This window comes from Sporosarcina koreensis (genome assembly GCF_042655825.1).
Taxonomy (GTDB): Bacteria; Bacillota; Bacilli; order Bacillales_A; family Planococcaceae; genus Sporosarcina; species Sporosarcina koreensis.
On record NZ_JBHSNP010000002.1, the window covers coordinates 1 to 230,686 of the forward strand.

The 230,686-nt window shown below is 45.9% G+C and carries 222 protein-coding genes, 1 tRNA gene, 1 pseudogene, 1 riboswitch and 1 other annotated feature (1 of these 226 cut by a window edge); of the genes and pseudogenes, 155 read left to right on the forward strand and 69 right to left on the reverse strand.

Going from position 1 to position 230,686, the window contains the following annotated elements; genetic code table 11:
- Positions 1-216: 216 nt before the first annotated feature.
- From ACFPTP_RS00015 to dnaA, 7 genes are all read right to left on the reverse strand, one after another.
- Entirely contained in the window at positions 217-1,314 is a 1,098-nt protein-coding gene (locus ACFPTP_RS00015) for an HD-GYP domain-containing protein (RefSeq protein ID WP_381441270.1), read from the reverse strand.
- 120 nt (positions 1,315-1,434) lie between these two features.
- The gene (gyrA, locus tag ACFPTP_RS00020) at positions 1,435-3,972 is read right to left on the reverse strand and encodes a DNA gyrase subunit A (protein ID WP_381441272.1); all 2,538 of its coding nucleotides are present in this window, start codon (positions 3,970-3,972) and stop codon (positions 1,435-1,437) included.
- A gap of 106 nt (positions 3,973-4,078) precedes the next feature.
- Complete coding sequence (gene gyrB, locus ACFPTP_RS00025) at positions 4,079-6,001, reverse strand: DNA topoisomerase (ATP-hydrolyzing) subunit B (RefSeq protein ID WP_381441274.1); 1,923 nt, start codon at positions 5,999-6,001, stop codon at positions 4,079-4,081.
- A 69-nt stretch (positions 6,002-6,070) separates the two neighbouring features.
- The gene (recF, locus tag ACFPTP_RS00030; protein ID WP_381441275.1) at positions 6,071-7,192 is read right to left on the reverse strand and encodes a DNA replication/repair protein RecF; all 1,122 of its coding nucleotides are present in this window, start codon (positions 7,190-7,192) and stop codon (positions 6,071-6,073) included.
- Entirely contained in the window at positions 7,182-7,421 is a 240-nt protein-coding gene (gene yaaA / locus ACFPTP_RS00035) for a S4 domain-containing protein YaaA (protein WP_381441277.1), read from the reverse strand. The genes recF and yaaA overlap by 11 nt, the downstream gene beginning before the upstream one ends.
- Positions 7,422-7,571: 150 nt before the next feature.
- Positions 7,572-8,705: a DNA polymerase III subunit beta gene (gene dnaN / locus ACFPTP_RS00040; protein ID WP_381441278.1), complete on the reverse strand. Its 1,134-nt coding sequence runs from the start codon at positions 8,703-8,705 to the stop codon at positions 7,572-7,574.
- Between the two features lie 171 nt (positions 8,706-8,876).
- On the reverse strand, positions 8,877-10,226 hold the full coding sequence (gene dnaA, locus ACFPTP_RS00045) for a chromosomal replication initiator protein DnaA (protein WP_381441279.1): 1,350 nt from the start codon (positions 10,224-10,226) through the stop codon (positions 8,877-8,879).
- A 516-nt stretch (positions 10,227-10,742) separates the two neighbouring features.
- Here dnaA and rpmH point away from each other — a divergent pair.
- The 11 genes from rpmH (at position 10,743) to ACFPTP_RS00100 (ending at position 20,962) form a co-directional block, all read left to right on the forward strand.
- On the forward strand, positions 10,743-10,877 hold the full coding sequence (gene rpmH, locus ACFPTP_RS00050; RefSeq protein WP_239432900.1) for a 50S ribosomal protein L34: 135 nt from the start codon (positions 10,743-10,745) through the stop codon (positions 10,875-10,877).
- Between the two features lie 81 nt (positions 10,878-10,958).
- The gene (gene rnpA, locus ACFPTP_RS00055) at positions 10,959-11,297 is read left to right on the forward strand and encodes a ribonuclease P protein component (RefSeq protein WP_381441281.1); all 339 of its coding nucleotides are present in this window, start codon (positions 10,959-10,961) and stop codon (positions 11,295-11,297) included.
- A gap of 184 nt (positions 11,298-11,481) precedes the next feature.
- Positions 11,482-12,252, forward strand: a complete 771-nt coding sequence (yidC, locus tag ACFPTP_RS00060; RefSeq protein ID WP_381441282.1) for a membrane protein insertase YidC — start codon at positions 11,482-11,484, stop codon at positions 12,250-12,252.
- Complete coding sequence (gene jag, locus ACFPTP_RS00065) at positions 12,249-13,028, forward strand: RNA-binding cell elongation regulator Jag/EloR (protein WP_381441283.1); 780 nt, start codon at positions 12,249-12,251, stop codon at positions 13,026-13,028. The genes yidC and jag overlap by 4 nt, the downstream gene beginning before the upstream one ends.
- A gap of 175 nt (positions 13,029-13,203) precedes the next feature.
- Positions 13,204-14,589: a tRNA uridine-5-carboxymethylaminomethyl(34) synthesis GTPase MnmE gene (gene mnmE / locus ACFPTP_RS00070; RefSeq protein WP_381441285.1), complete on the forward strand. Its 1,386-nt coding sequence runs from the start codon at positions 13,204-13,206 to the stop codon at positions 14,587-14,589.
- 50 nt (positions 14,590-14,639) lie between these two features.
- The gene (gene mnmG / locus ACFPTP_RS00075) at positions 14,640-16,529 is read left to right on the forward strand and encodes a tRNA uridine-5-carboxymethylaminomethyl(34) synthesis enzyme MnmG (RefSeq protein ID WP_381441286.1); all 1,890 of its coding nucleotides are present in this window, start codon (positions 14,640-14,642) and stop codon (positions 16,527-16,529) included.
- Between the two features lie 61 nt (positions 16,530-16,590).
- Entirely contained in the window at positions 16,591-17,307 is a 717-nt protein-coding gene (gene rsmG, locus ACFPTP_RS00080) for a 16S rRNA (guanine(527)-N(7))-methyltransferase RsmG (protein ID WP_381441288.1), read from the forward strand.
- A gap of 245 nt (positions 17,308-17,552) precedes the next feature.
- Positions 17,553-18,413 (forward strand): nucleoid occlusion protein, encoded by an 861-nt coding sequence (gene noc, locus ACFPTP_RS00085; protein ID WP_381441290.1) that lies wholly within the window; start codon positions 17,553-17,555, stop codon positions 18,411-18,413.
- 188 nt (positions 18,414-18,601) lie between these two features.
- Complete coding sequence (locus ACFPTP_RS00090; protein WP_381441291.1) at positions 18,602-19,363, forward strand: ParA family protein; 762 nt, start codon at positions 18,602-18,604, stop codon at positions 19,361-19,363.
- Positions 19,356-20,192 carry a ParB/RepB/Spo0J family partition protein gene (locus ACFPTP_RS00095; protein WP_381441293.1) on the forward strand — a complete coding sequence of 279 codons (837 nt, stop codon included), beginning with the start codon at positions 19,356-19,358 and terminating at the stop codon, positions 20,190-20,192. Before ACFPTP_RS00090 ends, ACFPTP_RS00095 begins: the two co-directional genes overlap by 8 nt.
- A gap of 62 nt (positions 20,193-20,254) precedes the next feature.
- On the forward strand, positions 20,255-20,962 hold the full coding sequence (locus ACFPTP_RS00100) for a DUF554 domain-containing protein (RefSeq protein ID WP_381441294.1): 708 nt from the start codon (positions 20,255-20,257) through the stop codon (positions 20,960-20,962).
- Here ACFPTP_RS00100 and yyaC read toward each other — a convergent pair.
- Positions 20,931-21,509, reverse strand: coding sequence for a spore protease YyaC (gene yyaC, locus ACFPTP_RS00105; protein WP_381441296.1), 579 nt, complete (start codon positions 21,507-21,509; stop codon positions 20,931-20,933). The two genes, ACFPTP_RS00100 and yyaC, sit on opposite strands and share 32 nt — an antisense overlap.
- A gap of 93 nt (positions 21,510-21,602) precedes the next feature.
- Between yyaC and ACFPTP_RS00110 the strand changes: the two genes are divergently transcribed.
- From ACFPTP_RS00110 to ychF, 3 genes are all read left to right on the forward strand, one after another.
- Entirely contained in the window at positions 21,603-22,496 is an 894-nt protein-coding gene (locus ACFPTP_RS00110; RefSeq protein ID WP_381441297.1) for a mechanosensitive ion channel family protein, read from the forward strand.
- 23 nt (positions 22,497-22,519) lie between these two features.
- A complete protein-coding gene (locus ACFPTP_RS00115) occupies positions 22,520-22,726 on the forward strand; it encodes a DUF951 domain-containing protein (protein WP_381441299.1) in 207 nt (68 codons plus the stop codon).
- Positions 22,727-22,807: 81 nt separating this feature from the next.
- A complete protein-coding gene (gene ychF / locus ACFPTP_RS00120) occupies positions 22,808-23,908 on the forward strand; it encodes a redox-regulated ATPase YchF (protein ID WP_381441300.1) in 1,101 nt (366 codons plus the stop codon).
- Between the two features lie 53 nt (positions 23,909-23,961).
- Here the strand turns inward: ychF and ACFPTP_RS00125 are convergent, their stop codons facing one another.
- A complete protein-coding gene (locus ACFPTP_RS00125; RefSeq protein WP_381441302.1) occupies positions 23,962-24,522 on the reverse strand; it encodes a DUF3267 domain-containing protein in 561 nt (186 codons plus the stop codon).
- 344 nt (positions 24,523-24,866) lie between these two features.
- Between ACFPTP_RS00125 and rpsF the strand changes: the two genes are divergently transcribed.
- From rpsF to rlmH, 16 genes are all read left to right on the forward strand, one after another.
- Positions 24,867-25,154, forward strand: coding sequence for a 30S ribosomal protein S6 (rpsF, locus tag ACFPTP_RS00130; RefSeq protein WP_339252677.1), 288 nt, complete (start codon positions 24,867-24,869; stop codon positions 25,152-25,154).
- 70 nt (positions 25,155-25,224) lie between these two features.
- Positions 25,225-25,737 (forward strand): single-stranded DNA-binding protein, encoded by a 513-nt coding sequence (gene ssb, locus ACFPTP_RS00135; RefSeq protein WP_381441303.1) that lies wholly within the window; start codon positions 25,225-25,227, stop codon positions 25,735-25,737.
- A 44-nt stretch (positions 25,738-25,781) separates the two neighbouring features.
- The gene (gene rpsR / locus ACFPTP_RS00140; RefSeq protein WP_060204561.1) at positions 25,782-26,018 is read left to right on the forward strand and encodes a 30S ribosomal protein S18; all 237 of its coding nucleotides are present in this window, start codon (positions 25,782-25,784) and stop codon (positions 26,016-26,018) included.
- 226 nt (positions 26,019-26,244) lie between these two features.
- Complete coding sequence (locus ACFPTP_RS00145) at positions 26,245-27,183, forward strand: YybS family protein (protein ID WP_381441305.1); 939 nt, start codon at positions 26,245-26,247, stop codon at positions 27,181-27,183.
- Positions 27,184-27,195: 12 nt separating this feature from the next.
- Positions 27,196-29,163 carry a DHH family phosphoesterase gene (locus ACFPTP_RS00150; protein WP_381441306.1) on the forward strand — a complete coding sequence of 656 codons (1,968 nt, stop codon included), beginning with the start codon at positions 27,196-27,198 and terminating at the stop codon, positions 29,161-29,163.
- Between the two features lie 2 nt (positions 29,164-29,165).
- Positions 29,166-29,612, forward strand: coding sequence for a 50S ribosomal protein L9 (gene rplI / locus ACFPTP_RS00155; protein ID WP_381441308.1), 447 nt, complete (start codon positions 29,166-29,168; stop codon positions 29,610-29,612).
- A gap of 12 nt (positions 29,613-29,624) precedes the next feature.
- Entirely contained in the window at positions 29,625-30,983 is a 1,359-nt protein-coding gene (gene dnaB, locus ACFPTP_RS00160) for a replicative DNA helicase (RefSeq protein ID WP_381441309.1), read from the forward strand.
- A gap of 433 nt (positions 30,984-31,416) precedes the next feature.
- Positions 31,417-32,880: a peptidoglycan DD-metalloendopeptidase family protein gene (locus ACFPTP_RS00165; RefSeq protein WP_381441311.1), complete on the forward strand. Its 1,464-nt coding sequence runs from the start codon at positions 31,417-31,419 to the stop codon at positions 32,878-32,880.
- A 142-nt stretch (positions 32,881-33,022) separates the two neighbouring features.
- A complete protein-coding gene (gene yycF, locus ACFPTP_RS00170; protein ID WP_381441313.1) occupies positions 33,023-33,733 on the forward strand; it encodes a response regulator YycF in 711 nt (236 codons plus the stop codon).
- A gap of 5 nt (positions 33,734-33,738) precedes the next feature.
- On the forward strand, positions 33,739-35,565 hold the full coding sequence (walK, locus tag ACFPTP_RS00175; protein WP_381441314.1) for a cell wall metabolism sensor histidine kinase WalK: 1,827 nt from the start codon (positions 33,739-33,741) through the stop codon (positions 35,563-35,565).
- Positions 35,556-36,899 (forward strand): YycH family regulatory protein, encoded by a 1,344-nt coding sequence (locus tag ACFPTP_RS00180; protein ID WP_381441315.1) that lies wholly within the window; start codon positions 35,556-35,558, stop codon positions 36,897-36,899. Before walK ends, ACFPTP_RS00180 begins: the two co-directional genes overlap by 10 nt.
- Positions 36,886-37,722: a two-component system regulatory protein YycI gene (locus ACFPTP_RS00185; protein ID WP_381441316.1), complete on the forward strand. Its 837-nt coding sequence runs from the start codon at positions 36,886-36,888 to the stop codon at positions 37,720-37,722. The genes ACFPTP_RS00180 and ACFPTP_RS00185 overlap by 14 nt, the downstream gene beginning before the upstream one ends.
- Before the next feature lie 12 nt (positions 37,723-37,734).
- On the forward strand, positions 37,735-38,523 hold the full coding sequence (locus tag ACFPTP_RS00190) for an MBL fold metallo-hydrolase (RefSeq protein WP_381441317.1): 789 nt from the start codon (positions 37,735-37,737) through the stop codon (positions 38,521-38,523).
- 100 nt (positions 38,524-38,623) lie between these two features.
- Complete coding sequence (locus ACFPTP_RS00195) at positions 38,624-39,886, forward strand: S1C family serine protease (protein WP_381441318.1); 1,263 nt, start codon at positions 38,624-38,626, stop codon at positions 39,884-39,886.
- A 205-nt stretch (positions 39,887-40,091) separates the two neighbouring features.
- Positions 40,092-40,256 (forward strand): CxxH/CxxC protein, encoded by a 165-nt coding sequence (locus ACFPTP_RS00200; protein ID WP_381441319.1) that lies wholly within the window; start codon positions 40,092-40,094, stop codon positions 40,254-40,256.
- 79 nt (positions 40,257-40,335) lie between these two features.
- Complete coding sequence (gene rlmH, locus ACFPTP_RS00205; protein ID WP_381441320.1) at positions 40,336-40,815, forward strand: 23S rRNA (pseudouridine(1915)-N(3))-methyltransferase RlmH; 480 nt, start codon at positions 40,336-40,338, stop codon at positions 40,813-40,815.
- Between the two features lie 188 nt (positions 40,816-41,003).
- On the opposite strand, the gene ACFPTP_RS00210 is transcribed toward rlmH, so the two are convergent.
- On the reverse strand, positions 41,004-41,753 hold the full coding sequence (locus tag ACFPTP_RS00210) for a 3D domain-containing protein (protein ID WP_381441321.1): 750 nt from the start codon (positions 41,751-41,753) through the stop codon (positions 41,004-41,006).
- Between the two features lie 300 nt (positions 41,754-42,053).
- Entirely contained in the window at positions 42,054-42,509 is a 456-nt protein-coding gene (locus tag ACFPTP_RS00215; RefSeq protein WP_381441322.1) for a staygreen family protein, read from the reverse strand.
- Between the two features lie 558 nt (positions 42,510-43,067).
- On the opposite strand from ACFPTP_RS00215, the gene ACFPTP_RS00220 reads away from it, so the two are divergent.
- The 4 genes from ACFPTP_RS00220 to allW all read left to right on the forward strand — a co-directional run bounded on the left by ACFPTP_RS00220 (position 43,068) and on the right by allW (position 48,044).
- Positions 43,068-43,820 carry an SDR family NAD(P)-dependent oxidoreductase gene (locus tag ACFPTP_RS00220; protein WP_381441323.1) on the forward strand — a complete coding sequence of 251 codons (753 nt, stop codon included), beginning with the start codon at positions 43,068-43,070 and terminating at the stop codon, positions 43,818-43,820.
- Positions 43,821-43,958: 138 nt separating this feature from the next.
- Positions 43,959-45,224, forward strand: a complete 1,266-nt coding sequence (locus ACFPTP_RS00225) for an amidohydrolase family protein (protein WP_381441324.1) — start codon at positions 43,959-43,961, stop codon at positions 45,222-45,224.
- A gap of 48 nt (positions 45,225-45,272) precedes the next feature.
- The gene (locus ACFPTP_RS00230; protein ID WP_381441325.1) at positions 45,273-46,511 is read left to right on the forward strand and encodes an amidase; all 1,239 of its coding nucleotides are present in this window, start codon (positions 45,273-45,275) and stop codon (positions 46,509-46,511) included.
- A gap of 30 nt (positions 46,512-46,541) precedes the next feature.
- Positions 46,542-48,044 carry an allantoin permease gene (gene allW, locus ACFPTP_RS00235; RefSeq protein WP_381441326.1) on the forward strand — a complete coding sequence of 501 codons (1,503 nt, stop codon included), beginning with the start codon at positions 46,542-46,544 and terminating at the stop codon, positions 48,042-48,044.
- Positions 48,045-48,079: 35 nt separating this feature from the next.
- Here the strand turns inward: allW and ACFPTP_RS00240 are convergent, their stop codons facing one another.
- From ACFPTP_RS00240 to ACFPTP_RS00255, 4 genes and pseudogenes are all read right to left on the reverse strand, one after another.
- Complete coding sequence (locus ACFPTP_RS00240) at positions 48,080-48,331, reverse strand: hypothetical protein (RefSeq protein WP_381441327.1); 252 nt, start codon at positions 48,329-48,331, stop codon at positions 48,080-48,082.
- A gap of 2 nt (positions 48,332-48,333) precedes the next feature.
- A pseudogene (locus ACFPTP_RS00245) lies at positions 48,334-48,465 on the reverse strand (YbjQ family protein); the annotation flags it as partial.
- Positions 48,466-48,497: 32 nt separating this feature from the next.
- Positions 48,498-48,818, reverse strand: a complete 321-nt coding sequence (locus ACFPTP_RS00250) for a YbjQ family protein (protein ID WP_381441328.1) — start codon at positions 48,816-48,818, stop codon at positions 48,498-48,500.
- A 120-nt stretch (positions 48,819-48,938) separates the two neighbouring features.
- Positions 48,939-49,907, reverse strand: a complete 969-nt coding sequence (locus ACFPTP_RS00255; protein WP_381441330.1) for an aromatic acid exporter family protein — start codon at positions 49,905-49,907, stop codon at positions 48,939-48,941.
- A gap of 186 nt (positions 49,908-50,093) precedes the next feature.
- Between ACFPTP_RS00255 and ACFPTP_RS00260 the strand changes: the two genes are divergently transcribed.
- The 6 genes from ACFPTP_RS00260 (at position 50,094) to ACFPTP_RS00285 (ending at position 57,208) form a co-directional block, all read left to right on the forward strand.
- The gene (locus ACFPTP_RS00260; protein WP_381441331.1) at positions 50,094-51,020 is read left to right on the forward strand and encodes a ketopantoate reductase family protein; all 927 of its coding nucleotides are present in this window, start codon (positions 50,094-50,096) and stop codon (positions 51,018-51,020) included.
- A 50-nt stretch (positions 51,021-51,070) separates the two neighbouring features.
- Positions 51,071-51,562, forward strand: a complete 492-nt coding sequence (locus tag ACFPTP_RS00265; protein WP_381441332.1) for a nucleoside deaminase — start codon at positions 51,071-51,073, stop codon at positions 51,560-51,562.
- Positions 51,563-51,698: 136 nt separating this feature from the next.
- Positions 51,699-52,343, forward strand: coding sequence for a DedA family protein (locus tag ACFPTP_RS00270; protein ID WP_381441334.1), 645 nt, complete (start codon positions 51,699-51,701; stop codon positions 52,341-52,343).
- 537 nt (positions 52,344-52,880) lie between these two features.
- On the forward strand, positions 52,881-55,247 hold the full coding sequence (locus tag ACFPTP_RS00275) for a beta-glucosidase (protein WP_381441901.1): 2,367 nt from the start codon (positions 52,881-52,883) through the stop codon (positions 55,245-55,247).
- A gap of 169 nt (positions 55,248-55,416) precedes the next feature.
- Positions 55,417-56,976 (forward strand): right-handed parallel beta-helix repeat-containing protein, encoded by a 1,560-nt coding sequence (locus tag ACFPTP_RS00280; RefSeq protein WP_381441335.1) that lies wholly within the window; start codon positions 55,417-55,419, stop codon positions 56,974-56,976.
- A 13-nt stretch (positions 56,977-56,989) separates the two neighbouring features.
- Positions 56,990-57,208: a hypothetical protein gene (locus tag ACFPTP_RS00285; RefSeq protein WP_381441337.1), complete on the forward strand. Its 219-nt coding sequence runs from the start codon at positions 56,990-56,992 to the stop codon at positions 57,206-57,208.
- Between the two features lie 102 nt (positions 57,209-57,310).
- Here the strand turns inward: ACFPTP_RS00285 and ACFPTP_RS00290 are convergent, their stop codons facing one another.
- From ACFPTP_RS00290 to ACFPTP_RS00305, 4 genes are all read right to left on the reverse strand, one after another.
- Complete coding sequence (locus ACFPTP_RS00290; RefSeq protein ID WP_381441338.1) at positions 57,311-58,003, reverse strand: LrgB family protein; 693 nt, start codon at positions 58,001-58,003, stop codon at positions 57,311-57,313.
- The gene (locus ACFPTP_RS00295; RefSeq protein WP_381441902.1) at positions 57,973-58,377 is read right to left on the reverse strand and encodes a CidA/LrgA family holin-like protein; all 405 of its coding nucleotides are present in this window, start codon (positions 58,375-58,377) and stop codon (positions 57,973-57,975) included. Before ACFPTP_RS00295 ends, ACFPTP_RS00290 begins: the two co-directional genes overlap by 31 nt.
- A gap of 119 nt (positions 58,378-58,496) precedes the next feature.
- Positions 58,497-58,658 (reverse strand): hypothetical protein, encoded by a 162-nt coding sequence (locus ACFPTP_RS00300; RefSeq protein WP_381441339.1) that lies wholly within the window; start codon positions 58,656-58,658, stop codon positions 58,497-58,499.
- A gap of 33 nt (positions 58,659-58,691) precedes the next feature.
- Positions 58,692-59,654 (reverse strand): SDR family NAD(P)-dependent oxidoreductase, encoded by a 963-nt coding sequence (locus ACFPTP_RS00305; RefSeq protein ID WP_381441340.1) that lies wholly within the window; start codon positions 59,652-59,654, stop codon positions 58,692-58,694.
- A gap of 225 nt (positions 59,655-59,879) precedes the next feature.
- On the opposite strand from ACFPTP_RS00305, the gene ACFPTP_RS00310 reads away from it, so the two are divergent.
- Positions 59,880-60,776, forward strand: coding sequence for an EamA family transporter (locus ACFPTP_RS00310; RefSeq protein WP_381441342.1), 897 nt, complete (start codon positions 59,880-59,882; stop codon positions 60,774-60,776).
- Positions 60,777-60,804: 28 nt separating this feature from the next.
- Here ACFPTP_RS00310 and ACFPTP_RS00315 read toward each other — a convergent pair whose 3' ends face one another.
- Positions 60,805-60,927 carry a hypothetical protein gene (locus ACFPTP_RS00315; RefSeq protein ID WP_381441344.1) on the reverse strand — a complete coding sequence of 41 codons (123 nt, stop codon included), beginning with the start codon at positions 60,925-60,927 and terminating at the stop codon, positions 60,805-60,807.
- A 137-nt stretch (positions 60,928-61,064) separates the two neighbouring features.
- On the opposite strand from ACFPTP_RS00315, the gene ACFPTP_RS00320 reads away from it, so the two are divergent.
- From ACFPTP_RS00320 to splB, 4 genes are all read left to right on the forward strand, one after another.
- On the forward strand, positions 61,065-61,346 hold the full coding sequence (locus ACFPTP_RS00320) for a hypothetical protein (RefSeq protein ID WP_381441345.1): 282 nt from the start codon (positions 61,065-61,067) through the stop codon (positions 61,344-61,346).
- A gap of 79 nt (positions 61,347-61,425) precedes the next feature.
- A complete protein-coding gene (locus tag ACFPTP_RS00325; RefSeq protein WP_381441347.1) occupies positions 61,426-61,752 on the forward strand; it encodes a YnfA family protein in 327 nt (108 codons plus the stop codon).
- A gap of 425 nt (positions 61,753-62,177) precedes the next feature.
- Positions 62,178-63,368: a DUF4317 domain-containing protein gene (locus ACFPTP_RS00330; protein ID WP_381441348.1), complete on the forward strand. Its 1,191-nt coding sequence runs from the start codon at positions 62,178-62,180 to the stop codon at positions 63,366-63,368.
- A gap of 83 nt (positions 63,369-63,451) precedes the next feature.
- Complete coding sequence (splB, locus tag ACFPTP_RS00335; RefSeq protein WP_381441903.1) at positions 63,452-64,480, forward strand: spore photoproduct lyase; 1,029 nt, start codon at positions 63,452-63,454, stop codon at positions 64,478-64,480.
- A gap of 120 nt (positions 64,481-64,600) precedes the next feature.
- On the opposite strand, the gene ACFPTP_RS00340 is transcribed toward splB, so the two are convergent.
- The 3 genes from ACFPTP_RS00340 to ACFPTP_RS00350 form a co-directional block, all read right to left on the reverse strand.
- Positions 64,601-65,938, reverse strand: a complete 1,338-nt coding sequence (locus tag ACFPTP_RS00340; protein WP_381441350.1) for a CitMHS family transporter — start codon at positions 65,936-65,938, stop codon at positions 64,601-64,603.
- A 211-nt stretch (positions 65,939-66,149) separates the two neighbouring features.
- Positions 66,150-66,857, reverse strand: coding sequence for a response regulator (locus tag ACFPTP_RS00345; RefSeq protein ID WP_381441351.1), 708 nt, complete (start codon positions 66,855-66,857; stop codon positions 66,150-66,152).
- On the reverse strand, positions 66,850-68,505 hold the full coding sequence (locus tag ACFPTP_RS00350) for an ATP-binding protein (RefSeq protein ID WP_381441353.1): 1,656 nt from the start codon (positions 68,503-68,505) through the stop codon (positions 66,850-66,852). The genes ACFPTP_RS00345 and ACFPTP_RS00350 overlap by 8 nt, the downstream gene beginning before the upstream one ends.
- A 161-nt stretch (positions 68,506-68,666) precedes the next feature.
- Here ACFPTP_RS00350 and ACFPTP_RS00355 point away from each other — a divergent pair, with 161 nt between their 5' ends.
- Positions 68,667-71,051, forward strand: coding sequence for a polyprenyl synthetase family protein (locus ACFPTP_RS00355; protein ID WP_381441354.1), 2,385 nt, complete (start codon positions 68,667-68,669; stop codon positions 71,049-71,051).
- Between the two features lie 245 nt (positions 71,052-71,296).
- Here the strand turns inward: ACFPTP_RS00355 and ACFPTP_RS00360 are convergent, their stop codons facing one another.
- The gene (locus tag ACFPTP_RS00360; RefSeq protein WP_381441355.1) at positions 71,297-72,316 is read right to left on the reverse strand and encodes an alpha/beta fold hydrolase; all 1,020 of its coding nucleotides are present in this window, start codon (positions 72,314-72,316) and stop codon (positions 71,297-71,299) included.
- A gap of 128 nt (positions 72,317-72,444) precedes the next feature.
- Between ACFPTP_RS00360 and ACFPTP_RS00365 the strand changes: the two genes are divergently transcribed.
- The gene (locus tag ACFPTP_RS00365; protein ID WP_381441357.1) at positions 72,445-73,134 is read left to right on the forward strand and encodes an HAD family hydrolase; all 690 of its coding nucleotides are present in this window, start codon (positions 72,445-72,447) and stop codon (positions 73,132-73,134) included.
- 55 nt (positions 73,135-73,189) lie between these two features.
- On the opposite strand, the gene ACFPTP_RS00370 is transcribed toward ACFPTP_RS00365, so the two are convergent.
- On the reverse strand, positions 73,190-73,552 hold the full coding sequence (locus ACFPTP_RS00370) for a VOC family protein (RefSeq protein ID WP_381441358.1): 363 nt from the start codon (positions 73,550-73,552) through the stop codon (positions 73,190-73,192).
- Between the two features lie 19 nt (positions 73,553-73,571).
- Positions 73,572-74,078 (reverse strand): DUF1648 domain-containing protein, encoded by a 507-nt coding sequence (locus ACFPTP_RS00375; protein ID WP_381441359.1) that lies wholly within the window; start codon positions 74,076-74,078, stop codon positions 73,572-73,574.
- 429 nt (positions 74,079-74,507) lie between these two features.
- Between ACFPTP_RS00375 and ACFPTP_RS00380 the strand changes: the two genes are divergently transcribed.
- Entirely contained in the window at positions 74,508-76,154 is a 1,647-nt protein-coding gene (locus ACFPTP_RS00380; protein WP_381441360.1) for a malate:quinone oxidoreductase, read from the forward strand.
- A gap of 47 nt (positions 76,155-76,201) precedes the next feature.
- Here ACFPTP_RS00380 and ACFPTP_RS00385 read toward each other — a convergent pair whose 3' ends face one another.
- Positions 76,202-76,651 (reverse strand): GNAT family N-acetyltransferase, encoded by a 450-nt coding sequence (locus tag ACFPTP_RS00385; protein ID WP_381441361.1) that lies wholly within the window; start codon positions 76,649-76,651, stop codon positions 76,202-76,204.
- A 176-nt stretch (positions 76,652-76,827) separates the two neighbouring features.
- Here ACFPTP_RS00385 and ACFPTP_RS00390 point away from each other — a divergent pair, with 176 nt between their 5' ends.
- From ACFPTP_RS00390 to ACFPTP_RS00400, 3 genes are read left to right on the forward strand one after another with little or no spacing between them, the layout of a single operon-like run.
- On the forward strand, positions 76,828-77,577 hold the full coding sequence (locus tag ACFPTP_RS00390) for a methionine ABC transporter ATP-binding protein (protein WP_381441362.1): 750 nt from the start codon (positions 76,828-76,830) through the stop codon (positions 77,575-77,577).
- Positions 77,570-78,232, forward strand: coding sequence for a methionine ABC transporter permease (locus tag ACFPTP_RS00395; protein WP_381441364.1), 663 nt, complete (start codon positions 77,570-77,572; stop codon positions 78,230-78,232). The genes ACFPTP_RS00390 and ACFPTP_RS00395 overlap by 8 nt, the downstream gene beginning before the upstream one ends.
- Before the next feature lie 14 nt (positions 78,233-78,246).
- Complete coding sequence (locus ACFPTP_RS00400; RefSeq protein WP_381441366.1) at positions 78,247-79,074, forward strand: MetQ/NlpA family ABC transporter substrate-binding protein; 828 nt, start codon at positions 78,247-78,249, stop codon at positions 79,072-79,074.
- A gap of 253 nt (positions 79,075-79,327) precedes the next feature.
- Here ACFPTP_RS00400 and ACFPTP_RS00405 read toward each other — a convergent pair whose 3' ends face one another.
- Positions 79,328-80,734 (reverse strand): purine-cytosine permease family protein, encoded by a 1,407-nt coding sequence (locus tag ACFPTP_RS00405; protein WP_381441367.1) that lies wholly within the window; start codon positions 80,732-80,734, stop codon positions 79,328-79,330.
- A gap of 344 nt (positions 80,735-81,078) precedes the next feature.
- On the opposite strand from ACFPTP_RS00405, the gene ACFPTP_RS00410 reads away from it, so the two are divergent.
- Entirely contained in the window at positions 81,079-81,390 is a 312-nt protein-coding gene (locus ACFPTP_RS00410) for a DUF378 domain-containing protein (RefSeq protein WP_381441368.1), read from the forward strand.
- Positions 81,391-81,426: 36 nt separating this feature from the next.
- Here the strand turns inward: ACFPTP_RS00410 and ACFPTP_RS00415 are convergent, their stop codons facing one another.
- Positions 81,427-82,005 carry a hypothetical protein gene (locus ACFPTP_RS00415; protein WP_381441369.1) on the reverse strand — a complete coding sequence of 193 codons (579 nt, stop codon included), beginning with the start codon at positions 82,003-82,005 and terminating at the stop codon, positions 81,427-81,429.
- Positions 82,006-82,163: 158 nt separating this feature from the next.
- Between ACFPTP_RS00415 and ACFPTP_RS00420 the strand changes: the two genes are divergently transcribed.
- The 4 genes from ACFPTP_RS00420 (at position 82,164) to ACFPTP_RS00435 (ending at position 85,916) form a co-directional block, all read left to right on the forward strand.
- Positions 82,164-82,685, forward strand: a complete 522-nt coding sequence (locus ACFPTP_RS00420; RefSeq protein ID WP_381441371.1) for a sigma-70 family RNA polymerase sigma factor — start codon at positions 82,164-82,166, stop codon at positions 82,683-82,685.
- Positions 82,678-83,835 (forward strand): hypothetical protein, encoded by a 1,158-nt coding sequence (locus ACFPTP_RS00425; protein WP_381441372.1) that lies wholly within the window; start codon positions 82,678-82,680, stop codon positions 83,833-83,835. Before ACFPTP_RS00420 ends, ACFPTP_RS00425 begins: the two co-directional genes overlap by 8 nt.
- Positions 83,836-83,962: 127 nt before the next feature.
- On the forward strand, positions 83,963-84,673 hold the full coding sequence (locus tag ACFPTP_RS00430) for a GNAT family N-acetyltransferase (protein ID WP_381441374.1): 711 nt from the start codon (positions 83,963-83,965) through the stop codon (positions 84,671-84,673).
- Positions 84,674-84,968: 295 nt separating this feature from the next.
- Positions 84,969-85,916 carry a Gfo/Idh/MocA family protein gene (locus tag ACFPTP_RS00435; protein ID WP_381441375.1) on the forward strand — a complete coding sequence of 316 codons (948 nt, stop codon included), beginning with the start codon at positions 84,969-84,971 and terminating at the stop codon, positions 85,914-85,916.
- Between the two features lie 15 nt (positions 85,917-85,931).
- Here the strand turns inward: ACFPTP_RS00435 and ACFPTP_RS00440 are convergent, their stop codons facing one another.
- The 5 genes from ACFPTP_RS00440 to ACFPTP_RS00460 form a co-directional block, all read right to left on the reverse strand.
- Positions 85,932-87,056 (reverse strand): DUF4179 domain-containing protein, encoded by a 1,125-nt coding sequence (locus tag ACFPTP_RS00440; protein ID WP_381441376.1) that lies wholly within the window; start codon positions 87,054-87,056, stop codon positions 85,932-85,934.
- Positions 87,037-87,588 (reverse strand): sigma-70 family RNA polymerase sigma factor, encoded by a 552-nt coding sequence (locus ACFPTP_RS00445; protein ID WP_381441377.1) that lies wholly within the window; start codon positions 87,586-87,588, stop codon positions 87,037-87,039. Before ACFPTP_RS00445 ends, ACFPTP_RS00440 begins: the two co-directional genes overlap by 20 nt.
- 185 nt (positions 87,589-87,773) lie before the next feature.
- Complete coding sequence (locus ACFPTP_RS00450; protein ID WP_381441378.1) at positions 87,774-88,796, reverse strand: DUF4179 domain-containing protein; 1,023 nt, start codon at positions 88,794-88,796, stop codon at positions 87,774-87,776.
- Entirely contained in the window at positions 88,771-89,319 is a 549-nt protein-coding gene (locus tag ACFPTP_RS00455; protein ID WP_381441379.1) for a sigma-70 family RNA polymerase sigma factor, read from the reverse strand. The genes ACFPTP_RS00450 and ACFPTP_RS00455 overlap by 26 nt, the downstream gene beginning before the upstream one ends.
- 279 nt (positions 89,320-89,598) lie before the next feature.
- Entirely contained in the window at positions 89,599-90,792 is a 1,194-nt protein-coding gene (locus ACFPTP_RS00460; RefSeq protein WP_381441380.1) for a coenzyme F420-0:L-glutamate ligase, read from the reverse strand.
- Positions 90,793-90,904: 112 nt separating this feature from the next.
- Here ACFPTP_RS00460 and ACFPTP_RS00465 point away from each other — a divergent pair, with 112 nt between their 5' ends.
- Positions 90,905-91,789, forward strand: coding sequence for a LysR family transcriptional regulator (locus ACFPTP_RS00465; protein ID WP_381441382.1), 885 nt, complete (start codon positions 90,905-90,907; stop codon positions 91,787-91,789).
- Between the two features lie 31 nt (positions 91,790-91,820).
- Here ACFPTP_RS00465 and ACFPTP_RS00470 read toward each other — a convergent pair whose 3' ends face one another.
- The gene (locus ACFPTP_RS00470; RefSeq protein ID WP_381441383.1) at positions 91,821-93,089 is read right to left on the reverse strand and encodes an OFA family MFS transporter; all 1,269 of its coding nucleotides are present in this window, start codon (positions 93,087-93,089) and stop codon (positions 91,821-91,823) included.
- Between the two features lie 257 nt (positions 93,090-93,346).
- On the opposite strand from ACFPTP_RS00470, the gene ACFPTP_RS00475 reads away from it, so the two are divergent.
- The gene (locus ACFPTP_RS00475) at positions 93,347-93,880 is read left to right on the forward strand and encodes a GNAT family N-acetyltransferase (protein WP_381441385.1); all 534 of its coding nucleotides are present in this window, start codon (positions 93,347-93,349) and stop codon (positions 93,878-93,880) included.
- A 36-nt stretch (positions 93,881-93,916) separates the two neighbouring features.
- On the opposite strand, the gene ACFPTP_RS00480 is transcribed toward ACFPTP_RS00475, so the two are convergent.
- The 4 genes from ACFPTP_RS00480 to ACFPTP_RS00495 all read right to left on the reverse strand — a co-directional run bounded on the left by ACFPTP_RS00480 (position 93,917) and on the right by ACFPTP_RS00495 (position 97,951).
- On the reverse strand, positions 93,917-95,581 hold the full coding sequence (locus ACFPTP_RS00480; RefSeq protein ID WP_381441386.1) for a ribonuclease J: 1,665 nt from the start codon (positions 95,579-95,581) through the stop codon (positions 93,917-93,919).
- 67 nt (positions 95,582-95,648) lie between these two features.
- A tRNA-Asn gene (locus tag ACFPTP_RS00485) sits at positions 95,649-95,720 on the reverse strand.
- Positions 95,721-95,824: 104 nt separating this feature from the next.
- Positions 95,825-96,196, reverse strand: a complete 372-nt coding sequence (locus tag ACFPTP_RS00490) for a cytochrome-c oxidase (protein WP_381441388.1) — start codon at positions 96,194-96,196, stop codon at positions 95,825-95,827.
- A 90-nt stretch (positions 96,197-96,286) separates the two neighbouring features.
- The gene (locus ACFPTP_RS00495; protein WP_381441389.1) at positions 96,287-97,951 is read right to left on the reverse strand and encodes an ABC1 kinase family protein; all 1,665 of its coding nucleotides are present in this window, start codon (positions 97,949-97,951) and stop codon (positions 96,287-96,289) included.
- Between the two features lie 327 nt (positions 97,952-98,278).
- On the opposite strand from ACFPTP_RS00495, the gene ACFPTP_RS00500 reads away from it, so the two are divergent.
- Positions 98,279-98,989: a sulfite exporter TauE/SafE family protein gene (locus tag ACFPTP_RS00500; protein WP_381441391.1), complete on the forward strand. Its 711-nt coding sequence runs from the start codon at positions 98,279-98,281 to the stop codon at positions 98,987-98,989.
- A gap of 70 nt (positions 98,990-99,059) precedes the next feature.
- On the opposite strand, the gene guaC is transcribed toward ACFPTP_RS00500, so the two are convergent.
- Positions 99,060-100,043, reverse strand: coding sequence for a GMP reductase (gene guaC, locus ACFPTP_RS00505; protein ID WP_381441392.1), 984 nt, complete (start codon positions 100,041-100,043; stop codon positions 99,060-99,062).
- Positions 100,044-100,246: 203 nt separating this feature from the next.
- Here guaC and ACFPTP_RS00510 point away from each other — a divergent pair, with 203 nt between their 5' ends.
- The 5 genes from ACFPTP_RS00510 (at position 100,247) to ACFPTP_RS00530 (ending at position 106,163) form a co-directional block, all read left to right on the forward strand.
- Complete coding sequence (locus ACFPTP_RS00510; protein ID WP_381441393.1) at positions 100,247-101,800, forward strand: sensor domain-containing diguanylate cyclase; 1,554 nt, start codon at positions 100,247-100,249, stop codon at positions 101,798-101,800.
- A 13-nt stretch (positions 101,801-101,813) separates the two neighbouring features.
- On the forward strand, positions 101,814-101,990 hold the full coding sequence (locus ACFPTP_RS00515; protein ID WP_381441394.1) for a hypothetical protein: 177 nt from the start codon (positions 101,814-101,816) through the stop codon (positions 101,988-101,990).
- Positions 101,991-102,198: 208 nt separating this feature from the next.
- Positions 102,199-102,384 (forward strand): hypothetical protein, encoded by a 186-nt coding sequence (locus tag ACFPTP_RS00520; protein ID WP_381441395.1) that lies wholly within the window; start codon positions 102,199-102,201, stop codon positions 102,382-102,384.
- Between the two features lie 176 nt (positions 102,385-102,560).
- A complete protein-coding gene (locus ACFPTP_RS00525; protein WP_381441396.1) occupies positions 102,561-105,701 on the forward strand; it encodes a DEAD/DEAH box helicase in 3,141 nt (1,046 codons plus the stop codon).
- A gap of 27 nt (positions 105,702-105,728) precedes the next feature.
- The gene (locus ACFPTP_RS00530) at positions 105,729-106,163 is read left to right on the forward strand and encodes a hypothetical protein (protein WP_381441398.1); all 435 of its coding nucleotides are present in this window, start codon (positions 105,729-105,731) and stop codon (positions 106,161-106,163) included.
- A 152-nt stretch (positions 106,164-106,315) separates the two neighbouring features.
- On the opposite strand, the gene ACFPTP_RS00535 is transcribed toward ACFPTP_RS00530, so the two are convergent.
- From ACFPTP_RS00535 to ACFPTP_RS00550, 4 genes are all read right to left on the reverse strand, one after another.
- Positions 106,316-107,305: a nuclease-related domain-containing protein gene (locus ACFPTP_RS00535; protein WP_381441904.1), complete on the reverse strand. Its 990-nt coding sequence runs from the start codon at positions 107,303-107,305 to the stop codon at positions 106,316-106,318.
- Positions 107,306-107,576: 271 nt separating this feature from the next.
- Positions 107,577-109,214, reverse strand: coding sequence for an outer membrane lipoprotein-sorting protein (locus ACFPTP_RS00540; RefSeq protein ID WP_381441399.1), 1,638 nt, complete (start codon positions 109,212-109,214; stop codon positions 107,577-107,579).
- Positions 109,204-109,749, reverse strand: coding sequence for an RNA polymerase sigma factor (locus tag ACFPTP_RS00545; RefSeq protein ID WP_381441400.1), 546 nt, complete (start codon positions 109,747-109,749; stop codon positions 109,204-109,206). Before ACFPTP_RS00545 ends, ACFPTP_RS00540 begins: the two co-directional genes overlap by 11 nt.
- A 139-nt stretch (positions 109,750-109,888) precedes the next feature.
- Complete coding sequence (locus tag ACFPTP_RS00550; RefSeq protein WP_381441402.1) at positions 109,889-110,152, reverse strand: DUF2188 domain-containing protein; 264 nt, start codon at positions 110,150-110,152, stop codon at positions 109,889-109,891.
- Between the two features lie 138 nt (positions 110,153-110,290).
- On the opposite strand from ACFPTP_RS00550, the gene ACFPTP_RS00555 reads away from it, so the two are divergent.
- The 3 genes from ACFPTP_RS00555 to ACFPTP_RS00565 all read left to right on the forward strand — a co-directional run bounded on the left by ACFPTP_RS00555 (position 110,291) and on the right by ACFPTP_RS00565 (position 113,671).
- Positions 110,291-111,088: an ABC transporter ATP-binding protein gene (locus ACFPTP_RS00555; protein WP_381441403.1), complete on the forward strand. Its 798-nt coding sequence runs from the start codon at positions 110,291-110,293 to the stop codon at positions 111,086-111,088.
- Positions 111,081-112,721, forward strand: coding sequence for a hypothetical protein (locus tag ACFPTP_RS00560; protein WP_381441404.1), 1,641 nt, complete (start codon positions 111,081-111,083; stop codon positions 112,719-112,721). The genes ACFPTP_RS00555 and ACFPTP_RS00560 overlap by 8 nt, the downstream gene beginning before the upstream one ends.
- Positions 112,722-112,849: 128 nt before the next feature.
- Positions 112,850-113,671, forward strand: a complete 822-nt coding sequence (locus ACFPTP_RS00565; RefSeq protein WP_381441405.1) for a GNAT family N-acetyltransferase — start codon at positions 112,850-112,852, stop codon at positions 113,669-113,671.
- A gap of 92 nt (positions 113,672-113,763) precedes the next feature.
- Here ACFPTP_RS00565 and ACFPTP_RS00570 read toward each other — a convergent pair whose 3' ends face one another.
- Both ACFPTP_RS00570 and ACFPTP_RS00575 read right to left on the reverse strand, forming a co-directional pair.
- Positions 113,764-114,684: a hypothetical protein gene (locus ACFPTP_RS00570; protein ID WP_381441407.1), complete on the reverse strand. Its 921-nt coding sequence runs from the start codon at positions 114,682-114,684 to the stop codon at positions 113,764-113,766.
- Positions 114,681-114,884, reverse strand: coding sequence for a hypothetical protein (locus tag ACFPTP_RS00575; protein ID WP_381441408.1), 204 nt, complete (start codon positions 114,882-114,884; stop codon positions 114,681-114,683). The genes ACFPTP_RS00570 and ACFPTP_RS00575 overlap by 4 nt, the downstream gene beginning before the upstream one ends.
- 191 nt (positions 114,885-115,075) lie before the next feature.
- Between ACFPTP_RS00575 and ACFPTP_RS00580 the strand changes: the two genes are divergently transcribed.
- Together ACFPTP_RS00580 and ACFPTP_RS00585 are read left to right on the forward strand one after the other, a co-directional pair.
- The gene (locus ACFPTP_RS00580; RefSeq protein ID WP_381441409.1) at positions 115,076-115,444 is read left to right on the forward strand and encodes a MarR family winged helix-turn-helix transcriptional regulator; all 369 of its coding nucleotides are present in this window, start codon (positions 115,076-115,078) and stop codon (positions 115,442-115,444) included.
- 12 nt (positions 115,445-115,456) lie between these two features.
- Positions 115,457-116,659 carry an MFS transporter gene (locus tag ACFPTP_RS00585; RefSeq protein WP_381441410.1) on the forward strand — a complete coding sequence of 401 codons (1,203 nt, stop codon included), beginning with the start codon at positions 115,457-115,459 and terminating at the stop codon, positions 116,657-116,659.
- A gap of 940 nt (positions 116,660-117,599) precedes the next feature.
- On the opposite strand, the gene ACFPTP_RS00590 is transcribed toward ACFPTP_RS00585, so the two are convergent.
- Positions 117,600-117,974 (reverse strand): VOC family protein, encoded by a 375-nt coding sequence (locus tag ACFPTP_RS00590; RefSeq protein ID WP_381441411.1) that lies wholly within the window; start codon positions 117,972-117,974, stop codon positions 117,600-117,602.
- A 45-nt stretch (positions 117,975-118,019) separates the two neighbouring features.
- On the reverse strand, positions 118,020-118,880 hold the full coding sequence (locus ACFPTP_RS00595) for a helix-turn-helix domain-containing protein (protein ID WP_381441412.1): 861 nt from the start codon (positions 118,878-118,880) through the stop codon (positions 118,020-118,022).
- A 155-nt stretch (positions 118,881-119,035) separates the two neighbouring features.
- Between ACFPTP_RS00595 and ACFPTP_RS00600 the strand changes: the two genes are divergently transcribed.
- Positions 119,036-122,092 (forward strand): efflux RND transporter permease subunit, encoded by a 3,057-nt coding sequence (locus tag ACFPTP_RS00600; protein WP_381441413.1) that lies wholly within the window; start codon positions 119,036-119,038, stop codon positions 122,090-122,092.
- 110 nt (positions 122,093-122,202) lie between these two features.
- Entirely contained in the window at positions 122,203-122,811 is a 609-nt protein-coding gene (locus tag ACFPTP_RS00605) for a class I SAM-dependent methyltransferase (RefSeq protein WP_381441414.1), read from the forward strand.
- 111 nt (positions 122,812-122,922) lie between these two features.
- Here ACFPTP_RS00605 and ACFPTP_RS00610 read toward each other — a convergent pair whose 3' ends face one another.
- The gene (locus tag ACFPTP_RS00610) at positions 122,923-124,860 is read right to left on the reverse strand and encodes a GTP-binding protein (protein WP_381441415.1); all 1,938 of its coding nucleotides are present in this window, start codon (positions 124,858-124,860) and stop codon (positions 122,923-122,925) included.
- Between the two features lie 483 nt (positions 124,861-125,343).
- Positions 125,344-127,899, reverse strand: coding sequence for a sensor domain-containing protein (locus ACFPTP_RS00615; protein WP_381441416.1), 2,556 nt, complete (start codon positions 127,897-127,899; stop codon positions 125,344-125,346).
- 173 nt (positions 127,900-128,072) lie between these two features.
- On the opposite strand from ACFPTP_RS00615, the gene ACFPTP_RS00620 reads away from it, so the two are divergent.
- Both ACFPTP_RS00620 and ACFPTP_RS00625 read left to right on the forward strand, forming a co-directional pair.
- A complete protein-coding gene (locus tag ACFPTP_RS00620) occupies positions 128,073-129,698 on the forward strand; it encodes a M20/M25/M40 family metallo-hydrolase (protein ID WP_381441417.1) in 1,626 nt (541 codons plus the stop codon).
- A gap of 144 nt (positions 129,699-129,842) precedes the next feature.
- The gene (locus ACFPTP_RS00625) at positions 129,843-131,105 is read left to right on the forward strand and encodes an MFS transporter (protein ID WP_381441418.1); all 1,263 of its coding nucleotides are present in this window, start codon (positions 129,843-129,845) and stop codon (positions 131,103-131,105) included.
- Between the two features lie 54 nt (positions 131,106-131,159).
- Here ACFPTP_RS00625 and ACFPTP_RS00630 read toward each other — a convergent pair whose 3' ends face one another.
- Positions 131,160-131,789 (reverse strand): CBS domain-containing protein, encoded by a 630-nt coding sequence (locus ACFPTP_RS00630; protein WP_381441419.1) that lies wholly within the window; start codon positions 131,787-131,789, stop codon positions 131,160-131,162.
- A 141-nt stretch (positions 131,790-131,930) separates the two neighbouring features.
- Between ACFPTP_RS00630 and ACFPTP_RS00635 the strand changes: the two genes are divergently transcribed.
- Together ACFPTP_RS00635 and ACFPTP_RS00640 are read left to right on the forward strand one after the other, a co-directional pair.
- Positions 131,931-132,569, forward strand: coding sequence for a LytTR family DNA-binding domain-containing protein (locus tag ACFPTP_RS00635; protein ID WP_381441420.1), 639 nt, complete (start codon positions 131,931-131,933; stop codon positions 132,567-132,569).
- Positions 132,570-132,713: 144 nt separating this feature from the next.
- Positions 132,714-134,228: an acetyl-CoA hydrolase/transferase family protein gene (locus ACFPTP_RS00640; RefSeq protein WP_381441421.1), complete on the forward strand. Its 1,515-nt coding sequence runs from the start codon at positions 132,714-132,716 to the stop codon at positions 134,226-134,228.
- A 228-nt stretch (positions 134,229-134,456) separates the two neighbouring features.
- Here the strand turns inward: ACFPTP_RS00640 and mgtE are convergent, their stop codons facing one another.
- Positions 134,457-135,815: a magnesium transporter gene (mgtE, locus tag ACFPTP_RS00645; protein ID WP_381441423.1), complete on the reverse strand. Its 1,359-nt coding sequence runs from the start codon at positions 135,813-135,815 to the stop codon at positions 134,457-134,459.
- Positions 135,816-136,016: 201 nt separating this feature from the next.
- Between mgtE and ACFPTP_RS00650 the strand changes: the two genes are divergently transcribed.
- The 9 genes from ACFPTP_RS00650 to ACFPTP_RS00690 all read left to right on the forward strand — a co-directional run bounded on the left by ACFPTP_RS00650 (position 136,017) and on the right by ACFPTP_RS00690 (position 143,364).
- A complete protein-coding gene (locus tag ACFPTP_RS00650; protein WP_381441424.1) occupies positions 136,017-136,829 on the forward strand; it encodes a transporter substrate-binding domain-containing protein in 813 nt (270 codons plus the stop codon).
- Positions 136,830-136,888: 59 nt separating this feature from the next.
- A complete protein-coding gene (locus tag ACFPTP_RS00655) occupies positions 136,889-137,521 on the forward strand; it encodes an amino acid ABC transporter permease (RefSeq protein WP_381441905.1) in 633 nt (210 codons plus the stop codon).
- A 12-nt stretch (positions 137,522-137,533) separates the two neighbouring features.
- Positions 137,534-138,259: an amino acid ABC transporter ATP-binding protein gene (locus ACFPTP_RS00660; RefSeq protein ID WP_381441425.1), complete on the forward strand. Its 726-nt coding sequence runs from the start codon at positions 137,534-137,536 to the stop codon at positions 138,257-138,259.
- A 107-nt stretch (positions 138,260-138,366) separates the two neighbouring features.
- Positions 138,367-138,825: a GyrI-like domain-containing protein gene (locus ACFPTP_RS00665; protein WP_381441427.1), complete on the forward strand. Its 459-nt coding sequence runs from the start codon at positions 138,367-138,369 to the stop codon at positions 138,823-138,825.
- 34 nt (positions 138,826-138,859) lie between these two features.
- Positions 138,860-139,342 (forward strand): GyrI-like domain-containing protein, encoded by a 483-nt coding sequence (locus tag ACFPTP_RS00670; RefSeq protein WP_381441428.1) that lies wholly within the window; start codon positions 138,860-138,862, stop codon positions 139,340-139,342.
- Between the two features lie 12 nt (positions 139,343-139,354).
- On the forward strand, positions 139,355-139,759 hold the full coding sequence (locus ACFPTP_RS00675) for a VOC family protein (RefSeq protein ID WP_381441429.1): 405 nt from the start codon (positions 139,355-139,357) through the stop codon (positions 139,757-139,759).
- Between the two features lie 136 nt (positions 139,760-139,895).
- Positions 139,896-141,026: a radical SAM/CxCxxxxC motif protein YfkAB gene (gene yfkAB, locus ACFPTP_RS00680; protein ID WP_381441430.1), complete on the forward strand. Its 1,131-nt coding sequence runs from the start codon at positions 139,896-139,898 to the stop codon at positions 141,024-141,026.
- A gap of 352 nt (positions 141,027-141,378) precedes the next feature.
- The gene (locus ACFPTP_RS00685) at positions 141,379-142,305 is read left to right on the forward strand and encodes an AEC family transporter (protein ID WP_381441432.1); all 927 of its coding nucleotides are present in this window, start codon (positions 141,379-141,381) and stop codon (positions 142,303-142,305) included.
- A gap of 72 nt (positions 142,306-142,377) precedes the next feature.
- Complete coding sequence (locus ACFPTP_RS00690; protein ID WP_381441433.1) at positions 142,378-143,364, forward strand: alpha/beta hydrolase; 987 nt, start codon at positions 142,378-142,380, stop codon at positions 143,362-143,364.
- A gap of 169 nt (positions 143,365-143,533) precedes the next feature.
- Here ACFPTP_RS00690 and ACFPTP_RS00695 read toward each other — a convergent pair whose 3' ends face one another.
- Entirely contained in the window at positions 143,534-144,598 is a 1,065-nt protein-coding gene (locus ACFPTP_RS00695; RefSeq protein ID WP_381441434.1) for a M24 family metallopeptidase, read from the reverse strand.
- Between the two features lie 323 nt (positions 144,599-144,921).
- On the opposite strand from ACFPTP_RS00695, the gene ACFPTP_RS00700 reads away from it, so the two are divergent.
- The 3 genes from ACFPTP_RS00700 (at position 144,922) to ACFPTP_RS00710 (ending at position 148,922) form a co-directional block, all read left to right on the forward strand.
- Positions 144,922-145,356: a YugN family protein gene (locus tag ACFPTP_RS00700; RefSeq protein WP_381441435.1), complete on the forward strand. Its 435-nt coding sequence runs from the start codon at positions 144,922-144,924 to the stop codon at positions 145,354-145,356.
- 133 nt (positions 145,357-145,489) lie between these two features.
- Positions 145,490-146,386, forward strand: coding sequence for an ABC transporter ATP-binding protein (locus tag ACFPTP_RS00705; protein ID WP_381441436.1), 897 nt, complete (start codon positions 145,490-145,492; stop codon positions 146,384-146,386).
- On the forward strand, positions 146,367-148,922 hold the full coding sequence (locus ACFPTP_RS00710) for an ABC transporter permease subunit (RefSeq protein WP_381441437.1): 2,556 nt from the start codon (positions 146,367-146,369) through the stop codon (positions 148,920-148,922). The genes ACFPTP_RS00705 and ACFPTP_RS00710 overlap by 20 nt, the downstream gene beginning before the upstream one ends.
- Before the next feature lie 155 nt (positions 148,923-149,077).
- Here ACFPTP_RS00710 and ACFPTP_RS00715 read toward each other — a convergent pair whose 3' ends face one another.
- Both ACFPTP_RS00715 and rluF read right to left on the reverse strand, forming a co-directional pair.
- On the reverse strand, positions 149,078-149,845 hold the full coding sequence (locus tag ACFPTP_RS00715) for a SurA N-terminal domain-containing protein (RefSeq protein ID WP_381441438.1): 768 nt from the start codon (positions 149,843-149,845) through the stop codon (positions 149,078-149,080).
- A gap of 220 nt (positions 149,846-150,065) precedes the next feature.
- Complete coding sequence (rluF, locus tag ACFPTP_RS00720; RefSeq protein WP_381441439.1) at positions 150,066-150,770, reverse strand: 23S rRNA pseudouridine(2604) synthase RluF; 705 nt, start codon at positions 150,768-150,770, stop codon at positions 150,066-150,068.
- 209 nt (positions 150,771-150,979) lie between these two features.
- Positions 150,980-151,209: a binding site (T-box leader), on the forward strand.
- 74 nt (positions 151,210-151,283) lie between these two features.
- Here rluF and ACFPTP_RS00725 point away from each other — a divergent pair.
- From ACFPTP_RS00725 to ACFPTP_RS00895, 35 genes are all read left to right on the forward strand, one after another.
- Complete coding sequence (locus ACFPTP_RS00725) at positions 151,284-152,642, forward strand: anthranilate synthase component I family protein (protein ID WP_381441440.1); 1,359 nt, start codon at positions 151,284-151,286, stop codon at positions 152,640-152,642.
- Positions 152,643-152,672: 30 nt separating this feature from the next.
- On the forward strand, positions 152,673-153,704 hold the full coding sequence (gene trpD / locus ACFPTP_RS00730; protein ID WP_381441441.1) for an anthranilate phosphoribosyltransferase: 1,032 nt from the start codon (positions 152,673-152,675) through the stop codon (positions 153,702-153,704).
- The gene (trpC, locus tag ACFPTP_RS00735) at positions 153,701-154,492 is read left to right on the forward strand and encodes an indole-3-glycerol phosphate synthase TrpC (RefSeq protein WP_381441442.1); all 792 of its coding nucleotides are present in this window, start codon (positions 153,701-153,703) and stop codon (positions 154,490-154,492) included. The genes trpD and trpC overlap by 4 nt, the downstream gene beginning before the upstream one ends.
- The gene (locus ACFPTP_RS00740; RefSeq protein ID WP_381441443.1) at positions 154,489-155,097 is read left to right on the forward strand and encodes a phosphoribosylanthranilate isomerase; all 609 of its coding nucleotides are present in this window, start codon (positions 154,489-154,491) and stop codon (positions 155,095-155,097) included. The genes trpC and ACFPTP_RS00740 overlap by 4 nt, the downstream gene beginning before the upstream one ends.
- 1 nt (position 155,098) lies before the next feature.
- Positions 155,099-156,292: a tryptophan synthase subunit beta gene (trpB, locus tag ACFPTP_RS00745; RefSeq protein WP_381441444.1), complete on the forward strand. Its 1,194-nt coding sequence runs from the start codon at positions 155,099-155,101 to the stop codon at positions 156,290-156,292.
- On the forward strand, positions 156,289-157,077 hold the full coding sequence (gene trpA, locus ACFPTP_RS00750; protein ID WP_381441445.1) for a tryptophan synthase subunit alpha: 789 nt from the start codon (positions 156,289-156,291) through the stop codon (positions 157,075-157,077). Before trpB ends, trpA begins: the two co-directional genes overlap by 4 nt.
- A gap of 53 nt (positions 157,078-157,130) precedes the next feature.
- Positions 157,131-158,105, forward strand: coding sequence for a DUF4003 family protein (locus ACFPTP_RS00755; RefSeq protein ID WP_381441446.1), 975 nt, complete (start codon positions 157,131-157,133; stop codon positions 158,103-158,105).
- A gap of 314 nt (positions 158,106-158,419) precedes the next feature.
- Positions 158,420-159,448: an ABC transporter ATP-binding protein gene (locus tag ACFPTP_RS00760; protein WP_381441907.1), complete on the forward strand. Its 1,029-nt coding sequence runs from the start codon at positions 158,420-158,422 to the stop codon at positions 159,446-159,448.
- Positions 159,429-160,355 (forward strand): ABC transporter ATP-binding protein, encoded by a 927-nt coding sequence (locus ACFPTP_RS00765; RefSeq protein WP_381441447.1) that lies wholly within the window; start codon positions 159,429-159,431, stop codon positions 160,353-160,355. The genes ACFPTP_RS00760 and ACFPTP_RS00765 overlap by 20 nt, the downstream gene beginning before the upstream one ends.
- A 14-nt stretch (positions 160,356-160,369) precedes the next feature.
- Entirely contained in the window at positions 160,370-161,338 is a 969-nt protein-coding gene (gene opp4B / locus ACFPTP_RS00770; protein WP_381441448.1) for an oligopeptide ABC transporter permease, read from the forward strand.
- Between the two features lie 32 nt (positions 161,339-161,370).
- Entirely contained in the window at positions 161,371-162,282 is a 912-nt protein-coding gene (locus tag ACFPTP_RS00775; RefSeq protein ID WP_381441449.1) for an ABC transporter permease, read from the forward strand.
- A gap of 23 nt (positions 162,283-162,305) precedes the next feature.
- Positions 162,306-164,135: an oligopeptide ABC transporter substrate-binding protein gene (gene opp4A, locus ACFPTP_RS00780; protein ID WP_381441451.1), complete on the forward strand. Its 1,830-nt coding sequence runs from the start codon at positions 162,306-162,308 to the stop codon at positions 164,133-164,135.
- 196 nt (positions 164,136-164,331) lie between these two features.
- The gene (locus tag ACFPTP_RS00785; RefSeq protein ID WP_381441453.1) at positions 164,332-165,156 is read left to right on the forward strand and encodes a M55 family metallopeptidase; all 825 of its coding nucleotides are present in this window, start codon (positions 164,332-164,334) and stop codon (positions 165,154-165,156) included.
- Between the two features lie 13 nt (positions 165,157-165,169).
- Positions 165,170-166,105: an ABC transporter permease gene (locus ACFPTP_RS00790; protein ID WP_381441454.1), complete on the forward strand. Its 936-nt coding sequence runs from the start codon at positions 165,170-165,172 to the stop codon at positions 166,103-166,105.
- Positions 166,105-167,043 carry an ABC transporter permease gene (locus ACFPTP_RS00795; RefSeq protein WP_381441909.1) on the forward strand — a complete coding sequence of 313 codons (939 nt, stop codon included), beginning with the start codon at positions 166,105-166,107 and terminating at the stop codon, positions 167,041-167,043. Before ACFPTP_RS00790 ends, ACFPTP_RS00795 begins: the two co-directional genes overlap by 1 nt.
- A 110-nt stretch (positions 167,044-167,153) precedes the next feature.
- Positions 167,154-168,140 (forward strand): ABC transporter ATP-binding protein, encoded by a 987-nt coding sequence (locus ACFPTP_RS00800; RefSeq protein ID WP_381441911.1) that lies wholly within the window; start codon positions 167,154-167,156, stop codon positions 168,138-168,140.
- A gap of 56 nt (positions 168,141-168,196) precedes the next feature.
- Positions 168,197-169,864, forward strand: a complete 1,668-nt coding sequence (locus ACFPTP_RS00805; RefSeq protein ID WP_381441455.1) for a peptide ABC transporter substrate-binding protein — start codon at positions 168,197-168,199, stop codon at positions 169,862-169,864.
- Between the two features lie 68 nt (positions 169,865-169,932).
- A complete protein-coding gene (locus tag ACFPTP_RS00810) occupies positions 169,933-170,856 on the forward strand; it encodes a S66 peptidase family protein (RefSeq protein WP_381441457.1) in 924 nt (307 codons plus the stop codon).
- Positions 170,856-171,962, forward strand: coding sequence for a mandelate racemase/muconate lactonizing enzyme family protein (locus ACFPTP_RS00815; RefSeq protein WP_381441458.1), 1,107 nt, complete (start codon positions 170,856-170,858; stop codon positions 171,960-171,962). Before ACFPTP_RS00810 ends, ACFPTP_RS00815 begins: the two co-directional genes overlap by 1 nt.
- Positions 171,959-172,903 carry a C40 family peptidase gene (locus tag ACFPTP_RS00820; RefSeq protein ID WP_381441460.1) on the forward strand — a complete coding sequence of 315 codons (945 nt, stop codon included), beginning with the start codon at positions 171,959-171,961 and terminating at the stop codon, positions 172,901-172,903. The genes ACFPTP_RS00815 and ACFPTP_RS00820 overlap by 4 nt, the downstream gene beginning before the upstream one ends.
- The gene (locus tag ACFPTP_RS00825) at positions 172,904-173,917 is read left to right on the forward strand and encodes an ABC transporter ATP-binding protein (RefSeq protein ID WP_381441461.1); all 1,014 of its coding nucleotides are present in this window, start codon (positions 172,904-172,906) and stop codon (positions 173,915-173,917) included.
- 561 nt (positions 173,918-174,478) lie between these two features.
- Positions 174,479-174,781, forward strand: a complete 303-nt coding sequence (gene ureA / locus ACFPTP_RS00830) for an urease subunit gamma (protein WP_381441463.1) — start codon at positions 174,479-174,481, stop codon at positions 174,779-174,781.
- A 17-nt stretch (positions 174,782-174,798) separates the two neighbouring features.
- Complete coding sequence (ureB, locus tag ACFPTP_RS00835; protein WP_381441464.1) at positions 174,799-175,164, forward strand: urease subunit beta; 366 nt, start codon at positions 174,799-174,801, stop codon at positions 175,162-175,164.
- A complete protein-coding gene (gene ureC / locus ACFPTP_RS00840) occupies positions 175,165-176,880 on the forward strand; it encodes an urease subunit alpha (protein WP_381441466.1) in 1,716 nt (571 codons plus the stop codon). It begins immediately after the preceding gene.
- A 36-nt stretch (positions 176,881-176,916) separates the two neighbouring features.
- The gene (locus tag ACFPTP_RS00845; protein ID WP_381441467.1) at positions 176,917-177,363 is read left to right on the forward strand and encodes an urease accessory protein UreE; all 447 of its coding nucleotides are present in this window, start codon (positions 176,917-176,919) and stop codon (positions 177,361-177,363) included.
- Positions 177,305-178,045, forward strand: a complete 741-nt coding sequence (locus tag ACFPTP_RS00850; RefSeq protein WP_381441469.1) for an urease accessory protein UreF — start codon at positions 177,305-177,307, stop codon at positions 178,043-178,045. Before ACFPTP_RS00845 ends, ACFPTP_RS00850 begins: the two co-directional genes overlap by 59 nt.
- 18 nt (positions 178,046-178,063) lie before the next feature.
- Positions 178,064-178,690 carry an urease accessory protein UreG gene (ureG, locus tag ACFPTP_RS00855; RefSeq protein ID WP_381441471.1) on the forward strand — a complete coding sequence of 209 codons (627 nt, stop codon included), beginning with the start codon at positions 178,064-178,066 and terminating at the stop codon, positions 178,688-178,690.
- Positions 178,683-179,489, forward strand: coding sequence for an urease accessory protein UreD (locus ACFPTP_RS00860; RefSeq protein ID WP_381441472.1), 807 nt, complete (start codon positions 178,683-178,685; stop codon positions 179,487-179,489). The genes ureG and ACFPTP_RS00860 overlap by 8 nt, the downstream gene beginning before the upstream one ends.
- A 15-nt stretch (positions 179,490-179,504) precedes the next feature.
- The gene (locus ACFPTP_RS00865) at positions 179,505-181,079 is read left to right on the forward strand and encodes an ABC transporter substrate-binding protein (protein ID WP_381441473.1); all 1,575 of its coding nucleotides are present in this window, start codon (positions 179,505-179,507) and stop codon (positions 181,077-181,079) included.
- Positions 181,069-182,040, forward strand: coding sequence for an ABC transporter permease (locus tag ACFPTP_RS00870; protein WP_381441475.1), 972 nt, complete (start codon positions 181,069-181,071; stop codon positions 182,038-182,040). Before ACFPTP_RS00865 ends, ACFPTP_RS00870 begins: the two co-directional genes overlap by 11 nt.
- Positions 182,037-182,849, forward strand: a complete 813-nt coding sequence (locus ACFPTP_RS00875; RefSeq protein WP_381441476.1) for an ABC transporter permease — start codon at positions 182,037-182,039, stop codon at positions 182,847-182,849. The genes ACFPTP_RS00870 and ACFPTP_RS00875 overlap by 4 nt, the downstream gene beginning before the upstream one ends.
- Positions 182,842-183,588, forward strand: a complete 747-nt coding sequence (locus tag ACFPTP_RS00880; protein WP_381441478.1) for an ATP-binding cassette domain-containing protein — start codon at positions 182,842-182,844, stop codon at positions 183,586-183,588. Before ACFPTP_RS00875 ends, ACFPTP_RS00880 begins: the two co-directional genes overlap by 8 nt.
- A gap of 17 nt (positions 183,589-183,605) precedes the next feature.
- Positions 183,606-184,304, forward strand: coding sequence for an ABC transporter ATP-binding protein (locus tag ACFPTP_RS00885; RefSeq protein ID WP_381441479.1), 699 nt, complete (start codon positions 183,606-183,608; stop codon positions 184,302-184,304).
- Positions 184,305-184,365: 61 nt separating this feature from the next.
- Positions 184,366-184,839 (forward strand): acyl-CoA thioesterase, encoded by a 474-nt coding sequence (locus tag ACFPTP_RS00890; protein WP_381441481.1) that lies wholly within the window; start codon positions 184,366-184,368, stop codon positions 184,837-184,839.
- A gap of 430 nt (positions 184,840-185,269) precedes the next feature.
- Complete coding sequence (locus tag ACFPTP_RS00895; RefSeq protein ID WP_381441482.1) at positions 185,270-186,220, forward strand: hypothetical protein; 951 nt, start codon at positions 185,270-185,272, stop codon at positions 186,218-186,220.
- Here the strand turns inward: ACFPTP_RS00895 and ACFPTP_RS00900 are convergent.
- The gene (locus ACFPTP_RS00900) at positions 186,217-186,585 is read right to left on the reverse strand and encodes a VOC family protein (RefSeq protein ID WP_381441483.1); all 369 of its coding nucleotides are present in this window, start codon (positions 186,583-186,585) and stop codon (positions 186,217-186,219) included. The genes ACFPTP_RS00895 and ACFPTP_RS00900 overlap by 4 nt on opposite strands.
- Positions 186,586-187,040: 455 nt before the next feature.
- Here ACFPTP_RS00900 and ACFPTP_RS00905 point away from each other — a divergent pair, with 455 nt between their 5' ends.
- The 11 genes from ACFPTP_RS00905 to ACFPTP_RS00955 all read left to right on the forward strand — a co-directional run bounded on the left by ACFPTP_RS00905 (position 187,041) and on the right by ACFPTP_RS00955 (position 198,358).
- Positions 187,041-187,823, forward strand: coding sequence for a hypothetical protein (locus ACFPTP_RS00905; RefSeq protein WP_381441485.1), 783 nt, complete (start codon positions 187,041-187,043; stop codon positions 187,821-187,823).
- The gene (locus ACFPTP_RS00910) at positions 187,820-188,476 is read left to right on the forward strand and encodes a hypothetical protein (RefSeq protein WP_381441486.1); all 657 of its coding nucleotides are present in this window, start codon (positions 187,820-187,822) and stop codon (positions 188,474-188,476) included. The genes ACFPTP_RS00905 and ACFPTP_RS00910 overlap by 4 nt, the downstream gene beginning before the upstream one ends.
- A 2-nt stretch (positions 188,477-188,478) precedes the next feature.
- Positions 188,479-188,847, forward strand: a complete 369-nt coding sequence (locus tag ACFPTP_RS00915) for a GntR family transcriptional regulator (RefSeq protein WP_381441487.1) — start codon at positions 188,479-188,481, stop codon at positions 188,845-188,847.
- A complete protein-coding gene (locus ACFPTP_RS00920; protein WP_381441488.1) occupies positions 188,840-189,559 on the forward strand; it encodes an ABC transporter ATP-binding protein in 720 nt (239 codons plus the stop codon). The genes ACFPTP_RS00915 and ACFPTP_RS00920 overlap by 8 nt, the downstream gene beginning before the upstream one ends.
- Positions 189,556-190,473, forward strand: coding sequence for an ABC transporter ATP-binding protein (locus ACFPTP_RS00925; RefSeq protein WP_381441489.1), 918 nt, complete (start codon positions 189,556-189,558; stop codon positions 190,471-190,473). Before ACFPTP_RS00920 ends, ACFPTP_RS00925 begins: the two co-directional genes overlap by 4 nt.
- Entirely contained in the window at positions 190,451-191,221 is a 771-nt protein-coding gene (locus tag ACFPTP_RS00930) for an ABC transporter permease (protein WP_381441490.1), read from the forward strand. Before ACFPTP_RS00925 ends, ACFPTP_RS00930 begins: the two co-directional genes overlap by 23 nt.
- Before the next feature lie 233 nt (positions 191,222-191,454).
- Entirely contained in the window at positions 191,455-192,744 is a 1,290-nt protein-coding gene (locus tag ACFPTP_RS00935; RefSeq protein ID WP_381441491.1) for a S8 family peptidase, read from the forward strand.
- Positions 192,745-192,876: 132 nt separating this feature from the next.
- Positions 192,877-194,115: a helix-turn-helix domain-containing protein gene (locus ACFPTP_RS00940; protein WP_381441492.1), complete on the forward strand. Its 1,239-nt coding sequence runs from the start codon at positions 192,877-192,879 to the stop codon at positions 194,113-194,115.
- Positions 194,112-194,270, forward strand: coding sequence for a hypothetical protein (locus ACFPTP_RS00945; RefSeq protein ID WP_381441493.1), 159 nt, complete (start codon positions 194,112-194,114; stop codon positions 194,268-194,270). The genes ACFPTP_RS00940 and ACFPTP_RS00945 overlap by 4 nt, the downstream gene beginning before the upstream one ends.
- Positions 194,271-194,837: 567 nt before the next feature.
- Positions 194,838-195,857 (forward strand): nuclease-related domain-containing protein, encoded by a 1,020-nt coding sequence (locus tag ACFPTP_RS00950; RefSeq protein WP_381441495.1) that lies wholly within the window; start codon positions 194,838-194,840, stop codon positions 195,855-195,857.
- Between the two features lie 563 nt (positions 195,858-196,420).
- The gene (locus ACFPTP_RS00955; RefSeq protein ID WP_381441496.1) at positions 196,421-198,358 is read left to right on the forward strand and encodes a DUF2207 domain-containing protein; all 1,938 of its coding nucleotides are present in this window, start codon (positions 196,421-196,423) and stop codon (positions 198,356-198,358) included.
- Between the two features lie 39 nt (positions 198,359-198,397).
- Here ACFPTP_RS00955 and mscL read toward each other — a convergent pair whose 3' ends face one another.
- Positions 198,398-198,775 carry a large-conductance mechanosensitive channel protein MscL gene (gene mscL, locus ACFPTP_RS00960; RefSeq protein WP_381441497.1) on the reverse strand — a complete coding sequence of 126 codons (378 nt, stop codon included), beginning with the start codon at positions 198,773-198,775 and terminating at the stop codon, positions 198,398-198,400.
- A gap of 91 nt (positions 198,776-198,866) precedes the next feature.
- Here mscL and ACFPTP_RS00965 point away from each other — a divergent pair, with 91 nt between their 5' ends.
- Positions 198,867-199,088, forward strand: coding sequence for a transcriptional regulator (locus ACFPTP_RS00965; RefSeq protein ID WP_381441498.1), 222 nt, complete (start codon positions 198,867-198,869; stop codon positions 199,086-199,088).
- Positions 199,089-199,091: 3 nt separating this feature from the next.
- Here the strand turns inward: ACFPTP_RS00965 and ACFPTP_RS00970 are convergent, their stop codons facing one another.
- Positions 199,092-199,424: an MGMT family protein gene (locus tag ACFPTP_RS00970; protein WP_381441499.1), complete on the reverse strand. Its 333-nt coding sequence runs from the start codon at positions 199,422-199,424 to the stop codon at positions 199,092-199,094.
- Between the two features lie 83 nt (positions 199,425-199,507).
- On the opposite strand from ACFPTP_RS00970, the gene ACFPTP_RS00975 reads away from it, so the two are divergent.
- Positions 199,508-200,059: a hypothetical protein gene (locus ACFPTP_RS00975; protein WP_381441501.1), complete on the forward strand. Its 552-nt coding sequence runs from the start codon at positions 199,508-199,510 to the stop codon at positions 200,057-200,059.
- 11 nt (positions 200,060-200,070) lie between these two features.
- Here the strand turns inward: ACFPTP_RS00975 and ACFPTP_RS00980 are convergent, their stop codons facing one another.
- A complete protein-coding gene (locus ACFPTP_RS00980; protein WP_381441502.1) occupies positions 200,071-200,730 on the reverse strand; it encodes a phosphatase PAP2 family protein in 660 nt (219 codons plus the stop codon).
- 86 nt (positions 200,731-200,816) lie between these two features.
- Between ACFPTP_RS00980 and ytxJ the strand changes: the two genes are divergently transcribed.
- The 7 genes from ytxJ to kynA all read left to right on the forward strand — a co-directional run bounded on the left by ytxJ (position 200,817) and on the right by kynA (position 207,864).
- Positions 200,817-201,743, forward strand: a complete 927-nt coding sequence (gene ytxJ / locus ACFPTP_RS00985) for a bacillithiol system redox-active protein YtxJ (protein WP_381441503.1) — start codon at positions 200,817-200,819, stop codon at positions 201,741-201,743.
- Positions 201,744-202,057: 314 nt separating this feature from the next.
- Positions 202,058-203,119, forward strand: a complete 1,062-nt coding sequence (gene desA, locus ACFPTP_RS00990) for a Delta(5) desaturase DesA (RefSeq protein WP_381441505.1) — start codon at positions 202,058-202,060, stop codon at positions 203,117-203,119.
- Positions 203,120-203,192: 73 nt separating this feature from the next.
- Entirely contained in the window at positions 203,193-204,317 is a 1,125-nt protein-coding gene (locus ACFPTP_RS00995; protein WP_381441506.1) for a sensor histidine kinase, read from the forward strand.
- 2 nt (positions 204,318-204,319) lie between these two features.
- Complete coding sequence (locus tag ACFPTP_RS01000) at positions 204,320-204,925, forward strand: response regulator (RefSeq protein ID WP_381441507.1); 606 nt, start codon at positions 204,320-204,322, stop codon at positions 204,923-204,925.
- 226 nt (positions 204,926-205,151) lie between these two features.
- Positions 205,152-206,423 carry a kynureninase gene (gene kynU, locus ACFPTP_RS01005; RefSeq protein WP_381441508.1) on the forward strand — a complete coding sequence of 424 codons (1,272 nt, stop codon included), beginning with the start codon at positions 205,152-205,154 and terminating at the stop codon, positions 206,421-206,423.
- Positions 206,420-207,049 carry an arylformamidase gene (kynB, locus tag ACFPTP_RS01010; protein WP_381441509.1) on the forward strand — a complete coding sequence of 210 codons (630 nt, stop codon included), beginning with the start codon at positions 206,420-206,422 and terminating at the stop codon, positions 207,047-207,049. The genes kynU and kynB overlap by 4 nt, the downstream gene beginning before the upstream one ends.
- Positions 207,046-207,864 (forward strand): tryptophan 2,3-dioxygenase, encoded by an 819-nt coding sequence (gene kynA, locus ACFPTP_RS01015; protein WP_381441510.1) that lies wholly within the window; start codon positions 207,046-207,048, stop codon positions 207,862-207,864. The genes kynB and kynA overlap by 4 nt, the downstream gene beginning before the upstream one ends.
- Positions 207,865-208,103: 239 nt before the next feature.
- Here kynA and ACFPTP_RS01020 read toward each other — a convergent pair whose 3' ends face one another.
- Entirely contained in the window at positions 208,104-210,137 is a 2,034-nt protein-coding gene (locus tag ACFPTP_RS01020; protein WP_381441511.1) for a metallophosphoesterase family protein, read from the reverse strand.
- A gap of 266 nt (positions 210,138-210,403) precedes the next feature.
- Here ACFPTP_RS01020 and ACFPTP_RS01025 point away from each other — a divergent pair, with 266 nt between their 5' ends.
- Positions 210,404-211,267, forward strand: a complete 864-nt coding sequence (locus ACFPTP_RS01025) for a D-alanyl-D-alanine carboxypeptidase family protein (RefSeq protein WP_381441512.1) — start codon at positions 210,404-210,406, stop codon at positions 211,265-211,267.
- A gap of 54 nt (positions 211,268-211,321) precedes the next feature.
- A complete protein-coding gene (locus ACFPTP_RS01030) occupies positions 211,322-212,644 on the forward strand; it encodes a D-serine ammonia-lyase (protein ID WP_381441513.1) in 1,323 nt (440 codons plus the stop codon).
- 164 nt (positions 212,645-212,808) lie between these two features.
- Here the strand turns inward: ACFPTP_RS01030 and ACFPTP_RS01035 are convergent, their stop codons facing one another.
- The gene (locus ACFPTP_RS01035) at positions 212,809-213,549 is read right to left on the reverse strand and encodes a YqcI/YcgG family protein (protein ID WP_381441912.1); all 741 of its coding nucleotides are present in this window, start codon (positions 213,547-213,549) and stop codon (positions 212,809-212,811) included.
- Positions 213,550-213,679: 130 nt separating this feature from the next.
- On the opposite strand from ACFPTP_RS01035, the gene ACFPTP_RS01040 reads away from it, so the two are divergent.
- The gene (locus ACFPTP_RS01040; RefSeq protein WP_381441914.1) at positions 213,680-214,531 is read left to right on the forward strand and encodes a dimethylarginine dimethylaminohydrolase family protein; all 852 of its coding nucleotides are present in this window, start codon (positions 213,680-213,682) and stop codon (positions 214,529-214,531) included.
- Between the two features lie 173 nt (positions 214,532-214,704).
- On the opposite strand, the gene ACFPTP_RS01045 is transcribed toward ACFPTP_RS01040, so the two are convergent.
- Entirely contained in the window at positions 214,705-215,901 is a 1,197-nt protein-coding gene (locus ACFPTP_RS01045) for a M14 family metallopeptidase (protein WP_381441514.1), read from the reverse strand.
- 286 nt (positions 215,902-216,187) lie between these two features.
- On the opposite strand from ACFPTP_RS01045, the gene ACFPTP_RS01050 reads away from it, so the two are divergent.
- A complete protein-coding gene (locus tag ACFPTP_RS01050) occupies positions 216,188-216,610 on the forward strand; it encodes a VOC family protein (protein ID WP_381441515.1) in 423 nt (140 codons plus the stop codon).
- A 232-nt stretch (positions 216,611-216,842) separates the two neighbouring features.
- On the opposite strand, the gene ACFPTP_RS01055 is transcribed toward ACFPTP_RS01050, so the two are convergent.
- From ACFPTP_RS01055 to fmdA, 3 genes are all read right to left on the reverse strand, one after another.
- Positions 216,843-216,989, reverse strand: coding sequence for a hypothetical protein (locus tag ACFPTP_RS01055; protein WP_381441517.1), 147 nt, complete (start codon positions 216,987-216,989; stop codon positions 216,843-216,845).
- 131 nt (positions 216,990-217,120) lie between these two features.
- Positions 217,121-217,390 (reverse strand): FmdB family zinc ribbon protein, encoded by a 270-nt coding sequence (locus ACFPTP_RS01060; RefSeq protein ID WP_381441518.1) that lies wholly within the window; start codon positions 217,388-217,390, stop codon positions 217,121-217,123.
- 12 nt (positions 217,391-217,402) lie between these two features.
- Positions 217,403-218,581, reverse strand: a complete 1,179-nt coding sequence (fmdA, locus tag ACFPTP_RS01065; RefSeq protein ID WP_381441519.1) for a formamidase — start codon at positions 218,579-218,581, stop codon at positions 217,403-217,405.
- Positions 218,582-218,906: 325 nt separating this feature from the next.
- On the opposite strand from fmdA, the gene ACFPTP_RS01070 reads away from it, so the two are divergent.
- The 5 genes from ACFPTP_RS01070 to ACFPTP_RS01090 all read left to right on the forward strand — a co-directional run bounded on the left by ACFPTP_RS01070 (position 218,907) and on the right by ACFPTP_RS01090 (position 223,924).
- Positions 218,907-219,323: a (deoxy)nucleoside triphosphate pyrophosphohydrolase gene (locus ACFPTP_RS01070; protein WP_381441521.1), complete on the forward strand. Its 417-nt coding sequence runs from the start codon at positions 218,907-218,909 to the stop codon at positions 219,321-219,323.
- The gene (locus ACFPTP_RS01075; RefSeq protein WP_381441523.1) at positions 219,296-222,430 is read left to right on the forward strand and encodes a DEAD/DEAH box helicase; all 3,135 of its coding nucleotides are present in this window, start codon (positions 219,296-219,298) and stop codon (positions 222,428-222,430) included. Before ACFPTP_RS01070 ends, ACFPTP_RS01075 begins: the two co-directional genes overlap by 28 nt.
- 105 nt (positions 222,431-222,535) lie before the next feature.
- A complete protein-coding gene (locus ACFPTP_RS01080; protein WP_381441524.1) occupies positions 222,536-222,973 on the forward strand; it encodes an NUDIX hydrolase in 438 nt (145 codons plus the stop codon).
- Between the two features lie 145 nt (positions 222,974-223,118).
- A complete protein-coding gene (locus tag ACFPTP_RS01085; RefSeq protein WP_381441916.1) occupies positions 223,119-223,202 on the forward strand; it encodes a putative holin-like toxin in 84 nt (27 codons plus the stop codon).
- A gap of 281 nt (positions 223,203-223,483) precedes the next feature.
- Complete coding sequence (locus ACFPTP_RS01090) at positions 223,484-223,924, forward strand: hypothetical protein (protein ID WP_381441525.1); 441 nt, start codon at positions 223,484-223,486, stop codon at positions 223,922-223,924.
- 330 nt (positions 223,925-224,254) lie between these two features.
- Here ACFPTP_RS01090 and dapA read toward each other — a convergent pair whose 3' ends face one another.
- The 3 genes from dapA to ACFPTP_RS01105 form a co-directional block, all read right to left on the reverse strand.
- On the reverse strand, positions 224,255-225,148 hold the full coding sequence (gene dapA, locus ACFPTP_RS01095; RefSeq protein WP_381441527.1) for a 4-hydroxy-tetrahydrodipicolinate synthase: 894 nt from the start codon (positions 225,146-225,148) through the stop codon (positions 224,255-224,257).
- 128 nt (positions 225,149-225,276) lie between these two features.
- A riboswitch (Lysine riboswitch) is annotated at positions 225,277-225,455 on the reverse strand.
- A 119-nt stretch (positions 225,456-225,574) separates the two neighbouring features.
- On the reverse strand, positions 225,575-226,297 hold the full coding sequence (locus ACFPTP_RS01100) for a toast rack family protein (RefSeq protein WP_381441529.1): 723 nt from the start codon (positions 226,295-226,297) through the stop codon (positions 225,575-225,577).
- 317 nt (positions 226,298-226,614) lie between these two features.
- A complete protein-coding gene (locus ACFPTP_RS01105; protein WP_381441530.1) occupies positions 226,615-226,923 on the reverse strand; it encodes a hypothetical protein in 309 nt (102 codons plus the stop codon).
- Between the two features lie 279 nt (positions 226,924-227,202).
- On the opposite strand from ACFPTP_RS01105, the gene ACFPTP_RS01110 reads away from it, so the two are divergent.
- On the forward strand, positions 227,203-227,391 hold the full coding sequence (locus ACFPTP_RS01110) for a hypothetical protein (RefSeq protein ID WP_381441532.1): 189 nt from the start codon (positions 227,203-227,205) through the stop codon (positions 227,389-227,391).
- Between the two features lie 96 nt (positions 227,392-227,487).
- Here ACFPTP_RS01110 and ACFPTP_RS01115 read toward each other — a convergent pair whose 3' ends face one another.
- Positions 227,488-227,724 (reverse strand): YkuS family protein, encoded by a 237-nt coding sequence (locus ACFPTP_RS01115; RefSeq protein ID WP_381441533.1) that lies wholly within the window; start codon positions 227,722-227,724, stop codon positions 227,488-227,490.
- 166 nt (positions 227,725-227,890) lie between these two features.
- Here ACFPTP_RS01115 and ACFPTP_RS01120 point away from each other — a divergent pair, with 166 nt between their 5' ends.
- The 3 genes from ACFPTP_RS01120 to ACFPTP_RS01130 form a co-directional block, all read left to right on the forward strand.
- A complete protein-coding gene (locus tag ACFPTP_RS01120; RefSeq protein WP_381441535.1) occupies positions 227,891-228,271 on the forward strand; it encodes a VOC family protein in 381 nt (126 codons plus the stop codon).
- A gap of 47 nt (positions 228,272-228,318) precedes the next feature.
- The gene (locus ACFPTP_RS01125) at positions 228,319-229,767 is read left to right on the forward strand and encodes a protein adenylyltransferase SelO (protein ID WP_381441536.1); all 1,449 of its coding nucleotides are present in this window, start codon (positions 228,319-228,321) and stop codon (positions 229,765-229,767) included.
- Positions 229,768-229,901: 134 nt separating this feature from the next.
- On the forward strand, positions 229,902-230,686 hold the 5' portion of the coding sequence (locus tag ACFPTP_RS01130) for a MutS-related protein (RefSeq protein ID WP_381441537.1). It continues 886 nt past the right edge of the window; 785 of the gene's 1,671 nt are visible here — the first part of the coding sequence; its start codon is at positions 229,902-229,904; its stop codon lies off the right edge, out of view.

Sequence of the window (230,686 nt, forward strand, 5' to 3'; positions counted from 1 at the left end):
CCGTCAGAAGCAACTCTTATATAATATCATGTTTGCAATTCCGATGTCAACAACTTTTTTCAAAAAGTTTTAAGCTGTTTTGAAGCGGTTATTTACTTAGCGGAAGTGCAACGTTATTTACTATACCAGCTTGCGTTTTTATTTGCAATACCTTTTTTCAACTTTTTTCATCGCATCACCCGGAAAATAAAGCCGCAATACAGCGGCTCTATTCATTCATTCTATTATCTTCGAGATCGCAATACTCCGGTGAGTCGCCAAATCAATAATTGTTCCATCCGACTCTTTTTTAATCATCGGTCTTAATGGAGTATCCCGGTGGATGAACATAATTTCGCCAACCTCTCCATCTGTCAGCTTTACTCTCGTACCAATAGAAAGATTGCCGACAAGTCTATGAAGTGCTTCCACGACTTTGATATCGAATTTGCCGAACTCTTCCTCTTTAATCATCTCAATTACTTTATAAGGAGATTGTTTCAATCTATATAATCTTTCGGACGTCATCGCATGAAAGACATCTGCCACGGCGAGGATCTGGGAGAAAACTGAAATAGTATCCATCTTCTCTCCGCGCGGATAGCCGCTTCCATCGAGGCGCTCATGGTGCTGCAGAATTGCAAGCTTCATATCCTGCCTGAGCAAGGGCGTGTCCTGAATCATTTTCACGCTGAACAACGTATGCTTCTTTACTTCGTTGTATTCTTCTTTCGTGAGAAATGCGGTCTTTTCCAATATGGCAGGGGGAATCTTCGCCATGCCACAATCCGCTAATGCACCCGCCAGCCCGAGCTGAAGGGCGTCTCCCTTTTCATATCCCATTTGGCTGCTGATGGCCGCAGCAAGGATTCCGACAGCGACAGAATGATGATAAATATATTCTTCCGCGTTGGAGAAATCGTTCAACATTGTAAGCATCCGCTTCTGCTTAATGAATTTCTCAAGCAGCGGAATGATAAATCCACGGACTTTCGGGACATCAGGGCGTTGGCCTGCTCGCCAATAGCTGAATTCTTTCTTATAACTGCGGACCGCTTCGTTATATTCTTTGCGCAACTGGTACATGCTCACCGGAAGATTATCCAGAATGTCTTCAGCATTCACGGAAGAATTCTTCTCCGATTCAGGAATATCTTTTTGGGTGACCCGCTCTTCCACTTTCACGCGTTTTACTCCAAAAGCCTGCAATACATCAATATGTTCCAATGTAAGTTCGGTGTCTTTTCGCATAATCGGATACTTCGTCTTGCCAAAAACATCTTCTTTAAGGGAAATTCCTGCACGCAGCTCACTGATCGTTTTGTATACTTCCATTCTAGGGTGTCACCACTTTCCGATCGTCTCTTAAGGGTTATTATACTGCAAATATTCAAAATAGACGATAGAAAAAAAGTTATTGAGCGACATTTTGCCGTCTCAATAACTTTTTTAAAGTCATTCTTCTTCTGTTTCCACTGTATCATCTGCTTCGATGGAATCATCCATCTCCACGTCAGTAGTCACTTCTTTAGTATCTTCATGATCATCGGTCTCTTCATGCTCTTCTTCTTTCTCGACTTTTGCGACAGTCGCGACAAGTTCGTCTTCTCCTAGACGGATCAGACGGACGCCTTGTGTGCTGCGGCCGATTGAGGAAATATCTTCAATATCCATGCGGATGAGGATGCCATGGATTGTGATGAGCATGAGGTCTTCCGATCCATCGACTGTTTTCATAGCAACGAGCTGGCCGTTCCGCTCGGTGACATTCAATGTCTTCAAACCATAGCCGCCACGTGACTGGATGCGGTATTCCTCTTCCGGAGTCCGTTTTCCGAAGCCCTTTTCCGTAACGACTAAAATTTCATCGCCTTCCGATACGGTATCCATGCCGACCGCGATATCCCCTTCACGTAAACGGATTCCGCGCACGCCGCTTGCGACACGGCCCATGGAACGGATATCACGTTCGTCGAATTTGATCAGCATGCCATCACGAGTACCGATTGCAATGTTTTGCTCGCCGTTCGTCATTTTCACGCCTATCAATTCATCATCGCCGCGCAATGTTAAAGCGATCAACCCATTGGAACGGATATTGGCAAAGTCTGCAACCGATGTACGCTTGACGACGCCGCCCCGCGTTGCGAAGAAGAGATATTTATCCTCTTCGAATTTATCTACAGGAATCATGGCCGTAACCTTTTCATCTTTGTCGACATCTAATAGGTTGATGATCGGCAGCCCTTTCGCCGTCCTGCTGAATTCCGGAACTTCATAGCCCTTTTTACGGAATACCCTTCCGCGGCTCGTGAAGAACAGGATCGTATCGTGTGTCGACGTGTTCAACAAATGCTCGACAAAGTCGTCGTCATTCGTCCCCATGCCTTGAATGCCCCGCCCTCCGCGACGTTGGCTCCTGTACGTGCTGGCAGGCAGCCGTTTGATGTAGCCGTTATGCGTCAACGTCAATACGGAGTTTTCGACAGGGATGAGGTCTTCATCCTCGAGCATTTCCGCTCCGCCGCTTCCAATTTCCGTCCTGCGGTCATCGGCGAAACGCTGCTTCACTTCAAGCAGCTCCTCACGAATGATATCAAGCACTTTTTCCTCGTCGGCAAGAATGGCGCGCAACTCGGAAATCAAGACTAAGAGCTCTTGGTACTCGTTCTCGATTTTGTCGCGTTCCAATCCTGTCAAACGTTGAAGACGCATGTCGAGGATAGCTTGGGATTGCCTTTCGGATAAATTGAAACGTTCCATCAGCCCTGTTTTCGCTTCATCGGTCGTTTTCGAACCGCGGATCAGAGCGATGATTTCATCGATATGATCAAGTGCAATCCGCAAACCTTCCAAAATGTGCGCACGGTCTTCCGCTTTGTTCAACTCGTATTGAGTACGTCTCCGGATGACCACTTTCTGATGTTCCAAATAATGATAAAGGATTTCTTTCAATGACAAGATTTTCGGCTGTCCATCCACGAGCGCAAGCATATTGATGCCGAAGCTCGATTGGAGGGCCGTATGTTTATAAAGGTTATTCAACAATACGTGGGAATTTGCATCCCTGCGGACTTCGATGACAATGCGCATGCCCGTCCGGTCGGATTCATCCGCCAAATGCGTGATGCCTTCGACACGCTTGTCACGGACAAGCTCGGCGATTTTTTCGATGAGCCGTGCTTTGTTCACCTGATAAGGCAGCTCCGTTACGATGATCGTTTCTTTCCCGTTCGACTGCTGTTCAATTTCCACTTTACCTCTGATGATAATTGACCCGCGCCCAGTTTCATAAGCCCGGCGGATTCCGCTTCTTCCGAGGATGATCCCGCCTGTCGGGAAATCCGGGCCCGGAATGATTTCCATCAATTCCTCAGTCGTAATTGCTGGATTATCCGCCATTGCAAGCACGCCATCAATCGTTTCACCTAAATGGTGAGGAGGGATGTTCGTAGCCATTCCGACCGCGATACCCGATGTCCCGTTCACGAGCAGATTCGGAAAACGGCTCGGCAGGACGATCGGTTCTTTCTCTTGGCCATCATAGTTATCTTGGTAATCAATCGTGTCTTTATTGATGTCACGCAATAATTCCATTGCGATCCGGGACATTCTCGATTCCGTATAACGCATCGCTGCAGCTGCATCGCCATCGACAGAACCGAAGTTCCCGTGGCCATCGACAAGCATATAGCGATAGTTGAAATCCTGCGCCATCCTGACCATCGTGTCATACACGGCGCTATCGCCATGGGGGTGATACTTACCGATGACGTCCCCGACGATACGGGCTGATTTCTTATGTGGTTTATCCGCGGTGTTTCCAAGATCCTGCATCGCATAGAGAATACGGCGGTGGACGGGCTTCAACCCATCCCTCACGTCAGGCAATGCCCTGGAGACGATGACACTCATCGCATAGTCGAGAAAAGACGTCTTCATCTCCGTACTGATGTTAATGCCTTGAACACCACGTTTTGGCATATCTGCCATAATGTCAAACTCCTTTCAACTCAGGCGCTTTAAACGTACAGCCTGTCAACTGAACAAAGCCCCGTCTGCCGGGGTCCTGTTCATTTTCATTTATTGGATAAATCGTTTATGCATCCAAATTCTTTACATACATCGCATTTTCTTCGATGAATCTGCGTCGAGGTTCAACTTCGTCACCCATCAATTGCTCAAAAGTTGCATCCGCATCGAATGCATCCTCGAGATGCACTTGTAGGAGTGTACGCTGGTCTGGATCCATCGTCGTCTCCCATAACTGGGTGGCGTCCATCTCACCAAGACCTTTATAGCGCGTAATGACCGGCTTTGGGACGGATGAAAGACGGTTCATGATTTCCTGCAACTCTTCTTCGTCGAAACAGTATTCCTCATGTTTTCCTTGTTTGACCCGGTAAAGCGGCGGTTGTGCGATATAGACATAGCCCGCTTCGATCAATGGACGCATGAAACGGAAGAAGAATGTCAATAGTAAGGTCCGGATATGCGCTCCATCCACATCAGCATCCGTCATGATGACAATTTTATGGTAACGTGCCTTCGAAAGATCGAACTCATCCCCGATGCCCGTGCCGAGTGCCGTAATCATCATCCGGATTTCCGCATTGCCTAAAATACGGTCCAGTCTGGCTTTTTCAACGTTCAAGATTTTACCGCGCAATGGCAAGATCGCCTGGAAATGACGGTCACGTCCGCTTTTCGCGGAACCTCCCGCCGAGTCTCCTTCAACGATATACAATTCGCTGATTTCAGGATTACGTGAAGAACAGTCCGCCAGTTTTCCAGGAAGGCTTGATACTTCCAATGCCGATTTCCGGCGTGTCAGTTCACGTGCATTCCTGGCAGCAATCCGCGCCCGTGCAGCCATGAGGCTCTTATCGATTACCAATCGCGCAGTTGTCGGGTTTTCAAGAAGGAAACGTTGGAATCCCTCCGAAAATAGCGCATTTGTAATCGTGCTCACTTCGGAATTTCCCAATTTCGTTTTCGTCTGTCCTTCGAACTGTGGATCCGGATGCTTGATTGAAATGATTGCCGTCAATCCTTCACGGACATCATCGCCTGAAAGGTTCGGATCCGCTTCTTTCAGCATTCCGTTCTTTCTGGCGTAGTCATTGACGACACGTGTCAGAGCGGTCTTGAAACCTGATTCGTGCGTACCGCCTTCATACGTATTGATATTATTCGCGAATGAAAACAGATTTTCCGCATAACCGCTATTGTATTGCATTGCGATTTCGATGGAGATGCCATCTTTCTCGCCTTCTATGAAAATCGGTTCCTCGTGAATCGGCTCTTTGTTTTTATTCAAATGCTCAACGTAGGATTTGATACCGCCCTCGTAATAGAAAGTATCCGTGCGGATTTCCTCTTCACGTTCATCTGTGATGCTGATGCGCAAGCCTCTGTTCAGGTATGCCAGCTCACGCAGACGATGTGCCAATATTTCATATTCATAGACTGTCGTTTCCGTGAAGATTTCCGGGTCGGCTTTGAATCGTGTACGTGTGCCGGTTTCGTCGGTATCACCGATGACTTCCAACTCATGTGATAGGATGCCTCGTTCAAACCTGATGAAATGAACTTTGCCATCCCGTCGTACATACACTTCCGTCGTCTCGGAAAGTGCGTTCACGACAGAGGCACCAACCCCGTGCAAACCGCCTGATACCTTATAGCCTCCGCCTCCGAACTTACCTCCGGCGTGGAGAACCGTCATAATGACTTCAACGGCAGGTCTGCCTGTCGATTCCTGGATGCCTACAGGGATGCCGCGTCCATTATCATCTACGCGGATCCAGTTATCCTTTTCAATCGTCACTTCAATATGATCGCAATAGCCCGCAAGCGCCTCGTCGATACTATTGTCGACAATTTCCCATACGAGGTGGTGAAGCCCCCGCGAACTTGTTGTACCGATGTACATGCCCGGGCGTTTACGGACAGCTTCCAAGCCTTCTAGGACCTGTATCTGATTTGCATCATAAGCTGTCTGCAATTCTTTTTCTTCCATAGCCAAAATGCCCACCTTTCCTTTCCGAACATCAATCTAACCTTCTATCACTTTCAAACGGGAATGACTTCAATTCCCTTTATCGCTAACCTTGCCCGCTGATACTTCATACAGTTCCGCTTCACGTATTGTCTCGTGGTCGAGACCCGCAATATTCGTCGTCGTGACGAATGTCTGCACCTGTCCTTGCATAATGTTCAGCAAGTGGGACTGGCGGTAATCATCGAGTTCGGAAAGCACGTCATCCAACAGAAGGACTGGCGTTTCTCCAACCTCCTGTTTGACGAGATCTATTTCCGCAAGTTTAAGGGACAGCGCCGTTGTCCGCTGCTGCCCTTGCGAACCGTAAGTTTGGATGTCATAGCCATTCACAAAAAAATGGAGATCGTCACGGTGCGGACCAATCAGCGTCATTCCGCGTTCCAACTCACGACGTCTCACTTCGTGCAATTTTTGGCTGAGTATTTCTTCCATCTGTTCGGCAGTCTGCCCAGAATCCAACTCTTTTAATGTCCCATACGTCACTTTTAGCTGCTCAAGACCCCTGGAAATCCCTTTATGGATCGGATCAGCCCATTTTTGGAGCAATTCGATGAAATAAAAGCGTTTCCGGATGATCTGCACAGCTAATTGTATATATTGTTCTGTATAAATATCGAACATGACGTCCGTAAAATCCAATTTACCGCGATTATCTTTGAGGATTGCGTTCCGTTGCTTTAAGACCTTTTGAAAAGTCAGCAGGTCATGGAGATAGACGGGGGAGATTTGTCCGATTTCCATGTCTAAGAATCTTCTTCGGACCTGTGGACTTCCCTTTACAAGATTCAAGTCTTCCGGGGCAAACATGACAACGTTGAGCTGGCCGATATACAGGCTGAGGCGGTTTTGTTCCAAATGGTTGACCCGCGCTTTCTTGCCTTTTTTCGATATCGTCAGTTCGAGCGGAAGACGTCCGTATTTCCGCTGTATGTCCCCTTCTATTTTACCATACTCTTGTTCCCAACGTATAAGTTCACGATCATTTGATGTGCGATGGGATTTCGCCATGGATAATACGTAGATCGCCTCCATGATATTCGTCTTTCCTTGCGCATTTTCACCGATCAGAACGTTGATATGCGGGGAAAAGGATAGTTCCAGGGAAGCGTAATTCCGGTAATCCGTTAAAGCGAGCCGTTCAATGAACATCCGATTGACCGTTTACGGATGTGGAAATTTTGAATTTGCCTGCTCCTGGAATGGTGACGATATCTCCGTCATACAGTTTTTTGCCCCGCCTGCGATCGACTTCGCCATTTACGTATACGGTATTTTCTTCCAAATACCATTTGGCCATGCCGCCGGAGCTTATGCAATTCGACATTTTGAGCAGTTGACCTAATGTAATGAATTCCGTATCGATTTTCATGAGTTCCATCCGCTTCAATCCTTCATAAAGTAGTCTGTTCTTCTATTTTACCGAACTTTCAGCTGTAAGTAAAAATGTAAGTGAAAAGGACGTGCAATAAATAAAAAGAAACAGGCGAAGGAAATTGTTTTGCATTCCTTGCCTGCTGTGAAAACCCAGTTAAAATGTCCTGACGGGTAAGATTAATTGTAAAATTGCATCGCTTTCCATTGATTTCAAAATGAAAGGCCGCATCGCACCTGTGAAATGTATGGCGATATCTTGCCCTTCGATTGCTTTCAATGCATCCATCATGTATTTTGCGCTGAAGGAAATCTTCAGATCTTCACCATTCACATCAATTGCCTCGATCAATTCCTCAACCTTTCCAATTTCCGGTGAGTTCGAAGAAACTTCGATGACATTTCCGCCTTCCGCAGAGAATCGGACGATATTATTCCGGTCTTCACGGGCGAGCAGCGATGCACGGTCGATCGCCTGTAATAATTTCCGGCCGTTCACTTGGACGGTCGTTTTATATTCAGAAGGGATCAATCTGGATGTATCCGGGTAATTCCCTTCTAAAAGTCTTGAATAAAACAGAACGTTCCTCGATTTGAACAAGACTTGCTGATCTGCAATGACGATTTCAACAACGTCCGAGTTATCCTCAAGGATTTTATTCAGCTCCTGAAGGCTTTTACCTGGAATGACGACGCTGAATGGGCTTTCAGGCATCATTTCAGGAACGATTTCTCTTCTGGCGAGACGGTGGCTGTCTGTTGCTACACAAACAAGTTTCTCTTCGTCGGTTTCCCAATGGACGCCTGTCAAGATCGGGCGTGTTTCTTGCTGGGAGACGGCAAAGACCGTTTCTTTGATGATCGATTTCATCAAATCAGACGGCAAAGAGAAGCGGTATTCGTCTTTTACATTTGGCAGAACAGGGTATTCATCTGAATTCGAACCGATTAGATGGAATTCGGATTTTCCGGATTGAATATGGGTTTGCATGTTTTCAACTTCAATCGTGACGTCATTCGTCGGTAATTTCCGTACAATTTCACTGAAGACTTTCGCCTGAAGAATGATTGATCCTGATTCAATGACACGGATGATCTGCTCGCCATCTTGTTCGACTGGGATGAATGTGCAGATTGTAATATCAGAATCACTTCCTGTCATCGTCAATCCTTTTTCATTCACATCCATTTTCACGCCGGTCAAAATGGGGTTGGCCACTTTCTGACTGATTGCTTTCATGACATCATTCAATCCTTCGAGTAACCAATCTCTCATTATTTCAAATTTCATTTTGCACCCTCGCTTATATAATTATTAGTTAAGTACTAAAGATAGTAATAGTAATAGGGGCTGTGGAAATGTGGATAAGCCCCGAAAACCTATATGTTAGAAAACAATTCACATGTGCATAATATGTGAATAGCTTGTTTCAATCTTAGAATGTTATTCACATGTGGATTTTCATCCTCTGCCAAGGATGCTCTTAATATCCTGAATATCCTGCTGGAGATTTTGATCGTCTTTCAGCTGCTTGGAGATCTTTTCATGTGCATGGATGACTGTCGAATGATCCCGGCCGCCAAATTCGGATCCTATTTTCGGCAAAGAGGAATCCGTAAGTTCACGTGACAGATACATAGCGATTTGACGAGGGAATGCAATTGCCCTCGTTCTTTTTTTGGCTGTGAAATCTTCCAGCCTGATATTGTAATGCTCCCCGACTGTTTTTTGGATATCCAATATGCTGACAGTGCGTGGGCGCGAGTTTGGAATGATATCCCTCAACGCTTCCGCTGCCAAGTCAGTCGTTATGTCCATATTGACGAGCGAAGAATAGGCAACAACGCGAATTAAAGCCCCTTCCAATTCACGGATGTTCGTGTCGATCTGATTGGCGATATACAGCATCACTTCATCGGAAATGTCAAGCAGCCCATCCGCCTTCGCCTTCTTGCGCAAGATGGCAATCCGCGTTTCCAGATCAGGAGGCGCAATATCCGTTATCAAACCCCATTCAAAACGGGATCTAAGACGATCTTCCAACGTCGGGATTTCCTTCGGAGGACGGTCACTTGAGATGATGATCTGCTTCGATTCTTCATGCAATGTATTAAACGTATGAAAAAATTCCTCTTGCGTCTGTTCTTTTCCTGCAATGAATTGAATATCGTCAATTAGCAGGACATCTACGTTCCGATACTGATTTCTAAAATCGCCCGCTTTGTTATTCATGATCGAATTGATGAATTCATTCGTAAACTTCTCCGATGATAAATAAACGACCTTTTTTGACGGGTCTTGTTCCAAAATATAATGCCCGATAGCGTGCATGAGGTGGGTTTTTCCGAGTCCTACGCCTCCATAGATGAACAACGGGTTATATGATTTAGCCGGCGCTTCGGCTACAGCAAGCGATGCTGCGTGGGCAAATCTGTTGCCCGAGCCGATGACGAATGTATCGAATGTATATTTTGGGTTCAACATGATAGATGCTGATTGGATGGCTGATCTGTCAGTCTGTTTCACTGCTGGTTTCGGGACTTGGAAATCTGTTTCTTCCATTTCTTTCGGAACGACGAAATGAATGAGTCGATCTTCTCCAGTCAATTCCGAGAGGATGCCTGTAATCAAATGCACGTAATGATTCTCAAGCCAATCCTTCGCAAACGAATTTGGAACAGCAATTGTAACGTTTTCGTCGCCATAGGACATCAGTTTTGTCGATTTGAGCCAAGTTTCAAAACTGGGTCTTGAAATTTTGTCTTCAATTTTCGACAAAACATCGTTCCATAATTTTTCAAGCTGATCCACTCGTGGGCCTCCTTTACATAGAAAATAAAAAAACACAGGAATATGTATTATACACAGAATCCGGTCCTGTGGATAAGAAATATCCAAAAGTGTTGAAAAAATTATCCACAACCTATCAACAATTGTGGATAAAAAAATTAGATTTTTAATTTGTTAACAGCAAAATCCTCTATATTGTATCAAGAAACTATAAGATTGACAAGGAATTCTATTAGTTATTAACAATAGCGGCAACTGTGGAGAATTACTTTATCCACAGCCTTTTGTATGTGCAAAAGGTGTAGATAAGACCTGTGCATAAAAAAACGGCGAAAAATTTCTATGAACATATTACTCGACTGTCGGTTTTTGTAATTGTGGATAACCTATTTTGTCGAATGACGCGGTTGAAATTTGTAAAACAGGATCAGTTCGTTGAAATTGCTTGCAGAAAAAACGGTTGACATCTTTGGCTATGCCCTTTATACTGTTCAAGACTGTCAGATTGCAAAGGGACAATGCAGGAGGTGTCTTTAAATGAAACGTACATTCCAACCAAATAAACGTAAACGTAGTAAAGTTCACGGCTTCCGTGCAAGAATGAGCTCAAAAAGCGGTCGTAAAATTCTCGCTGCTCGTCGTCGCAAAGGAAGAAAAGTGCTTTCAGCATAAGACCACTAAATCAGTGGTCTTTTTTTTTTACTTATATGATACTTACTAATACCTAGATGACGATCAATGGAGGTGAACTGTTTGAAGAAACGTCAGCGGGTCAAAAAGAACGAAGACTTTCAAAAAGTATTCAAGAAAGGCAAGTCCGTCGCAAATCGACAATTTGTCGTCTATTCCTATAGGAAGGAAGGGCAGCAAGAATTCAGAATCGGCCTATCCGTCGGCAAGAAACTAGGAAATGCGGTGACGCGCAACCGTATTAAACGTTATATCCGCCAAGCCTTCCTGGAAATGAAAGAAGAACTAAAAAACGACCGGGACTATGTTATTATCGCCAGACACCAGGCGGCCACACTTGATTTCCACGAAACAAAAAAAAGCTTGCAGCATGTTTTAAGAATTGCAAAGGCGTTCAACTGATTCTCAGTTGATCCTCCGGAGGATGTCACAGATTTTTAGGGGAGCTTTTCGAGCAAGCCCGAAAAAATCTGGACGCAATAACGCCGAGGCGTTATTGATTTAGAACCAGAAGTAGAACGTAATAAACGTTCATGATAAACTGAAATCATCGAAAGTTTACAGAAGCAGATATGGGGGAACCGATTTGAAAAAAAGAGCAGCTTTATTACTTATGCTGACCGTAGTGTCAGTTTTCCTTGCCGGATGTTCGGAATTCAATCAACCGATATATGAAACGAGCGAAGGTTTTTGGAATAAATACATCGTCTGGCCGATTGTGTCCTTGATCGTCACGTTCAAAGACCTATTAGGCACATATGGACTCGGAATTATCGCCGTCACGATCATCATCCGACTCGTATTGCTTCCATTAATGATTAAGCAAGCGCAAAACTCGAAACGGATGCAGCAAATGCAGCCGATTCTTGCCGGATTAAAAGAGAAGTACAAATCGAAGGATGCTGTAACGCAGCAAAAATACCGTGAAGAAATGCAACGAGTGATGACGGAGCAGAAAATCAATCCAGCTGCAGGATGTCTGCCAGTATTGATTCAAATGCCGATTATCATCGGACTATATCATGCGATCAGCAGGATGAATGCCACTCCGGAAATCGAAATCGGGAATTTCCTCTGGTTCGAGCTTGCAACGCCAAGCATTACGCTTGCCATCGTTGCCGGACTCATGCAGTTTGTCGTCTTGCGGACAGGCCCGGCAATGGATAATCCGCAAATGAAAGTAATGATGTATATCATGCCTTTCATGATCATGATTTTCGGAACATTCCTGCCGGCAGCACTTGCACTTTATTGGGTTATCGGTAATATCATTTCAATTATCCAGAATATCTTCATTTACAAACCATTTAAGAAAAAAGAAGTGGCACCTGTAAAAGTGGGAGGGAAACGGAAATGAAAAAGATAACGCGAAAAGGGGCGACAGTGGATGCTGCGGTCGAAGCGGCACTGCGAGAGCTCAATGTCACGCGTAATGAAGTCGATGTCGAAATAATCGATGCAGGAAAGAAAGGGTTTCTCGGATTTGGAGCAAGAGAAGCCGAAGTGACCATTACTGTAAAGGAAACGGTCAAACAAGCAGTGAATGAACCTGAAGAAAATAAAGAAGCGATTCAGGAAGAAACAATGGAACCTGCAATTGAAGAAGCACCCGTTGTTGTGCCGATTGAACCGATGACGCAAACGATTGAGGTGGAGGCAAAAGAGCCGATTGCTTCAGATGAGCAGGCAATCAATGAAACGAAAGCCTATGTTACGGATATTGCCAATGCGATGGGCATTGACGATCTTGTCGTCAAACACGAAATGGACGGAAAATATCTCTCCTTTCAATTAGAAAGTGAAAAAGCCGCATTCCTGATCGGCAAACGCGGTCAAACATTGAACGCATTGCAGCAGCTAGCCCAGCTCGTTGCCAATAAAACGTCAGAGCAATTCAAAGTCGTGCGTCTTGACGTGGGCGACTATCGTGAACGCCGCGAACAATCATTGGAGCAATTCGCGGAACGGATGGCCGACCAAGCTGTCCGGAATGGAAGGAAAGTTCAACTGGAACCAATGCCTTCCTATGAAAGAAAAGTCATTCATAACGCCTTATCGAACCGATTGGACATCGAAACGTACTCGGAAGGAACAGATCCAAACCGATACCTCGTCATCGAGCCGATCAGTTAATCGGAACCCCGTGAAGCCGTCACGGGGTTTTTGTGTGCGGTGAATTAAAACTTATCCACATTTTTTAGCTCCATAACTATGAGAACGAATGGATTTGTGGTATTATATGTTGTCAGATAGTCAAGTCAAAACAGGTTATCCACATGTGGGTAACCAAAGTAGGAAGGTGAAGAATGTGCATTTTGATACAATAGCCGCAATATCGACTCCGATGGGGGAAGGGGCTATCGCCATCGTCCGGCTTAGTGGAGATGAGGCTATCGGCATTGCAGATAAAATATTCCGTTCTCCGTCAGGGAAAAAACTAGCGGATGAACAGTCACATACAATCCATTATGGGCATTTGGCAGATCCGTCCACGGAGGAAGTCGTAGAGGAAGTCATGGTATCCATCATGAAGGCTCCAAAAACGTTCACCCGTGAAGACGTTGTCGAAGTGAATTGCCACGGCGGCGTGGTGGCGGTGAACCGTGTCCTCAACCTCGTGTTGAAAGAAGGGGCTCGCCTTGCGGAACCAGGCGAGTTTTCCAAGCGTGCATTTCTGAATGGACGCATCGATTTATCGCAGGCGGAGGCAGTCATGGATCTGATCCGCGCAAAAACGGATCGGGCGATGAATGTCGCGTTGAATCAAATGGAAGGGAAGCTTTCCCGGCTGATCGGCGAGCTACGGCAAGCGCTTCTTGAAACATTGGCGCAAGTCGAAGTGAATATCGACTATCCGGAATACGACGATGTCGAAGAAGTGACCATTCCGCTAATGATCGAAAAAGGGACATGGGTGAAAGAAGAAATTGAGAAGCTTCTGCGCACTTCATCCCAAGGGAAAATCCTTCGTGAAGGTTTATCGACAGTCATCGTCGGAAGGCCGAACGTCGGAAAATCTTCCTTGCTGAACAGTCTCGTTCAGGAAAATAAAGCGATCGTAACCGATATTGCAGGAACGACCCGCGATATTATCGAGGAATACGTAAATGTCAGAGGAGTTCCGTTGCGCCTCGTTGATACGGCAGGCATCCGGGAGACGGAGGATATCGTCGAACGGATCGGGGTGGAAAGATCCCGTCAAGTCCTAAAGGAAGCGGATCTCATCTTGCTTGTCCTGAACAGTTCCGAGGAGCTGACGGATGAGGATACTCGTCTTTTCGAAGCGACCGAAGGAATGGACATGATCGTCGTCATCAACAAAACCGACTTGCCGCAGAAGATCGATATGCAGCAAGTGACCGAATTGGCAGGCAGAGGCGCAATCGTCACGACATCCATCCTGAAGGAAGAAGGCATTGACGAATTGGAAGAAGCCATCGCCAAGCTGTTCTTCGAAGGGACGCTCGAGGCGGGCGATCTGACGTATGTATCCAATGCAAGACATATCGCATTGCTCCACAAAGCGCATAAAACCATCCAGGATGCGTTAGCAGCAGCGGAGGGCGGAGTGCCTGTCGACATGATCCAAATCGATGTCACGCGCACGTGGGAGCTCCTAGGCGAAATTATCGGCGACACCGTCCAAGACAGCCTCATCAACCAATTGTTCTCTCAATTTTGTTTAGGGAAATAAATAATTCACATAGACACGGAAAATTTATAGATTAGGAAGGATGAACGAACATGCCACAATTTGAAGCAGGCACGTTCGATTGTATAGTCATCGGAGCAGGCCATGCCGGCGTCGAAGCCGCATTGGCATCTGCAAAGATGGGTGCATCGACATTGGTGCTAACAATGAATCTTGATATGATTGCCTTCATGCCATGCAATCCGTCACTCGGAGGTCCTGCAAAAGGGATTGTCGTCCGTGAAATTGACGCGCTTGGCGGAGCAATGGGGAAAGTGATCGATAAAACGCACATCCAAATGAGGATGTTGAACACAGGGAAAGGGCCTGCCGTCCGTGCGCTTCGTGCACAAGCGGATAAAGTCCTTTACCAACAGGAAATGAAACGTGTCCTTGAAGAACAGGAAAATTTGACGCTCCATCAAGGAGTTGTTGAAGAATTGATCGTTGAGGATAATGAAGTGAAAGGGCTTGTTACGCAAATCGGGGCCATCTACCGTGCGAAAACAGTCATCATCACGACTGGAACTTTCCTTCGCGGGGAAGTCATCATCGGCGACTTGAAATATTCAAGCGGTCCGAACAATCAAATGCCGGCCATCAAACTTGCCGAGAACCTACAGGAACTCGGGTTGGAAACGGTCCGTTTCAAGACCGGTACACCTCCGCGAATCAACGGCAAGACAATCGATTATAGCAAAACGGAAATTCAACCGGGTGATGACGTCCCTCGTGCATTCAGCTACGAAACGACTCAATTCATCATGGACCAATTGCCTTGCTGGTTGACATATACAACACCGAGAACACATGAAATCATTAATGAGAACCTTCACCTGTCTCCGATGTATTCAGGGATGATCAAAGGGAAGGGGCCAAGCTATTGCCCTTCAATCGAGGACAAGATCGTCCGTTTTGCGGATAAATCGCGCCATCAGATTTTCTTGGAGCCGGAAGGCCGCAATACGAAAGAGTATTACGTCCAAGGACTTTCAACGAGCCTGCCGGAACACGTTCAACGAAAATTGATCGAAAGCGTGCCTGGATTGGAAAAAGCGGAAATGATGCGTGCCGGATATGCAATTGAATATGATTCCATCATCCCTACGCAGCTTTGGCCGACACTCGAAACGAAAAAGATCAAAAATCTGTACACTGCCGGGCAAATCAACGGAACATCCGGCTATGAAGAGGCGGCAGCCCAAGGAATCATGGCAGGCATCAATGCAGCAAGCAAAGTTCTTGGCAAAGAAGAAGTTATTCTTGGCAGATCGGATGCCTATATAGGCGTTTTAATCGATGACCTCGTAACAAAAGGAACGAGCGAGCCATATCGTCTTCTTACGTCAAGGGCGGAATACCGTCTCTTGCTGCGCCACGACAATGCGGATCTGCGCCTAACGGAAATCGGATACAAGCTCGGGTTGATCAGTGAAGAGCGCCACGAGAAATTCCTCCTTAAAAAGCAGCAAATTGAAGAGGAAATTGAACGACTTCGAAAAGTGACGATCAAACCGTCTGAAGCCGTTCAGGAAATCATCCGTGAATCAGGGGGTACAGAGCTCCGCGAGCCGATGAAAGCGGCGGATCTATTAAAACGTCCTGAAATGAAGTACGAGCAAATCATTACTGTTGTGCCAGCTGAAGAGGAAAAATCCGATGAAGTGGCGGAGCAAGTCGAAATCTTCATCAAGTATGAAGGTTATATCGAAAAATCGATGCAGCAAGTAGAACGCATGAAGAAGATGGAGAACAAAAGAATTCCCGAGAACATAGATTACAATGCAATATCAGGGATTGCCAAAGAAGCGAAAGCGAATCTGTCCGCTGTTAGACCGTTATCCATTGCACAAGCATCAAGGATTTCCGGTGTAAACCCTGCAGATATCTCCATCCTGCTCGTCTATATCGAACAAGGGAAAATCGCGAAAATTACAGGTTGACATCATGAGACTGATGTGGGGATAAGTCCGCATCAGTCTTTTTTTAAGAAGGAGGATATAGGTGAACGAGAAACAATTCATTGAGGCATTGATAGAGCAGGGGATTGACCTTTCAGATTATCAGCTTCAACAATTTAACAAATATTTCCATATGTTGGTCGAGTGGAATGAAAAAATGAATTTAACAGCTATTACAGATGCACCATCTGTCTACCTCAAACATTTTTATGATTCCATCACTGCTGCGTTCTATACAGATTTGAACGGAAAGAAATCCATTTGTGATGTAGGTGCAGGAGCAGGATTTCCAAGCATTCCTTTGAAAATCTGCTTCCCAGATCTGGCTGTAACAATTGTCGATTCTTTAAATAAAAGAATCACGTTTTTAACTGAACTTGCTAAAGAACTCGAACTGGATAACGTAAGATTTGTCCACGCAAGAGCCGAAGATTTCGGTCAAAACCCGAAATACCGTGAGCAATTCGATATCGTCACTGCCCGTGCAGTTGCCCGTTTATCTGTCCTTTCAGAACTATGTCTGCCACTCGTAAAAGAAGGGGGCATTTTCATTTCCATGAAAGGTGCAGCTGCCGAAGAAGAGTTACAAGATGCAAAAAAAGCAATCAACGTACTGGGAGCAGAACTCGTCGAGAAATTTTCTTTCAGCTTGCCGATGGAGGAAAGCGAAAGAAATATTTTCATCTTGAATAAAGTGAAGAAAACACCTAAGAAATACCCTCGAAAGCCAGGCATCCCAAACAAAACGCCAATCAACTAAATGTTTCACGTGAAACATTATCTACATCTCATGAATTCTTGATCCAATTGAAGTTGAAGGGCAGGCGCTCTTTAAAACGTGTGCCTGTCTTTATACTACCTTTTTATTACAGAGACTAGTAACATGAGTTATAGTATTGTAATCTTATAGAATTCTACTCTTTAATAAGTAATAAAGAGGATATATAATAGATATGACGAAATAGCTATTAACGAAGAGCAGTTTTGTAAAGGTGGGTGCCGGCGATGAAAAACACGTTTTCACGGTTTTTTGGTAGTGGAGAAAAAGAACCTGATTTACAGAACATAGAGAACACTCCACAAGAGAAAGTCGATCAAGTAAAAATCGATTTAATTAAACCGAATAAATATCAACCTCGAACCATTTTTTCCGAAGAGAAAATTGAAGAGCTTGCAAGAACCATCCATACACATGGGGTGATTCAACCAATCGTCATTCGAAAAAGCGGCGATGGATTTGAAATCATTGCAGGTGAACGAAGATTTCGTGCAATGAAGAAATTAGGCTGGGAAGAAGTACCGGCCATTATCCGTGATCTTGACGATAAAGAAACAGCGTCCATTGCATTGATTGAAAACTTGCAACGTGAAGAATTGACGGCTATCGAAGAAGCGTATGCTTATGATAAATTGCTGGAATTACATGGATTGACGCAAGAAGCCTTAGCACAAAGACTCGGGAAGGGGCAATCAACCGTTGCGAATAAGCTGCGTTTATTGAAACTTCCGGATGAAATCAAGAATGGTATTCTAACAAAGGAAATATCCGAGCGACATGCGAGGGCATTGATTTCCGTGAAGGATGCCGAATTGCAACAAAAGCTTTTCCAGGAGGCAATCGAGGAACAGCTCAACGTAAAGCAATTGGAAGAGCGAATCCAGCAAGCATTGAACCCGGTCGAGGAAGAAAAGGAAAAGAAGAAAGTCGTAAAAAGGAAATCAGTCAGCAAAGACGTTCGGATTGCACTAAATACGATTCGGCAGTCATTGGCGCTTGTCACGAAAAGTGGCATCGATGTAAAAACGGAAGAAGAAGACACTGAGGATTTCTATACGATCACTGTTAAAATACCGAAAAAGAAATAGAAAACAATATGATATTCTCGTAATGCGTGCGAGATGACTCTTGCTTGACTGAAGCAGGAGTTTTTTTGCGCTATACATTACCACGACCAACATTTTTTTGTTAAACTAGTAAAGAGTAACGGAAAAAAGTATGATTCTATTCATTGAAGATAGCTTTTTGATAGATGAGTGAGAAAGCAGGTGCAAGTGTGGGTAAAATTATAGCCATTGCCAATCAAAAAGGAGGAGTCGGTAAGACAACCACTTCGGTTAATCTAAGTGCTTGCCTTGCACATGTCGGCAAAAAAGTATTATTGATAGATGCCGATCCACAAGGGAATGCGACGAGCGGGGTAGGGGTCAACAAAGGAGACGTACATCAATGCATTTACGATATGTTAATCGATGATGTCAACATAAAGGAAGTCATCCACCAGACGAAAGTGGAAAACTTGGATATCGTTCCTGCGACCATTTCATTGGCAGGAGCGGAAATTGAACTTGTTTCAACCATTTCACGGGAAGTGCGAATGAAACATGCCATCCAAGAAGCGAAGGATTTATATGATTATATAATCATCGATTGCCCGCCTTCGTTAGGTTTATTGACAATCAACTCTTTGACTGCTGCAGACTCAGTCATCATCCCAGTTCAATGTGAGTATTACGCATTGGAAGGATTGAGCCAATTACTAAGCACAATCAGGCTCGTCCAAAAGCACTTGAATGAGGGCCTTACGATTGATGGCGTGTTACTGACAATGTTTGATGCAAGGACGAACTTAGGGATTCAAGTCATTGAAGAAGTGAAGAAGTATTTTCAAGATAAAGTGTACGGAACGATCATTCCACGAAATGTACGATTGAGTGAAGCGCCGAGCCACGGAGAGCCGATCATCATTTATGATTCAAGATCGAGAGGCGCGGAAGTATATTTAGAGCTGGCAAAGGAAGTGGTGCACAATGGCTAAAGGTCTTGGAAAGGGATTGAACGCTTTATTTCCAGATGAGTCTTTAACGAAAGCAGAGTCAATTGAGAACATCCGATTGAAAAGCATTAAAGTGAATCCGTATCAGCCGAGGAAGATATTTGACGAGAATGCAATTCAAGAGCTAAGTGAATCGATCAAGGAGCACGGAATCCTACAGCCGATCATTGTCCGGAAAGTAGGGACGATGTATGAAATAGTTGTAGGGGAAAGACGTTTCAGGGCTGCCAAAATGGCAGGACTGGCGGAAATTCCTGCAGTCGTCCGTCAACTGACAGATGAAGAATCGATGGAAATGGCAATTCTTGAAAACTTGCAGCGTGAAGATTTGACCCCGATCGAGGAAGCAGAGGCTTATCAAAAGCTGATGGATAACCTTACGCTTACCCAAGAACAGCTTGCATTCAGATTAGGGAAAAGCCGCCCGCATATCGCAAACCATATTCGGTTGCTCAGCTTGCCCGAGAAGGTCCGCAATATGATTACGGATGGGAAGCTTTCAATGGGACATGGACGCACATTGCTAGGGCTCCGGAAGAAGGAACAAATTCTATTAATTGCTGAAAAGACGATTAATGAAGGATTGAATGTCCGTCAATTGGAAAAGCTAGTCCATAAAATCAATGAAAATGTTCCACGTGAAACAAAACCAGAAAAGAAAAACATTTTTCTGGAAGAGCAAGAGTCGCATTTGAGGGAATATTTCGGCACGAACGTAACGATAAAGAAATCGAAGAATAAGGGTAGGATCGAAATCGAGTTTTTCACTGAAGAAGACCTTGAAAGAATCCTGGATCTTTTGAATGAATAAGCCTGTACCTATTTTGCTTCATGCAAAATAGGTATTATTTTTACAGATGGAAGTGAAAAACGATGATATTATTCGGTTCGATTGTAAATGCTTGTCTCATTATTATCGGCGCATTACTAGGCCGTTTTTTATCTAACATTCCCGAACAGATGAAAGAAACCGTCATGTATGGAATCGGGTTGGCGGTAGCGGCAATCGGCATACAGATGACATTTGAGAGTACGCAAATATTGATTGTCATCATTAGCATCGTTATTGGTGCAATCATTGGGGAATGGATGAACCTAGATGACAAAATTAACGGATTGGGAAAATGGATTGAGAAGAAACTCCCTTCGAAAAAAGAAGGACCTGGCATTGCACAAGGATTTGTGACGGCAACACTCATCTTCGTAGTCGGCTCAATGGCCATAATCGGAGCAATAGACAGCGGCTTGCGGAACGACCATGATGTGTTGATCATGAAGGGGATCATCGATGGATTTACTTCTGTCATCCTTAGTTCCACGCTGGGCATCGGTGTTATGATAGCTGCAGTTCCGGTGTTCCTTTACCAAGGTCTGATTACAATCTTCTCGACACAAATAAGCCGCTTCGTACCTGATGAATTATTGCAATTTTTCATTTCTGAAATGACTGCGACAGGCGGCTTAATGATCGTCGGAATCGGATTGAACTTGATTGGTATTACGAAAATCCGGGTTGCAAATCTTATTCCGGGAATCGCTGTCGTCGCTGTTATTGTGTCAGTTGTTCACTTCCTGTTTTGAATCTTCCATAGGCTAGTTGAAGGGAACGGGAAATGATCCGGCTCATTTCAAAAGGTAGGTGCAGCCGGGTGCTTTGCAGGACAGCCTGCTCCATGAAACCGGATATATTGACGACTCCTTTGATGGACAAATTACCGACAGGCGGCAATTCTTTTCCGACCGCTTTGCCTGGATAGAGAGGTCCTTGAGAAAAAAGCAAATGGCCGATAGAATCGCTTCTTCCTAAACACGCATCAATTGCAACGATAAAAGGAGAGGGGTCCATTGCTAGCCGTTCATCCAATTGCTCTTGTAAATTGAGTGCATGTAAAGGCTTTTCCAACGTTCCGACGACGTGAAACGGAAACAATAAAGACTCGGCTAAATGAGAACCGGTCAACGGTCCCAATGCATCACCGGTCGAACGGTCTGTTCCGATGCAAAAGAATGTCAGGGAGTCTTCATGGAAAGGGATTTGTTCAAGGAAATATGTGCTGAGCTTCCAAACTGCACCGGTTTCATTATAATGAAGACGGAAATCGTAATCAGTGGAAAGTGCTGTGTGCATGACAAAACTCCATTCTCATATATTAGTTCGTTAATTGATTGTGTAGCAGTATACGCGGCTTCATGAGGATTTATACGGAAAGGCATGATGCGGATGACAAACGCGCTAACGGAAAGTTTAAAAAAACTGTTTCTTGGGGAAGAAACCGAGAAAATCGGGAAATTCATTTTCTCAGAAGAAACATGGATTCATGTTGGAATACTCGCCATAAGGATTGCCATTATCATCGCAATCTCGATTATTGCCGTACAAGTTGGCAAGTATATTATTCGAAAGATCTTTAGGATCAAATTAAAGGGCCCTATTCGGAAAGAGGAGCGGCGAGAACAGACATTGCTTAAGCTGCTCGAGAATACGCTCAGTTATGTCGTTTATTTTTCTGCAATACTGGCCATCCTGCAGGAGTTTAATATTGATGTAAAGGGGCTTCTTGCAGGAGCAGGGGTACTGGGCCTTGCTGTCGGTTTCGGTGCGCAAAGCCTTGTGAAGGATGTCATTTCGGGTTTTTTCATCCTATTCGAAGACCAATTTTCAGTCGGGGATTATGTTCAAATCGGCACAGCTGAAGGTATGGTGGAAGAGATCGGTTTGAGGACGACGAAGATTAAAAACTTCACCGGTGAAATCTTCATTTTGCCAAACGGGACGATTGCTCAGGTCGTCAATTATTCAATGAAAAATTCATTGGCCATTGTCGATGTGGCCATTCCATTTGAACTTGGTGTGGAGAAAGTGGAGAAGTCGATTGATGCATTTCTTAAATCGATGAGCAAGAACAATCCTGATCTGCTAGGAAAGCCGAAACTGATTGGTGCCCACGATTTTACGGAGGACTCCGTCATTGAAAGGATTATCGCGGAAACAAGGCCGATGCGCCATTTCGATATTGCAAGGAATATAAGTATGGGCGTGAAAAAACATTTGGAACAGGAAGGAATCGAAATTCCATATCCTACACTTGTGTCAAAATCATTTAATAATCAGTAGAAAATAAGGGAGGAACGGGAAAGATGGCGGAGAAGGAGTTTCATTTGAATGACGTCGTGGAAATGAAAAAGCCGCATCCATGCGGAACAAACGCTTGGAAAATCATTAGGATGGGTGCTGATATCCGGATAAAATGCGAAGGTTGCGGGCATAGCGTGATGATTCCACGAAATGAATTTGCAAAGAAGATGAAAAAGGTGCTCGTCAAGGCGGAAGCAGAGCAAAATTAGACAGGAACGCCAACTATTCTTATAATAGAAGAGTTGCAAATATGATTATGAATTTGACCTAAATGAAAGGTTGGGAAATAAATGGCGTTAACAGCTGGAATCGTCGGATTGCCGAACGTCGGTAAGTCGACTCTATTCAACGCAATAACGAAGGCGGGAGCGGAGGCTGCCAACTATCCGTTCTGTACAATCGATCCGAACGTCGGAATCGTAGAAGTGCCGGATGAAAGACTTCAAAAATTGACTGAGCTCGTCGTACCGAAAAAGACAGTGCCGACAGCTTTTGAATTTACAGATATCGCAGGGATTGTCGAAGGGGCAAGCAAAGGAGAAGGGTTAGGAAACAAATTCCTCTCCCATATCCGTGAAGTCGATGCAATTTGCCAAGTCGTCCGTTGCTTTGACGATGAAAACATTACACATGTATCAGGAAAAGTGAATCCGATCGATGACATCGAAGTCATCAACTTGGAACTGATCCTTGCAGATATGGAGAGCGTGGACAAGCGTTTGACCCGTGTATCCAAAATGGCAAAGCAGAAAGATAAGGATGCAATGGCTGAGGAGCCGGTGCTGCTAAAGCTGAAAGAAGCTTTTGAGAATGAAAAGCCTGCTCGATCCGTTGAATTAACACCGGAAGAATTCCAGATCGTTAAAGGAATGCATTTGCTGACAATCAAGCCGATGCTTTACGTCGCGAACGTTGCGGAAGATGAAATCGCAGATGCCGAAGAAAACAAGTACGTCAAAATGGTACGTGACTTTGCTAAGCAGGACAATGCGGAAGTGATTGTTGTCAGTGCAAAAGTTGAGGAAGAAATGGCTGAACTTGATGACGAAGAAAAGGCGATGTTCCTAGAAGAGCTAGGCATCAAGGAATCCGGCCTCGATCTACTGATCAAAGCTTCTTATCATCTATTAGGCCTTGCCACGTACTTCACGGCGGGCGTCCAAGAAGTCCGTGCTTGGACATTCCGAAAAGGGATGAAAGCGCCGCAATGTGCAGGCATTATCCATACAGACTTCGAACGAGGCTTCATCCGCGCAGAAACTGTATCATATGACGCACTCGTAGAAGCCGGTTCCATGGCGGCTGCAAAAGAAGCGGGCAAAGTCCGTCTAGAAGGAAAAGAATACATCGTCCAAGACGGAGACGTCATGTTGTTTAGATTTAACGTTTAATTAATGAAATAGAAATGAAACAACCGGAGAAGGGATATCCTTTTCCGGTTGTTTTACTCTATAATCCGTCCCGGTTCGAACAAGTACAGCTTCGGTAACTCGGGATCATCCTTTACAAGCCAATCATCCGGCAGTTTCTTCAATTCCTTATACATCGCAAAATCACCCGCAGCCCCACCAATCAGAAAAGCAGCCAAACCAAGCCAGATACCATTACTCGTAACGAGTCCGATAATCGCCGGCACTACACCAGTCGTCCAAAAAGGAAGCAACAAGGCTTTCTGGATTGCCCGATTCGTCATTAGCCGATCAGTCGTAGCATAAGCAATCCCCAGCTTCAGATTCATCCCCACAACCATACTCCTCCAAGGCACCTTGCCAAACACCCGGAAACCTAGCAGATGAAAAAGCTCATGAAGGACAATCAAAACCACATAACCAACAATGAAATAAAGAACAGTCCAAATGGAAAACGTAAAAGAAAGCTCCCCATCAATAAGAACTTTTGCTATGATCAATCCAATAAGCGTTAAAATAGTTAGCCACAAACCGCTCTTAGCCACCCTCGGCAAATCAATCTCGATTATTATATCCGGTTGAGTAGAATCCTCCATAAAATCACCTCTTATTAAAAATAAGTATACACGACTTGATGGGCCGATTAATAATTTTAATAAACTTGCTTAGGATTGAAGTGTAAGGCGGCGACTCCAGTGGGAATAGCATGAGCTGAAGGCCCCGCAACGTAGCGTAGCGAAGTGAGGAGACTGAAGCCATGCCCACGGAAAGCGTCCGCCTGAAACGGAAATCCGTTTATTAGGAAACTAACTATGCATTTTATTTAATAGTTGATTGTCCAGAGACATCATGTTAAAATATGATGATGTGAGTAATAAAAATTACTTACTCCTTGCCCGCCGTAAAAAGCAGGCCAAAGTCCATAAGGAGGTGACTAAAGATGAGAAAGTACGAAATCATGTACATCATCCGTCCAACAGTAGAAGATGAGGCGAAAAAAGCATTGATCACTCGTTTCGATGACATCCTTACTTCTAACGGAGCGGAAATCATCGAGTCGAAAGAGTGGGGCAAGCGTCGTCTTGCATACGAAATCGACGACCTACGTGAAGGCTACTACCAATTGGTAACAGCTAACGCAGGTACTGAAGCAATCGATGAATTCAATCGTCTTGCGAACATCAACGAAGATATCATTCGTCATATGGCTGTTCGTCTAGACAACTAATCCATATAAGAACGAAATGCAATACCGTTAATAGGTGGAACTTGAAAATGATGAGGGAGGTTGCATTCTGATGATTAACCGTGTCGTTTTAGTTGGCCGATTGACAAAAGATCCTGAACTCAAGTACACACAGAGCGGAATCGCGGTAACGCGCTTTACGCTAGCAGTGAATCGGACATTCTCAAGCCAGTCAGGCGAACGTGAAGCTGATTTCATCAACTGTGTCACTTGGAGGAAGCAGGCGGAAAACACTGCGAACTTTTTACGCAAAGGAAGTCTTGCCGGAATCGAAGGCCGCATCCAAACGAGCAGCTTCGATGGACAAGATGGCAAGCGTGTCTTCATGACAGAAGTCGTAGCAGACAGCGTGCAATTCCTTGAGCCGCGCAGTGCAAATGCTGAGAGATCCGGAGGCGCTTCTTATGGTGGAGCACCACAGAACGAACAACCGTATTATCAGAATCAGCAGCCGAACCAGCAATATCAACAACCAGCACAACAAAACTATACACGTACTGACAATGACCCGTTTGGATCGAGCAGCGGTCCGATAGAAGTATCGGATGACGATCTGCCGTTCTAATGATTGATTGCCGGTAACGTAGTCAAGTAAGGAGGGAAAGCAATATGGCACCACGCCGTGGAGGTCGCAGACGTCGTAAAGTCTGCTATTTTACATCGAATAACATTACACATATCGATTATAAAGATACTGATCTACTTAAGAAATTCGTTTCTGAACGTGGAAAGATCTTACCTCGCCGTGTAACTGGTACAAGCGCAAAATATCAACGTAAATTGACGTCTGCTATTAAACGTGCTCGTATTATGGCACTTCTTCCGTTCGTTTCGGAAGAAAGATAATTATACTTTTTAAACCGCCTTGTGATACCGGAATTCCCGGTCCCAAGGCGGTTTTTTTTAATGGATATTTATGCGTTTCCTGGGAAATAAGAAATTTTATTCAAAGTCGTGGTTCCATACTGTCCTTTGGTTAATCGGCGGCAATCATGATACAATTGAAAGAACTCACTTTCTAATGAGGAGATAGACAATACAGAGTCCATTGACTGGACGGAGGAACTGAATCATGCAGGACCACTCTCAAAAAATAACATACGGTGCGATGATGCTCGCATTGTTCACGATACTTCTGGCGGGGGCATTCTATATCCCTTTTCTCGGAAATATCATTATGATATTCATCCCGTTGCCGATCATTCTTTATCGGCTGCGTTATGATAGAAGCTCGACGATTATTGTAGCTGCTGCTGGCACCATTTTGTCCCTCATTGTTGGGGGCATTTTATTAGCGCCTTTTGCAGTGATGTTCGGCTTGCTAGGTTTCCTCATTGCCGAATCGGTGATGTTGGGTAAATCGAAGCTTTATACATTCATGGCATCGGGACTCTTCTTCATTGTGGCGGGCGCATTGGTTTATCTTATTGCAGCGCTTGTTTTCGAATTCAACGCGATCGATAGCCTGATGGCGATGCTGAAAGAGACAGAGACGCAATTCAAATCATCGCTCGAAAGCTTTGGCGCATTGCCGGAAAGCTATGAAAAGATAGTGGAAGAAGCATTCACGATGTACCGGTCTGCCATTCCGGCCGTTTTCATCCTATCGGTGTATGTGTTCACGTTCATGATGGTCATTCCTAATTTCGAAGTACTTCGCAGGCTTGGCCATCAAGTGCCGAAGTTTCCACCATTTAGGGAGATGAGACTGCCCGTCATCACGATCTTTATCTATGGGCTGATCATTATCCTTCCATGGATGATGGACATGAAGCCGGAGTCTTCGGCTTATTTGCTATATGTCAATGCAACGATCATTTTGCGGTTCCTTTTGCTATTGCAAGGATTGGCATTGATCCACTACTTTATGTATAAAATGAAATTGCCTACTGTTGTCACGGTGTTATCCACCATTTTCGCATTGCTTTTCAGTCCAATAACCACACTTCTCGGCATACTTGATATAGGCGTGAATATCCGTGCTTGGATCGGAAAAGACAACTTGAAGTAAGGGGATGAGACAATGAGGTCATTTTTTAGAAGAAGAGCTATCCGATATCCACTGACTGTCATATCTCTCCTTGGATTGATAGCGGCCGTCCTATTATTCCTTTCGAATTTCTGGGAGGGCCTTTTATTCACGATTCCTTTCACGATAGCGATAGGCATCGCCTGGAAGTTTGAGGAACAGACATACATTGAAACAGAGAAGCATATTGAATCCCTCTCTTACCGGATGAAAAAGGTCGGGGAAGAGGCGCTGCTTGAGCTGCCGATCGCCATTATCCTCTTTAATGAAAAACAGATCGTCGAATGGGCGAACCCTTACGCTGTCAATATCTTTGATAAAGAGACGTTGATCGGGGAAGAATTGTTCCAGCTGTCTGAAACGTTCCAGTCCATACTTAAAAATGACGAGCAGAAGGCGACGTTGAAAGTCGGAGATTCCACTTTCCAGGTCATCTATCGGGCAGAGGAAAAACTGATCTATTTATTCGATATCACTGAAAAAGTGGAAATCGAATCCCTTTATCACCAAGACCGCACCGTGCTCGGGGTCATGCTCATCGACAATTATGATGAACTTGCACAAACGATGGACGATACGACGAGAAGCAATCTGAACTCGCTTGTCACATCGCTCGTGAACCAGTGGGCATTGGATAACGGCATCTTTGTGAAAAGGATTGCATCCGACCGTTTTTTAGCAGTTTTTAATGAGGCAATTCTGTCCCAGTTGGAAACGGCGAAATTCACGATATTGGATGATATTCGTGAGAAGACCGCCAAGCAGAATGCGGGTCTGACCCTGAGTATTGGAGTCGGAACAGGCTCCGCCGCGCTGACAGAGCTGGGCGAGCTGGCGCAATCCAGTCTGGATCTTGTTCTAGGCCGAGGGGGCGATCAGGTCGCCATCAAGCATAAAGATGGCAAACTCAAATTTTTCGGCGGCAAGACGAATCCGGTGGAAAAAAGGACCCGAGTACGCGCCAGGGTCATTTCACACGCATTGCGGGATTTGATCCAAGGCAGCGATAAAGTGCTGATCATGGGTCATAAGATGCCTGATATGGATGCAATCGGGGCTTCTATCGGTGTCCGGAAGATGGCAAGGATGAACAATGTAGAAGGCCATGTCGTCCTCAACTTTGACGAACTGGATGGAAGCGTAACCCGCCTGATGGATGAAATCAAAAAGGACGAAGGATTATTTTCGCAATTCATCGATCCGGAAACCGCATTGTCGATGCTGACTGAAAAGTCCCTTCTTGTCATTGTCGATACACATAAGCCAAGCATGGTCATCGACGAGCGGCTGATCGATAAAGCTGAAAAGGTCGTCGTCATCGACCATCATCGACGAGGCGAGGAATTCATCAATAATACGATGCTCGTCTATATGGAACCATACGCGTCTTCGACTGCCGAACTCGTGACGGAGCTAGTGGAGTATCAGCCGAAAAATGAAAAACTGACGATGCTCGAATCGACTGCATTGCTCGCGGGAATTGTCGTCGACACGAAAAGCTTTACATTGCGGACAGGGTCGAGAACATTTGAGGCGGCGTCCTATTTACGGACGAACGGAGCCGATACCGTACTTGTGCAGCGGTTGTTGAAGGAAGACATCGAGACGTACATTCAAAGGTCCAAATTGATTGAAACGGTCGAGCTCACCCCTGCGGGTGTTGCGATAGCAAGGGGCGAGGAAGGCGTCGTCTATAGCCCGGTGCTCATTGCGCAGACTGCGGATATCCTTCTGACGATGCAAGGGGTCATCGCCTCGTTCGTCCTCGCTTCCCGATCGGACGGGAAAATCGGCATTAGTGCAAGATCCCTTGGGGAGCTGAATGTACAGCTCATCATGGAAGAGCTTGGCGGCGGCGGGCATTTGACGAATGCTGCATGCCAGCTTGAAGTAGAAACAATAGAAGAAGCGGTTCAATTATTGAAATCCGCTATAGAAGATAAATCAGAAAGGGGAAAATGAAGATGAAAGTAATTTTTCTGAAAGACGTTAAAGGCAAAGGAAAAAAAGGCGAAGTAAAAGAAGTATCGGTCGGCTACGCGCAAAACTTCCTGCTGAAAAACAAATTGGCGATTGAAGCAACACCTGCAAACCTAAGCCAGCTTGAAGGCCAGAAGAAGCGCGCAGAAAAAGACGCAGCCGCAGAATTGGCTGAAGCGAAAAAACTGAAAGAGATCATCGACGAGAAAACTGTGGAAATGAAAGCGAAATCCGGAGAAGGCGGACGTCTCTTCGGATCGATTACAACGAAGCAGATTGCCGATGCCCTCGAGAAAAATCATGAAATCAAAGTGGATCGCCGTAAGATGGAACTGCCTGATGCGATACGGGCTCTCGGCTATACGAATGTGCCGATCAAACTGCACCCGGAAGTTACAGCTACGCTTAAAGTCCATGTAACCGAAGAATGATAGGGAGCGATAATGATGGATCAGATGTATGATCGCGTCCCTCCGCATAATAACGAAGCCGAACAATCAGTGATTGGAGCGATTTTCTTACAACCTGAAGCATTAATCACTGCTTCAGAAATTCTTCGTCCCGACGACTTTTACAGAACAGCCCATGAAAAAATATTCGACACGATGCAGATCCTGAGTGATAGGGGACAACCGATTGACGTCGTGACGGTAACAGAAGAGCTTTCCGCCAAGAAGGAATTGGAAGACGTCGGTGGCATTTCATATTTGACCGAAGTTGCAAATGCCGTACCGACTGCAGCGAATATCGAGTATTATGCCAAGATAGTCGAAGAGAAGTCGCTCCTGAGACGACTCATCCGCGTAGCAACCAATATTGTCGAGGAAGGTTTTACGAAAGAGGATGAAGTCGAAGCGGTCCTTTCCGAAGCAGAAAAAAGGATCATGGAAGTATCCAGTAGGAAAAATGCTGGTGATTTCAAGCACATTAAAGATGTACTTGTTGAAACATATGACAATATCGAAATTCTCCATACGAGAAAAGGAGAAGTGACAGGTATTCCAACTGGATTCCGTGACCTCGACAAAATTACGGCCGGATTTCAGCGAAATGACCTTATTATTGTAGCTGCCCGTCCTTCCGTTGGTAAAACGGCGTTCGCCCTGAACGTGGCGCAAAACGTTGCAACGAAGGCGGGAGAAAACGTCGCGATTTTCAGTTTGGAGATGGGTGCGGAACAACTCGTCATGCGTATGCTTTGCGCAGAAGGGAATATTGATGCTCAAGTCATGCGGACGGGGAATTTGGAAGCTGAAGATTGGCGGAAACTGACGATGGCGATGGGTAGCCTATCAAATGCCGGTATCTTCATTGACGACTCTCCCGGCATCCGGATTAACGAAATCCGTTCCAAATGCCGCCGTCTCCAACAGGAGCATGGTCTGGGCATGATCATGATCGATTATTTGCAGCTGATCATGGGAAGTGGCCGTTCTGGTGAGAACCGCCAACAGGAAGTATCCGAAATTTCCCGTTCTCTAAAGGCGTTGGCGCGTGAATTAAAAATTCCAGTCATCGCGCTTTCTCAGCTTTCCCGTGGCGTAGAACAACGTCAGGACAAGCGGCCGATGATGTCCGACTTGCGGGAATCGGGAAGTATCGAGCAAGACGCGGATATCGTTTCTTTCCTTTATCGTGAAGATTACTATGATAAAGAAACAGAGAATCAGAATATGATTGAAATCATTATAGCGAAGCAGCGGAACGGCCCAACCGGCACTGTTACACTAGCTTTCGCGAAGGAATACAATAAGTTCCTGAATATCGACTGGAGCCAACACCAAGCCCCAGCCTATCAATAAATTAATAAAGAAGCGTGTGGGATTTGCATTTTCCCATACGCTTCTTTTTTGATTTAACTTCTTTGTTTCATAAAATGAATTACTAGGATTGCAGCGAAAGGCGGCGACTCCTGGGGGATTAGCGGGACAGGTGAGACCCCGCAGGGAGCAACGCGACTGAGGAGGCTCAACGCCCGCCCCCCGGAAAGCGTCCGCCTGAAGCGTAGATCTGGTTAATCTCTATATATAAGACTATTTTCACGGCTGGAAGTCTACTCATTTACAACTAATACATGGAAGAAAATAAGGAATATTTGGTTGCAATACTACAAGTTCATTACAAATGAACGTAAAGCAACAAGTGACTTATAGGATATGATAAATTGAAGAAGCGTGAAAATCTCAGTATGATAGGCATCTTGTAGCAGTTGCCAGTCGGAAGGAGTACTAAACGATGTTTTTCAAGAAACAAAATACGAACGAACAACAGAATAGAAGTCCACTATATAAAAAAGTCCAAAAGGCAGGTTTACTGACGGTCCTCCTTGCAGGCATCGGAATCAGCTCCGGTTTCACACTCGAAAAAGCGGAGGAATCCTCCATCCACACTGTCTACCATGTCTACTCGGACAGCAAATATGTCGGGATGCTATCCGACGAAAAAAAGATTGAACAGCTTAAACAAGAGAAACTGGAGAAGGCGGCCTCCGAATACGAAGGTCTCCCCCTAACAATCGGGACTGAGTTGTCTGTCGTTCCGGAAAAAGTCTTCTCGGTCGGAACAGACGATGAACAGGTCCTTGGAAAACTTCAGGACATGCTTACCGTGGAGGCAGAAGCGATCGGTGTCCAAATTGGCGAAGAAACCGCATTCTTCGTCAAAGATATGGCCGATTATGAAGAAGTGATCCAAGAACTGACATTGCAGACAGTCACTGAGCAAGAGCTTGCGGAATTCAAAGCCCGCCAACAATCTACTGAACCTATACCACCTTTAAAAGAAAATGAAACGAGACTCGCAGCGATTAAATTCAGTGCAGAAATTCAGGCGACTGAAGGCCAGACAGCACCTGACGAAGTCCGCAGCGTGCAAGAAGCAATGACCCTATTGAATAAAGGAACGTTGGAAGAGAAGAAATATGCCATCCAGGCAGGCGACGTATTAGGGAAAATCGCTAGCGCACACAATATGTCGACGGCAAAATTGATGGAAATCAATCCGGGCATTACGGAAGATTCGTTACTTCAAATTGGTCGGGAATTGATTGTGACAGCACTTGAACCATACATAGAAGTGGAAGCACACTATGAATCAAAAGAGATTGCACCGATCCAGTTCAAGAAGCTGACTGAAAAGGATGCTTCGCAATTCAAGGGTGAAAAGAAAGTGAAGCAAAAAGGATCGGACGGCAAGAAGTCAGTCACGCATCAGATCCGGAAAAAGAATGGGAAAGTGATCGGTAAATCCGTAATGGAGGAACATGTACTCGAAGAGCCGGTTCATGAAGTGACGGTCGTCGGAACAAAAGTGATCCCTTCTCGCGGTACAGGCAACTTCAAGTGGCCGGCAGACGGCGGATACGTTTCGAGCCAAATGGGGAAACGATGGGGCAGGGTGCACCAAGGCATTGATATCGCCCGTCCATCTTCAAGATCTATTTTTGCTTCAGACAATGGCGTCGTGACGGATGTCGGGTATCATGGGACCTACGGAAACCGCATCATCATCACGCATAATAATGGGTATAAGACGTTATACGCCCATCTGTCGTCCATCGACGTCAAAGTGGGACAGACAGTGCCACAAGGTTCTAAAATCGGTGTCATGGGCTCTACAGGTCGCTCAACAGGCATGCACTTGCATTTTGAAGTGTTCAAGAACGGTTCCAATATCAATCCGTTAAGTGTGTTAAGATAAAGAGAAGGAATGGAGACGCTACAGTATTCTGTTGCCGTCTCTTTTTCTAATTTGGTATACGTTGAGAATGGAAGGTTTATTGCGGAAGAAATAGAATATATACTAAAGTAGTCGCCAAAACCGGCGGGAAAGGGAATGAATCATGCAAAACAAAACGATTTTAGTCGTAGATGATGAAAAACCGATAGCAGATATATTAGAGTTCAATTTAAAGAAGGAAGGTTTTATTGTCCATTGCGCCTATGATGGCGAAGAGGCGCTCGAAAAAGTGGAAGAGGTGCAGCCGGATATTATGCTGCTCGATATTATGCTTCCGAAGCGCGATGGAATGGAAGTGTGCAGGGAGGTCAGGAAGAAGTATGATTTCCCGATCATCATGCTGACAGCGAAGGATTCGGAAATTGATAAAGTGCTAGGATTGGAATTGGGCGCGGATGACTACGTGACAAAGCCGTTCGGCACACGCGAATTGATTGCCAGGGTGAAGGCGAACTTGCGCAGGCATTCGAAGACATTATCGGAAGAGCAGGATGAGGCGACGAATGAAATTACGGTCGGAAGCCTTGTCATCCAGCCGGATGCTTATTTGGTGCAAAAACGCGGCGAGTCGATTGAACTGACGCATCGCGAGTTCGAATTGCTGCATTATTTGGCGAAGCATATCGGCCAGGTCATGACAAGGGAGCATTTATTGCAGACGGTATGGGGATATGATTATTTCGGAGATGTGCGGACAGTCGACGTAACGATACGCCGACTTCGCGAAAAGATCGAAGACACTCCAAGCCATCCAACGTGGATCGTAACGAGACGTGGAGTCGGTTACTATTTGCGTGATCCGGAACAGGAGTAAGGACAATGCAGAAAGTCGGATTTTTTCGATCCATCCATGTGAAATTCGTCCTCATCTATATCATGCTTATCCTTGTTGCGATGCAGATTATCGGGCTTTATTTTGCAAGTAAGCTTGAAGATACATTGAAGACGAACTTCACGAATTCGGTCAGGGACAGGGTGAACCTTGTTGAATTCAGTGTGCGTGAAGAAATGATAAAAGACCGTTCTCCGGACGATCCGTCGCTCGTGCAGAGCTTGCGGAGCGTCCTTTCGGGCTTTAATTCGGAAGATATTAATGAAATACGGGTCATCGATGCAAAGTACAAAATATTAGCCACATCCGAGCTGGGCAATCAATCATTGGTCGGCCAACGATCGATGGAAGACAGTGTAAGAAGGTCCATCTCCACCGAAACATTCTACGAGAATATCAACTATGACCCGGCAAAGCGCGAACGTGTCATGGTGCGTGTGACACCGATTATAAACAATAATCGGGAAGTCGTCGGCACGCTATATGTGACGGCCAATATTGAAAAAGTGTACAAGCAGATTAATGAAATCAATCAAATACTCGCGGGTGGAGTAGCGGTTTCCTTAACATTTACGATTATTATCGGCATCTTCATCGCCCGGACTTTTACGAGACCGATCTCAGATATGAGGCGTCAGGCACTAGCGATGGCGCAGGGGAACTTCTCAAGGAAGGTTCATGTATACGGAAACGATGAGATGGGCCAACTGGCGATCGCTTTCAACCATTTGACGAATCAGCTGCAGGAATCTCAGTCGACGACGGAAAGTGAGCAAAGGAAGCTTGCCTCGGTTCTTGAAAATATGACCGACGGCGTCATATCAACGGATCGTAAAGGCAGGGTGAGCCTGATCAATGACTCCGCGCTCATGATGTTGAGGTTGACACGCGATCTTGTGCTGAACCGTCCAATTGCAAGCATATTGGGCTTGGAACAGGAGTATACGTTCGAAGACCTCATTCAAGTGAAGGATTCGATTGCACTCGACTTCAGTACGGTAAAGGAGCCTTACATCCTGCGGGCCACTTTTTCGGTGACGCAGCGGGAGACAGGCTTTGTGAACGGCCTCATCGTCGTTCTACATGATAATACTGAGCAGGAGAAAATCGACATGGAGAGACGGGAATTCGTTTCTAATGTTTCCCACGAGCTTCGCACGCCGCTGACGACGATGCGCAGCTATTTGGATGCGTTGGCTGAAGGTGCCTGGAAGAACGAGGAGATTGCCCCTTCCTTCCTCCGTGTGACACAGACGGAGACGGAGCGGATGATCCGGCTCGTCAATGACCTGTTGAAACTTTCCAGGATGGATAGTAAAGAATATGAATTGAACACCGAATGGGTGGAGTTTAATCAATTCTTCAACTCGATCATTGAACGGTTTGAATTTTCGAAGTCGCAGAACGTGCATTTCAAACGGTTGTTGCCTTCCGCGGATCTTTTCGTGGAAATCGATACGGATAAAATGACACAGGTCATCGATAATATCATTTCAAACGCGCTTAAATATTCTCCGGATGGCGGGGATGTACGATTTGGCGTGACGACGTCCGGGACTTATATCAAAGTAATGATTTCCGACGACGGAATGGGAATTCCGCAGTCGAATGTGAACCGTATTTTCGATAGGTTCTATAGAGCCGATAGAGCGAGATCTAGAGCAATGGGCGGGACAGGCCTGGGATTAGCCATCGCAAAGGAAATGATCATTGCACATGGCGGGGAAATATGGGCGGAAAGTGAAGAAGGCAAGGGGACAACAATATTCTTTACATTGCCTTTTGAACAACAAGAGGAAGGTGAATGGGATTGAAGTATATCGAGCCGATTAAATCGATCATCTTACTATTGCTCGTCTTGATGAGCGTCACATTCACCTTTTCCATATGGACGTATGCTCCGCAGTTGGATACGATCGAACAATCGCCGACAGTGGACATTTCCATCGGTGCATCGAAGAAAGTAGAGGATATTATCAAGCCCTATAAGTTTCTAATTAAATATGATGATTCGCTTAACGGGACAACCGAGCAGGAGTGGATCGATCATATTTTAAAGGAAATGGACACTTGGAAAGTCACTCAATTGGTGCGGGAACCAAACGAGATGAACAAGGGACAGATGAAGTCCTTTTTCGAACAGACGAATCAGTTCACTTTGTTTTTCCAAGGGGAAGTGCCGCTGCCGGTATACGATGAGATTTTGGCGATTGTGGATGACCAACTTACCCGAATTCCGGAATTCAGCTTTGACCGGCTTGTGGTGAGATGGAATCCGAAGGAAATCGCTTTTGAAGCTCATTTCATCAACCGTGCTACAGGAATTCATTATCATGGAAAAATAGCAGCCTCGGATACGATGACATCGTATCGTCAAATCATCCGGGAAGGGGAAAAATTACCTGCCTACGCGGAAGTGAATGCTCAGGATTCTGCTTATTTGGCGGTGCCGGCCGAACCGATCATAATGCTTCAAAGCACGTATATCCAGGAAGAAATCAGTCCGACCCGCTTCCGGGATGCTCTATTCAATGATCCGAATGCAGTGCGTCGCAGCCAAGTGGATGCGACGCATGAAGAATTCGGTGACGATCATGCGTTGCTTGGCGTGAATACGGAAACAAAAATGTTGAATTTTGCCCATCCTGCTGCGTTTAGCGGGGAACCGGCGGCATACCCTTCTGACTTGTTGAAGGATGTCATTGACTCCATTAATGAGCATGGCGGCTGGACAGATTCGTACAGGTTCTCGTATATAAAACCTTATTACAGGAATGTGAAATTCCAACTGTACATTCATGGATATCCGGTTTTCAGCGAGCCCCCTCATACGGGCACGACAGAGATTGCACAGTATTATGGAGTAAATCGGGTTTTTCGATATATCCGGCCGTACTACACGTTAGATGTGTCGCTGAATGATGAGGAGGAAGAGCTTCCTTCAGGGATAAAAATTGTGAACGAACTAATGGGAATTGAGAACTTCGATTTCGGAACAGTCGAGGAAATCACCACCGGTTATATAATGAAACATGACCTAGAACGAAGGATTTATATAATGGAACCTACCTGGTTTTATTATGCCAAAGGAAATTGGGTTCCTTATATACTTCAACAAGGCGGGGGTGAGCAGATTGGATTGGAATAAAACGAAAACAATCTTCATCGTCGTTTTTTCGATATTGAATATCTTCCTTTATTCCTTGTATATTAATCAGCGAACCGAGGCGCAAAATGTGCAGGTCGCAGGTAAAACGTCGATTGAGGATTTGATGAAGCAGGAGAATATTACGTACAATGTGCCGCAAGTCGTGAAAAATGACTTTTCCTATATCTCCGCAAATATAAAGACCTTCACGGAGGAGGAATTGGTGCCGCTTGAGAATCAGTCCATCGAAATCATCGACAATAAAAGGATTGAATCCGAAATGAGCACGCCTGTATCTATCCTGAATACAAAAGAAGAGTATTATTTCAAGGATTTTCTGACGAAGTATGTTTGGAACGGAGCCGAATATGAGTTCTGGAAAGTGGATGAGGAAGCACGGAAAGCCATTTTCTTTCAAAAAGTGAATGGGGAACCGATATTTTACAGCTCGAATGCAACGTTGACAATCTATTGGGACGAGGACTATGAAGTGACCCATTACGAGCAGCGGATGCTGGAGGAATTTTCAAGCGAAGAACATAAAAAAGAAGTGTTGTCGCAAGATGAAGCGGTCGGATCACTCGTAACGCGAGGGTTGTTGAAGTTGGATTCCAAAGTGTTGAAAGTGACGCCAGGATACTCGTCACTTGTCCAATTGACCGGAAAGCAAGTATTTGGCCCGACGTGGAACATTCGTGTAGAATTAAAGGATGGCACCATCGAAGATCACTTCATCAGCGCCATTGAAGGTAAAGTGATAGACTTCAAATTGGACAAGTTGGAAGAGGAAGAACTTGATGAGGCCGAGGATGAAAAAGAATAAGGAGTTTTTCATATGCGTTTCAGTGTACTCGCAAGCGGAAGTACGGGCAATTCCATATATATAGAAACCGAAGAGCATGCTTTTCTGGTCGATGCTGGACTCAGTGCAAAAAGAATGGAGCAGCAGCTTGAAAACATCGGACGCTCCATGACGAACGTAGATGGCATTTTTGTAACCCATGAGCATAGCGACCATATCAAAGGGATCGGTGTGCTTGCACGCAGATACAAAGTGCCCATTTATGCGAATGAAAAGACATGGCTTGCGATGAATGGGCTTGTCGGTGAGATCCCTACGGGGCAGCGTTTCCATTTCAACATGGAGACGAGTATGTCATTCGGCTCGCTCGACATCCAATCGTTCGCCGTTTCCCATGATGCGGCGGATCCGATGTTCTACGTTTTCCATGAAAATGACCGCAAGCTAGCGATCATCACGGATACTGGATATGTAAGCGACCGGATGAAAGGGCATATCCAAGGGTCCGATGCATTCGTGTTCGAAAGCAATCATGACGTCAGCATGCTACAAATGGGACGTTATCCATGGTCCGTTAAACGCAGGATCCTGAGTGATGTCGGGCATGTGTCGAATGAAGATGCAGCCGTAGCGATGAGCGAGGTCGTCGCCCAAAAAGAGACGAGAATTTATTTGTCGCATCTAAGCAAGGACAATAACATGAAAGATCTCGCAAGGATGAGCGTCTCACAAACATTGGAATCATGCGGGATCCGCACGGGAGAATTCGTGCATTTGCATGATACCGACGCGGACAAACCGACAGAGCTCGTCACTGTCTAATAAATTTCGAAAAGCCTTGCCTTCGGGTGAGGCTTTTTTGATATTAATCAACCGAATTGGGGTAAAGTGAGTGTAACTGCCTACAGAAAGGGAGAGGAGAATGGACGAATTCAATCAAGGTCCACGAAATGAAGAAGAAAAACCGGTCATCGAGGAACCGGAACGACGTGAAGAGCCGGCTCGATTCAGCGAAAGACCGATCAAACCGAAACGCGGCGGCGGATTTCTGCCAGCTCTTATCGGCGCAATTCTCGGCGGGCTCATCGTCTGGTTTTTGATGTATTCCACAATGGGCAAGGAAAAAGTGACGCCACATGTCGGTAGCGAGACGACGGGTAAAGGCAATTTGCAGAGCGAGCGAGTCTCCGTTGATATCAATACGGATGTAACTGACATAGTCTCTGAAGTCGCGGATACGGTCGTGGGCATCACCAATTTACAAACCGTACGCGATTTTTGGTCATCGACGGAAACGAGGAGGGAAACGGGCAGCGGCTCCGGCGTCATTTATAAGAAGGAAGGCGACAAGGCATATATCGTCACAAACCATCACGTCGTTGAAGGTGCGGAAGGGTTGGAAATCACTTTCGATGATGGAACGAAGGTGGACGGAAAGCTTGTCGGAAGTGATCTGTGGACAGATCTTGCCGTCGTGGAGATTGATGGTTCGGCCGTCAACACAGTCATTCAGTTCGGAGACTCCGACGCTTTGAAGCGCGGGGAAACGGTCATCGCCATCGGAAACCCTCTTGGTCTAGGCTTTGCAGGGTCCGTAACGATGGGAATCGTTTCGGGGAAAGACCGTTCCATTCCGATGGATTTCGATGAGAATGGGATAATTGATTGGCAGGCGGATGTCCTGCAGACAGACGCAGCCATCAATCCCGGAAACTCGGGCGGCGCACTTATCAATATGGCGGGCCAACTCGTCGGCATCAACTCGATGAAAATAACGGAAGCAACGGTGGAAGGAATCGGTCTTGCCATTCCGATCAATATTGCGGTACCGATCATTAAAGACCTGGAAACGACGGGAACGGTTCAACGGCCGACAATGGGCGTCAGTCTCTTTAATTTGGAAGATGTGCCTTCCTCGGAGCGAAAAGGGCTGAAGCTGCCGGAGGATATAGCGGGAGGAGTCATCGTCACCCAAGTATTCCGCAATACGCCGGCTGAAGCCGCGGGCGTGCAGCGATATGACGTCATTGTAGAAATGGATGGTGTAAAGATCGACGATATGGTCGGCTTGCGCAAGCATCTATACAATGACAAACGAGTTGGAGATATGATGAAGATGAAAGTGTACCGTGATGGAAAACAGATTGAAATCGAAATGGAATTAAGGGACGGCAATACATTCTGATGGGTTTTGCATAAAAGCAGGCAAGAAACCGAATAGAATGTTACACTTTTTACATGGATGTAATATTTATTTATCCACAACAGGCAGCATAGCAGAACCTCGGCTATACTGCCTGTTTTTCTGTCAAAGTTATGGACATGTGGATAAGAAATCGAAATTGTGAATAACATTGTGTAAAAAATAAATGATGAAAGTAGTGTGGACGATGAAAATATTTAGCTGTGAAACCCATATAAATCATGCACTTGATGTGTTTGTCGCTAAAGAGGAAACATTTCCGATCATGGAGAAAATCGATGAAGAGAAAAAGTTATCCACAAAGTGCGCATACTGCGACACACCCGCATCGTATATTGTGGCGAACGAATAGTCGGGCACAATATATAGTTTTTCTTGTGGATATGTGTATAAGTTCTGTGTATAACATTTAAGCAAAGGTGGACAACCCTGTGAATATTACAATTGTGTCAGTTGGCAAACTAAAAGAAAAATATTTGAAAATGGGCATCGACGAATACGCCAAACGACTCGGTGCGTATGCCAAAATCGATTTAGTGGAAGTGCCGGATGAAAAAGCACCCGAATCATTGAGCGAAGCCGACATGGAAATCGTCAAGAAGAAAGAGGGGGACCGGATCCTAGCAAAAATCAGCCCGGATGCATATGTGATTGCACTTGCCATCGAGGGGAAAATGAAAACAAGCGAGGAATTGGCGGCAGGAATGGAGTCATTGATGACATACGGCCGGAGCAAAGTCGTCTTTGTCATCGGCGGATCTCTCGGATTACATAATGATGTGCTGAAGCGTGCGGATGAGCTACTTTCTTTTTCAAAGATGACATTTCCACATCAGTTGATGAAACTGGTGTTATTGGAGCAGGTGTATCGCGGGTTTCGGATTATTAAAGGGGAACCGTATCATAAGTAAGTGCGGTTTTTAAATGAGCCACCTGGAATGTTGAGAAGAAGTAAGTGAGACGTTAACGCACCATTGGAAAGGCTGAAAAAAATAAGCAAAAAAGAACCCAATCTGGTTCTTTTTTGCTTATTATAAGGTTTTAAGTCACCTTTTTGTACATATATAGAAATCCTAAGGATAGGCTGGTAATAGATGTGTTAGTTTAATATTGTGACCTTTAATTGTTTTACTCCAAAATTGATTGCATCCTGTTGAGAAGGAATAAAGACATCGATTCGATTCCCTTTAATGGCACCGCCAGTATCCCCTGCGATCGCTTCACCATAGCCTTCTACATAAACTTTACTACCAAGTGGAATGATAGTTGGGTCAACTGAGATGACCTTTGCATTTGGGTTTGTTTTAAGGTTAATTCCAGTAGCGGTAATACCGGAACATCCCTCACATGAAGCCGTATAGGCTGTAGCTTCTACTGTAATTTCTTTTGAAGCTGTATTATTTGTTGATGGAGCGGTTGTTGAAGTTGTAGTTTCCTTTGATTCATGTGCTGCAGGCATTATTGGTTTGTCAGTTATAGCCGTACTAGTTTTCAAATCATTAATGATGGATAGATTTAAACCTGGATGAATGAGGTCAGTATGTAATTGGTTCCATTCTTTAATTTGCGAAACTGTTACTTGATGATCTAGGGCTATGTTCCATAATGTATCACCTTGCTTAACGGTATATTGTTTTTGTTGTGCAATGGTTAGGACATCCCCGGGATGAATAAGGTTGGTAGTAATATTATTCATCTCTTGTATATTTTCTACAGATGTATTATTTGCACGTGATAGATCCCAAAGTGTATCTCCTTTTTGTACAGTAATCGTTGCAGCTTGAACATTGGCACTTAAAGTTACCGAGAGCATTGCAACTGGTACAATTGATATAAATTTTTTTAGCATTCATTTATCCTCCATGTTCTTGGTTGTTAATCTCAAATAATCGTAACATAGATTTTTCTGAGAAAAAGAACGAGGAGATGTTAATTTGTTTACGTCCATGGCATTTATATTGCAATAGTATTGCTAATATTAAACTCAACACGATTGTATTAAAGTAGTATACGAAATTGGGCATAAGTAAGTGCGGTTTAGAAGGATTTAAAAAAGCTAGTCAAGACTTTTCAATAAATCTTGCCTAGCTTACCTATTTTGTATGGAAGGTATAAATAAACAAATTTCCTTCAATGATTGCTAATTGTATTACGTAGACAAACTACCGAATGTCCCCCAATTCGCTTGCCTAGCAAATTGAGGATAAGTGGATATAAAGTTAACGATAATATTAGCATTATCGAGGTTAGGGTATTTGTTGAATAGTAATCTATCGCCATATCGAATAGCTGTCAGTGCAAGTGGTAACTCACGTCTGAATATTTCATTGCGTTTTGCAGCTGTATTTTGATTGTATTCTCCTTGGTCTATATATAAATATACATAGAAATATAAGCATTCCCCATTAATAATCCATTCGCCTAAGACCTCATCTCTCATCTTAGTATTAACTTTATCCCAAGCATACTCATTTCCAATTGTTAAAAATAAATCTCCAGTCTCATCTGAGTGAGTAAGTGTGTACCGTCTTGGAATGACAGGTTGCATTATAGGAATACCATTCCTATATTGAACGAATAGTTTTTCTGGGTTGAAGTTGCCCAAGCTATCAACTCCATTCGTTTTTTTATCAATATGCAGATATAAACCTATTAAATAGTTAAAAGACATATGTATTAAGTTTTTTATAGAGCGTCCTATAGCTGTCTTTTTATGAATAAAAAATATATGGGCACCTTAAATAAGTGCTAAAAACTATGTTGGATAGTTAAACCGCACTTAGACTAATTACGGTGAACCTTACCATAAATAGAAACAAAAAAAGTATAAATAAGGGGGGGAACCTTCATTTTCTTAAAAGATGATCGTTCTTCTTTGTTCAAAGTGAACAAAGGATTGTTAGAAAGTAATGTAAAATAAAAATTGTTATGCATGTTAAATAGTTTGTACCTGTTTCTTTTGTCCATTGAGTATATAGAACTTGTTCAAAGGGCTATATATAATAAAGAGAGAGAAGTTTGAAAGCGGTTTCGCTTTAACTAACTAATACTGTTTTGATGTTTTGTTAGGATAATTTTGTGGTTTTAATTTACAAAGTTATGACAACCTATTTTCATTTTAAAAATAGGAAATAAGGGTTTAAATTTTAGGAGGGTTATTATGTTGTTACAAGAAAAAGTTGCATTAATTACAGGCGCTGCGTCAGGACTAGGTAGAGCACAGGCAATTGAGTATGCAAAAGAAGGTGCAAAGGTAATCCTTAATGATGTAAATGCGGAAGGTTTAACTGAAACAGAGAAATTAATTAAAGATAATAATGGCACTGTACTTAGCATGGTTGCTGACATTTCTAAAAAAGAAGATGTTCAGAATATGATTAATAAAGCGCTTGAAGAGTTTGGAACAGTTGATATTTGTGTGAACAATGCTGCTATTTTGGCGGATTTTAAAGCATCTCTTGATATTACTGAAGATGAATGGGATAGAATCATGGCTGTGAACGTTAAAGCAGTCTATTTACTAACAAATGCGCTTTTGCCACATATGATTGAAAAAGGGAAGGGAACATTCATTAATGTCGCTTCAATTGGAGGAACAATTGCTGGTGTTGGAGACGCAGCATATATAACTTCTAAGCACGCACTTGTTGGATACACGAAACAGCTTGCTTTCAATTATGCGAAAGATGGGATTCGTGCTGTTTCACTTTGCCCAGGATTAACCGATACTCCAATGGTTCGCTATGCAATTGATCAAGAACATCCGGCAGTTGTTCGACAAATAGCTAGTATTCCATCCGAACGTATTGGTCGCTCTGAAGACGTTGCTTATTTCTCAGCCTATTTAGCAAGTGACAGAGCTCAGCATATTAATGGTGTTGAAATGAAAATTGATGGTGGACAATCTATTGGATAATTAGTTTTTCCGAATTACGGGGCAATTCCCCAGTCCGGTAAAGTTTTACCGAGCTGGGGGACAGTCCCTTTTTTTAGAAAACTTTTTTAGTAAGTTTATATCACAATATATAAATTTAATTATAGGGGGTATTTTTCCATGGGTAATTTAATTATACGAAATGCACATATCAAAGATGGTGAAGCTCAAAAAGATATCAAAATCATTGATGGAAAAATTGTGGAAATAGCCGCACGCATTCAAAATGACAATAACTTAGAAGAAATCGATGCAAAAGGTAATGCTGTGTTACCAACTCTAATTGAAAGTCATATCCATCCTGATAAAGCATTTCTTGAAGATCGCAAACCTAATCTATCAGGTACATTAGAGGAAGCATTGAAGAATACGGCTGAATTAAAGAAATTATATACATATGATGATGTGAAAAAACGAGCTGAAAAAGTATTAAGATGGTCAGTGTTAAATGGGACCACAATAATGAGAGCGCATCCTGATGTGGATCCTTTTGAGAAAACACTTGGAGTAGAAGTACTTCTAGATTTAAAAGAAAAGTATAAAGAAGTACTAGATATGCAAATCGTTGCATTTCCTCAAGAAGGCATTATTCAATCTCCAGGAGTATTGGAGATGATGGAAGAATCCATCAAAATGGGTGCTGATGTAGTTGGTGGCTGCCCTTATAGTGAAAGAACAATGGAAGATACTATAAAACAATTAAATATCGTTTTTGATTTGGCGGAAAAATACAATCTGCCAATTGATATGCATGCTGATTTTGGTACGAACGCTGATGATCCACAAAATACATGCATTGAATTAATTTGCGATATGACAATTGAACGTGGATACCAAGGTAGAGTTGCAATCGGACATGTTACAACATTAGGGTCACTTGATCCAGAAGTGGCAGCACCTATTTTTGACAAAATTGCTAAAGCAGATGTTTCAATCGTTCCATTACCAGTAACGGATATGTTTATGACTGGGCGCACTGAGAGAAAAAATATTCCTCGTGGTATGGCACCTGTATTGTCAATGATGGAGCGTGGAGTGAATCTTGCATATTCCTCCAATAACATTCGTAATGCATTCACACCATTCGGTAATGCGGACTTAATCGCTGTTGGCTACTTATTGCAGGTTTCACAGCAAATGGGTTCTGCGGATCAACGTCGTGCAGTGTTGGATATGGTCACTTATAACGCAGCTAAGGCAATAGGGGTCAGGGATACTTACGGCATAGAAGTTGGTAAGAATGCTGATATTGTTATCTATGATTGCGACGATTTGAGCAATTTAATCAACGACCAACCTTTAGTTCGCTATGTTATTAAAAATGGTAAGATCATTGTCCAAAATGAATTATCACGTAAGATGGCATCTGTGTTAATGGGAGATTAAAAAGACTGTTTGTTTCTATCTACTACTAATTCAGGAAAGGTGAAAAATATGGTTGCTACTAATATGTTAAATAATGCTCGCTTAACTGTCTCTGATCAGCCACCTTATGATGCGCTACAGTCGTTTGTTCGTGAAAATCACATCGCTCTGAAAGGGTCTGGTAAAGGGAATCTCGAAGGGCTTGTTTTTGGAGTAAAAGATGTCTTTAAAATTTTAGGAAGCACTTATAGTAATGGCCATCCAGAATGGCTGCGGACTAATGAACCAGATGATTTTACTTCAAGTATTGTCACTAAAACGTTATCTGCAGGTGCTGATTTAGTTGGGAAAACGATTTGTGATGAGCTATGTTACAGTATAAGCGGTGAAAATTGGAATTACGGTTCTCCAATCAACCCTCACGACCCAAGACGCTTTACAGGGGGGTCTTCGAGCGGGACGGGAGCAGCTACAGCTGGAGGTTTAGTAGATTTTGCTTACGGAAGCGACTGCCTAGGGTCTGTTCGGGTTCCTGCAAGTTACAATGGAGTATTAGGTATTCGTCCTACTTATGGACGTGTTGCCAATGATGGAGAAGCTCCGTATTGTGAGAGCATGGACGTTCTTGGATATGTTGCTAGAAATGCAGATATTTTTAGACGGGTTTCCAAAGAAGTATTAGGAAATGACAGTAAAAAAGTGACGTTTAATAGACTACTCATCGCTGAGGATTGTTTTGATTCGGTCAACAAAGACGTTGTAGAGGCATTACAACCTGCTGTCAACCATCTTAAACAACATGTTGAGATAGTTGAAAATATAAAAGTGAGTCCTAATGGTCTAGAAGAATGGACAGAAATTTTTAGAGTTATCCAGGGATATGAAGTTTGGGAAAGTTACGGTGGGTGGGTAAGGAAATATCGCCCGAATCTCTCATCAGGTCCAAAAGAACGTTTAGAGTGGGCATCTACCATTACTATGAGCGAATATAAAGAAGCATTGAATAAAAGACAAGCTATTATTGAAAGAGTTAAAGATATTTTACCAGAAGGAACACTACTATGCTTACCTACGGCTGCCTCTGTAGCACCTTTAAGAAGTAGCTCTTTAGAAGAAATAAATGCAACACGTGCACAATCGACTAAATTATTATGTATTTCCCCATTATCCGGTACACCGCAAATAACACTGCCATTAGTTAAACAGCACGAAGTGCCACTTGGTATTTCTTTAATTGGAGCTCATGATTGTGATTTACAGTTAGCCGAATTTGCTGCGGATTTAGTCGATAGTTATAGTAAAAACTAAAAAAATAGCCTCTAGGAGGTTCATTTCAATATGGTTCAGGAACGTATTAGGGTAACTAGAGAATTCGATATGAGTCAAGAAGATATTAAGGTAACCCAAGAAGAAGTTGAGTTGTTCAAATCAAGAGGTTATGATAACGAGGATTTATTACCAAAAACTAAAGATAAAAGAAACATGAAAATTGGTAACTACTTCACACTATGGATGGGTAACTTGCACAATATTCCGAACTATGCTGCAGCTGGCGGTTTCTTAGTTTTAGGGTTAGCTCCCATCAATATCATGCTCGCTTTAGTTTTAGGTGCCCTATTTACGGCGGCATTTATGGCCTTTAATGGAAAAGCTGGTTCTAAATACGGAATTCCATTTTCGATGCATTTACGAGCAACTTACGGAGAGGCTGGAGCAAAGATACCCGGCTTCTTGAGAGGTATCGTAGTCGCTATAGGTTGGTTCGGTTTACAAACTTTCGTAGGATCCCAGGCCCTGCTAATTATTTTCGGTAAGCTTTGGCCTGGATTTCTAGAAATTGGTGGAAGCTATACTTTCTTTGGTATTGGCATGCCAGGCCTAATATCATTTATCATCTTTTGGTCAGCAAACCTTGCATTAAGTATTAGTGGAAGCAGTTTCTTAAATAAATTTAATACGTTGTTAACGGTCTTAATTTATGTTCTGTTTATCTCCATGGGAATTTGGGGAGTCATTGTTGGTGGTGGCTTTGGTAATATTTTGAGCTATTCCGTTGAAGGAACAAATCAAGATATAAGCCCTCTATTTGCTTACATGATGATCATTAATGCCGTGTTGGCATTTTGGGCGGCACCAGGGGTTAGCGCTGCTGATTTTACACAAAACGCAACTTCAACTAAAGACCAAATGGTAGGACAAGGATTAAGTTTGATTATTGGTTACGTTATTTTTGTTTTTACTAGTATGTCTATTCTTATTGGTAGTTCCATTCATTATGGAATGGAACAATGGGATGTGCTAAATGTAATTAATAATTGGGGCAATTTACCGGCCATTCTTTTTGCAATGCTAATCTTATTGTTGATAACTGTTAACTCGAATGCTACGGCTAACATTACTCCAGCCGCATATCAGCTAACGGCACTCTTCCCTAAATGGATAAATTATCGAAGAGGTGTAATAATCGCTTGCTTGTTGGGATTCGCGATTATGCCGTGGAAGTTGATGGAAAATCCAGATAGTATTTATACGTTCTTAAACGGAATAGGTGCTATTTTGGGTCCTGTATCTGGTGTGATGATTTATCAATACTTCTTTGTTTTTAAACAAGAGATCAATCTTAACGAGCTATATTATGATATGAAAGATACGAAAGCTATCAATAAATTTCGCGGAATTAACAAAAATGCATATATCGCAACCATTCTTGGGGTGCTAGTATCTCTAAGTGGTAATCTTATCCCGACCTTTTCGATTTTTACTGATCTTTCTTGGATAAGTGGTTTTATCACAGCATTAGTATCGTATGGGATTCTTGTTAAGTTTTTTGCGAAAAAATAAGTAGCTAGTGGTAGGAGGGGAGAAATGCTGGGCATTTACTCCCTCTTTCTGCTCTTTTTGGCATCTTCCTCTTTATAAAAGCGTTCGCCAGATTCTGGGTTGAAATAAACTACTAATTTTTTATTTGTGATTGGATCAATTGAAATCTCATTTGTCCGTACGAATCCTTTTGGTACTTGCCTGCCGTGTTTCGTTTTGAAACGGCGATCCCAAATGAACCATGATCCGATAATTAAAGCAATCAGAATAAGGAATTGAATACTATAAAATCCTATAATCCATTTCATAGTTATCTCTTTTCTACAATAACCGCTGTTCCATAGGCTACGATTTCACTCATATTTTGACCGATTTCACCTGAGTCAAAACGCATCATAATAATAGCGTTTGCACCCATAGCTGTAGCATTTTTCACCAATTGAATACTATAAAATCCTATAATCCATTTCATAGTTATCTCTTTTCTACAATAACCGCTGTTCCATAGGCTACGATTTCACTCATATTTTGACCGATTTCACCTGAGTCAAAACGCATCATAATAATAGCGTTTGCACCCATTGCTGTAGCATTTTTCACCATACGATCCATTGCTTGTTTTCTGGCATCTTCAAGCATTTCTGTATACTGATTTATTTCCCCGCCTAGTAGCCCCTTAAAAGCAGCAGCAATATCTTTTCCAATTCCTCTTGCTCTTACGGTTAAACCAAATACTGGACCTAACACTTCTGTAATTTGGTGATTAGCAATGTTTTCAGTTGTCACGATCATCATCTGAATCCGCTCCTTAAAATAATAATTCACATATTTGTAGTATACTATATCTTTAGGTAGATAGAAGTATTTACCAGTATATTTTAGGTAAAAAATAAAGGGACAGGTTCAATGGCTTACTTAGCCGGGGAACTGTCCCTTTTGAAAAATATTCTTCTTAATAATTAAGTAGTTCTTGATCTCGAAATTTAAATAAAATAGGTTTGCTCTGATTTCAAATTCTTCCCTCGTTTTCGGTAATTCTGTTTCCCGTATGGACTCTTCATATTCCTCTAGTAGTTTTAATGCAACGGTTGTATCTCCAGAATCTACATGTTGACTGATGTTCAAAAAAATGCCAGCAAGCATGCCTCTTTGTTTGATGTCTAACTCCGATGAAGAAACAATATCTACTATGTCGACCATTTGTTTGAGGATTTCGAGTTGATCCTCCCGCATTTCGAGATAATAATAATCTTTGTTTTCTTTTCGTAACAGATGATTTTCTACATCTTGTATGGCAATGTTTTTAGCCCGATTAAGGATATCCTCTACTTCGGCTAACTCTTTTCCATCCCACTTCTGCTCGCTATCCTGTAAAAGTGTAGAGAACTTGTATAAAATAACGCTGAATTTATTCTCGATTTCCTTTTTATATCTTTCAATTTCCTTCTTAAAGCTTGGCATAACGCTGTTTACGAGTAAGGCGATCCCTATGCCGATAAAAATAATATAGAGTTCGTTCAATAAGTTCCCCAAGTTAGCTTCCTTAACGGTATATATATGCAAAATGACAACGATGCTTGTAATGAAACCTTCCTGAATACGTAACCTTACAAGGATTGGTATAAACAATAAGATAAAAAGGGTTAAGATAATGGCGTGATAGCCCAATACTTCAAAAAATATGGAACCAAGAAGTAACGACAAAAGAGATGCGAAGAACTTCTTCTGAATGGAATGCAACGTCCTTTTCTTTGTCTTCTCAATACACATGATGACAATGATGGCTGCAAATGATGCGAATTCCAAGTTGAATAAACTTGCAATCCATATTGCCAACCCTGCCCCTATCGCAGTTTTAATTGTTCGATATCCCATTCCGACCATACGCATCACCCTATTGTTTTCTATACGTTCATTATACCCAAGTTCTATCAAAAATCACGGAAACGGGAAAGCCACAGGCAGGTTTTCCCTGTTAAAACTTAAAGATTGTTTGTTTTGTTTATTGTTGGGAACTATATTACGATAGATGAGGGATTACTACGTAATGAAAAGAAAGGTTGGGTTTGTATGAAAATTGGTATCATCGGCGCGGGAGCCATAGGCGGGCTTTATGGTGCAGTCCTCTCCGAAACAGGACATGACGTGTACTTAATCGATATATTTAAAGAACATATAGACGCAATCAATTATAAAGGACTTACAATCTTGCATGGTGACGAGAAAAAGGTGTATACGAATCTTAAGGCGTTCACTGATGGGAGAGAAATCCGCGAAGAACTTGATTTAGTCATCGTTTTAGTCAAAACATATATTACCGAAATTGCTATGGAGCAAAATAAAAATCTCTTTGGTGACAACACGATCGTGTTAACCCTACAAAACGGGATTGGTAATATTGAGAAGATCGCTAACTATATTGATGAAAGTAAAATTATCGTGGGGACTACGAGTACAGCCGGGTATATCGAGAAGCCTGGTGTCATTCTCCATACGGGCAGTGGAGGAACTGTAATCGGTGAGGTTGATGGTAAAGTCACTGACCGTATCAAAGAAGTACAACATATCTTTAACCATGAAAAACTCGGGGAATCAAAGGTTTCCGAAAATGTCATGTCATTAATATGGGAGAAGTTAATTGGCAATTGCGGCATTAATCCATTAGGTGCACTGACCGGCCTGAGAAACGGCGAGTTGGTGGAAAACGAGGAGACTTCCAAACTACAGGATGAAATTGCTGAAGAATGTCTAATGGTTGCAAAAAAGGCAGGCATTTCTTTACGTTTTAATGATTCCTCCATTATTAAAGACCTGGCTAGAAAAACAGCGCCAAACCAGACTTCGATGTTAGTCGATGTACTAAATAAAAGAAAAACAGAAATTATGGCTATCAATGGCGGAGTTGTCCAGAAAGCTAAAGAACTTGGCCTGGAAGTTCCAATTAATGAAATGCTCGTCAATTTAGTGTTGGCAAAAGAGAAAAGTTATTTAAGCTAAATAACTTAATTTGATCTTGGAATAGTAATGCAAACGAGGAGGATTCAATGATGATAAGTGATTCAGATTTGAAGCATCTAAGACGTTGTATTGAATTAGCAGAAACTGCGCTGGAGAAAGGTGACGAGCCATTTGGTTCAGTCCTTGTCTCAGCAAACGGGGACGTGCTTGCAGAAGACCATAACCATGTTGCATGCGGCGATCATACACAACATCCTGAATTTGCATTGGCGCGATGGGCGGCTGCAAATATGACGCCTGAAGAGAGAAGCAAGGCGACAGTGTATACCTCTGGTGAGCATTGCCCTATGTGCGCTGCGGCTCATGGGTGGGTTGGGTTAGGCCGGATCGTTTATGCAAGTTCATCCGAACAGCTCGTACAATGGTTGAGTGAAATGGGGGTTGCCCCGTCACGCGTTCGGAATCTTTCCATTCAAGACGTTATTCGCGATACGACAGTAGATGGCCCTGTTCCTGAACTGGCGGAGCAAGTCCATGAACTCCATCGCCAGTTCTATGAGAAGGAAGAAGAAAATCAATAACTATTTGAACCCCGGTGGATGAACCCCGGGGTTCTTTATGTTTTATTATTGTAAACTTTACTGCCGAATCGATGGTTTTAATGTATTTTGTGATAATATATGAGAATAAATATGAGCTATGAAAGCGGGTACAGCTTTGACTTTAATTCAAACTATCATTGATTTTATCCTGCATATTGATGAACATCTAGTTGAAATCATAAAGAACTTTGGTGGATGGTCATATGGGATTCTATTTTTAATCGTATTTGTGGAAACGGGAATTGTGATTTTCCCTTTCTTACCTGGTGATTCGCTGCTGTTTGCGAGTGGTGCTCTTGCCGCGTTTGGATCATTTAACATTACTTTCTTATTGATTGTCTTTTTTGTCGCAGCGGTACTTGGCGATACTGTAAATTATCAGATCGGCAGTAAAGTAGGTACTACTATCAAACCTGGAAGTTTTATGGGGAAATTAATTAACCAGGAAAAAATGAAGAAAGCTGAAGACTTCTTTAACAAGCATGGCGGAAAAACAATTGTGATTGCCCGTTTTATGCCATTCATCCGAACTTTCATTCCTTTTGTTGCAGGAGCAAGCCGGATGAACTACCGTTATTTCTTGATCTATAATGTGGTTGGCGCCGTATTATGGGTGGGCATCTGCACGATCTTAGGCTATTTTTTCGGCAATATCCCAATCGTTAAAGATAACTTTTCAACGGTTCTCCTAGCAATCATCTTCATTTCTGTACTGCCGGCCATTATAGGCTTGATACGCGGGCAATTGAAGAAAGCGTGATAGTGTCAAGCATAAAAAGTCCAATTTCCTGAAGAGGAGATTGGGCTTTTATTATTATCCTGAAACTATATTATTTGAAAACCACTAGCATGATAAAAATAATTATTTAATGAATAGAATTCCTGTAATTTTACTTTAACATATCAAAACAATTAACACTTTTACTATTAACTTGGGGCGCTAACCTCTGAAAAGATTGATATATCAATGATTTCGGCGTAATTAAGGACTTTGAAACCGCTCGTAAACCATGGGACACGTTACGTTTTTGTAATATATTATTCATGTCGATGTAATGTTTATATATTATACTAAGACACTTAGTTATAGTGATTTAACTATGCTAATATAATTTAATTTTATATAGGGAGTGAAATGTAGTTGAAGATACGCATTAATTTAATGCTCATGACAGCGTTAATCTTTATGTCATCGTTAGTTCCAGCTAATGCGATGACCGGTGGAACGGAAGGGAAAAAACCTTGGATGAACACCGAGCTCTCTGCTGAGGAACGCACCGAGCTGCTACTCGATGCGATGACAATTGACCAGAAGATCCAGCAGATCGCTATTTCGCGCTTCAATGAGAATGACACCGGTGAAACGGTGGTTATCAACAAGAAAGGCAGTAGTGCGTACATGAACGGTGAATTCGCACCCCAAGGCACCCTTCCTGGATGTGAATGGCAGGACACTGGCCGGCAGATTCGCGGGATCGATGAACTCGGAATCCCCACAATCCGTATGACTAACGGTGGTACGGGTGTTAAGGGAGGATCTTGTGGCAATGATCCAGAAGCGACAGGTTTGCCTTCTTCCCTAGCCATGGCCGCGACATTCAACCGCGAGTTAAACTATGAAGCTGGCCGAATTCTCGGCGAGGAGACACGGGCGTTCGCACATCACGTGTTGCTCGGACCAGGCCTGAACCTTGTACGTCACCCGTACAATGGCCGTAACTATGAGTACTTCAGTGAGGATCCGTACTTGACGGGTGCACTGGCGACTGAGCAAGTCAAGGGAATTCAGGATCAAGGCGTTCAGGCTCAGCTCAAGCACTTAGCTGGCAACGAGCAGGAAACAGAGCGTTGGACGATGGGCGTACAAGTTCCATCACAGGCAATGAACGAACTGTATATGCTGCCATTCGAAATGACCGTTAAGGATGCTGATCCAGCTTCCGTAATGTGTTCGTTCCCGGATGTAAACGGCACTTTTGCCTGTGACAGCTCGGAATTACTACAGGACGCCTTGCGACGCAATTGGGGCTTTAACGGTTACGTCATGAGTGACCGTCGCGCGATTCACGACACAGTATCTGCCATCAAGGCGGGCACGAATGTCGAGCTAGACTGGGCACCACAGTACTACACTCCAAAGATAATTAAGGAAGTCCTTGCTTCCGGTGAAGTGACCGAGGAAGATATTGATAATCTACTTCGTCCACGGTACATCAAGATGATCGAGTTCGGTCACATGGATGAGCCTTTCGACAAGTTCATGCCGGAAATCGTTGATCCGATGGCTAACGGTGAAAGCGCTCGGAAAATGGCAGAGGAAGGCTCTGTTCTATTGAAGAACGATGAAGGCTTCTTGCCATTGGACGGCGAGCCGAAAACAATCGCACTTATCGGTGTAGAGTGGTTCGCTGGCGAGGCTAAAATGTCCCCTCGTTCCATTCGTGACAACAACGAGAACGTCGTGACACCTTACACAGTCACACCACAGGAAGGCTTAGAGAATGTTATCAAAGAGCTAGGCTACGACACTAAAGTGACATACAACGATGGCCGTGATCCAAAGGCTGCTGCGAAGCTTGCCGCTGAGTCCGACGTCGTACTTCTTATGATTGGCGATAATCCGCATGAAACAGCGGACCGCCGGACACTAGGCTTCCCGGCTATCGACCTTGATACACATCAGGATCGGGAGGACTGGGTTGAACAGGAGCCGATGATCGACGCGGTAATGGAAGCAAACGCTGAGAATACTGTTGTGGTTCTGAAGACTTCCGGTACAGTCCTTATGCCGTGGTTGGATGATGTTCCTGCAGTCCTTCAGGCATGGTTCCCAGGCATGGAGGATGGCAATGCTGTTGCTAACCTCCTTTATGGTAAGGTCAATCCATCCGGTAAGCTTCCTATGACATTTGGTGCCACTGAGCGTGAAGCAGCATTTGCGACTGAGGAGCAATACCCTGGAACTCGTCAAGACACTGGCAAGATAGGCGGGCCAGGTCCGTACGGTGACGGTTCTGACCAGCTGATTGCACAGTACAAAGAGGGCCTCGCAATGGGCTATCGCTGGTACGAGGCAAACAATGTGAAGCCGGTGTTCCCATTCGGATACGGTCTGTCGTACACGACATTCGAGTATGAAGACCTCAAAGTCAAAAAAGTACGTGGGGGCAAAGGCAACAACGGATCATTGTCCGGTATTGACGTGTCCTTCACAATCACGAACACAGGTGACGTTGCTGGTAAAGAAGCGGCACAGGTCTATCTGACACTACCAAACGAGGCAGGGCAGCCGGCTAAGCGGCTCGTCAACTTCGAGAAAGTTTACCTTGAGCCTGGTGAGAGCAAGCGTGTGACTGTTCGCATTAACCATGCAGACTCTAACCACCCGTTCTCCTATTTCGTTCCGGATGAACCGGACGACCTTGCTAACTGGGCAGACGGCGAATGGGCAACTGCTGACGGTAAGTACCGTGTGCATGTCGGTGCTTCCTCGGCAGACACATCATTAGAAAAAGATGTCCCGTTGAACTTCAAACTTGGCAAAGACAAGAAAAAGGACAACGGCAAAGGTCACAAATACCATAAAGACCATAAAGGTAACAACGGAAACAACGGAAATAAAGGTAATAACGGCAATAAAAGTAACAAAAACTCCCAACATTAATGGGACGGGATGACGAAGGCGACCCGGTAAAGTTCGTCAGGCATCCCAAATATAGTGAGCCCGCGGTCCTCGGTATGAATATGCCTAGCTCGCGGGCTCACCCCTTTTCTCCAAGCTTTTATGGGCGATGGGAGTGACGAAAGAGACAAGGAAGGAGGTGAGAAGTCTTATGAAGGGATCCGTTCAGAACAGCAGGCGAGGTCTGGTGCATTTATCAATGGTTATCTTTGGACTGGTGATCCTTTTGGGCGCATGCACAGTCGAGAAATCCGAGGAACCGGTCGAAGGCGATAAGGTTGTAGAACCCACTCCCTCTGGAAAAGATAACGCCGGGGAATCCGCCCAGTCCGAGCACGGCGACTGGCATGCCCCTGGTTTGGTAGACCGCTCCGGCGCGCCGATCGAGGTGCCGGCACCGGGTCCTGCCGCGGGCAAGACCCTGGACGCCACTGACTTCGGAGCAGATCCGGAACCGAACTCGCACGACGATGCAGCAGCCATCCGGGAGGCCCTGGCCGCGGCCGAACCGGGTGACGAGGTCTTGCTGCCGGCCGGCACGTATGACCTGCGCTCCACTGACCCGGACGATGAATCGGCAAACATCGTGTTGCGCAGCGGCGTGAACCTGCGCGGCGAGGGCCAGGAGCGCACCGTGCTGCTGACCTCCTTTGACGGCGAGGAGGACAGCCGGGTGATCCGTGGCTCAGGCATCCACGACGTCATCGTCTCCAACCTCACCATTACTTCCCGCTATAAAGGTCCGCTCGGCGACGACACAGATGACAATGACGCAGGTGGGGGCCCGATGTACGGTATCTTCTTCGGAGCCCGCGAAGGGAAGGCAAGCTCCCGGATCCTAGTGGAAAACGTAGGCATCCGCAAGTTCGAGCGCCATGGAATCTCCGTCAAGGCCAGCCGTGAAGTGACTCTCTCTGGAAACCATGTAAGTGAGGCAACCGCCATCGGCCCCGGCGGACAGGGATACGGCATCGCTATCGAGGGATTAGCGAACCAGCACAACCCGAACGCAACCAACGATTCACGACATAACGTCGTCATCGGCAATACCTTCGATGGCAGGCATCTGCGGCATGCCATTCTTCTGCAGTTCCCAACGCATAATAATCTCGTGGCGGAGAACATTATTGTCGGCAGCCGCCTCGACGCCATCGACCTGCACGGAGAAGGGGAATACCTGAACGAAATCAGGGACAACACGGTCATCGGCGGGCATCGGGCGGGCATCGCGCTGGGCAATCCCGGCGGATCCAAGAACAAGCACGACGCCTCAGGACCTGGAAACTGGGTGCACTCCAACAATCTGATTGGCAACCGTCAAGGAATCCTCGTCATCCTAGGAACTCCTAAGACGCTCATCGAGGAAAACAGGATCACAGCCGGGGAGGATTCGAAGGCTGGCATCGAGGTCCGCAATGCGCCGGGTACGTTGCTGCGCGGTAACCACATCACTGGTGGGATTGACGGGTTCTGGGCCATCCAGCTCCGTAAAGATCGCGGTTCTGATGGACGGGGCGAAGGAATCCCCTCACGTATCAAGATTGAATATAACGTTATACGACAAGCCGCCAATGGCATCAAAATCGATGCTGGACAAGACCTCAGTATCATCGAAAACGTCATGGAAGGAATCGACGGAGAAAAGTTAAGGGTGGCTGATGGGATTGCAGTGAGCCGGTCTGCCCAGCAGTCCCATCCGAACGAGATGTGACAGGGGATTAGCTATGGGAGTGTTAATGCTCTTCTTCCACATAAAAAGGGGCTGTCCAGAAAGTCAAAATGACTTTCTGGACAGCCTTTTTGTTTTTAATATGATGCGTTTAAAGTCACAAGATGAGCATAACTGTCAGAGATTGCGCCATAACTATGTCAAACTCGAGCAAAACTTTTCCCGCGTCTTTGGAGAGCCTGATAATTGCGGCAACCACCTGATGCAACAATGAAACCACCTGAAAACACTTCATAACCGCCTGATAATTATTCAAGGATAAAAAAGTGGGCTGTCCAGAACATCAGTTTTCACTGACTTTCTGGACAGCCCCTTTCTAAATATGGAAAACCCACACAACGATCGGTCCTAGAACGGATCCAATGATTGCACTCAACGCCATCGTCACAGAGCTCATCGAAAAGGTGAGTTCACCGTATTCGGCCGCTTTGGCAGTCCCGATGGCATGCGATGCGCTGCCAAGACCGATGCCTCTGCCAATGGGGCTATGCACACGCAGCCATTTAAAAATAATAGGGGCAACGATTGCACCAAAGATTCCGGCAATCATAACACCGACAACTGCCAGGGAGGCATTTCCGCCCAATCCTTTAGCGACTTCAATTGCAACAGGGGTCGTAAGGGATTTTGGGATAAGCGCAAGGGCTAATGAGTGCTCGATTCCGAAGGCTTTTGCTAGAAGAGCAACAGTGACCATTCCGGAAATGGCACCAACCAAAACTCCCCCTAAAATTGGGAATAAGTGATCAAGCAAAAAACGGCGTTGGTTATACAAAGGGTAGGCAAGCGCTACAACGGATGGACCTAACAGGGAACTGATCCATTGCCCTCCAACCATATAGCTATCATATGAAATATGAAACAAGGACAAGATAATGATAATAATCGTAGTCGCAGTTAGAACAGGTATTAAAATAGAGTAAGAATATCGCTTATAGACTCTTGCCATCGCTAGATAAGCAAGGACGGTTCCTAAAATCATGCAGAATGCGAGTGGGATTTGCTGCATTCTTGATCATCCTCTCTTTTTTGTGCCTTTTTCTCAAAAAACTGACCTGCCGTACCTGCAATTGCAATTGAAATGATGGTACTTACTAGAACGGCAAGTACGAACAATGCACCGTGAAAAGAGAGTAACGAAGAATAGTTCATGACACCGACTGTTGTTGGAATGAAAAACAACATTAATAAACCTAGTAGAAACCCTGCTCCACTTTCTATCCATTTTACGGGAACAATTTTTAGACATAAACAAGTAAAAAGCAGTAAAAGTCCGATGATACTACCCGGGATGATTAAATGGAAAAAGTTTTGAATGACGCTTCCAACGTAGGAGAAGATATATAAAATACAAATTTGTAAAACGATGATGAGAGTTTTCATGATAGGTTGTTTCATTTGGAAACAACTACCTTCCTTCTAATTAAAATTTATCCTTTCACTCCTCAATCTTATCCTCTTTACAACCTCTGGTAAAGGAAAGCCTTATAGGCCGGTTTATTTTAACAAAGGTAAGATATCATTGAAATAAAAAAACAGGAAATCATGAATAATTTCCTGTTCAGAGCATCTTCAGGTAATAAGATATCTCTTTGCCCATATGTGATAAGGCCTTCATATTTACTTTCAGGATTTCTATGTGTAACAAACTCTTTTTCTTGCATCAACTTTCCTCCATATATCATTTTGTAATAAAACTACCTGACTGGTTGGTCTCTTATGTCCGATTCGGTGAGTGAATTGCTCAATTTCCATATTTGTTCAACATTTTGAGGATTTATTGCGTACTGAGGATAGCTGCTTGAACCGAAGATATTTTTCAATTGCGTAAAGCCTTTTTCCGTTATTGATGGTTTCACGATTTTTAACTCATGGTTGATCAGTTGGCCGGTGACATCCTTAAATTCCTCCGACGTACAAATGTGAAAGTAATTATCGGCCATTCGTGCCGGCAACGGATTCGTCAGGTTTTGCAAATGTGCAAACACTTTCCAAACGGAATGCATTTTTTGAATCGTCTCTTTGGATAGTTTCACACGGTTTATTTGAATGGCATTTACTTTGATACCCAAGTCTTTAAATTCCTCGGCCATTTTAAAGGTTAGCATCAATAACGCCATTTTTGAGTCTCCATACATCTTGTAAGTGCTATAAGGCCGACTGCCACGCAGTTCTCCACGCAAATTGTCGAACTCAATCTCCCTTTTTGGGTCGAAGAAGTTTTTAATATTCGTCGTGCAAGCATTAAGGATTCTTGGGTCTGTTGATTTTGCAAGATGGTCTGCCAATAGACGTGACATTAAAAAAGGACCGAATGTATTTGTGGCGAAAGACAATTCAATATGCTCGGGGCTAAGCTTATATTCTTTTTCACCGTGGTTTAAATAGGCTGCGTTATGTATGAGGATGTCCAACCGCGGATATTTGGATGTGAAATCTGAACAAAATGAACGGATAGACTCAAAAGAAGAAACATCAAGCTGCATGAGGTCGACATTCATGTTTTTTGTAAGTTCAATGATGTCTTTTTGTACAGTAGAGCTGGTCTCCATATTGCGGCAGGCCATAATAACATGGCATCCTTCTGTCGCAAATTTCAGCGTTGCCGCTTTTCCAATTCCCGAATTTGCACCTGTAATGATAATGATTTTGTCTTTCAAAAAGAACCTTCCTCCCAAGAGTATTTGCTAGCGCTATGAAAATAGTACCAAGGGGGAGAAGTGAAAACTGTCGAAGTACGGAATGGAAATAATATTATTTATCGCCGGATAATAGATGATAATCCCTTCTTTTTTACAGTCTGGCATCAGCCTGTCCGACGGATGGTTTTTAGTTATCTATGATATAATAGGCTAGTTGTTTTTATGCACTAAGGAGGTATCCTAATGAAAATAAATAAGGGAATCCTATTTGTATTATTAGGTGCTGCCTGTTTTGGGTTTACACCGATATTTGCCAAATTGGGGTTTGGCTACGGCTACTCACTTGGCCAAATTACGATCGTTCAAATGATTATTTCCTTTATATTCATATGGTCTATTACGTTAGTTAGAGGATTCAGTTTCAAGGGGCTTACGAAGAAGAACATTATGCAAATTATGATGACCGGTTGTTTTATCGGATTGACGACTATATTTTATTATGCTTCGATGCAATATTTACCAGCGTCGTTGGCGATCATTTTAATGTTTCAATTCATTTGGATAGGCATCTTTTTAGAATGGATCTTTAGCAAAGTCACGCCTGCGCCTGTCACGATTGTATCCATCCTATTAATTTTAGTAGGGGTCTTTTTCGCTTCGAATATTATTAATGGGGATATACAAGGGCTGCCTATAAAAGGATTTGTGTTCGGTATCCTTTCTGCATTCACCTATGCAGGGTTTATTTTTTTCAGCGGAAAGGTCGCAGTCAATGTGGATGCATGGACGCGGAGCTCTTTAATGGTGACGGGATCGACGGTTCTAGTATTTGTACTATTCATGCGTGATATCCCGACTGTTATGCCCTTGGAAGGCAAATTGATCATGATCGGGATGGGGGTTTCGTTATTTGGGGCCGTTCTTCCACCGTTGTGTTATGCGGTTGGAGCGCCTTTAGTTTCTGGAGGAATCGCCAATATTTTAACTTCGATTGAATTACCGATCACAATCTTATTGGCAAGTGTTATTCTGTCGGAATTGGTAACTCCGCTTCAGTGGATGGGCACGGTGATTATCCTATTAGCAATCGCTTTGAATGAGCTTGGAGCGAATCTTTTCCGAAAAAGAAGGCATATATAAAACACCAGCTTCAACCGGCTGGTGTTTTTTAGCTATCACTATTTTGAAGTTCTTCGTAAAGTGCATGCGCCTTTTCTTCGGCCATATTCTTATCCGTATCATAAATGGTAATGAGTTTATTTCCGATAATGAAGTTCCATTGTTTCGTCATGTCATTCACCTGCCTTTGATTCTAGATTCTATGTATACCCCATCTGAGCGATTCTAAACATCACGCATAGTTTCTGGATATTTTACAATACTAAGCTCGCCGTACCTTATCTTATGTGCAGGAGGGGAAAACATAAAATGGCCAAGGATTCAAAACCGAGTTGGAAAAAGGATCATCCAAGCACTTTTTTAAGTAACTCAGTCCTGAAGGCGGATCGCTCGGTGAAGCAGGCGATGTCACATCCCGAGGAGATGGCAGTGGAGCATGCGTTCAATTCGATACTACGTGCTGAAAATGCATTCGCGAACGCAGTGGAACGCAATGAGCATATGGATACAGTCGAACAAAACAAGGAACAGCTGGCCTTGATGAGGCAGCAATTGAACGAAGTGCAGGATCAAGTGGAAGAACAGGAATAGGAAACGATGCCCTCCGTAGACTTATGGGGGGCATTTTACGTTATAATCACTTTAGTGATGTAAAGGAAGTGGAGTATAAATGATTTATGCAATTGTATTATTTATCGTTGCCGGACTTGCAGAAATTGGCGGAGGTTATCTGATATGGCAATGGTTAAGGGAAAGTAAACCACTTTATTGGGGTTTCTTTGGCGGAGTGGTCCTGGTATTGTATGGTGTCATTATTACATTTCAATCTTTCCCGTCGTTCGGTAGAGTCTATGCTGCTTATGGCGGGGTATTTATCGTTCTTTCGGTATTATGGGGATGGGGCGTTGATAGAAAAACCCCCGATTTATATGATTGGCTGGGTGCGAGTATATGCTTAGTTGGTGTTTCGGTGATGTTGCTGGCACCCCGGCAATAAAAAGGGGGAGCGCTTTTTCATTTAAGAATGCCTCTTCTCCTCTTTCACCGACAAAATCTCCACACCTTCTCCGTATTCTCCCCGGATCACTTTCCTAGCACCGATAGAGTTTCTCGCCGTGACTTGTATCATTTTCTTTGCTCCTTCAAGATTGATCTTCACAAGGAAGCATTTTGATCCGCAAAGCATATGAATCCCTCCCTTAAGCTATCCGTTCTCTTTCCTTCATTGTAGGGCAACTTTGATTAAATGGGAAACTCGCGGAACTATTGGGCTGATAGACATATGTATGATTCGAAATTGAATGTGTTCCCGCTATCCCCCTAATCATTGTTATAATAAAGGAGTGTCAAAAGCTGACGAATCGCTTTGGACGCTCTTTTTTGCGTGTTGGGTAGAAAGATTAACTGGGGGTTGAACTATAAATGAACCAGAAAGCCATTGCGGACTTCCGCAAACGTTTTAAGTTGGATACGGACTTATTGAAAATAATGGATATTTACAATGTGTATATTAGGCAGGAGAACAATGAAATCTATCATGAGGTGAGCCAGCCATTTGCCCTTTTGGACCGGGAGCAGCAGGAGTTATTCCTTGCCAATTTCAAAAAGGTGTTGGGCGGCAAACTGGATGTGAAGCTGTTTGAAGTGAAGTTCCGACGACAAGCGGAGGAGGAATCGGATCATACACAGCAGCTATTATACGATGGTCTCCAGTCGAGTGATGTAGAGGAATGGAAGGCGGAAATGCAGCGCGTCGCTCATAAAATGGTGCAGGATACGCAATATGAGAAAGACATCGTCATTACATTCATCCGCGGGAATTATTACAGGCCGACGAAACGGCATAGTGAGGAAGCGGAAGTAGCGGATCGGGATGAAGTGTACAAGAACCCGTTCATCCTTTGCAGCCTGAACCAGACTGATCTGCCGAAGCAATCTCTCGTATTTGATTTCAATGAGAAGAAATTCAAGTCGCGTATAACGCTTGACCCGGTCATCAACCTAACTTCACCGATCGGCGGTTTTTTATTCCCGTGCTTTACGGATAACGCAGCTGACGTCAATCATGTCCTATATGCTGCGGGCAAGGCAAACAAGCCGAATTTCCATTTTATCGAGAAGGTGTTGGATGGTGAGGAGATCATGACAGCCGAGGAAGACAAAGTCGTTTTTGAAGAAATTGTAAAATCGGTCGTCGGTGATGAAATGAATACCCGGACCATTGCGAGCGTGTATGACGAAATCCAACGCATGATGGAAGTGGATGACGAGGAAGAGGAAGATGAGAGTGTACCTACCTTGGATACGAAAGAGGTAACCCGTGTCCTGAAGGCGAGCGGCGTAGAGGATGTCGATACCGAAAAGGTGGAAAGGGCATTCCGGAAAGTGATTGACGATGACACATATGAAATGAAAGCAAGCCATATCGTTCCAAGCTATACGTCGAAGTCGATCAAAATCCAAACGAAAGTCGCGAACATCGCTATCAGCCCGCAAGACTTGCGGTTTGTGAGACAAGTCGAGGTGAACGGAAAGACCTGCTTATTGATAGAGGTGGAAGAAGACACGGTCATTGAAGGGTTTACGCTTCTTTCGGAGGAGCTGTTGGATTAATAATTTTTCGTTTTAAAGACAAGCTAAGGAAAAAGAGAGAGGTGATCACATGGTTAACAGACATGGATCAAATCGTGCCCAGCATGAATAAACCCTTCATACCACAGCTTGTCTATTTTGAACCAAATGCATTGGATTATCCACTTGGAAACCAGTTGAAAGAGAAGTTCGAAAAAATGGGGATTGAAATCCGTTTCACGACTTCTCATAATCAAATCCGTAATTTGCCAGGTGAGACGGATGCTCAAAAGTATCGAATCGCAAAATCGACGTTGGTCGTCGGGATTCGAAAAACGTTGAAATTTGATACATCGAAGCCGTCCGCTGAGTATGCCATTCCCTTGGCGACGGGTTGCATGGGGCATTGCCATTATTGTTACTTGCAGACGACAATGGGGGCGAAACCATATATCCGCACGTACGTGAACGTGGATGAAATCCTCGAAGCCGCTGACAACTATATCGAAGAACGTGCCCCTGAAATCACGAGGTTTGAAGCCGCTTGTACATCTGATATTGTGGGAATCGATCATTTGACCCATTCATTAAAGAGGGCTATTGAACATTTTGGACAAACTGAATTGGGCCGGCTACGGTTCGTGACCAAGTTCCATTTTGTGGACCATCTGCTTGACGCCAAGCATAACGGTCACACACGATTCCGTTTTAGTGTGAATGCCGATTACGTCATAAAAAACTTCGAGCCGGGCACATCCCCTTTAGCGAAGCGCATCGAGGCAGCGGGTAAGGTGGCAAGGGCAGGCTACCCACTCGGCTTTATTGTCGCACCCATTTACATCCATGAAGGTTGGGAAGAAGGGTATCGGCATCTGTTTGAGCGTCTTGACGAGGAATTGCCGAAGGATGCTCGGGACGACATCACCTTTGAATTCATCCAGCACCGATTTACGAAGCCTGCCAAGAGGGTCATCGAGAAGAACTACCCGAAGACAAAACTCGAGTTGGATGAAGAGAAGCGGCGCTACAAATGGGGGAAGTATGGCATCGGCAAGTACATTTATCAAAAAGACGCAGAGGATGAACTAAAGGATCGTTTATATAGCTATATGGAAGAGTTCTTCCCGAAGGCGAAAATAGAATATTTCACGTGAAACAAAAGAAGGTTTTTATATCATTCATTTCCCAAGATATATGGTCATTTGGTGACCTTTGCTCCGCCGAGATTCCCAATAAAAAAGGTATCAGCACACTGGCTGATACCTTTTTGCATATTAAATAACAATCACACCAAGTAAAACTGCTATGATCAAGAGGACAATGCTCAGCCCCCACATCATCATGAACGAATAGCGGATATGTTTACCCATTTCCAGCCCGGCAAGTCCGAGTGCCAACCAAAGTGCTGGTGACAATGGGCTGACGAATGTACCGATAATGTTTCCGATAATCATCGCGTATGCAGTTGAAAGTGATGGGATGCCGAATGAAAGGGCAACTTGGTCAATAATTGGCAACAGGGCAAAATAATAAGCATCCGTACTTAACAGCAAGTCGAAAGGTACGCCGAACATACCGATGATGATATGCAAATAAGGAGCGACGAATGCCGGTAAAACGGTTACAAGATCTGTCGCAATCGACGTCAACATGTTTGTACCGTTCAAAATTCCCAAGAAAGATCCGGCCGCTAAAATAATCGTCGCCATCATAATTCCGCCTGGCGCATGCACTTTAATGCGCTCCATTTGGTCTTTGACTTTCGGGAAGTTGAGTGGCAATGCGATACTGACACCGATCATAAACGCAAAACCAGCAGGGATAATTCCCCATACGAGAACACCGATGACGGCAATTGCAAGAATAGCGTTGATCCAAAGAAGTTTTGGACGCTTTAAATCGTTCTCTTCTGCAACAGTAGCTGCCAATTGCGCTTCAGCAAATGCATCATCGGAAATTCCTTCTTCCAACGTATCTTCGCCTAGCGAAGCCTTTTTCGCTATCAAACGTTTTTCACGATAGCCTAAAGCAACGGCAATGATAATTAATAATACAAGACCGATTATTTGAATCTGAATGAGCGGCCTCCAAAGCTCCGTTACATCTACATCCAACACAGAAGCCGTTCGTCCAAGCGGACCAGCCCACGGAACCATATTCATAATGGCAGCAGCTGTTCCGACAAGCATAAGGAGCAAGTATGGATTCATTTTCAACCGTTTGTACAATGGTAATAATGCCGGGATTGTAATCAGGAAAGTCGATGCACCCGAACCATCCAGATGTGCAATCGCGGCAATGATGACGGTTGCAACAGCAACAGCAATGACATTTCCGCGGGAAATGGCAATCATCCTATTGATGAGTGGATCGAATAACCCGACGTCTTGCATGATTCCGAAAAACAGAATCGCAAAGATGAACATAATGGCGACGCTTGCAACTTTGGTTGTCCCTTCAGTGAAAAACACACCAATCTCGTCAAAGCCGAAACCTGCAGCAAATGCTCCTGCAACCGGCACTAACACAAGTCCGACAATGGGAGAAACCTTACCGCTAATGAGTAGCGCTACAATGATGACTATTGTTATCAAACCTATAATACTTAGCATATTGTCTCCTTTCCAGTGAACCGGAGTGCACCTATGAAAGTGAGATGGTATTCCATGTAAGCGGATACATGTTGATGAAAAAATAAGTACTGCCGTACAAGAAAAACCATCCCTATTTCAAAATATTCTATAGTTAGAAATTTATCATAGGGATGTTAGTAAAATAAGATTATTTAATTAAAAACACTAATGGATGTTTTGTTCGTTTTGTTCATTTTGTCCACGGCGAGTATCTTCGTTCAGGTCGTCCGATATCTCCATATTTCAACTGGGCATCTGCTTCATTAATGGAAACCAAGTATTCCAGATAACGCCTGGCGGTCGATCGACTTACGCCCACTTTGCTGCCCGCGTCCAATGCTGTGATGCCGGATTCATCGCTTTCCTGCAAGATCACTTTTATTTTTTCCAATGTAAGTTGATCGATTCCTTTCGGCAACCTTTCATCGATGTCCTTTATTGGCGACGAGGTGATTTGCTGGCCGGTCAGAAGATCGATTTCATCTTGCTGGAGCTCTGTTTTTGTCAATAAAAGATGCTTTTGCTTTCGAAAGTTTAAGAAAGTCCGTTCAAATCGGTCAAAGTCAACCGGTTTCACAATATAATCGAAAATGCCCCCTCGCAGCGTTTCTGCAATGGTCTCCACTTCCTTTGCAGCTGTCATCATAATGATATCGATTTCCGTGAACTCGTTTCTCAATGTCCAAAATAAATCCAAGCCTTGGACATCCGGAATATAGACGTCCAATAAAATAAGTTGCGGCAAAGTGCGGGTGTTATGTAAATAAGCAAGTGCTTCCTCACCCGTTTTCGCAACGTACGACACTTCATATCCGTCTATGCGATTAACAAATTGACGATTGATGTCTGCGATTCGAAAGTCATCTTCGACAATCAATACTTGAATCGGCTCAAGCATCTGACTCCCTCCCTTTTTTCGGCATCGATAGCACGAAGCTTGCTCCGCCAAGATCTCCTTCTTCCAAATAGAGTTCCCCGTCTACTCCCTCGACAAGTTGCTTTGTAAGCGCCAGCCCAAAACCGCCGTGTTCACCTTCTTTTAATGTGAACCCTTGCTCGAAAATCGACTTCACATACGGATCGGGTACGCCTTCGCCTGCATCGTCTATTTCAAAAATGATATCGTTGCCGATATCGGTGAAAGAAATCGCTATTTTCCGGTCAGTACGCGGGTTTTTATTCACTGCGTCCATCGCATTATCCATCAAATTTCCGATGGCAGTCAATAACGCTTCCCTTTGCTTTTCACTTAGTTCGGTTGCTAGTCTGCTATCTTCTTGAATCGTAATTTCGATTCCTAACTCGCTTGCTTGATTGATCTTTCCTAGTAAAAGACCGCTCACCTGTGGGTCCGCCACTTTCTGAATGAGCAAACGGATCCAGCTTTTTTGAAGCGTGCTTTCACGTTGTATATAGTGAATCGCCTCTTCTTTTTTGTTAAGTTGCAAAAGGCCAAGAATCGTATAGAGCTTATTCGAAAATTCATGAGTTTGGGCTCGCAGCGCATTTGTATATTGCTTAATCGACTTCAATTCTTTTGTTAATAAATCAATTTCTGTTTTATTCCGGAATGTAAATACCGTTCCGACTAACGAATCATCGTAGTAGATAGGTGCTTTGTTTGCAAAAACGGTTGTTTTTCCAATCATCATTTCTTGGTCAATCCGCTCATGTTCATCTTGTAGAAAGGGAAGCAGTTGTTGCGCGGATGCAAGGTCATTGATTGACATGCCTTCATATTGCTTAGGAGAAATCACTTTATTAAACAACAAATGCTGAGCCGCAAAATTGATCATCGTAATAATGCCATTTTGATTCACAGCGATAATGCCTTCATGCGTTGATTGTAGAATCGCTTCTTTTTGAACATATAAATGAGCAATTTCTTCCGGTTCCAGGCCGAATAATACTTTTTTAATATAAGATGCAATAAGAATTGCCCCAATTACAGCTACAATAGCGATACTCACCAAGACAAGCCATAACTGGTTATTATAAGACGCGATCAATGATTGAATGTCATTCACTAAAAATCCGACTGAAACGACCCCGACAATTTTTCCATCCAAATATACAGGGACTTTGGCGCGAACCGAGCTGCCCAACGAACCGGTTGCTTTGGAGATATACGATTCACCAAATACGAGGGCTCTTTCATTGTCTTCACCGACCATTTTCTTACCGATTTTGTTCACGTCAGGATGTGCATACCGAATTTCTTCTGTATTGCCGACGACGATGAATTCAGCCTTTGTGGCCTTTTGAATGGGGGCAACAAGCGGACTGATGATGGAGGCGGGGTCATCATGCCTAAACGCCTCGGACAGTTCAGGGATGCGGGCCACACTTTCCGCCACACTAAGTGCTCGATCCCCGACTTGTGCCTCCATCGCGACAGATATGAAATGTCCAATGTAAAGCCCGATCACCGTAATAATCGCAATGATCAGGGTGCCTACTAATAAAATCATTTTCATTTTGAAATTGAGAAAGGTAGTTGGATGAAAATGGGGGTTTTTACCACGTCTTTTATGTGTTTGGCTCATAGCTGTCGGCTCCTCACATTATGATTCCATTCAATGATAATAGGTACTCAAGATAATATGTTAGTATTTGTTTGTTAAGCATCGGAAGAAATCTTATTCCATTGCATATAGTGGAAGTGATGTTTTCACATCCAAAAAATACGAAGTAGAGGTAATGTAGTATGAATGATCAGTTACAAAACAACGCTGATGCCTATTATCGGCTTGCGAAGAAGAAGGCTGCCGATTATTTCACATCACTTTCCGGACAGCTCGCCAACAAGATTTATGCTACTACCTTGACGAAAGATATACAAACTTGGAAACAGAATCACATCCGCTATAATTCATTCTTATCCTTTTTTTCGCATAGGAAAGGAAAATCAGATTCCCGGGGGTATCAAACTTATCTACGATGGCTTGATTCCACCGGAAAACTGGATGCCTACCTTGACCGGAGCATCTCTTATATTTACCTCAGGGACTTGGGGAAGTCCCTGGATTCACCTCAAACACGGGATAGAATCCGGCATGTCGTCGAAGATGTGAAAGAACATTTGCCGCTTTCCGGCACAGCTCCAACTGAAGGAAGAAATAAGCTGTTTACGATTGCCGGGTTATATCGTTGGGCTCAGAAGGCAGGCGTTGCGTCGACGATGATCTGGTTGATGGATAAACTGAAGGCCGTATCCTCCAAGATACCTGCGGGCATGGATGCTACGGAAGCGAAGAGGAAATTGATGAAAATCATTGCAGGGGTGGTCATGCACCGAATCGAAGAAATGGGGGAGGGCGTTCCTGCCGAAGAACGCGCCGGTAAATTGGACGAAGCGATCAGGCTCGGCTACTCCTATGGTTTGACATATCCTTTCATTGATGACCTTTTGGATTCGGGTGTCTTATCCGATGAAGAGAAAAATCGATATACCGCTTTGATACGAACAACCCTTGTTACGGGATCTGTGCCCGCATTAGGGAGATGGAGTGGAAAAAATAAAGAGCTGATCCGATTTATCCATTCGGAACTTCGGGAAGCGTATACGTATATTCAAGAGCGGCTTCAGCATGGTGCAAGGGAAGGGTTCCTTGAGCAATCGTATGTATTTTTTCATTCCCAGGAAGTGGACCGCGAAAAGGATCTATCCAATGCGTATTATTCGAATGAAGAGCTGTATATTCCGGTCATTCTAAAATCCGCTTCTTCAAGGCTGATTGTCCGATCGGTATTAAGTGCTTCGGAAGATGACGGTTTTGACAACCGGACTTTCTTCTACGGCATCTACAATCAGCTTGCCGATGATTTTGCGGATATGTTTGACGATCTGATGGCCGGTGCGGTGACACCATACACCTATTACTTGAAATATCATAGTGCGCGTCCTGACTTGATCAACCCTTTTGAATTGTATTGGACCGTCATTTCCCATTTGGTCCACAATGTTTATCACTCGGACACGAAGACGGTTGAAGTGATGCTCACGCGTGCAATCAACGGGCTGAAACGGTTTAAAGAGCGAATGGGAGATGATAAATACGGCGAAGTGATGGAGATTTTTGCAACTGGAAATCCCCAATTTGATAGAATTATTCAAACGATGGTCCGAAAAGCCGTAGACGTTGATTTCTTTGATAAACTGCTTCGGGATCATATCATTGCCAATTTCAGTGATGAAGAGGAAGAGCGGGAAGCCTTTTTAGACATGGTCAAAACCGTACGTGGTCAGATAAACGACGTCTTACATATCTTCGAAGACGATGACGCTTCTTTCGTCGAAGAGCCGATCATTGATGCTGCAAATTACAGTCTGCAAGGCGATGGAAAACGACTCAGGCCAATCATGACATGGGTTATGGGCGTTCACGAATATGGACTGGATCAGTCTGCAATCATGCCCTTACTGAAATCGTTGGAATATATGCATACAGCTTCCTTGATTTTCGATGACCTGCCGTCCCAAGATAATTCAACCATCCGCAGGGGATGTCCAACGTTGCATCATATGTATAATACGGCTACGGCGGAATTAACCGGCCTTTATTTGACGCAGAAAGCAGTGGAAGAACAAGCATCGCTCGACAAGTTTGAGCCGGAATCCGTGCTTCGCCTGATCCATTATTCAGCCGGAAAGACAGCAGACATGTGCAGGGGCCAGTCAATGGACTTGAATTCCAAAGGCAAGAAATTGACATTGGAACAGCTCAATACGATGTGCTTTTATAAAACCGGCATCGCCTTCGAGGCTTCCCTTATCATGCCTGCCATCCTAGCAGGCAAACACGAATCCGAACTGGAAGCCTTGAAAAGGTTCGCCTACCACGCCGGCATCGCTTTTCAGATCAAGGACGACTTGCTCGACGTCGAAGGCGATTTGGCATCCCTCGGAAAGCCAACCGGAAAAGACGCCGAAAACAACAATTCGACTTTCGTATCAGTTCTAGGTGTTGAAGGCGCCCGAAAAGCAATGTGGGACCACTACTGCACCGCAATGGAAACACTGCAAGAAACTCACCACAAAACAACCTACCTGAAACATCTTCTAAACTACATCGTAAATCGAGATAGTTGATGAGTTGTCAGAATCTTTTCGGTGCCTGTTCCGCAAACTATTCAGATTATACACTGCAATTGTATAGAGAGGATAAGTGAATATTGTAGTCATGGCATTTCATTGTCCGCATAGAGTATTATTATTCGCTGGGTTGAATTGTCATAAATGCGTCTTGCACAGGCATCCACACAATTCTAGAAATCATATAGAAAAGCCTCGCTCAATCTGATGCAGGAGCATCATAACTGAACGAGGCTTTTTGATTACTTCAACTCAAGTACGGGTTCTTGGCGTGATTCAGCAAGGGTTCGGCTGTTCCGTTCCTGGGTTTGGGCAACGACGTGATGGATTGCTTCTATAACGTACTCGGGTCGTGGCATTTGGAGGCTATGTCCCTTACGATCACTCGTCTTATGGATGCTGTTGGTCGACCGGGAGGCCAGTTCCTTTTGCATCTCGGTCCATTGGGCACCAAATCCGGGATTATTGACGACAGCGATCGGAAGGTCACCAAACTGGGGATTTTCCGTACTGTTTTGTAATTGATCCGCAGCAGCATCCAGGTGTGGCCATGCACCTTTAAACTCCAATCCAGCCGTCCTTCCGGCAAAAATACTGTAAACATTCCCTTTCCATTGCTTATATTCTTCGGTACTCAACTGTTGTTTGTAATAGGAAAGTTCATTTGCAAACATTGGAATGACACCTAGAACATTACCGAGGAATCGTGGAATCCCAAATGGGGAGACCAACCTTAAGATCATAAGCATAAAACCGATGGCGGCAAAACCTTGTTTGAACTTTACATCATCCTTGAGTGACTCATGCGTTGAATCCAGAAACACGAGACCGGCTACTTGATTCGGATAGTTCAAAGCATAAAGTCTGGCAATCAGCCCCCCTAAGGAATGACCGACAAGCACATAAGGTCCAGGAGCTCCAGTCGTATGAAGCAGGCTGTGAAGTTCTTTAACTGTATGCTCGGGGGTTGGCTCGGGACCAGGTTCACTTGAGCCCATGCCTGCCCGGTCATATGTAATGACTCTCGTAAACTTGGATAATTCTTTACGAATATGCATCCATGAATAAGAACAATCTCCCGCACCATGAATGATAACGACTATGGGTGCACCTTGGCCATCATCCGTTACATGGAGACGATAGCCTCCGACGTCGACCATTTCACCAGGACAAGGTCTTCTTGCGTCCTTGTGACGTGAAGCTTGTTCATATACGAATCCGATTAGTAGTAAACCTGCCAATACGACGATTCCTATTAACATCTTTCCCCCTGCTTTCTCAATGAATTCAATTCATTATATGTAGAAATCCCTATTAAAACAATTCTAAAATTTCTAGTATATGCTAAATTTATATTTAGGAAGTTTTTCTCGCTTAGGGGGAGATGGAATTGATTAAAGCGGTGATTTTTGACTTGGACGGAACATTGTTGAACCGGGATGAGTCAGTCAATATGTTCGTGAATAATCAATATGACAGGTTGAGGAAGTTTATTGGCCATATTACAAAGGAGCAGTTTGCAGCTAGGTTTATCGAATTGGATAACCGCGGATATGTATGGAAGGATAAAGTGTACCAGCAGCTGGTTGATGAATATAAAATTACCGGTATAACGTGGGAGGAGCTGCTTCAAGACTATATTGAAGAATTCCAGAATAGCTGCGTACCTTTTCCTAATCTCATAGAAATGTTGGAGGATTTGAAAAAAAGAAATTTGAAGTTAGGGATCATTACGAATGGCAAAGGGCAGTTTCAGATGGATAATATCAAGGCGCTTGGCATTGAAAATTATTTAGACGCCATTTTAGTATCCGAATGGGAAGGCATCAAAAAACCCGATCCACAAATATTCACCAGGGCATTGAAGCAGCTAGATGTTTCAGAGAATGAAAGCATATTTGTCGGGGACCATCCTGTAAATGATGTGGAAGCTGCTAAAAATGCTGGAATGATTGGTGTTTGGAAAAAGGATGTTCAATGGAGTACGGTGGATGCCGATTTTATCGTCGACGATTTGGCGGAGATTCCTTTGATTATAGATAGAATAAGCCCCAGAGATAAAGCTCTTCCAGTGAGCTGAATAAAATAGACGAAGAACAGCCAGCTGTCTTCGTCTATTTTTCATGCCCCCTCAATTACTTCTTTTGAATAAGTCCAAAGCCAATTCCGGTAGGATCCACTAAATAAGCAAGGTAAAACTCGTCGAACTCCATTTTTTCTCTGACGACCATCGCGCCATTTTCTTTTGCCTTAGCAATCGCGTCATCAATTTCATCTACTTCAATCTGAATCCGCGTACCGTGGGGAAAATCATTTGGTCCTTTTCCAATCCCCCCGCCGATTCCATTGCTTTCTCCATCCCCAGTCGAGACGGCCCAATAATCCCATCTAGGAACGGCAATCTCCCAACCGAAAACGGTGGAATAAAACTCCGCCGCTTTTTCAGGCTCCTGACTACTCAACTCGAATCCGACTACGTTTCCTGTGGTTTTTTTCAATTCAATCCCTCCTAATAAATTATTTATGCCTTATTGATCGGACAACGAAAAAGATTATTGAACCGAACATGACGGTGAGAGTAATAGGCAAGAATAGAATACCGATCGACTCAGCTTTTCCTAACGCCACTTGCACAATATTATAATCTATGAAGACAAACAGCAGGACACATTCATTTTTAATTACATTTAGTAATAAAACCGAATTTTTGTATTGGAATTCTATGTTGTTTTCATTTAGGTTCATATAATTATGCCATTCCGGATGTTTTTCGAGGAACGTCATAAAAATGGCTAAGATGGCGGCAATGATCGGAAGAAGGATAAGCTCCCACTTCGATCCCCATCGATTCACTTCGCCAGCTGCATTATAATGTGCCGGAACCTGATCAGGCAGCTGTCCCCAAACTGCAATCAGATGGACGATTCCTGCCGTAAAGACAATCAGCGTAAAGCCATCGAACACTTTTTGAAAGGTGGACTTCGGGATATCCAGTTTCGGTCTCTTGAAATTGTATTTATCCATTTCCTTAACACCCCTTTGTTACTCTCTTTACGAAGTCGACCAGGAAAAGTTTCAATGGTAGGATCTCAGTTTGGTGCCTGTGCAGCAAACTATTCAGACAATGCACTACAATTGCATAAAGAAAAACGAAAACCCACTCACGCCGAAGCCGGGTTTTTGTTTTGTGGTATTTTTATTCATTACTTCAAATAGTCATAAATGTGTCTTTCACAGGCACGCACACAATTCTCACACAATTCCGGTATGATTCATTCAAACAATGAAACAATTGTGCATTTTGAGGCATGTGGAGAAACAATTATGATATAATATATGAGGTTATTATTGAACAGAAAAGGTGTGTTCCTAGCTCGCGTCTTGTCTTGTTGTGACGCCTAAGAGGGAGCGTCTACATCCTTTCTGATAATTTAGGACATAAGGATGATAAAAATGAGCAACGGAGAAACAAAAACAGACGTCATCTTAATTGGCGCCGGAATCATGAGTGCAACTTTGGGTACAATGTTGAAGGAATTGGCACCGGACTGGAAAATCACCGTGTTTGAAAAGCTCCCGGGCGCAGGAGAAGAAAGCTCCAACGAATGGAACAATGCAGGGACAGGACATGCTGCACTGTGCGAGCTCAACTACACCACTGAAAAGCCAGACGGAACTTTAGATATTAGCAAAGCAATAAAGGTTAACGAACAGTTCCAGCTTTCCATGCAGTTTTGGTCTTATCTCGTAAACAATCAACTGATCAGTAATCCGGAAGATTTCATTATGCCATTGCCTCATATGAGTTATGTGCATGGGGAAGAGAACGTGAAGTTCTTGAAAAAACGTTTTGAAGCGCTTTCCAATAATCCTTTATTCGAAGGGATGGAATTCTCGGACGATCCGGAGCAGCTGAAAGAATGGCTTCCTCTCATGATGAAGAATCGGACTGTGAATGAACCGCTTGCTGCGACAAAGATCGATACCGGTACGGACGTCAACTTTGGCGCGTTAACACGCATGCTCTTTGACCATTTGAAAGATAATAATGTCGATATAAACTATAACCATAGTGTGAACAACTTGAAACAAACGGCTGACGGCTCATGGGAATTAAAAGTTAAGAATCTCAATACGGGAGCCGTTGAACAACATACCGCGAAATTCGTATTTATCGGTGCTGGAGGAGGAAGTTTGCATCTCCTTCAAAAATCCGGTATCCCAGAAGGCAAGCATATCGGAGGCTTCCCGGTGAGCGGACTCTTCTTAGTATGTAAAAATCCGGAGATTGTCGAGCAACATCACGCGAAAGTGTACGGCAAGGCTTCTGTAGGTGCGCCGCCGATGTCGGTTCCGCATCTTGATACACGATATATTGATAATCAAAAATCATTGCTATTCGGACCGTTCGCCGGCTTCTCACCGAAGTTCCTGAAAACGGGCTCCAATATGGACCTGATCACTTCAGTGAAACCGAGCAACGTCTTTACGATGCTGGCGGCAGGTGCGAAAGAGATGGCATTGACGAAATACTTGATCCAGCAACTGATGTTATCGAAGGAACAGCGGATTGAAGAGCTGCGTGGCTTTATTCCAAGCGCTAAAAGCGAGGATTGGGATATTGTCGTAGCTGGCCAACGTGTCCAAGTTATCAAAGATACGGAAACGGGCGGCAAAGGGACGCTTCAATTCGGTACGGAAGTCGTCAGTGGTGCCAACGGATCGATCGCCGCATTGCTCGGGGCATCGCCTGGGGCATCGACTGCGGTTCACGTCATGCTTGAGATACTGAATAGATGTTTCCCGGAGAAAATCAAAGAGTGGGAACCAAAAATTAAAGAAATGATTCCATCTTACGGCGTGTCGCTCGTCAACAACCCGGATCTCTTGAAGGAAATCCATGCGACAACCGCGCAGGCGCTCGGTCTAATCACAGATGTGCCAGAATCCTCGAATGAAGAAACAGAAGCAATTGAAGAGGAGCCGGTTGAAGTCGAAACAGGTGAAACAGAGCAAGATGCTGCTCTAGGAGTAGACCGCGAAGTTCCGAACGTGGATGATACGTTAATTGTAGAAGAAGAGCCTGAGAAGAAAGAGTAAAAAGAAAGCTGACTTGGCGGAATCTGCCTCGTCAGCTTTTTTGCATGTCAAAATGTATACCGGGCCACTTGTTCGCCGCTTATGACGAACCCCTCGACTTCTTTGAACCCCATCTTTTCATAAATGTTCTTTGCATGTTCGTTCTCCGGCTCATAGGAAAGCGTGATCGTTTGATGGCGCTCTTCTTTAATCGCCTTAATATCATCCATCACAAGTTGGATCGCTTCTTTCCCATACCCTTTTCCTTGATGCTTTTGATCGATCATCATCCGGTACATCCAATATTCATGATCGTCTTCGTCAATTCCGTAAAGCGTAAAACCGATCATTTCCTCGCCAAGATAGATTCCTTTGGCATGGAAGTTTTCAAGGAAATTCAACTGTGCCAGTGACACCGCGTTTGATGCGACGAAGTTCACTTGATCTTCCCGTACGCGAAGCGAAATGGCCTTCACCCAATTGTCTTTCGTGATTGTTTCCAAATGCAACATAATCATCTCCCCTTCTCCTAAATTATAGTCGCTGATCTGGCAATCTTGGAAGCACTATTATTTAAAATCTGTGTAAAATTAACAATAATATTATGCAACTGATAATATGACAATTTAGGAAGATTAGGCTATAATATTAGACGTCGTAATCACCCTTCAAATCATGGAAAGGGGATTTTTTTATGATTACATTACATAATGTGAGCAAAAGCTTCTCGTATTTTCAGGCTATTCAATCAGTCTCCTTGTCGATAGGAAAAGGTGAGATCCATGGCATTATAGGGGCTAGCGGCGCTGGAAAATCGACGCTTCTGCGACTGATGAATTTATTAGAAGTTCCGGATGAAGGGGAAGTGGCAGTTAACGGTCAGACGCTGACAAGATTGAACGGCAAACAACTCCGGCAAGCAAGGAAATCCATCGGGATGATCTTTCAGCATTTTCATTTGGTGGCGAATAAAACAGTATATGAAAACGTCGCCGCATCGTTGGAATTGTCCAAGTTTCCGAGGAAAGGACGCCGAGCCCGTGTTCAGGAATGCCTTCAGTTTGTCGGGCTGGAAAGTTTCATAGGCAAGTACCCTGCCCAATTAAGCGGCGGACAAAAGCAACGGGTTGCAATTGCAAGGGCATTGGCGAACAATCCGCAAGTGCTATTATGCGACGAGCCGACATCATCACTTGACCCGAATACAACCGCTGAAATATTGAGCGTGCTGGAAGACATCAATCGAAGCTTCGGCGTTACGATCGTCATTGTCAGCCATGAGATGGAAGTGATCAAAAGCATTTGCAACCGTGTCACGGTCCTGAATGAGGGACAAGTGTACGACACAGTTTCCATTGAGCCGAAAGGGATTGGAATGAAGAATAATAGCCCAAGTTTCTTCGTGGAACAGCTGACAGGGGACGGTGAATCGAGCCATGCCTGATATTTTGCTTCAATACGAAGCTGAGATTTGGCGTTCAATCGGGGAGACGTTCATCATGGTCGGGGTTTCGATTGCCGCGGCTGTTTTAGTCGGCCTCCCTGTAGGGACATTGCTTTTCCTATGCAGGAAAGGGCAGATCTATGAGAACCGACTCGTCTTTTCGGTATTGAATTTATTGGTGAATATTATCCGTTCATTCCCATTTCTATTATTGGTCGTCTTTCTCATCCCTTTTACAAGGATGATCATCGGGACCGCCATCGGGACGACGGCCGCAACGGTGCCGTTATCGATCATCGCCATTGCGCATTATTCGCGTTTGGTCGAACAATCGTTGGTCGACGTGCCGAAAGGTGTTATGGAAGCCGCGATTGCGATGGGGGCGTCGGTCAGGCAAGTGATCTTCAAATTCCTTTATGTCGAAGCCCGCTCCGGACTCGTTTTAGGATTAACGACGTCAATCATCAGCTTCATTTCATACTCAACAATCATGGGCGTCGTCGGTGGCGGCGGCATCGGGGACTTTGCGATCCGGTACGGCTACCAACAATTCAAAACGGATTTGATGATGTACATGATTATCATTATGGTCATACTCGTGCAGTTCATCCAATTTACCGGAACGACTGTATCAAGAATGATAGATAAACGCTAACAGGAGGAAACAACATGAGAAAATTATTGGTGCTGACGGCATTGCTGATGGTTTTATTAGCAGGCTGCGGCAAGGATAAAGCAGCGGAAAAACCTGCTGACGTACAAGAAAAAGATGAAAAAGTGACGTTGAAAGTCGCTTCATTGATTCCACCGATGACGGAAATCCTTGAGCTTGTGAAACCGAAGCTTGCTGAGGAAGGAATCGATCTGGAAGTTGTCGTATTAGGCGACAATGTCCAGCCGAATAGTGCGCTAGCAGCGAAGGAAGTGGATGCGAACTTCTTCCAACACGTGCCGTACATGGAGGAGTTCAACCGGAATAATAACGCAAACTTAGTTCCAATCACACCAATCTATTTTGCGAACTACGGAGTTTATTCAAAAGACTTCGCGTCAATGGATGAACTGCCTGAAGGATCCGTCATCGCGATGGCGAACGACGTTTCCAACATTGATCGTTCGTTGTCGTTGCTCGCACAGCATGACGTCATTACGTTAGGCGAAAAGAAAGACACATATTACACACAAGCGGACATTACCGATAACCCGAAAAAATATAAGTTCGAAGAAGTCGATCTGCTCATGCTTGCGCGCATGTACGATGATGCGGACGCAGTCGTCATGACGCCCGCATATGCCGCGCCACTCGGTTTGACGCCGAAAAGCGATGCACTGCTTACGGAAGGCGTTGAAAATGACTTTGCGATCACATTGGTAGCACGTGAAGACAATAAAGACTGGGAGCCAATTCAGAAGTTGGCTGACGCAATGACAAGCCCGGACGTACGCAAGTTTTTAGAAGAAAACTATGACGAAACCGCAATTCCGGCGTTTGAATAAAGTGAGAAGAGCCATTCCAAGTGATTTACAACTTGGAATGGCTCTTTTCCTGTACTGACGATAAGATATCGATCATTTCCCGATGTATATCGGTCAATTTCAAATAGTTATCGGTCAGTTGCGGTGAGTTATCGGTCAGTTGCGGTGAGTTATCGGTCAGTTTCTAGAGTTTATCGTCATTTAGGGACTTTAGAGCTATCGAAACCGCATGAAAAAACCATGCCCAACTCAATCGGGCATGGCTTCCATTCGTTCATCGTTTCAGTTTGTCTTCTTCAACAATATTCATTGGTTCTTGTTGCAAATAATACTTTCCTTTTGTCATTATCGCAATGATGACCGTCAAAATTGCGGCGAGCACTGCGGCGAAAAATGCAGCAGTCGATTGGAGGAATAATCCCATATAGCCAAGCGCAGCGATTGTACCGATCACGCTTGAAACGAGGAGGGAAACAACGCCGACAGGATTCCATTTATACAAGTAATCCTGCGTCGCGACATAATAATTCGGCCCGATTTTCAACCACTTTTTGACGACGAGCGCATCCGTCACCAAGATGGACGCCCATGCAAATAGGAAAACGCCCTGGAATGTCATGACCGTAGCAAGATGGTCTACAATTCCGCCAAGCATTAACACAATTGCCGTCAATGCGGAGACAACGACCCAAAAACGTCGGCCGGGGGTAAAACGAAAGATATTTTCAAAGAAGTTTGATAAGGAGAGTGAACTACTATAAATATTTGTGACATTAATACGCAATTGCGTCAGCATCGTAAATAACGCACCGCCGATTCCAAGCAGCAGCACAATGTAAACGCCTGGATCCGACTCCAAATAACGGACACCGAACCAGATACCTAATCCTCCCATAACGCCATAACAAAAAATTTGAGGAATGAACCCGATTGCTAAAGATCCGACTTTAATATCTTTAGGGCGTAAAAAACGGGCATAATCAGAAGCGAGAAGAGCGGTTAAGCCCATAATCCCATTATGCATACCGATACAGAAGAGCAGGGCAGTTCCGCCAAGCTGTACTCCTTCCGGCATATAAGAGAAAACAGGACCCGTATAAATAGCAGGTTTGATGAATGAAACAACGATGGCTGTAACCAAGAATAGGACAAAAATCGGTAATGACCATTTTTGCAGCTTGTCCAGTTGTTGAATTCCAAACCAATTAAGAGGAATAACAATGAGTCCGAATACGAGGATTAAAACCCATTTAGGAAGGGAAGGTAGAAAATGATGTACGGCTGATATGAGAATCAGTCCTTCAAAAGCACAATACATAATAAAATTCGATGCGTAAATGAGAGAAGTCAATGATGCCCCGATATAGCCGAAGCCGCCGCCCCGGGATAATAAGTTCACGTTCATTCCCGACTTGGCCGATAAATAAACGATGACTGTACCGAGTAAGCCTGCTACGATGATTGCGTAGCCAGCGGAAATGAGGGCATTGGGAGCCCCGAATTGAAGTGCCATCACACTTCCCATCTGAAAGTAAAAGATTGCTGTAGCGATACCAAACGTAATGTTCGTAATGCTGAGCCAGCCAGCCTTTCGTTCCTCGCGAGGTACACGGTCCAAGGAATAATCCCGGACGACCTCTTCACCTGTGTCTTGTTGCAAAGTAGTTTGTTCTGTTGTCATAAATTCCAGCTCCTTATTGTGAATCGCTCACTCCTTCAGCCATTAGGCATATTTTTGATCAAACTTCTTTAAGAATGCTCACCCCACCATTTTATCAAAAAGTAACATAAAAACCAAGCGTTACGCTTGGAGACAATCTTTGTTGAGGCGGAAATTTCAATTGAAAACCGATATGACCTTAGCTAAAAAACTATGGAATCGAAACATTTATTTTAATGAGCGGATGATGGCGAACGCCACGGACCCCGAAAATGACAAAAAAACTTTTTTGTGATTTTTGGATGTATGAAAATCCTCTTTTAGCAAAAGATAATCGTAATTGTTAATATGAGGAGGAATACGAAATGGGAGCGGTTCGACGGATAGCACTTGCATTGGTCATCATAGGAGCATTGAATTGGGGACTGATTGCTTTTTTCCAATTTGACTTGGTTGCGTCTTTATTTGGCGGACAGGGTGCATTTATGTCAAGGGTAGTGTATGCACTTGTAGCAATCAGCGGATTAATCTGTTTGGCAATTTTATTCAGTCCGGATGAAGACAGGGAAGTCGTGACGACTCGGCGTCACATCTCCAACCCGAATCTCAATACCGAATTTGGCGAGGAGCCTGATTTCACGAAGGAACGGAAAATCGTTGAAAAAGACGAGGACTAATAAGAGTGACAGTCGGCCTGCGAACGCGGGGGACTGTCACTCTTTTTTTTCTTCCTCAATCATTTCTTCGATTCTTTCCATTTGCTCCTGTACTTCTTCCTCTACATCCGCTGTGGCGGGAATGAATGGTTCCTCATTATAGTCGATACGTTTCCCATAGCGGAGCATCTCGTATAAGACCATGCCGTTGTTCGGTTTGCCGTTCACCGTGAACATCGGCACAATATCCAACAATACAAAGTAAAACACGTAAAAAATAAAGCGCTCAAAAAAGGTCCTGTAATCTTCCAGGAATCCATTCGCCAGCAACATATTGATGGCAAGCGCCAACACAAGATTAATGAGGATGGGACCCGCGTAAATGCATATATACACAAACTTGCCATCCCTCTTTACAGAATCAAAAGAAAACCAACTATATAAATGATAATATTTCCGGATATCGACGATGCCTATCTTTTTAAAACGTGGGCCAGATCCGATCGTCAATCTTGGGTTTTTAACACCAAAAATCGCGCTCGCAATCAAATAGCCGGATTCCCTAAGGAATGAAACGACAGGCAAAATGATAAAGGCGGAGATGACCAGTGAAACTAAATCCGTAAGTCCAAACATGAAGTACACCTGCCTTAAATGATGAAAAGATCATCCTTTTATTCATACCCGGGTGTATGGTGCGCAAACAAACGTGTTACAGTTAAAATTATCCAACCGGAAAGTGAAACCGTTTCATCGTTTGCTTTGTCTAACAAGTAGGGAAGGGAGGCGGAGGGGTGGAGAAGCAGGAACGGGATCGATTACTATTAACCGCTATGGACTCCTATGGAGATTATTTAATGCGGCTTACATATGCAATAGTCAAAGATGAAAAGAAGGCGGAGGATATCGTTCAGGAAGTGTTCATCCGCTATTATCTAAACCTTGAGAAATTCGAAGGGCGCTCGTCCGTTAGAACATATTTATACCGGATTGCCGTCAACGAGTGCCATAACTATTTCAAAAGCTGGACATACAGGAAAATAGAAATCTCAAATCTATTCGGCCATTTGTTAATCAACAAGGATACGCCTGAAAAAGAGATACTACAAAATGAATCAGATTCTGATCTTATGAAAATGATTGAAAGGCTACCACTCAAATATCGGGAAGTCATTTGGCTACATTATTATTCAGAGTTGTCGATTGTAGAAATTTCCAATGTGCTTGATTGTCCCGTAAACACAGTCAAAACACGGCTTGCCAGAGGAAGAAAACTGACCCGAATAGCCTTCGAGGAGGGGAATGATTATGCATGAGCGCTTATGGAAAAGCCTGGATCAATCGATTCCTGAACAGGTGAAGCTAAAGGACGAGCAAAAACAGGCGATTATAGCGGAAGCACATCGCCGGCTGGATAGTAAATCGCCTTCAAGGAAGCCAACCTTAAAGCCGCTTATCACCGTGGTTGCTGTTGTCGGAATTGCCGGATTCCTTGCGGTTCCATACATCCAGCAAGAAATGGGCGAACAAGCTAATGAACAATTGGTTTCTGTTGAGGCTCTGCAAAAGGTTTCCATACCTGGCGAGAATCTTGCTACATTGATTACTGCGATTTATGTGGATGAAACGAAGGAAATGATATACGCGGATGGGAAAAGTATTTACGCATTCGATACTGAATCGAAAACAAAAGAGATTCTTGTAGAGGATGCGAATTCTTCAGGATACAATGTTGCGGCAAATGAGAGATGGATCATTTGGAAGCAGGATGCTGAAGAGGGTTATTCCATTTTGAATCGGTTAAACGGGGAAACTCGAAATATTCCCGATGAATTGCATGGCATGCAGATTGACGGGGATCAGCTGACGTCTATATCTGTTGGCAACGGAGAAGGAGTCTGGTTTACGCAGCTGGATTTACTGACACTTGAACAGACGAAACTAAGTGATCTGACAAAGATTCATTTCGAACCTGTAAAGGGGGGAACAGGAAAATTTATCATTGCGGATAAAGTGGAATCAGGCAACTCAAAATTTGCATTTACAGTGCATGATCTTAAATCACATCGTCAAATTGGCAAGTACTCTTTTCCATATGAAAACGCAATTAACCTCTCCATTTCAGGAAACAAGGTATTTGCCGAACTTTATAATAAAGGAGACACGGGGCCAGTCTTGGGTTATGTAGACTTAACAGACGGACAGTTCTACAAAGTGGAGACACCAAAGTTTTTTACGTATGCCGTATTCGAAGACATTCTTGCGCTCGATATCCCGGTAAAGGATTCCCGTACTGTCAAACTTTATAGGATTGAAAATAATAAAGCATATGCGTTGCCGGTGTTGGATCACATACAGGAACGCCTTGTAAAACCAAGGTTTACGCCTGAAGGGGCATTAGTTGTCAACGTGGAAGGCGCCGATTTCTACTCGTTGTACGTTGTAGATGCAACTAAGTTGGAATGAATGAAGGACGGCAGCTGGCAGGCTGTCGTCCTTTATTACAAGAAGGGAATCGCCCTGTTATTGTTGAATTAAGTATGTGGATTTTTTTATTCAGCAAGACCGTTGGCACTATGAAAGGGATGGTACTGTGAATTTGTTTAACACGATAAAGATGGATCGGGAGTATTGGCTTGTTGATCAAGTGAAAGTAGAGGGAGTATTAGAGCTGGAATATAGAGATGCTTTTAAGAGTTTACTAGTCGATTGGCAAGAAAATGAAATTGGCTATTTGTCTCTTTTAATGGATGCCACGCATGAGGAATGGCTGTTGGAGCAGGGCTTCTACAAGGTTTCAACAATCGTTGAATATACCCGCACATTGGATGGAAATTTAACGGAAGAGCCTGAAATTACTAAGGAAGCGCTGGTCGATAGCAGAATGGCGGATTCTGATTTTGCGAAGCTGTACGAGCGTTGCCGTAGCGGATCTGCGAATAAAAACAAGCTGTTCACGATTGAGCAGGTGATGGAATCTCTTGAAAATGAACTTGGCCCCGAATGGAGGGCTTCTTGTTACATGTTCCGGAAATCCGGCGAGCCGGTCGGGTTGAGCATCCCGATTATCGAACAAGGAACGGTTGATGAGGGACGTCTGTTTTATTTCGGCGTCGTTCCTGAGTATCGAGGGAAAGGGTATGGGGCTGTATTTCACCGGATTTCGCTTAATTTGCTGCGGAAAATCGGTGCCGCTACGTACGTCGGCAGTACAGATGAAGCAAATCAGCATATGATTCGCATTTTTGAACAGAACGGCTGCCGCTTGCGGGACCGGAAGGGGATTTACCGGATAGATCGGTGAGGGGTTCTCGTTCACTTAAGGTGAGTTCTCGTTAAGGCATCTGGACTTCTCATTTGCTCCTGAAAAGTTCTCATTTACCCTTGGAGAGTTCTCATTAAGGTGTGATGAGTTCTCAATATGACGTTCTGGAGGAACCTCTCGTTTATTTTATCAAGGGCCCATTCTTTTCGTTTCAAGGTCTATTCTTTACGCGCCAGGGTCCATTCTTTCGCTATGAAGGTCCATTCCTGTTCACTAAATGAACCGATGACAGTCCGCCTCACCTATTGTACGATAGGGAAAAGGGGGAATTTTCATGATACATATTGGTATCATCGGATTAGGTGCCATTGGACAACGCTTGATCAGACAATTTAAGGAACATGACGAAGTCACAATAACTGCGGTTTGCGATCGGAATGAATCACTTGCAAAGGAAACGGCAAGTCATCTTGGCAATGTGCAAGCCTACACAGATTATAAGCAGTTACTTGCTGACACACAGGTGAATCTCGTTTACGTGGCGGTGCCGCCGAAATTCCACCACGCCATCGTAATGGATGCCATTCGGGCGAAAAAGAACATTCTATGCGAGAAGCCTTTGGCGAATTCATTAGATGAGGCAAGAGAGATGGTGAATGCTGCGAAAGAAGCGGGCATCGTGCATGCCATGAACTTTCCGCTTAATTATGGCCAAGCTGCATCGAAATTTGCTGAACTGATTGACGACAATTACATTGGCAAGCTGCGCCGCCTTCAACTTTCCATGCACTTCCCGGAATGGCCGCGTGCTTGGCAGAAAAATGACTGGGTTGGCGGAAGAGAGCAGGGTGGTTTTGTCCTTGAAGTCGGCGTCCATTTCATTCAGCAAACTTTGAAGCTGTTCGGCGAACTTCACAATATTAAAACACGTTTGGAATACCCTGAAGACTCGTCGCTCTGCGAGAGAGGCATCATTGCTACAGCGGAACTTGCAGACGGCACGCCGGTGTTAATTGAAGGAATAAGCGGACAAGCAGGGAAAGAGCATATTGGATTTACCGCATATGGAACGGAAGGCGTCCTGACGCTAGAAAACTGGGGCGAGTTACGGGGAGGGAAAACGGGTGCCGATATTGAACCGATCTCCCTTGATGAAATTACTCCGCTCAGGTTGATTGATGAGCTGGTTAAAGCGGTGAACGGTGCCGAGGCTGAGCTTTACGATTTCGAAGTTGGCTATCAAGCGCAGAAGATACTGGAGGAATTAAGAAAAGAGAAGTAGAGGGGGCTGATCCCTCTACTTCTCTATCTCAATCACTATTTCAGCCAGCTTAAACTCTTCCATCGGTGCAGTGCTGCCTTCATTGCGGTAATACGCCCCATTTTCATAAGTGCCATCCCTTTGTGAAAGCACTACGGTTGGCGTGACAATTAGCTTTTTTGCTTTGGGATCAAGTTCTTCAAGAGTATGTGTATGGTAGAGACGTAAGGCTGAGTCGCTTTCACCGCCGTTAACATAAGTCGCGTACGTATGGCCCAAGTCATCCTTAACGTCCACACTTACAGAGACGAAATCCCATTTTGCATTTAGCTTTTCTGTGATGATTTCCTCGTAAAAGAGGATGAACGACATCGGGGTATAGACGACTTTATTCATCGATACAGTTACATCATGTCCCGCAGAAGTCAATTCAACAGATTGCTCCACATTGTCAGTCGCCAGCAAATCGAATTGGAACTTCCAATTCCCTGCGATTTCTTTCCTGCTGTATGTCGGATCAGATATAATCCTATTGATATCGATATTTGACGAATCGAGTATAATCCCAGTGATGTCGAACTCAAAACTACCTTCCTCCACTCGATTTTCCGGATACATTTTGGCTGTTGAAACACCTACATAACGGAAATCATCTACCTTTTTTATATCTATGCTACCCGTTGCCATATGACCTCCGACATGATTGAGAATGGCTGGCATGCCTTTGAGTGATGGATTGTCTCCTAAATCTATCTCTGAAATCAGCTCATATGTGACGTAAAGCGTTTTCCCATCAAACACCGCCTCATTCAAAGTTATGCTAATACCGTTGTCCTCTTGCGTAATCTCAAGCTTTTTAGCCTGCTCACTATAGTTTTCAAAGAACCCATCATCGTTGAACCATTTGAAGACATGCCCGATAATTGGGATTTCCTGTGCAAATGAAGTGAATGACAACCCGAACAGGGCAGCTGAAGATAGTCCGATTGAAATCGACGCAGCGGCGGTCATTCTCCTCCATCTAACAGACTTTGGCTTTCTGATCTTCCTTTTTAAGTCTTTCTTCACTTTCACTTTTTCCGCTTCGCTTACTTCCTCTATTTCAAAATGGCTGACGTCCATTTTAATATCATTTAAGTGATCATACACATCCTTCTTCATACAATAACCTCCCATTATCCCGCAGATTCTTTTTACCTCTGTACACCCGATTATCGACGGCGGACTTGCTCAAATTTAGTTGCTCTGCGGTTTCTTCTGCTGAAAATCCAAGCAGATATCTCATAATGAAAATTTGCCGGTCAATCGGTTCTAGTTGATGAAGCAATTCATTGACCTTATCTTCTGCGTCTGTTTCATTGGCTGCCTGGATGGGAATCTTCAATAACTCCGAAGTGATTTCGAGGTTCTTAGCCTCTTTCCTGTAATAATCGATCGCTTTGTATTTGGCAACAGCGCAAATCCAGTTCTTAAATTCATTCGGCTCACTCCCGCGGAACTTCTTTGCGTTCTGCCAAACCGAAAGAAAGACATCATTTACGCATTCGCCAATCAGTTCTTCCTGTTGGATCGGCCCTAGAACTTGCCGGACAATACTTTTCAGCAACGGCAAATAACAATCAACAATAAAGTCCAAGGCATCTTCCTTTCCGGCTTGGAGACGTTTAATAAAATTTGCTTCGTTAGATTTCATCAGCTTCGCCTCTTTTTCTTTGTAAAAGCTTCTACACCCTATATAACGAAAAGGAAACGGCAGAATTCGCAAATATACAAAAAGAAATTAAAGATCCCTAATTAGTATGTATGGTTAAGAAGGTGTCGAAGTAAGACGATAAAAAACTGTCGGCCATCTTTCACGACCGACAGTATGGCTTCTATTTATAATTCTACTTCAATATCCTCAAAATAGATCACTTTCGCTCCTTCAACCGTGCTCACCGTTGCAAACGGGTGAAATATTAGTTTAGTTGCCTGCGGATCGATGTTATGGATGGTTGCGCTCCATTGCAGATCCTCACGAGTTCTAGCGCTGCCATCAGCAAACCCGCCGTTGTAAGGAACTTCGTATTCATTCCCGAGATCATCCGTCGCTTTCAGTTCCGCTTCGACTGCCGTCCAATCATCCAGTAATGCAGGATCGACCAATTGCTGATAGTAAATATTGAAGGTTAACGGTGTCTTTCTCACTTCCTTGACTAGGATGGCTAAACCATCTTTTTCAACTTGCTTATTCAACGTCTGCACTTCGGGTTCGATTAAAGGCAGGGAGAAATCGAGCTTCCAGTCGCCTTTCACCTCTTTTTTATCGCCTAGCAGCATTTTTGGTTCCCAGACAACGTTCACCTCATCGGGTGTATCCGAAAACCAGGGGGTGATAGTTATTATGCCTGCATAGCCTAATCCCTTCACCTTCTCAAAGGAGGCACCAGCGTTTCCAGCGGGTATGCCGTCAACGGTTGGCCAGCCGTCAAAAAGTAATGAGGAGCCATAATTTTTATTTGTTTGTATTGTCACTGCCAAAGTGATGGTCGTCCCATCGAAGACTCCTTGGTCGATATTGACTAAAACGCCTTTATCTTCCGCAGTACGGCCGACGTCGGTCGCAAGCTGTCCGAATTCCTTATAGGCCGGCTTACTCGTTGAACCGAAATAGTCGAATACATTCCCAATGACCGGCAGTTGGCTAATCATATTCGCCATCACGGGATTTAACACCATCGTCCCGCCTAAAATGCTGACCGCCAAAGTAGCCGCAAGTACATATCCAGCCCGCCGTTTGCCCTTCCTTTTAGGGGAAGGAGCATTCTCTTTGAATGAATTCTCAATGATTGAATCCAACTTCTCGCTAGGCACAGGAATTGCTTCCATCGTGTCTTCAATAACTTTCGTTTCGTCTCTCATCCATATAAACTCCCTTCATTTTTGTTTTCAACAGGGCGAGACCCCTATGTAAGTTCGTTTTGACGGTGCCTTCAGGGCATCCAAGTATTTCCGCAATCTGCTTGACCGCGAAATCATGATAAAAGCGCAAAATGAGAACTGATTTATACTTTTCATCTAATTCATAAAGGACGTTGGTCAAATCCAGTTTTTCTTCAATCGAACTGCTGACCTCTTCAATAACGTCCGGAATTAAATAGTCCTCCATTGTAGTTACCTTTTTATTTTTGCGAATCTCCTTCAACGAGACATTGATGCAAATCCTTGTCGCCCATGTGCTGAAATATGCAGGATTTCTCAGTTGGTGTATGGATTCTATGACTTCCAATACGGTTTGCTGAAACACTTCCAATGCATCATGTTCATTTTTCATGTAAATGAATGCCATTTTATACAGTTTGTCTTTCTCCTCTTTCAGAAGCGTTTGCAATGCATTCTGATCACCTTTTATCGCTTGCTTTATAAGCCTCTCTTTTTTTGACATGGAATCACCACCTTCTATAGATTAGGTGAACGGGATGGACGAAACGTTTCAACTTTTTTAAAAACGGAGTAAACTGAGGTTGAAAAAATAACAACCACTGAACCTAACAGGAAATTGAGTGGTTCCTAAGTCCCTAAATGACCATATATCTTGGGAAATGAACGATATCTCTCCGAAATTGATCTATAACTCACGGGAAATGAACGATAAACTCGGGGAAATGATCGAAATCCCGATAAACTACAAAAAAGCCCTCAGTCAATGACCAAGGGCTGAATCTTACTTCGTGTAGTTATCAAAATATCCTTGAATGAACACAATCGGAGTTCCTTTATCACCGCTGCCTGATGTCAGGTCGGATAAAGAACCGATAAGGTCAGTCAGTTTACGTGGAGTTGTTCCTTGGGATTCCATGGAACCAACTAGATCTTCCTCTTTGTTCTCAATGAATTCATTGATTGCTTTTTTCAACTCTTCGCCGCGCAGGTCAGCGAAGTTGTTGTCTGCAAGGTATTTCAATTTAATCTCATTTGGTGTGCCGTCGAGGCCTGCTGTGTAGGCAGGGGATACGACTGGATCCGCAAGCTCCCAGATTTTGCCGACTGGGTCTTTGAAAGCACCGTCGCCGTAGACCATGACTTCAACTGTTTTTCCGGTCTTTTCCTTCAATGAAGCTTGGATAGTGTCGACGACCGGCTGGCAGTTGCGAGGGAAGAGTTTCACGCTGTCTTCGGTCGCCTTATTGGAGCCAAGCAGTCCGTATGCTTCATTATAACCACTGCCATCGACAGGCTCGGCAAGGATATTATCGAGGCTGTAGATCTTCTCTCCGCCGTTCGCTTTCAAGATGCGTTTCGTTCTGAAACGTGAATGGATATCGCAAGTGAGCACGTCTTTCGTGTAATCAAGAATCGTCTTCGCGTTATTCGAGAAGATGACTTCGCATTCAACACCGTACTCTTCAACGATGGATTTATAATAATCGATATAGTCGATACCTGTAAATGTATGTTTATTGTAGCCGAAATGGCCACGGAATTCTTCTTCAGTCAACACGTCCGTCCATGGGTTGACGCCTTTTTCGTCAAGCGTATCAATATCGACAAGGTGGTTGCCGACTTCATCGGATGGATAGCTGAGCATCAAAACGATTTTCTTTGCAGCACCTTTCGCGATTCCGCGAAGACAGATGGCAAATCGGTTACGGCTTAAAATCGGGAAAATGACACCGATTGTACTATCGCCGAATTTTGCTTGGACGTCTTTCGCAATATGATCGACTGTCGCGTAATTGTCTTGGGCACGAGCTACGATGGATTCCGTGATGGTGACGATATCTTTGTCATTGATGGCGAATCCTTCGACTTCCGCCGCTTTCAATACGCTATCTACGACGATTTCTTCGATATGGTCCCCTTTATTGATAATCGGGCAACGAAGACCTCTGACAACCGTTCCTACTACTCTTTCCAATGTTATCGCTCCTTATCGGTATAACTTAACTGACGATCTACTTGTACTATACTACCGTTTAATGGTATAAGTAAAATTAATAGTTCTAATGATGGGTATAAGAGGTGATTATGTGGTTAGCAAGTTAGACTTGTACCGTGTTTTTTGTATTGTAGGCAAAAATAATAGCTTTTCCGGGGCGGCAAAGGAACTTTTCATGACTCAACCCGCGGTCAGCCAGTCGATTATGCAGTTGGAACGGGAGCTTGATACACGCCTCTTCAACCGGACGCCAAAAGGAGTCACACTGACGAATGAAGGAAGCCTTCTTTTGGAGTATGTTAACTCGGCCATCAATTTAATCGAAATCGGGGAAGAAAAGATCGCTGAGTTCAAAAACCTGACGACCGGCGAGCTGAGGATCGGTGTCGGGGACACGATTTCTAAATACTTTCTCCTTCCCCAACTGGAAGCCTTCCGTGCTCGTTACCCGAATATCAAATTAAAAATCGAAAATGGCACGACGGAGGAACTCATTTCATTCCTCAAATCGGGAGAAGTGGATATCGTCGTCTGCAATTTGCCTGTAACAGATCCGACCTTGAATGTGACGTCTTGCATGGATATCCATGACACATTCGTCTATGGCGATAAATATCGGAAGCTGCTCGCAAGAACAATCGGATTCGAGGAACTTGCCAAGCTGCCGCTCATTTTCCTCGAGCCGAGTTCCAACTCGAGGAAATATGTCGAGGAACACTTCTTGTCCAAAGGCGTGAAAATATCTCCCGAATTCGAATTGGGCTCCCATGATCTCGTCGTTGAATTTGCGAGAATGAATATGGGGATTGCCTGTGTGACGAGGGAATTCACAGAAGACTATTTGGAGAGAGGCGTGCTTCACGAAGTCCAGCTAGCCGAACAGATTCCGCATCGAAGCATCGGCGTCTGTTCCTTGAAAAGCGTGCCGCTATCTCCGGCTTCGACGAGATTTTGGGAGCTCTTGGTGGGGGAATGAATAAAAGGGTGCCTCCGAAAAGGCATCCTTTTTAATTCGCCACGAATTTTTTCTTCCAATTCGGATCTTCACTTTCCAAGGATACTTTATCAGGTTTCACAACGAGAATACTGATGAGTGTCGCGACCGTGAAGAGTCCCATAATGACATAGAGCACGGCGTCATATGTTTGCGTCTTTTCCAAAATAAAAGCACTCAATTGATTGCCCGACAATCCCGCCAATGCCCAGGCGGATAAAGCCAATCCATGCACAGTAGAAATCGTATCTAAACTGAAACGGTCAGATAACAGTGGCGGCAACGATGAAAACCCTCCGCCGTAACCTGCATTCACGATACAAAGCAAGGCGATAATGAGGATCGCCATGGATTTCGTCATGCCATCAAGCAGAATGGTTAATAGGATGATTGTGATAGAAGAGATGAAAATAATTTTATAAATGGAATTGCGATCCTTTAAACGGTCACCCCATGAAGAGAAGACAATTCGACCGCCTGCATTGAAAATAGCCGTCAACGAACTGACCAAACCAATTGCTCCGAAGCCAATGAAAGCCAAAATGCCCTTTTCCTGCGAAATCAACGCTAATCCGCATGTGATATTAATATAGAACATAAGCCAAATGCCAATGAATGTTTTATTCGTTAACACTTTTCGATAGCTGAAGCTTCTAGCTTGTACACTCTCTCCTTCATAATCAGCTGGTTTTTTGAGCAGCAAATGTCCAATTACCATCATCACTAGATAAATACCTGCAAGTATATAAAACATTGTATATATATTTGACGCATGTACTAAAATTCCTTCGCTATTTCTTTCCCCGAGCAGCTTTTCCATTAAAGGACTTGCGATTACTTTAGCTAAGCCAAACCCGGCAACAGCAAGGCCCGTCGCTAAACCTTTTTGCTTCTCAAACCAAAGCATCAATGTCTTTACCGGTGTTAAATAACCGATGCCCAGCCCGATTCCCATCACAATCCCATAAGAAATATAAATACCGATCAATGACTTTTGATAAATGAAGAAACCCGTCCCTGCCATCCCAGCGACAAAAAACAAGGCTGACAGAAGGGACGACTTATGTATATCTCTCTCGACCAATTTTCCGCCGAAAGCTGCCGACATCCCAAGGACAAAAATTGCTAAACTGAATGCCCATTCCACTTGACCGACAGGCTTCTCGATGTAATTGGCAATATCGTTCTTGAACAATGACCAACAGTACACCGTACCAATACTACAGTGGATTAATAAAGCGGGAAGTACAGCCCGCACCCACTTATTCTCAAATTTCTTCAAAGTATTACTCCCTTTCTCGCAAGTGGTAAAAACACGAACGATTAATTGATGTTAATTTGAATTCATTCGGTTTATATTTAAATATATAAGTATTCTAGTTCTGTTTTAAGGAAAATACAACTAATTTACGAAAATTATTAAAGAGGTTATGTATTTTGTTCGTATGTAAGGAGAGAACTTAGAAGAAAAACAACCTTTTACGAGAAAATTACACTAGAATGAAAGAGATAAATTCATAACAAGGGGGAGCTCATAGAATGTTTGCATATCAAATTGATGAAGGCATTGAATTGCGTTTATTGGAACTCAGACACGCCGACCAGCTATTCCAGTTGACCGATCAATCAAGGGAAAGCCTTCGCGAATGGCTACCATGGCTCGATTTCACAAGGACGGTCGCTGATTCGAAGAATTTCATCGGGGGCACTTTGCAGCAGTTCTGCAGAAATGACGGCTTCCAGGCAGGCATCTGGTACAAAGGGGAGCTTGCTGGTGTGATTGGCTTGCACGGCATTAATTGGTCAAACAAATCGACATCGATCGGCTATTGGCTAGGTTCTGGATTTGAAGGCAAGGGCTTGATGACGAAAGCATGCAAGGCGGTCGTCGACTACTGCTTCACGGAATTGGAACTGAATCGGATAGAAATCCGTACGGCGACTGAAAATATAAAAAGCGCAGCCATCCCACAACGGCTCGGCTTCAAACAGGAAGGCCGTTTGGAACAAGCAGAGTGGCTGTATGATAAGTTCGTTGACCATTTTGTGTTTGGCTTGGTGAAAGACCAATAAAAAAGCGGAGGACAAGCGATGTCCTCCGCTTCATTCTTATATCTCAATAATAAAAGGAAGGATCATCGGCCTTCTTTTCGTTCTTGTATAAAGAAGCTTTTCAACGGCTTTCCGGATGGCATGTTTCATGTCGTTCCGGCGATAGCGGGTTGATGGTTTAGCTTCCTTGATCGTTGAGACGACCAACTCATTCACTTCCTTGTAAAGCTCATTCGCATCGCGCTCGTAGACGAAGCCCCGGGAAATCGTGTCCGGGTTCGAGATGATCCGGCCGTCCCCTTTGCTCATGGATACGACAATGATAAGCATGCCCTCTTCGGAAAGCAGTTTGCGGTCGCGCAAGACAACCTTGCCGACGTCGCCGATGCCAAGCCCGTCCACAAATACATTCCCAGCCTCCACATTCCTCGTTTGGCGGGCAACTCCTTCATGAATGTCCAAGACATCCCCGTTATTCAGAATGAAGATATTTTCACTTTCCACACCAATCGACTCTGCCATTTCCTTATGCAGCTGCAACATGCGATATTCACCATGGATCGGAATGAAATAAGTCGGTTTCATTAACGAAAGCATCAGCTTTAACTCTTCGCGATACGCATGTCCGGAAACATGCATGCCGGTTGCGCCACCTGTTCCATAAATAACTTTGGCTCCGAGACGATACAGGTTGTCGATTATACGCGATACGCTTTTTTCATTCCCCGGAATTGGACTGGAAGCGAAGATGACCGTATCTCCGGGATAGACGGATACTTGTCGAAAATTATTGGTCGATAGACGCGACAGCGCAGCCATCGGTTCGCCTTGGCTGCCGGTACAGATGACGACGACGTTTTCAGGATCCATCTGATCGACTTCCTGCGGTTCGATCAGCATATCTTCAGGGATGTCCAAATACCCGAGTTCATCAGCGACAGAGACGACATTCACCATGCTTCTACCGAGCAAGGCAATTTTCCGGTTTGTCATTTGCGCAGCTTCAATGATTTGCTGTACGCGATGGACGTTTGAAGCGAATGTCGAGATGAAGATTTTTCCTTCCGCTTCCCGGAACGCGTCCGCGATATGCTTGCCGACAACCCGTTCGGATTGCGAAAACCCTGGGCGTTCCGCATTCGTGCTTTCGGATAATAAAAGAAGCACACCCTTCTTCCCGATTTCGGCCATTTTATGAAGGTCCGCGTAATCATCGTTTACAGGCGTCAGATCAAACTTGAAATCGCCCGTATGCACGACCGTTCCTTCAGGCGTTTCGAAAGCGATGCCAAGACAATCGGGAATGCTATGATTCGTTTTAAAGAAGGTTGCGGATATCGTACCTAGGTCAACAGTTGAATCCCCGTCGATTAATGTAAGCTTCGTATCCCGGAGAAGTCCGTGCTCCTTTAATCTTAATTCGATAAGTCCGAGTGTCAGCCGTGTCGCATAGACGGGCACATTCATTTGTTTTAAGAAGTACGGAATGCCGCCGATATGATCCTCATGCCCGTGAGTGACAATGAGGGCGCGTACGTTTTCCCTGTGTTCCTTTAGATAGGTTATGTCTTGGATAATGAGGTCGACCCCCAGTAAACTTTCGTCCGGAAATTTCGAACCGCAATCGACGACGACGATATCGTCCTCATATTGGATGACGTACATGTTTTTCCCGATTTCATTGATGCCGCCTAAAGCAAAAACCGCTAATTTTGTGTCCACATCGATGTCCTCCCACACTTGGTAATGAAAAAGGGCTGTCCCGTCATATCGACAGAGACAGCCTTTACTCCGAAAGTAGGATTCGAACCTACGGCCTATCGGTTAACAGCCGATTGCTCCACCGCTGAGCTATTTCGGAAGGATATTACTAATCCTATATTGTGCAGGTTGAAAAGAATTATTCATGTTTATTTCAAAAAAATCACCTCCAAAAACAAATCGGAGGTGCAAATCAAACGTGTATTAATTTTTATTCAAACCGAAAAGGACGTTGAAGCCGAAGCAAAGGACACCTAGCACGGTCATCACGCCGCCTATTGTTGCGAACAGGAAGAAAATTTCCGGTCCTCCGAGAATGGCTGTTGCAAGGCTGATCATCATAATTGGCAAGCCGATATTATGAAGCCAGAAGTGTGCCTTCGCCATACCTGACTCTTCCAAGTTTGGATAGAGGTGATAGAATACCCCCGCCAATGCAAGCGAGACCCAACCGACTAAATTCAAATGGACGTGCACCGACGTCAAGGTAAACACATGCGTGAATGACATGTATAGGCCGAAAGAAATGCCGATCATGAAATAAACGACTGAAATCTTCATCAACGTTTTCCCCATTTTCCCCACACCTCCCTCCAACATAGAAATCTATCTATACTATTCTATGTTGGACATTTTCCTTGGAATGAGGCTGGGGTGAAGAAAACTTCACATTCGTCCGGAACGGATGATCGTGTAGATAAGGAATAGGAACATGAGTGTAGCAATGATGGAACCTGCTTCGATGATCGGGAATTGCCAAAGCATATTCGTCTGGCCTGCGATGGCTGAGCCGATGATCAAGCCGACCATGAGAATGCTGAAGGAAAGCAAGATGATACTGAATGAAAGTCGATTGCTGATCCGGTCCAGCCGGCGCAAAAAGACTTGCACTTGCTGGACGTTGATGTCGAGCTGCAGCTTCCCTTTTCGGATTGTCGTAGCAATGGCTTTCAAGTCTTTCGGCAGATTCGTCAGGATTTCGATATTTTCAACGAAGTCTTTCCATGAATTCTCGATTAGATGCTTCGGATGATAGCGATCCCGCATCAATTTCCTCCCGAACGGCTCGATCGCTTTCATAATGCTCAACTCGGGATCCAGCTTTGCGATGAGCCCTTCAAGCGTTAGAATCGCCTTGCCTAAAATCGAAATTTCCGATGGGATGATAATATGGTGGCGGTAGGCGACTTGGAACAGCTCGACGAAAATAGCCCCAAGGCTCACTTCACTTAATGAAACATCATAATATCTCGTTTGCAGATCATCCACGTCCCTCGTAAATGCCTGCATATCCGTATCGTCAGAAAGAATGCCCATTGCGGAAAATGTGTCGATCATGTCCTCCGTATTCCCTTCCCGCAAATCAAGGAGGAGAGAGGCGAAATGGTATTTCAGATCATTATCGAGCCTTCCGACCATCCCGAAGTCCAAATAGGAGACGACGTTTTCGGGAAGGATATAAATATTCCCCGGGTGCGGATCGCCGTGGAAAAAGCCTTCGTCGAGGATTTGGTGGAACATCGAATCGACAATCCGTCTCGCAATCAGCTTCCGGTCATACCCGCCGGCGTCCAGTTTTTCCAAATCATTCACTTTGACCCCATGGACCAGATCCATCGTCAATACTTTGTCTGTCGATAAATCCCAATGGACACTCGGGATATGGATGCTTGGATTTTCCTCGAATTGTTTGGCGATGCGCTCGCTATTGCGCCCTTCCACCCGGTAATCCAGTTCATCCTGCAAGGACCTTGAAAATTCGATGATCATCTCATGAAGGTGATACGTTTTTGCCCAATCGGTATTGTCTTCAAGGAAGCGCGCCAAGTCGCTCAATATCGCAAGGTCCGTCTCCACGTTTGGCCGGATGTCTGGCCGCTGCACTTTGACAGCCACTTTTTCCCCGCTAGGCAAGTGAGCGATATGGACTTGTCCGATCGAGGCAGTGGCTAATGGATTTTCATCGAAGCTGGTGAAAATGTTTTCAAGTGGTGCTTCAAGTTCATCCACCACAATTTCACGGATTCGGCTGAACGGCACAGATGTGACATGGTCCTGCAGCTTTTCAAGCTCCATGGCGATTTCCTCTGGCACAAGATCCCGTCTTGAGCTTGCAATCTGTCCAAGTTTAATGAAAGTTGGACCAAGTTCCTGCAGTGCATGACGAAGTTTGACTCCTGCATCTTGCATATTCATTTTATTTCCGCTGTCGTTTGACGATCCGCGATCGGTTAGCCCTAATCGGAAAAGAAAGTGGCTGAACCCATTGCGTAGAAAGACATTCATTATCTCTTGAAATCGTTTTGTATGCCGAATGCGTATTTTGAACAAGTCCATTCCTCCAAATCTATCGCAGCAGTTTGTTTTTCCCTATACCCTTTTAGGGGCGGGGTTAGCCATGGAAACTCTGCTGAAGATGTGTAGGTGGAAAGTCCTGAGATGAGCATAACTAGTCAAAAGTCGAGCATAACTCATGCAAACTCGCGCATAACTCAGTCCAATTGCGCCATAACTCATCAGAAATGCACCAAAACCGACTGGAAATCGCGCAAAAGGGCACTCGAAAGTACGCGGCCGCGCAAGCAATGGGCTGGCCCATACTAACTTAGCGATTAATTCCGTGTTACACTTATTGAAAACCAAAAGAGGGTCATACAATTGGACATTCTTTTATTCATCGCAATCATATTACTAGCGTCCATCCTGCAGACAGGTACCGGGTTCGGGTTCTCCATTGTGGCGACTCCGTTTCTCTTGTTATTGTTCGACGCGCGGGACGCGATTCAAATCAATCTTCTCTTATCGTTGGTCATTTCATTGGCGATGTACCGGAAAGTAAGAGGAGATATTGATATGGGGGTCATGAGGCGGTTTATCGGAGGGAGCTTTATTGGGCTGCCGGTGGGGATCATTATATTCCTGCTTGTCGACATTCCGAAGTTGAAACTGGGGATTGGCGTTGTCATTCTTGTATTGACCGCGCTGTTGCTTATGAAGCTGAAGATCAAGCAAACGCCAAACAGGGATGTTGCCATCGGCGGACTTTCGGGTTCATTGACGACGAGCATCGGCATGCCCGGACCGCCATTGCTTCTCTATTTTTCGGGCACTGACACAGCAAAGGAGACATTGCGCGGCACGACGCTCGTCTATTATCTGTTCATCTATTCCATCAGTTTGCTTATACAGATCATCTTCGCGGGTACAAGCACGACCGTATGGAAATCCAGCCTTCTCGCGCTGCCGCTCGTATGGCTCGGCCTTTACGCGGGCCAGTATCTTTTTTTAAAGGTCAATCAAACCGGCTTCCGTATTTTTATGTATATTATTCTACTGTTTACTGGGTTTTACTTGCTGTTAAACAACTAGAAGGAGAGTGAGCAGCTGAATAATAGGCATATAAAAAAAGGGCCGGCACTTCGCCAGCCCTTCTCATTTATTAATAAACCTTATCGCCATTGAAGATGGAGTTTTTCACGATGACATAATCGACTGTCCGGATGGCATCCAACTTCGTTCCGCCCGCATAGGAGATGGACGATTGGAGATCCTGCTGCATTTCAGTCAATGTGTCTTGCAACCTGCCTTTGTATTCCACATGCATTTTCTTGCCTTCGACGTTTTTCTTCTCGCCTTTTTGGAATTCCGAAGCGGATCCGAAATACTCTTTGTACAGCTTGCCGTCCACTTCGATCGTTTCACCTGGCGACTCCTCGTGGCCAGCGAAAAGCGAACCGATCATGACCATCGAAGCACCGAATCGAACGGATTTTGCGATGTCGCCATGTGTACGAATGCCGCCGTCAGCGATGATCGGCTTCGAAGCAGCTTTTGCGCACCACCGAAGTGCAGCTAACTGCCATCCGCCAGTTCCGAAACCGGTTTTAATCTTCGTAATGCAAACTTTCCCTGGCCCAATGCCTACTTTCGTCGCGTCAGCACCCGCATTTTCAAGTTCGCGCACCGCTTCCGGCGTACCGACGTTACCAGCGATGACAAACGTTTCCGGAAGATGCTTTTTAATATGCTGGATCATCCGGATTACAGCGTTTGAATGCCCGTGTGCAATGTCGATTGTAATGTAGTCCGGAATAAGCTGATCGGCAGCCAACTGTTCGACAAAGCCGTACTCTTCCTCTTTTACCCCCACGCTGATTGAAGCAATCAAACCACGGGTATGCATATCTTTAATGAATGCTGCACGTGTTTCTGGATTGAAACGGTGCATGACATAGAAATAACCGCCTTCGGCCAATTGGACGGCGATTTTTTCATCGATGATCGTCTGCATATTTGCGGGGACGACCGGCAATACGAATTTATGTTTACCTAAAGTAACGGAAGTGTCACATTCTGAGCGGCTATTCACAATACATTTAGCAGGAATCAATTGAATATCTTCATAATCAAATACTGTATCCATACATTACACTCCTAAAGGCGAATAATATTTTTTATTTCGATGAAATCGTTCGTACTTTTGTAATTTACATCATTTTTCCGTATTCGTCAATGAAATAGTATCTCTAAAAAAAGCAGATTATATTCCAATTTAAGGGTGTTCAACGGGTGTGTAGGTGATATGATGGGTGATGGTTTGAAAATTTATAGAGGAGATCGGTTGCATTGAGGCTGTCTTTAAAATATTTAATCGGGCTGGTGGCGTTATTATCAGTTTTGTTGACGTTGGCGGCCAGCATCATTTCAGGTTATCGGGTTGAGCAGCAATCGTTAATTACAAATACATTGGAAACGAACCGATCATATGCGGTGAAAATGGCGCAGTCGACGGAGTCCTATTTGACGATGACGCTGCAGTCCATGAAAGAAAGCGCGAACCAGGTTGCACCTATTTTAGGTCAAGAAAACGCAGAAGAAAAACTGCTTAACGAAGTAAATCGGATGAAGAAACAAACAAATACATTCAATTCCGTTTCCATCGTTGCTAAAGATGGTGAAATTTTGGCTGTCTCCCCGGAGACTTTGGCTTTAAAAGGGAGAAAACTCGATTCGATAGGCGGCCGTGAAGCGTTGAAGAAACGCGAGGCGTTCATCTCGCAACCTTATATCGGACTGACGGGGCGCTTGATCATTTACTTGTCCCATCCGATCTTCAACAGCGATGGTGATTATCTCGGCCTCGTCGGGGGAACGATTTATCTGAAAGAGGAAAACATCCTCCAGCAAGTATTGGGTGAACATTTTTATAAGGACGGCTCGCATGTGTATGTCATCGATACAAGCGGCCGTATCATATATCATCAAGATCCTCGCCGGATAAACGATATGGTGGCGGAAAACGAAGTCGTCCAGCAATTGATGGCGGGTAAAAGCGGCGCGATGGAAGTCGTGAATACGGAGGGAGTCGAAATGCTTGCGGGCTATGCGACGATACCGACTGCCAATTGGGGAGTTGTGACGCAAAGACCAAAGGATATCTCTTTGGCGCCTTCCGTAGCGATGATCAAGGAAATGGTTTGGAAAACGGTGCCCTTCCTCATTATCTCTTGCTTGATCATTGGCATTGTTTCAAGAATGATTGCTCAGCCTTTGACGAGGCTTGCAACGTATGCCGAGTCAAGCACAGAAAACAATCAAGGGGAAAAAATCGACGACGTGCATGCGTGGTATTATGAAGCGATCCAATTGAAAAAAGCGCTGAATCACAGCTTGAATTTCTTTATTCACCAATCAACGGTCGATCCGCTGACGAAGCTGATGAACCGCCGGATCATGGATGCCCATTTGGAAAATTGGACAGAGCAGGAGCGCCCTTTTGCATTGCTCATCTTTGACATCGATAAATTCAAGCACGTGAATGATACGTATGGACATGCCATGGGTGATGAAGTGCTGAAATATTTGGCGGCATCCATGCTTGAAGTCGCTCGGAAAGACGATGTGTGCTGCCGCTTGGGCGGGGAGGAATTTGTCATGCTACTGCCCGAAACGGGTCGGCATGAAGCCTTCCGATTGGCGGAACGGCTGCGCAAGAAGTTGGAAAGCACGATAAGTCCTTGCGGGGAAGTCGTGACGATTTCCACAGGGATTGCGATGTACCCTGAAGACCGGGTGGACTCGGCGGAACTGTTGGACTTGGCGGACCAATGTCTGTATGAAGCGAAACGGACGGGACGGAATCGTACGATTGATTGTGCTTCGATGAAAATAAAAGTGTGAGGAGGATAAAATCATGCAGTATTCGAAAACGAAAATGGAACAGCTCGTGAAAAACAATGCGGAATTGACGCAGCGGCTGAAGCAGATCATGAAAGAACATGAATTGGAAAAGAGCTTTGCTTTGAAGGCGCTGTACCACGCCGAAGTGAAGGAAAGCGGCAGGTTCATGAAGGATTATCAGGAGCTTTAAGCATACGAATAACAGGCAGGGACACGTCTATGCAGCATCGGCGTGTCCCTGCTCTTTTGTTTTTCGATAAAATCGGTAGGATTAGTGTGAATTAAAATCAGTTTCATTGAAAAGTAGGAACGTTTGTTTTATAGTGTTGGAAGGAGGCGGCAGTTCGGTTGCCATTTCGAAATAGGGGAACACCCTATAACTGAAAGGGGGGAGTCAAATGCAAAATCGGAAAGAGGAATTGGAGGAGGCGCGCTTGAAAGGGTTGAATCAAGGCATCCGGCAAGAGAAGGTTTCCACAGTGCTGACAATGCATGGCTTGGCTTTCTCCACAGAAAAAATCGCCTTGGTGACGAGGCTCACTACGCAAGAGATTGAAGCCATTATTCTGGAAAACTGGCATTGAAGGCTTTGGCTTATAAATAGTTGTTCAAGTGAAGAACCGCTTCGGTCAAATATGACTGGTGCGGTTCTTTTAGGTTGCTCCAACCATAATAAAAGACGAAAACACCTCCTCTGAGTGTTAAGATAGTATATACAAAACGCCTGTACAGGTGGAGCCCCCGAAGGGAGACAAGCAGAATGAGCACCCAGTTGACACAAAAGAAAATCATAGATCTGTGCGGCACTGTTTCATTCAAACGGGGCGAGATGTTTAACCGTGCAGGGAAAGTGACGATTGAACAATCTAGCGACACCCATTGCAAGGCGATTGTGGCGGGAAAGGAAAATTTCCATGTCACAATCGATCTTACTGATGAAGAGCCGCGGACGCAGTGCAGCTGTCCGGTCCTGCCATTCTATAAATACAAATGCCAGCATGTTGCGGCTGTTATGATTGCGATGATTGAACGGAAGAGGGAACAGGAACCGGATTTGACGGAAGGGCTGCTTTCCCTTTTCAACGAACGACCTCGAGCGAGAGGGCATCAGCTTCATTTTGAAAATAGGGAAGTACTGGGGCTGCGATTTACGTTGAAACCCGTCACTATGGGCAAACAACTTATGCTTGGCATCGAGCTGACAATCGCCGGAATCCATGTGGAAGACATCCGGCAATTTTTGAAGGATGTCAATGAAGGACAAGCAAGCTCGCTGACATCCGCATTCGCATTTGATTCCGAAATCCATTGCTTTAAACGTGAAGATGAGGCAGTGTTGCAACAGCTTATTGACAATAATCATGAAGAGGGGGCGTTCGGACATCGCTCCGTCGGACCCGACATTTTGCGAATCCCGCCTTCCTCATGGGAAAAGCTCCTACAGCTTTTGAGTGAAGCGACCGAGGTCAACCTGGAATGTGAAGGGAAATCGGGGGCTTTCCACCTTTCAGAAGCAACATTGCCAGTCCGATTTCATTTCGGAAAAAAACCTGAAACGGGACATGTATTGACGATTGATGGATTGGCATATGTCCAAGTATTGCAGGCGTATGACCTCGTCTTATGTGACGGGCAATTATTCCAACTTAGCGGTGAGGACTGCAAGCGGCTTGCCGACTTGAAACAGATGGTTGAAACGTCGGGCACTCGTCAGCTGCCGATTTCGAATGAGCAGATCGGCTTTTTCATCGAGAAGGTCGTCCCGGGCTTGCGAAGGATCGGCGAAGTCCAGCTCGATGAAACGGTGATGGACCAGCTTGTGAAATCCCCGTTGAAGGCGAAACTCTATCTTGACCGGGTGAACAACCGGTTGCTTGCGAGCCTCGAATTCCAATACGACCATATTGTCCTGAATCCTGTTACGGAGAGGGATCTGCCGGCGGGCTCTGTATTGGTCCGCGACTTGGAAAAGGAAGAGGCCGTCCTCCGGTTAATGGAGGAAAGCTCATTCGCCACAACGGATGAAGGGTATTTATTGCACAATGAAGAATTGGAATATGAATTCCTCCATCATGTCCTCCCAAAACTTCAAAAGCTTGTCCAAGTGTACGCGACAACAGCAATCAGGAACCGGATTTTCAGAGGGCATGCCAAACCGCGGATTCGGGTGAAAGCGCATGAGGACCGGACGAATTGGCTAGAATTCAAATTCGAAATGGATGGAATACCGGATAAGCAAATACGTGAAATCCTTGAGGCGCTGGAGGAAAAACGGAAATATTACCGTTTGCGAAACGGCTCCCTTCTTTCATTGGAAACGAGGGAATTTGAAGAAATCCAACGGTTTTTGAATGAAATCCCGGAAAACCTTGATGACCTCGAAAAGGGGTTGAATATACCGATGGTACGCGGCATCCGCTTCCTGGATGCAGTCGGTGACGATGAAATGTTTTCCGTCGAGGCATCGGCCCGCCAGTTTTTTGACCGGCTGCTGAATCCCGGTAATTACGCGGAAGTGCCACCGTCGCTGGAAACGGTATTGCGCGATTATCAAAAAACAGGTTTTCAATGGATGAAAACGATTGCTGAATTCGGCATCGGCGGGGTACTGGCGGACGATATGGGGCTTGGCAAGACTTTGCAGAGCATTGCGTTCATCCTGTCTGTGCTGCCTGATATCCGGGAGAAAAAACGGCGGGTCTTAATCGTATGTCCATCATCTCTAACATATAACTGGTTGAGCGAATTCCGGAAATTCGCGCCTGAAATAAATGCCGTTGTCATGGACGGGTCGAAAAAAGAGCGGGCGGAGCGGCAGAATGACGTGGAAGGAAAGGACGTGCTGATCACGTCCTATCCGTTGATCCGCCGGGATATCCAATGGTATGAGAAGCAGGATTTCCAGGTAATCTTTTTCGACGAGGCGCAGGCATTCAAAAATCCGTTTACGCAAACGGCACGGGCAGTGAAAAGAATCCACACAGACACTCGTTTCGCATTGACCGGAACGCCGATCGAAAATTCGGAGGAGGAACTTTGGTCGATCTTTCACGTCGTATTCCCTGAACTGTTCATGGGGCTGCGGGAATATAGCGAACTTACGACGAAAGCGATTTCCCGCCGCGTCCGGCCGTTTTTGCTGAGGCGGATGAAGGAAGACGTCCTTGGGGAGCTTCCGGAAAAAATTGAATCGATGGAATCCGCGGAGCTGCTTCCCGAACAGAAAAAGCTGTATGCCGCCTATTTGGCAAAGCTGCGCCATGATACATTGAAGCATTTGGATAAGGACACGATACGGCGGAATAAAATCAAGATCCTCGCCGGACTGACCCGGCTAAGGCAAATCTGTTGCCACCCGGCATTGTTCGTGGACGGCTATAAAGGGAGTTCGGCGAAATTCGAGCAGTTGAAGCAACTGATTGAAGAATCGAAGCTTGCGGGAAGAAGGGTGCTGATCTTTTCGCAGTTCACAAAGATGCTCGGCATCATTGGCAAGGAACTGGCGATGAAGGGAACCCCATTCTTCTATTTGGACGGACAAACGCCTTCTGAGGAACGGTTGGAATTATGCAATCGATTCAATGCCGGGGAGCGCGATGTGTTTTTGATTTCCCTTAAAGCGGGCGGAGCGGGGTTGAACTTGACCGGGGCGGATACCGTCATATTGTATGACCTATGGTGGAATCCCGCGGTTGAAGAGCAAGCCGCGGACCGTGCTCACCGTATGGGTCAACAGCAGAACGTTCATGTCATCAAGCTCGTCGCGCGCGGCACGATTGAGGACAAGATGAATGAATTGCAGGAGAAGAAAAGGAATCTGATTGAAGAGATCATTGATTCGAAGGATGCTGCGAATACAACTTTGACCGAGGACGATATTCGGGAACTGTTGGAAATATAGGAAGCGGTAAATACGAATGGAAAAGGAGTGGATCGGTTGAAAGCGATAAAGATTTTACTTAGTGTTGCCGTCGTCATTGTCGTTATCGGCTTCGGTGTGTACCATTTAGGGACGAAATTCATCGCCGATGAAGTGATGGGCCAAGTGGCGGCGGAACTGGAGTCGAGTGGGCAGATGGAAGCGATCCGTCAGGAAGTTCAAAAGGATCCGGAACTGCGCGCGTTTATTGAAGAAGGGAAGAATGTAGACACCTCGAAACTTCCTTTCAAAACGAAAGAGGAAGCGACTCGGGCGTTGCTGAAGAAGTTCGACCTCAGTGAAATCAATGACATACAAATTCAAGCGCGACAAGGCATGACGGCATCGGAGCAACAAGCACTGTTCAATAAAATTGAAAGCCGTTTGACGGATGAAGAGATGTTAGCGTTGAAAGCACTGGCTTATAAAGAGTTGTTCAAGTGAAAAACCGCTTCAGTCTGAGGGGACTGGAGCGGTTTTTGCTCGGAAAAGAGACGGCCGGAAAGTTATCGGTCACTTGGCCGGAGTTATCGGTCACTTCCCGGCGAATATCGGTCAGTCTGCGCGAGTTATCGGTCACTTTCACAAAGTTATCGTCATTTCGTTACTTTAGACCTAACGACTTCGTTAAGTTCTCTGACGAAATTTAGGTTCGCCACGTAAACTCTTCCCCTTCTTTCCCCTTCAAAAGGAATTCCTGACCTCCTTAGAACCCGTTTTATCTTTTGTTCGTCGGACAGACGGAAAAATTGCCGAGCTGTCTTGTTAGAAATGTGATAATCCACCAACATAAAATAATCCAGTAGTGTTTCGATGTGGGCTTGGGGGTCGATATTCTTGCATTGCGGGCAACCCCAACCACTTTGTATCGATTGCATGCCAAAGAAACCGCAATGCACACAGCGTATTCCCGGTATGAGTTCGGATGGCTGGATTCCAAATCTATCTGATAGTGGAAACGGATCAAACTCACGGTGGGCATTAGAAAGCTTATTTGCAATATCTTCAAGCTCAGGCACATCAATAACTGAGTGAAATGAATTGAGTCTTCGGAGAAAGACAGGAATTTCAAGGGGGAAAAGGAGAGTCAGATCCTTACGGTGGTTCTCGAATTGCTGTTGCGGTCTGGGGAAAACCGCTGCCTGATAAATGGGGATAGGCATGTCGTGCGCGTGAAACCAATCTTCCAGCAGCATTTTATTCCGCTCCAACTGGACTGACGGACATTCAAAAGCGTCAACTTGTCCACCTTCAAGGGTTCGGGTCAGTTGGTTTTGCGTTTCAGGAAAACTGATTCGGCCGGCGATATTTTTCACTTCAAAGATGACAGCACCTTGCTTGAAAAGAAAAAGTGTGTCGATTTGAAATTTGCCGGTGGATTGCAAGTTCAAATCATGGAAAATGTAATGCTTGAAAGGGAACTGGTATTGCTGAAAGACATTCGCCAGTATTCTCTCACCGTTTTCACCGGCTCGCGTCTTTCTCAGCTCATTCTCGATGTCCGCATAGCGTGGGTGATGCTCCGGCAACCTTCGCAGCAGCACCTCAAGCCCGATTGCCTTTAAAGAAATCGGTTTTTCCTTCATAATCAATGAGATATCGCCTCCAAATGGAATATTATTACTTCCACTCTACCATAAGAGTCTGATTATTTACTAGGAATATAGTCGGGGAAAACTTATCGTTCATTTCCGATGAGTTATCGATCAATTCCACAAGGTTATCGTTCATTTCCCGTTAGTTATCGGTCAGTTGCAAGAAGTTATCGGTCACTTTCACAAAGTTATCGTCATTTCAGGACCTTTGCCTCATCGCAAACGCAAAAAAGGCAGCGCACAACACGCTGCCATTCCATATTCATTTCTTCAAATCATATCCCACAACAGTCCAAATGCCTGTGGAATCCTTCCGCACCAAACGTTTCAAATAAACCCTGCCGATTGCCGACTTTTCACTGTTCACTTGCACAACCGCATCTGCATTCGATTGTTCAACCACTTTCAAATCCTCGTAATCGATAGGATAATCCCCAACAATCCCTTCCGGTGAAAGCTGAAGACTCGCAAATACTTGCGAGACGAATACCGGGTCGAGATTCCATGGCGAGTTGCCCGCATCGACGCTTTTTTGTGTGTTTTCGACGACAACGATGTCATAGGGCACTTCGACTTCAGGGGACTTCCCGGATTCCATATCGGACGTCGGGATTTCTACCGTTCCGCCGGCTACTTTTTCTGCGAACACTTCAAGATCATCTCTTGAAGCATTTCCCGAGATGACAAACTCAAAGCCGTCCTGTTGCCAGCGAATGGAGCTGATGTCCGTCATCGTTCCATATGGCCCAGTTCCAAGTAGACCGGTCTCGACCAGGACAGGAAATTGAATTTCCGCAGGCTGGCCATTGACAGTGCCGGTTACTGCACTTAAAGCAGGATTCAACGGTCCGCTCGCTTTCCCTTGAGAAAGAACAATCGTGCCACCGTCGTTTATCCGGTACGTTGTATTGATGACTTTTTCATTCACACTGACCGCAATTTTTTCAAACGGATAGGGAAGAACGGTCGGTGTGAAGCCTGCAGCAAGTTCCGCTTCATGCCAATCACTTACGACTATTTCTGGCTTTCCTTCAACGACCACATAGCCTTTCGGTACATTGTAAGCAAGGACATCCCCGGGAATTTCATCAACAATATCTATAGAAGAGTACTGAATCGTATATTGAATGGCGTTTTGCCACGCCGTCTGCTTCTTCAAAGGCAGTTTTGTTTCGTCGTCAACCCACACCTTATACGATTCGCCCGCTTTCGGAGTCACTTCAATGACAGTCGATTTTCTGCCGGCGACTGTTTCCTTGCCAATGACGGATGTGGTGAGAGCATTTGAAATTTCCTTGATTTCATTTCCTAGTTCAAATGTGAAGCGGTATGAGTCAGGGAATGCGGGCAACAAATGGATTTCCTCGTTGACGGAATCCACTTGCCATTTGTTCTCCCCGTCATTCACAGTGGTGACTCCCTTCTGGAAGCCCTCGATCCCTTTCACAACATAGCGTCCGTCTTGGTCCGCCCAAACTTCCAATTTTGCTTGGGTGGAAGAGGTCCCTTCTTTATTCGTAGAGATGACGTCAATCAACCCATGATAGGCACTCAACTCGCTGTATGCCTTCTCCATCGCCTCGACAATGGAAGGGCGAGACATCGGCAGAAGCACGGTGAATAAAAAGATGACGGCCGCCGCAATCCCTGCCAATCCGAACATCAAATGCCGTTTCGTCCGCTTTCGTGGCGCTTTCTTCCGCCAATGTTCCGACACTGAGCCGATCAGCCTCTCTTCGAAATCAGAATCTGGCATTTCGGGTTCCTTTAAGCTCCGGACCAGCTTGGCTGTCGAATAAAGTTCCTCAAGCTCTCCATTCTCCTCCGATAACGCATCCGGTTTTCTTTCCGCATTCAGCCTGTCGATGAATTCCGATAACCTTTTCTCGTCATTCCTCATTATTCATACCTCCCATCCCTTGAAACCCTTTCATGATCGCAGCGAGCGCCTGTAATGCGCGATGCTGCATGACACGGATATTTCCATCGGTTTTCCCCATTAGCTTTGCCGTTTCCGCAGTCGAATAGCCTTTCAAAATCCGTAGCTCTATGACGTTCCTTTGCTCATCATTCAACTGGCCAAGCGCTTTTTCAATGAGGAAACGTTCATCGCTCAGCCGGGTTTCATCCTCAACTGCCGCTTCCGGCGTGGTTATGGAGTCGAGGTGAAGCGGCGTGCCCCGCCGTTGTTTCATTCGCCACGAATCACGGATCAGGTTGAGCGCGACTGTTTTCAAAAAGCTCATATGTTTGGCGGAATCGATGCGCCCTTTTTGAAGGTAGGGAATCGCCTTGATGTAGGTTTCCTGTGTGATTTCCTGCGCCTCCTCCCGATTTTGCACTTTATAGTAGATGAATTGGTAGAGCGGTTTCCAAGTCGTCCGGCAAATCTCTTCGATGGATGTGTCGTTTGGACCTTTCTCATCGTGTTTCATCGGCCTTCATTCACCTCTTCCATGTTGCTCTAACTAATTAAACGACTTTCGGATGCCTGGCGTTACAGTCGCTTCAGATTTATTTTATGTAGGATAAGGAACAAAAAAATGCCCAGAGATCCGCGTCTCTGGGCTCTTCTTATTCATCTCCGTATTCCAACTGCTCCTTGATTTTCCCGTCATCTCCATGAATATAAACCATCGTTCCGGCTTCCTCAGCCATCCGTTTGGCTTCATCAACCGCATCATTTCTGGAATCAGCCGTATAGGCCGGTTCATCGTTGCCTTCCTTTTTCACAGCCCATCCTTCATCATGATGGGGAACGACGTGGAATCTCGCATCGTCCGTTCCTGCACGGTCTTCAAAATACTCATCTTGGTCTCGTTTCTTATCATGTGTCATATGATAACCTCCTTCGTTGTAACCAGTCTTGTACCCTTCCATTACCCTGTTGGGTGGAATCAAAACAGCGGAAAATCATAGAATAGTATGCCTTCTCTGGTTATAAAATGGTAAACTTAAACAAACGGGGGTGTTGATATGGATTCATCCAATATGGTTTTATCTTTACGGAATGTCACGATGACGTACGGGAATCATCGTGTGTTGAATGGCGTGAATTTGGAAGTGGAACGGGGGCAGATCATCGGCTATATCGGTCCTAATGGTGCTGGTAAAAGTACGACAGTGAAGATCATGCTAGGTTTGATCCAAGATTATGAAGGACAGGTAGTCATCTTCGGCGAGGACATCGCTTCGGGGGACCCGTCTTACAAAAGAAGAATTGGTTACGTGCCGGAGCAGGCGGAGCTGTACGATAACTTGACGGCGATGGAGTACCTGGCGTTCACGGGGGAATTGTATGGGCTTGACCGTGCATTCGCGGAGGAAAAAGCGCAGAAGCTCATGGAGGAATTTGAGCTTGGCCATGTGCTGCACTCCCGAATCTCGTCATTTTCCAAAGGAATGAAGCAGAAAGTGCTCATCATTTCGAGCCTCTTGCATAATCCGGACCTTCTGTTCTTCGATGAACCGTTAAGCGGATTGGATGCGAACAGCATGATGGTCATCCGTGAAATGCTCGCGCAACTGGCGGCGCAAGGAAAAACGATCTTTTATTCCTCGCATATTATGGATGTCGTCGAGAAGATCAGCAATCGGATTGTGCTGCTCGTCAAAGGGACCGTCGTAGCGGATGGCAGCTTCGAGGAATTGCAGGAAATGAGTGAAGAGGGGTCGCTTTCCGATATTTTCAACCAGCTGACGGGGTTCACGGACCACGCGAGTCGGGCAGAGCGATTCATTTCGATTGTAGAGGATGGAACTGCCAATGCATGATTTCCGGACATTGGCGATCCTCTCCAAATTTAGACGGCTATTCATAAAAGCAGGCATTGACTATGACGCAATGGAAACCATCTTACGCATGAAATTGACGATGGATGGCAGACGAACGCCGACCATTTTCAATGGGCAGAAGAAAAAGGAAGGCAATCAGTTCCTGAAGTCTTTATGGATCTACGGTTTGTATGGGCTTATGGTGATCCCATTCCTTCTCTTCGGGGAAGACCATTATATTTTCCAAATGAGCCTCGTCTTCGGAATAATCATGTTCATTTTGGCAACGACGATGGTGTCCGACTTCTCTTCTGTCTTGTTGGATTTGCGGGATAAGACGATTTTGCAGACGAAACCGGTGAGCAGTAAGACGATCAATACTGCGAAAACCGTCCATATATTGATTTATATGTTTTTCATAACAGGGGCCTTCATTGCCATCCCACTCGTCGTCGGGTTGTTTGCGAAAGGAATTCTATTTACCCTTATATTTCTTGCGGCATTGGTGTTGACGATGCTCTTTATCGTTGTGATTACGTCACTCGTCTATTTTGCGGTCCTACGGTTCTTTGACGGCGAAAAATTGAAGGACATTATCAACTACGTGCAAATTCTGCTGTCTGTCGGCGTCATCGTCGGCTATCAGATTGTCATCCGCGCCTTCGACTTTGTCGACTTGGATTTAACGTATTCATTCAGCTGGTGGCATCTGTTTTTGCCGCCGATATGGTTTGGTGCAGCATTTGACCTATTGTTGAATCAAGACTTTTCAAATGTGCTGATTCTATTGTCGTCACTCGCTTTGCTCGTCCCAATCCTCTCCATGTATGTCTATGTGCAGCTTATGCCGTCGTTCGAACGTAATATGGATAAGCTGATGAGCGAGTCGAAAAATAAGCGGAAGAAATCGAGCTGGTGGGTGGATATTTGGGCAAAGCTTTGCTGCCGGGGCAGGGAAGAGAAGACATTCTTCCGCTTTGGAACCTTGATGATGGGGCAGGAGCGGGAATTCAAGCTGAAAGTTTATCCTTCGCTTGGCTTTTCAATGGTATTTCCGTTCATTTTCATCTTTATGGAACTGCAAACGAGGACATTGGCGGACATCGCTACGGGGAAAATGTTTTTGCTCATTTATTTTGGAAATATGATGATTCCGACCATCGTCCATACGATGCAGTTTTCAGTGAATCATAAAGGGAGTTGGCTCTTCAAGGCTGCGCCGATCCAGCAACCTGCTGCGGCGTATAGTGGGACGTTAAAGGTATTTTTAGTGAAGCTGTACATGCCGATTTTCATCTTGCTGTCGATTGTGTTCATCGTGATTTTTTCGTGGCGAATCGTTCCCGACCTGTTCGCGGTTTTATTAGGGTCGATACTTCAGACATTGCTCACGTATAAAGGGCTCAATTCAGGCGCCTTTCCGTTCACCGAATCCTTCGATTTTGCACAATCGGAAGGCTCGGCTAAACTGATTTTGCTCACTCTACTGGCAGGGATTTTTGTCATATGCCACCTGATCGCAAGTGCGATAACAGGTGGAGTTTACGTATATATCGCTGTGCTGGTCATCGCGATATTCATCGGCTGGCGGAAGGTGTTTCCGATGAAGCGAGAAATGCCAGTTCGGTTGTGAGTTGGAGTACAAATACCAGTTTTCAATGATTCCCAACATATTTAGACTACTTGATCAATTTAGAATACATGTAGGCAATTTAGCAATTCCCCCTTATAATTAGTTTGAGGTAAATGAGGAGGAAAACAATGTTAACGCCTGAACAGCTACAAGCAATTGAAAACTTGCAAAAAGAATGCGAGACATATGACGGGGTATCATTGAAGTTAAACTGGGATATGCTTCGCCAACGAAAAGATCAGTCGATGGATTTTTTTCATTACGTGGATGGCGAGCTAGTTGCGTATTTGGCCCTTTACGGCTTTGGCTCAACTGTTGAAATTTGCGGGATGGTGAAGCCTGCTGAACGAAGGCAAGATAACTTTTCTGATTTGTGGAATCAAGCATTGCAAGTCATCAAGGAAAAGGGATACAAAAAAATCCTCTTAAATGCGCCTTCGACTTCTGAGTCGGCAAAGAGATGGCTTGAGAATCAGCCATGTACCTATGATTTTTCTGAGTATCAAATGGTCTGGAAACAGCAGTCTATGGAAGAAGGGAGAGGTATCCAATTAAGGCAATCAACCGAGGATGATGCGCCGTTTGAAATCCAATTGGATATGTTAGGCTTCGGCATGTCGCTGGAGGACGCTACAATTCATAAACAAGAAGTGAAAAATAATCCGAATGATGCACATTACATTATTGAAGTGGATGGCAAGAGTGTGGGCAAGATCCGAGTGAGCCGGAATGATGGCGAATCCTATATTTATGGATTTGTCGTTCATCCCGACTTTCAAGGGATGGGATATGGCCGCCAAGCATTGCAAGCGGTCGTCCATATGGAAGAGCCTTCCGGCAATCCGGTCAGACTCGAAGTGGAAGCGAAAAATCGCAATGCCCTCCGTCTTTATGAGTCAATCGGGTTTCGGACTGTCCAAGGACAGGATTATTATCTTTGGGATGAATAAATGAAACCGCTTCAGTCGGAGGAGACTGAAGCGGTTTTTTACTCGTTTAAGAAAACACGGCAACGCAATTACATTGCCGTAAACGCCGTTTGTCAAACAGCCTGAATTTCAATCATGAATAAACCAAGTCCATTCGCCTGCGAAATGGCATCAACAATTTTTTGGATGTCCCTTTTCACTATTTCTTCTTGTGGATCTATATTTTCGAAATAAAGCATGATATACTTTTTGTCCTTTGAATACACCTGAAATCCGATTTGCCCGTTTGGTGCATAGCCGTTCTTTTTAAGTTCCTCTTCAAGTTGAAGAGTGAAGTTTGTTTCTTGTATTTTGTTGATCATTTCATGGGCTTCTGCATTTCGGGCGGAGGACGCTGTATGGATAGTATTGACGACGTTTAGTTGAAAATCATTTTTATCGTAATGGTTTTGTTCAATTATGTCTGTCGCTATTTGCTCCACTTTTGAATTGAAGGCTGGATCATTGTCTACTGGCAGGTTTACGATCAGCTCGACTTTTTCAGAAGCCATTTTGTATTCCAAACTGAAGGTTGAGTAATCTTGATGCTCCAACTCCTGCATAATGTACCCCATCAAATCATTATAACTGAGCCGAACAGCAAATCGCGTATTCTTTTTAGGTGGCTTGTGATAGCTAGAAATGTCTAAGAGAAAATGTTCACGCTCCATATTATTTTCTTCCAGCACCCCATTGACGATTTGGGTTATTTCCTTTGTAGCCGACCTTTTAATTTTATCGCTTGGCAACTTTATGAGGATTTCGATGTTTTCATCTGGCATAATGGCGTAATCCAACACAAATCCTATGTCAGCCTTCCGTAACTCCTGCTTAATTTCAGTAATTAATTCCTCGTATTGTCGGATATAAGTAGTTACATCAGTCGAAAATTCCGTGTCTGCATTAACCTCTTTAGCCGACTTGCCCTTTAGAAACAAAACAGCCGAAAAAGAAAGGATCAGCAGAAGACATAGCAATGGTAATTTAATTTTCAAGTGCCTCTATTCCTCCGTTCATTGAAATGGCCATGGTAAAGGGTATGTTTCGTACTTGGGGAGGATGCATTGCCTTTTAATTGTCCCAGCGCGGCCACCTTAAACTTATCGGTCATTTCCCGGAGGATATCGTTCATTTCCCGTCTTTTATCGATCAATTCAGAGGAGTTATCGTTCATTTCCCGACATATATCAATCATTTCCCAACTCATATGGTCATTTTGGGACTTAAGGTGCAATGACACTCATCCTCGTACTTTACAAATTCCCATTTATATGTCATAATAAAATAGTTAATTAACCTAACTAACTATTACTCAACAAGGGGGCGATACCCATCGAATCGTTACAACAATACTTTTTCGGGCATTATTACAAACTTTATCGCCCATTGCTTAATCAAGTCAATGCAAAGCTGGCCCAATACGGGTTGTTTAGTTCACAGTGGCAGATCATGAAGCTGCTGATGCAGGAAGGCGCGATGACGCCTGCTGAAATTGCGCAGCGGCAGCAAGTGGAGAAGCCGAGCATCACGAAGATCCTTCAGCGTCTCGGGGAAATGGAGTATGTGGAATCGACACCGGGACAAGATAAGAGGGAAAAATGGATTCGGCTGACAAGTTCAGGGGAAGCTGTTTGCCGCGACGTCATGGAGCAGCTTGCATCCCTTTACGAAGACCTTCTAAAAGGTTCATCGAAAGAAGAAGTGGAAATAGCCATAAGCGTATTGGCGCGCGCCCACCAAAATCTAACGTCATGAAAGAGTGAAAGTATGGAAGAACAGAAATTATGGACAAAGGACTTCATTACCATATCAATTATCAATTTCATCCTCATGCTTGCCATGTATTTATTATTAGTCACCATTGCGCCGTTCGCGGTTGAACAATATGGGGCTTCGACGAGCATGGCGGGGCTTGTTTCGGGAATTTTCATCATCGGAACACTCATTGCACGGATTTTTTCAGGAGGCTTGATTGGAAAAGTCGGCGGTAAGAAGATGCTGTTTATCGGTCTTCTTGTTTCCACGATTGCGACCGCCTTTTATTTCGGATCAGCGAATATGCCGCTGCTGCTCGCAAACCGGCTATTTCACGGCATCGGTCTAGGCATCGCGTCCACCGCAACCGGCACGATGATTGCGCAAGCGATTCCGGTATCCAGGAGGGGCGAAGGGATCGGTTATTTCAGCATGAGCACCGTTATGGCAACAGCAATCGGACCGTTTTTCGGCATCTTCATGAGCCAGCACTATCCATTCCATATGCTGTTCGTCCTCTGCCTCGCTTTAAGCATCGTGACACTGATCATGTTCTTCTTCGTCAATGAAACGGTGAAGCCATCTGCATTGAACAAGCCGGCAGTGGCGAGACAACGAATTGGCCTATCCAATTTCATTGAAAGAAAAGCATTGCCGATCTCCATCATTACATTATTCGTAGCTCTTGCCTATTCAGGCGTGCTGTCTTTCATCTCGTTTTACGCGAAGGAGATTAACCTCGTTGAATTCGCAAGCTTCTTTTTCCTCGTCTATGCCATCGTCGTGCTACTGTCCCGCCCATTCTCAGGAAAGCTATTGGACGTAAAAGGGGCAAAGCTTGTCGTCATCCCTTCGCTCGTACTCTTTGCACTTGGCATGATTGTGTTGAGCCAGACGCATAGCGGCATCATGCTCCTTGCGGCAGGTGCCATATTCGGGCTTGGCTACGGGAATTTTCAATCATGCGCCCAAGCGATTGCTTTGAAAGGGATTTCCGTTGAACGGCTCGGCATCGCCACCTCTACGTTCTATATCTTCCTGGACTCCGGACTCGGGTTTGGGCCGTACTTTTTAGGCGTTGTCGTTCCAAGCCTCGGCTATCGGGGCATGTATGAAGTGCTGACGGTTGTCATTCTGCTATCGCTAGTAGCGTTCGTCTACTTGTTTCGTACGAGAAGTAAAGACCCTATATACGATATAGATGAAAAGGTGTAAGACAAGCAGCGCGAGTAGCTGCGATATCGATATTAAAGCAATAAATAGTACATCCGAAAATAAAATGACTTCGCCAGGCGGAAGTTCTTTTGTGGGCTCAACAACCATAAAAAAGGAAACTAAAAAGGATACAGAGAAAGCTAAATAGGCAGCGAGTGAATGCTGGTAAAACGCTATTTTATAGTCGCTGATCCCAAGAAGAATATTGGTGAATCCAATCGCTAAAGGAAAGATCACTAATTGAAATAGGAATAAATCAATTGTTCCTACAGGTATTGACCAGTAAAACACTTGGGCTGAACAAGCAATAATGATGTTTATTATCGCTACTGCAATGAAACTTTTATTCATTTTGCACCCCTTTTTAGTTTCATATGGTTGTCAGGTGAAGGAGCACATAGCGTGTTCCTTCGCTTTTTTGTATTGGTGAAATATAGAAATTATATGGTATAGTATCTGAAATAAATACTTCGCAACGATTACAATTCAGTACACGGGGGGCGTGGCGTTTTGAATTCGAATCCATGGAGCATAGTTTTCTTTGCAATCAGTACATGCTTTAGTGTTTCTCTGTTCATAATCACGACGTTATTTCGTCTGCTCATAACAGCTGACATTCCTGTACGCTATAGTGCAGGGGAAACAAAATTCTTCATCGTGTTGCTTGTTTTGACTACATTCACTTTAATTCTCATGGTTATTTTCTCAAGGAAATTTATCTTGCCCGTCACGTTGACGTTAGGGACGATCATGTTACTATTTTTGGCGAGTGTCACGAGATCCTATTATTATTTTGATTCCGAAGATATTGATGTATTAACTACATGGAGTATGTCTGTTGTTTTTATGGTGCCGACTTTCTTAGGTATTACTGTCATTATAAAAAGAAAGCGACTACTGCGTAAGTAGTCGTCATTTGTATGTGATTAATCTATTTAATTTACCCCACCACAACTTCGCTCATCAATCCATGCATATTATCTTCCGTGTCCTTGAAGAACACCATCCACGTTTCCGTTTGCCCCATCTTTGCAACCATATGCGGTTCATCAATGAAAACAATCCCTTTTTCCTTATATTCCTCATAGGCCTGTTGAATATCTTCCACGTGAAAATATAGGATGGAGCTTGAATGGGCGAACTCCTCTTTTTCAGGAAGGCTTATGAAAAGGCGGACCCCGTCGCAATCAAAAAACGCCATTGTGTCAGTTGTGAATAAAAGCTGCAAGCCTAATTGGTCCTTGTAAAATGCTGTTGCCCGTTCAATGTTTTTTGCAGGTACCCCAATTTGTCCGATTTTCGTAATTGTCCCCATGTAACATCTCTCCCTTTTGTCAGTTTCTTTTATCATACATAACTATCAATCTGATTTCTTATCCAAAATCACCTTTTTTCGATATTGGAGCGGCGACATGCCTATGTGCTGTTTGAACATTTTGCTGAATGAAACAGGGTTTGAAAATCCGATTTCAAACGTGATGTCTGTCATATTAAGTTCGATGTTTGCCAACAGCATTTTCGCCTTTTGGATCCGCAGCTCCGAAATATGCTGATGCGGCGTTCTCCCATAAACTTGCGCATAGGAACGCAATAAATGGTTTGGCGACAAGCAGGCTGCTTTTGCGATATCCGCCAGTTGTAGGGGCTGGGCAAAAAAGGCGCGGATGTATTCGTGGGCTGTTGTCACCCGCTGGAATAATTCTTCACGTGTGGATTTTCGCAAAGCTTTAATTGACTCAATTTCCCGAATTGACGTTAACTGCTCGACAATCAAGGTTTGCATAATATGGTGGAACTGCTCCTCGTGCCAACAAGCATCCAATTGTTTATGATGTCTTTTCAACGTATTGATTTGGCCGGCTAAGGAAGGACTGGTTGCATATGTCCTTTCGAAAAAGTGAATGGGGTCATCCTTTTTATAAGGGTCGGTCAAAAGTTCATTCGTCGAGGCATCCATTGTCCGATAGATCTCTTCGGCAAATCCGTCACTGAAAAACATGCAAAACGATTCGACATCCTGTTCTTCTTCAATCCCGATCGTATATGGCCCTTCATTCAGAAGAAGATATCGATTTTCCTCAACTGCAAAGAAACCCCTGTCCGTCTTATAAAGGGCCCTGCCATTTGAAAATGTCTTTAAGGAAAGTTGTCCGTTCCCTTCCCAATAGAATTCATTGCTTTTTGCATGCAATAAAAAATTGGATGACTCTTTGTCATTCATAATTTCACCCCGTGCTATTCTGATTAATCAAAAGTATACCATTTCTCTAAACTATCTACATCCAAAGTCCGAGCCGAAATCCGGCTGAAGCACGTTATAGATAATGGGAAAACTTGTTAAGCTAATGAACAATGATGCTGGAAAGGGGAATGGTTGTGAAGGTATTGGAGTTCATAGTGAAAAAGAAGGTATTGGTTGGGTTATTGACCGTGTTGATCGTAGCTTTGGGGAGCCTTGCGGTCGTTAAGCTGGATAAAGAAATCATGCCGTCGGTCGGGATGGACGGCGCGTTCGTCCATATAGACGCGGGGGATATGGCGGCTGTTGATGTGGAGCGGTTCATCACCTCGCCGCTGGAGCAGAAGCTTACGGGGATCGAAGGCGTTGAGGAAGTACGATCGACGACGGCAATCGGGAGCAGTTCCCTGAATATAACGATTGCCCGCGGGCAGAGTGAAGCGGTCATGAAAGAAGTTGACAAAGCGGTGAGTGAAACAAAATCGGAGCGCCCTGAAATCCGGGAAGCCATGGCGAGTCAATATGGTGTCCAGCAAGGCTATGAGTTTTTCATGGATCTTTCGGGCGATGATCTTCAAGCGATGACTACATTCGCCAAAGATGTACTTGAACCGAGGCTTGAAAGTTTAAAGGAAGTTCAAGACGTCCATCTGTCCGGTGTGTCAGAGCAGGAAGTGTCCATTGCGTTCAAACGGGATGAAATGAAAAAGTACGGGTTGGATATTTCGCAAGTTGCAGGGTTCGTTGCGCAAGTGAACTCGGAAGCGACACTTGGTGAATTGCAGGATGGCAAGAATGCTTCACTACTACGCTGGAATTCGAAGCTTGCAGACATTGACGGAGTGAAGCGGATTGAAATTCAGACAGCGGAAGGCTTTATACAACTGAAGGAGATTGCAGATGTAAAGCTAGCGCCCAAGGAAAAATCATCATTCGTATGGAAGAACGGGACGAAGGAATTGGTGTTCATCCAAGTAGGGCGGGCTGCGAACATTACGCAGATCGACATGGCGAAAGCAGTGCGTGCCGAAATCCAGAAGATACGTGAGGAAGGGCTCGTGAAAGGCTTTACGTTGAATGAAATGGTGGCGCAGGCGGACATCGTACAGGAATCGATCGATGGGGTCGTCGTAAATATTCTGATCGGAAGCATTGTGGCAATTGCGATTCTGCTTTTATTTCTCAGAAATGTCCGCGCGACGCTCATCATTGCAGTTTCCATCCCGACATCAGTGCTGTTGACCTTTTTGACTGTATATGTGCTCGGATACAGCCTCAACATGCTGACGCTCATCGGTCTTGGCCTCGGTGTTGGAATGATGGTGGACTCGTCGATCGTCATTTTGGAATCGATTTACCGGCAAAGGGAGCTTGGATTAGCGAAATTGGAGGCGGTTCTTGCAGGGACGAAAGAAGTGGCGGGTGCCGTTTTCGCGTCCATGCTGACAACGATCGTCGTATTTCTGCCGATAGGTTTTATCGGCGGGGGATTGGGCGAATTCATGATCATCCTGGCGATTGTTGTGGCGATTACGTTGATCAGCTCGGTGCTCGTCGCATTCACGCTTATCCCTGCACTTTCGGAGAATTTTCTTCGCTACCGCGGCGTCCGAGATGCTAGGAAGGAGAACCGTTTCGGTAAAGGATACAATGAAATCGTTTCTTGGATTGTCGAGAAAAAGCGTCGGTGTGTTCTAGTGATCGCCGTCTTCTTCGGACTGTTTGCCGGATCGCTTTTCCTTGTGAATAAAATTCCGATGACCGTCATGCCGGATGTCTTTAACCGGTACAGTGAAATTGTCGTTGCATTGGAAACAGGGGTGGAGCCTGCCGAAAAAGAACGGCTTGCGCATCTGATGAACGAGAAGTTGGCGGGCATTGATGATGTTGAGTCCAGCTATGTATTGGACGGTAGTGGGAACCAACTGTTTGTCATCGTCAATATGACAAAAGGCGATGCCATCATTCACGAGCAGAAGGAAGTGAATGAACAGATATTACGGTCGCTTCGTGAATTCCAAGACTCGGAACCGATACGAACTGTGCAATCGGCTATGTCCGAAATTAGCGGAGCGCCTGTCCAAGTGATGATCAAAGGGGAAGATTTTGCTCAGCTGCAGGCAATTGCGAAGGACTTCATGGGACAGATCGGCAAGGTTGAAGGAATCGTCGGCGTGACGCACTCGATGGAACGCACTTCCGAGGAGAAAAGGATTGTGCTGAACGAGCAGGCGATTATGGATGCAGGCTTATCGCAAATGCAGGTGAAGCAGTTTATCGAGCAAGCGTTCATTGAAATGCCTGTCGGTCAAATGATGCTTGATGGGGAGAATGTGCCTCTTATGGTGAGTTGGGAGGCGAAAACGGATACGCGTGATGCGCTATTCGATTTGGAAATCCAGACGATGGAAGGCGATAAGAAATTATCGGATTTTATTAGCTTGGAAGCCGTTCGCACGCCAAACGAAATCACACATAGCGGCGGAGAGCGATTCATTACGGTTTCTGCGGATATTGAAGGAAGGGATTTAGGTGCAATTAATCGCGACGTGCAAAAAGTCATTAGCGAATTCAACGCGCCCACAGGCTATGCAATCGATGTGGCCGGTGATATCGAGCAACAACAGCAGCTTATGATGGAAATGCTTCTAGTGCTTGGCATCGCGCTGTTCCTCGTCTATTTCGTCATGGCGGTCCAGTTCAATCACTTGGGCCATCCGCTCATTGTTATGTCTGTCATTCCGATGGCAGTCATCGGCGTCATCATCGGATTATTCGTGACGCAGATGGAGCTGAATCTGTTATCCGGGATGGGTATCATCATGCTCATCGGCATCGTGCTGAACAACGCGATTCTCTTAATTGACGGTACGAACCAGCTTCGCGCGGAAGGGATGTCTGTACAGGAGGCGTTGGTCGAGGCAGGCAGGAACCGGATTCGCCCGATCTTCATGACGACGTTGACGACAGTCGGCGGAATGCTGCCGCTTGCGCTCGCATCTGGCGCATCGGGCAATTATCAAGCACCGCTCGCAACAGTATTGATTTCCGGATTGCTGTTTGCGACGTTCATAACGCTGTTGTTGATTCCATCGGTGTATCGTTTGTTTACGAAGACGGAGATAGTGGCGGAAGCGGTACCCGCCAGACGTAAGAAACGCGTGGCGACACGGTTGGCTGAACCTGCGAAATGAATATGACGGTGTGAGCACGATCTTCATGAAAATGTGGATCGTGTTTTTCCGCTTGTCTTCCGGCAAGAAAGACAGCTACAATGAGGCGATGAAGAAAGGGAGTGAGTTCGTTGAATGAAAAGGAGTACGACAACCTTCTTCGTATAAAAACGGGTGGAACACTCGAGCTGTTGAGCCAGTCCGCCCATTATAACCGCTATGAAGCGACGCCATACGAAGCGTTGGATGAACTGTTCAAATCGTACGAGCTGAATCAGTCGGATGGCTTTGTCGATTTCGGCTGCGGCAAAGCGCGTGTGTCATTTTACGTCCATCATCATTTCGGCGCATCGGTGACCGGCATTGAGATGAATGGACAACTCTACGAGGACTCAATTGAAAACTTGGTCAGGTATCGCCGCAAAGCGAAGCGTCACGGTGGTGCAATCCGTTTTGAACGGTGCTTCGCGGAAACGTATGAAATTGACCCATCGGAGAACTGCTTTTATTTCTTTAATCCATTTTCTATCCAAATATTCATGACAGTCATCGGGAATATATTGCTGTCCGTTGAGCAGGCTGCGCGCCCGGTTGACGTCATCCTTTATTACCCGACCGCGGAATACGTGCAATACATGGACAATCAGACGACGTTTGAGCTTTGGAAGGAAGTCAAAGTCGACCGTCTTTACGAGAAAAATGAAAATGAGCGATTTTTAATCTATCGATTGGGCGAGTGAGTGGTCAAAGGCATTCGGCGCGACAGATTTGGTCATTTGCGATAAAAATGACCGCGGAAGGGAAAAAGTAGTAGCCCTTACCTGTCGCGCCATATGCACTTAACAAAACAATCACAACAAATGCATCGCGGCCTCCGCTTCATACCACGGAACCGGATAGCCTTTGCCTTTCGCGCAAAAAATCGAAGTGGATGTGTATTCAGGGTCGGCGTCCTTGTTATAGCCGATCGCCTCGATCACTTCCTTCGGATTATGGCATTCGTCATAGCCGCCGAACTGCAAAGTGAGCGCGCCTTTGCCGTTCGTGAATGATGCGAATGTTGTACTGTAATTCATGAAGGTCGCAACCGGAACTCGGCCTGTCACAACAGTGTTTTCCCCGATTGTTTCAGGCGGCGCAAAATTTCCCGATGCTTGCTGGATATCGGAGAGGACGCGGCCGATATGGTCCATCGCGACTTTTATTTTGAAATCATAATAGGGCTCCAGCAAGACGTTATCCGCTTTCTCAAGCCCTTGCCGCAATGCCCGGAATGTCGCTTCCCTGAAGTCCCCGCCGGACGTATGCTCATTATGCCCCCTGCCTGTGAGCAAGGTGATTTTCACGTCGGTCAACGCCGATCCTGTCAATAAACCATGATGCGCCCGCTCAAAAATATGGGTCCGCACCAAGTTTTGATTGCCAACAGATAAATCATTCGCGTGACACACATTGTCGTACGAAATGCCGCTGTTCCGCTCTGCCGGTTCAATCTTCAAATGGACTTCCGCATAATGCTTCAGCGGCTCGAAATGGCCGTAGCCGTTGACGGCGGAACGGATTGTCTCCTTATACAAGATTTTCGGATCTCCAAACGATACGTCAAAATGGAACCGATCCCGTACGATCTGCTTCAACACTTCAAGCTGGATGACGCCCATCACATGGACGTGGACTTCTTGGACATGCTCGTCCCAGACAACGCGCAACGAAGGGTCTTCAGCGTCCAGCATTTTGAAGCAGCGCAGCACTTCTTTCACATGGATGGAGGAGTCGAAAATGACTTTTGATTTTAACGTTGGAATCAAGTCAAACTCTGCCTTCTCAACGAGCGTACCGATTGGATCGCCCGCACCCGCCTCCGTTAGTCCCGTCACCGCGACAATTTCTCCCGCATGAGCAGCTTCCACCGTTTCGAACTTCTTACCGTTATATCGCCGAATCTGCGTGATTTTCTCATGCTTGCCGGAAACGTGCACTTCATCTCTGACGTGCAAAGCCCCTTGCAATACTTTCAGGAACGTCACCCGGTTTCCGTTTTCATCGTGTCGGACTTTATAGACGCGCGCGGCAAAATCACCTGTATCCGTATACTCTGTTTTGGTGAGCTGGTCGAACTTCTCTAGGAAATCTTGCACCCCTATATCTTTCAAAGCAGAGCCATGCCCATATGCAAAGATGTCGCGATTGTTAATCATCCGTTTCATTGCATCGAGCCACAACGCCTCGTCATAACCGGTATCCATATAGCGCTCGAGCAAATCCTCGTCGCGTTCCGCAATGAATTCAATGAGGCTTTCCGTCATACGGCCTTCTTCCATTTCTGATAAATCAAAGATGTCCGTTGACAAGTTGCCGCGGATTTCATCCACGACATCCTGTAGATTCACGCCTTCGCGATCGGTTTTATTTAAAAAGAAGAAAGTTGGAATGTGATGCTTTTTCAGCAGCTGCCAAACCGTTTCGGTATGCCCTTCGATTCCGTCCGCCGCGCTGATGATGACGATGGCGGCATCCATCACTTGGATGGCCCTTTCCATTTCAGGTGAAAAGTCGACGTGACCCGGCGTATCAATGAGCGTGTAGTACGAGCCATTGAATGTGAAGGCGCCTTGGTCCGCAAATACTGTAATGCCGCGGTTCTTCTCGATTTCATGGCTGTCGAGGAACGTGTCTTTATGGTCGACGCGGCCCCGCTGGCGAATGCTATGCGTATGGAACAGCAGCTGTTCGGAAAAAGTCGTCTTGCCTGCATCGACGTGAGCGACGACTCCTATTGTTTTATGCATAAGTGCACCTCGATTCATTTCTAACTATAATTTTAGGCGTAAATGGGAGGGAAGTGAAGTTGTTATTTGGTGAGTCTACAGGGCTGAGATGAGCATAACTGCCGAAGATTGCGACATAACCGCCTCAAACTCGAGCAAAAGATTGGTAGATTGTCAAAATCATTTGGCGCGAGTTTGTGATTCGGAAGAAATGATTGGTTTCCGCGGTTCTGGTACGTGGAAGGCTAGATTTTTTCTCGAATTTTATCGTACGCGCCCAATGCCTTTGACCAATAAATGTTCTTGTCAATTAGATGGAGGGCTTAAAGTCCCAAAATGATCATAACTCGCCTGAAAACGCGCATAACTCTCTTCAAATTGCGCATAACCAGTCCAAACTCGCGCATAACCACCACCAAATCGCGCAAAACAGCCTATAATTTGCTCAAAACCATACCCGGCCATGCCAATAGAAAAACGCACCCCATACAGGAGTGCGCGCCATCAAACCGTGTGAAACAGCGATTGTTCGATTTCCTTTTCAGGCAGCGGCTTGGAGTAGAGGTAGCCCTGCACTTCGTTGCAGCCGAGCTGCTGTAGGAAGTTGCCTTGCTGTTCCGTTTCAACGCCTTCCGCGATGACGTTCAACTCCAAGTTTTTCGCCAAGTCGATAATCGCTTTGACGATTGCTGTGTTGCTTTTGCTCAGCTCGCTGATGAACGCCTGGTCAATTTTCAAATGGGAGAGCGGGAATTTGCTTAGATAGAGCAATGACGAGTATCCTGTGCCAAAGTCGTCGATACTCACAGTGATACCCGCTTCGTATAGCTCCTGCAAAACCGTTTCGCAGCGCTTGACGTCAGACATCATGCTTTCTGTGATCTCCAAATTCAAATGCGAAGGATGCAGTCCAGTTTCGCTCAAGATCCTTCGGACATCTTCCACGAAGGAAGGCAGGTTGAATTGCCTCATCGATACGTTGACGCTCATCCGCAACGGAGGAAATCCTTGTTCCTGCCATGCTTTTGCCTGCGTACACGCCGTTCGCAACACCCATTCACCGAGTGGCAGAATGAACCCGTTCTCCTCCGCGATCGGAATGAACTTCAACGGAGGGATGAATCCCCGGTCAGGATGATTCCATCTGGCGAGCGCCTCCATCCCTTTAATCTCCCCGGTTGTTAAATCGAATTGCGGTTGGTAATGAAGGAGGAATTGTCCTTTTTCAAGTGCCTGCCGAAGCTCCATCTCGAAAAAGGTTTTCTCCATCAATTCCTTATGCAGTTCTTCCGTGAAGAATCGGAATGTTCCTTTGCCAGCCTCTTTTGCTAAATACATCGCCTTGTCTGCGCTGCGCATTAACGTACTATAATCCTCCCCGTCGGTCGGATAGATTGCGATACCGATGCTTGGGGCGACGCACACTTCTTGATTGCCGAAGTAATAGGGTTGGGAAATATAATCGACGAGTTGTGTGGCAAGGGTAATTAATTCATTCTCATCTGCGGAATCAACGAGGACAACGAATTCATCTCCACTCAATCTGGCTGAGGCTTCTTTGTCTTGAACGCAATCACGGAGCCTTTCCCCAACTGCAGTGAGCAATTGGTCGCCGATGTGATGGCCTAATGTGTCATTAATATTTTTGAAACGGTCCAAGTCAAGGAACATGACGGCAAACTGTCCAGCATCCCCGAATTTAGCGATGTTGCGCTCCATTTTCTCCTGCAGGTTTCTCCGGTTCGGCAATCCGGTCAAGTAATCATAGTAGGCCATATGCTCAATGACCTTCTTGGCTTCGACCTGCTGCGTTATGTCGATGGCGGTGCCGACAACTTCAACGATTTTTCCGTCCTTCGCAATCGGAGAAAGGTAAACGAGAAAGGAGATGCCATTATGGGCCAGCTCAAACTGGACAACTTTTCCGGAAGCCCCCGCCAGTAAGTGATTCCTGAACGAATCAAGCTCATCTTCGGAGAATGAATGGATGACTTCTTGTGCATTTAATTTGTCCACGGAAATTCCGACTCGTTCTTTGATTTGCCCTTCAAATAGGGTGAATTCGATTTCTCCGTCTTCAGTAGCCGTATATTTAAAGATTGCATTTTGCAAGTTCTTCACAGTTTCGCGGAAATCGTTCTGCAGTGCAATTTCCAATGATTCCTCCGCCTGTTTTCGGGCGGTAATATCATGGCGGATCGCAATGTATTGTTCAGGCTTCCCATCCTCGCCAAGGAACGGAACGATCGTCGTGCTGACCCAGTAAAGGGAGCCATCTTTCGCTCGGTTGCAGACGTCGCCTTGCCAGATGTCGCCGTTTTGAATCGTTCCGTACATTTCTTTAAAGAAGCTTTTCGGGTGGAAATTCGAATTCACAATGCGATGTGTATTTCCGATCAATTCCTCACTCGTATATTGGGACAGCGCACAAAATTTTTCGTTGACGTACGTAATGACACCTTTGGCATCAGTGATGGCAACGACCGAGGAGTAGTCGAGTGCATTTTCAATATTCCGCAGGTTCTGCAGTGTTTCTTTATATTTTTCCTTCGTCAGTTCTCGGGCTGTAATGTCATTGTCTATCGAAAGGAATTTGAGGTCATTTCCAGTCTCGTCCAATAGAGGGATAATGTTAGCATTCACCCAGTAGGGAGTACCATCTTTTGCAATCGCACTGACGTTTTTCTGCCAAGCTTCTTCACTTGAGAAAAACTGCTCTATCTCCATCATGAATTGCTCCTGTGCATAGTCGGGATTGACAATACTATAATCTTTACCAATCAACTCCTCCTCGGAGTAACCGGAAAGTTTGCAGAAATTACTGTTCACGTATGTAAATCGACCATCGCTATCAGTAATTGAAACGCAGAACTTTTTATCAAAGAAAGACAACAGGGAAGCGTAGCTTAGTTTCGAAAACACCATTTCCATTTCCTTTCTATATACAAAAACAACGCATAAAAGCGAAGAAAAACTTCTGTGTAATGCACCGGTTAAGGGGACAAAAAATAAGTAGCTAAATGGGATGAATAAATCAATCATAATAGTATCTATTTTCATGTTAATTATACCATCCGCAAGGGCGTTAATCTACTTGAACTAGTTCGTAAGTCAGTTTTTCATTACGCCGACCATTCAACTATTTTATAATATCGACCAAATTGAATTGACTTTCAATTGTGACGGGCTTACGTTAAAAATAGTACATGTTCGATTGATAAAGGGGGCACAAAATGGGAGTCGGGGATTTGAAGTGGAATCAGCCGGAACAACTGGAAGACCTGCTATGTGAATTGGTCGGTTGGGATAGCCGGACAGGCACGATGGGGGAAATTGAATTTTCAACGAGGATGTTAAAAAAACTGCTGGAATTGCACTATTTCCAAGAGAATAGTTCACATATTCATTTCCACGACGCGGGCAAAGGGAGAAATGCGGTAACCGCCCTCTATCGCAGTGGAGTGACGAATAAAACTATTGTGCTCATCAGTCATTTTGACACCGTCCATACGGAAGAATTTGGTGCGGGTTTGGAAGATTTCGCCTTCCAGCCTCGACAACTGACGGAGGAATTGAAAAACCGGATGGCGGAATTGCCGGAAGACGCGCAAGAGGACTTGGCATCGAATGAATACCTGTTTGGCCGTGGAACGATGGATATGAAGATGGGACTTGCTTTGCATCTTCATTTATTGGAAAGGGCAACTGTCGAGAAATGGCCAATCAATCTTCTTTTATTGACAGTGCCCGACGAAGAAGTGAATTCTTCTGGAATGAGGGCTGCTGTGAAAGAGCTTGTGGAATTAAGGGAATTTTATGGTTTGGAATATGAACTGTTCTTAAACGGCGAGCCGTCATTTTCACAAAAACCACAGGATCCGAACTATTACATTTACTCGGGAACAATCGGGAAGATCATGCCTTCCGCTCTGTTTTACGGAAGAGAGACGCACGCGGGCGAGCCTTTGAGTGGTATGACGAGCCACTATATGGCGTCGTATCTGACAAGGGCGATGGAGTTCAATGCTGATTTCGTGGAAGAGGCGTATGGGGAAAGGACACCTTTGCCGGTTTGTTTGCAGCAGCTCGATTTAAAAGAGGATTATTCGACCCAAACATCCCATCATTGCGCCGCTTTGTACAATGTCTTCGTGATGCGGCAAAATGCCGACGGAATCATGAAGATATTCAAGGACACTGCTGTCCGGGCCATGGCGGACTGTGAAAAGGATTATAAGGCGGTTTGTGAACGTGAAGGTGTCGAGCCGATTGGGGATATAAACGTGTTGGAGTATAGGGAATTGCTCGCGTATGCAAATGACAAAATCGGCAAAGGGGAAGTTCAGGAAATTCTTGAAGGTGTAATGGCGGATGATACGCTTGACGAGCGGAAAATGTCCATGCTCATCAGCGACCGCCTGCTGTTGCATTGCCAGGAATTGACGCCAGCTGTCGTCTTGTTTTATGCACCGCCGTATTATCCGGCCATCAATTCATCCGATAACGAGCTCGTCCAAGAAAAGATTGCCTTGGCGCAAAAGGTTTTACAGGATGAGTTTCAAGTGGAAGCGAAGCAAGTGCATTATTTCAATGGAATTTCGGATCTCAGCTATGTCAATTATGACGCGGCGGATTCGGGATGGCAGTCGTATCAGCATAACACGCCTGTGTGGGGAGAGACGTACAGCATCCCATTTAAGGAAATGCAGCAGCTCCAGGCACCTGTTTTGAACATCGGGCCATTTGGCAAGGACGCACATAAGTTAACGGAGCGATTGCACAAAAAGAGCGCATTCATCCAAACTCCCCATGTACTGGAGAAGGTCATTGAAAGCATATTTGTTCCAATAAAAGCGTGATTTACTAAAGGTCAATCCGTTCCAATTTGCGGATTGGCTTTTTGCGATGAATAAAAAATTCAATCATCACTACTGTTTGGCAGACATTAGTTGTACACTATTCGTATAGACATATTTTTGAAGATTGAGAAAGGGGTGGGATGGATGGGAAAGGGGAAATACACAAAGACGGAGAAAAGTTGGATGTATTATGACTGGGCAAACTCTGCCTATTCAATTATTATCACAACGGCGGTATTTCCGATCTTTTACAAATCGGTGGCGACCGAAGCAGGGGTCGGACTGGCGCAGTCAACAGCTTATTTGGGGTATACGGTGGCGATTGCGACATTCATTTTGGCGATGATCGGCCCGATTTTAGGGACGATCGCGGACTATCAAGGGTTGAAGAAGAAGTTCTTCCTCGCCTTCTTCCTGATCGGTTCACTTTCGACGGTTTCATTGGCTTTTGTGCCGGAGGGGACATGGCTGCCGCTATTGGTCATTTATACGATCACCGCAATCGGCTTCCATGGGGCAAATATATTCTACGATGCATTTTTAGTCGATGTGACGCCTGAAGAGAAGATGGATGAAGTGTCCGCTCGCGGATTCGGTTTGGGGTATATCGGAAGCACAATTCCGTTCATAATTAGTATTGCAATCATTCTTTTGGCTGACAAAGGGGTGATCCCGCTTTCTATGGGTCTAGCAACTAAGCTTGCATTCATCATCACAGGAATTTGGTGGTTCACCTTCACGATTCCAATGTTGAAAAACGTTGTGCAAGTGCACGCAATCGAACGAGAACCGAGGATACTGGCAAGCAGTTTCCGCAGGCTTGGAGAAACATTCAAAGAAATTAAGAAGTACAGAACCGTTTTCATCTTTTTGTTAGCGTATTTCTTCTATATCGATGGGGTCGGCACGATCATTTCTATGTCGACGGCATATGGAACGGATTTAGGTATCGGCTCAACCGATCTTCTGATTGTCCTATTCGTCACCCAAGTCGTCGCCGCACCGTTTGCGATTATTTACGGCAGGCTTGCGCAACGATTTTCGGTGAAGACGATGTTGTATGTCGGGATATTTGTTTATATCATCGTTTGTATTTATGCGTTCTTCCTATCGACAGCGTTGGATTTCTGGATACTTGCGATGCTTGTCGCAACTTCTCAAGGTGGTATCCAAGCATTGAGCCGCTCGTATTTCGCTCAGCTTGTACCGAAAGAGAAATCCAATGAGTTTTTCGGATTCTATAATATCTTTGGTAAGTTTGCATCCGTCATGGGCCCGATGTTGTTAGCGGTGACCGCCCAAATGACAGGGAGTTCAGCATATGGAGTGTTTAGTTTGGTGATCTTGTTCATCATCGGAGGCATTCTGTTGCGGATGGTGCCGAAGCCGGAAAGCGAACTTGCATGAGAAAAGGCTGTTTCCATTGTCAATTCGACTTGGAAACAGCCTTTTATGTTCATATTATTTCGGTTCAATTCTTTGCATCTGCAGAATCCGGAACCCGTGCTTTTCAAGTCGGTCGCGCATTTTGATCATTTCATCGTCGGATTTTCCGTCTTCGAGTGTGATGACGACTCTTCGTGCAAGTGCCGAGCCGTTGTCGAGTGTGATTAAACCTTCGATGTTTTCGTCTTTCAGCGTCGTCGTCAGCTTTCTTATCATGCCCCGCGCTTCGGTCGATGCAAGCGTGATGTTAATGCCGCCTGTTTTTAAACCGAACGCATCTTCCAGAACACTTTCGATTTTGTTATGCGTCAAAATGCCAAGCAGCTTACCATCTCTGACAATGCTGATGAACGGCAATGCCTTGATTTTAAGCAAAGCGCTTAAAAAAGATGCATTCTCGAGTAAGTAGATGTCTTGGTGTTCCAGCAAGAAGTCGATTGGCTTGTCGCCATCCCCTTTTTCCTCATAGAGATAGGAAAGCAGGTCTACTTTGTAGATCATCCCTTTATAGGTGTCTTCTTCGTCAACGACAGGGATGCAGCGGTATCCCGTCTCGTTGATTTTTGCTAGTGTTTCAGATACAGTTTGATCCACCTTTACTGTTGCTACACCTAGTCTTTCCACAATCAAATCCCTAATGTGCATACTAATTCCCCCTTATTTACTGTAGTTTCTGTGAAGTCAAAATTTTTGTTTATCTCGCTTCCCATTATAATTGAAAATTGGAATGTTGTACATGAAAACTTATACTAGTAGTATCTGAAGCGTGAAAGGGGCTTACATACTTTGTTGAACTTGGACTCACTCCTCGACGTTGTCGGCGAGTTGTTTGCAGATGAAATTTCCATTGTCGTATCGAATACGAAAGAATATATTTATTACCGGCCGAGCAAGCGGATTGATTTGAAAATCAGGCCGGGCGACCCTGTACGGGAAGGGACGATCGCCTATAAGGCACTAACGGAAGGACAGAAGGTTTCCGAATTCATCAACCGTGATGTGTTTGGTGTGCCGTATCACGGCATGGCTGTTCCGTTCCATGATAATGGCGTTTTGGACGGATGCGTCGTTGCCATCTATCCGGCGTATACGGAAGGGAAATCGGTCGTCACTGTGAAAACAGAGGATGGCTGGGTTCCTGTCCCGTTTTCCGAAGTGAAGTATATTGAAGTGCGGGATCGGAAAACGGTCGTCGTCGCCGATCATATTACAGGTACCCACCGGCATTCATTGCAAAACTTTGAATTTGTGTTGCCGCATGATTTGTTTGTCCGTTGCCACCGTTCGTTCATCGTCAATGTGACTCAAATTAAAGCCATTTTTCCGGATACGCACTCGACGTTTACACTCTCCATGAATGACGGCGCACAAATCCCTGTCAGTCAGTCCTATTCCAGTTATTTTCGTAAACTGTTAGGGTTTTAAGGTGATTAATCAAAAATATGCTGTTTCAGTCATTAAATGAGCTTGTCTGTTTGCAAATCCCGTATTTCATCCACAAAACCCCTTTTCAGCACTTGAAAGAGTTATAATTTAATTATCTAAAAGTTATGAAAAGGGGCGATTTAAATGGGTAACCATATGGATCGTATCAGAATTGAAAAGTTGAAAGACCTGGTCGTTTCGCCTGAAGAAGCTGCTTCTTGGATCAAGGACGGAATGACTCTAGGGTTGAGCGGATTCACACGTGCAGGTGACGCGAAAGCGGTTCCAATGGCATTGGTGAAACGTGCTGAAACCGAAAAATTCAAAGTGAACGTATTTACGGGTGCATCCCTCGGCTCGGATATCGATAAATTATTCGCGGAAGCGGGCATTGTGAAAAAGAGACTGCCGTTCCAAGCGGAAAAGGCAATGCGTAATGGCATAAATAACGGGGAACTTCTTTTTGTCGACCATCATCTGTCCCATACGGCGGAGTGGATTCGCTCAAATGTGACGGAACCGATCGACTTCGCAATTTTGGAAGCGATTTCAGTTACTGAGGACGGCATGATCATCCCTTCTACTTCTGTCGGAAACTCGCTATCGTTTGCGAAGCACGCAAAATCGATCATCATTGAAATCAACACGGCACAGTCAACTGAATGGGAAGGCATCCATGACTTATATGATCCGGGCAAACAGGGCGAACGGAATCCGGTTCCATTGACGAAAGTGGATGACCGTATCGGAACGATCGGTATCCCGATCGACGTGGATAGAGTGAAGGGAATCGTGTTCACGCACCAAAAAGATTCCGCTTCTACAATCACACAGCCTGACCACGACACGGAAGTCATGGCAGAACATCTGCTGTCATTCTTGCGCTCGGAAGTGGAAGCGGGCAGATTGACGAACAGTCTTGCACCTCTTCAATCAGGTATTGGATCACAGGCAAATGCAGTGCTTCATGGATTATTGAACTCGGAATTCGAGAATCTAGAAGTGTATTCCGAAGTATTGCAAGACGCAGTATTCGATTTGATTGATGCGGGTAAAGTCAAAACCGCTTCATGTGCATCGATTACGTTGTCGGAAGAGAAGATGGACAAGGTCTTTAACAATCTGGATAAATATCGGGATAAGCTGATCATGCGCCCGCAGGAGATTTCAAACTACCCGGAAATCATCCGCCGCCTCGGTTTGATTTCCATCAACACGGCGCTTGAACTCGACATTTATGGCAACGTCAATTCGACGCATGTGACAGGTACGAAGATGATGAATGGCATCGGCGGCTCCGGCGATTTCGCCCGGAACGCAAGGCTTGCCATCTTCGTCACGAAATCGATCGCCAAGAACGGCGACATTTCAAGCATCGTGCCGTTCGTGTCCCACGTAGATCATACGGAGCATGATGTCGATGTCATCGTCACGGAGCAGGGGTATGCGGATCTTCGCGGTCTTGCGCCAAGGGAACGCGTTGGCTTGATCATTGCCAATTGTGCGCACCCAATGTACCGTGGGCAGCTATGGGAATACTACTACGAAGCGCTTGAAAGAGGAGGGCATACGCCACATGTGCTCGAAAAGGCATTTTCATGGCATATGAACCTCATGCAGCACGGCACAATGAGGCCGCTTACTGAGAAACGCATCTAACGTCAACCACCATTCGAACTTAACAATATACCCGCCAATGAAAAAAGCAGCCGCATGGGCTGCTTTTTTTGGTGCGGACGTTATGCGTAATTTCAGATGGGTTATGATCAAATTTGTACTAGTAATGCGCAATTTTGAGTAAGTTATGCTCAACTTTATGCGAGTTATGCGCATATTTGAGGGAGTTATGATCATTTCGGGACTTTGCGCCTACCTATCAGGTCTCACTCACATCAATTTCGAAATGAACATCGTTGCGATTCCGAAGTAGATCAATAATGACAAAATATCGTTGATTGTCGTAATAAGCGGGCCGGATGCAACCGCGGGGTCGACTTTAAATTTACTCAAGATTAACGGAATGACGGTTCCGGCCAACGTGCCGATGATCAGTGTTGCAACAAGGGAGGAACCGACAACGAGCCCAAGAATGAGGTTTTCTTGCCAAACATAGGCGATGATGGAGATGACCGCCCCGCAGACAACTCCGAGCATGATGCCGACGAGCAGCTCACGGAAGACGAGGCCGAGCGTCTTTTTCATCGTCAATTCCTCAGTGACGAGACCGCGTACGACGACAGCCAATGATTGAGTTCCCGTATTTCCGGTCATACCGGCAATCATCGGCATGAAAAACGCCAATGCGACGACGGCTTCAAGCGTCGCCTCGAATTTCGCGATGATGCTGCCTGAAACAAGCCCGATAAATAGTAGCAATATAAGCCATGGCAACCTTTTATATGCCGCGACGAACGGCCGCGTATGGAAGTCGATTTCTTTACCGGATGCGAATAACATTTCAATATCTTGATTCGCCTCACGGACAACGATATCGAGTACATCATCTGCTGTAATGATGCCGACTAAAATATTGTCGTCATTGACGACGGGCAAGGAAAGGAAATCATGCCGGCCAATCATTCTGGCGACATCACTCTCTGTCGTATTCTCATTCACTTTGACGATATCCGTCGTCATCACATCCGTTATGGCCTCGTCGGATTCGCTTAAGAGCAGGTCACGGTAGGAAGCGACGCCGACCAATTCCTTTTCGTCATTGATGACATATACGTAATTCAAATAATCGGCGAAGTCCCGGAAGTATTTCAATTTATTGATCGTTTTTTCAACAGTATAGGACTCGTGCACCCATACATATTGGCTGATCATCGCCCGACCGGCTGACTTTTTCGGATACTTCATCTTTTTGCGTATGTCTTTTTTCTCTTCCTCACGCATTTGGGCGATGAGCGCATTGATTTCTTTATCCGGCAAATCGGACAGCAGAAGGGCGAGGTCGTCACTCTTTAACCCTCCCAGCAATTCCGTGGAACGGACTGCGCCGATTTTTTTCAGAACGCGAAGCTGTTCGTTGCGCGTCAAGTATCTGAGTAGTGTCACGAGTTGGTCGATAGAGAGCCACTCTAAAAAAAGGATGCGCCGTTTTCGCGGCAGTCCGCGGTAATGCGTCGACATTTCATAGGGAGTTAATTCGCAAATGATTTTTTGGAAAGTATCCTTCTGCCCTTCTTTTAACACGTGCACAATGGCGCGTGAAACATTTTCTTTCTCACCGTTTAACGTCATGACTCCCTTCACCTCACTTTTATGTAAATAAAAACCTTGCTAACTTGTCTATTTCCCTATTTCTTATGTGACTAAACTGCGTTTCCATTCCACACCGCCTCTCTTTATCTAAAATTATATGTTTAGTAAGAAAATGATAGGGAAAGAGAGTTACTAAGCAAAAAAAGACGGCATCTTGTCGGGAAAAAGGGAGTTTTTATGATGGGAAAATGGAAGACGCTAATATTTTTGCTCATGGCTGCCATGTTGGTGCTGGCGGCATGCGGTAATGACAAAACCGAAGCGAATGATGACGGCTATCGCCTTGTTGAAAAAGGCAAATTGACATATGCGGCGAGCGGCCTCTACAAGCCGTTCAACTTCGAGGAGAATGGCGAGTTGACTGGGTTCGATATGGAAATTGGGGCTGAGATTGCGAAGAGGATGGACCTCGAGCCGAATCCTGTGACAAATCCATTCGAAACAATCCTTCAAGGACTTGTCGCGAATAAATACGACGCCATCATCGGATCGATGGCCTACACGAAAAAGCGTGCCGAGCAGGCTGCCTTCACTCAGCCGTACTATTATTCAGGCGGAATGATTTGGGTCGCGGAAGACAATAACGAAATCAAATCTCCGGAAGACTTGAAAGGGAAGAAGATTGGCGTCATTGCACAATCGACGTATGAAGAGCCTGCAAAGGAATTGTCGGACAATCTCCAATACTACAGTAGTGATGTCGTTGCGCTGAAGGATTTGACGGTCGAGAATCGATTGGATGCCGTCATCACATCGGATATTGTCGGCTTCGAAGCGAAAGATAATGGCTTTGCCATTAAAGAGGTTGGCAGCCCGTTATGGGTCGAACAGCCTTCGGTTGCGGTGAAAAAGGATAATGAAAAACTCCGTGACGCGATTGACAAAGCGCTCCAAGAAATGATCGACGACGGAACTTATGAGGAGATTTCGCAGAAGTGGTTCGGACGGAATCTGTTGGATATCGATTTAGAGAATGCAGAGCTATTGGAATAAAAAATAGAAAGTGGGAGTGACCAGTGCCTGATATATTGATAACGTTATCTGAAGTGTTCATGCGCACGTACGAAGGCTTCCTGAAAGCGGCACTTGTCACATTGAAAATAACTGCCATTGCCATTGTGTTAGGGACCGTTTTCGGAATTATCTTTGCGTTAATGAAAATATCAAAATCGAAAATCTTACAGACGATTGCAAACTTATATATCACATTGATCCGCGGGACGCCGCTCATCGTACAGATCATGTTTTTATACTTTGGAATTACGTCGATTGTCGTCCTATTGAATTTCTGGGCGGGGGCGATTGCACTTGGCGTCCATAATGGAGCGTATATTGCTGAAATCTTCCGTGGAGCAATCCAAGGGGTTGACCGCGGACAGCGGGAGGCGAGCCTTGCGCTCGGCATGAACCGCACGCAGGCGATGCGCCGGATCATTTTTCCGCAAGCGCTGCGCCGCGCAATTCCTCCGCTCGGGAACCAATTTATCATTACATTGAAGGACTCGTCCCTCGTTTATGTTATCGGTGTGACGGAACTGTTCGGCCTTGCGAATCGGGAGGCAGCATCATCTTTCTTGCAGTTCGAGACATTTCTCATCGTAGGCATGTACTATCTCGTTCTCGTCCTCATTTTTACATGGCTATTGAAGTGGTATGAGAATAGGCTGAATGTAGATGGATCTTAAGGAGGGAACGATATGATCAAAACAAAGAATCTCCACAAATCATTCGGCGATCTAGAAGTGCTGAAAGGGATCGATATCGACATCCATCCGGGCGAGGTCGTTGTACTTGTTGGAGTAAGCGGCTCCGGGAAGAGCACATTGCTGCGATGTCTGAATTTCCTTGAAAAGGCGCAAGAGGGCGACATCATAATTAATGGTCGGAAAATCGACCGAAAGAAGGAAGACTTGTCGAAAGTCCGTGCAGAAGTAGGCATGGTATTCCAGCATTTCAACTTGTTTCCGCATAAAACAGTGCTTGAAAATATTATGGAAGCGCCGTTGATTGTCAAAAAAGAGGACAAAGGGAAGGCTAAGAAGTTAGCACTTGCTCTGCTAGGAAAAGTCGGCCTTTCTGATAAGGCGGAAGTCTATCCGAATAAATTATCCGGCGGGCAGAAACAACGGGTTGCCATTGCACGCGCACTCGCAATGGAACCAAAAGCGCTATTGTTCGACGAACCGACATCCGCGCTAGACCCCGAGCTCGTCGGGGAAGTGCTGCAAGTTATGCAAGACCTCGCCAATGACGGCATGACAATGGTTGTCGTCACACACGAGATGAAATTCGCAAAAGAGGTCGCGGACAGAATCATCATGTTAGACGAAGGGTGCATCATCGAAGATGCCGACCCGGATACATTTTTCAACCACTCCACAAACGAGCGGACAAGACAGTTTTTAGAGATGGTCGATTTGTGAATGAAGAAGCAGCTTCCTTTGAAAAGGGGGCTGTTTTTTTGTTTGATTAATTGTTTTCAAAAAATATCAGTCTTATGGCATGATGAAGGAACTGGGGAGTTCGGGGAATGCAATTTATTGAAAAGGGAGAAATGAAATTTGTCGGTATTCGTCTGCAATGCGATTCATTGGAGGATTTTCAAGTAAACATACCAAAGGCGATTGAGGAATTAAAAGCCCGAACGTCGGAAATTGCGCAACCGATTGATTCAAGACGCATATTCGGGTTGTTTAAAGTTGAGGCGCAACCCTCCGAAGACGGCTATTGGGTCTGCTTGCTAGTTGAAGAGATTGAAAACGTGGCAGATGGTCTGGAAGGTCTTTCAATAGAACCAAGAAAATATGCCACGCGGCGGCACGTTGGTTCGCCAAAGGAACTCCGCCAAGCATATGCAAATCTTCATGAGGAAATTACTCAAATGGGTCACCAAAGGCTGCTTGATCAATGGACGATCGAAGAATATAGCCCAGACCATGAACAAGGTCGCCAAATGATTAACGTACTATTACACGATCCTGTTGCATAAACCTTAACGAATCATTGAAATGGGGGGTTCAAGAATGGAGCCAATAAAGTTGAACGAAATGGATAGTGTTCGTGTCATCGGGGTCACAGTAACCGATAGTCTCCGGAACATCCTTGAAAAAGGGTTTGTGCGGGACATGCACAGCACGATGAGGTATCGGATGACGGAGCTGGAATCACGGACAGATGACGGAGTATATCTCATTCAAATTTATCCGAAAGACGAGGCGTTTACACCTGACATCCCATATGAAAATATTGTCGGTGTCAGCGTGACGACTGACCAGCACATTCCTGAAGGTATGATAGAGTATACCATTCCAGCTGGCCGCTATGCCCAATTTTTACATCGTGGACCAGAATCGAACATCCATCAAACGTATGACGGAATCACTGAATGGCTACGGATGCAATATTGCGATCCATCTCGGGAAATAGATATTGAGTATTGGGATGATCGATACAAAGGGGAAAGCGAAGATAGCGAAATTGACTTGTATGTTCCTTTACAAAAATAGGGGGGGAGAACAATGGGTTTCATTAAACGAATTGAAACGATCTATTTGCCGGTTGCCAATCCGAAAGCATCTGCGGAGTGGTACGAGAAGCATTTGAAAGTAAAAGCTGTAGGTACGCTTGACCCGGACGCTAACCAGGCCCAACTTTCATTAGCCTCGAGTCAGTCCCTCTTTTTAATAAAAAGCAAGGAGCGGGTAAACGCAAACTTCATGGAAATTAATGGTGAGGAACAATGTTTGCTTACTTTAGAGGTAACTGATTTTCATCGCCTTTATGAAGAGTTACAATCCAGCGGAGCTTCAATAACCGTGATTGAAGACAATCATGAATGTGGTGAGAACTTCTATTTGTATGACCTGGACGGAAACAAACTGGACATTTGGAGCGGTTGGCCAGTCGATCTGGAATCTAAATAACAAAATCTTAAAGCTATGACAAAAGCATCGCGAGATTACTCTCCCGATGCTTTTGTCATTGGGGACTTCAGGTTGCAAAAGAATGGAAATGAGCTCATACTATTTTAATGTAATAAATTGATAGGGAGTCATTGAAATGAAGAATATAGCAACACTGAACAAAATGTCACCTGCCTATGATCCATGGGAAGCTTACTTAGACGTGCAGGAGCATGGAAAATTAACATTATCAAGCATTGAATTTACGACGACATATTTATGCAATATGCGATGTGAGCATTGTGCGGTCGGCTATATGTTGCAACATAAAGATCCGGATGCCTTGCCGATCGACTTGCTTCTTTCCCGACTTGACGAAATACCGCATTTACGGACGATCAGCATAACAGGCGGCGAGCCGATGTTTTCTAAGAAATCGATTGAGCAATACGTCTTGCCTCTATTGAAATATGCGCATGAGCATGGCATCCGGACGCAAATGAATTCGAATTTGACGATGCCGCTTGAGCGTTATATGGGAATCGCGCCTTATTTGGATGTTTTACATATATCCCATAACTGGGGCACCGTGGATGATTTTGTAGATGGCGGTTTCGCGAATATGGAAAGGAAGCCTCCAAGGGAACGCCGTGCTGAGCAGTTCCAGCGGATGATCGACAACAGTCGCGCATTGGCCGAAGCCGGCGTCATGGTATCAGCGGAAACGATGTTGAATAAACGGACACTCCCGCATCTCGGCCATATCCACCGACAAATTGTTGAAGAAATGAAATGCGCAAGGCATGAAGTGCATCCGATGTATCCAAGTGACTTCGCTTCAAAACTTGAAGTGTTGTCGTTAGATGAAACGCGAGAAGCGATCCATCAATTATTGGATATGCGTGATGAAAATGTATGGATGCTTTTCGGCACATTGCCGTTCTATCCCTGCAGTCAGGATAAAGAAGATTTGAGGTTGTTAAAGCGCATTTACGGCAGCAAAAATGTCTCTGTGCGCAATGATCCGGACGGACGCTCCCGTTTGAATGTCAACATTTTTACGGGCGACGTCATCGTGACCGATTTCGGTGACACTCCTCCAATGGGCAATATCCAGCAAGATTCGCTGCCTGATATGCTCGACAGATGGCTTGAACGTCCTCTTGCGAAATCGATTGGCTGCCATTGCCCTGCTGTGAAATGCCTAGGTCCGAATCTATTGGTGAAGGATGCGTATTATCCGGAGGAAGATTTCACTGCAAATCAGGCGAATATTATAGTGGAATGATTTTCGCGCGCGGCTGTTTGAAATGGAAGATTCATTTCGCGCCAAATGCCTTAGACAAATAAAGAGCTTTTGTTGGTAGGTAAAAGGTCACGAAATAACCATATATCTTGGGAAATGATCGATATAAGTAGGGAAATAATCGATAACTGTCTGTAATTGATCGATATCTTCCGGGAAATGAACGATATCCAGTGGGAAATGATAGATATATCAATCCAGAAGGACTTCCGCATACAAGGGAAGTCCTTTTCTTATGTTACGTTATAACTTTTCCGTAATTACAAGAACGAATCCCTTTCCTGTATACTCAAATGGAAGAGATTTCTTTAAATTGATCTAGGGGGAGGACAACATGTTCATAGGATCCATTTTCTTAAATGTAATCTTACCCATTTTAATCCTCGTAGTCCTCGGTGCTGGCTTACAAAGGAAATTCTCCTTTAATTTAAAAGCGGTTTCGAACTTAATTACCTATTGTCTCATGCCGGCGGCTGTTTTTATCAATCTTTATGAGACAGAGATTGATGTTCAAGTCCTACTGGAAATCATCGGTTACCTAGTCGCTTTCAGTTTAGTGATCATCATTGTCACAACGATATTGAGTAAAGTATTGAAGTTAGACAGAGGGGAAGCCGCGATATTCAAAAACAGCATTTCGTTGATCAACTCCGGGAATTATGGAATACCGGTCAGTCAGCTGCTATTTCACGCGAATCCTCTCGGCATCTCCATTCAAATTATCGTGATGGTCTTTCAAAACGTTTTAACCTATACATATGGATTATATAATTTGATATCCGCGACAAAGTCCGGGCTGGAAATCTTAAAATCGCTATTGAAAATGCCCGTCATCCACGCAATGCTCCTCGGTGGCTTGTTCAATTGGCTGCACGTCCCGATTCCAAATTTCATCTGGGTGCCGATCAGTCATCTATCCGATGCATTTTTGGCGATCGCGCTTATTTTACTGGGGGCGCAGCTTGCGCAAATTGAGTTGAAAACGATTGTGAATCGTACGATTGTCACGAGTAGCATTGGAAGGCTTATCATTGGCCCAAGTGTTGCATTGCTTCTCATTCTCCTATTCGGGCTGGATGGCATTGTCGCTCAATCCCTATTCATTGCAAGCTCCTTCCCTACGTCAAGAAACAGCTCGACACTGGCGTTGGAATACGACGTCCATCCGGACCTGGCAGCGCAAACGGTTCTGTTTTCAACGATATTAAGTGCGGTTACAGTAACATTTGTCGTGTATTTATCTGGAATTTTGTTTGTTTGAATGAAGGGGAATAGGAGGAATCCATCGAATCATAAACTATAGAGTTATGATGCATAAGAAGGGGAGAGACGGATGGGGATCCATGTCGAGAATCAACAGGTTGTCATTAAAAGCGATGTTTTATTAAAAGGAACACTGACCTTGCCTTCAAGTAAAGAAGACCTGCTTCCAGCAATCTTGATACTTGCAGGATCGGGTAAACTGAATCGGGATGCGAACGCGGAAAAAGGGAAATTCCAGTTCAATATATACAAGGAACTGGCTGAGCACTTTTCGACCATAGGGTTTGCAACGCTTCGATATGATAAGCGAGGCGTTGGAGAGAGTGAAGGAAACTTCGAAAAGACAGGGCTTTGGGATGCAGTGACAGACGCGGCAAACGCTCTTGAATTTATGGCATCCCATCCAAACATCGATCCGCGTCGGCTCATTGTGATGGGCCATAGTGAAGGCTGTATTGTCGGGACTGCACTGTACGCGAAAAGACCGTTTCATGGATTGGTTTTATTGTCCGGCGGTGGCGGCGGGCTGCGTGAAAGTCTGGATCTCCAAAGGCAGCATTTATATTCCGAGTTGAAACATGCGAAAGGTCTGCAGGGGTTTATCATTCGTAAATTCAATACGTTGGATAAAAGCGAAAAACAGGCACAAGCGACGTACCGGAAACTGACCGCGTCTAATAAGGATGTAGTCAGGATTGCCGGTTTAGTTAAGATGCCCGCAAAATATTTCCGCGAGCATTTCGATTTTGATATTGTCGAAGGCTTGCAACAAATCGCATGTCCTGTGTTGGCGATTAATGGATCAAAGGATTTCCAATCAAGCGTTGAATTCGCGAAAAGGATTCCCGAAAACGTACAAGGACCGTCGAAATGCGTCGTTGTCGAAAATATGGATCACGGATTGAAAGAACAGCTGACCCCCCTCTCCCCTTCTACGTATAAGAAGGATTACATCAAGAGGATCGGCAAACCAATTCATGAAGAAGCAATCAAGCATCTTGATGCGTGGCTGACAGAATGGAAGGAAGGGTCTTTCCAAGTGGCTGGGGAAAAATGAAGTAGGAAAATATCTGGGTAAAAGGCCATGAAATGATGATAAACTTGTGAAAGTGACCGATAACTCCCCGCGGGTGATCGATAACTGTCCACAGGAGACCGATAACTTTGTGAACTTGACCGATAACACTGAAAATGGACTTCCGGATAGCCGGAAGTCCATTTTTTTCTCAAAGAATAATCAATTCCTTAGGAGATTTCGTAATAACCTCAATTCCGCCTTCTCTCACGATAATATCATCCTCAATCCGTACCCCGCCGAGACCCGGTATGTAAATGCCAGGCTCGACCGTCAGAACCATTCCTTCTTCGACGAGCAGCTCGCACGTTGGATTCATGAAAATGTCTTCATGAATATACAATCCGATTCCATGCCCCATGCCATGCCCGTAATAGTCGCCATACCCTTTTTCGCTGATCAAATCACGAGTCAAAGCATCCGCTTCTTTCCCGGTCATTCCGGCTTTGATTCTTGACAGCGCGTTTTCAAGAGCATCATGCACGATCGAATAGATTTCCTTCAGTTTCGGATCCGGCTCGCCGACTGCAACTGTCCTTGTCATATCGGAGCAATATCCTTTGTAATAAGCACCAAAATCAAGCGTCACCATATCGCCTTGCTCGACAACCTTCTCACTCGCCACTCCATGCGGCAACGCGGAACGCACGCCCGATGCGACAATCATATCGAACGAAGAAGACGTCGCGCCCAATTTCCTCATATGGAATTCCAATTCATTCGCGATTTCAATCTCCGTCCGACCTGGCTTAATGAACGTTAGAATATGCTCGAATGCGGCATCTGCAATTTCAGCAGCCTTTTTCAAGATGGCTATTTCATCTTCATTTTTAATCATCCGCAGCTTTTCAACGACATTCGTGACAGGTACAAGCTCCGCCTTTACTTCCTTCGAAAGCTGGGAGTAATAAAAATAGGATTGGTGCTGCTGTTCAAATCCGAGCATCTTGATTCCTAAGCTTTCCGCAAGCGTTGAAATTTCCTCATAAATGATGACCCTATCGATTTCCTTCACAGCAAAATCCGTAACTTGCGCATTCGCCTGGCTGGTATAACGGAAATCGACTAATAAATATGCTTCTTTCTTTGACACCAGTACTGTTCCAGCCGTTCCGGTAAAGCCCGTCAAATATCTCCGGTTGTACGGATCCGTTATGAGCATCCCGTCAATTCCTAACTCATCAAATCTGTCGCGTAACTTCGCTAACTTCTCCATTGTCAAACCCCCATTAATAGAAATATTCCCATTATTACTATGACATAAGGAGTGTAGAAATAATAGAAGGTGATTTCCTGCCTAGCAGTTTTATTAGGTAGGCAAAAGGTCATGTAATGACGATAAATCATGGAAAGTGACCGATAACTTTGTCGAAGTGATCGATAACTCCCGGCAGGTGACCGATAACTTTGTGAACTTGACCGATAACTCCCCGGGAATGATCGATATTCACGAGGCTCGCCTCCTTTGCAAGTCGGTAGTATGTCTTCGCCTCCTTTTGTGAATGCTGTCTAAAGAACCATTCAAAAGGAGGAAAAATCATGTTGAAATTACAAACGGGGCTAGAAGGTCAAACCGCTTCTTTCGGTGTGGTGAGCGATTGTATCCGGGAGCTTGGATACCATATGGGTGGAAACTGGGATTATGATCAAGGATGCTTCGATCACATTCTGTGCCAGGAAGGCGGCGAAACGATCTATATCCGAATTCCTTTTGTCGTGACGGAAGGCGAACTCGACCATTATGAAGCCTCCATTAAATTCGGCACGCCTTATATCATCAAGCATGTCGTGCATGTCGGTCTCGATCGGGACGGTGATTCATTATTGGATGCGACCGGATTTAGCCAATTCCAACAGCCGATTGATAAGGACGGGAAGATTATTGATAAAAACAGATGGGTCCATGCGGGCGAAGTCGCTGTGAAGGATTTGATGGATTGTATGTATGCGCAAAATTTATTGAAAATCAGTTGAGTTGAAGCAATCCACCTAGGCCAGGGTGGCTTGCTTTTTTAGATAATAAATTAAATTTTTAAACAAATAAATTCATAAGTATAGTAGAATGGAGATAATTGGATATTGACAAACTTAAGGGGGAGTTGTTGGCATGATATTATCCGTAAAAGACGTTTACAAATCATACGGCAAAGAGCAAGTGCTGAAGGGGATTACGTTTCAGATCGAGGAGCCACAGATCATCGCGCTTGTTGGGCCAAATGGGTCAGGGAAGTCGACGTTGATGAATATCATTACGAATCTGTTGCCATCGGATAAAGGGGAAGTGACCGTACTTGGGAAGAACAACCGGAACCCGAATATTTTTCGGGAGATTTCGTTCATGCAGGATAATACGGTGCTGTACGAATATTTGACGGGATACGATCATTTGCAGTTCATCTGCGATGTGCAAGGGCTGCCGAAAAAGCAATTGTTAGACACGGCGGACCGGATCGGCATAACGAGTTATTTGAATAAGAAAGTAAAGAATTACTCGCTTGGGATGAAACAGCATTTGCTGCTTGCGATGGCTGTCGTGAATAAGCCGAAGTTGATGATTCTGGATGAGCCGCTTAACGGCCTTGATCCGACGAGCGCGATCCGTGTGAGGGAATTGCTACTTGCTTTGCGCGATGAAGGGACGACAATCCTATTGTCCTCGCATAACTTGGCGGAAATTGATCGTGTGACGTCATCGATTTTATTCCTGAAGAAGGGCAATCTGATCAAGGAAAATATGGCGGAGTTTGAGCAAGTGCGTTACCAGATCGCGGTGGACAAAACAGAAAAGGCTGAAAAGGCGCTTGCTGCAGTGGGTATTCCTGTCGAGCAGGTCGATGGGCGCTTGCATATTTACCGCCGTGATGTCGGGCTGGACAAAGTGTTGCACATATTAGAACGCGAACATATTGTCATTGACGATATCGAAAAGAAAATATTCGGTTCGGAGGAACGATACCGGAAGATCTTCACGGAGGCAAAGGCCGATGAGCTTGTTCAAGTTTGAGCTGAAGAAGATTCTGCGGCAAAAGAAGTTTGTTTGGCTATTGGTTATGGTGCTGCTAACTGTCGGATGGGCTTTTTATCAAAACAAAATCGAGCAGGATTTGATGTCGAAAGAGGCGGAGGAGAAAATACTTCAAATTGTTCTCAAAGTCGACCAACTGTACGCGCAGCTCTTGCCATTGAACCGGGAGAATAGGCTGACAGAGGTGCAGGCGGAGCAATTCGATATCTTGAACAATATGGCGACGGCTACGTTTCAATGGAAGAGCGCCATTTACGGAAAGCGTTGGGGTGAAATTCCGCTGGTCGAGAATGGATTCTACTCGCTATTGGAAAAGTATGAGAAAACTGGTGGAGTCTTTACTGCCTTAGAGGGCGTGGAAAGGGAAAAGGCTATCGATAAGAATGCTTATTTGGTAAAGCATGATTTGCCATATGCCAATGAAACCGATCCGGTGTCCCCTGCCTTGCAAATGAGTGAGATAGCTCCCATTTTGCTAGGACCGGCCGGACTTTTGCTGCTATTACTCCTTTTTGGAAACGCTTATACATCGGAGAAGGAGCAGCAGACTTTGTTGACGTTAAGGACGCAGCCACTTCGCAGATGGGAGCTACTGCTTGCGAAGTATACCGGATTGTTAACTGTAACATTTTTCTATTTAGTTGTCATAGCGATTGGCGGATGGGTGATTCCGGTTGTTTTCGGTGACACATTCAATGACTTGTTGTATCCAACGTTTCTGGAAACAGGTGATTCATTCGCCATCATTCCCATATGGCAACATTTGTTGAATATGACGATTCTATTTCTGGGAGCGGGGGCATTCCTTTTTGCCTTGTTGCTTTTAATCGGAACACAATTAAGAAGCTCTTTTTCAACGATTATGCTGACAGGCTTCCTTACAATGATTGGTGTTGTACTAACGGAGGCACTGCCAATCATGCAGACACCTTGGAATCCATTTCAGCATTTCCGTGCAGAGCGGTTTTTGAACGAAATACCGACCGATCCGATATGGCTGTATGCAGTGTCAGCGATTCTATGGAGCGTTTTATTGCTTGTAGCAACCATTTTCTTGCGTGAAGGCGAACGTGGTTTATTTAAAGCTGCCGAGGAACTGAAGCCGTACCATAAGGGGAAGATGACACATCTCCGCTCCGTTTGGAATAATAGTTTGTTTGAATGGCGGAAGTCGAAGCGGAGGGGGCTTGTCGGGCAGTCATTGATCGTCTTATTCATCGCTGCTATTGTCGGCTATTTCTATTTCGCGGAGCAAGCGAAGGAGAAGGAGACTGAGGCTCTCGCAAGGTTAGCATCGATTGTAGAAGATGCGGAGAATGAGACGGGACTCATCGGTTACTTTATGGAAGCCATCGAAGAAATGGAGAAGCAGGTCGCAGAAGCAAATGCAAGAGGCGAAGACGGGGATTTCATATATGGACATAATATTGAATACTTTAACGAGTATATAGATGTAGCCCGTGAAGAAGCCGCGCTTGCCGAACGTGCATTGAAGGCTTATGGAAATCAAGATTGGACCCCATTATACGATTATCAGCTGTTCAATGATCATCGAAATCTTGAAAACTTGATGGAGTTTAAAAAGCATAATTACAGCCCGGACACCATTTTCGGCTATGAGACCGCAATTGCACAAAAAGAGTGGATGAAAGAGCATAATATCCCACCGGTCTTTGCGGGCACCTATATTCCGAATATCCATGACCAGTGGAAAGAGGAACACCGGAAGGAGAAGAAAATGAATGAGCAGGCGAACCGGAAAGTGGATCATAGCGGGTTATTTTCGCTCTTCATGTATTTCCGCGACTATTTGTACTTCATTCCGCTGATTTTATTCCTTATCCTCGTAGGTGCAGGCTTATCTGGTGAGCGAGGGAAGAGGCCGACGTTGCAGTTGCTTGAGACATTGCCGATCATGAAGCGTTCCCTTTTCCTTGGAAAAGTACTTTTCAGTTCTGCCATGGCTATTGGGAGTGCGATTGTTGTTTTCCTGTTTGCCGTGCTCGTCGGAACGGTGTTCAACCGGTTTGGCGACTGGATGTATCCGGTGCTGCATTATCATAGCAGAAAAGAATTCCAATCGTTTGATTTTACAGGGCAACGAGCATTCGAGGGGGGCTATCATTTCATGCCGCTCGGAGAGTACTTGCTGAAGGCTCTCTTGCTATATGTTTGCGTCGCATTGTTCCTCATCGCGTTGACGAATGTCTTGGGACTTTTCATCCGCCAGCCGCTAGTTGTATATGCGCTCACAGGTATGATAGGTGTCGCGGGATATTTAGTGAGTTGGAAATTAGACGAATTCGCCGAATACTCGCCTTTCCTTTATCTAAACATACCGAAAATTGCCAATGGGGAAATCATGACGCTGCTGAATGATCCGGCAATTAGTGTGTATATGGGCTGTGGGGTGCTGCTTGGAGCGGCGGTTATCCTTTTGGGCGTGACTTATGTCGGTTTGAGTTTTGAGAAGAGGTTTGTAAAGGAGAGGAAGTCGTTTACGGCGACGGTGTGAATGCCTGATATTGTCAAATGACAAAAAGAAATAACCCATCCTTGAGTTCAGCGCTCATTTTGGATGGGTTATTCCAACCGAAAGCCGTCCCCTTACAGGGAACCTATCAATTAATGTGACCACTCAGGTGCAACCGGGTGGTTCTTTTATACATCTTAAATCTTAATGTCAATCATCGCATTTTTCTTTAACTCTTCAGCATGCTGAGCGAGTTTTTCCTGCTGTTTTTGCTGATGAAGAGATTGTTCGATTTGTGGTTTTACTTCTTCAAGCTTTGGAGCTTCTTGTCCTGCACTCTTTGCTTGTTCCGCATATTGATCATACATTTGTTTAATTTCTTCATCGGTTATTTTGCCAGTCGGCGCTTCTTTCTCAATGTATTGTTTAAGTTTAATATCGTCAGCTATTTGAGTTTCAAGTGTTTTCATATTAATGCCGGATTGTTTAAGGGCGGCTTCGAATTCTTTTTCTGTTTTAAACTGTTTTTTTATTTCTTCCAGCTGCTTATTAATATCTGCCTCTGAAGCTTTATAGCTTTTTTTATCGGCCTCTTGAAGAAGAAGAGTTTGCCCGACCAAGCTGTCAATTGTTTGGTTTTTCGCTTGCTCTGCAGCTTCTTTAGAAGTCGGATCTTGTCCCATTAGCTGCATTTGTCCTTGTACAGATGCTAAAGCGATATTATAGTCGCTTCCTAAAATTTCTTTATCATTCACGATGGCCACAGTTTTATTTTCATCTACTTGCTGTTCTTCTAATTTCTTTTGCATTTCTTCCATTTGCTTTTGCTGTTCCTTCTGCTGATCGGTTTCCGCTGTTTTTGCTTTATTATCATTTGTGGCTTCTGTATTTTCTTCATTTCCTCCGCATGCCACTAAAACAACGGCCATTAGACCGGTTACTAATGTAATCATTATTTTTTTCATAATCGATCTCCTCCCTTTAGCAAAAAGTATGATTTTTATTAAATAAATCATCTAGTGCGCATTATAAAGTTAATAATGCAAAAAAGAAACAGGATGCGACCCTTTTTAATATTTATCACAGGATTGAAACATCTGTAATGACTATGGATGCGTATAAAAAAGGGCGGTACATATTGTACTTGCACAATATGTATCGCCCTTTATACTTTCATGGTTATCTTCACCTTTTCGGCTCATAATCAAGCATGTGAAACATTTCCTTCAATTCCTTATCCGACAAGTCGCGCCATTGTCCGATCGGCAAATTGCCGAGATGGATGTTCATGATCCTCGTGCGCTGGAGGCGTCTGACGTTGTAACCGAGTGCCGAGCACATGCGGCGGATTTGGCGGTTCAGGCCTTGTGTCAATGTGATGTTGAATTTGCGTGGGCCAAGTTGTTTCACTTTGCATGGTTTCGTAATGGTGTCGAGGATTTCGACGCCGGATTCCATTTTGTGAATGAATTCTTTTGTAATGGGGCGGTCGACGGTGACGATATATTCTTTTTCATGGCCGTGTTCCTCGCGCAGGATTTCATTGACGATGTCGCCGTCATTCGTTAGAAGCAGCAAACCGTCGGAGTCTTTGTCGAGCCGTCCGATATGGAAGATGCGGAGCGGGTGGTTGACGAAATCGACGACATTCCCTTCGATATGGCGTTCGGTTGTGCTCGTAATGCCTACGGGTTTATTGAGGACGATATAGACGAGCTGCTCTTCGGTTTTCACGGGTTTTCCGTCGACACGGACTTCATCCCCTTGTTCGACTCTGCTTCCAAGTTCGGCGGGCTGGCCGTTGATGGTGACGCGTCCGTCTTCGATCCATTTGTCTGCGCCGCGTCGGGAGACGATGCCGGCTTCGCTTAAATATTTATTGATTCTCATGAAATTCACCTTTTTTCGAGTTTCTTTCCCACTATTGTACAGCTTGGGCGATTGTTATACAAAGTCGGGGGACTACATATATTATCGAAAGGTTGACAATTGATTGAATGAATAGTAAGGTTAGTACAACTTTTTTGTTCGGAGAGGGTAGAGGGGCCGGGAGCGGCGCCGCCCAGGAACAGATGAGTCGAGTTGAGAAGAGCATAGCTGAGAAATTGTTGAATAAGAGGAGTAGCATCGGAAACGCGATGTAGAGAGTCAGTGGGCGGTGGAAACTGATTCGCGGCCGGTGTGAATGGACTTATGAGAGCTGTCCGGAGATTTCCGGATGGACGTCTTTCCCACGTTACGGGAAGTGCCTTTTTTAGGCGCGCCGAGAGGAAGCTGTTTTTGTGATGGCTTCAAATAGAGGTGGCAACGCGGGTAATCCGTCCTCTGCAATTGGACTTTTATGTCCTTTTGCAGGGGACTTTTTTGTTTTTGCCAACAACAAAAAAGAAGAGGAGAGCTGAGATGGAAAAGACGAGTTTGCGTATTACGGAGAAGAAAATTGAAGGAGATTCGCTGACGCCAATCCATATTTTCAGGCGATTGCAGGGGAGACACCGCTTTTTACTGGAAAGCTCGTCGCAGCATGACCGGTCGGGTCGGTATTCGTTCATCGGCGTTGATCCGGTGAAGGCGTATAGCGGAGGGAATGGCCGGTTGGAAGAGTTCGTGTATTCGACGGGGAAGACATATGTGCATGAAGGGGATTTATATACGCTTCTCAAAAGGTTAATGCCGCGGATTGCAGAGAATGGAAAATATCCGTTCATGGGCGGCGCTGTCGGGTATGTCGGATATGGGGCGGCGGGGGACGCAGTGGTTCATTCCGACGAAAAACCTGATGTGTACTTCAATATTTACGATACGGTCATCATTTTCGACCATCTCCAAAATGAAGTGACGTTGCTGCATACGGAAATTCACCCGGAGTATACGAAGCCGGACTTGGATGCATTGGCTGAGGTCATTACGAATGGGCCTACAGAAGATGAGAAGGGTGTGACGATTTCCGATTACCGATGCGCGGTTTCGCAACAAGAATTTGAAGACCGGGTCAGGCAGGCACAGCAATTCATTGAAAATGGCGAGGTTGAGCAGGTCGTCCTCTCCCGAAAGCTTGAAGCGGATATCATTGGTGACCCGTTTGCGCTCTATCGGAAGCTGCGCAAAAAGAATCCTTCGCCGTACATGTACTATATGGAATTCGGCAAGCAGACCGTCATCGGCGCTTCTCCCGAAAGTCTCGTAAAGGTGACGGACGGCACGGTCATCACGAATCCAATTGCCGGGACACGGAGACGGGGGCGCATCAACGAAGAGGATCGAGCATTAGAAGAAGAGCTCCGAAGCGATCCGAAAGAGTTATCGGAGCATGACATGTTGGTGGAACTTAGCCAGGATGAGTTGGTACCCATTTGTGAACCATCGTCCGTCCGTGTTGCTACATACATGGAAACCATAAGATACGAGCATGTCATGCACCTTGTTTCCGAAGTGGAAGGCACACTTGCGCCGGGCTTGCATGCGCTCGATGCATTGAAGGCGACCTTGCCGGCGGGAACAGTGACCGGGTCACCGAAAGGGCTTGCAATGGATATTATTTCGCAGCTGGAAGAAGAGCCACGAGGATTGTATGGAGGCGCAATCGGCTATATCGGATTGAATGGCAATATCGATTTTGCATTGACAATCCGAACGATGACGGTGCAGGACGGGATTGCGACCGTTCAAGCGGGGGCCGGGATTGTGAAGGATTCTGTACCAGCTCTGGAATTCAAGGAAACAGTGAACAAAGCCCGCTCTTTACTGGAGGCTTTGAAATAAAAGAAGAGACTAGAAGAGGAGAGATGAGTAGTGAAAAACTATACGAGAATAGTAGAGGAAGGCCGTAACTTACGGTATAAAGAGATGGAAGAAGCGGCCAATCAATTGTTTTTGGAGGAAGCAACCATCGAGGAAATGGGGGCGTTTCTTGTCGCTTTATCCAAAAAAGGGGAAACGGCGACGGAAGTAGCAGCATTGGCTTCAGTCATGACATCCCATTCAATTAAATTTGACGTCCCGGCTGCCCGTTATTTGGACAATTGCGGGACGGGCGGCGACGGGTCGAATTCGTTCAATATTAGTACAACATCGGCTTTCGTTTTAGCGGGCGCAGGCGTGAATGTGGCGAAGCACGGCAACAGGAAAATCACAAGTGCGGCGGGCAGCCAAGATGTGCTAGACGCGCTCGGCATCCATTCACGCTTTACGCCTGACGATATGAGCCGGATGCTCCAAGAAGAAGGGATAGCCTTTCTATTCGCGCCGATTATCCATCCGAAAATGAAACGGATCGGCGAGGTCCGCGCGATGATCGGGAAGCCGACAATCTTCAACCTCGTCGGACCGCTGACGAACCCAGTTCCGCTAGAAACCCAATTCACAGGCATCAACCGTCCTGATTTTATCATGGAATATGCGTCCGTCATGCGAATGCTAGGCAGGGAACGGGCACTTGTCGTATCAGGCGCTGGAGGATTGGATGAAGCGTCGCTTGCCGGGCAGAACTCGTTTGTTCTTATGGATAAAGGCGACTTGATCCCGTTCGCGCTAAACGCCGAAGATGTCGGGTTATCCTATGCCCCTCTATCTGAAATACGCGGCGGTACCCCGAAGGAGAATGCCGCGATGATTCATTCTGTGCTGCAAGGCGAACGGGGACCGCGTTTTGACACGGTCGTGTTCAATGCAGGTCTCGGGTTGTTCGCGAACGGCGTGGCGGATTCGATACAGGAAGGAATTGAGCAGGCGACTGACAGCATCCTTTCAGGAAATGCGCTTCGGAAATTGGAGGCGGTTGTCGCATTCAGTGAGCATATCGGGCAGGAGGTAGTGGCAAGATGACGATTTTAGAAAAGATTCTACAGACGAAAAGGATTGAAGTGAAACAGCTGCTAATGGAGGAATGTGTCGTTTCATGTGAAACATTGCCGAAACGGCCTTCCTTATTTGAAACTTTACAGAAATCACATCAATTGGAAGTCATTTCGGAAATGAAACGCGCTTCCCCTTCGAAAGGGATGATTGCCGGGAATACGGATCCGGTCGCGCAGGCAACGGCATATGAGCAAGCGGGTGCGGCTTGTATCTCAGTACTGACTGATTCCACCTTTTTCAAAGGCTCCTTTGACGATTTGGCGTCAGTTGCAAAAGCCGTCCAAATCCCGTTGCTATGCAAGGATTTCATCATCCATGAAGTGCAGATCGACCGTGCAAAACAAGCAGGGGCTTCCGTCATCTTGCTCATCGTGGCGGCGCTTGACGATATGACATTACAAAGGCTACACAACTATGCTACGAATCAAGGGCTCGAGGTGCTCGTGGAAGTGCATGACGCAAAGGAATTGGGCCGTGCACTCGCAATAAACGCCAAATTGATTGGCGTCAACAACCGGAACTTGAAAACGTTCGATGTCGACCTCGCAAAGACGGAAGAGGTCGCAAAACATTTTCCGTTCAATGAAAACCGCGTATTCATCAGCGAAAGTGGCATCATGGACGCGGGGGATGCAAAACGGGCAGCGGCTGCCGGGGCAAGTGCTGTCCTCGTCGGCGAGTCGCTCATGCGGAGCGCTTCCGTTGAAGATTCGCTACGTTCGCTGCAAGTTCCGAAGGCAGGTGTGCCGCTATGACGAAGGTGAAGATTTGTGGGTTGATGGAGCCGGAGCATGTGCAAGCTGCGGTGGAAGCGGGTGCGGATGCGGTCGGATTCGTGTTTGCACCGAGCAGACGCCGTGTCGCGATTGCGCAAGCAAAGGAATTGGCACAACTTGTTCCGGATCATGTCATGAAAATCGGGGTGTTTGTCGATGCGACGCAGGCGGAATTGGAGCAAACTTTTCGGAAGGTGTCGCTCGATTATATCCAATACCATGGCGGGGAGTCGGCTGAGTTCATTGAAAAAGTCGGACTTCCTTCTATTAAAGTATTATCAGTTCATGATAGTGAAGATGTGGAAAAGGCAAATGGTTATGAGACAGAGTATGTCTTGTTCGATACGCCTGGGATTGAATTTCGCGGGGGAAGCGGCGAGGTGTTTGATTGGAGCCTTCTAAAGGAAGTGCCCGTGGAGCGGATGATTTTGGCGGGCGGTTTGAATTCGCAAAATGTGAAGGAAGCGATTCGGCAAGTGCGTCCGTTCATGGTGGATGTGTCGAGTGGCGTGGAGATTGATCGAAGAAAAGATGAGACATTGATCCGCGAGTTTATTCGCACAGTGAAAGAGGAGGAGAGCTGAGATGGTTGTTGAGATGAGAAAAGGAAGATATGGGAAGTTTGGCGGGCAATATGTGCCGGAGACGTTGATGTCTGCATTGATCGAGTTGGAGGAGGCGTATGAAGAGGCGAAGGCTGACCCTGCATTTGCAAAGGAGTTGGATTATTATTTGCGGGATTTTGTCGGCAGGGAGAATCCGCTCTATTTTGCGGAGCGTCTGACGGAGAAAGTCGGGGGTGCAAAGATTTTCTTGAAGCGGGAAGATTTGAATCATACGGGTGCCCATAAGATCAATAATTCGCTCGGGCAGGCGCTGCTTGCGATGCGGATGGGCAAACGGAAAATCGTGGCGGAAACGGGCGCCGGTCAGCATGGCGTGGCGACTGCGACGGCTTGTGCGCTCTTCGGGCTGGAGTGCGTCGTTTTCATGGGCAAAGAAGATATCCGCCGTCAGGAGCTGAATGTGTTCCGGATGGAGCTGCTCGGCGCGAAGGTCGTGTCGGTCGATAAAGGTTCGGGGACGTTAAAGGATGCCGTCAATGAAGCGCTACGTTATTGGGTCGCGAATGTGGAAGACACGCATTATGTGTTGGGATCTGCGCTAGGTCCGCATCCGTTCCCAGAAATTGTGCGTGATTTCCAGCGGGTGATCGGTGTGGAGACACGGCGCCAAATCGTTGAGAAGGAAGGACGCTTGCCCGACGCGGTCGTTGCGTGCATCGGGGGCGGCAGCAATGCGATCGGCATGTTCCACCCTTTTGTCGAGGATGAGGGAGTTATGCTCTTCGGTGTCGAAGCGGCGGGGAGTGGAATAGCAACGGGGCTTCATGCGGCAGCGATTGCGGACGGCAAGGAAGGCGTCCTGCATGGGGCGTATATGTATGTGCTACAGGATGAGAATGGTTTCATACAGGAGGCGCATTCGATTTCGGCGGGGCTCGATTACCCGGCGGTCGGACCGGAGCATTGTCATCTGCATGACATCGGCAGGGTGAAGTATACGGCCGTAACGGATGCGGGGGCATTGGAAGGTCTGCAGCTTCTGTCGAGGACGGAGGGAATCATCCCGGCCCTTGAAAGTGCGCATGCCGTCCAGTTTGCTGTGGAACTGGCAAAAGGTATGAGCAAGGATGAACTTGTTGTCGTCTGTCTGTCAGGCCGCGGTGATAAGGATATGCAAACGGTTCGTGATGTGCTTGGAGGTGGATTGAAATGAAGACGTTGGAGAAGAGAATCCGTGAAAGCGTCGAAGAAGGCAGAAAGGCGTTTGTTCCCTATATGATGGCGGGCGACGGAGGTTTAGGGGCGTTGAGGGAGAAGCTCCTCTTTTTACAGGAAGCTGGCGTAACAGCTATTGAAGTCGGCATACCGTTTTCGGATCCGGTGGCGGATGGGGAAGCCATCCAGAGGGCCGGAGAGCGGGCTCTTGCGGAAGGCGTGACACTTCGGAATGTTTTAAAGGAGCTTGAGAAATGCAAAGGGGAAGTGGCGGTTCCTTTAGTCGTCATGACCTATTTAAACCCTGTTTTAGCATTCGGATTGACGCAATTTGTCGAAGCGTGCAGTCGGTCGGGAATTACTGGGTTGATTATCCCCGATTTGCCGTTGGAGGAAAGCGAACCGCTTCGCAATGAATTGAACGGGACGGATATCGCGTTGGTCCCCCTTGTTTCATTGACGAGCCCGGACGAACGCATTGAAAGGATAGCGGAGAGCGCTGAAGGGTTTTTGTATGCGGTGACCGTGAATGGAATTACTGGCGAGCGAAATAAATTCAGTGAGGAACTCTACTCCCATATGCAGCGCGTGAAGGAGATGAGCCGTGTGCCGGTATTGGCGGGGTTTGGCATTTCGACGCAAGCGCAAGTGATTGAAATGGGTAAACATACGGATGGAGTCATCGTCGGAAGCACGATTGTCGAAGCTTTTCATCGAGATGAACTGGAGAAGATCCGCGAATTGGTGCAGACGAGCGCGGAGAAATTTATAATTGTCGATTAACACTGAAACTTTTTGACGCCTATGACGTACATATAGCAAAGGAGTTGTACGGCATGCATTTGGATATGATTAGGCAGGAAGTGGAAACGACATATGATAAAGTGAAATCCTTGGCGGGCTGGAGCGTCGACAAAAACGTAGTGTTGACAATCACTTCGTATTATGTGACGGCTGAGAAAGAGTTCAATGCTGTCGATTTCAACCGCGCTGTGGCTGCTTTGAAGGAACGGGCAGGCTGGTTTTCACCGTTGCGGGGAAATTTGTTGCCGATAATGGCCGCATTCCTTACACGGTCCAACGACTCGATTGATGGCGAAGCGGACCAGTTGATGGATAAACAGCGTGTATTGAAGCAGGCCGGTTTCCGGAATACCATACATTCCTATCTTGCCGCAATGCTCATGGACAATGACGCCACTCGTTTCCAGGAAGAGGCGACTCGTGCGAAAAAGCTATATGATGCGATGAAAAAGCAGCATTTTTTCCTTACATCTGATGATGATTATGCATATGCTGTGCTGCTCAGTAAAATGGGGAACGAACCCGAAGAGCACGCGAAGTCGATGCGCACATATTACGATGCGTTGCATGAAGAGGGGTTCAAAACAGGCAATGAGCTGCAATGGCTGTCGCAGGTCATGACGTATATGGATATCGCTTTCCAACCGCAACTGGTTAAAAGGGCTTGGGAGATTTTCGGAATGCTCCGTGAAGAATTGAAAGCGAAGCCCGTCCATTATCCGATGATCGGATTCCTGACGGTGTTTGATGTCGGGAATGAGGAAATCGAAGAAATCATCAGGCTTGCGAAGGAATTGGAGCAATCGAAACGGTTCAAATGGAACAAGGAAATGGCTTTGTCGGTTGCGATCGGCCACGTTATGCACCGATTGACGGAAAGAGCAGACCAGGTAAGTGTCAGCCTGGCCGCATCCGTCGAGATGATCCTGCGGGCGCAGCAGGCAGTGATGGCCGCCACAGTCGCTGCAGTAGCAGCATCCTCGGCTGCAAGCTCATCGAATAGCTGAGTGAATTAAATAATATCCTTAACAGGAGAAAAGGCTATTGTCTATTAACAATGGCTTTTTCTGCCTGTTTTTTTATTGCTCTAGGCGAATGAATGAAAAAAATTTTTGTATGAAATACCAACAAGAAAACGCTTACATAGCAATGTTTGTAACATATCTGTCACATTAGAAATAATATAAGATTTTGATATTCTAAAAAAACAGTATTGTCAGGACTATCGTTGTGTAGTATATTGAGTTCAATAACTTTAAACGAAATCTGAATATTAGTTATTTGAGAAAGTGTCAGTCAAGTAGTTAGTAAGGAGGAAGTTCTGTTGAAAAACCCGGTTTTGGAAATTAAAGATCTTCGTACGTCATTCAGCATCAAAGGCGATTATTATGCTGCGGTGGATGGAGTTTCCTTTACAGTCCACGAAAATGAAGTCGTTGCAATCGTCGGTGAATCGGGTTGCGGTAAAAGTGCATTGGCCCTTTCGGTAATGGGCTTGCATAACTCGAAAGGAACGAAGCTTGAAGGGCAAGTGAATTTTGGTGGACAAAATTTGCTTACGCTCTCACGGTCCCGTTTGGATAAAGTGAGAGGGAAGGATATCGGAATGATTTTCCAAGACCCGATGACAGCCTTGAATCCACTCTCGACAATCGGTCGGCAAATTGAAGAGCCGATGGATTACCATATGAAGCTTTCCGCAAGCGAAAAGAAAAAACGTACATTGGAACTACTTCGACGGGTTGGCATTAAAAACGAACAACGCGTCTATGAGCAATATCCGCATGAATTATCGGGTGGGATGAGACAACGTGTCGTCATCGCCATCGCGCTTGCTTGCGATCCGGTCCTTCTTCTCGCGGATGAGCCTACGACGGCTTTGGACGTTACGATTCAAGCACAAATCATGGATCTGATGAAAGAACTGCAAAACCAGATGAAAACGGGCATCATCCTGATCACGCATGACCTTGGCGTCGTTGCTGAAATGGCAGACCGCGTTATCGTCATGTATGCAGGTGAAGTTGTTGAAATCGCGGAAGTAAAAGAGCTGTTTGAGAACCCTTTGCATCCGTACACAAGATCATTATTGAATTCAATCCCTTCCAATCTGGAAGCGAAAGAGAAGTTGCATGTCATTGATGGAATCGTTCCATCCATTCAGAATCTAGATCGCAAAGGGTGCCGCTTTGCACCGCGGATCGCTTGGATACCTGAAGAGGACCATGAAGAGATGCCGGAAATGCATGAAGCGACACCGAACCATTTTGTCCGATGCTCATGCTATAAAACGTTCTACTTTCCGGAGGACAGAGTAGGAGAGAGAGAATATGTCGCTACTAACAGTTAATGATTTGAAAGTGCATTACCCGATTCGGGGCGGATTTTTCCGAAAAGTGGTAGACCATGTCAGAGCCGTGGACGGCATCAGTTTTGAGTTGCAGCCCGGTGAAACGTACGGTCTGGTAGGTGAGTCAGGATGCGGCAAGACGACATCCGGACGTGCGCTCATCGGCTTGAACAAAGCCACAAGTGGCGAAATGCTGTTTGAAGGAAAGGACCTTGCCAAGCTGAGCAGATCCGAAAGACGCAATTACACAAAGGATATTCAGATGATTTTCCAAGACCCATATTCATCGTTGAACGGGCGGAAAAATGTCCTCAATATCATCGCTGAGCCACTTCGCAACTTTGAAAGGCTATCAGCGAAAGAAGAGTTGCTAAGAGTGCAAGAGTTGGTTGCGCGTGTCGGGCTAAGCCCCGAGTCAATCTATAAATATCCTCACCAATTCTCGGGTGGACAAAGACAGCGGATCGGGATTGCCCGTGCGCTTGCACTGAATCCGAAACTGATCATTGCGGATGAGCCGGTTTCTGCACTAGACGTATCCGTTCAAGCGCAAGTTTTGAACTTCATGCAGGAGATCCAAGAGGAATTCAACTTGACGTATCTCTTCATCTCGCATGACTTGGGCATCATCCAGCATATGTGCGACCGGATCGGCATCATGTACCGCGGCCGTTTTGTAGAGGAAGGAACAGCATCCGAAATCTACAACAACCCGCAACATGTCTATACAAAGCGTCTGATTGCCGCGATTCCGGAAATGAACCCTGAAAAACGCTTTGAGAAAATGCATTTGCGCCAGGCGATCAATCAGGAATACCAAACTGAATATAACACCTACTTTGATAAAGATGGACGGATGTTCGATTTGAAGAAGATTTCGGATACGCATTCCGTTGCCATGCAGTAAGGGGGATGATGTAAATGTTGAAATTCATTTTACGAAGAACATTGCTCATGATTCCGCAGCTCATCCTCCTCAGTATCATCATCTTCATGCTTTCAAAAGCGATGCCGGGTGATGCGTTAACGAGCGCGTTCATGTCGAATCCTAATGCCTCGGAGGAGCAGATCGAGAAGATCCGAGATAAATTAGGTCTGAACGATCCGTGGTACGAACAATATGGGCGGTGGATCGGAAATGCGGTGCAAGGTGATTTCGGACAATCGTATGTCCACAAACAGCCAGTAACGTCATTATTGGCGGGCAGGATCGAAAATACAGTGCTTCTATCACTCTTTACGGCCATTGTCATCTATCTGATAGCCATACCGCTAGGAATAATAGCGGGAAGATGGACAGATACATGGGCGGATAAAATGATCGTAACGTATAACTATTTCGCTTTTGCGACTCCGTTATTCGTTTTCGCTTTACTGATGCTCTACCTTTTCTCTTTCATATTGGGATGGTTCCCAATCGGGGGAAGCGGAAATATACGGATAGAACCAGGAAGCTGGGAATATATCGTCGACAGGGCAAAGCATTTATTCCTACCTGTTATGTCAGGTGCTTTAATCGGTACGTTCGCAACAATCCAATATTTACGGAATGATATTATCGACCAGAAGATCAAGGACTATGTAAAGACAGCACGATCTAAAGGCGTGCCTGAGGGAAGGGTCTATACCCGCCATATTTTGCGGAACTCCCTTCTGCCGATCGCGGCTTTTCTCGGGTATGAGATCACCGGTCTCATCTCCGGTTCAATATTCATTGAATCCATTTTCAGTTATCCCGGTCTCGGACAACTTTTCCTTCAATCCATTTCGCAACGAGATTTCACTGTCGTTACGGCGCTCGTTATGGTTTCTGGAGCTGCTGTAATCATAGGGACTTTGCTATCGGATATTATTCTAAGCATTGTCGATCCTCGTATACGAATTGAATAGAAGATGAAGAGAAAGAAGAGGAGGGGAAATGAATGACGAATCCAGTTATTGATGAAAAAAGACTAATTGCTCAAGAAAAACTAAATAATCCATCATTTATGCGTACGATTTGGCGTGAAATTAAGCACGATAAAATGGCACTTGGCTCATTGATCTTGCTGACGATTATCGTTTTAGCCGCATACATTTCACCATTATTGATTGACTCGGCTTCTTTGACGCGGGTAAACTTCCTTAACGTCTGGAAGCCGCCATCCGCTGCTAACTGGCTTGGCACTGATGATGGGGGACGCGATGTGTTCGGTCAGTTGATGATTGGAACAAGGAACTCGCTCACAATCGGAGTTGCAGTTACACTCATTGCTGGGATGATCGGCTTGACATATGGCTTGATATCTGGATATTACGGAGGCGCAGTTGACAATATAATGATGCGTATCCTTGAATTCCTCATGGTATTGCCATCCTTAATGTTCATCATTGTATTCGTAACTATCGTTCCAAACTATAATAAGTACACATTCATTCTGATCATGAGTGCTTTCTACTGGTTTGCAAAAGCAAGGCTTATCCGCTCCAGGGCTTTACAGGAAAGGGAGCTTGACTACATCAACGCTTCCAAGACATTAGGAACGCCAAGTTGGAAGATCATGTTCTTTGAAATGTTCCCTAACTTGAGTTCACTCGTCATAGTCAATATGACACTTTCGCTTGCAGGGAATATCGGGATCGAGACAGGGCTAACTTTCTTAGGATTCGGTCTGCCTGCTGGAACTCCTTCACTTGGAACGTTGATTTCGTTCGCAAGGAATCCTGATATTATTAAGAATAAGTGGTGGTCATGGTTACCTGCAGCATTACTGATCCTAGTAATGATGCTGTGTATAAATTACGTCGGGCAAGCGGTCAAACGCGCGTCAGACGCAAGGCAGAGATTAGCCTAAAAAAATAAGGGGAGGTAATACAAATGGCAAAGAAGCAGTTTATGCTACTTGCGAGTCTGTTGCTTGTTCTCAGCGTGTTTTTAGCTGCATGTACAGGCAAAGAAAAAGAAGGCGCCGGTGAGAAAGACCCGGAAAAAGATCCGGAAAAGAAAACAGAAGAACCGACAAAGGAAGAGCCTAAAGAAGATCCAAGCGCTGGCCTAGATTTCCCGATGGATGTATCGAACAAAGCCGAGGCGTTGGAAGACGGCGAATTGACATGGGCAATGGTTACAGATACTCCGTTTGAAGGTACATTAAGCCGTGTGTTCTATTCGGGCGCATATGATTATGAAATCATCTCAAAGTTTGATGAGGATCTACTAGCTGTAGATGGCGACTACTTAATCACAAATGAAGGTGCAGCTACTTACGAAATCTCAGAAGACAATAAAACAATTACTTTAACAATCCGCGATGGAGTGAAATGGCATGACGGTGAGCCGGTCAAAGCAAGTGACCTTCTTTACTCATACCAATTGCTTGGTCACCCTGACTACACAGGAGACCGTTATGATTTCATGATTGAAAACGTTGTTGGTATGCCGGATTACAACGCAGGTAAAACGAAAGAAATCTCAGGAATTGTAGTTTCAGATGACGAGAAACAAATTTCATTAACATTCACAGAAGCGACACCATCGATTTTGTCCGGCATTTGGACGGCTCCGACACCTAGACACCACGTCGGGGATGTTATGACGGGCGAAATTACAATTGAAGAACTTGAATCTTCCGATAAGATCCGTGTAAACCCAATCGGTTTCGGTCCTTACAAAGTTGTAAAAATCATTCCAGGCGAGTCTGTTCTGTACGAACGCTTCGATGACTACTGGAAAGGTAAACCTAATCTTAAATCAATGGTCACGAAAGTTGTAAGCTCTGCTTCTATCCTAGAGGCACTTAAGAAAGGCGAAGTTGATATCGCTTCAGTTCCTGTAGATCAATATCTGAACGCTAAAGACATTGACAATATTGAATTGCTAGCAAAAGTAGACCTTGCGTATACTTATATTGGCTTCAAACTTGGTAAGTGGGATGCAGAGAAGAAAGAAAACGTAATGGATCCAAATGCGAAACTAGCTGACAAACGTGTTCGTCAAGCTATGTGGTATGCAATGGACAACGAAACAATCGGTAAAGAACTTTACCACGGTCTTCGTTTCCCTGCAACATCATTGATCATCCCTGTATTCGCAAGCTTCCATGATGCAGACCTTGTAACACCATCTTATGATCCTGAAAAAGCGAAAGCGCTTCTTGACGAAGCAGGATTTGTCGATGTTAACGGAGATGGCTTCCGTGAAGATGCGGACGGCAATGAGTTCGTTCTGAACTTCGCATCCATGTCAGGTGGAGAAACTGCTGAGCCGATTGCACAGTTCTATATGCAAAACTGGGCTGACGTAGGCATTAAAGTACAACTCCTTGACGGACGTCTACATGAGTTCAACTCGTTCTACGATATGGTGAAAGCTGATGAGCCGAAAATCGACATCTACCAAGGTGCGTGGGGAACTGGTTCTGACCCAGATCCATCCGGTCTATATGGCAGAACTGCTTCATTCAACTACAGCCGTTTCACTAACGAGAAAAACGATGAGCTACTTGCAGCAGGTACATCTGAGAAGGCATTTGATTCCGACTACCGTAAAGATATTTACAAACAATGGCAAGCGCTTATGGCTGAAGAAGTTCCGGTTGCGCCAACTGTATACCGTTATACACTAAGAGGAGTAAACAAGCGAGTTGTTAACTACTCAATCGACCCAGCTACTGAACTATGGTTGTCTGATTTGGGAGTTAGTGAATAAGTAATTATCGTTTCTAATCGATAAACAACCGCCATCCGGGAAACTGGATGGCGGTTGTTTCATTATTTCGAGCGAATCCAGTTCTATATTTTCAGAAATCGTATTGTAATATTCTTAAAAGTTTGATAGGATTGAACTTACCGATTACTAGATTAGACTATCAATTCAGAGAGATAAAGGGATGGGGGAACTAGGTATGAAGATTTACATATCCGTTGATATGGAAGGGATCACGGGGTTGCCCGATTACACGTTTGTCGATTCTGCCAGACATAATTATGAACGTGCCAGGCGTATTATGACGGCGGAAGCAAATGCAATCATTCGCGCAGCAATCGGACAAGGAGCCGAACAAGTCCTCGTGAACGACAGCCATTCCAAAATGAACAATCTGCTTGTGGAAGAACTTCATCCTGATGCGGATTTGATAACAGGAGATTTGAAAGCGTTTTCGATGGTGCAGGCGCTCGACGAATCATTTGACGGAGCCATTTTCGCTGGATATCACGCAAGGGCCGGGCAGCCGGGTGTCATGAGCCATTCGATGACGTTTGGCGTCAGGAATATGCATATCAATGACGTGGCGATTGGTGAGCTCGGATTGAATGCTTATGTGGCAGGCCATTATGGGGTGCCCGTCATCATGGTCGCTGGGGACGATCGTGCATGCAAAGAAGCGGAGGCATTGATTCCAGGAGTAGTGACAGCAGCTGTTAAGCAGTCTATATCCCGTTCCGCTGTGAAAACATTGCATCCGACGAAAGCTCACGCCTTAATTGAAGAGAAAACTGCCGAGGCGATTGCAAAGCGCACGATGATCAAGCCGCTCGTACCTCCGGCAAACCCGGTTTTGCGCATCGAGTTCACGAACTATGGCCAGGCGGAATGGGCGGCGCTCATGCCAGGATGTGAAATCGAGCCGGGAACGACAATCGTGAAATTTGAGGCGAAAGATATCCTCGAAGCGTACCGGGCGATGCTCGTAATGGTCGAGTTGGCAATGCAAACAAAGTTCTGCTAAGGGGGAGTGGCGCATGGCAATTTACATAGTAAAACGATTCTTCATGATGATTGCGACAATCCTCATCATCGCGACACTGACATTTTTCTTAATGCACTCAATACCAGGCTCGCCTTTCGATGAAGAGCGGACATCGAATCCGACGATCCAGGCAAATCTGGAGAAATTCTATAAGCTCGATCAACCGACACATGTGCAATACGTATATTATTTGAAATCAATTGCGACGTTTGACTTCGGACCATCCATTAAAAAGCCGAATGAAACGGTGAATAAATTGCTTGCCAGGGGGTTCCCGATATCCTTCGAGCTCGGAATGGTGACGATCCTCGTCGCCGTCATATCGGGGATTACATTAGGGACATTTGCCGCCTTGCGACATAACGGCATTATCGATTATGCAGCGATGGCGTTCGCGGTTGTCGGGATATCCGTCCCGAACTTCGTATTGGCGACCGTTTTAATCCAGCAGGTGGCGGTCAACTGGAATCTCCTTCCGCCCGCTACGTGGAGCAGTCCACTCCATATGATTTTGCCGACATTGGCGCTTGCGACGGGTCCGACAGCGATCATCGCGCGTCTGACGCGGTCGAGCATGTTGGAAGTGCTGACGCAGGATTATATGAAAATGGCGAGGGCGAAAGGGTTGTCCCCGATGCGAATTGTCCTACGGCACGCGCTGCGCAATGCGCTCATGCCGATTGTGACAATTATGGGGACGATGCTAGCGGGGATTTTGACGGGAACCTTCGTCATAGAAAAGATTTTTGCGATACCGGGCATGGGGAAATATTTCGTCGAGAGCATCAACAACCGGGATTACCCGGTCATCATGGGCTCGACCGTATTCTATAGCGCATTCCTCGTTTTCATGTTGTTTTTAGTCGATATTGTCTATGGATTCCTTGATCCGCGCATTAAACTTCACCGAAAGGAAGGTGATGCGTGATGGTAAGTCATCAGCAAAATGTGCAAGTCCCGGATGAATGGTTCAAGCCGAAAGGGAAAGATGCGGAAAAAGCGGAATCGGTCGTACGCCCGTCGCTCTCCTATTGGAAAGATGCTTGGCGCAGATTGCGGAAGAACAAATTGGCGATGGGCGGACTGGTATTCTTAATTATACTGACGCTGTTTGCAATCTTCGCTCCGATTCTATCACCGCATAATATAGAAACGACCCAATATGCAAACCAGAACTTGCCGCCGTCTTCGAAACATTGGTTCGGAACGGATGACAAAGGATGGGACGTCTTCACGAGAACTTGGCACGGTGCCCGCGTCTCATTATTCGTCGGTGTTGCCGCTGCATTGATCGATTTCTTCATCGGCATCATCTACGGCGGAATCAGCGGCTATAAGGGCGGCAGGACAGACACCGTCATGATGAGGATCATCGAGATCCTATATGGGCTTCCGCATTTGCTAGTCGTTATTCTTTTAATGGTTATCATGGGTCCAAGTTTGACGACAATCATCGTCGCGCTGACGATCACCGGATGGGTCGGAATGGCCCGGATTGTCAGGGGGCAAGTGCTTCAAATCAAGAACTATGAATTTGTAACTGCATCGAAATCATTCGGAGCGAAAACACCTAGGATCATACGGAAAAACTTGCTGCCGAATACAATGGGTCCAATCATTGTTCAAATGACATTGACCGTGCCGAGTGCCATCTTCGCGGAAGCGTTCCTAAGCTTCATCGGGTTAGGAATCCAAGCGCCTGTAGCGAGCTGGGGGGTCATGGCGAATGACGCATTGCCTGTCATCCTGTCAGGGCATTGGTGGAGATTATTCTTCCCTGCGTTCTTCATTTCAATGACAATGTTTGCATTTAACGTCCTCGGAGACGGTATGCAAGATGCACTTGATCCGAAACTGAGGGGGTGAAGGATTTGAGAGAGAGAAAATTTGCACCGATCGATAATGGCCAAGGCGGAACAGCGGTTGCGCCGGAACCCAAACGATTGCGCAAGCGCAAAAAAACGTTTACGGAAGTCATGCTTTCCGTCCAGGATTTGCATGTGTCATTCAAGACGTTCGGTGGGGAAGTGCAGGCGCTCCGCGGCGTTTCGTTCGATCTGTACAAAGGGGAAACACTCGCGATTGTCGGAGAGTCGGGTTGCGGGAAGAGCGTCACCGCGAATACGATCATGGGTCTCATTCCGAAACCGGCGGGGCGCATTAAAAATGGAAGTGTCCTGTTTAAGGGAAAGGATTTGACGAAGCTTGATAAATCCGAAATGAGGAAAGTGCAAGGGGTCGACATTTCGATGATCTTCCAAGACCCGATGACCGCCTTGAATCCGACACTCAAAATCGGCGAGCAGTTGACGGAAGGGTTGCGTACCCACCAAAAAGTGAGTAAAGCCGAGGCTCGCCAAAAAGCGATCAATTTGCTGGAGGTGGTCGGCATCCCGAATCCGGAAGAACGGATGAAGCAATATCCCCATCAGTTTTCCGGTGGGATGAGGCAGCGGATTGTCATTGCAATCGCCTTGATCTGCGAGCCTGAACTGCTCATTGCGGATGAGCCGACGACTGCACTCGACGTCACAATCCAAGCGCAGATTCTTGAGTTGTTCGAGGAAATTCAGGAACGGACCGGTGTTTCGATCATTCTTATCACGCACGATTTGGGGGTCGTAGCGAAAATAGCGGATCGGATAGCGGTCATGTACGCGGGAAAAGTCATTGAAATCGGCGATAAGCGTGAAGTGTTCTACACACCGCAGCACCCTTATACGAAAGGGCTGCTCGCTTCCGTTCCAAGGCTGGATCTGAAGGAGGAAGAGCTTCAACCGATTGAAGGGACGCCACCGGATTTATTCGCACCGCCGATCGGTTGTCCTTTCACAGCCCGGTGTCCGTTCGCGATGGAAGTATGCGATCGAATCTATCCGGCGACGACCGGCTTATCCAATACACACGCCGTCGATTGCTGGCTGCAGGATGAACGGGCGAAAAAATTGTTCGACCACAACTAAGGTTTTTCGCACGAAAGTGCTTAGCAAGTCATATATAAACAAAGGGGGCTTTTGGAATGAAGAAATGGTTAACATTTTTGATGGTGGCAATGCTTGCGCTAGTTCTTGCGGCATGTACCGCAAACAAAGACGCGGGCAAAGAGCCGGAGAAACCGGCCGACAATACGCCGAAGGATGAAGGAAAAGAAGAAGGCAAGACAGATGAAACGGCTTCCGGAGAGAAGATCCTCCTCATGAACAATGGGAATGAGCCAACATCGTTCGATCCGTCCATCGGATTCGACTCAGTATCTTGGAGCGCGCTTAACAATATCATGGAAGGTCTGACACGCCTTGATAAGGACCATAAAGCGGTCGAGGCGACAGCTGAAAAAATCGATACTTCCGAAGATGGATTGACGTATACATTCACAATCCGCGAAAATGCAAAATGGTCGAATGGCGATCCGGTAGTAGCGGGCGATTTCGTATTCGCCTGGAAGCATATGTTGAATCCGGAAACAGCATCACCTGCAGCGTTCCTTGCATACTTCATCGAAGGGGCGGAAGCGTACAACAATGGAGAAGGTTCCCCTGATGACATCGCTATCGAAGCGAAGGACGAAAAAACGTTCGTCGTCAAATTGACTTCGCCGAACGAAGCATTCTTGAACATCGTTACAAATCCAAGCTTCTTCCCAATCAACGAAAAAGTGGCGTCTGCTGATCCAACTTGGCATACGGAAGCCGCAACATTCGTAGGGAACGGTCCATTCAAACTGAGCAAATGGGATCATGATGTAAGTTTTGAATTTGAAAAGAACGAACATTATTGGGATGCGGCTGCAGTCAAGTTGGATAAAGTCCACTGGGCAATGGTTAACGACACTACGACAGCCTATCAAATGTATCAAGCCAATGAATTGGATGTGACTGGCGTACCGTCAGAAATCGCGGATCAATTGAAGGATAGCCCGGAATTGCGCGTTGATGATCAAGCGGGCTTGTACTTCTACCGCCTCAACACTTCTATGGAACCATTCACGAATAAAAAGATCCGCCAAGCATTCGCATTTGCGGTCGATCAAGAGGAAATCGTTAATTTTGTAACGAAAAATGGCGAGAAGCCGGCACACGGCTTCGTCACATACGGCTTCATCGGGCCGGACGGCAAAGAATTCCGTGAAACTGTAGGCGACCTTGTTTCCTTCGATCCGGAAAAAGCGAAACAACTTTTGGAAGAAGGAATGAAAGAGGAAGGCTATTCGGAGCTGCCGAAAGTGACGATCACCTATTCAACTAGCGAATCGCATCAGAACATTGCAATCGCACTTCAATCCAAATTTAAAGAAGTACTCGGTGTTGACACAGAGCTACAAAACGTGGAAAGCGCAGTATTCGCTTCGGAGCAAAAAGAGTTCAAATACCAAATGTCCCGTTCCTCTTTCTTGCATGACTATGCAGACCCTGTGAACGCGCTTGAAAGCTTCATCACTGGCTCTTCCATGAACCGTACAACATGGTCGAACGCGGAATACGATAAGCTCATTGCGGACATTAAAAATGAAACAGACGAAAACAAACGTTGGGAATTGCTGAAGCAAGCAGATAAGCTTCTAATGGATGAAATGCCTGTATTCCCATTATACTTCTACAACTCGACATCACTTGAAAAAGAAGGCGTTTCCGGGATTCTGCGCCACCCTGTCGGCTACGTCGACTTGAAATACGCAGATAAGAACTAATGCACAAGTCGCGGTGTCCGTCATGGCGCCGCGACTTTCCAATTTTGATTGAAAGAGGTGGCAGGAGAATGAGAATACGACCGAAAAGGCTTCAACGGGGGGATACGATCGGCATCGTTGCGCCGTCGAGCCCGCCGAATCAAGAAAACCTGGAGCGTTCCCTCGCTTTTCTGGAACAGCTTGGCCTGAAATGGAAATTCGGACAATATGTGAAAAATGTCAATGGCTATTTGGCGGGGACGGATGATGAACGGCTGCAGGACTTGGAGGACATGTTCGCAGACCCGTCCATCAGCGGCATCATTTGCGCGGGCGGCGGTTACGGTTCTGCACGCTACACCGATCGGCTCGATTTGCAGCTGATCCGGGAAAATCCGAAAGTGTTCTGGGGATTCAGCGACATCACATTCCTTCATACTGCCATGGGTCTTTACTCGAATCTCGTCACCTTCCATGGTCCGATGCTCGCATCGTGCGTCGGGAAAGACACGTTCCACAAACTTTCCGCAAAAATGTTTCATCAACTATTCGAACCGATGGAACTGCATTATACGGAGGATATTTCACCACTGACGGCGATTGCCGGGGGCAGCGCGCAAGGCGAACTCGTCGGAGGCAACTTATCACTCCTTGCGGATACGATCGGGACTAAATTCGAAATCGATACGAAGGGCAAGCTGCTGTTCATCGAAGATGTCGGCGAAGAGCCGTATCGGGTCGATGGAATGTTGAATCAGCTGCGCATGGCAGGGAAACTTGCAGACGCGGCGGGCATCGTCATCGGGGATTTCTCTGACGTTGAGCCGAAGAAGCAACAGAAGACCTTATCGTTGGATGAAGTGTTCCGACATTATTTGGGCGGCTTGGAGAAACCGGTTGTGGAGGGCTTCAAGATAGGCCACTGCGAGCCGCATTTCGCGATTCCGCTAGGAGCCGATGCGAAGCTGGACGCAGATCAAAAAACTTTGACGATTTTGCCGGGGGTGGAGTGATGCGAATCCAATCAATCGAAACAATTCCTGTCGCCGTTCCACTGACGAAGCCGTTCAAAACGGCACTCCGGACAGTGACGACAGCATATGCAATCTACGTGAAAATCACTAGTGTTGACGGACAGATCGGTTGGGGGGAAGCACCCCCGACCCACGTCATCACAGGCGACTCCCTCGGCAGCATTACATACGCGATTGAAGAGGTGATCGCGCCCCTTTTGATAGGGAAGGATTTACGGAATCGCGAGGAGGTCTTCCGTTTGTTGAAACGGTCGATCGTCCGCAATACAAGTGCGAAGGCTGCCGTCGATATGGCCATCCATGATTTGCTTGGCCAGCTGGCGGGATTGCCTCTCTATCAACTGCTTGGTGGATTCCGGGATAAAATCGAAACCGACTTCACGGTGAGTGTCAATGATGCGGCAGAAATGGCAGATGATGCAGAACGTTATATTGCTGACGGCTTTAACGTTCTGAAAGTGAAAGTCGGTATCGGGGAGATTGGCGAGGATATCGAACGTATCATGGCGATCCGGGAAAGGGTCGGTGCTGGTCCGAAAATCCGGTTGGATGCGAACCAAGGATGGAAGCCGAAAGAGGCAGTTTTCGCGATTGGAAAGATGGAGGACGCCGGGCTGGATATCGAATTGATTGAACAACCAGTTGCTGCGGATGATATTGAAGGACTTCGGTACGTAACGAAGCATACACTGACGCCGATCATGGCGGATGAAAGCGTGTTTTCCGCGAAAGATGCGCTCCGTGTGTTGGAGATGCGTGCAGCGGATTTGATTAACATCAAGCTCATGAAATCTGGAGGGATCCATGAGGCGTTGAAAATCAATGCATTGGCCGAAACGTATGGCGTTGAATGCATGGTCGGCAGCATGATTGAGACGAAGCTCGGCATTACGGCGGCAGCCCATTTGGCGGCAAGCCAGCCGAACATTACAAGATTCGATTTCGATGCGCCGCTTATGTTGGCGGAGGATATTGTCGCTGGCGGTATCACTTATGACGGCAGGGTCATCCAGCTGCCTAAATGGCCGGGGCTCGGATTAGATCAGGAAGGAATGGGACGGATCGGGAAGGAGGAAGAACATTGACGGAGTTGACAGTGAATATGTATGCGTGTACGGTGCCGGTTGCGACAGTCTGGACTTCGCCGGAATCCGCACGTGACTTGGATGCGGACGGAGTTTCCAATCCGCTTCATTTGAATAAATGGCTTGAGAGGCTTGCCTATGAAGAGAGGCTGGATCTATGCAACGCCAATCGGGTGCAGACGCAGTTGTTGTACGGCGAGCCGGTCATCGTCGATGAAATCGCGGGTGATTGGGCGAGGGTCATTGCAGTATGGCAGCCGTCGAAGAAGGATGAACGAGGGTATCCTGGGTGGGTGCCAGTGCGTCAATTGAAAAAGGCGTCCCCGTTGACGGAAGCGGGTGGATTCGTCAGAGTAGCGGTCGCGAAATCGCAATTATGGAATCCGGACGGGACGCCGCTCATGATCGTGCCGTTCAATACAATCTTGCCGCTGACTGATGAAAGCGACGATCACTTCCATGTGGAAACGCCTGATGGGGAAGCATTGGTGTTGAAATCGGATATTGTACGTGCGCCATCCGTCCATCAATTCAAAAAGCGGAAAGCAACGGCGGCTGTCGAAGAGGGGCTCGCTTATTTGGATCTTCCGTATTTCTGGGGCGGCATGTCGTCATACGGCTTCGATTGCTCGGGCTTCACGTACAATATGCTGAAAGCTTGCGGGCATTTCATTCCGCGAGATGCCAGCGACCAGGCGAAAAGCGGCGAGGAAGTGCCGATGGATAAGCCGGAGCGATGGGAAAAGGGGGATCTGTTATTCTTTGCGAATGACGAAGGGAAAGGCAATGTCCGGCACGTCGGGTTTTATTACGGAAACGGGTTGCTCCTGCATTCGCCTTCGACGGGGCAATCCATCGAACTATTGAAGCTTGAGGGCTCGAAGCTGGAGCGGGAGTTGTGCGCAGTCCGCCGTTATGGCAACGATGAAGGGGGAAATTGAATGGCTGGAGATGTAATTTTGTCCGTTAAGGATTTGAAGCGCCATTTCGATGTGGGCAAAGGGTTGACGCTGAAGGCAGTCGACGGGATCAGCTTTGACATTTTAAGAGGGGAGACGTTCGGGTTAGTTGGCGAATCGGGCTGCGGCAAATCGACCGCGGGACGGACGATTTTGGGTCTGTACAATAAAACCGACGGCGAGGTATTGTACGAAGGTCGTAGCGTCCATACGATGACCGATAACGAACGGCAGCGCTTCCTGAAAAAGATGCAAATGATCTTCCAGGATCCGTACGCTTCATTGAATCCCCGTTCGACTGTCTATGAAATCATCGCCGAGCCGATGCAGATTCACGGCATGTATAAGACGCAGGCGGAAATGCGGGCGCGTGTGAATGAATTGCTCGAGGACGTGGGCTTGAACCGTGATCATGCGAACCGCTATCCCCATGAGTTTTCCGGAGGTCAACGGCAGCGGATCGGCATCGCCCGGTCGCTCGCGCTCGATCCGGAGTTCATCATTGCGGACGAGCCGATTTCCGCGCTCGATGTGTCCGTGCAGGCGCAAGTCGTCAAGCTGCTTCAGCGGTTGCAGCGGGAGAAGGGCTTGACGTATTTGTTCATCGCGCATGATTTGTCGATGGTCAAATATATTTCGAGCCGGATCGGCGTCATGTATTTGGGGCATATGGTGGAGCTCACGACGAGCGCGCAGCTCTATGACAAGCCTTTGCATCCATATACGGAGGCGCTGTTGTCGGCGATTCCGATTCCGGATCCCGATATTGAAGAGTCGCGTGAACGGATTCTTTTACAAGGGGAGCTCCCGAGCCCGATCAATCCGCCATCCGGCTGCGTTTTCCGGACACGCTGTCCGTACGCGATGCCGGTGTGCGGCGAGTTGAAGCCGAAATGGCTTGAAAAGGAAGAAGGGCATTTCGTCGCTTGCCACTTGCATGATGAAGAAGTGATGAAGCGGTCGGATGCGGTGAAGGTGCCGGTGGGGTCGTCCTGATTTAATCAGGGCGGCTTTTTTCTTGCCGTGGAAGTATATAATTTTCCTCGGTGATTCGATGTCGCGCCGAATGCCTTTGACAAACTAACGGGATTCTCCGTATGTCAAAAGTCCTAAAATGATCATTGCGGAAGAAAAGTCGCGCATAACTCACCAAAATTTGCTCATAACCCCACGAAAGTTGCTCATAACTCACCCAAATTTGATCATACCCTCACTGAAATTGCGCATAACTTATCAAGGCCACCCATACAGGTTTGCTACGCGGGCCGCCGTATGGCTTTAACGCCCTAAACGACGCGATTTCCTAGAAAAAACTTCCGGTTTCCGTTAAAGTTGCCAAGGAATTTCGGTTGTCTTATAATGGAATCGTTGTAATCCCTCAATTCCCTCAAATTGCCTGCGTTTTGCCAGGTCCCAATCAACCGGACGTCATCGTCCAACCTTGCATGTTCTTGCAAATATAAGAAATCGAAAAAATTGAATAGAAGTAGTGGACAAAGTAGAATACTGTCTATAGTTGTCTAAAATGTCTGATTAAAAAGTCGGGGGTGTTTTTCGTTGAAGTTATCACCAGTTGAACAGGAAAAGTTAATGTTGCATGTGGCAGGAGAGCTTGCGTTAAAACGGAAGGAGCGGGGTATCAAGTTGAATTACCCTGAAGCCGTCGCTCTTCTTTGCCATTTTATTATGGAGGGCGCGCGTGAAGGGAAGTCTGTCGGGCAGCTGATGAGTGAAGGAAAGCAAGTACTAACAGTCGACGATGTGATGGAAGGCGTCGAAGATATGGTGAAGGATGTACAGATTGAGTGCACGTTCCCGGATGGGACGAAACTCGTTACGGTGCATCACCCAATTCAATAATAGAGGGGGTTTTTCGTTTGAAACCAGGAGAAATCAAAACGGCTGAAGGATGGATCGAAATCAATGTGGGACGTGATACGAAGACGGTGAAGGTTGCGAATACAGGTGACCGTCCGATTCAAGTCGGGTCTCATTTCCATTTCATCGAAGTGAATAAGTTTCTTGAATTCGATCGCGAAGACTCTGTTGGAATGCATTTAAACATTCCTTCCGGGACGGCGGTGCGTTTTGAGCCGGGCGAGGAGAAGGAAGTGGAGCTCGTCGAGTTTGGCGGAAGGCGCCATGTGTTCGGATTAAATAATTTGACGGAAGGTTCCACTCACAAAAAGGAAGAGATTGTCGAGAAGGCATCGGATGGCGGATTTAAAGGAGCTGACAGTTAAGTGAGAATTACACATGAGCAGTACGCAAGGATGTTCGGCCCGACTGTGGGCGACAAGGTCCGTTTAGCGGATACCGATTTATGGATTGAAATTGAAAAGGATTACACGACGTACGGTGACGAGGGTATTTTTGGAGGCGGGAAGTCCCTTCGGGTATCGATGGGGCAGAACGGCGAAAAGACGTCAGAAGATGGCGTATTGGATACAGTCATTACGAATGCGACGATCATTGATCATACAGGGATCGTAAAGGCGGATATCGGAATCAAGAACGGTAGGATCGCGGGCATCGGCAAGGCGGGGAATCCGAATACGATGGACGGTGTCGATCAGGGCATGATCATCGGTGTCGGTACAGAAGTATATGGTGGTGAAGGTTTGATTGCGACAGCAGGTGCAATTGACACGCATATCCACCTCATCAGTCCGCAGCAGGTAGATGTGGCGTTGAATGCCGGAACGACGACATTCATCGGCGGAGGGACAGGCCCTGCGGCAGGTTCGACTGCGACGACGGTGACTCCGGGGAAATGGCATTTGCATCGGATGCTTCAGCAAATTGAGGACATTCCGTTGAATATCGGCATCTTCGGGAAGGGAAGCGCCGCTTTTCCTGAGCCGCTCGTTGAGCAAATCCGTGCAGGCGCAATTGGCATGAAAATCCATGAGGACTGGGGAGCGACTCCACATGCATTGGACCAGAGCTTGAAAGTGGCGGATGAGTATGACATCCAGATCGCTTTGCACTCCGATACGTTGAATGAGGCAGGATTCGTCGAGGATACGATCAATGCGATCAATGGGCGCGTCATCCACGTCTTCCATACAGAGGGAGCGGGTGGGGGACACGCGCCGGACCAGTTGAAAATGGCGTCATTGCCGAATGTATTGCCGGCGTCGACGAACCCGACGAAACCGTTCACGGTCAATACGATTGATGAGCATATGGACATGCTGATGGTGTGCCACCATTTGAAACGCGATTCGCCGGAAGACATCGCTTTCGCGGATTCGCGTATTCGTCCTGAGACGATTGCGGCTGAAGATATTATGCAGGACATGGGAATTTTGAGCATCATGTCTTCAGATTCCCAGGCGATGGGCCGGGTCGGGGAAGTGGCAATCCGGACGTGGCAGACGGCGGATAAGATGAAGAAGCAGCGCGGTCCGCTCCCGCAAGACGAAGGGAAAGACAATGATAATTACCGCGTCAAGCGTTATATCTCAAAATATACGATTAACCCTGCAATTGCCCAAGGGATTTCGCATGAAATCGGATCTATTGAAGAAGGGAAATTGGCGGATATCGTTTTATGGGATCCGGCATTTTTCGGTGTCAAAGCGCAAGTCGTCATTAAAGGCGGTATCGCTGTATACGCGATGACGGGTGATCCGAATGCTTCCATTCCGACACCACAACCGATGATGGGCCGCAGAATGTACGGCTACCACGGACAAGGTCCGCAAAATGCCGCGATGACATTCCTGCCGAAGATTGCGGTGGAAGAAGGCCTTCCGGAACAGCTTGGACTGAAGAAGATGATCGGAACGGTGCAAAATTGCCGCAACGTATCGAAGGCGGATATGAAGCATAATAGCGAAATGCCGGACATCGACGTCGATCCGGAGACATATGAAGTGAAAATCGACGGAGAACTCGCAACATGCGAGCCGGTCGACGTACTCCCTATGGCTCAAAGGTATTTTTTATTCTAATGAAACCGGAGTCTTTGCAAAGAAGGAGAATGCAAGATGCTAATTGAAAAAATCATAGGCAATATCGGCGATACAGAAGAAATTCCAGGAAAACGCATTGAGTGGCTCGAACTGGAATGGGAAGAATTAAGCAAGCGGATCTTGCGGACGGAAACGACAGAAGGCGCGGATGTCGCATTGCGCATCGACCAAGAAGAGCCATTGAAATACGGAGATCTTCTGTTCGAAGATGACAATCGCGCCATCGTGATCCGGACAAAAATGGAACCGGTCATCGTCATCCGCCCGAAGGATATGGTCGAGATGGGCAAAGCCGCATTCGAGCTTGGCAACCGCCATACGCCTGCGTTAATTGAAAAAGATGAAATTGTCGTCCGTGCAGATCACACGCTGGCGCCATTATTGGATGAGGTGGGTGTGGACTATGAAACGACAGAACGCAGATTTAAACAACCTTTCAAATACCGTGGCCATTCCCACTAATATTCAGTTTCTACGACTGCTTCAAATCCACGACTCGGCATTCCCGATCGGTTCCTACACGCAATCATATGGGATGGAAACATATATCCAGGAAGATACAATCCGGACGAAGGAAGACCTGATTGCATTTTGTACGACATTCCTTCATCAGAATCTCGTCTATGGCGATGCGATCCTCATTCAGGAGGCGCATAAGGCTGCAAAGGATCGGGATACCGACCGGCTTCTGCATTTGGAAAACCTTTGCGGGGCTATCAAGCTTGCGAAGGAATCCCGGGATGCTAGCGTCAACTTGGGCAGGCAGTTCATCCGTACGGTTTCACCGCTCGTTGAGAATGCTTTCTTCGACGAGTGGAAAAACCGGATCGGTGCGAATGGAATCAAGGGCCATTATGCGATCCTTTACGGTATTTATTGCGCAGTCAACGAAATAGATGCGCATTATGCAGTCCTTTCGTATTTATTCGCAACGGTGAATGGACTTGTTACAAACGCCGTACGTGCAGTGCCGTTCGGGCAAAATACAGGTGTGCAGGCAGTCCATCAACTATCGGAAGAAGTCGTTGCAGCTGCCGGAATTGTCGCCGGTTTGACAGAAGCGGATATTAGCAATAATGCGCTTGGCATCGAGCTTGCATCGATGAAGCACGAGTATTTATATTCAAGATTATTCATTTCATGACAGGAGGCGTTTCTATATATGAAACCAGTACGTATCGGCATCGGGGGTCCCGTCGGTTCGGGCAAGACATCGCTCGTCGACGCATTGACACGCGCGATGCATGAAGATTATAACGTTGCAGTTATTACAAATGACATCTATACTCGCGAGGATGCTCAATACCTCATGAAGCACGGTGTGTTGGATGAAAATAGGATTCTTGGAGTGGAGACTGGCGGATGCCCGCATACGGCAATCCGTGAAGACGCTTCTATGAACTTCGCGGCCATCGATGATTTGAAGGAACGGTTCAAAGATCTCGATATCGTTTTCGTCGAGAGCGGTGGGGACAACCTGTCGGCAACATTCAGCCCTGAGCTTGTAGATGGGTATATCTACGTGATCGACGTTGCGGAAGGACAGGATATACCGAGAAAAGGCGGGCCGGCGTTAACAAGATCCGATCTGTTATTGGTCAATAAAACGGACCTTGCACCGCATGTCGGCGTCGATCTTGAACAGTACGAGAGCGACGTGAAGAAGATGAGGGACGGTCGTCCTTACGTCTTGGCGGATGTTCGGACACGGAAAAATGTCGATCAGATCGTCAATTGGATCAAACGGAATATGCTCCTAGAAGGTGCAGGGACAGCAAGTGGTGAGTAAATTGACCCGGAGGCACCATAATGGAAAGCTGGATATGGTGTTTGAGCCGAGACGAGGCTATACCCGGATGCCGCATGTATTCCAGCAGCCTCCTTTGAAGGCGAGCCGAGAGCTGTATGAGGGCACGGACCCTACAGCAACGGTCTTTGTGATGGAATCATCGGGCGGAATGGTGGCAGGCGACCGCAATGATATCTCAATCCGCCTGTTGCCGGGAAGCAAAGCGCGGATCATTCAGCAATCGGCATTGAAAGTATACCGGTCGCATACAGGTGAAACTTGCGTGCAGCAGATTGACGTGGAAGTTGAAGAAGAGGCGCGTCTCGAATGGATGCCGGAAGTGATCATCCCATTCGCGGATTCCAAGTTCCAGATGGAAACGACGATCCGTCTGGCAAAAGGCGCAACATTGCTTTGGGGTGAAATCATCGCACCCGGCAGGGAGATGCGTGGAGAAGTATTCGATTTCTCTTCATTGAAATCAATGATGAAAATCTATGTCGAAGGGGAGCTGCTCGCATTCGACAGCCTTCGTTTCGTTCCTAAGGATTTACATCTTAATGGACTTGGTTTACTTGAAGAGGCATTGTATGTCGGCTCCATTTGGCTTGTTTCGGAAAAGGCAGATGATATCGATCTACGGGCGATTCAAGAAGCGTTGAAAGTCGGTGACGGATTAAGGGCTGGTGTAACAAGACTTGCGGGAAATGCAGTGCATTGCCGCTTTCTCGGAGTCAATCAATGGAGGCTGCAGCAGGAAATGAAACGCGTCTTTTCCGAGCTGTCTGCGCTCATATAATATTCGGGGGAAACTATGGAAAAACGAAAATTATTGATAGTTTTTATCGGGATGCTTCTGCTCATCGCCTTAGCGGGATGTGGAAAAAAAGCGGCGCCTGTCGCGAAAGAAAATAGTAACAACCTCATCTACGCCTCGGAGTCCGAGTTCGATGGGTTGAATCCAATCCTCGAGGAAACGAACGTGGACGCTCTTCTTTTCCGCGGCCTTTTCCGTTTTGATGAAAACAACGAACCGAAAGCCGACATCGCAGAGTCGTTCAACATGTCTGATGATAAATTAACGTATACATTCAAGCTGCGGGAGGACATCCGGTTCCACGACGGTGAACCGCTCACTGCAGAGGATGTCATCTTTACGATTGAAAGTGTGTTAGATGACAAGAATGCTTCGTTCCTGAAATCTGATTTCATTGAAGTAGAGTCATTGAAAAAAATCGGTGACTATGAATTCGAATTGAAGCTGAAGCGTCCTTTCACGCCGATTTTGGATAAGCTCACATTGCCGATTTTGCCGAAGCATGCATTTGAAGGCGTGGAAATGCGTACGGCGGAGTTCAATACGCATCCGATCGGTGCTGGGCCATATCAGTTCGACCGATGGGACCGCGGAAACAGCTTGACGTTGAAAGCGTATGAGCATTTCCATGGTGTGAAGCCATCGATCGAGAAAGTCATTTTCAAATTCATTCCCGACAGCAATGTGCGGGCATTGCAACTCGCTTCGGGTGAAGTCGATATCGCCCTGCTCGATCCGGTGCAAGTCGGTGAATTGGAGAAGCGCGATCATGTGAAAATATACGATATCGATACTGCGGATTACCGTGGGATCCTTTTCAATATGCAAAATGATCTTTGGCAAGATGTACGGGTGCGGCAAGCATTCAGCTATGCCATCGATCGGGCGCAAATTGTGAAAGGCATTTTGAAAGGCTTCGGGGAAGAAGCTTATTCGCCGCTTCAGAAGCACGCCTATCATAATGAAAACATTGAAAAGTACACGTATGACATTGCACATGCCGAAGTATTGCTGGACGAAGCAGGCTGGGAGAAATCGGACGACGGCTTCCGTTATAAGGACGGCCAGAAGCTGAGCTTCACGATCACAGCACCTGCGTCCGACGCGGTCCGTGTCAATATGGCGAACTATGTCGCTGAAGGCTATAAGTCGATCGGTGCGGATGTCGACATGGCGGCGCTTGACTGGAGCGCTATCACGATTGAAGATACGGATGCGTTCATGATCGGGTGGGGCAGCCCGTATGACGCGGATCACCATACGTACATCTTGTTCCATTCAGCGGAATCGAGTTTGACGGGATCCGGTTATAATTTTGGAAGCTACTCGAATGCAAAAGTGGATGCGTTGCTTGAAAAAGGACGTTTATCAATGGACGAGCAGGAACGGAAAGCAAGCTATATGGCCTTCCAGGAAGAATTGGCGAACGATCCGGCATTCGCATTTATCGCTTATGTCAATGCGGTCTATGGCATTCACGGAAATATCGAAGGCGTGAAGGAACGAACGCTTGGCCACCACGGCTCCGGTTTCCTTTGGAACGTCGAGGAGTGGAAGTGGAATGACCGTTAAATGGATTGGGAAGCGCATGATGTTGGGGATTCTTGTCCTCTTCATCGTGAGCTTCCTCTCTTTTTTCATTATGCATGCAGGGCCGGGAAGCTCCGCAGCAGCGTATTACGGAGGTAATGCCCAAACGTTGACCGCCGCTGAAAAAGAACGGATCAGCAAGGCTTTTGCGCTGGATCGACCGCTGATCATCCAATATGGGGCGTGGCTTAAAGAGACGGTGCAAGGGAATCTCGGCATGTCCGCTAAGGAGGGCCGTCCTGTCGCTTTGATTCTCGGGGAACGGCTGCCAAATACGCTGCTATTATTCGGTGCTTCGATGTTTTTTATTATCATCGGGTCCATCTGGCTCGGGATGGCGGCGGGCATGAAACCAGGGTCGTTGCTCGATAGGGGCTTATCGACTTTCAGCATCGCCTCCTCTTCCATCCCGGCGTTTTGGCTCGGAATTTTATTCATTTATCTATTCGCTGTCACGCTTGGTGTCTTGCCGTCATCCGGAACGAGAAGCCTTGGCGGGGACGGCGGTTTTGTCGATAAAATGAAACACCTCGTCATGCCTGCATCAGTCGTTGTGCTGACGCATGTCGGCCTGTATGCGCGTTTCCTTCAGGAAAGCGTCAAAGCCGAAATCGGAAGCTATTACGTGATGGCGGCGAGGGCGAACGGTGTGGAAGAGCGGGAAATCAGGAGGGGCGTGTTGCGCAATGCCTTCATCCCTTATTTGAATTACCTCGGGGTGACCGTCCCTTCGTTTTTCGGCGGTTCTGTCATTGTGGAAGCTTTGTTTTCCTGGGCGGGCCTTGGCCAGATGCTCGTGAAATCCGTCATGGCGAAGGACTATCCGTTGCTCATGGGAGGCATCATGCTGACGGGCTTGATTGTCGTCGTCAGCTTGTTTGTCATTGACGTGCTGATGTTTATGCTAGATCCGAAGCTCCGGAAAAAGGAGTTGGTCGGATGAAATCGAGGAAGAAACTGGTTTTCTGGTGCTCGGTTCCCGGCCTGATCCTCGCCTTGACATTGTTTTCGGATATTTTGGCAACACAGCCCGTGAATGAAATGGATCTGGACGCTGTTTATACGCCGCCTGGAGATGGGCATCTGTTAGGAACGGACCATCTTGGCCGGGATGTCTATTCGCGTTTATTGCAAGGCGGAAAAGTGACGTTGGCAGTTGCTTTCTTGTCTGTCGCCTTGTCATTTGTCATTGGTGTCATCTATGGGGGCATCAGCGGGTATGTCGGCGGATGGCCGGACAGCGTCATGATGCGGATACTGGAAGCCCTTATTTCAATCCCTTCCCTCATTTTCGTCTTGGCATTCCAGGCGATCATGCAAGGCGGCATGTGGGGGATGACGTTCATCATTGGTGTCACCGGGTGGTTTACGACCGCGCGGATTGTCCGCTCGGAATTCATCCGACTGAAGGACACTGAATATGTGAAGATGGCAAGGATGTTCAGGACGCCTATCTGGAAAATCCTTACCGGCCATCTGTTGCGCAATAGTCTGCCGCCGCTGTTCGTCGTGACAATCTTCAATTTAGCGGGGGCGGTTTTCATTGAAGTGTCCCTCAGCTTCCTTGGAATCGGCATCCCTCCTTCCGTTCCGTCGTGGGGAAATATGCTGTACAATGCCCAAAACGATCTGTTGATCGGTGCATGGTGGATCGGCATATTTCCTGGATTGCTCATCTTTTTGACGATCCTTTCCATAAACTTTATCGGCGAAGCGTTGAAGGATCCCGGGAGGAGGCGTTTCCATGCTTGAGGCAAGAGATCTATCGATTGACATCAATGGAGCGACTGTCGTGAAAGGCAGCTCGTTTTTCATTCCGAAAGGCAAAGTGACGGCGATGATCGGCGAAAGCGGCAGCGGGAAAAGCATGACGGTTGCGGCATTGCTCAGGATACTGCCTGCTGGCGCGCTAGCTTCCGGCGAAATAAGGTTTATGGGCATGAACTTGTTGAAAGCGACGGATGAAGAGATGGCGGCTTTGCGGAAAAAGGAATTCTTCACAATCTTTCAGGACGCTTCAAACAGCTTCAATCCGAGTGTGAGGATGGATCGGCAACTGTATGCATTCTCCGCGGGGAGGATTGGCGATGATCACGAAGCCTTCCGTAAGAAAATGAAGGAAATTCTCGGGAAGCTGAGCTTGTCCGCGGACATATTAGACCGATATCCGTTCGAATTATCAGGCGGGATGCTGCAACGGTGCATGATTGCATGTGCCCTATACGTCGAACCAGCCTTGCTCATCGCAGATGAACCGACGTCAGCGCTCGATAAAGTCGTACAGAAGGAATTTCTGAAATGGCTCCGTCTGTTGAATGAAAGCGGGACTACGGTGCTGATCATTACACATGACCTGGATGTTGTCGCAGATGCGGCGGATGAAATGATCGTCATGCGAAAAGGCGAAATCGTCGAGACAGGCACCGTGGCGGATGTCTTGGAGAGGCCGGCGCATGAGTATACGAAGCGGTTGCTGGCTAGCCGGTTTTAGGAAAGGGGCGTAGAAATTTGCTTAGAGTTGAACATCTTTCGAAAAGCTACGGCAGGGGAAAACAGCGGAAGACTGTTCTCCACGACATCAATTTGTCGGTCGGGGAAGGGGAGCTCGTTGGTATCGTCGGCGAAAGCGGCAGCGGGAAAAGCACGCTTGCGCGTCTCATTATGCGGCTAGAGACTGTGGATGAAGGGATAATTTCATTCTCTGATACGGATGATTTCTATGCCTCCTGCCAAATCGTCTTCCAAAATGCAACTGCAGCAATGAATCCCTCCTGGACGGTCCGTGACATATTGAAGGAGCCTCTTCGAACGATGAAGGGGAATCGGGATGCGTATATCCGTGCGATGCTTGATCGGGTGAGTTTGGAAGAGAAGCATTTGGATCGGCGCCCTTCTGAACTAAGTGGCGGTGAACGGCAGCGGGTGAACTTGCTGCGCTCGATGCTTGTGGAGCCGAAACTGCTCATTTGCGACGAGATCGTTTCTAATCTGGATCGGTTGATCCAAAAGGAGATTGTCGAGCTGATTCAGCGGTTGAACCGGGAGACGGGCATGGCAATTCTGTTCATTTCCCATGATTTAAAAGTCGTGCAGCATTTATGCGACCGGGTGTATGTGATGGAAGGCGGGATGATTATCGAGGAAAGCGTGAAGCAGGATGGCCGCTTTTCATTCACACACCCTTATTCCCTCATGTTATTCGAGTGAGCTTGTTCAAGATTAGCGGATGCGGGTATACTGGAAGGTAGTAGGTAAAGGAGATGGAACTATGGAACAACGACCGATGAGTCATTCACGCACAATCATTACGAAGCTAGTATTGCCGCCGGATGCGAACCATCTGGATACGATTTTTGGTGGGAAGGTCTTGGCGTACATAGACGAAATCGCCGCCATTACGGCAATGAAGCATGCGAATAAAGCAGTCGTCACGGCCTCTATCGATTCGGTCGATTTCCTGTCGTCCGCAACGGTCGGGGATGTGCTCGAACTGGAAGCGGTCGTCAGCTCGACGGGCCGCACTTCAATGGAAGTTTTCGTAACGGTACATTCGATGAATCTGTTGACAGGTGCGACAAAGCTGACAACGGAGTCATTCCTGACGATGGTCGCCATGGATGAAAACAATAAACCGACACCGGTTCCGGGCGTCTATCCGGAAACCGAAGCCGAAAAACGGCTATTCGATACAGGCCCTGCACGCCGGGATCACCGGAAACTGCGCCGGGAAATTAAACATTGATGGAAAACCGCCTGAGAGGGCGGTTTTTTTATGTGGGGAAAACTGCACCGCGGAGATCTTTTCCTATATGTATTTGCCGGTCGCGTTAGAGTGCTTTTGACAAATAACGGGGTTGAATAACGGGGCTTGCCAGTGGAGGGGAAGTTATGCGCAACTTTGGCTGGATTATGAGCAACTTTTGGCTAGGAATGCGCAACTTTGATGGAGGTATGCGAGATTTTTCATGAGTTATGCGCAACTTTTGATGAGTTATGATCATTTCGAGACTTTATACCTATGCAGATTGCGGTTCATTCTTGGTTCGTTTTAGTTGGTCAAAGGCATTTGGCGTGAAGAGATGCCCGCTTGGAAGATAAACTTGCCGCGTCCTCAAGCATTAATTGAAACTTCAACTAATCTTCCTCCGTATATAAAGAAAGGAGTGATCACGATGAGGGCGGATATTCATGAACGGCAAATGGAGCTGACGATGCTGCGGAATGAGAGGAATCGGGTGAAGCGCCGGCTTGACGGGGCAGAAGTGCAATACAAGGAAGCAGTCCGGCTGCGCGATCGCCTGCACCGGCAGCTGTCGAAGGAGCAACAGGATGTAGTGAAGTTGGGCAAGTTTTCATTTGCAAATAAAATCAAAGAGTGGACAGGCAAATGGGATGAACAGATGGAAAAGGAAATCAATGAGGTCGCGGAAGCCGAGCTGAAATACAATGAAGCCGAAAAGACGGTGACGGATTTGGAAGCAGAAGTCGGACGGCTGCGCTCAGAGATGAATCGTGATGATTTCCTTTATATTGATGAGGATTGGAACGATTTCTTGAAAGAGAAGGAAGCGTGGATCCGGAAAAACGATACAGTGGCGAATGGCACGCTGCAGAAAATTGCCGATGACCGCGTGCGTGTCCGTTCATTGGTGAGAGAAATTGACGAGGCATATGAAGCGGGTGATAAAGCGAAGCGGGCATTGGACGCAGCGCTCGATAAGCTTGGCAATGCGGAAGGGTTGTCCGTGTGGGATACGTTTTTAGGCGGCGGGCTCATCGTTTCGGCGCTGAAGTATTCGGAAATGAACAGCTCGGATGACCATGTACACCGCGCGCAACGGGCATTGCGCCATTATGAAACGGAATTGATGGATGTCCAAAATGCCGCGACAGAATCATTTAATGTGAATCATAACGACTTTTTCACATTTACGGATATATTCTTCGATAACATTTTCTCCGACTGGGCGGTCCACTCACGGATCACGGACGCGAAAAGCAAGCTGAACACTGTGCTTCACGACGTCCGCCGCGTGCAAGACCAGTTGCGGCGGAAGCGCGATGAAGCGATGGAAGAATTGAACCGGCTGGATCAGCAGGAGAAGGATATTATTGTGTCTTAATCAAACTCCAAAAACTCGATCCGGTTGCCGAACGGGTCATGTGTGAAGAAGCGGGCGCGTCCTGCGATCGGCGGCTCTTCTGAAATTTCAAATCCGGCTGTTTCCAATCGGGATTTCAATTGTTCAAGCGCATGCACGGTGAAGCCGGGATGCGCTTTCTTAGCGGGTGTGAAATCCGCCTGAACGCCGATATGGACTTCCTGCGCGCCACATTTGAACCAGCAGCCGCCACGCGCCTGCAGGTTTTCGGGCTTCGGGATTTCTTCCATGCCAAGCAGGTTGCCGTAAAATTCACGTGCTTGCTCTTCCGATTGTGGAGGTGCCGCGATTTGGATATGGTCGATGCCAGTGAGAAATTCAGTCATAGTCATTCGCCCCTTTTGTGTTGTTATCTCCAGTGTAGAGGAGATGGATAGGAGAAGCTATGACGGGAAATGAAACGATATGTATAAGGGTTGCTTATGTATTATTGAGTTTGCGATAAGTTACCCAGAGAAATCCCTTTGGCAGCCTCTTTTGTCGCGATAAATGCCTTTGACAAACTAAAAAGCTCTTTTAATGGGGTGGTCCATTAGTCCCGAAATGACGATATAAATGTGAAAATGACCGATAACTTCCTAGAAGTGACCGATAAACTCGCCCAAATGATCGATAACTTCTGGGAAATGACCGATAACTTGCGGGAATTGATCGATAACTCCACACACCCACCAAACAAGGACTTTCTCTTCATTTCACACGAATCATTCAATTTCCTTTACATTCCAGCATACAGTAGTGTACTATGTAACTAATACACCAACACAGAAGGGGGAGGCATATGAAGCAGTGGAATGGTTTATTGCAAAAGGAATGGATTCAGTGGAGATTGACTCTGCTCGTGCTGGCAATTCTGATGGTGACATGGTTGTTCACGCTGCCGACCATTGCCGGATGGCTTGCGGCGGATGACATTGCCGTTTTTGAGATTACGATGGTCGTTTGTTTTATGGCAGCGGCTTTCGGCAGTTTGGTGCCAGTCATTTCATTCGCAATCATGTTTAATCGGGAAATGAAACGGCCGGATTTATGGCTGCATTCGACGGCCACAACGATGACGCTTGTCGGAATGAAAATGACGATGGCTGCTCTCATTGGGGCAGCAAGCCTGATCATTCCAACAGCCGTTGTCGCCATCCGATATGCGTTCATGCGGCCAACGGTTACGACGTTCGAGGAGCTGCTGTTTTTCGGCAGCGTATTCATCGGCTTCATTTTCCTAGGCTCGCTCATGTTCATGGTCGTCGGCTTTTTCTTCATCGTGCTCGATCATATGCTCAAACGGTTTTTAAAGGGATTCTCCATAGTTATTACGCTTGTCTTGTTCGTCCTGTCGATCAGAGTGTACGGGGAAGTCGTCAGTTCAGACCTTTATAAGAGACTCAGCGAATTTGGAAAGATCGATTTGATGGCAATTAAAAACCCGACGATCGAAATCGAGTACGGATATTTCGCGTATACCGACACGGTTGTATATGCCGGTGATTTATTATGCGCCGTACTCTTTACAGTCGGCCTGTTACTGGCAGGCATTACGTTATTCGATAGGAAGGTGAAGCTATGACGGGCTGGAATGGTTTATTGAGAAAAGAATGGGTGTCCCTAAAGTATTCAGTTGTCATCTTTGTCGTCATTTTCATTGGGCTTGCTGTTTCAAGTTTTACACCTGCGGCGGTTGGCGGCATTGTTGATTCGAATGAGCTTGACCATTTTTTCACGACAATCCTTATGTTTTCAGGCATAGCATTATTTCTCCATAGCCTGCAAGTGGATTTGAAGCGGCCTGATGTATGGCTGCATTCCCCCGCTCCAATATGGAAGCTTTTATTTGCGAAAATGGCAATGGCGCTTCTTGTCGTGATGGGATTAGTTCTAATCTGGGGTGGTATAGGGGTGGTCGCCTATTTCATAGGCGGTTTCGCAGGGTTTGTCCCAGGGGTGATCACAGTGCAAAAATTGCTGGTCTCTTCCATTTTCATGATGACGGCGAGCATGCTTATATGGGTGATCTATAAAGTTATAGAAATTAGACTTGGTTGGCTGGCAGCAATACTTTCTCTCATTCCTATCTTTGTTTTTGGAATGGTGATATGGGGATTCCTGACGGTTGTGTTGAAGACGATGGAACCCCTTGCCAGCACGTTCATATACCTCGCCGTTTCATTCGTATTATTCGCAAGCGGAGCAATCCTGCTTGAAAAGAAAGTGAGGTACTGACGATGAGCATTGATTTTTCTCCGGATAAACCGATTTACCAGCAGCTCATCGACCGGATTTTAGGGGATATTATGCGCGGCACGCTTGCAGCGGGGGAGAAGTTGCCGTCCGTCCGTGAGTACGCAGTGGAAGCCGGCGTCAATGCAAACACGATGCAGCGCGTATATAAGGAGTTGGAGCAAATGGAGATCACCGAGACGAAAAGGGGGCAGGGGTCGTTCGTGACGGAGGATCAGGAAAAGATCGCGGCGCTGCGGGATGAAATGAAAGAACAGCTCGTGACGACATTCCTTCAAAGCGTGGCGGCTTTCGGATTCACAACGGATGAAATTATTAAGAGCCTGCAGGAACGGGGTGGCGAAAATGATTGAGTTGAAAAGTATCATTAAGAAATACGGCAGCAAAAGGGCGTTGCACGACGTGACATTATCAATTCCAAGGGGAAAAGTGATCGGCCTTGTCGGTGAAAATGGCAGCGGGAAGTCGACATTATTGAAGCTGATGGCGGGTTTGCTGACGCCGAATTCCGGGACTGCGACATTTGACGGAAAGCCGATCACCCGGCAGATTGCTGCTCGTATTGCGTATATGTCCGACACGGATGCGTTTTATCCGTATTTCACAATACAGCAACTCGTTGATTTCTATGATTCGCAATTCGAGGATTTTGACGACATAAAAGCGAAGGAAATTCTTCAGTTCCTGAACATGTCACTTGATTCGAAAATGAAAAATCTGTCCAAAGGGAACCGGGGACGTGTGAAAATCGCAGTGACGCTTGCACGGGAAGCCGATGCTTATTTGCTGGACGAACCGTTTTCCGGCCTTGACCCGATGGTGCGGGATGATATTGCGAAAGGGCTCATCCGCTTCACAGACACGGAGCGCCAGACAATCATCATGTCGACGCATGAAATCCGGGAAGTTGAGCCGTTGCTTGATGAAATCATCGTCATGCGGGGCGGGCGGGTGATCGCCCATGAGGCGGTCGACGAAATCCGCGACTTCTACGGAATCGATGCAACGAGCTGGATGGTGTCGTTATTCAAAGATCAGCAAGTGGAAAGGGAGTTGGGAAAATGAAACCGGTAGTGGAATTGAAGAATTTATCCAAGACGATTCGAAGCAAGAAGATCATCGACAATTTGAATTTATCGCTGTATCCGGGTCAGATTACGGGCTTCCTCGGTCCGAACGGGGCGGGGAAAACGACGACAATCCGTATGATGGTCGGGCTGATGAAGCAGACAGGGGGCGACATTGTCATCGAAGGGGTGTCTCTCCGTGACGATTTCGAGGAAGGCCTTTCGAAAGTCGGCGTCATCGTTGAAAACCCGGAAATGTATAAGTTCATGTCGGGTTATAAAAATTTAGTGCATTTCGCGCGCATGCATAATGGCGTGACAAAGGAGCGGATTGATGAAGTCGTCCGCCAAGTCGGAATGCAAAATCGGATCCACGAGAAAGTGGGGACGTATTCGCTGGGGATGCGCCAGCGTCTCGGTTTGGCACAGGCGCTTCTGCACCGCCCGAAGTTCCTGATTTTGGATGAACCGACAAATGGACTGGATCCTGCGGGAATCCGCGAATTCCGCCAATACTTGCGTAAAATTGCCGAAACGGAAGGGGTATCCGTCTTCGTTTCCAGCCATATGCTCTCCGAAATCGAACTCATGTGTGACCGGATTGCCATCATCCAAAATGGCAAGCTCATCGATATCCGTGAAATGTCCGAGACACGGGAGTCGTTCTATTATATTGAAGCGTCGCCGGCGGAAAAGGCGAAGCAACTGCTTCTTGACGGAGGATTTACGGTTGAAGCGTTTAAAGACGGGATGCTCGTCAATGCGGAGCAGCACCAAATTCCGGGCTTGGTCGAGTCGTTCATTGCCGAAGGGCTGCAAGTGTATGCGGTTCAGCCGCACCGGAAGACGTTGGAAGACGAGTTCCTCGAAATGACTGGAGGTGGCCAGATTGCTGAAGCTTATGCAAAATGAATGGATGAAATTGTGGAATAAAAAAGGGACTTGGGTCATGACCGGCATTCTCATCATCATTACTACTGGCATGATGGGCTTGATGAAATGGATCAGTATGCAGGAGAATATGGGCGGCAATTTTACAAGGGAAGGGATGATCCAGGATCCGTCATCGCTTGGCGGAACCGTCCTGTTGCTGACAGTCATCGTCGCAGCGGGCATCGTCGCATCCGAGTTTTCACAAGGGACGATCAAGATGCTGCTGACACGTCCGGTGAAACGGTGGAAGATTCTTTTATCCAAATTCCTTACAGTGAATCTGTTCGGCATGCTCCTCATGCTGATCGGCTATGTTGTCTACATCCTGCTGGCGATTCTATTATTCAAGTCGGATGCAGGCGCTGGTCTGTCAAGTTGGTCGGTTTGGAGCAAAAGTCTGTATATGCTGCTTCTTTCATTCTGCAGCGTATTCGTCACAGCAACCTTCGCATTCACGGTTGGCAGCGTTTTCCGTTCCAGCTCGCTTGCCATCGGCTTGTCGCTGTTCATTTATTTCACCGGCTCGACAATCAGCGCGTTGCTTTCGCAATATGAAATTGCGAAGTACTTGCTTTTCACACATATGGACTTAACTCAATTCGAAACAGGCATGATGTTAATCCCTGACTTAACGATGCCATTTTCGTTCGCCGTATTGGCTGTTTACATGGTCGCTTTCCTCGTCATCAGCTTTTCAACGTTCATAAAACGAGATGTTACTGCTTGATTGGTAGGTATAATCAGATAGGAAATGCCCGATTTGCCCAACACCGGTTGTAGTCAGAGCCGGTGTTTTCTAGTTCATTCGAATCAAAAAACTGCCTAAACAGGGGCGGATAGATAGAGACGGAAGCGCGTAAACTGTCGAATCCTATCGGATTTTTCCCAATTTCCTATAGTCGGAATGTTTGCTACAGTGAAGATAGCAACACCGAATCTATTAGGAAAAGAGGAGAATGAATGAAGAAGCCATTGAAGGTCCTCGCAGCAATTGCATTAACGGCAAGTATGCTTGGTCCGGCAGGAAGCGTGTTTGCAAAGGATGATTTCCGGGATTTCAAAGAGGATCAAATGAAGCAAAGGGGCGAAACGTTCCGCGTACTTATCACGGCAACAAGTGACCAAGAATTGCAACAGCTTCAACAAAGCTACGAGCTGCGCAATGAGTTCGACGGCCATTCCTACACGACGGACGTGACAGCGAAAGAATTCGAGGCGTTGCAAAATCTACCACATATCACTGTCGAAAAAGTGGACGTCCTATCCATCCAGATCGATCCATCATCCTTGAAGGTGAATGATGAAATGGACGCAGCTGCGGCTAGCCAGTCCGTTCCTTGGGGAATCAAAGCGATCTACAACGACAATAATTTAACATATACGACAGGCGGCTCGAACGTAAGAATCGCCGTGCTTGATACAGGCGTCAATGTGAACCATAGCGACTTATACTACAATGCGGAACAATGTAAGGATTTCACACAAAGCGCATCGCTTGTGAATAATACATGCACCGACCGAAACGGGCACGGAACCCACGTGGCCGGAACTGCCTTGGGCGAAGGCGGCGATGACAGAAGAGGCGTTTACGGAGTGGCCCCGAATGCAAAGCTTTGGGCGTATAAGGTACTGAACGACTCCGGAAGCGGCTATGAGGATGACATCGCGAATGCAATCCGCCACGCGGCAGATCAGGCATATTCCCAACGAGTGAACGTAGTCATCAACATGTCCCTCGGTTCGAACGGAGAAAGTTCGTTGATCACGAATGCTGTCAATTACGCTTATGACCGCGGCGTATTGATTGTAGCAGCGGCAGGAAACGACGGCTTTTCACCTGGTTCGATCGATTATCCGGCAGCCTTGCCATCAGCAATTGCTGTCGCCAACCTTGAAAATCGGTTGGAAAACGGCACATTCCGAGTCGCCAACTCGTCTTCCCGCGGACATTCAAGAACGGCCGGCGACTATGTCATCCAAACGGGAGATGTTGAATTGTCAGCACCTGGCACGTCCATCTTCTCGACTTGGTACAACGGCGGGTATGCAACAATTAGCGGAACATCTATGGCAACACCGCATGTGGCAGGACTGGCGGCGAAAATCTGGGCTGAAAATCCAAGCTTCACAAACGTTCAGCTTCGCTCCAACTTGCAAAATCGTGCGAAATCATATGACATCCTCGGCGGTTATCATGCCGGAAGAGGAGATGACATTGCATCCGGATTCGGATTCGCAAGAGTACGTTAACATAGCCTCCTAATGAAAATCCCATACATTAGGCCGAAAACAGTCCCTTACTCCCCTGGGACTGTTTTCTCATGTATTCAATTAATGGAAATGATATGTTTTGAATAGTAAGAAATCAAAGGGGTGCTAATGATGAATGTCGGATCCATCCTAAAATACTACAGAATGAAAAACAATTTGACACAAGGCGAGCTCAGCAAGGGCGTCTGCTCCATTTCCCATTTAAGCAAAATCGAGTCGAATAAATACATTCCCCATACCGAAACAATCAATGAACTGTTCAAACGGATGGGCATTGAATGGGAGCGGGAAGTGGATACATATGCATACTGGAAAGAGAAATTGGAAACGTTCATCATGCACTCGGTCTATTACGACTTGAAATCGATGGAAGAGGTATATATAAAACTTTCCGCGCAAGAAGACTATTTGCAATCGACAGATTTGGTGAACCGGTACGAGCTCTATAAATTGCGTTATTATTTATTCAAACAGGAAATTCCCCGCGCAACCCAGCAAGTTTCTATCTTGAAACGAATGGAAAAGTCGTTCACGGACTATGAAAAAGGAGTTTCCAAAGTCATCTACCTCATGTACGACACCTTCACACAAAACTTTGCAGAGGCGGAAAGTCGATTGGAACAAATTGAAGAATACCGCGAACGAATCCCCGTCATGTTCGAAGGGGAGGTATTTTATCAAAAAGCCTATTTGCTCCATAATCGGGCGCACTACAGCAGATCGACATACTTTGCAGAAATGGCTGTTGACCACTTCCGGAAGGATTGCAATTATATCCGCCTGCTTCACGCCCAGCTGCTGCTCGCCATCAATTATACAAACCGCGACTTCATCTTGCAGGCGGCCGGCTTATTCAAAACGATCCTCCGCAATGCGAAGATGATGGAAATGGACCAGCTGTACCAAGGGGCACTCTATAATTATTCGGTTTTGCAAAATCGCCGAGGCCTCCATAAGTCTGCATATGAAATGCTGCATGAATTAAAAGCGCTGTTGGAACCGGGAACCGATTATTATCAAGCGGTCCTCATTCACCTGCTGCACACCGCAACGGAAGCAAATATTGACATGGATCCGTTGATTGATGAATTGGATGCAATTGCGCAGAGGAAAGAAGACCCATATTTGTTGACGTTGTTAACCTACTTTAGAAAGATGAAAATTTCCCAACCAGAACTTTTCGACTTTTGTGAACAAACTGCATTTCCTTTTCTCGTAAAATATGGTTATATAGGAGAAGCAAGAAGCATGGCCTGGAAATTGGCAAACTATCATCGCTCCATTGGGAACAATGAAAAAGCGGATAAGTATAGTTTGTACTACTACGCGGAAGGAGATGACGAGTCATGAGAAAGAAATTGTCCATCCTGCTATTGGCAGCACTATTTGCAACCTTTGCCGGATCGGGAACCGCTCTGGCGATGGAACAGAATGACAGTGTCGATGCAACTGCAAAAGGCAGGGAAAACTTTAAGCCACCTGAAATCCTGCCTCCACAAGTGTAATACCTAAACAAGGTGTCCTCTAGCCGGGGACACCTTTTCCATTTGCATGCAAAAAAAAAGCACTTCAACAATCACTTATGATTGTTGAATGTGCTGACAAGACCAAATGTTGTGCCCAGGATGATAAAAGCGAACAACGTGTACATGATGAATAGGAACCACATGAAGACTTCACTCCTTTTTATCGTAAATCCTACCTTCCATTGTAGCATCAGTTATAGGCAGAGGCAACGGGCGACACAAGGATGTCGGAATTTGCAGTTTGTGCATGAGTGGTGCTTGATGGGATGGGTCGGAAGTCCTGAAATGATCATAACTAGTTAAAAGTTGCGCATAACTCACCCGAAGATGTGCAAAACGTCGCCGAATTGCATCATAACCTGCTTGAATTCGCGCAAAAGAGCCCCTAATTTGCTCAAAGCTACATGAAAGGCTTCCTCGGTTAAACAGGAACGCGTGTTGAAGCGGAAAATTGATACTGTATTCGTTCGTGAAAATTAAATTTTCGGTTAATTGATAGTATAACGTACGATAGCATGTTACGATGTGAGTAGGAGGTGGAGCTTATTGATAGTTAAAAGAAAATCATTGCCGCTCAAATTGTTAGGACTTGAAGCGCTAGTAAAAAGATTGCCGGAACACCATCCAGCCGAGGAAAATCTAATGCAGGAGATTCGTAAAGTTCGTGCGGGAGAAAATGGAGAGAGGATTCTAGAAAGCATTTTCAATAAGTATGGTTTTCCGTTTGAACATTACATACTACATGATTTGAATCTACAATCGTCCGGCAAGTTTCAAATCGATACGCTTTTTCTATCAAGTAGAGGCGCGGTTGTATTAGAAGTAAAAAATATCGCCGGCCGAATCGAATTTCCACAAGATCAGAACCAGCTTGTGCGAGTTTTAGAAAATGGACAAGTTGATGCATTTGAATGTCCATCAGTGCAGCTTGAACGGAACATAATGCTTTTGAAAGATTGGTTTTTTGAAAAAGGTTATTCAATCCCAATCAAAGGTGCTGTTGTTTTCCCCAGACCGCAGCAAAAATTTGAAAATGTACGCAAGAATTTAACGCTTTTATTCCCCTATGAAATACCGGTTTACTTAAGAAAGCAGAAGGAGACTCCCCCATCTCTTGATTCGAAAACCCTCAAAGCAGTAGTGAAAGACCTCACAAACGATCATCGTAGATACAATTCATTTCCCTTAATTCAAAACTACAATATCCAACGAGCAGAATTGGTACCAGGCATTCGTTGTGAAAAATGTGCTACCCATGGAATGCAGACAATCCATAGTGGTTGGGGCTGTAAAAGTTGTGGTCATGTCGACAAGCTCGCACATATTCAGGCGCTCCTGGAATACTGCATGTTGGTCGATTTTCAATTCACGAACAAGGACATCCGAAACTTTTTTCGGACCGATAACAAAGATAGAGTTTCAAGGATATTGAAACATTTGGAAATCCCCTCAATAGGTGAAAAAAGAGGTGTCAAGTATGCAGTCGGGTTACGTGATCTTGAAAGGCTATTTGATGTGCAAAAAGGCAGACCTCAAGAAATGCTTAGACAGGCGATAGTAAGATAACCAAATCGCCTGTTTCAAACGTGTATTGGAAGAGGATTTTGTTGTGGAAGTGGAGACTAACGAGTTGGTGTTTGCAGGTTGAACTTCCCGGAATGATAATAAAAATTGCGCATAAATAGAAACACTCGGGATCAACCCCTTGTTAATGTGTCAAAAGCATTTGGCGCACCATGATGAAGGGAGCTGCATAGAAAAATTCTGCGTAAATAGTATGCTCGCGGGGAGTTTTTGATTGCCCTAGGTACTAGTAAACTCGCGCTGAATGCCTTTGACAATCTAGTTAGGAATAATAACGGGGGAATCCCGTCGAAAAGGAAAACGTTTAATGTGAGTCGGAAGTCCCGAAGTGATCATAACTAGTAAAAAGTTGCGCATAACTTACCTGAAGATGCGCAAAACGTCGATGGATTGCGTCATAACCTATCTTAATTTGCGCATATCCAGTCCGAAAGTGCGCAAAACTTTTTTATTGCCGCAAAAAACATGCCAAATCTCCCTATTAGAATTTTAATTGAAACCCTCTGCCTGCATGCCTCGTATGAGATTGAAAGGAGGTGGTCGTGGTGAGAAAGCTATTCGTTTTCATAATGGCATTATTCCTGGTATTCCCTATAAACGCCATCGCAAAGTCTTACACCATTGATCGGGTGCAGATCAAGGGGTGGGTGCAGCCGAATGGCGATATGTTGGTGAATGAGGTGTTCACCTATACGTTGGATGGGGCGTTTTCGCGGTTGTCGCGGTCGTTCCCGGAGAAACATCGTGGGCAGATCAATCAGTTCGAGGCATATCTACTCGACGGACGCAATCCGGTAGTCGGGGAGATCGAAGAATCCGCGTTAACGAAAGCGGCGGTGAACCGCGAAGGGAGTACGTACCGGACAGCTATCAGTGCGGAAAATAAAATCGTTTCCATTCTGTACGTCTACACGATGAAGAACGCCGTAACCTCATACGATGCATATAGCGATTTGTCCGTCATCTATTTCGAGAGCGGAGACAATCACGATGCGGATCTGAACAATGTGGACATCACATACGTGTTGCCGGGCGACGCAGGGGATGACCGCATTCATGGATTTATGCACGACCGGGAAGGGCAGGTGCGGAAGGCTTATCGCGACGGGATTTCGTTTCATACGCCCAAGTCGTCCGCATATACAGTGACGGAGACCCGCGTGCTGTTCCCTTCGGAAATTATGACCGATCAGCAAAAAATTGCGGAGCCGATTTCATTCGAGGAAGCAATCCGGCACGAGCAGCAGCTCATCGATAAAAATCAATCCAGATGGGCGAAGATTCCCGCTGTGGAAAAAGCGGCGAATGGCCTTGGCATGTTCTTCATCGCACTAACCATCTTAATTCTTCTGCTGAGGCAACGGGTATTCTCCCTGTTCGGCAACACCGATCTCGTCCTGCAAACCGATCCGACGTATTTGGCTTTTGTCGATCAAAACGGCAAGTTCAATCGGAAAAGCTTTCTCTCGGGGCTGTTTTCGCTCGTCGAAAAAGGGATTGTCAAAGCGGAACTGGCGGATTCGGCGGCACGTTTCCAAGGGAAGGAAGGCGCCCCGGAAAAGACGCTCGTATTCAGACTGCTTCAATCGAATGAACAATTGAAGAAACTCAATCACAAATTATTGCCCCATGAGCAATATTTGGTGACATGGCTATTCAAAGGGAGGGTCGGTCATCGGAAATTCCATTTGCATGATATGGCGGGGCCATCCGTGCATGGCGATAAAGAGAACCGGACCTACTTGCGCAAGCAAAAACAATTCCATGAAAATCATAAAACCTGGCATGACGATGTGCTTCGCCTTATGGAGGATGCGGGGGCACTATCGACGAAGCTGCCGAAAGTGTTGAAGACGACGATCTTCCTCCTGCTTACGATCACAACGATGTTTGGGTTTTACGCGGATGGGGCTGGCGGTTGGGGAATTGCATTTCCTGCGATTGCCGCAGTCATCGTGTTTTACTTTTACATTACAAGCCCCGACAAGAAATGGCCAGCAATCCTGTTCTTTATCGGTATGTTTTCCATAGGCGCCCAAACCGTGGCTTTGGAAGTGACGAATGCAGTCCTATCCGCAATCGTCTGTGGTGCAATTTTATTTTTCTTAATTCCAAAAGCGATGCCGAGCTCGTTAACCGCGCTTTATACGAAGATGAGCATTACGAAATACAGATGGCAGTTGAAGCGGGGACTACCGGATTATCTCCATCAGGATGAAACCGATCGTTGGATTGCTCGTGCTTATTTATTGAATAAATCAAAGAAGAGGCTGCCGCGATTCAAACGTAGCTTGCCTGAATCCTCCTCACTGGCGCCCTTATTCGCATTGCAAGTGGATCCGCTTTATTTCACGTATTCTACTTGGGGTCCGATGTCCGTCAGCAAAAGCGGCTCTTCTTGGGGAGGCGGATCCTATGATTCCGGCAGTGGTTACAGTGGCGGAGGAGGAGATGGAGGCGGTGGCGGAGCAGGAGCTGATTAATAGAAAAAATGCCGGCTTGTAAAAAAGACCGGCATTTTTTCATTGTTTTTCTTTCAATAAATCACGAATTTCCTTCAATAATTCCTCTTTTGCATCAAGCGCAGGCTCTTCTTCCTTCGCGGGCTCTTCTTTCCGTTTGAATTTCATGAGTAGACGAACGAATAGGAAAATCGAGAAGGCGATGATGATGAAGTCTATGATGGACTGTAAAAATAGGCCGTATTTAAGTGGAGTCGCTCCGATTGTCATCTCTAGTTTGGATACGTCAACCTTTCCGGTGATTGCAACGAGGAGCGGCATAATGATGTTATCGACGAGCGATGATACAATTTTGCCGAATGCTGCCCCGATGACGACTGCGACTGCGAGGTCGAGTACGTTGCCTTTGAACGCAAATTCCTTGAATTCTTTCCACATATTTCACACCTCCTTTAAAGGGAATTTTAGTTGTTTTTCTCCACGCGTTCGCATACAATGAGAACAAATGTTCCGAACGGAGATGAAAGCTATGCGACAAGCTTTGCTCAAAATATGTCAGCGCCATGAATTGGCGGAAATGATCTATATGGGGGCGGATGGCGCCCTGACGAAAAGACGCGTGCGTATTCTTGCAGTCGGCATCGATTCATTCACGGCGTATTGCCTGTTGCGCCATGAAAAGCGTACGTTCAAAATAGAACGGGTCTTGTCCATCCAACGTGTCGTGAGCCGCGAACGTCAGGCGATTTGACTATTACCACATGAACTCCTCTTCAGGAAACCACCGATAGACTTTTAGGTCCAACTTGCCATTTTGCATAAACTCCACACCCTCTGCTTCCAGCAATTCCCGTTGAAAGCCGCCTTTTTCTTCACGGTCAGATGGAGTCGAGATGCCGCCTTGAGCATTGATGATCCGGTGCCAAGGCAAATCGTATTTGGCGCTCATCGAATGAAGGACCCTCACGACTTGCCTTGCCCCGCGCGGATTGCCTGCTGCACCGGCAACTTGTCCATACGTCATGACCCTGCCTGCAGGGATATCCCGGATAATCTGCACAACCCGTTCTGTAAATGGAAGAACCATGTCGAATCCTCTCCTAATGAAACTATTTAGCTCACCATATCGTACAGTATAGAAATGGAAAATAAAATAGGAGAGTGGTCATATTGGGCAGCTTGTTTGAGAAGCAGAGTTCGATCGGATATCTCATTAAAATTGCCGGAGTTGTCGTGATGGGATGGGGCGTCATCCAAGGGATCTTCACGCTAGTGATGATGACGCAAATAGGCGGGCAATTCATGAATGAATGGGGAGAAATGCACTACTATGGAGGCAGTCTTTCGGGTACCGCGTTGTTCGCTTTTCTTGGAATTATTGCAACGCACTTCCTTTATGGATTACTGATCATCGGATTCGGAGAAGTAATTGATACGTTGCAGAAGATTTATTTCCGAATGGACCCTCAAGCAAAGCGGCAATGGGAGGAAGAGCAGAAGGAGAAGGCGACTGTCTCACAGAAACATGAAGTGCCGTTTTGGGTGGAGCAGGAAGTGAAGGGTTATTACGAAAAAATGCAATCGAGCGTCCAATCAATCGAAAAGACAAGCGATGCATACGTATTCAAAGTTTCGGTCGATGAGCGTGTCGAATTTATCGAAGTGGGGAACTTCGAACCGCGCATCTTGTCTGACGAAGAGGCCGCTAAATTTAACGAATGAAAAGAGCCTCGTCACTGTTGGACGAGGCTGCGTTTCCTCTGCATTTGGAACTGCTCGAACAGCAAAGCTGAAAGTGTGAGCCAGAATGCGCTTGCGAACACGCCGCCGAGAATGTCGCTCGGATAATGGACGCCAAGATAGATGCGGCTCACGGCAATCATGCCGAACATGAAAAACGAAAAGATCACCAATATGACTCTGCCTACAGTCGAACGGATATGGCCCCATAGCAAATACGTGAATAATGCGTAAAGACTGAAGCTCATCATCGTGTGGCCGCTCGGGAAGCTGTAGCCTACTGCTTCGGCAAGCCTGTGGAATTCAGGACGCGCACGTTTGAAAATGAATTTCACTATTTGATTCAACACGCCTGTCCCGATCGTCGCAAAGAAAAAGAAATAGGCTTGTCCTCTGGCACGCAGCCCTAATAGTAGAAAGGCGGTCACCGCGACAATCAGAAGCATGACTACTTTCGTGCCGCCGATAGCTGTGAAAACTTGCATGAGTGACGTCAACCGCGGTGCCTCCCATCCTTGGACCGCATCGATGATTGCCCGGTCGAAGCCGCCAATCATATTACGAACGATCGCTGTCGCAACGATGGCGAAGGCAACTGCGAATAAAATACATAAACTAATGGCCACAGGAGGGCGAATGGGTGAACCCTTCAACTAGATCATCCTCTCTTATGCGACATATTGTACAGGAAAAGACAGGATTCCGCATATTGTAAAGCGGGAAAAGGAAGTGAGAATGTATGGAAATCGCCCTATTGTTTATAATCGCGTATCTAGCCGGAAACTTGCTGACTGCAACTGTAGTCGGAAAAATGGTGTTTCACCAGGATATCCGCAATTCCGGCAGCGGCAATCCTGGTGCGCGCAATGCGGGAAGGGTGCTCGGCAAGACCGCGTTTGTCATGACGTTCCTTGGAGACGCCTTAAAGGGAGCCATCGTCGTCATGCTCGCCAAATGGATGGGGATGGATGAATGGATTCAGCTGGTTTGCATTTTTGCCGTCATGGCAGGACATATTTTTCCGGTCGTCCATAAATTCCGCGGCGGGCAGGGGGTATCGACGTTCATCGGCGGGATGCTTGCATTCAACCCTCTCGTCGTCGCTTGTTTTGTTGTCGCATTCCTTGTCTTCTATCCTTTCCTGAAAAACTTCACGGCCGCGGGTTTAAGCGCCATGGCACTGTCGCCGCTTTTCCTTTTCGGAATGACGAAGGAATGGCCGCAAACGGTTGCCGCTATAATGGTAGTGGCTTTTCTATTATTTGCTCATCGGAAGGATTTACTTACGATCGCAAAAGGGTATAGAAAGAAAGACCATAGGGAAAGGAGAGTTCATCGAATGAAAGAGATCCGATCCATGGAAGATTGGGAGCGCGTGCGCGATCAATCTCAAAATGAACCCGTATTTTTAATGAAACATAGTGCGACATGTCCAGTCAGTGCAGCGGGATACCAGGTATTTGAAAAATACGAAACGGATATTCCGAAATACTATTTGATTGTCCAAAGAAGCCGGCCACTGTCAAATGAAGTCGAAAGCGAATTGGGCATACAACATGAAAGCCCGCAGCTGTTCTTAATGAAGGACGGCGAGGCGGTATGGCATGCAAGCCATTATGGGATCAGCGAATTTCATATCAAGTCAGCCGTCAAAGCGAACGGATGAAAGATGCAGGCATCTCTCTAATGGGGTGTCTGTTTTTTAGTGATTTGCGATAAGTCAAAAGTCCCGAGATGAGCATAACTGATGTAAAAATGCGCATAACTCCTCTAAATTTGCGCATTTCAAGCCAAAAGTTGATCATAAACCACTCGGAATCGCTCAAAACCACCTCAAATCGATATGGTTATGTGAAATACTTCACAATAAATGACACTTATCATATGCAAAGTGATGACGTTCATCTATTCTGTGACGCGCGCCTTCCGTTTACTATGAAGATAACGAATAAAACGAAATTCTCGAGGAGGCGTTCACAAATGAGCAAGGAAAAAACAAAGCAATTGCACAAAAATGTTGCACCCTATGCCAAATCGGATTTGAAAAAGAGTGTCATCCAACTGATCAATACGGTTCCGTCCATATTCCTTCTATGGTTTTTGGCGTATCAGAGTTTGTCGGTATCCATTTGGTTGACGTTTGGCATCGCAATTATCGCGGCGGGCTTTGTCGTGCGGACATTCATCATTTTCCACGACTGCACGCATGGTTCATTTTTCAAGAATAAAAAAGCGAATGACATCGTCGGGACGATTACTGGGATCCTCACATTGTTCCCATATGAAAAATGGAAACGCGAGCATGCGATCCACCATGCGACAAGCTCCAACCTCGACAAGCGGGGCGTCGGCGATATCTGGGTCATGACAATTGAAGAATACGTCGAAGCATCGAATTGGGAGAAATTCATGTACCGCTGCTACCGGAATCCACTTGTCATGTTCGGGCTCGGACCGTTGTATCTGGTGCTGATTACAGGCAGGGTCAACCGGAAAGATGCACGACCTAAAGAACGTAATAACACTTATTTGACGAATGTCGTCCTTGTAGCGCTCTATGCGTTCATGGTGTGGCTCGTCGGCTGGCAGGCATTCCTCATCGTGCAAGGCTCGATCATGTTTGTCGCGGCGGCGCTCGGCATCTGGCTTTTCTACATCCAACACACATTCGAAGATTCCTATTTTGAAGAGGAATCCGATTGGGATTATGTGAAGGCAGCGGTCGAAGGCAGCTCGTATTACAAATTGCCGAAAGTCCTTCAGTGGGCAACTGGCAACATCGGCTTCCACCACGTCCACCATTTAGCGCCGCGCGTTCCGAACTACAATTTGGAAATAGCGCACGAATCAACACCGCCTCTTCAAAGGGCGACGACAATCACAATTAAAACGAGCCTGGAATCGCTTCGCTACAAACTATATGATCCGGATAACAAACGGTTCATTACATTCAAAGAAGTGAAAAACGCGGTCAAACGGGCCACCCCAAGCATCGATTTGAATGAATTGAAGCCGAAACGAACAAGCTTTGACAGTAAATGAACAGATGCAGCCGCCTTTCGATGAGGCGGCTGCGTGTTTTTGGTATAATGGAAGAAACAGGACGGTGAATTGGATGCAGAAATGGTACAGTATTTTCCCGAAAAATCCGTGGCTCAGTATTTACGCATGGGTCGTTTTTTGCCTGTTGCCGTTCTTTTTCATCTTCCGTTCTTGGTCGGCAGTCGGCATTTCAGTCGGCACCGGGTTGCTAGTTCTTTTCTTCATCTCCTACTTCTTTTCATTCAAATCAAAGAGCGGCCTCGTCTATATGTGGATCAGCTTCGAAATCGTCATTAATATCGTCATGACACTCCTGTTCGGCTACGTGTACCTATCCATTTTCACCGCATTCTTCATCGGGAATATACGGTCGACCGTCGGATTCTTCATCATGTACGGGTTGCATATCTTTTTCACGGTCGGCGCGATTGTCGCAGGCTTTTTCTTGGAAATCAATCTCTTCCTGCCGCAAGTCCACTTCATACTTATTACGGTGATCGGGGTCATCCTCCTTCCGTTCAATCTGTACAACCGAAGCAAGCGTGAAAAACTCGAAGACCAGCTGGAGGAGGCGGAGGAACGCATCTCCGAATTGATGCTGCTGGAGGAACGCGAGCGGATCGCAAGGGATCTGCATGATACGCTCGGGCAGAAATTGTCGATGATTGGATTGAAAAGCGACTTGGCCCGGAGATTGATTACGAAAAGTCCGGAAGCTGCGGAACGGGAACTCGCCGACATCCGCCAAACGGCAAGCACGGCGCTGAAGGAAGTGCGCGAACTGCTGGCGGATATGCGTGCGACAAGGCTGGTCGATGAAGTATTGCGGGCCCGGCAAATCCTTGCCGCAGCGGAAATCGAATTGCGGATCGAAGGGGACCCGGCTGTAACTAACATTCCGTCCAACTTCGAAAACGTCCTCGGTATGTGCTTGAAAGAAGCTGTGACAAACGTCGTGAAGCATAGCGAGGCGACGGTTTGCAATGTCATTTTTAAGCAGAAGGATGATGAAATTTCAATCACCGTCCAGGATAACGGCAAAGGAATGAAAGCAAAAAAGTCGGTAGGATCGGGCTTAAAAGGCATGCGGGAACGTCTTGAATTCGTGAACGGCTCGCTACAGATTGAAGAAGAGCAAGGAACGACGTTGACGATCCAAATGCCGATCGTCATTACACATCAAGTGGAGGAGGGTTAATTGTGATTCGAATCGTCATTGCAGAAGACCAAGGCATGATGTTAGGCGCACTAGGCTCCCTTTTGAATATGGAAGACGATATGGAAGTCGTCGGAATGGCGCGGAACGGGGAGGAAGCGGTCCGCCTCGTGAAGGAGCATGCCCCCGACATTTGCATCATGGATATCGAAATGCCGGTCATGACCGGTTTGGATGCAGCGGAGGCGCTCATCGGGATGGACTGCAAGATCATCATCTTGACGACGTTTGCGCGGGCAGGCTACTTTGAACGCGCGCGAAAGGCCAAGGTCCGCGGTTATTTATTGAAAGACAGTCCGATCGAGGAACTCGTCAACTCGATCCATGCGATTCAGGATGGACGCCGGATTTACGCACCTGAGCTCGTCGATATCGCGTACGAGGACGATACCGAAAACCCGCTGACCGACCGCGAAAGCCAAGTGCTTGAGCTCGTCGCAGAAGGGAAGACGACAAAGGAAATTGCGGGGGAGCTTTTTTTGACACCGGGAACCGTTCGGAACTACATCTCCGTCATCCTTGAAAAGCTGGAAGTCGGCAATCGAATCGAAGCCATTTCCCGGTTTAAGGAAAAGGGCTGGTTTAAATAAGCAGGTGAAGGAGTTATCTCCTTTGCCTGCTTTTTTAATCGCGTACGGGAGTCGTCCCGCGCCCAAAGCAAGGTGTCCAACGCCCAAAGCAAGCCATTCCGCGCTCAAACCAAGCCGCTCCACGTCCAAAGCAAGCTCCCCCGCATCCAAAGCTCCCTGAATTCCGAATGTCCTCCCCTTAGCCAATATGCTATGCTTTTCTTAGCAAGACAAAAGGGGGATCTGTATGGCACAACACTCATTAGCGAACGCACGGGAGCTCGATCGGAAAGATGCACTCTCGTCCTACAAGGACGAATTCTACATCCCGGCCAACACAAAATATATGGACGGCAACTCACTCGGTTTATTATCAAAACGGGCGGAGCGGACATTGCACGAGCTGCTAGATTCATGGAAAACGCTTGGCATCGATGGATGGACGGAAGGGGAGCATCCGTGGTTTTATTTATCCGAGCAAGTCGGGGAGAAAATGGCGCCGCTCGTTGGGGGCAAAAAAGGCGAAGTCATTGCAACCGGCTCCACGACAACGAACTTGCATCAGCTCGTCTCGACATTTTATAAGCCTGACGGCAATAAAACGAAAATCCTCGCAGATGAATTGAATTTCCCATCGGATATTTATGCGCTGAAAAGCCAGTTACAACTAAAAGGCTATGATTCGGATACGCATCTCATCCGCGTCAAAAGCCGGGACGGGCGCTACCTAAAAGAAGATGACATCATTGATGCGATGACTGACGACGTGGCGCTCATCGTTTTGCCGGCAGTCCTGTACCGGAGTGGGCAAGTGCTCGATATGGAAGAGTTGACGAAAGCCGCGCAAGAACGGAATATCCCGATCGGCTTCGACCTTTGCCATTCTATCGGCGCGGTTGAACATTCGCTTCACGACTGGGGGACTGACTTCGCGTTTTGGTGCACGTATAAACATTTGAACGGCGGGCCGGGTTCCGTCGGCGGCCTATTCGTCCATGAAAAGCATTTCGGCAAAGCGCCTGGGCTCGCAGGCTGGTTCGGATCACAAAAGGAGTCCCAATTCGATATGGACCATACGATGGATCCGGCGCTAGACGCCGGCGCCTATCAAATTGGAACGCCACATGTGCTGAGCCTGGCGCCTGTCATCGGCTCGCTCGATATGTTCGAGGAAGTGGGCATCGCGGCAATCCGGGCGAAATCACTCGAGTTGACGGACTATATGCTCGAATTGATTGAACAGGAACTGCAAGGATACGGCTTCACAATCGGCAATCCGGTTGACGAAACACGCGGCGGCCATCTGCTGCTCGAACACGAGGAAGCAGCACGCATTTGCAAGGCATTGAAGGAAGATGGCATCATCCCGGATTTCCGCGCGCCGAACGGCATCCGGCTCGCACCCGTCGCCCTCTATAACAGTTTTGAAGATGTCTGGCATACGATACAAAAACTGAAAACCATCATGGATGAAAAGCGATACGAAAAGTTTGAGAACAAAAGGGGTGTTGTTGCATGAGCGAGTGGATCGATATTTCGCAGCGGTTGCATAACGGCATCGCCGAATGGCCGGGGGATACGCCGTTTTCCTATGAAGTCCGGTTCCTGAAAGCGGACACGGGTTCCGTCAATATCGGAAAAATGACGACGAGCATGCATATGGGGACGCATATCGACGCGCCTTTCCACTACGATGATGAAGGAATGAAAGTGCATGAGCTGCCAATCGATGTGTATATCGGAAAGGCCCGCGTCATCGACGTGTCAGGACTTGAGAGTGTCGGCCGCTCCGATTTGGAAGGAATCGATTTCGGCGGCGTGGAACGTATTTTATTGAAAACCTCCAGCCGTCCAAATCCAGATGTATTCCCGGAGGTATTTACATTTTTGCGGCCAGACATCGGTCCTTTATTGAAAGAAAGAGGTGTAAGGCTGATCGGCGTTGACACACCCTCCGTCGATCCGGAGCAGAGCAAGACGCTCGATGCCCACCATTCGCTGCATGACAACGGCGTGCTCATTTTGGAAAACATCGTCCTTCAAACAATCGAAGCAGGCGATTATGAACTGATTGCACTACCGCTCCCGATTGAAGGCGGAGACGGCAGTCCTGTGCGCGCGGTCGTCAGGAAGTGGCGGTCATGACTGAAAAAGGGATCCATACCGATTTCCGGGACAACATGACGTACGGGGAATATTTGCGGCTCGATAAAGTGTTGTCGAGCCAGGAACGGCTGTCAGGCCATCACGACGAAATGCTGTTCATCATCATTCACCAAGTGAGCGAGCTTTGGATGAAACTCATCTTGCATGAGCTGAACACCGCAATCGATTTGATTGAAAAAGACGAACTGCCGGAAGCATTCAAAATGCTCGCGCGCGTCTCCCGGGTGCAGTCGCAGATCATCCAGGCATGGGACGTCCTGTCGACATTGACACCTGCCGAGTATATGGAGTTCCGCAAAAGCCTCGGTCGCGCATCAGGCTTCCAGTCCTACCAAAACCGGCTCATCGAGTTTGCGCTCGGCTACAAACAGCCGCATATTTTGAAAATCTATGAGAAAGACCCCGAGCTCGCGAATGAATTGAAAACCGCCTTCGAAGCGCCGGGCATTTACGACGTCGCCATTCGTGCACTTTCGCGCGCCGGCTTCCCGATCAATCCCGGTTTGCTGACACGCGATTTCTCCGTCACTTATACAGGCGATCCGACCGTGGCATCCGCCTGGCTCGAAGTGTACCGCGACGTCGACCGCTATTGGGACTTGTACCAGCTCGCCGAAAAACTCGTCGACATCGAAGACAGCCACCAGCAATGGCGCTTCCGCCACATGAAAACGGTGGAACGGATCATCGGCTTCAAAACGGGCACCGGCGGCTCATCAGGCGTAAACTATTTGAAATCCGTCCTCGACCACAAATTCTTCCCGGAGCTGTGGGACGTGAGAACGAAGTTGTGAGAGACTATCCGCTTGGGTAGTCTCTTTTTTGAATCGCGTCGTTAGTGTGGGAGCTGCGCATTATCCTGTTGCTCCGCATCCACATGCCAGTCCGAAAGTCCCGAAATGATCATAACTCGATCCAAAACGCGCATAACTAGTCCAAATTCGCGCAAAACACCTCCGATTACGCGCATAACTTCCTCAAACTCGCGCATAACTCACCTAAATCTGCGCAAAACGCAAAAAGCCCCGCCGGCTCACTCCGGCGTGGCTTCAATCTCCTCAAATCGGATCTCCCTCATGTCTCCTCTTTTCATTTGCAACAGCGAATGCCTAATCACACTTTCCCCGACAGTGACCATCCCGATATTGTTCTCCGTCTCGACAATCGTTCCGCCTTGCATCTTCAAATATCGGAGCGCCTCCTGCCATTTGGCGTCCTTCGGGCAATCGATCGCCTTCCCGCCGCTCTGAATCGAAAATTCCACATCGCAGTAGCGGTAGATCGTCTTCTTCCGCCGCCTCGCATTTCCCCGGATCGCCATTCTCATCAGCTTCCCCCAAATGCCGGCGAAGCTCATATTATGGGAAGGGCTGCTTGTGAATTGCACTATATCCAGCACTTCCCGTTTCGATGTCAGGCGCGACCGGACCGCAGATGCATAATGGACGTCACCCGACAGGATGATGCACCGGGACAGGCTCCAACGGAACAGCTGGCTGATGAAATCGGTGAATCCTCTGCCGTTATACTTCCACGCTTCGAAATCCAGCACTTCATGAACCGGGTAACCGAGCGCCCGGAGTGGGTACACATACGAATGGAGAGCAGTTTCTATCAGTCCTAGCCCATACAATGGCGTCGGAGAAATGATAATGAGCGGATCCCCCCGTGTCCACCTTGATTTCAAAAGCGTTCGCGCTGTTACTTTCCAGCCGGACGAACCGATTAATCTCGGCGTCTGGACCGTCTCCTTATACATCCGCCCAACTTTCACTGGTTTCGGATCCTCTTCAAAATGTCGCATCGTCCTTGTATCTAAAAATAGCGCAGCAGGTGTAGTGGGCGCCACGAATTGCCAGCCTTTGAACGACCAAAGCCGATTCGCCCAAACCCTATAAGCAGTTGAGTCAGCAATGAACCCGTCGAAATGACTACACATCGACTGTAGGAACCCCTCCCCGAACCGTTGTGGCTCATTGCCCCAACCTTGGAACGCCCAGTACGCACAGAGCCCATTCGCAATCACATGTTTCCCAAGAGGCGAATCGAGCACCGCACTGCGCCAGTCTGCGGATAAATTCCAGTCATCCGTCAAATCGTGATCATCGAACATCATATACGTAGGCACATTCGCAAACAGCCTGCGGATCCGATGAAGCGAACCGATTGCCTGCAGAAGCTGCCCGGTCTGCTCCTCGAAACGGATTCTGCAATGCTCCAGTTCACCACGATCCTCCGGAAAATAAACATACAACCCGTTCTCTTGCACTAATTCATCAAACGAAGGAAGAAAAATGCCTTCCCACATTACCGGACTCCAAGACAGCAAATACATCGCCGCATATTCCCCGAATGTAAGCAGATGATTCGAAGCACTGCCCGAAGTGAACCGGCAAAACTGTTCCGTAATGAACTGACGGCCATTCACTTGCCAAAGGGCGGTGTGAAATGGCTCTTCATTCAGACGTTCATCAAACTGCCCAAGGTCCTCCATACCAATATAGTGTTCAGCAACCGTTCTGATGACAGGAAACAAAGGATCCGCCACGTCATCCGCGTAAATTTGGTCGCCGGTAAGAAACAAAGCGCAGGGCCGTGCCGAAAGATTCTCCGTATCCCTTTGCAAAATTGCATCTGCTGCAACGAGGGCATCATCTCCCTTCCCATGGAACTTCCGACAAGATGCATATAGAAAAGTTGGAGCTGCACTAGCGGGGATGAAAAACGAAGGGTAGGGAAGTCCGTCATACGTGATGGAATCTTCCTTTTTGTTAATCAAACCGAGGCTTGCCAAACTATTTATGGTTTTTCCAACGCGAAAAAGCAGGTCATAGCCAAGGAGTGTCTCCATTGGAAATTGCCCATGCACCTGCACAAGGTGAATGAACAAACGATGGCCTGCCCGTATAGATGTTGTCTTCGTGGCGGTGTCAAGCTGAATAAGCGTGTCAAGAACATAAATGGCAGCGTCCACCTCGACAGGACAGTCAGTCGCCACCCAAATGGCAACCGTTTCTGTATCCACCCGCCGTAACATCGGCCCTGCTAAAATCCCCGCACTCTCCATGCAAATCACCACCATCACTGACGTTATTACTACTAGCGTATTCAGTCCGGATGATGAAGGTGTGTGCAGGGTGGATGGCCTTGAATAGGGCTCGTGCTGATGGTTTTGCTCGAGTTGGAAGGTGTTATGGCGCAATCTGACGAAGTTATGCTCATTTTGGAACTATCATCCTCCCATCTTCAGAAATTCTTCAGAAAATGCATGCATGAATCTTCATCTTTGTTGTAGAGAATAGAAGTACTAAAGGAAAAGGTGTGATTTCCCGTATGAAAAAAATTCTCGCAATCTTACTTATCACCGCAATGGCATTTTTCTTCCTCATAAAAGATAAGGACGCCCGTAAAGAGGCGGATCCCCTCTACACCGAGGCGAAGGCGGCTATCGTCCTAGAAGCGGATTCCGGCAAGATTCTCTACGAGCAAAATGCCAAGGAAGCGCTGCCGATTGCCAGCATGTCAAAGCTGATGACCCAATACATCGTCCTAGAAGCGATTACCGACGGCCGCCTTTCATGGGACAGCGTATACAAGCCCTCCACAGCGGCATTGAACCAATCGAGGCATGCCGTCATTTTAGGGATGGATAAGCACAAAACCTACGATGTCCGTGAACTTTTCGCCGCTATGACGGTCACTTCCGCAAATGATGCAGCTGTCGCGCTCGCCGAAATGGTAAGCGGCACGGAAGCGGAATTCGTGAAAGTGATGAACAAGAAAGCCGAACAGTTCGGCTTGCGGGACACGCAGTTCATCAATGCAACCGGATTGGATGAAGACGAGACGAATCGGGCGACCGCCCGGGATGTCGCCGCCATCGCAAACGAACTGCTGACGCGATATCCAGAAGTGCTGGAATTCACCCGCATGACGGATTTCACGACGAGCGAAGGTGCAAAGCTATGGAGCACAAACCTCATGTTACCGGGTATGCCGCAAGAGATGACAGGCATGGAAGGATTGAAAACGGGGTATACGGAGGAAGCGGGACCATGCTTCGCGAGCACAGGCATTTATGATGGGAAACGAATCATCACCGTCGTCATCGGCGTCGGGCCGGAGGGGAACGATACGTCCACTCCCCGTTTCGAACTGACACGCGATTTGATTGACCGCTATGTATTGAATAAATAACGGCCTCCTGCATGCTATAATAGTGGAAATTCTTTTAATTGGGGGCCGATTACCTTGAATGAAACCGAAAAGATTGATTGGATCGAAAAATTGCCGTTACTGAAAAAAATCATCGAAAAACAGGAAGTGCTATGGCGGAATCCGTTGAATTCCGACAGCGCAACGGGCATTGCCCAATCCGGCATCACCGCAGCTGACGTCAAGGAAGCAAGCGACCGGCTGAAGCGTTTCGCACCATACATTGCAAACGTATTTCCTGAAACAGCTGCCACAAATGGCATCATCGAATCACCGATCACCGCCATCCCGAAGATGAAGGAAGCGCTTGCTGCTACATATGAAACGGCAATCCCTGGGGAATTGCTGTTGAAACAGGACAATGCACTCCCGATTTCGGGTTCAATCAAGGCGCGTGGAGGCATTTACGAAGTGCTGAAGCATGCTGAAACGCTTGCCATTGAGCATGGACTCATCGAACAGGACGGGGATTATACAAGATTTGCGGAGCCGGAATTCCGTAATTTATTCGCGAAGCATAAAATCGCTGTCGGCTCGACGGGAAATCTCGGGTTGAGCATCGGCATCATGAGCGCGAAGCTCGGCTTCAACGTCACTGTCCATATGTCGGCAGATGCAAAGCAGTGGAAGAAAGACCTCCTGCGTGAAAAAGGCGTGACAGTTGTCGAATATGCGGACGATTACAGCAAGGCGGTGGAGGAAGGCAGACGGCAGGCAGAAGCGGATCCGCTCTGCCACTTCGTCGATGATGAAAATTCACTCGATCTTTTCCTAGGCTATGCCGTCGCAGGCGAACGAGTCGCTGAGCAATTACAAGAACGCGGCAAGAAAGTCGATGAAGATAATCCGTTATTCGTCTACTTGCCATGCGGCGTCGGCGGGGGACCGGGCGGCGTCGCATTCGGCTTGAAGCTTCAATTCGGCGACAATGTCCATTGCTTCTTCGCAGAACCTACGCATTCCCCATGCATGACGATCGGTATGATGACGGGCTTGCATGACGAAGTATCCGTCACGGACTTCGGTCTCGACAATCAAACCGCCGCGGACGGGCTCGCAGTCGGCACACCATCCGCATTCGTCGGCAAAAAGATGGAGCCGCTCCTTGAAGGCTGCTATACGGTTGCCGATGAGACGATGTTCAAGCTGCTGACAATGATCGCCGATACGGAGGACATCCGCCTCGAACCATCAGCACTCGCGGGAATGACGGGTCCAATCCAAGCAATTCGCAATGAGATGCCAAAAGCCGATGCGCCATCCGCAATGCATCTCGTCTGGGGAACAGGCGGCAGCATGGTACCTGAAAACGAAATGGATATCTACTACGGAATAGGCAAAGGAATAGGCAGGAAATAATCGACCTATTTCCCGGGAAATCGACACACTTCGGGAAATATTCCGTCAATATATGTCGGGAAATGTATTGTTTTCGGCATTCTCCATAGGAATCAATCGGGGAAATAAACTTCAGGAAATAAGAAAAGGGGCCGAAATATTCCTTCGGTCCCTTTCTACGTTATTCACTCACTTTTCATTTCCTTATGTGAAAACGGGCATTTCCCGACAATCGGTTCGACATCGTCGCCAATGAAAAACTGCTTCCATTCATTGTGCGTCGGATCGCCGTAATGGCTAATATCCGGGTGCTTCGGCAACTGATCCCACACTTCGACACGTTCACGCACTTTCTCGCGGGACATGATGCCGCCTTTTTCCGTGCCCTTCAATCCTTCGAAAATACGACGAGGTTGAAAGCCGAGCACCATCGATTGCCCCAAATCCCTTGTCTTCCGCTGCTTATAGGCAGGCGCATTCCCGAACACAAAAATCGGTTCGCCCCCAAAATGGAAATCCCACAAATAATGATCCGGATCACGGGGGCTGTCAGTTGGCCATTCCACCTCATCCACATCATGCAAATATTGCAGAATGTCCCAAAACTGCTTCCGGTATGCCTCCAAATCACCTTCCCTCTCAAAAGGCTCAACGAAAACGAACAATCCATGCCGCTTATGCTTCGGATCATCGAACAACTTCAAAAAGGCATAGAGCGCTGAAGGCAAATTCAACCAATCCTCCTGCGTCACATACGCATACCGCAATTCACCCTTCAATTCGCCACCCATCCCGAAATAACAAGGAAACGTCTTATCCGTCACCGTTTCATGGAATGTCTTATAACTGTCCAATAACCATTCCGGCAAATCAGCCCTCGTAGCAAAATCCTCTTTCGTCAAGAGCGTATTCGTCTTTTCATCAATCAATCATAATTCCCCCCAGTCAATATCCTATTATTCACTTCCCTTAGCAGGGTAGCCTAAAACAAAGTGTTTAGTTCAAACAGAAGAGGGAATAGTCGAGATGGAGAAAAAAGATGTGGAGGATGAAAGCATGGGTTCCCCTGTGGACGATAAATCGAAAACGAAGTGCAATACAGAATATGATCCCTTGAAGCGCGTTATTCTTTGCCAGCCGAAGTTCATGGCTATCGAAGATGTCATCAACGACACGCAAAAGCAGTACGCAGACGAAAACATCGATGTGGAATTAGCGATGAAGCAGCATCGGGAGTTTGAAAAGCTCCTACTTGAACACGGTGTGGAAGTGATCACACTCCCTTCATCCGAACAATTTCCTGAGCAAGTGTTCACGCGCGATATCGGCTTTACGGTCGGCGAGGAAATCTTTGTCTCTGAAATGGCAAGCGATATCCGAAAAGGTGAAGAAGAAGCGCTTGAGGAATTTCTCGAAGACGAGGACATCCCTTACCAGACGACAACCGACCGGGTTGAGGGCGGGGATGTCATCGTCGATCGCGACAAAGTGTACGTCGGCATTAGCAGCCGGACGTCGGACGAAGCTGTCCGCAATTTACAACGCGATCTGCCAAAACACAACATCATCCGCGTACCATTCAATGAAAAATATTTACACCTTGATTGTGTATTCAATATACTATCGCCCGAAATCGGTCTGATCTTCCCTGACGCCTTATCAGCAGACATGGTCGAAAAGCTTTCGCAAACATACAAACTGATCGAAGTGTCGCCGGAAGAGCAATTCACGATGGGCACAAACGTATTATCGATCGGAGGCGGAAAAGTATTCAGCCTCCCTCAAAACGAAAACGTCAACACCGCCATGCGCGCCCACGGATTTGAAGTCATCGAAGTCGACTTCTCCGAAATCATCAAATCCGGCGGCTCCTTCCGATGCTGCTCCATGCCGCTCGAGCGGGACTAAACCTCACGAACAGTGAGGTTTTTTGGTGGGATAAATCCTAAAACCGCATAAATGCCGAATTTCACGCATAAACCGTCAGAGCAACGCATAATTCCATTCAAATGCTCATAAATCCAACTAGATACGCATAAAACGATTTATCCGCGCATAAACCTTGCCGGGTACTTGCCATCCTATAAATACAATCCAGCAAGAAAAATGCCCAAGGTGTCTTGATAAATTTCATCAAACTGGGTGATCGGCAATGGATTGATTCCAGAACCTAACTCGACCGTGAATCCGGGTCTGCGCCAATCTTGGATAAACCAGTCCTTATAGCCGGCGTAGCTTTCAATTGATTGGATCGGCTCATAGCCGCTAACCCGGCTAAATTCATTGGCCATCGTTTCCGACTCCGGCGGCTCCAGTCCCTGAAACCCCCAGTAGATGACCCGGCCTTGTGTATGGAACGCGAGCACCCTTGCAAAGTCCCGTCTCCTCGTCAGGTCTGCCATTGCAATGGATTCCGGTTCCGAGAGCGGTCTTTCTCCGCTATAATCACGCGGACCGGGGGTTTTCCGATTACGTGGCTGTTGCCGATCCAATTCCCATAACGCCGGGAACTGATCGTTCAAATCGACACCTCGAATATTCGCTTTCCACCCTGAGAAATCAGTGCTGCCATTGTTCAGTTCTACGACTCTCGTTCTCCACGGCTCCGTCTCCGGCGGCCCTTGCTGCACAAGAGTCACGCCATCCGGATTCACCATTGGGACAATGGATAAGGTAGTTTGTCGGTACAAGGGGAACATGGACAAGCCGCGGATCGGCGTTTGGTTCGTAAGCGAAAGCAAATAGTCATTGAGGAAGGTCATAACGACGGGTGTTGTAATCCATTCATTCGCGTGGAAGGAAGCATTGTAATGAACCCGTTTCGGCCCGGTCCCAAGTCGGATCTCAGGAATATTCTTTCCGAGAACCGATTTCCCAATTGACGTGTTCAGGATGAAGGGGTACACAGATTGGAGTCTTCTCAAGTCGTTGAGCATCATCGCATAGCTGTACGTCTGCCTTCCGTTGACGAGCCTCCATGTGATGCGCAAGGGAACTCGGATGGTTCGCCCAACCTGCAGGCGATTAGGATCTATCGCTGGATTCACAAGAAAAATCGCCTCGAGGGGGATATTTCTTCGCTGCGCAATCAACCATAACGAGTCGCCCTGATTGACTTGCACCTCAAATGCCACATATCCCGGAATGCGGATGCGTTGCCCGACTGAAAGAACCTCTAAGTTTGCATCCCGATTCGAATCTATGATCAATTGAAGCGGAACCCCAAATAATTGGCTGTAATACCAGAGCGAGTTTCCCGGTCGCACGGTAATGTCCACACCATTCCCCCTCTTTAGGAAAGTACACAATTGATACTAATATATGAGGTGTGATGGGGAAGATAATACTTGCTTAAGGAGAGAACAGGCCTGTTGGCTGAAGAATGGATATTATTATAAAAATCGAATTATACTTTAAGGGATAGCTATGAAAAAGGGGTAGATTATTAATGGAGAAGATAATCATTCTTAATGTTTCAAGATGACAATGCAGACGGAGCGATGAATTATTACACATCCCTCATTACATTAATTTGTCCAAAGTAAATCTTTTAGGAGGCATTGGATGAAACCTCGAATTTCAGTTATAACATTGGGTGTAGATGATTTGGAAAGGTCCTTGAAGTTCTATCGGGATGGACTTGGACTACCGACAGAAGGAATAGTAGGTCAAGAATTTGAGCATGGTGCCGTCGCTTTTTTTGATTTGCAATCAGGATTAAAACTTGCGATTTGGAATCGTAAGGATATAGCTCATGACACAAGCTTAAAACAAACACCAATAAGTCCAACTGAATTTACCATTGGCCATAATGTTGGAAGTAAGGATGAGGTCGATATGTTAATGGAGCAAGCGAAGAAGGCTGGTGCAATTATTACAGTTCCAGCACACGATACCTTTTGGGGAGGATACTCTGGATACTTCCAAGACCCGGACGGACATTTGTGGGAGATGGTTTGGAATCCAGCTTGGGAATATACAGAATAAGATTAAATATAACTTCTTCAACTAACTGGCCATTAGTTGAGGAAGTTTTGAAAAAGCCTGAATCTAGGAATGCCTGATCACAGACTTCATCTATCAGTAGTAATTGCTCCCTGCGCCAACTTTTGTGGAAAAAATGTATTCACATGTAGTCAAACTGTGATAAATTCATGCAAGTCGGTGATAAACTCTTCCATCCATCAAAAAAGGACTACCCGAAGATAGTCCTTACCAATCAAACTTCAGACTCCACGATATGATCATCGTCATGCATCGGAGTTTCATAAGCGACGAGCGTCACACCAAGCTGTTCCTCCAAAGCACTCAATGCCTTTATCTGTACCACATCCAACTCCGCAAGCAGCGCGCGTTCCGGCATCATAGACTACACTCCCTTTCAAATTTACCGTTAGGGTAACCAATCGAGGGTGGGATATACTAATTCTGACTTTACGCAAAAAAATCCACTCAAGCCCTGGGAGCCTCCGTGGATGTAACCTTGTCCTATTTACTTCAACCGACTTGCCAAGGACGATTGACCTTCGCCTTTTTCTTCGGCTGTTTGGCACCTAGTTCAGCCCGCGTCATCCGCTGGGGCTCCATCCCTTTTTCAATGCGTGAACTCACTTCTCTTGAAAGGGAGTAGAGATTAGGTGCTAAAAAGACTCTTGTTGACACTTGGCCACAGTCCGGGCAATCTGCCAACTCTTTATTGCCAGACATTGATTTGAAGAACAGCGTAAATTCGCCGCAGTCCTTACAACGGAATGTATAACTAGGCAAAATGAGCCCTCCTTATTTCGGCATAATATCTTTGTCGAAAATCTTAGTAGGAATCGCGATTGTACAGCAAGCATTCGGAATATCGACGATGCCGTTAATGCGCCCCTCAACCGGTGCAGTACTCAGAAGCATATACGCCTGCTCGCCCGTATACCCGAGAGTTTTCAAATACTCGATCGCATTCAAACACGCCCTACGGAAAGCGATATTGGCATCCAAATATGTCTGTTGCCCATTGCGATCATCAACTGAAATCCCTTGGAACACGAGATAATCATTATAATTCGGCTCGACAGGACCAGGCTGGAACACAGGGTTTTCATGAATCTTATACTTTTCCATGCCGCCCTTGATAATGTCCACCTTCAACTCGATCCAGCCGGACATCTCAATCCCGCCGCAGAACGTGATTTCTCCGTCCCCTTGGGAGAAATGAAGATCGCCGACCGATAACTTCGCCCCTTCGACAAAAGTCGGGAAGAAGATCCTCGATCCCTTCGATAAGTTCTTAATATCACAGTTTCCGCCATTTTCCCGTGGCGGCACTGTACGAGCGCCTTCTTTTGCAACTCTATCAAACTCTGCACCCGACAACGTACCTAATACAACGCTTTCCGGATTCGGAGCATTCGCAAGTGCGGGCACCCGGTTCGGATCCGTATCAATCAGTTTTTGCTCCCGTTCATTCCACTTCTGCAAAAGCTCCATGGAAGGGGCAACACCGATAAGTCCCGGGTGAATCAACCCAGCGAATTTAACCCCAGGCACATGCCGTGACGTCGTATAAATTCCTTCGAAATCCCAAATCGATTTTTGCGCCTCTGGAAACTCGTCCACCAAAAAGCTCCCACCATTCTCCTTCGCAAAAATCCCGTTAAAACCCCACTCATACCCCTGATGCGCCCCGATATCCAAAATATCGACAACAAGCAAATCACCAGGCTCCGCACCATTCACATATACCGGGCCACTCAACACATGAACACGCGAAAGATTAACCCTCCGGACATCCTCCGCACTATCATTATTTCCAATCTGCCCATCCGTCCATTCCTTGCAATCCATCCTAAAAGAAGTACCAGGATCTACAGAAAAAGCAGCAGGAATATCCGGATGCCACCGATTGTGACCCGGATGCGCTTGCTCTTCCATAGTCTTACTCAAATCCAATGCATACATTGTCTTCGCCATTCCTCTTCCCCCAATCATAGATTTTGAACGCGCTTTCATGTTAGCAATAATATAGTAAACTGTCAAACAAATATGAAATTTGTAAAACTTGAATTTATAATGGTGTCGATTAGGAGAATTGGGAGATGGATGGGGACTGTGAAGGGAGATGTTTTTTTGAGAGGGAATAGTAATATCAGGGTGCTTCTCTCGTTGAATTTTCAAAATTCATTCAGTTGAATTGGGAAAAGTGCTACAATGGAAACGGTATCCATTTTTCTTTTTGACAACTAGTAGAAAGAGCTATTGTACAGGTTTGAACTAAATAAAACAGAGGAGATTTTGAATGCCTAAAATCGTCCATGTTGTTGGTGCAATTATTCATAATGAAGAAGGTAACATTCTTTGTGCGCGACGTTCATCAAACATGACATTTCCGGGGTATTGGGAATTTCCCGGTGGGAAAATTGAACCAGGTGAAAGACCTCAGACTGCTTTACTTCGTGAAATAAAAGAAGAACTTCATTGTGATATTGCAGTGGGGCAATTTGTTGAAGAAACGATCTATACATATGACACTTTCACAGTGCGTTTAGAAACCTATTTTGCTGAGATAATCAACGGAACACCAATTGCTTATGAACATAGTGAATTAAAATGGGTGCCATGTAGTGATCTAAATTCATTAGAATGGGCACCAGCTGACATTCCGGCCGTAGAAAGGGTGATACGACAGTGCAAGAAGGAATTTATGAGCAATTAATAAATAAGAAAGTCAAAGCTGAATTGGATGAGCTTCCAGATGTTTTTGCTGTGGAAAAGGAAGAAATGGACGAAGCTGAAGCAAGGGTGCTTTTATCAAGTTACATTTCATCTGTAACTAGAAATGCTTTATCACATATTCGAGACGGCGGAAATAAAGAAGATGCACTCCTAAGACAAATTGAAGTGTGTAATGAAATCATCGATGTACTTCATCAAAAACTAGGCGATGATGAATTTGCAAAGCTTAAATTAGATGAGCATGCTGAAATTCTGACATCAATCTATAAAACTATAAATACAGCTCAATCTTTAAAAAAGAAAAAAGTACTTCGACCAATTACCCCCTTGACACAAAGCTCTTTATTTACCGGATCACATGCCGAGCCTAACATGTTGGAGGAGTTAAAAAAGGAAGTTGCCACTTCGGATGAAATTGATTGGCTTGTTTCTTTTATTAAATGGTCAGGGTTGCGCATTATTATTGAAGAACTTCGTAACTTCACTGAACGCGGGGGCCGCCTACGAGTGATTACTACATCGTATATGGAGGCAACTGATTTCAAAGCACTTCAAGAATTAAGCAAGCTTCCCAACACTGAAATTCGGGTTTCATTGGATAAAGAGAGAACACGTTTACATGCAAAAGCATATTTGTTTAAACGAAAAACGGGGTTTAGTACTGCGTATATAGGCTCTTCAAACCTTTCCAACCCAGCATTAACCTCGGGCCTTGAGTGGAATTTAAAAGTAACGGAGAGCGATTCATTTGATATTATTCGAAAGTTTGAAGCGACTTACGAAGGTTATTGGAATGACGAAGAGTTTAAAAGTCTGTCAGCTGAAGAAGAAAACTGGTCAAAAGTTCTTCAATCCTTGACTAAAGAACAAGTGGCAGAGATGAAAGAACAGTATTTCCTAGATATTCGACCATATCATTATCAGCAAGAAATTTTAGATGAACTTGAAGTTGAACGTACCGTACATGGGCATATGAAAAACTTAGTCGTGGCGGCTACAGGGGTAGGCAAGACTGTCATTTCCGCCTTTGACTTCAAGCGTTTCTTGCAGCAGAAGCCGAATGCGAAGTTACTGTTTATTGCCCATCGTGAAGAAATTCTTAAACAAAGCATGTATACGTTTCGTGCAATTTTAAAGGACGCTAATTATGGGGAAATGTTTGTCGGTAGTTTTGTCCCCACTTCATTTGATCAACTATTCATGAGTATCCAGAGTTGGAATAGTAAAAAGATGAAAGAAAAAACAACAGCTGATTTCTATGATTTTATCATTGTGGATGAATTCCACCATGCTACAGCACCAACATACCGTACCTTATTGGAATATTATGAGCCAACTATTTTATTGGGTCTAACAGCCACCCCTGAGCGAATGGATAATCAGAATGTACTTAGTTATTTTGATGATCGGATTGCATCTGAAATGCGATTGACTGAGGCAATCGATCGAAAATTATTAAGTCCTTTTCATTATTTTTGTGTAACAGATAATGTTGATCTCTCTGCTATTAAATGGTCTAGAAGAGGGTACGATACGGACGAGCTAACAAACGTTTACACTTCCAACGATCGTAGAAGTGATCTTATTATTCGAAGTATCAATAAGTATGTTACCGCATTAGATCAGGTAAAGGCTTTAGGATTCTGTGTGTCAGTTGAACATGCAATATATATGGCTAAATACTTCAACTCAAAGGAAATCCCTGCAATTGCTTTGCATGGAGATTCATCTGATGAAGAGCGGAATACAGCAAAACGAAAATTAGTTAGTGGTGAAATTAAATTCATATTTGTTGTGGATTTATACAATGAAGGAATTGATATTCCCGAGGTTAATACAGTGTTATTCCTAAGACCGACTGAAAGTCTTACGGTATTTCTACAGCAATTAGGCAGGGGCTTACGTCTATCAGACGATAAAGAATGCTTAACTGTCCTTGATTTTGTAGGACAAGCTCACGCTGATTATCCCTTCGAAGAGAAGTTTCGCGCACTTGTCGGAAGGACAAAGCACTCCATCAAACATTATATTGAAAACGGCTTCTTTCATTTACCAAAAGGATCCGTCATTCAAATGGAGAAGCAGGCAAAGGAGTATATTTTACGAAACGTAAAAGACGTAAAAAATACAAAGCAGAATTTGATTGCGAAGCTCAAATACTTTGAAGAAGATACTGGGGAAAAGCTTACACTATCAAACTTTCTTCACTATCATCATTTATCACTTGCAGATTTTTACGGGACAGGCAGAAATCGCTCATTTGAAAGACTTAAGGTAGAAGCGGGACTCTCGGAAGATTTTCAAAGTGAGTACGAGGTTACCATCAATAGGAGGATTCAATCATTGTTTCATATGAATTCGATTGAATTAATAAATTTCCTGAAAAGATATTTAGAGGACGGCTGTATTGAAGATGAGGAGCAACATCTTATGGTGGGGATGCTCTATTATTCGTTCTTCGACGCACCTCCAAAGGAATTAGGCTTTGAATCAATGCATGAAGGAATCCAAAAACTCGTTTCAACTGAAGAACTAAAAAATGAAATTCTACAAGTACTAGAAGTCTGTATGGAAAGAATACATTCGGTTGAAAAACCATCGCCATTCGGCTATATATCTCCACTCCGAGTGCATGCACAGTATACATCCGACCAAGTCCTCGCAGCTTTCGGTTACTTTAACGAGGAGGTCAAACCAGCATTTCGAGAAGGAGTTAAATACTTTGAGGACAAACAAACCGATATCTTCTTCGTCACATTAAACAAATCAGACAAAGATTTCTCACCATCAACGCAGTATGAAGACTATGCGATAAGTGATCGATTATTTCATTGGCAATCACAGAACAGGACATCAGACACAAGCCCAACAGGTAAGCGATACATTAGCCATAGGAAAACAGGAAATAAGATCGCTTTGTTCGTGAGAGAGTATAAACAGAAAGATGGCTATACTTCGCCGTTTGTTTTCTTAGGGACCGCCGAATATGAGAGACATGAAGGAAATAAACCGATTAGTTTTGAGTGGCGGTTGCATGAACGAATGCCTGCATGGTTAATGCCTGCAGCGATTAAGAGTGTATTATAATGTTTATTGAACAAAGGGATGAGAAAAGTAGCGGAGCTTTTAATGAGTCTCCGCTATATATCTATCTTCTCACGAGTTACCAAAACAAGATTGGAGCGATCAATCATGTTCATCGTCAACACCGAAGCAGCCATATACAAAGACGGCCGCTATTTACTATGCAAGCGAAGTGAAAAGGAAGATCACGCGCCAGGCGCATTGGCGTTGGTTGGTGGGAAGGTTGAGATGGAAGGGGCTTCTTCGGACATTTTAGAGCGGACAATTGCACGGGAAGTGGAGGAGGAAGTGGGGCTTGTCATAGAGGGGCGTCCACAATATGTGCATAGCACAAGTTTCGTGACGGACAAAGGGGAGCCTGTTGTGAATGTTATCTTTTTGTGTGAGGAATTCAGCGGTGAACCGTATGCGGTGAGTGCTGATGAGGTTGCGGAAGTGTATTGGATGATGCCTGAAGAAGTGTATGGAAATCCTGATGCTGCGGAGTATTTGAAGGATTATATTCGAAGGGCGGAGGCTGTTCGGATTAAGGGAATTCCGGTTTAATCACAGATTTGTATTGTGGAGAGTTGTCCTAATTGTTCGGTGGTAAAGCTAGGCGCGGGAACGTATGTGTGGTAAAATGAAAGGGTAATAGAATAGGTGACTCAAGGATGATCGGCCATTTTCCCGTGAAGGGAGGTGGTCGAATATGACAGTATTCGAAGCAATGATGCTTGTATTTACATTTGCAGCGCTGATCATAGCTATATTGTCATCAAACGACAAAAAATAATCCATCCTTGAGTTAGTGGCTCATTTAGGATGGATTATTTCATCTCTGTGCCGATCCCCTTAGGGAACCTACGCTATTACATTGACCGTTCCAATGTGCAACCATTGGACGGTCTTTTTTACTATATACTTTCTCTACCCTTATTATACGGATTCTATTCGAGTTGTTCAAGCCGTTATAACTGCACAATAATTCAAGATTGAAAAGAAACAAAAAGGGGTTTAAGTGCTACATGTCGAATCTCCAAGTAATCGGGAGAAAGGGAAAAGTGAGGTGATTTCATGAAAAACAAAACAAATTACATATTTTATATTGTGTTGATATTAATTCCTTTAGTTTACGGCTTTCTAGTAAACAATTTAATTGTACCGTTATCCCCCGTTATTGCGCAGTTGGTATTCCTCGTATTCTGGTTCTTTGTCGGTTTCCGATTTTCAAAGTTGAATATGGCAGCCTGGAAAAGTTTCTTACTAGGAAATACGGCATGGCTCGTTTCGTTCGTCTTGTTCATCTGGCAATTCATCGTGCTGGATAGTACTGCAAGAAGCCTCAACTTGGCATTATTATCACAACATTATATTCTCGCATTTGTGTACGGGTCTGCTAGACTGTTGCCTTTCATAAGTAATGGGACAACGATTATATTCAATGCGTACATCTTCATGCTAATCACATTCACGCTAGGGTTTTTGGTGAATAAAAAGTGGGAGAAACGAGCTTAGACAGCTATGTATGTGGAAAGTTGTCCGAATTGTTCGATGATAAAGCTGGGAGCGGGAATGTATGCTCTAGTCGTAGCCATATTGTCATTAAACGACAAAAAATAATCCATCCTTGAGTTGATGGCTCATTTAGGATGGATTATTTTCACCATTCTGCCGATCCCCTTAGGGAACTGACGATATTACATTGACCGTTCAATGTGCAACCATTGGGCGGTCTTTTTTACAATATTCTTTCTCTACCCCTACTATACGGATTCTATCCGAGTGGTTCAAGCCGTTCGAATGTACCAAAGACTGGGCTGACATATATTGAGGGCTTATAGGAACTTACGCAATTGCATTCACTTTTTCTTCATACATGGACAATGCCTGCTGCAATGAACGTTGCTGCTCTTCATTCAACGGGATCATCGGCAAACGGACGCCGCCGACTGGGACTCCTTTTAGGTTCAACGCCGCTTTGACTGGTGTTGGGTTAGGAGCTGCAAAGAGTGCTTTCATCATAGGCAACAGTCTGCGATGGTTGCTGGCAGCCTCTATCGTATTGCCGATTTTAAAGTTGCGGATCATTGTTTGCATTTCATTCCCCAACACATGGGCAGATACAGAAACGACGCCTGTACCGCCTATGGATAATACAGGAAGTGTCAGCGCATCGTCGCCGCTGTATAATGAAAAACCTTCTCGTGTACGTTCGATAATTTCGGCCATCGCGTCTAAATCACCGCTCGCCTCTTTGATGGCAACGATATTTTTTATTTCCGAAAGGCGGATGGTCGTTTCGACTGACATGTTGACAGCGCTGCGCCCGGGAATATTGTACAGCATGATCGGTAAAGAAGTGGCCGCTGCAATTGTCTTGAAATGTTGGTACAATCCTTCTTGGCAAGGCTTGTTATAGTATGGGGTGACGAGCATGATGCCGTCGACGCCTGCATCTTCCGCCTGCATCGTCAGTTCAATCGATTCCCGTGTATTATTCGAGCCTGTACCTGCAATGACCGGGACTCTTCCGTTCACAACGTCAACTGTAAACCTGAACAATTCGACCTTTTCTTCGTTCGATAACGTAGGGGATTCTCCTGTTGTTCCTGCTACCACCAAGGCATCCGATCCGTTGGCGATTAAATGATTGATCAGATTCCTTGTCGCTGGGAAATCAATTTCACCATGTTCATCAAAAGGTGTCACCATTGCTGTTACGATTTGTCCGAAATTCATTTTTTCTCCACATCCTGTCTTTTATTTTGGTAAATAAAATAGAGGGTGAAGGGCAATTGCAAATAGAACACAAAAAGCAACAACGAGGGCTCGTTGTTGCTTGAAATAATAAAATAAATTATTTCTTTGCATAAGATAGCCCTCCATATAGTTTCCTATATGACAATCCTGGACTTGTTCAACCCAGAACCAGCTTCGAGATCAATGAGTGTCTCTCCACTTCGGCAAATTCCCCTTTCCACAATCATCTTGGGACCTCATTGTCCTCCGATTGTGTACTGATGGTCTTTGCGCCTCTATCCTTACTTCAAAACTTGCGAAATAAGATATTGTTAAATTAACTATCACTATACAACGATTCGTATAAAATTGCAAGTGAAACGTGAAAATAAAGTGAATTCATTAATTGACTGTGCACGACAAAATTTATTCGGCTATCTTGAATTTGACGTCGCCGACGCCGATGTCGAGAGAGATGTCGATGATGACGTCTGCGCCTGCGTAGGCATCATTCACGTAAACACCCTCGTTCTGCTTGGTAAGATCCTTCAAATCCACTCTTCCGATCCCTTTCGAAGCGTTCACCCTAACGCCGACCTCTCTTGGAAGGATGATTGTCACGTCGCCGACACCTAAGTCCATTTTAGCCCGGAAGCCTTTTTTCCAATCGCCGCTCAGATCGATAACGGATTCACCGACACCCGCGTCGATGGAAAGGCTGTTTAATTGGAGTCCTTGAAGTTTCAATCTCGATTTCGAAACACCCATATCAACGTTCAAGTCGATAGGAATGTCATTTGTCAATTGAAGGTCCCATTCGTTATCGACCTTGCGTTTATTGAATCCCAACCTTGTTCCCGAGCCTTGTTTAATTTTGACGTTGCCGACGTCCTGCCGTTTCTTATACGACACTTTCGGCTCAAGTCTTTTGTGGTTATAGGAAAACTCCCCACTGATCCATTCCGGAGAACCGCCCTCGATGTAAAGGTTGCCGACCCCGAAGTCGATGTCCACATCCAACGCCTTCGCTTTATCCTTTTCAATCGAAATCTCATTTCCGCTAGCTTTTGCAAACCAGTTGTTATACCCGTAGATGCCGATCACAACGAGAAAACCTGTCAGCAACGCGGTCCATAAAAGTTTATTCATCTTCATTTCTCCTTCATCCCCATTTTCTTCTATTCTACTCTATTTACGTGAAGAACTTACCAGTCGCTTGTTTGATTTTCATATACGACCTGAGGCTGAGGGGAAATGCATCTTGCGCACAGGACTCGGACATGTTTTGTCCCGCTCATTAATATAGTGGATAAAAGAGTGACGGAAGGATGAGGGAATGAGGCGGGTTCTTCTATATTCAGCAACTGTCTTCGTCGGAATTATCCTGGGCATCATCATCACAGTCATCATGGAATCCTAAAAAAAAAACAGAACCTAGGGCAGCTGCCGTAGGTTCTGTTTTACATTTACATGGTCTTCGTTTCCAAGTCAAAGATTCGTAATTTAATGCTCGTGAGTTCTTTAGAGATAGCTTGTCCCTCGGCGATGCGTTGGCTCGTTTGGTGCTCAAATTGACCGCCGGTTCCTTCCAAAAGGTGATCGACCCGATCAAAACGGCTGTGCATTTCAGTTCGCAAGCTACCTACTTCGGATTTCAAGTCTCCCATATCTGATTTCAAGCTGCCTACTTCGGATTTCAAGCCACCCATTTCGGTTTCAATATTATCAACCTTGGCGTTCAATCCTTCAAGCAATTGCAGAATCCTTTCCTCCATCCCTTTTATCCTCCTTTCCTTATCGTCTGGTGTCTACGTATTCGTGAATAATCTGTTGCTTACAGTATACAGTAAATGTAAAAGAAAGTCCATACAAACGGGAACGCACGTTTCGTTGAATAGAGTGCTTTGACACCAAGTACTTCATTTAAATCACAAAAACTGTACACTTACCTCTTGTCCTGTCGATAAATCGACGTACTCTATGGTAACGGGGGAATGGCGAATAATAAGCCCAATCCGCTATCCCTTGCCAATCAAAGGGGAGGAGGTATGGACATGTCATTATTTTTTGAGGATGAAATAGAAAAAATGAAGAGGAAGCTCGATCCTTCAGGATTAAAAGAAATGATGTCGCAGGATCCCCGCTTGAATGGACAATTGGATGCGCTTCGTGCGTTTCAGCGTAGGTACAGGGCGGAACAGCTGGAAGCTTCACGCAGGCGCCAGACATATTATTATCATTGATCAAAACAGCCCGCCAATGAGGTCAATTGGCGGGCTGTCATGTTTAATGGAAGGCAGAACCTACGGGGGCCATAGATTCTGTTGTTTCGGGGATGCTTATTGGAGGAGGTTCGCTTTCTTTTCGACTGCTTGGACGACATCGTCAACCGACATGCCCTTCATCGTGACGACAGGGAAGTTGAATTCATGCGTGTTCCCTTCATTGATGGCACGAACGACGCCGATATCGTAGCCGGTGACATCTTCATCGGTGTTAAACATCTTGGCTTCATAACCTTTAGCCACAAGAGCGTTCATAACGTCTTCATAAGGCTGTTCAACGGCAATTTTCATCGTTTCCAAATTCCTCCTTTCACCCTTCCATTCAAGTTCTCCCATACGATTCCCCGAATTGGTGAATTTATAAGTGAGGGCTGACTGGATAATGGCTAATAGGTCTTCTTATGCTGTAAGATAAGGTCAAGGACAAAACAAAAATATGGAAAGAGGGAAATTGAAAATGATTCATAAAATCGGACAAATTATGTTGTATGTGGACAATCAGGACGAATCAAAGGAATTCTGGACTGAGAAAGTCGGCTTCACCGTTGTCGGGGAAGAAGACAATGGCCAAGGGATGAAGTGGATTGAAATTGCGCCGACAGCACATGCAGAAACGAGCATCGTTCTGCATAATAAAAAGCTGATCGCAGAAATGCAGCCGGAATTGAATCTTGGAACACCCTCGCTTCTATTGTTTACGGAAAATCTGGATGCACTTTATGAAGACCTCAAAAGCAAAAAAGTGAAAGTCGGCGAACTGGTCACTATGCCTACGGGCCGAGTGTTCAACTTTGCGGACAATGAAGATAATTATTTTGCCGTATTGGAAAAGAAATAAATCCCTTAATTGCGAAGCGGACATCTTAGAAACGGGAGTTGAAGACGATGAAAGAATTCGGATGGCATTTAGATAATAGCTACACCCGTCTGCCGGAGCCATTCTTCGCGAAGACGGACCCTGAAGCGGCACCATCACCGGAGTTGGTCGTATTTAATCAACCATTGGCGGAGTCGCTCGGGCTGGATGTCGAATCGTTGGAAAGCGAGGAAGGAGTCGATATCCTCGCAGGAAACAAGATTCCTGAAGGCGCGGCGCCGATCGCGCAAGCGTATGCCGGACACCAATTCGGCCATTTTACGATGCTCGGGGATGGACGGGCAGTGTTGCTTGGCGAGCAGCTGACGCAAGGCAATCGGGTCGATATTCAACTAAAAGGCTCAGGAAGGACGCCGTTCTCCCGCGGTGGCGATGGACGGGCGGCGCTCGGTCCGATGCTCCGCGAATTCATCATGAGCGAGGCAATGCATTCACTTGGCATTCCAACGACGCGAAGCCTTGCAGTTGTTGTGACGGGAGCGCCGGTCTATCGTGAAGAGACGCTCGAAGGGGCTGTTTTAACACGGATTGCCGCAAGCCATATCCGAGTCGGAACTTTTCAATACGCTGCCGCCCGCCAAGTCGACGAAGATTTGCGGACGTTAGCGGATTATACGATCGAAAGGCATTATCCGGAAGTGGCGAAGGACCCGAATCCTTACGTGTCATTGCTTCAAAAAGTGATGGAAAAGCAAGCTTCTTTAATTGCCAAATGGCAGCTGGTCGGTTTCATTCACGGCGTCATGAATACGGACAATATGGCGATCAGCGGCGAAACGATCGACTATGGACCGTGCGCCTTCATGGACATGTATGACCCAGCGACCGTCTTCAGCTCCATCGATCGTGAAGGACGCTATGCATATGGCAATCAACCCGGAATCGCCGAATGGAATCTCGCCCGATTTGCTGAAACGCTTTTGCCACTCTTCGATGAAGACTCTGAAAAAGCAATTGAAATCGCGACGCAGACACTTTCGGGCTTCGCTAGGATGTATCATGAGCATTGGCTTTCAGGGATGAGGGGAAAGCTCGGTTTGTTCAATGAAGAACAGCAAGATGTAACGCTCGTGAAGGATCTGTTGAAGATAATGAAGGACAATAAAGCGGATTATACAAATACATTCCGTGCATTGACGGTAGGCGACCTGAATGCGATGCCAATGTGCAAGACACCTGAGTTCGAAGAATGGCATGCCCGCTGGAAGTCGCGGCTGGAAAGACAGCCGGAATCGGAAGTTGCAATGAAACAGCTAATGCAGGACAGCAATCCATCCATCATCCCGCGCAACCACCGCGTGGAAGAAGCGTTGAACGCCGCTACCGAAGGAGACTTCAGCGTGTTGGAAGAACTGCTTGCCGCGCTTGAAGCTCCTTACGCATATACAGCTGAACAAGAGAAATACGTCGCTCCATCAATATCGACTACGCCATACAGAACATTCTGCGGGACGTGATGACGGCAGGCGCTCATAAATCCGAATAATTGCTCATAAACATCAAAAAAGACCATATCATTTTGGTCTTTTTTTGACGAAACCAAAACCATATTCTTCCGTAAATAAGAAGGACAATCAAATGGGGTGATCACTTGTCATATCCTCTCGTACTATTCGTTGCCATACTCATCAGCGTCCTCACGATTCATTTACTGACTAAAGATAGGAAGACGCGCAATCAATTTCGACAGGAATGGGAAACAGGAGCATTTAGCAGACTGCGTGAGGCGCCAGAATCGATAGCCTCGTATTGGGAGAATAAGAAAAACAATGCGGACAGCTACGATGGCGTCGATTTATTGACGTGGCATGACTTGTCGATGGACCAGGTTTTCCGGAAGATGAACTACACGCAGACGAGCGTCGGGTCGGAATATCTATTAAACCAATTGCGGGACATTGATATCTCCCTCAATCATATCGAAAAAGATGAAAAGCTGTACATAACATTGGGGAATAACCAAGAACTTCGGGAGGAAATCCTGCTCGCATTATCCAAGCTCGGCAAGCGGGACTATACAAACTCCTCCTCATTTTTTTACGGCAAAGCCCAAAAAGCACTCAAAAATGCAAATGTATTTCTCCTGCTAGCACTCTTGCCGGTCGCCTCGATCGTGTTAGTATTCTTTCAACTGAAATGGGGCCTCCTTTTTCTATTTCTCTCATTTTTAATCAATGCATTTATGTATTACCGGCATAAAAACGCGTTGGAATACGGTCTGCATTCCGTTAATTATGCCGCAAACATTATCCATACGGGAAAGAAGCTAGCGACATTGAAAGACGATTCGATATCGGAATACACGAACCGATTGCAAACCAATTTGAAACCGCTGAAAAAGTTGTTGTTCTTAAGCAATTTTGTTTCGGTTGGAAA

Coding starts and splice junctions, on each gene's coding strand:
- ACFPTP_RS00585 (WP_381441410.1), top strand. CDS start 115,457: ATGGAAGAACAGAAATTATGGACAAAGGACTTCATTACCATATCAATT.
- ACFPTP_RS00945 (WP_381441493.1), top strand. CDS start 194,112: ATGAGAAAGAAATTGTCCATCCTGCTATTGGCAGCACTATTTGCAACC.
- ytxJ (WP_381441503.1), top strand. CDS start 200,817: ATGGAAATCGCCCTATTGTTTATAATCGCGTATCTAGCCGGAAACTTG.
- kynB (WP_381441509.1), top strand. CDS start 206,420: ATGAGCGAGTGGATCGATATTTCGCAGCGGTTGCATAACGGCATCGCC.
- ACFPTP_RS00225 (WP_381441324.1), top strand. CDS start 43,959: ATGGGTAATTTAATTATACGAAATGCACATATCAAAGATGGTGAAGCT.
- yfkAB (WP_381441430.1), top strand. CDS start 139,896: ATGAAGAATATAGCAACACTGAACAAAATGTCACCTGCCTATGATCCA.
- ACFPTP_RS00655 (WP_381441905.1), top strand. CDS start 136,889: ATGCGCACGTACGAAGGCTTCCTGAAAGCGGCACTTGTCACATTGAAA.
- ureG (WP_381441471.1), top strand. CDS start 178,064: ATGAAACCAGTACGTATCGGCATCGGGGGTCCCGTCGGTTCGGGCAAG.
- ACFPTP_RS00715 (WP_381441438.1), bottom strand. CDS start 149,845: ATGAAAAAAATAATGATTACATTAGTAACCGGTCTAATGGCCGTTGTT.
- mgtE (WP_381441423.1), bottom strand. CDS start 135,815: ATGACGTTAAACGGTGAGAAAGAAAATGTTTCACGCGCCATTGTGCAC.
- ACFPTP_RS01070 (WP_381441521.1), top strand. CDS start 218,907: ATGCCTAAAATCGTCCATGTTGTTGGTGCAATTATTCATAATGAAGAA.
- desA (WP_381441505.1), top strand. CDS start 202,058: ATGAGCAAGGAAAAAACAAAGCAATTGCACAAAAATGTTGCACCCTAT.
- fmdA (WP_381441519.1), bottom strand. CDS start 218,581: ATGGCGAAGACAATGTATGCATTGGATTTGAGTAAGACTATGGAAGAG.
- splB (WP_381441903.1), top strand. CDS start 63,452: ATGAATAAACCCTTCATACCACAGCTTGTCTATTTTGAACCAAATGCA.
- ACFPTP_RS00150 (WP_381441306.1), top strand. CDS start 27,196: ATGAGGTCATTTTTTAGAAGAAGAGCTATCCGATATCCACTGACTGTC.
- ACFPTP_RS00380 (WP_381441360.1), top strand. CDS start 74,508: ATGAGCAACGGAGAAACAAAAACAGACGTCATCTTAATTGGCGCCGGA.
- ACFPTP_RS00555 (WP_381441403.1), top strand. CDS start 110,291: ATGGATTCATCCAATATGGTTTTATCTTTACGGAATGTCACGATGACG.
- ACFPTP_RS00455 (WP_381441379.1), bottom strand. CDS start 89,319: ATGTCAAAAAAAGAGAGGCTTATAAAGCAAGCGATAAAAGGTGATCAG.
- ACFPTP_RS00195 (WP_381441318.1), top strand. CDS start 38,624: ATGGACGAATTCAATCAAGGTCCACGAAATGAAGAAGAAAAACCGGTC.
- ACFPTP_RS00165 (WP_381441311.1), top strand. CDS start 31,417: ATGTTTTTCAAGAAACAAAATACGAACGAACAACAGAATAGAAGTCCA.
- ACFPTP_RS00535 (WP_381441904.1), bottom strand. CDS start 107,305: ATGAAGGAAAAACCGATTTCTTTAAAGGCAATCGGGCTTGAGGTGCTG.
- ACFPTP_RS00630 (WP_381441419.1), bottom strand. CDS start 131,789: ATGCACATTAGGGATTTGATTGTGGAAAGACTAGGTGTAGCAACAGTA.
- ACFPTP_RS01020 (WP_381441511.1), bottom strand. CDS start 210,137: ATGGAGAGTGCGGGGATTTTAGCAGGGCCGATGTTACGGCGGGTGGAT.
- ACFPTP_RS00740 (WP_381441443.1), top strand. CDS start 154,489: ATGACGAAGGTGAAGATTTGTGGGTTGATGGAGCCGGAGCATGTGCAA.
- ACFPTP_RS00345 (WP_381441351.1), bottom strand. CDS start 66,857: ATGCTTGAGCCGATTCAAGTATTGATTGTCGAAGATGACTTTCGAATC.
- ACFPTP_RS00610 (WP_381441415.1), bottom strand. CDS start 124,860: ATGCATAAAACAATAGGAGTCGTCGCTCACGTCGATGCAGGCAAGACG.
- ACFPTP_RS00665 (WP_381441427.1), top strand. CDS start 138,367: ATGCAATTTATTGAAAAGGGAGAAATGAAATTTGTCGGTATTCGTCTG.
- ACFPTP_RS00540 (WP_381441399.1), bottom strand. CDS start 109,214: ATGAGGAATGACGAGAAAAGGTTATCGGAATTCATCGACAGGCTGAAT.
- ACFPTP_RS01085 (WP_381441916.1), top strand. CDS start 223,119: ATGACAGTATTCGAAGCAATGATGCTTGTATTTACATTTGCAGCGCTG.
- gyrB (WP_381441274.1), bottom strand. CDS start 6,001: ATGGAAGAAAAAGAATTGCAGACAGCTTATGATGCAAATCAGATACAG.
- ACFPTP_RS00190 (WP_381441317.1), top strand. CDS start 37,735: ATGCGTTTCAGTGTACTCGCAAGCGGAAGTACGGGCAATTCCATATAT.
- ACFPTP_RS00350 (WP_381441353.1), bottom strand. CDS start 68,505: ATGAGCCAAACACATAAAAGACGTGGTAAAAACCCCCATTTTCATCCA.
- trpB (WP_381441444.1), top strand. CDS start 155,099: ATGGTTGTTGAGATGAGAAAAGGAAGATATGGGAAGTTTGGCGGGCAA.
- ACFPTP_RS00275 (WP_381441901.1), top strand. CDS start 52,881: ATGACAATTGACCAGAAGATCCAGCAGATCGCTATTTCGCGCTTCAAT.
- ACFPTP_RS00210 (WP_381441321.1), bottom strand. CDS start 41,753: ATGCTAAAAAAATTTATATCAATTGTACCAGTTGCAATGCTCTCGGTA.
- ACFPTP_RS00095 (WP_381441293.1), top strand. CDS start 19,356: ATGGCTAAAGGTCTTGGAAAGGGATTGAACGCTTTATTTCCAGATGAG.
- ACFPTP_RS00935 (WP_381441491.1), top strand. CDS start 191,455: ATGAAGAAGCCATTGAAGGTCCTCGCAGCAATTGCATTAACGGCAAGT.
- ACFPTP_RS00425 (WP_381441372.1), top strand. CDS start 82,678: ATGCATGAGCGCTTATGGAAAAGCCTGGATCAATCGATTCCTGAACAG.
- opp4A (WP_381441451.1), top strand. CDS start 162,306: ATGGCAAAGAAGCAGTTTATGCTACTTGCGAGTCTGTTGCTTGTTCTC.
- ACFPTP_RS00180 (WP_381441315.1), top strand. CDS start 35,556: ATGGGATTGAAGTATATCGAGCCGATTAAATCGATCATCTTACTATTG.
- ACFPTP_RS00110 (WP_381441297.1), top strand. CDS start 21,603: ATGACAAACGCGCTAACGGAAAGTTTAAAAAAACTGTTTCTTGGGGAA.
- ACFPTP_RS00890 (WP_381441481.1), top strand. CDS start 184,366: ATGGAACAACGACCGATGAGTCATTCACGCACAATCATTACGAAGCTA.
- noc (WP_381441290.1), top strand. CDS start 17,553: ATGAAAAACACGTTTTCACGGTTTTTTGGTAGTGGAGAAAAAGAACCT.
- ACFPTP_RS00520 (WP_381441395.1), top strand. CDS start 102,199: ATGCAAAATCGGAAAGAGGAATTGGAGGAGGCGCGCTTGAAAGGGTTG.
- ACFPTP_RS00695 (WP_381441434.1), bottom strand. CDS start 144,598: ATGGAGAAGTTAGCGAAGTTACGCGACAGATTTGATGAGTTAGGAATT.
- ACFPTP_RS00615 (WP_381441416.1), bottom strand. CDS start 127,899: ATGAAAATAGATACTATTATGATTGATTTATTCATCCCATTTAGCTAC.
- ACFPTP_RS00390 (WP_381441362.1), top strand. CDS start 76,828: ATGATTACATTACATAATGTGAGCAAAAGCTTCTCGTATTTTCAGGCT.
- ACFPTP_RS01090 (WP_381441525.1), top strand. CDS start 223,484: ATGAAAAACAAAACAAATTACATATTTTATATTGTGTTGATATTAATT.
- ACFPTP_RS00970 (WP_381441499.1), bottom strand. CDS start 199,424: ATGGTTCTTCCATTTACAGAACGGGTTGTGCAGATTATCCGGGATATC.
- ACFPTP_RS00560 (WP_381441404.1), top strand. CDS start 111,081: ATGCATGATTTCCGGACATTGGCGATCCTCTCCAAATTTAGACGGCTA.
- ACFPTP_RS00875 (WP_381441476.1), top strand. CDS start 182,037: ATGAAATCGAGGAAGAAACTGGTTTTCTGGTGCTCGGTTCCCGGCCTG.
- ACFPTP_RS00755 (WP_381441446.1), top strand. CDS start 157,131: ATGCATTTGGATATGATTAGGCAGGAAGTGGAAACGACATATGATAAA.
- ACFPTP_RS00445 (WP_381441377.1), bottom strand. CDS start 87,588: ATGAAATCTAACGAAGCAAATTTTATTAAACGTCTCCAAGCCGGAAAG.
- ACFPTP_RS00670 (WP_381441428.1), top strand. CDS start 138,860: ATGGAGCCAATAAAGTTGAACGAAATGGATAGTGTTCGTGTCATCGGG.
- ACFPTP_RS00440 (WP_381441376.1), bottom strand. CDS start 87,056: ATGAAGAAGGATGTGTATGATCACTTAAATGATATTAAAATGGACGTC.
- ACFPTP_RS00625 (WP_381441418.1), top strand. CDS start 129,843: ATGGGAAAGGGGAAATACACAAAGACGGAGAAAAGTTGGATGTATTAT.
- ACFPTP_RS01040 (WP_381441914.1), top strand. CDS start 213,680: ATGGGTTCCCCTGTGGACGATAAATCGAAAACGAAGTGCAATACAGAA.
- dnaB (WP_381441309.1), top strand. CDS start 29,625: ATGATGGATCAGATGTATGATCGCGTCCCTCCGCATAATAACGAAGCC.
- ACFPTP_RS00690 (WP_381441433.1), top strand. CDS start 142,378: ATGGGGATCCATGTCGAGAATCAACAGGTTGTCATTAAAAGCGATGTT.
- ACFPTP_RS00355 (WP_381441354.1), top strand. CDS start 68,667: ATGAATGATCAGTTACAAAACAACGCTGATGCCTATTATCGGCTTGCG.
- ACFPTP_RS00340 (WP_381441350.1), bottom strand. CDS start 65,938: ATGCTAAGTATTATAGGTTTGATAACAATAGTCATCATTGTAGCGCTA.
- ACFPTP_RS00300 (WP_381441339.1), bottom strand. CDS start 58,658: ATGCAAGAAAAAGAGTTTGTTACACATAGAAATCCTGAAAGTAAATAT.
- ACFPTP_RS00810 (WP_381441457.1), top strand. CDS start 169,933: ATGAGAATACGACCGAAAAGGCTTCAACGGGGGGATACGATCGGCATC.
- ychF (WP_381441300.1), top strand. CDS start 22,808: ATGGCGTTAACAGCTGGAATCGTCGGATTGCCGAACGTCGGTAAGTCG.
- ACFPTP_RS00320 (WP_381441345.1), top strand. CDS start 61,065: ATGGCCAAGGATTCAAAACCGAGTTGGAAAAAGGATCATCCAAGCACT.
- ACFPTP_RS00710 (WP_381441437.1), top strand. CDS start 146,367: ATGAGCTTGTTCAAGTTTGAGCTGAAGAAGATTCTGCGGCAAAAGAAG.
- ACFPTP_RS00395 (WP_381441364.1), top strand. CDS start 77,570: ATGCCTGATATTTTGCTTCAATACGAAGCTGAGATTTGGCGTTCAATC.
- ACFPTP_RS00865 (WP_381441473.1), top strand. CDS start 179,505: ATGGAAAAACGAAAATTATTGATAGTTTTTATCGGGATGCTTCTGCTC.
- ACFPTP_RS01025 (WP_381441512.1), top strand. CDS start 210,404: ATGAAAAAAATTCTCGCAATCTTACTTATCACCGCAATGGCATTTTTC.
- ACFPTP_RS00915 (WP_381441487.1), top strand. CDS start 188,479: ATGAGCATTGATTTTTCTCCGGATAAACCGATTTACCAGCAGCTCATC.
- ACFPTP_RS00125 (WP_381441302.1), bottom strand. CDS start 24,522: ATGGAGGATTCTACTCAACCGGATATAATAATCGAGATTGATTTGCCG.
- rplI (WP_381441308.1), top strand. CDS start 29,166: ATGAAAGTAATTTTTCTGAAAGACGTTAAAGGCAAAGGAAAAAAAGGC.
- ACFPTP_RS00660 (WP_381441425.1), top strand. CDS start 137,534: ATGATCAAAACAAAGAATCTCCACAAATCATTCGGCGATCTAGAAGTG.
- ACFPTP_RS00705 (WP_381441436.1), top strand. CDS start 145,490: ATGATATTATCCGTAAAAGACGTTTACAAATCATACGGCAAAGAGCAA.
- ACFPTP_RS00590 (WP_381441411.1), bottom strand. CDS start 117,974: ATGGGGACAATTACGAAAATCGGACAAATTGGGGTACCTGCAAAAAAC.
- ACFPTP_RS00895 (WP_381441482.1), top strand. CDS start 185,270: ATGAGGGCGGATATTCATGAACGGCAAATGGAGCTGACGATGCTGCGG.
- ACFPTP_RS01105 (WP_381441530.1), bottom strand. CDS start 226,923: ATGGAGGAAAGGATTCTGCAATTGCTTGAAGGATTGAACGCCAAGGTT.
- ACFPTP_RS00925 (WP_381441489.1), top strand. CDS start 189,556: ATGAAACCGGTAGTGGAATTGAAGAATTTATCCAAGACGATTCGAAGC.
- yaaA (WP_381441277.1), bottom strand. CDS start 7,421: ATGGAACTCATGAAAATCGATACGGAATTCATTACATTAGGTCAACTG.
- ACFPTP_RS00845 (WP_381441467.1), top strand. CDS start 176,917: ATGCTAATTGAAAAAATCATAGGCAATATCGGCGATACAGAAGAAATT.
- ACFPTP_RS00640 (WP_381441421.1), top strand. CDS start 132,714: ATGGGTAACCATATGGATCGTATCAGAATTGAAAAGTTGAAAGACCTG.
- guaC (WP_381441392.1), bottom strand. CDS start 100,043: ATGGATACAGTATTTGATTATGAAGATATTCAATTGATTCCTGCTAAA.
- opp4B (WP_381441448.1), top strand. CDS start 160,370: ATGTTGAAATTCATTTTACGAAGAACATTGCTCATGATTCCGCAGCTC.
- ACFPTP_RS00310 (WP_381441342.1), top strand. CDS start 59,880: ATGAAAATAAATAAGGGAATCCTATTTGTATTATTAGGTGCTGCCTGT.
- ACFPTP_RS00565 (WP_381441405.1), top strand. CDS start 112,850: ATGTTAACGCCTGAACAGCTACAAGCAATTGAAAACTTGCAAAAAGAA.
- ACFPTP_RS00940 (WP_381441492.1), top strand. CDS start 192,877: ATGAATGTCGGATCCATCCTAAAATACTACAGAATGAAAAACAATTTG.
- ACFPTP_RS01120 (WP_381441535.1), top strand. CDS start 227,891: ATGATTCATAAAATCGGACAAATTATGTTGTATGTGGACAATCAGGAC.
- ACFPTP_RS00435 (WP_381441375.1), top strand. CDS start 84,969: ATGATACATATTGGTATCATCGGATTAGGTGCCATTGGACAACGCTTG.
- ACFPTP_RS00260 (WP_381441331.1), top strand. CDS start 50,094: ATGAAAATTGGTATCATCGGCGCGGGAGCCATAGGCGGGCTTTATGGT.
- ACFPTP_RS01055 (WP_381441517.1), bottom strand. CDS start 216,989: ATGATGCCGGAACGCGCGCTGCTTGCGGAGTTGGATGTGGTACAGATA.
- ACFPTP_RS00515 (WP_381441394.1), top strand. CDS start 101,814: ATGCAGTATTCGAAAACGAAAATGGAACAGCTCGTGAAAAACAATGCG.
- ACFPTP_RS00825 (WP_381441461.1), top strand. CDS start 172,904: ATGGCTGGAGATGTAATTTTGTCCGTTAAGGATTTGAAGCGCCATTTC.
- ACFPTP_RS00115 (WP_381441299.1), top strand. CDS start 22,520: ATGGCGGAGAAGGAGTTTCATTTGAATGACGTCGTGGAAATGAAAAAG.
- ACFPTP_RS01115 (WP_381441533.1), bottom strand. CDS start 227,724: ATGAAAATTGCCGTTGAACAGCCTTATGAAGACGTTATGAACGCTCTT.
- kynU (WP_381441508.1), top strand. CDS start 205,152: ATGGCACAACACTCATTAGCGAACGCACGGGAGCTCGATCGGAAAGAT.
- ACFPTP_RS00015 (WP_381441270.1), bottom strand. CDS start 1,314: ATGGAAGTATACAAAACGATCAGTGAGCTGCGTGCAGGAATTTCCCTT.
- ACFPTP_RS00775 (WP_381441449.1), top strand. CDS start 161,371: ATGACGAATCCAGTTATTGATGAAAAAAGACTAATTGCTCAAGAAAAA.
- ACFPTP_RS00700 (WP_381441435.1), top strand. CDS start 144,922: ATGTTGAAATTACAAACGGGGCTAGAAGGTCAAACCGCTTCTTTCGGT.
- mscL (WP_381441497.1), bottom strand. CDS start 198,775: ATGTGGAAAGAATTCAAGGAATTTGCGTTCAAAGGCAACGTACTCGAC.
- ACFPTP_RS00490 (WP_381441388.1), bottom strand. CDS start 96,196: ATGGGGAAAACGTTGATGAAGATTTCAGTCGTTTATTTCATGATCGGC.
- recF (WP_381441275.1), bottom strand. CDS start 7,192: ATGTTCATTGAACGGCTCGCTTTAACGGATTACCGGAATTACGCTTCC.
- yycF (WP_381441313.1), top strand. CDS start 33,023: ATGCAAAACAAAACGATTTTAGTCGTAGATGATGAAAAACCGATAGCA.
- ACFPTP_RS00325 (WP_381441347.1), top strand. CDS start 61,426: ATGATTTATGCAATTGTATTATTTATCGTTGCCGGACTTGCAGAAATT.
- ACFPTP_RS00790 (WP_381441454.1), top strand. CDS start 165,170: ATGGCAATTTACATAGTAAAACGATTCTTCATGATGATTGCGACAATC.
- ACFPTP_RS00450 (WP_381441378.1), bottom strand. CDS start 88,796: ATGAGAGACGAAACGAAAGTTATTGAAGACACGATGGAAGCAATTCCT.
- ACFPTP_RS00815 (WP_381441458.1), top strand. CDS start 170,856: ATGCGAATCCAATCAATCGAAACAATTCCTGTCGCCGTTCCACTGACG.
- ACFPTP_RS00405 (WP_381441367.1), bottom strand. CDS start 80,734: ATGACAACAGAACAAACTACTTTGCAACAAGACACAGGTGAAGAGGTC.
- rpsR (WP_060204561.1), top strand. CDS start 25,782: ATGGCACCACGCCGTGGAGGTCGCAGACGTCGTAAAGTCTGCTATTTT.
- ACFPTP_RS01050 (WP_381441515.1), top strand. CDS start 216,188: ATGAAACCTCGAATTTCAGTTATAACATTGGGTGTAGATGATTTGGAA.
- ACFPTP_RS00550 (WP_381441402.1), bottom strand. CDS start 110,152: ATGACACATGATAAGAAACGAGACCAAGATGAGTATTTTGAAGACCGT.
- ACFPTP_RS01100 (WP_381441529.1), bottom strand. CDS start 226,297: ATGAATAAACTTTTATGGACCGCGTTGCTGACAGGTTTTCTCGTTGTG.
- ACFPTP_RS00900 (WP_381441483.1), bottom strand. CDS start 186,585: ATGACTGAATTTCTCACTGGCATCGACCATATCCAAATCGCGGCACCT.
- kynA (WP_381441510.1), top strand. CDS start 207,046: ATGACTGAAAAAGGGATCCATACCGATTTCCGGGACAACATGACGTAC.
- ACFPTP_RS00805 (WP_381441455.1), top strand. CDS start 168,197: ATGAAGAAATGGTTAACATTTTTGATGGTGGCAATGCTTGCGCTAGTT.
- yyaC (WP_381441296.1), bottom strand. CDS start 21,509: ATGCACACAGCACTTTCCACTGATTACGATTTCCGTCTTCATTATAAT.
- ACFPTP_RS00595 (WP_381441412.1), bottom strand. CDS start 118,880: ATGAATGACAAAGAGTCATCCAATTTTTTATTGCATGCAAAAAGCAAT.
- ACFPTP_RS00905 (WP_381441485.1), top strand. CDS start 187,041: ATGAAGCAGTGGAATGGTTTATTGCAAAAGGAATGGATTCAGTGGAGA.
- ACFPTP_RS00290 (WP_381441338.1), bottom strand. CDS start 58,003: ATGCAGCAAATCCCACTCGCATTCTGCATGATTTTAGGAACCGTCCTT.
- ACFPTP_RS00785 (WP_381441453.1), top strand. CDS start 164,332: ATGAAGATTTACATATCCGTTGATATGGAAGGGATCACGGGGTTGCCC.
- ACFPTP_RS00410 (WP_381441368.1), top strand. CDS start 81,079: ATGGGAGCGGTTCGACGGATAGCACTTGCATTGGTCATCATAGGAGCA.
- ACFPTP_RS00525 (WP_381441396.1), top strand. CDS start 102,561: ATGAGCACCCAGTTGACACAAAAGAAAATCATAGATCTGTGCGGCACT.
- rluF (WP_381441439.1), bottom strand. CDS start 150,770: ATGAGAATCAATAAATATTTAAGCGAAGCCGGCATCGTCTCCCGACGC.
- ACFPTP_RS01110 (WP_381441532.1), top strand. CDS start 227,203: ATGTCATTATTTTTTGAGGATGAAATAGAAAAAATGAAGAGGAAGCTC.
- ACFPTP_RS00145 (WP_381441305.1), top strand. CDS start 26,245: ATGCAGGACCACTCTCAAAAAATAACATACGGTGCGATGATGCTCGCA.
- ACFPTP_RS00685 (WP_381441432.1), top strand. CDS start 141,379: ATGTTCATAGGATCCATTTTCTTAAATGTAATCTTACCCATTTTAATC.
- allW (WP_381441326.1), top strand. CDS start 46,542: ATGGTTCAGGAACGTATTAGGGTAACTAGAGAATTCGATATGAGTCAA.
- ACFPTP_RS00675 (WP_381441429.1), top strand. CDS start 139,355: ATGGGTTTCATTAAACGAATTGAAACGATCTATTTGCCGGTTGCCAAT.
- ACFPTP_RS00385 (WP_381441361.1), bottom strand. CDS start 76,651: ATGATTATGTTGCATTTGGAAACAATCACGAAAGACAATTGGGTGAAG.
- ACFPTP_RS00250 (WP_381441328.1), bottom strand. CDS start 48,818: ATGATGATCGTGACAACTGAAAACATTGCTAATCACCAAATTACAGAA.
- ACFPTP_RS00285 (WP_381441337.1), top strand. CDS start 56,990: ATGGGAGTGTTAATGCTCTTCTTCCACATAAAAAGGGGCTGTCCAGAA.
- ACFPTP_RS00910 (WP_381441486.1), top strand. CDS start 187,820: ATGACGGGCTGGAATGGTTTATTGAGAAAAGAATGGGTGTCCCTAAAG.
- walK (WP_381441314.1), top strand. CDS start 33,739: ATGCAGAAAGTCGGATTTTTTCGATCCATCCATGTGAAATTCGTCCTC.
- ACFPTP_RS00765 (WP_381441447.1), top strand. CDS start 159,429: ATGTCGCTACTAACAGTTAATGATTTGAAAGTGCATTACCCGATTCGG.
- ACFPTP_RS00650 (WP_381441424.1), top strand. CDS start 136,017: ATGGGAAAATGGAAGACGCTAATATTTTTGCTCATGGCTGCCATGTTG.
- rpsF (WP_339252677.1), top strand. CDS start 24,867: ATGAGAAAGTACGAAATCATGTACATCATCCGTCCAACAGTAGAAGAT.
- ACFPTP_RS00620 (WP_381441417.1), top strand. CDS start 128,073: ATGGGAGTCGGGGATTTGAAGTGGAATCAGCCGGAACAACTGGAAGAC.
- ACFPTP_RS00280 (WP_381441335.1), top strand. CDS start 55,417: ATGAAGGGATCCGTTCAGAACAGCAGGCGAGGTCTGGTGCATTTATCA.
- ACFPTP_RS00920 (WP_381441488.1), top strand. CDS start 188,840: ATGATTGAGTTGAAAAGTATCATTAAGAAATACGGCAGCAAAAGGGCG.
- ssb (WP_381441303.1), top strand. CDS start 25,225: ATGATTAACCGTGTCGTTTTAGTTGGCCGATTGACAAAAGATCCTGAA.
- jag (WP_381441283.1), top strand. CDS start 12,249: ATGAAAAAGATAACGCGAAAAGGGGCGACAGTGGATGCTGCGGTCGAA.
- dapA (WP_381441527.1), bottom strand. CDS start 225,148: ATGAATTTCGGACAAATCGTAACAGCAATGGTGACACCTTTTGATGAA.
- ACFPTP_RS00880 (WP_381441478.1), top strand. CDS start 182,842: ATGCTTGAGGCAAGAGATCTATCGATTGACATCAATGGAGCGACTGTC.
- trpC (WP_381441442.1), top strand. CDS start 153,701: ATGACGATTTTAGAAAAGATTCTACAGACGAAAAGGATTGAAGTGAAA.
- ACFPTP_RS00230 (WP_381441325.1), top strand. CDS start 45,273: ATGGTTGCTACTAATATGTTAAATAATGCTCGCTTAACTGTCTCTGAT.
- ACFPTP_RS00415 (WP_381441369.1), bottom strand. CDS start 82,005: ATGTTTGGACTTACGGATTTAGTTTCACTGGTCATCTCCGCCTTTATC.
- rpmH (WP_239432900.1), top strand. CDS start 10,743: ATGAAACGTACATTCCAACCAAATAAACGTAAACGTAGTAAAGTTCAC.
- ACFPTP_RS00240 (WP_381441327.1), bottom strand. CDS start 48,331: ATGAAATGGATTATAGGATTTTATAGTATTCAATTCCTTATTCTGATT.
- ACFPTP_RS00575 (WP_381441408.1), bottom strand. CDS start 114,884: ATGATTGATATATGTCGGGAAATGAACGATAACTCCTCTGAATTGATC.
- ACFPTP_RS00965 (WP_381441498.1), top strand. CDS start 198,867: ATGCGACAAGCTTTGCTCAAAATATGTCAGCGCCATGAATTGGCGGAA.
- ACFPTP_RS00995 (WP_381441506.1), top strand. CDS start 203,193: ATGCAGAAATGGTACAGTATTTTCCCGAAAAATCCGTGGCTCAGTATT.
- ACFPTP_RS00360 (WP_381441355.1), bottom strand. CDS start 72,316: ATGTTAATAGGAATCGTCGTATTGGCAGGTTTACTACTAATCGGATTC.
- ACFPTP_RS00315 (WP_381441344.1), bottom strand. CDS start 60,927: ATGACGAAACAATGGAACTTCATTATCGGAAATAAACTCATTACCATT.
- gyrA (WP_381441272.1), bottom strand. CDS start 3,972: ATGGCAGATATGCCAAAACGTGGTGTTCAAGGCATTAACATCAGTACG.
- mnmG (WP_381441286.1), top strand. CDS start 14,640: ATGCCACAATTTGAAGCAGGCACGTTCGATTGTATAGTCATCGGAGCA.
- ACFPTP_RS00475 (WP_381441385.1), top strand. CDS start 93,347: ATGTTTGCATATCAAATTGATGAAGGCATTGAATTGCGTTTATTGGAA.
- ACFPTP_RS01125 (WP_381441536.1), top strand. CDS start 228,319: ATGAAAGAATTCGGATGGCATTTAGATAATAGCTACACCCGTCTGCCG.
- ACFPTP_RS00795 (WP_381441909.1), top strand. CDS start 166,105: ATGGTAAGTCATCAGCAAAATGTGCAAGTCCCGGATGAATGGTTCAAG.
- ACFPTP_RS00850 (WP_381441469.1), top strand. CDS start 177,305: ATGAAACGACAGAACGCAGATTTAAACAACCTTTCAAATACCGTGGCC.
- ACFPTP_RS00100 (WP_381441294.1), top strand. CDS start 20,255: ATGATATTATTCGGTTCGATTGTAAATGCTTGTCTCATTATTATCGGC.
- ACFPTP_RS00255 (WP_381441330.1), bottom strand. CDS start 49,907: ATGGTCGGAATGGGATATCGAACAATTAAAACTGCGATAGGGGCAGGG.
- ACFPTP_RS00265 (WP_381441332.1), top strand. CDS start 51,071: ATGATAAGTGATTCAGATTTGAAGCATCTAAGACGTTGTATTGAATTA.
- ACFPTP_RS01080 (WP_381441524.1), top strand. CDS start 222,536: ATGTTCATCGTCAACACCGAAGCAGCCATATACAAAGACGGCCGCTAT.
- ACFPTP_RS00200 (WP_381441319.1), top strand. CDS start 40,092: ATGAAAATATTTAGCTGTGAAACCCATATAAATCATGCACTTGATGTG.
- ACFPTP_RS00870 (WP_381441475.1), top strand. CDS start 181,069: ATGACCGTTAAATGGATTGGGAAGCGCATGATGTTGGGGATTCTTGTC.
- ACFPTP_RS00295 (WP_381441902.1), bottom strand. CDS start 58,377: ATGAAAACTCTCATCATCGTTTTACAAATTTGTATTTTATATATCTTC.
- ACFPTP_RS00330 (WP_381441348.1), top strand. CDS start 62,178: ATGAACCAGAAAGCCATTGCGGACTTCCGCAAACGTTTTAAGTTGGAT.
- ACFPTP_RS00400 (WP_381441366.1), top strand. CDS start 78,247: ATGAGAAAATTATTGGTGCTGACGGCATTGCTGATGGTTTTATTAGCA.
- dnaN (WP_381441278.1), bottom strand. CDS start 8,705: ATGAAATTTGAAATAATGAGAGATTGGTTACTCGAAGGATTGAATGAT.
- ACFPTP_RS00800 (WP_381441911.1), top strand. CDS start 167,154: ATGCTTTCCGTCCAGGATTTGCATGTGTCATTCAAGACGTTCGGTGGG.
- ACFPTP_RS00375 (WP_381441359.1), bottom strand. CDS start 74,078: ATGGATAAATACAATTTCAAGAGACCGAAACTGGATATCCCGAAGTCC.
- ACFPTP_RS00725 (WP_381441440.1), top strand. CDS start 151,284: ATGGAAAAGACGAGTTTGCGTATTACGGAGAAGAAAATTGAAGGAGAT.
- ACFPTP_RS00545 (WP_381441400.1), bottom strand. CDS start 109,749: ATGAAACACGATGAGAAAGGTCCAAACGACACATCCATCGAAGAGATT.
- trpA (WP_381441445.1), top strand. CDS start 156,289: ATGAAGACGTTGGAGAAGAGAATCCGTGAAAGCGTCGAAGAAGGCAGA.